The sequence below is a fragment of the Agrobacterium sp. V1 genome (assembly GCF_030518355.1).
Lineage (GTDB): Bacteria > Pseudomonadota > Alphaproteobacteria > Rhizobiales > Rhizobiaceae > Agrobacterium > Agrobacterium cucumeris.
Genome location: NZ_JAULSF010000002.1, coordinates 1,435,764 through 1,666,449, shown reverse-complemented (window position 1 = coordinate 1,666,449; position 230,686 = coordinate 1,435,764). Strand labels below are relative to the sequence as shown.

Here is a 230,686-nt window from a genome sequence, read left to right as displayed (position 1 = left end):
TATATTACTGGCCAGTTCCGTTCAGAGGCCAGTTCATCAGGGGAATTCTGGCCCATGGCGGGTGCTCCTGGGATGAACACGGTACCGATGCGATAGACGATATTATGCATCGTGAGGTGGGAAAACAGCCGATAGCTTTCATGGGGCCGCCGGTCCTGATTGATCGCCAGCGCAATTTCGCAATCTCTCAGATGCCGGCAATAGCCATCTATCTGGGTGAGCGGCTGGATATCCTGCCGGCGGCGGCTGAGGGCCGCGCGCTCAGTGCCAAGGTCGTAAACGACGCCAATGACGTCCTTGATGAGCTGACACTCAATGGCGGGCGCGAGATGTGGACGCGAGAAAAATGGCAGGAGTTCGTCCCGCGTTTGCAGAAGTGGCTGCGCATTTTTGAAGATACCGGGGCAAGAAACGGTCTGACCGCTCGCTCCGGGTTTATGCTTGGAACGGAAAAAGCCGGCGTCGCAGATATCGTTACCGCCCTGCTGTGGACGACGATGGCTGACCGCTTTCCAGTCATTAAAGGCATTATCGAAGATACTTCGCCAGTCATCTGGGGCCTTTCCAGTCGGCTGGGGGCTACAGCTCCGCTGGCCGCCTTGAGCCGCCGGAGTTTCGAAGACTACGGTGATGCTTATTGCGGAGGAGAGATTGAAAAATCACTCCGCAAAGTTACGGGCTAAGCGCAAATATATCTGGCAATCTGCTGCGCGGTGTGATGTCCGCGCGGCAGGGTTTTTGGGAGAGTCATGCGGGCCGGCAAAGGCGTTACAGCACCCGAATTATAGTGCCCGAAATGCTGATCACAGGTCAGCCGTCATCGCCCAAATTCATGTAGGCGGGTTCGAATACGTGACCATCGGGATCGGCGAAGGTGCGGAGATACATGAAACCCAAATCCTGCGGCTCTCGAACATCCGCTTGCCCGCCAACCTTTGCCGCGGCCTCGACCATGGCGTCGACCTCGTCTCGGCTGTCGCGCGAAAGGGCGATCAGCATGCCATTTGTTGTGTGGGCATCGGCGATCGGTTTGGTGGTGAAGGTTTTATAATAATCATGCTGCAGAAGCTGGAAGGTGATGGTCTCAGACCACACCATCGAGCTTGCGACTTCGTTGGAGAACTGCTCGTTCTTCGTACAGCCGATTGCCTCATAGAAGGCGGTTGAGGCAGCCAGATCTTTCACCGGCAGGTTCAGGAAAATCATCTTGGCCATTGTCTTTCTCCTCAAGGTGGAAAGGGATTACAGAAAAGTCTGCTGGAAGGTCTCACTCGGATGGATGCAGATGATCTCCAGCCGGTCAGCGCCGATATTTTCGAAGCGGTGGGGGATATTGGCAGGTCCGACAATGATGTCACCGGATGAACCACGCGCCTGGCTGTCGCCGATGGTGAATTCGACCTCGCCTTTTCGGACGACCCATGTTTCCGGATAGGGATGAACATGCAGATCAGGGCCGCGACCCGGATCGGCGCTGACGAGAAAGATGGATACGCCGCTTCCGTATTCGCATCCTTCATAACGTACCGTTCGGCTCTCGCCAGCTTTCGGTTCCTGATGACGGCGGATTGAAAACATCTGATCTCCTCCCTGAGACAAAACTATCTTCGCGAGAAGATATATGCAGGATTTATCTTCCTGTCAAGATATCTATCTTCTCGCAAAGATATATTCACGGAAGAGGTAAAGCCGTATATGGTTTTCAGAGTGGTGATGGGGTGATGAGATGAAGCAGGCGATGCCGGACGCGACGACGGATCGGACGATTGAAACTGACAGGGAAGATCATGTCGACCGTCTGCGTGGCCAATGGGCGCAGGAACTGCCCGATATCAATACGGAGCCGATGGCCATCTTCGGACGCGCCAAACGGCTGAGCAACCTTCTGGCGCCGTCTATCGAAGAGACGTTTGCCCGCTTCGGCCTTGATCGTGGCGAATTCGATGTTATCGCGACATTAAGACGGTCGGGAGCGCCCTACCAGTTGACGCCGACGGAGATGTACACAACGCTGATGCTCTCTTCGGGTGGCCTGACGCACCGGCTTGACCGATTGGAAAAGGCCGGGCTCATCGAGCGCAGAAAATCGAGGCTTGATGGGCGCAGTGTCGTCGTCTGCCTTGCGCCGGCCGGCATTGAGCTGGCCGAAAAGGCGTTTCGCGAAGACATGGCAAGCGAGGTGGATTTCCTGCAGGGCCTCAGCCCGCAGGAGCGCGAAAATCTTGCTGCGCTGCTGAAAAAGCTGGTGCTGGATATCGAGTCTCGATTGTAGCTTTCGGTGCGGATTTTAGCAGGTACCGCTGAAGATATGTATTGGCGAAACCATTTGTCGCGACCCGCCACGCAGCCGTGAAACCTTTCAAACCGCTGTTCGTTTAAGCATCCATGACCGATGCTGACGCAAACCCGAAACCGGTCGATGGCACCGGCCAGAATGGTGCGAAAAACGCGCCCACGACCGATGATCGTGACATGGATGATCCACTCCCGCCCGAGGAAATAGAGCCCGCTTCCGGGTTGACGCCGGAGGAGGCCGAGCAGGCTCGAAAGAGATATCTGCTGAAGCGCTTCTGGATCAGCGCGCGCGGTTACTGGAGCCGCCGTGGTGATGGGCTGGCGTGGCCGTTCTCGCTCGGGCTGCTGGCGATGATCGGCATAAATGTCGGTTTCCAATATGGCATCAATATCTGGAATCGCGGGATTTTTGATGCGATTGAAAAGAGGGACGCATCTACCGTCTATTTTCTTGGATCCATCTTTCCGCCGCTCGTCCTCGGAAGCGTTCTGATCGTGACGTCGCAGGTCTATGTAAGAATGCTGATCCAGCGTCGCTGGCGTTCATGGCTGACGAAGCTGCTGGTGGCGCGATGGATCGCAAATGGCCGTTACTATCAGCTCAATCTGATCGACGGCGATCACCAAAATCCTGAGGCGAGGCTATCGGAGGATACACGGATCGCCACCGAGGCACCGGTGGATTTTGTCGCAGGTGTCATTGCCGCGTTCGTGTCGGCTTCCACCTTTATCGTTGTCCTGTGGACAATTGGCGGGGCGTTGACGCTGTCGGTCGCAGGAGTATGGATTACAATACCCGGCTTTCTCGTGGTCGCGGCAGTGATCTACGCCGTCATTACATCCAGTTCCATAGCGTTGATTGGCCGGAACTTCGTTCGAGTGTCCGAGGTCAAGAACCAGCTGGAGGCGGAATTCCGGTACACGCTGACGCGCGTCAGGGAAAATGGCGAGAGTATTGCCCTGCTTGGCGGCGAAGAGGAGGAACGGAGCGACCTCGACAAGAGGTTTGGCAATGTTCGACGGCAATGGCGGCTGATGGCGCAACAATATATGCGCACAACGATCGTGTCGCATGGGTCGATGCTGATTGCTCCCGTCGTGCCGGTTCTGCTTTGCGCGCCGAAGTTTCTCGACGGAAGCATGTCTCTTGGCGAAGTCATGCAATCCGCATCGGCATTCACCATCGTTCAATCCGCCTTTGGCTGGCTGGTCGATAACTATCCCCGGCTGGCCGACTGGAATGCATGCGCACGGCGCGTCGCATCTTTGATGATGTCGCTTGATGGTCTCGAGCGGGCCGAACAGAGCGACACCCTCGGACGGATCGTGCGCGGTGAGACGGAGGGCGAAACAATGCTCAGCCTCAAGGATGTTTCCGTTTCGCTGGGCGACGGTACCGCTGTCGTCAAGGAGACGGATGTCGAAATCGGGCCGGGAGAAAGGGTGCTGGTTGCGGGGGAATCCGGATCGGGCAAAAGCACGCTTGTCCGTGCAATCGCCGGCCTGTGGCCATGGGGCGGTGGCGACGTGAGCTTTCGCGCTGGCAGTCGGCTTTTCATGTTGCCGCAGCGCCCATACATTCCGTCGGGCACGCTGCGTCGAGCGGTTTGTTATCCGCAGGCTGCCGAGAGCTGGACCCTCGAAGAGATAGGGGCAGCCCTCGACAAGGTTGGCCTTGGTCACCTCAAGGACAAGGTGGAAGAAGAGGCGCCGTGGGACCAGACGCTGTCGGGCGGTGAAAAGCAAAGGCTGACCTTTGCGCGCCTTTTGCTGAACGATCCTGACATCATCGTCATGGACGAAGCAACCGCAGCCCTGGATGAAAAGAGCCAGGACAGGATGATGCAGACGGTGATCGATGAATTGCCCGATGCCACGATCGTCAGTGTGGCGCATCGTGCCGAACTAGAAGCTTTCCACAGCCGAAAGATAACGCTGGAACGTCGGGAGGGCGGCGCAAAACTGGTCAGCGATATCCACCTTGCTCCTCGCAAGGGCAGGTCCCGCTCCCTGCTTCGGCGCATGGTCAAACGCAGGTGAGCACCTTGTGCCTCCGGATGCCGCCTTTGTCGAGTGTGGCATCCGGCACCACCGACAATGTGCACTTCGGACATTTGCGTGCAAAGCAGGAGCGGGAGTGACTACGCGCTCGGAAGCTTGCGACGCAGAAACTGCTCATAGCCCGTGTTTCCACCCACTGCCACCTTGATGAAATAATGCTATTCGCCGGTGGTCAGATAGGCTTCCAGCATCTCCAGAAGCGCCGCAGGAAATCCACTCCTCTGGGAGAATTTATGGGCGGCACTCGCCAGTGCTGACGATTTGTGGCAGCGTCGGCGGCTATAAAGGTTGTCCTGGGCAGGTGGAACGATGTATTTGGGGCCGGATAATCATTTGATCCTGCAGGCACATGGAAACTTCGCTTTATCTGCCCGTCAAAGGCTTTCTTGAAAAGGCAGGTTACACTGTCAAAGGTGAGGTAGGCGGTTGCGACCTCGTCGGTTTGAGCGATGATGATCCGCCCGTTGTCGTGATCTGCGAGCTGAAGCTCAGCTTCAACCTGGAGCTTATTCTGCAGGCGGTCGATCGCGCAGCTATTGCAGATGAGATCTGGATTGCGGCCCGAATTTCAGCCAAGGGCAAGGGCCGGGAGGCCGACAAGCGCTACCGCGATCTTTGCCGCAGGCTCGGGATCGGCATGCTCGGGATTTCTGATAGCGGTGATGTCAGCGTTGTCGTCGGTTCCGTATCACCGATGCCGCGAACCAATCCGAAGCGGCGTTCGCGGCTCATGCGTGAACACCAGAGGCGACGCGGAGATCCGGCAGTTGGCGGAAGCACCCGGGCACCGATCATGACGGCTTACCGCCAGCAGGCGCTCGGCTGTGCTTTGGTGCTGGCATCGGGGCCGCTGCGTGTACGCCAGGTCAGGTCCAGCATACCGGATGCCGGAAAAATTCTGCTTTCGAATGTGTATGGCTGGTTTGAACGGCTCGATCGGGGAGTTTATGACCTGACCGACGCCGGGCGGGAAGCGCTGCATCGGTGGCCGCAGCAGGATATGCCCGCGACAGCCGCCATTCCAGACTGATTATTCAGTGACAGACCCTAAGCTGAGACGCCGATGCCCATCTGCAAGAGATATAACGCAGCCATCACAATGGAGCAGCCGCTTGAGCGGCGGCCTGAAACGGCATCGACGTCGGTTGCCTGACGGATTTAGGGCTCATTCACTGCCGTGATCGCCAGGAGCAAGGCGGTGGCATTGGCAGCTCGCGCGCTGATATTCAGCCCGGGGCGAATTCGCAAGCCAAAAGGGTTTTACCGCCAAGAGCGTCACCCTCCCGGGCGACAATGGAGACTTTTCCGGGGCCTGCCAGACCTTCCGGGGGCTGCAGGTCCTGCGAAAGTTCCCGCGCATAGCCTTTGCTGGACGTGCCCATCAGGTCGGAAGTTTCTGGCTTCAAATCATACTTCGCCGCCAGATCGTCGGCACGCTGGCCCTTGATCAAAACGCCGACCGCGCCATTGGCGAAGAACACTTCATCAGTTTCAAATCCATCGCGGCCGATCTGAAACGGAAGCGTGTAGATTGCCGCGCCCAGTGACGATGTGTCGGGTTTTGCAAGCTTTTCCGCCGCATCGTAAATCTCGGTCGCAGATGTCATTGAGTAAGGCGGATTGCACAGCGCCGCATCATAAAATGCGGGATCGGTTTCGGCCGCTACAGCGCTTCCGACTTGAAGCATGGCGAAGGCGACGCACATTACGGCCGTGCCGTGACGAAGGTGTGTGAAAGCGAGCATGGGCGATCCTTGAAATTTGCCTGTCGTCTATTAGCGGAGATGCGTCAGGTATCGCCTTTGCTTGGAGCACCAAAGTCTACGCCTGTCGATATCCGATGGAGCCTTTTCACAAAAACAGCCTGCTGGCGCGCGAATAACGCGACAGGGACAGGCCGCTAAGTCACGACTTTATCGCTGTCGCCTCCTTGCCAAGGGAGAGGGCCTCTTTCACTGCCAAGTCCGCCATGGCCAGCGCAGCATCGCGGGTTTTCGCCGCTGCGACAAACCGGCCGTTGTGGCAGAAGCTCGCGCCCTCGACGCCAGACACCGCTTCCAGATCCTTGTCCGTCAGACCGGCCCAGGCGGCTGGCAGATCCGCCCGTAGATCAAAGCCCTCATCGGCGCGACGGATACCGGTCAGGCACCAATCGTTGTTGCGGGGGTGAACGACAAACAGCAGATGGTCGGCGCCCGACTTCACGATGGCGGGCCGAAACGGCATTCCCACCGGCAGTTCCAGAATATGCCCTTCGCCGGCATCCACGATCGCCCGGTTCACAAGCGCCTCAGCCCGCAATTTTGCAGCGCTGTTGGCAATCTTCGCCTCGATGAAGCTGCGGGCAATGGCGAGCGCCGCATGGAAACCGCGATTGTCCGCGTCCGGATCTGTATCGTCAAAAACAGGTTTCAGGGTTTCCAGCAAAACAGGCAGCGTTAGCCCAGCAAGTGGCCCGGCGACGGAAGGGCTGAGCGCGCCATTGTCGACCAGATCGACCGGCAGCACAAAACTGGTATCGAATGCGGCATGGACCGTTTCGATGTGATCTTCCGGGACGCTCGAGGCGGCAAGATAGTCCCGGCCGAAGTGCTTCCAGATCAGGCCGAAAGAGCTATAGGGCTGGCCGTCGTCCCGCAACGGCGCGCCGCGCTGGTGGTGGTCGAAGATTCTGCCCGCTGGGTCGTAAGCGCCACCAACGTCGTAGATGATGCGGTCCGGGCCGGGTGTGATCCATTCGGCTGCCCTGCTGCGAACGAGGCGGGCCTGGGGAAAAAGCCGGGTCAACACGACGCTGGACAGAAGTTCATCAGCATGGAAGCCACCGGAATGGGTGACGAGGAAGTCCGGGATCATGTCAGGATACGCCTTGTTGCTTGCGGAAGGCCCGCTTTGGGGCTGGGCATCTGATACCCTGTGCCGGACGTCATCTCAACCCGCCATTCGCCACGGAGACCAAAAGCAATGATATGCCGTACGTTCTCAGATAGGTGTGGCCTTCCTGCGCGAGTTACGGCGTCAATAGCACGCGAAAGCGCCAGAAAAAACGTCGTGATGTCTCCCCCCGTGGGCGCTGCCGCGTATTCCTCAATACGCATGGCGGCGCCGGTTTAGACGAGATATCGGGAGAGGTTCCGTGCTCAAGGGCGAGCGCCGGCGAATGCCTCAGGCGTACCGGGAACCGGGCATACCGGTTCCAATTGAGGACGGAGCGCGAACTCGTCCCGTTATTCGCAAGGTTGTCCCGATCATGATCATCCGGACGGCATCCTCTGCCGCGCGGGCCAGAAGCTTTGGTGCCGATGATATCGCATCTTCCAGGGAGCACGGTCGGGTCAATATCGAGGCGAAGGCATCAATACCGTATTCGAGATTAAGCCTTACGCCCTTGCCGATGGTACCAGCAAGGGCAACCACGGGAACGCCGGCCTCCTTGGCCCTGCGGGCGATTTCGGCTGGAACCTTGCCGAATGGGGTCTGGCCGTCGAGGCTTCCTTCGGCAGTGATCACCAGATCGGCGTTACGCAGATAATCATCAATATCGAGATATTGCATGACGATATCGTAGCGGGGATGAAGCTTGCCGCAGAGCAGGCCCAGCACTGCCGCTCCCAGTCCGCCCGATGCGCCAGCACCCGGCGCTGAGCCGACATCAAGACCGGTGGCATCTTCGATGCGTGCTGCGTAGATGTCCATCGCCGCAGCGAGCTCTTCCACCTGTTCCGGCGTCGCGCCTTTCTGCGGCCCGAAAACGCGGGCGACACCTCGCTCCCCGAGAAGCCGGTTGTGCCAGTTCACGGCGGCGTCAATCCGCACCCCGGACAGGCGTGGATCCCGGTTGCCGAGATCGATGCGGTTCAGCTTCGCCAAGGCTGCACCGCCACGGTCGAGGTCGCGGCCGGCGGCGTCGAGCAGTCGAACGCCCAGTGCCTGCGCCATGCCGGCACCTCCATCATTGATGCCGCTGTCGCCGCAGCCGAGCAATATCCGCTTCGCGCCACCGTCGAGTGCCGCGCGCACGAGTTCGCCGACACCATAGCTGGTGGTGAGGCAGGGATTGCGACGATCACGCGGAACAAGGCTGAGGCCGGCAGCCGCGGCCATTTCGATGACCGCCGTCGGCTCGGGGCATCCACCGAGAAATCCGATAAATGCGGAGACGGGTTGTCCAAGCGGGCCGGTCACCGTCACCGGGTGGATCGTGCCATTGGTGGCGCCGATCAATGCCCGGGTAAAGCCTTCGCCGCCGTCGGCCATGGGTGCCTTGACGACCTCCGAGCCGGGAAATGCACGCAGAACACCTTTTTCAATGCAATCGGCGGCCTGCTCGGCTGAGAGACTTTCCTTGAAGCCCGAGGGGGCAACAACAACGCGGAAGGGCATGGGAGGATCCTTTCATGACAAGTACGTGACATTGGGGAAACGTGCCGGATCAGCGCTTATTCCAGTGATTAAAAAATTTAGTCGGATAAATAAAAAAAGGCCGCATGTCGCGGCCTTTAATTCATTGCATTTAATTGTTTATGTTAGATTTTTTGCGAAAGATCCTGCATCGGCCAAAGAAATATTGCCGACAGGATGAGCAGAAATATGAAGGGCGGCAGGAGGAAATAACCAAGCTTGCGCAGGTCGGCCTGAGTGAAGGCTGCGGGCTCCATTCCACCGAACAGGACGACCGGTTTTGCCGATACCATCGTCATCTGGCAAAAGCCGCTTGCCAGTGTCACCACCATCACCAGCACGGCCGGATCCACGCCAAGGCCAGACAGGGGTAGCGCAAAGGCGGGAACGAGAACCGTGACCCGTGCCGTGCGCGATGTGATCACCAGATGGGAAAAAGTGGCGACAATCACCGCAAATGAGATGACGATGACCGGTGCGGTGATCAGGCTCTGGCGGAACACAGCCACCAGCCGATCGGCCAGCATCTGTGCCGTGCCGGTCTCGATCAGCGCTTCGCCGATGACCAGCGTGCCGGCCATGAAAAGAAGCAGATTCCACTCGACGGTTTTCAAGGCTGCCTTCAACGTCATGCCGGAGACATTCGGCATGCAGAGGACAAGCGCTGCCACCATGCCGATCAGCGCCATTCCGACACCGTGAATGGACTGGGTTGAAAACATCAGAACGGTGCCGAAGACCACGCCCGCGACGATGATCTGCTCTCTGGAAAAGGGCGCGCTGCGCGTCAACCCCGATTTGCTCTCCGGGGCCATGTTGCGTTCTTCTCTGGTGAGAAACACATGCAAAAGGATGGCGCAGGCGATCAGGCAGGTGACGAGCGAAAACGGCCCGGCCAGCACCAGCCAGCCGATGAAATCCGGTTGCGTTCCGGTGAGGCGGGACAGGAAGCCGGCAGCGACCAGATGCGCCCCGGCGCCGATCAGCGATGCGCCGGCGGAAAGCAGAATGATCGTGGGAAAGAGTAGCCCGAGGGCACGGGAAATGCGGCTATTGTGGATTGCGCCTGACAATCCGAGATACACCGGCATGAGAATGGCGGCCCGGGCCGAGGTGGAAGGAATGATAAAGGCGGTCGCGAAGGTCAAAAATGTCAGCATCCAGAACATGGAGCTTATGCTGCGCATTCTGGGCATCAGTCGTGCCGTTGCCTGCTCGATGAGACCTACGTGCCGCAATACACCGGCAATCACGAAGGCCGACAGAAGAAGCCAGATGATGTCATTGCCCAGCGACTGGTAAACCAGATTTTCCGGTATCGCGCCGACGACGGCAAGCGCGATAGCTCCGGTCAGGGCAACCGGCGTTTCAGGCAGTTCAAGGACCGTCCAGGCGATGATGGCCGACAAAAAGATGAAGAGTGTCGCCCGCATCGGCATTGTCAGGTCGTCGATTGCCAGAAAGATCAACACAGCGGCGAAGGCAGTCAGCAGCATCGCCACAATCTGTTTAAGGCGCCGCACGGAAATCGTAGCCTCGGTCATGGTGGTTGTCGGCAGGTCTTTCTTCAGATTTGCCGTGGGCAAGGACATGAGATGCGCCACCAGTGGCCTCCTTTGCATCGCGCCGTCATCAGAAGGCAGTTTCGGATCGGGAGAGCCGCCCGCGCGGCACAAATTTCCCCCTGTGTCCTGTTATGAACGTTTGATGACGATGAATATTCCCAGCGGAGGCAAGTTTTTGAGGGCAGGCGGTGGCCTCAGGAAATTGTCTTTGCGCGGAATAAAGTCGCGTCCGTCGCGTTTCTCGTCAGGTACCGACATTGCAGGTACCGACATGAAACACGAAAGGAGAAACGTCATGAGGCAGATTTTTGCCGCAAGCGCCGTGGCGCTGTTTGCCACGGTAACCTTCACGGTTGCAGCATCGCCGGCATATGCCACGCCGATACAGCCGCAGCCACCGCTTCTTGCGCACTCTCACATCGTTTTGGTGGATGATGGCGACGACGATGATGATGACCGTCGCTTCAACCGCCACTATCGTTATGACAACGATGGATGGCGGGGGTTCCGCGGCAGCTCCCGCGATAACGACGATGATGATGACGACGATGACGATGACGACGATGACGATGACGATTGATATCGTCCATCAAGATCTGACGTTTATGCCCGGCCTCGTGCCGGGCATTTTCATTAAAGCTGCTGCATGGATAACGCAAAATAAAGTGAGGCCGGCAGGCTCAACTCTGGCACAAGGTTCGTGCGTTCAGCAGGCCCCAACCGAAAATCGTGTCCTTGCCCGGTGCGCCCATGTCGCTTGCCGACTGCGCCAGGGCATTTGCAACGTCGTTCGGCCGCATGTCCGGGTTTGCGCCCAGCAGCAGTGAGGCCGCCGCCGTTACAAAGGGCGCAGCGAAAGACGTGCCGCTCTTCTGCCTGCCGCCGGAAATGGAGGCGGCCGTCCACACGCCGACGCCAGGCGCTGCGATGTCGATGTGCTCGCCGCGGACGGCGCGCCGATATGGCTTCATGCTTCTGTCCACGGCCGTCACCGCGATAACATCCGCATAGGCGGCGGGGTAAACCGGCTTGGCGTTCGGACCTTCATTGCCGGCTGCGGCGACCACTATCGTGCCCCTGTCGATCGTCGCGCGCACCGCCTTTTCAAGCAGCGTGTTTGCGGGCCCGCTCAGGCTGAGGTTGATGATCCGGATTGTTCTGGCGGCGAGTACGTCAAGCGCTTTGATGAGATCGTATGTTTCGGCAATATCTGCCGTCTTGCGATAGCGCTGGAAGGCATCTATCGCCACGAGGTGGCCGGCGGGGAGGAGGCCGGGCGCACGGCTGCCCGCGGCTCCGACCAGAAGGGCGGCGACTGCGGTTCCATGCTGTTCACCCGATGGTGCTTCCGCACCATTACCAAGCTGAACGACCTCAATTGCCGCGTCAGCGAGCGATGCGTGTCCGGCATTTATGGCGGTGTCGATAAGGCCGATTGGCAACGGCGCGGCGCAGCTTGCCGGTCGTTCCTGACCACCATCGAGAGGCCAGCCGACCATATGCCTCACCAGCCTGCAGCCATCACCAGAACAGGAAGAAGCATCCTGCTGTTCCGGCTGATAGAAATGGTTGAAATCCACGGATGCCGAGGGAGCTGTCGCGATGACCGCCTGCCGCGCGTTATCCAGTGTCATGCCCCGTGGTATCGTCAGCTTGACCAGTTCACTGCCGGTAAGCGCTATGGTCGTTCGTTCATCAACGACAAATCCTTCCTGCGTCAGGTTTGCAATCGCTGGATCGTCGAGGTCGAGCGCGAGGATTTTGTCGGGTGCGCGTTCCGGAATGGCGACGGTCCTTCGCTGCGGCGGTCTTCGCTCTGTTCGCTGGAATGGCCAGCTAAAAAGCGAACGCAGATCGCCGCGGGGACGCCGGTCGTCGCTGCCGCGGTCTCCCCCTCCGGAAGAGCCGCCATATCCGCTACCGCCACCATCGTCGTCATCGCTGCCGCCATCGTCATCATCGTCTGCCACCGCTGCGGAAATACCGGGAGCAATGCCCGCCGATTGCAGCAGCGGCAACGCGGCCAGCGAAAAGGCGGCGATGAGGACAATGATAAAAAAACGGAAACGAAGCGGTGCAGTCTTCGACAAATGGCTATCTCCGGTAGAAATTACACTCGAAACATTCCGAACATATGTGGGAATGTTACCTCAGGTAGACGTTTGGCTCGACAGATTATTCCGTTCCGTGCCAAACAAATCGCATGACGAATGAAACGCCCACAGTGCCGCAGCGGCTGGTCGAGTTCCTGCCGAACCTGCGTCGATTTGCGATTTCGCTCTGCCATTCACGCGAATTGGCCGACGATCTGGTGCAGGCCGCCTGCGAGCGGGCAATCGTTGCTGCCGACAGTTTTGCGCCCGATACCCGGTTCGATGCCTGGATGTTTCGTATCCTGCGCAACCTCTGGATCGATCATCTGCGCCGTGCCCGGACCGCTGGTCCGCAGGAGGAAATCGAGAAAGCGCATGATGTGTCGGTGCCTTCGGGAGAAGCGGCCACGCATGCCCGCATGGAACTGATGGAGGTGGTGGCGGCCCTGCAGAAACTGCCGGAGGAGCAGCGCGAAGTGCTGGTTCTCGTCTGCGTCGAAGAGCTCAGTTACCGCGATACGGCCGATGTTCTCTCCATTCCCATAGGCACGGTCATGAGCCGGCTGGCGCGGGCCCGCAAACATCTGGCGGAACTGACGGGAATAAGTCTGGGCGAGAAACGTTCGTCAGATACGAAAGGCGGCGTTGCATGACCATTGAACATTTTGACGACGAAACATTGATGGCATTTGCCGATGGCGAACTCGACGAGGCGACCAGCCTTCGTCTTGAAACCGCGCTTGAAACGGATGACGCGCTTGCCGAACGCCTTGCCGTTTTCCTCGATACGCGGACGGTGCTAGCCTCGGCGATCAAACCCTTGATCGATGAACCGGTGCCGGATGCGCTTGCTGCATCGGTCCGTCGGATGGTTGAAGATGCCGAAGCGAAAAATGCCGATATAGAGGGCGCCAAGGTCATCACTTTCCGCGGACGGGAAAAGCCGGAAGGCTCCGGCCTCAGTTCGCGCTGGTTGATGCCGGTTGCGGCCTCCGTCCTCGCCATTATTACCGGTGTCGGCGGTTTTGTCGCCGGGCGTAGCGGCCTTGAATCAGGCGCATCGGTCAATGATGCATTGTCTGCTGCGCTCGATCGTCAACCGTCCGGCGGCGATATCGCAGTCGGTCAAACCGAAGTGCTGCGCATCGTCTCCAGTTTTGTCGATGGCCGCGGCGCATTCTGCCGCGAATACGAATTGAAACGACAGGAAGAAAACACCCTGGCCGTTGCCTGCCGCTCGGATGGCGCATGGGTGACACGTCTCGCCCTGTCTTCACCCAGGGCTGACGGTTATGTTCCGGTGTCTTCACAGGAGACCATCGACACCTATCTGACGTCTATCGAAGCCGGCGGTCCACTTTCCGCGGCGGAGGAGCAACGGCTGCTTTCGAAGGCCGAATGAGGTGTTGATACGTCAAGGCTCGGGCCGCTTAAGTCATTCGGCACAGCCGGACGATACAAAGCCTGCCGGATTTGGCGTATTTTCCACCGCACTTTTTCGGGTGTGACGATCTGCCGTCTTTGTTGACGATCCCGATCGAAATCAGGTTGTCAGGCGGGATGACGCAGCGCTTCGATGATTACCCTCATCGCCGGAGACATCTGGCGCCTGCTGGCGTAATAGAGGTGATAGCCGGTGAAAGGCTCACTCCAGTTATCCAGAGCCGCCTGCAATCTACCGTCGGCGATGTGCTCCTCGACGATATCTTCCGGAACGTAGGCGATACCGTAACCCTTCACGGCCGCATCTACCTGAGAGATCGAGGAGTTGAAGCTTAGCTGTCCCTCGACCCTGACCCGCAGCTCGCGTCCATTTTTTTCAAACTCCCAGGCGTAAAATCCTCCCCAGGTGGCCTGACGTGTATTGATGCAGATATGGTCCACCAGATCCTGTGGCGTGAGCGGAATGCCGTGCCTGGAGAAATAGTCCGGCGAAGCCACGGCCCTGAGACGCCAGTCCGGGCCGATCCGTACCGCGATCATATCCTTGTCAACGCTTTCTCCCAGGCGCACGCCGGCGTCGAAACGTTCCTCGACGATGTTGCGCATCCCGTTGTCGCTATAAAGCTCAACATGGATGTCGGGGTAGTCCGATAACACACGGCTCAATTTCGGCCAGACAATCGTCTGCAAAGCGTGGTCGGATAATGTGAGGCGCACGGTGCCAGAAGGTTTTTCCCGAAAGGCAACGAGGTCCGCCAGATCCGCATCGATCCCTTGAAACCGCGGAGCAAGCGACAGGAACAAACGCTCGCCGGCTTCTGTCGTCGCAACGCTGCGGGTGGTCCGCGTTAGCAAACGCACGCCCAATCGGGCTTCCAGCTGCTTGATCGTATAGCTCAATGTCGACTGCGACGTTCCAAGTGTCGCCGCAGCTTTTGTGAAGCTGCGTTCCTTTGCCACCTCCATGAACCAGAGCAGGTCCTTCATGTCCTCGCGCTGCATCAAAGCCTCTGATTGATATTGAATTTCGATAAGTCCATGCGAATTAGCACGGATTGTTCGCAAAGTCCCTCGGCAATATCTTTCCGTCGATACAGGAAATCGGAATTTGACGGGACGGTGCAAGTGACACTCACCTATAATGAGACCATAGACGGCAAAGGCGCGGCGTGGAGCGCCGTCTTCTGCATGACACTGTGCGCTTTCGTATTGATCGCCTCTGAATTCATGCCCGTGAGCCTGCTGACGCCAATTGCCGCCGATCTCGGCGTTTCGGAGGGAAATACGGGGCAGGCGATTTCCGTTTCCGGGATATTTGCAGTTGTCACCAGTCTGTTTATTGCCAGTCTCACGCGGCGGCTTGACCGGCGTATTGTCGACCTCGGCCTTACGGCCCTGCTGATGGTATCGGGCGTGGTCGTGACCTTTGCGCCGTCGTTCCCCATTTTAATGCTCGGTCGCGCATTGCTCGGAATTTCCATTGGCGGCTTCTGGTCGATGTCGACCGCGATCGTGATGCGTCTCGTCTCCCGCGATCAGGTTCCGAAGGCGCTTGCCTTACTGAATGCCGGCAACGCCGTTGCAGCAACGGTTTCTGCTCCACTCGGAAGCTTGCTGGGCGCATATATTGGCTGGCGAGGTGCCTTCTTTCTAGTCGTCCCCATCGGATTGCTGGCGCTGCTGTGGCAGTGGATCACCCTGCCTGCACTTCCACCGCAGCGCGAGCGTCCATCCGCAAATGTTTTCCGGTTGCTTGCACGCCCGTCTGTCGCGGCAGGCATGACCGCGATCTTCCTGCTGTTCATGGGGCAGTTCGCACTTTTCACCTACCTGCGGCCATTTCTTGAAAAGGTGACACAGGTGGGAATTGAAACGCTGTCGTTTCTTCTTTTGATCATGGGGTTGGCGGGGGCGGGCGGAACGTGGGTGATTGGAAGGCTGCTGCACAAACGCCTGTTCAGCATTCTCGTACTCATCCCCCTGTTGATGGCCGGTATCGCTCTCGTCATGGTCGCCTTTGGCGGTGTGAAAATTCCCGTCGTCGCTGCACTTGTCGGCTGGGGCTTGCTTGGAACTGCGGCGCCTGTGGGCTGGGGCACATGGCTCAGCCGCATTCTTCCCGATGACGCAGAGGCAGGCGGCGGACTGCAGGTCGCCGTCATCCAGCTGGCCATCACGGCCGGCGCCTCGCTGGGTGGAATTTTATTCGACACTTTCGGCTGGTGGTCCGCCTTCATGATGAGCGCGTTGTTGCTCTGCGGCTCATCGCTTGCCTCTTTCGCCGCCTGGCGCGTGACACGAAAACCGGCATGAGCATTCGTCCTGCCCAATCGACCCGACGCGCACTGCTGGTCATGCTTGGCGCATTTTTCCTGCCCGGTCGGGCCTTCAGCAACGACGTCGCCAACAGACAGGAGCGGACTGACGTGAGGATCAAGCTGATTTTTGCAGAAAACACGATGATAGCGACGCTCTACGAGAATCCATCGGCACGCGATTTCGTATCCATGCTTCCGCTGGACCTCAAGATCACGGACTTCAGCTCCAACGAGAAGATCGCTTATCTCCCGCGAAAACTCACCATCGAAGGCCATGGGCCATTCGACAACGAGCGACCATACGACCTCTGTTATTACATGCCCTGGGGCAATCTGGCGATGTTTTACGCCGACTACAGGCATCCCGGTCTGATCCGGTTGGGACGCTTCGAACAAGGCTATGAAGCGCTGCATCTCCCCGGGGAATTTCCGCTGCGTATCGAACGCATTTAATCCACCACAGGAGACCTCCCATGACCAACGAAATTGAAACGACCGAGACTTTCAATGCCGGCAGACGCAACCTGATGAAGGCCACGGGCATCGCCGTTGCCGCGATCGGCATGGTGCAGGCTGCGGGCACAACACCGGCCTTTGCCCAAAACGCTGCCTGGGACAAGGTGTTCGCGAAGAGCGACAATGTTGACCATCAGAAGGTCTCGTTCAAAAACCGTTATGGCATCACGTTGGTGGGTGACCTCTACCTGCCGAAGAACCGTGGAAGCCAGCCATTGGCGGCTCTCGTCATCAGCGGTCCGTTCGGTGCCGTGAAGGAACAGTCCTCGGGACTTTACGCGCAGACCATGGCGGAGCGCGGGTTTGCCACGCTGGCGTTTGATCCGTCCTATACCGGAGAAAGCGGTGGCGAGCCCCGCAATGTTGCCTCGCCGGATATCAATACCGAGGACTTCAGTGCGGCGGTGGACTATATCGGCCTGCAATCCTATGTCGATCGCGAGCGTATCGGCGTCATCGGCATTTGCGGCTGGGGTGGCATGGCATTGAACGCCGTTGCCGCGGACAAGCGTGTGAAGGCAGTCGTAACCAGCACCATGTACGACATGACACGCGTCATGTCGAAAGGCTACAATGACAGCATCACCCTTGAACAACGCACACAGGCACTGGAGCAGATGAGCCGGCAACGCTGGGTGGATGCCGAGAAGGGAACGCCAGCCTATCAGCCGCGCTACAATGAATTGAAGGGCGGCGAGGCGCAGTTCCTGGTCGATTACCACGACTATTACATGACGCCGCGCGGTTATCATGCGCGTGCCGTCAACTCCGGCAATTCCTGGACGCAGACGACGCCGCTATCCTTCATGAACATGCCGATCCTGACCTATATCGCCGAGATATCTCCGCGTCCGGTCATGATTATCCATGGCGAGAAGGCGCATTCCCGCTATTTCAGCGAAACCGCCTTCGCCGCAGCGGCGGAACCGAAGGAACTGGTGATCATTCCGGGCGCCAGTCACGTCGATCTCTACGACCGTGCCGACAAGATCCCGTTTGACAGGATCGCGGGCTTCTTCAACCAACATCTCGCTTAGGTGAGAGCGGCACTGCAGGAACGACTGAAATACCAAGGCCGACGCGCTTGCGCGCGTCGGCTGTTTTGAAGGTCTTTTCTTAAGGCGCATTCTGCGTCAAAGCAGCCGGCGACGTTTTTGGAGTGACGTTGTGGTTAAGCTTGTTCACGATGAGCCGATCTGAGAGATCGAGGGGCGCAGCGAGATTGCCAGGGGTAGCGCCGTCACAACCACCGGCAAGATCAGTACAGCCCATGCTGCCCCATAGCCAAAACTGTCGACCAAAAGCCCGAATATGTATGGGCCAATTGCCATGACAGCCAGACAGATCGTGGACGCGAAGGCGATTGTCGATGCTATCGAACCTTTCGGGGCGCTCTCGGCGATCTGCAGAAGATAAAGCGGAAACCAGCCTATCCCGAATATCCCCAATATGACGAGCACCAGGAGGATCACCAGCGGCGGAGTGCCGACGGGAAGGAGTGCCAGGATTGTGGCCGCGCCAGCGGCAATGACGGATACGAGGCCAAAGGATTGGCCACGAAGACCGGGCCGGAAACGATCGCTGAGCCATGGCAGCAGAATACGGCCGGGAATGCCCGCAAGCTGTGTGGCGGCAAACATCGAAGAAGCGACAAAGAGGCCGAGGCCCAATCCATCCGCCATGAAGCCGATGGCGTGTGCGGTCAGGGTGAATTGAAACGCGGACATGGCGATACCGAGCCGCAAGACGGGCCAGAAGCTGCGATCCTGTCCGACGATGCGGACGAGTTTTGCCAAAGGCAGTGGACGCTCGGTTTTGGCGGCCAAATCGCCCCCCTCACGATACAGCCCCCAGAAGAGCGCCGCGCCGGCGATGGAAATACCGGCGCAAAGCCATGCCGCGGTATGCCACCCATAACGGACCGCCATGAACGGCAGGAGAGCGGCTGCAATCATTGTTCCGAAGGGAACGGCGGCCTGTCTGAACCCTGTGGCTATGCCGCGTTTGGCAGGCGGGAACCAGCGCATGATCGCCCGCGTGCCGCCCGGTTGGACGGCCGCATAGGTGCCGCCAAGAAACGCGATGCAAACAAGCAGCGCGGGCAGGCTGTCTGCGAATGCCGCAGCGCAGGCCATGGCGATAGCCATGTCGAGCATGGCAATGCCGACGATGCGACGTTCACCGTGAATATCAATGGCACGGCCGAGCATGAACATTGTCGCGATCTGCACACCGTTCATGACGGTCACGGCAAGCGAGGCAGATGCGAGGGAGACCCCGAAAGCTTCCCGCCAGAAGGGCACGAGAATGTAAATTCCCTGCGATACGAATGAGCCTGCGGTTTGTGTTCCAACCGCCACGGCAAGGACTGCCCAGATCCGGGGATCGGTCGCGGATGTGGGCGGGGGCGAGGACAAAGAAATCTGTGACGACACGAAAGGCTCCTATCAGGGTTTTCGTGCAGTAACCTTTCTGTTCAGCCGACAGAATTATGAGCTTGCAAGTTTCAGCGATAACAGCTTGTTATGCAAGCCATGCGCTCATTGGATCCTGAAGCCGTCGAGGCTTTTCTTCTCGTTGCCGAATTGCAGTCGTTCACGCGGGTGGCAGGCGTGATGAATACGACGCAGGCGGCCATATCCCTGCGCTTGCGCCGGCTGGAAGACCTGCTGGGGCATCGCCTCGTCGAACGGACGCCACGCCGCGTGCGGTTGACGGCTGCAGGCGAACGCTTTCTGGAGCCGTCACGGGCCTATGTCGCTGCCGGTCGTCGTGCGCTTGATGTCTTTGGGCAGGAGCCAACGCGTCTGGCGATCGGCGTCACCCATCATCTGATCGGGGCCGACCTGCCTCGGATACTTCGGGTGGTCAGCGAGCGCGAGACAAGCGTGACGCTTCATCTTCGGACGGCCGGCACACGAACCCTGCTTGACCTCTATGACGCCGGAGAACTCGACGCGATCGTCGTGCTGCGGCACGATGATATCCGCCGGGATGGCGAGCTTCTGTTTCAGGAGAGCTTTGGCTGGTATTGCAGCGTGGATTTTGATCTGCCTTCAAACGCCCCGCTGCCGCTGGTACTTCAACCCGAACCCTGCAATTTGCGCACCATGGCCCTTCGGCCGCTGGAGACGGCGGATATCCCCTGGCGCGAAGTGTTTGTCGGCACCGGTGCCACGGCGGTCGGAGCCGCGGCCGAAGCCGGGATCGGCATAGCACTTCTGGCGCAAAGTGCAGCCCCCGCCGGTGTGCGGCAGGTCAGGAGCCCAGTGCTGCCGGAACTTCCGAAACTGGATGTCGTGATGATTTCGACGGTTACCGGCGACGGCGCGAATGCCGTGCTTCGACGCATCACCGGGGCATTTCGATCATCCTGATCTGGCGTGGGGTTGGCCGTAAGCGCGAAAAAAACGCCCACTCGCGTTCTGCCATGCAGGCTTACCAACGCGGCACACGCCTTTCATAGGTGGGGTCGAAGAGCTTCATGTAGGCTGTGTCGTCGCGTTCCTTCATCGCGGTCTGCTCATAGAGAGCCGCAAGTTCGGTGAGCTTCTGCCGGTTGAGGCTGACGCCAAGTCCGGGCGCTGTCGGCACATCCAGACGACCGTTTCGGAATGTGAAAGGCGTGCCCTCGATCACATCGACGCCCGTCCATGGGTAATGTGTGTCACAATCGAAATTAAGGTTCGGCGTTGCGGCGGCCACATGCACCATTGCAGCAAGGGTAATGCCGAGGTGGGAATTGGAATGCATGGATACACCAAGCCCCAGTGTCTCGCACGTCTTTGCGAGATGGGTCGAAGCGCGCAATCCGCCCCAATAATGGTGATCGGACAGCACGATCTGCACCGCATTTTTACGGAAGGCGTCGGCGATCTGGTCGAATTCCAGAACGATCATGTTGGTGGCGAGCGGGATTGAGGTTGCGGTCGCCACCTGCGCCATCTGGTCCATGCCGATGACCGGGTCTTCGAGATATTCCAGAATATTTTCAAGCTTGCGGGCAATATAGATGGCCGTTTCCACCGTCCAGCCGCCATTGGGATCGATCCTCAGGGGGTGATGGGGGAAGGCTTGCCGCAGCTTCAGCATCGTCTCGATCTCGAGATCGGGATGCAGCACGCCGCCCTTCAGTTTCAGCGATTGAAAGCCGTAGACGTCGACCATTTTCCGGGCTTCGCCGACCATCTGGTCAGGGGTCAGAACCTCCCCCCATTCATCCGCTGCTTCGCCGATATGGCCTGCAAATTTGAAAAACAGATAGGCGCTGAAAGGTACGCTTGTGCGAACCGCGCCGCCAAGCAGGTCTGAAACCGGCCGGCCGAGCAGCTTGCCCTGTATGTCAAGGCAGGGGACCTCGAAGGCCGAAGCAACCACATCCGTCAGCTTGTGATCGGCGACAGCCGATTTGGCATTGATGCCGCCACCGCCCGGCAAGGCCGCGATGACACGCGATTTCAGTTCGTGAAGATGAAACGGGTCCAAGCCGACGAGGGCTGGCGCGGCGCGGCGCAACCCGTCCAGCGCCTTGATGCTTCCGTAACTTTCCCCAAGCCCGGTCGTGCCGTCGTCGCATATGACTTCGATAATGGTGCGCAGCGCATGGGGTTGATGGACACCCTTGCAATTCAGCAATGGCTGGTCGGGAATGGCGACCGGAGTGAGGTGGATTTCGGCAATGCGCATATCAAGAAACTCCTTGTCGCCACCAGTGGCGCGCAGCCTTCAGCGCGTCTTCCAGTGGTGGCAGTTGGGGGTGCCAGTGGCGTTCCCATTCGAGGCTGAGGGGAATTTTCCGTTCGTCCGGCTGGAGCAGCGAAAGCAGTTCCGCGATCGGAAAGTCGCCTTGGCCGGGCAGGACGTAGCGCCGTTTTCCGTCTCTATCGGTCGTGCTGTCCTTGACGTGCAGATGGACGACGTTTTTTGCGATGTGGTGCCAAAGGGTTCTGAGATCGCTGCCCCGGGCCCATGTATGATGTGTATCCCACAATATCCGGGTCGTCGGCACGTATTCCAGAAAGGCGAGCAGCTGATCGAAATCGGCCAGCGCATCATGGGTTTCGATCATCAGCTCGACATTCAGCCCGCGTGATTGCCGCAGACTTTGCCACTCGTCCAGCAGCGCCGCTGCGCTATCCAGCTCCTCCGACCCAACTTTTTTGCCACCGTCGAATATCCGCAGATAGGCGATGTTGGCAGCTTCTGCCCAATCGATGAAGGGGGCGAGCTCGGAGAGACTGCTACTGCCGAACAGCCGCATGGATGTGTTGAGAGCGGCAATTCTGATGCTGCGTTCGGTCAGGAAGGCCGCAAATCGGGCAGGTGTGCCGAACTCGGCAACGAGCGCGGCGATCAGGTCTATGGTGCCGGATAGTGCGCGCAATTCCACGCTTGTTATGCCGTGGCGGTTTGCCAGATAGGCCGCCTCATGCAGGCTGAGTTCGGAGCAGCCGAGGGTCGAGAAACAATAGTTGGAACCGTTCATGCCATACGCTCCATATCCTGCTTGTGGACCGGGTGGAGGGGCGCAAGCCCTGCCACGAAGCGTTCGATCTCGGTAATGGCCAGATCGGAAAGTGCACGCAATTCGTTGCCCAGCGCCCCGGCTATATGAGGGGTGAGCACGACATTGGGCAGATCATAAAACGGGCTTTCCGTTGGCAAGGGTTCGGGTTCGGGCGTGTCGATCAGGATGCGCAGCCGTCCGGAAAGCGCCTCGGCCAGCAATGCCTCGTGATCGACGAGCCAACCCCGCGCGGTGTTGATGAAGATGGCATGATCGGCCATCAGCGCCAGTTCGCGCGCGCCGATCATATGGTGCGTTTCCGGCAGGATCGGCGCGTGCAGCGAGACCACATCGGACCATGCCAGAAGCTCGTCCAACTCCGTTTTCCTCGCGCCGAGGGAAGCTGCTTCTTCCGCTGAGAGAAAGGGATCGTAAACGGCAATCTCAAATTTGCCGCGCGCCAGCATCTCTATCACCAGACGTCCGATGCGTGAGGCACCGACAATGCCGACCTTGCGGGCATGATTTCCGAGATGAGCCAGACTTTTGCCACGCCTGCTGCCAAAAACCCCGGTGCCGCGCTCTTCCCTGTGTTCATCCCGCAGCCGAAAGACATCCTTGCCGCACATGATGATCGCCGCATAGGTGAATTCGGCAACCGGCACGGCCATGGCGGAGGCTGCTGTCGTGACGAGAATATCGGACGTCTCCCAGAACTCTGCGGGTGCAACCATCCGCACCGATGATGCCGCATAGGCCAGCATTTTCAGCCATGGCGCGCGTGAAAGTCGTTCGCGTGTGAGGGATGGCGTACCCCAGGCAGCGAGCAGAATATCCGCTTCGGCGAGAGCTTCGGCACCTTCCGCCGTGTCGAAATCCATATGGGGAAAACCCGGAATGATATCCGTTATGGCATTCAGCCGCGCCCACTCGCGCGAACCGAAAAAACCTTCCGGAAGCTCGCTGCGCATGGCGATCAGCAGGCGTGGTTTGGTCTGAGAATGTTTCATGCGCGCACCGGATTTGAAATAGGGCGGATGTCGATCTTGGAAACATCGATCTCGATCGGTTGCGAACCGGACTTCAGGATTACATCGAGAAAAAGCGCAGGCGGTGTTTTGCCCGGCCGCAGTTTCAGGGGAGGGGTCCTTAACGCGCCTTGCCACCGTGCCGACGGAAAGGAAAAAAGCCTGCCGTCATCGGCGCGGAACGGTGCGAGCGCTGTCACCGTCTGTCCTTCGTCTGCGACATCTTTCAGCCGCAGCGATATTCCCAGAACGCCATCATGAGACGGCACCTGCACGTCGCAGATCGCTTCCACCCAGACGCCGGTGCCGGGGTGGACAAGCTGCCCGCCGAGACGATGGTTCTCCTCACCTTTTTCGGCAATGATCCGGGCCGAAAGATCCGATGCGAGATTGCCGGCTGGATTGTTTACCGCATCGAAGCGATCATCCTTGGACAGAAGCCGGGCGGGCGCACGGGGCACGATCGTTTCGAGATAATCCGCCAGCAATTTTCCGACGGCAAAGGCGCCAGCTACGGAAAAATGGGTTCCGTCATCGGAATAGCCGGGATATGGCTCACCGAATTCGCTGTTGGGATCGACCCACGCCGCGTTCCAGTCGAGGACATGGCAATTGGCGTTGTTTGCGGCAAATTCGATGCTCCGCCGGTTTATCCAGTGCGTCTTGGCTCGCTCCGCACCGCCTGCCGGCCATTTCCCGACGCTTCGCGCCAGAATGGGAAGGAGGATCACGGTCTTGCCGGCGGCGAGCAGGGCCGAAGCGATCCTTGCCCGCGTGTCGGCAATCGTCTGGCGCGTTTCCACCATCATGTCGTTGGTGCCGGCATCGACAATGATCAAGTCGAAATCCGATTGCAGCAACCGTGGCAATCGCCGCTCGATCTCGACTGCCTTCTGGCCGGAGACCCCGAAATTGAGGCCGGAAAAGAACCGGCTGACACCGGGCCGATTACTCGGCTCCCAGCCGGGCGGCACGGATGGATCGTGGTGAACCGGACAGCAAAGCCTGCCATGCGACAGGACCTCGGCCCAGCTCATCCAGCCGCGTGCCGATGTGGCAAGCGAGCTGGCGTCGCCAATATGGTTCTGCTGGACGAGCGAGGTGCCGAGAATGGCAATCCGGCTCGCCCTTGGTAACGACACGGACATGGTTTTTACCGGGATATCAGGAAAACAGGACGCCGCCATTAATGTCGTAGCAGGCGCCGGTGACATAGGCGGCATCGTCAGATGCGAGGAAGGCAACCAGACCGGCGACGTCTTCGCTCGACCCTTCGCGCTTGAGCGATGTCGCGCCGGCAACCCGTTCGCGTACCTCCGGTTTGGTAAAGGTGTCGTGGAATGTGGTTGAGATCATGCCGGGGCAAACGGCGTTGACGCGGATATCGGGGCCGACTTCCTTGGCAAGCCCGCGGGTGAATGTCATCACGGCACCCTTGGAGGAGGCATAGGCAAGAGCGCCGGGGCCGCCGCCATCACGACCGGCCTGCGACGAGAAGGTGACGATGGCACCGCCCTTTGCCATTTTGGGCAATGCGGCCTTCGCCGTCAGGAACAACGATGTCAGATTGACGTCGAGGACCTGATGCCAGAAGGCTTCATCCATCTCTGCAATTGTCTTGCGGGCGATCAGGCCGCCGGCAACATGGACGAGGCCATGGATCTCACCGAATTTGTCGGCAGCTGCGGATATGGCCGCCTCCACCTCGGTTGCTTTCGTGAGGTCCGCTCTGATCGCCAGAGCCGAACGGCCGAGTTTTTCGATTTCGGCGACGGCCGCGGCCGCGCCTTCTGCCGCACCATTATAGGTGAGAACGACATTGGCGCCTTCCTGCGCAAAACGGAGGGCACATGCCCGGCCGATATCCCGGCCGGCCCCGGCGACAACAACGGTCCTGTTGGTAAAACGCTGCATTGGAAAACCTCGTATGATTAGAACTGCTTGGGGAGAGAGAGCTTGAAACGCTCGTCATCGACATCGCTGAAGTAGATGTCGGTGGAAAAACCCTGATCGTCGATGAAACTGAAGATGCGCTTCGGCTCCTTCAGGCTGTAAGGCACGAGAAGGGTGACAAGGCGATGCCGGGTGGCGGCCGGAACCGTGGCGCAGACATGGTGGTGAATGTCGAGCCCTTCGAATTCCTTCGGATCTATATCGGGAAAACCTTCCACGGCGCTGATTTGCGGCGTGCCTGCCGAAGAATAGACGAACTGTCCATAGAAACCGGCCTTCTGGCCATTGTAGCGGAAGCTTGACCTGCCGGTCTGCGGGGCTCCGAGCGTATGGCAAAGCCATTGCAGTTCCTGGGGTTCGGAACATTCCACCTCGTCGACAATCACGAAATAGCTGTCATTGACGAAGTGGGTTTCCCGCAGCACTTTTTGAACCAGCGGGTTCGCAACCTGATAGGCGGCGGTTGCATCGCCGACGATGCGAACATGGCCGGGCTTTTCCTCCACCGAGACGATACGGCCGGCGGCGCGGCGCGCCAGCGCCTTGTCCTTTTCCGCATATTGGCCTTTGCCGCCGATCAGCACGGCGTTTTTCGACCGTGTCTGACGCCGCCAGTTCAGATGCATCTGCGAATTGAACGCCACATAATAACCGGACTGGATCGCCAGATCTTCGCCATGGGCATAAAGCACAAAGGCGTTCTGGTCGCCGTGGCTATGGCTGAGTGAGCCATAGGGGCTGGATTTGAAGACGAATTGCAGATGCTTGTCCGGGTCTTCCATGTCTTTTTGGATGGTCGCCCAACCGATATCATCGAAAACGGCGAGTGCCGGCAAGTCGGCGGGCGACACGGCTTCCACCTGCCGGTAATCGTGGCGATAGACGAGATCGTCGAAGTTCAGGTCCCACCAGCCGTAATTGTAAAACGCCATTTCAGTGCCGGTCGCATCGGCCTTGATGTGATCGAAATACCATTGGTAGTGGCCATTGCCGGTGACGCCGGCGAATTGCCGGACGTTGTAGCCGAGTTTCAGGCCGGGAAGATCGCCGAGCGTGGAGTCGTCGCCGAAGTTGGCGCGACGGGTGCCGGGCGCCTTGGTGTAAAGCGGGAAGCGGCCGGTATTCTGGAAAAACGGCCGCTGATAAAGGTCGTAACCGATATAGGAGCGGATCAGGTTGGCGGCCTCGATGAGATAGGCCATGCCTGTCATCCAGTAATGCGGACCTTCCGCCCAGCCGCCATCGGTTCCGGCCCATGGCGAATAGAGCGTGGCGAGGAATTCGACGGTGTAATCAAGCCATTCTCCGGCCTCATCGCTTTCGCCCTGAAGCGCGATGCAGGCCGGTGTCAGCACAGCCGAGAGCGAACGCACCGCATGGCTGTCATAGGGAAAGACGTGAATGCGGGCATGTGCGATGACATGATCGGCAACTTCCCGCGTCCGTTCGAGAAGAACGGATCGAACGGTCCTGCGTTCGTCTTCGCTCAGGTGGTCGTACAGCCAGTCATAACCCCAGGCGAGTGCTACGACGACACGGAACCCCGCCTCGTCATTATAGGCGCGCGAGGTCGCCCCTTTCGGGTCCCAGGCGGCGACGGCCAGCAGCCATGTGCGGGATGCATCGAGAAGATCGTCACGCTCGAGCACACGGCCGGCGATGGCCAGGTGCCGGATCGCATAGATCACTTCCTGGCAATCTATATACATCTGCCGCCAGAGCGTGGCGACACGCATGTTGTTGGGATAGGGCTGCGGTTCCGGCATAACCGGCCGCTGCAGCCATGGTTCAACCGATTTTTCGTAAAACTCGGTCCAGCCGCAATGGTTGGGGTCCTTCGCAACGGCATCGGTGAAGGCGCTCAATTGCTCGGAGTTGAGCCACAGCCGGGGATGGCTGGTTTGCGCGGCGGCGTGGCGGGCAGACCTGCCGGGCAGCGGCGTTTTTGGCAGTGCGGCACCGATCTCGAAACTGCGCACGGCGCTCCAGTTGGAATGCGCTGTTGCGGATTTCTGATCCCAAAGCGCGTAACACCAGTGATAGTGGCCCTCCGGCAGCGCTTCATCCGGTGTGAAGAAATTCCAGGCGAGATCTTCGAAGACGAGCGTTTTTTTGTCCGCAAAGCCGGGATCGGTTGAAATGCGCAGCACGTAACGCGCGCCGTCGTCGATATCGGGTAGCCATGAAAAGCGCGGAGGGTTCTCCGTCGGCTGTGCTTCTTCGCTCGGCTCGTAGCCAATGGTCAATGAGCCCGGGCGGGGTTCATCGAGAAGTGTCTGTCTGGAGATGGCCGGGGCAGAGGGACGCATTGCGCTCTAACTCCTATGAAAACAGATGGGAAAGGATGGCGGCAACAAAGCCGCCATCATGGTCGGAGGGTTTATTGCGCCGCCTTGTACTGGCGGTCATAGGCCGATTGCATCATCTTGATGACCTCGTCGTAACCAAGGGCGGTGAGGCGCTTTTTGTAGGCGTCCCAGCCGGTATCGACGTCCTGGGCGCCGAGAATCCAGGTCTGCTGCATTTCGGTCATGTAGGTGAGGATGCTCGGCCAGTAGCGGTCGAAGGTCGCCTTTTCCTCGGCGTTCAGGGAAACGCCCATGAACTCGTCCTTGAGGCAGTTGCACTTCTCGTACATGTCGATGCCTTCAAGCGCGATCTTGTTTGTCCACTGGCGCTCATATTCGTAATCCATCCAGTATCCGCGCGGGATCGCGGCACCGACTGCCCATAGCTGGGCATTGACCGGATCCTTGTTATCGAGGATTTCCTTCTTGAACTGCGGTTTGCCGTCGACCATTTCGTAAGTGAGGCCCTCGACGCCGAAGTTCGACAGGATGCGGCCCTGCTGCGAGAACCAGAAGTCGAAATATTTGATGGTTTCGACGGGGTGTTCGTTGGTCGCCGAAATAGCCCAGCCAACGGGCTGGACACGCAGGCGGCGGGAATCTTCGAAACGTTCACCTGAAACCGTCTTGGGCGGAAGCATGGGCTTCAGCGCAAAACCCTCGATCTTTGGCGACAGGGCGTCGTTATAGGTCGAGGTGCTGGCGAACCAGTCATGTGTCATGCCGCCGAGATTGTTGCCCAAGAGATATTCGCGCGAGCGGGCGCCGCGGGTGAATATCTCCTTGTCGATCAGCCCTTCCTTGTACCACTTGGCGACATTGGAAATGCCGGTCTTGTAATTGTCTTCCGCCCAGGGGTGACGCAGTTTTCCGTCATAAACGGCAAAGTCACCATACCGCTCCGATCCCGAAACGCGGGCGTCCCACAGATTGATGAGGCGGACGGCATCGATTTCCTCACGGGCAAAATAAGGCACCTCATCCTTGAGGCCGTTGCCGTTGGGGTCCTTGTCGCGGAAGGCTTTCAAAACCTCGTAGACCTCCTCCGGTGTCTCCGGCTGCTTCAGGCCAAGCTTGTCGAGCCAGTCCTGGCGGATGAACCAGCCGCGCGAGAACTTGCCATCAGGCACATAGGGAATGAAATAAAGCTTGCCGTCCGGTCCGGAGATGGCGTTGCGGATTTCCTTGTGGCTATCGAAGAACGCCTTGAGGTTGGGGGCGTTTTCCTCGATCAGCTCGTCGAGCGGAATGAACGCGCCCTCCAGCCCGTAACGGATGAAGTCTTCCTTCAAGCCGCCGGTGGCATCGCCGCCAACGATATCGGGAAGATTGCCCGAGGCGATCAGAAGATTGAAGGCATCGCGGCTGCTGGTGGTCGCCAGCGACGCGACGTTGCGGACATGAATATTGGTGATTTCCGCGGCCTTCTGTTCCACCGGCCATTTTTCCGAATAGACGTATTTGTCGCGGAAGTGGAAATGGATCGTCAGTTCCAGCGGGTCTTCGGTGATCTTGCCCGTATCCTGTGCCAATGCCGGCAGGGACAGGGTTGCGGCTGTCATCAACGCCAGTAGGGGCGCGCCTTTTCGTAGTGCTCTCACAGGTTCTCCTCCCTTGTGCTGCTACTCTTTGACCCCACCCAGCAGAATTCCTTTGGTGAAATACTTCTGCGCGTAGGGGTAGATGATGAGGACTGGAATGATCGATGCGATCATGATCGCCGATGTCACCGTCTCGAACGAATAGTGGGCGGTGAGCAGGCTTGAGGCGAATTCGTCATTGGAGTTGAGGTCGACGATGACGCGCTTCAGATAGACCTGAAGCGGGATTTTTTCCTCGCCGCGCAGCAGCACCATGGCCCAGAAATAACCGTTCCAGCGCGATACGATGCAGAACAGCGCGACGGTGACGATTGCGGGTTTCGACAGTGGAATGAATACCTTCCACAGCAGCTGCAATTCGCTGGCGCCATCCATCTTGGCGGCCTCTTCGAAGGATTTCGGCACGGCTTCGAAAAAATTGCGCAGCAGAATGACGTTGAACGCATTGGCCGCGAAGCCAAGAATGATGCCGAAGCGGCTGTCGAGAAGCCCGAGATCGCGCATGTTCAGAAAGAAGGGGATCATGCCGGCGTTGAACCAGAGAGTAAATGCGATGGCGATGTTGAAGAAGGTGCGGCCACGCAGGCGTTTGCGCGAAAGGGCATAGGCTCCGGGGATCATGATCAGCAGGCTCATGAGCGTGCCGCCGAAGGTGTAGATGAAGGTGTTGCCATAGGCGACCCAGAACATCCTGTCGGACAACACCCGGTCATAGGCGGCAAGTGTGACATCGACGGGCCATAGCGTGACGCGGCCGGCGGTGACGGCAGCGCCCGAGGAGAGCGAGACCGACAGTACGTAAATGAAGGGATAGAGCGTCGACAGGACGAACAGGCCGAGAAGAATGGCGTTTGCCCAGCCGAAAATCTTGTCGCCGCGGGAATAGAGATTGAAGTTTGCCATGTTTCAGGTCCTCACCACAGCGATGTCGACGAGACTTTTCGGCTGATGCGATTTGCCGAATAGACGAGGACGAAGGCGATGACGGCGTTGAACAGGCCGGCTGCCGTCGCCAGATCATATTGGGTGCCCTGCAGGCCGGTGCGGTAGATGAAGGTGGAAACGACGTCCGCCGTCTCGTAGGTGGAAGGCCGATAGAGCAGGATGATATATTCGAACCCGACTTCGACCAGATTGCCGATGCGGATGATCAGCATGATGACGATTGTCGGCAGGATGCAGGGCAGGGTGATGCGCCACATCATCTGCCAGCGCGACGCGCCGTCCACCCGGGCGGATTCGTAAAGTGTCGGGCTCACGCCGGCGATGGCGGCGAGATAAACGATGGATTCGAAGCCTGCCTCTTTCCAGACCGACGAGCCAATGTAGATGGGACGGAACCATTCCGGCTGGGTCAGGAAGTAGATCGGCTCAAACCCAAGGCCTTTCAGCATAAGATTGACGATGCCGATTGATGGCGAGAGGAAATTGATGACGATGCCGGCGACGATCACCACCGAAATGAAGTGCGGCAGGTAAACGACCGTCTGCGCCCAGCTGCGGGCAATGCCGCTTTGAATTTCGTTGAACATCAGGGCCAGAATGATCGGCACCGGAAAGGCGAAGATCAGGCCAAGGCCGCTGATGGTGATGGTGTTCCAGAAGGAACGAATGAACATGTCATTCTGGAAAAGCTCCACGAAATTCGCAAATCCGACCCAGGGGCTCTTTTCGATGCCGCGAAAGATCGAGAAATCCTGGAATGCGATGACCAACCCATACATGGGTTTGTAAAGGAAAACCGCAAACCAGATGAGCATTGGCGCGAGCAGGAGGTAGAGCTGCCAGTCGCGGCGCATGTCTTCCTGAAGGTCGTGAAGGCGCCCCTGAAAATCCTGTTTCATGGCCGCGCTCCATCCCGGGTTTTGAGCGATCTCCCGGTCGCCGCATCAAAGACGTGGACGCGTGCGGTATCGATGGAAAGCTGGTTGACGCCGTTGAGGGCATGGTCGCCGTAAAGCGTTTCGGCTTTGGCGATGAATGGCTGGCCATCGGCCTTCCCGTGCAGCAGCGCTTCAGCGCCCAGAGGCTCCACGAGGTCGATGCTGCAATTTAGAACATCGCGGCCCTCGCCAGCCTCCACCGACATGATTTCCGGCCGCACACCGAGCTTGACGGCCTGTCCTTGCGTTGCGTTCTTCGCGAAGGCATCGGGAATGTTGAAGCGCTGCCCGGAGCCGCCGCTCAGGACAGCGGTGACACGGCCATCAAGGCTTTCGATCGTCCCGTCCAGAAGGTTCATCGGCGGCGAGCCTATGAAGCTTGCGACAAATGTGTTCGCCGGTTCGAGGAAAACTTCCATCGGCGAGCCGACCTGCTCGATATGACCGCCATTCATGATGACGATGCGGTCGGCCAGCGTCATCGCCTCCACCTGGTCGTGGGTGACATAGATGCTGGTGGCCTGCATCCGCTTGTGCAGCAGCTTGATCTCGGCGCGCATATGGGTGCGCAGCTTGGCATCGAGATTGGAGAGGGGTTCGTCGAACAGGAAGATTTTCGGCCGGCGCACGATGGCGCGGCCCATGGCGACGCGCTGGCGCTGGCCGCCGGAAAGATCGGCCGGCTTGCGGGCCAGATATTCGGTAAGCCCCAATATCTGTGCGGCTTCCGCAACGGCCTTGTCGACGACGGCCCGCTTCTCACCCCTGACGCGCAGGCCGAACGCGATGTTCTCGGCCACGCTCAGATGAGGGTAGAGCGCATAGTTCTGGAATACCATGGCGACATCGCGGTCTTTCGGTGCGACCTTGTTGACCACCCGGCCGTCCATCGAAACGGTGCCGTCCGAGATGTCCTCCAGTCCGGCGAGCATACGCAGCGTGGTGGATTTTCCGCATCCCGAAGGACCAACGAGGACAACGAATTCCTGCGGCTGTATGGAAAGATTGATACCGTGGACGACTTCGAGGGCGCCATAGCGCTTGACGACGTCGTTGATTTGAACTGCAGACATGAAAGGCCCCTCCTCAAAAGCCTTGAATGTTCAGTCAGGCGTCTTCGACCCCCGTGAGGCGCGCTTCCTCGTGACGCGCGTGTTGACCTGCTCGATGAAGGTCCAGATCTTCGGGTTCTTGGAGAGTTCTGCGATCTTGGTTTCGAGTGATCCGAGATGGCGCTGGACGGCTTCGCGTGCGGCCTCGATATCGCCCGACTCGATGGCGCTCACGATCGCTTCGTGTTCCTCGATCACCTTTTCAGTGCGACGAACCGCAAAAACGCGCTTCAGATGGCGCATCCGGTCCATTTCGCCTTTCGCCTGATTGACGACGCTCCAGGCGCCGGGAAGGCGGGCTGCGGCGAAGATGGTGCGGTGAAATTCCTCGTCCAGCAGGAAGAAATCCGTGAATTCCTCGTCCTCGGCAGCGGTGCGCTGCTGGGAAATGCAGGTTTTCAGACGGGCGATGTCTTCCAGCGAGTGCCGCTTGGTTGCCTCGATGACGGCGCCCTCTTCCAGCTTGAACCGGATGAAGCAGGCTTCCATGTAACGCTGCACGTCGATGGGCGAGATATAGGTGCCGCCCTGCGGCACGACGGTTACGAAACCTTCTTCGGAAAGGCGAATGATCGCCTCGCGCACCGGCGTCTTGCTGACATGCAGGAGCGCTGCGATTTCCTTTTCCGACAATGCGCGCCCGGGAAGCAGCTTCACTTCGACAATCAGTTTGCGAAGCAGGGCATGGATCCGGTTTGTCATGTTTCCATCAGCCGGCAAGTCTCGCGGGGTGACGAGTTCGGACAATGGCAGCGATGGAAACTCAAGAGCGTTAGACATATCAATTACCAAACTGAGATATCAGATTGTGTATTGACATATCTATTGTGTTTTTGAGAGTCAAGCGCGAATGATCGGTTGGTGAGCGCCACATCGAAAAACCGGAGCGATCTTTTGATCGCTCCGGTACAAGGGTCTTGATTTTGAAGGGAGTTTCAGCGGCGGCTAAAAGCGCCTTGTGGGCATGACAATGCCAGCTGGTTTGCCGCTATTACCATGTTTACCGGGTGCTTGCCGATATTATTCGGCGGGCTGTGCCGCACATGCCGGGTCGGAGGGTCTCTGCTCTCCGGAAAGGCTGCGCTGACCGAGGCCAATGATGGCGACTGTCGAAAGGCTGGCAACAACGGACATCCAGAAGCCGTTGGTGGCGCCGAAATTATCGATGACCCAGCCGGAGATGAAAGCGCCGAGCGCCATGCCGATACCGATGCCGGTCATCACCCAGGTCACGCCTTCCGTCAGCATCGATTCCGGCACGCGGCGCTCAATAAGGCCGAATGCGGTGATGAAGATGGGCGAGATTGCAACGCCGCTGAGGAAAACCGCAAAGGCGAGCAGGGCAACGGTTGTGGTGGCAAAGAGAAGCGGCAGCGCGGTAAGCGCAAGGACGCTGACGGCGATCAGCAATTGCCGTTGCAACGGCATTTTTGGATTTATCGCGCCAAGCAGCAGGCCAACAACGAAAGAGCCGATGGCATAGACACCGATGACAAGGCTGGCGGCTTCCGGCTGGCCGAGCTGTTTGGTGATGGCCACAGCGCTTACCTCGGCCGTGGCGAAGGTCGAGCCCACAAAGATCAGGGCGAGTGTGATGATCTGGACCGGCCGCAGCCGTATGGCCGATTGCTGCCGTTTGCCGCCTTCCACCGGGCGCACCTTGGGTTCTGTCGAGCGCTGCAGCAGGAAGGCAAAGGTGCCGAGTGCCAATGAGGCCGTGCTGATCATCATGCCCGCTTCCGGAAAGAGCGAGACCGCAAGCCCGACGGAAAGCGATGCGCCGGAAATATAAACCAGCTCATCGGCGGCGGATTCAAAGGCAAAGGCCGTGTTTAGCTCTGGCCGGTCGCGGAAGATTTCCGTCCAGCGGGCCCGCATCATGGCGGGGATGCTGGGCATGGCGGCGGCAAGGAAGGCTGAAAGGAACAGGGTCCAGACCGGCCACCTCTGGTTCGTGGCGAGGATCAGAACCACAAAGGCGATGACCGATATGATGGTGGCCGGGATGAGGACACTGCTCTGGCCCTTGCGATCCACCAGGCGGGAGATCTGCGGTGCCGCAGCCGCATTGGTGAGCGCGAAGGTTGCCGAGACGGCGCCGGCAAGCCAATATTCGCCATGGGTCTGCGAAAGCATGGCGACGATGCCGATCGGCGCCATCGCAATTGGCAGGCGGGCAAAGAAGCCCGCGGCGGAAAAGCCCTTCGCGCCCGGGGCCCTAAAAATTTCTCTGTATGGATTAGACATCGGGATGCACCTTGTTCAGGGAGTATCTACCACACACATACGTGGCGTATGTGAATGAGATAATTGCATACGTCGCGTATGTCAACTAATATACGTAATGTATGTGGACTACGGAGAAAAAATGCGCAAACCCCGCAGTGAAATGATTGCCGAGACACGGGCAAAGCTGCTGTCCGCCGGTCGCAAGGCATTTGGCAGCATTGGTTATGCCGAAGCGTCGATGGACGACTTCACCGCCGAGGCGGGGCTGACCCGTGGCGCGCTCTATCACCATTTCGGTGATAAAAAGGGCTTGCTGCTGGCGGTTGTCGCCGAGATTGACGCGGAGATGACGAAAAGGCTCTGTGAGATCTCGTCGAAAGCCGCGACCCGGTGGGACGGTTTCATCGATGAGAATGTCGGTTATGTCCGCATGGCGCTTGAGCCGGAAATCCAGCGGATCATGTTTCGCGATGGACCGGCCGTGCTCGGTGATCCCTCCCGCTGGCCAAATGCCAATGGCTGTATCTCCGCCGTCGCGCGAAGCCTTGATGTGCTGAAGCAGGAAGGGACGATCACCGATATTGACCCGGAGGCGTGTGCCCGTTTTATCAACGCGGCAAGCAGCAGCGCCGCCCAGTGGATCGCCAATTCTGACGATCCTGAGACGACTTCCAAACGGGCGGTTGAGAGCTTCCGAACCTTGCTTGAAGGGTTGCGCATTCAGAAAGGCTGATGCGCGTCCGTTCAGGCGGGACCTCTCGATTGAAGGGAGAGCGGCGGCGTGTTGAGCACCGCCTAACAGCTTCCCCGTCAGCGCAAGCTTTCACGACATGGCAATCAGCAAGTCATCCAACTGTCATATGGCGGGTCTAGGAGAGGTTGTGGTTTTCACATGTCTCGTGAGGGGAATATGCGCAAAATTGTTGCTGCTTTGGTCGCTACGACCTTTCTTGCCGGCGCCGCTCAGGCTGCCGAGGTCTATCCGCTTGATCGTGCTACGATCCTGACCGGTTCACCATTTGATTTCAAAGCGGAATTCGACGCCGTCGTAAAGCCGGAAGACGTCAAGATCACCGTCAATGGCCAGGATTACAAGGCTGTTCTCGGCAAGGACGTCGAGTTCGTTGCCGAAGAGAAGAACAAGGACAAGGTTCTTGGTTCGGCCGTCATCCTGCGCGGCATCACGCTCGCCAATGCCGGTGACTACAAGGTTGAAGTTTCGGCCGGTTCCGAGACCAAGAACGTCACCTGGACGGTTTATGGCACGCCTGCCCAGGCGAAGGCCAAGAATGTGATCTTCCTGATTGCCGATGGTCTGTCAGTCGCCCATCGCACTGCCGCCCGTATCATGTCCAAGGGCATGACCGAGGGTAAGGCCAATGGTCGTCTCAACATGGATGACGTGCCGCCGGTTGCCTTCATCGGCACCTCCGCCACCGACGCCGTCGCCACCGACAGCGCCAACACCATGTCGGCCTACATGACCGGCCACAAGACTGCCGTGAACGCTATCGGCGTTTATGCCGACCGTACTCCGGCTTCGCTTGACGATCCGAAGGTCGAAACGCTGGCTGAAGCCCTGCGCCGCCAGACCAAGAAGTCGATCGGCATCATCTCCACCGCCGAACTGCAGGATGCGACGCCGGCTGCCGTTGTTGCCCATACCCGCAAGCGTGGCGACAAGGCCGACATTAACGGCATGCTGTTCGACGTGAAGCCGGATGTGCTTCTCGGCGGCGGTTCCGCCTACTTCCTGCCGCAGGCGACCGCCGGCTCCAAGCGTAAGGACGACAAGGATTATATCGCCCTGTTCAAGGAAGCGGGCTATACGCTGGCGACCAGCAAGGCTGAACTCGCAACGGCTGCTGGCACCAACACCGGCAAGATCCTCGGCCTGTTCCACACCGGCAACATGGATACCACGCTTGACCGCGAGTTCCTGAAAAAGGGCACCACGGGCAAGTTCCCGGACCAGCCGGGCCTGGTTGAAATGACCAAGGTTGCGCTCGACAATCTGTCGAAGAACCCGGAAGGCTTCTTCCTGATGGTCGAAGCGGCGAACGTCGACAAGATGTCGCATCCGCTCGACTGGGATCGCGCCGTCGTCGACACGATCGAATTCGACAAGGCCATCGGCGTTGCCCGCGAATTTGCGGCCAAGAACCCCGATACCCTGATCATCGTCACCGGTGACCATACCCACGGCGTTTCCATCATCGGCACTGTTGATGATGACAAGCCCGGTACGGACATGCGCGAAAAGGTCGGCACCTATGCCGAAGCCGGTTTCCCGAACTACGAAGACAAGGACGGCGACGGCTATCCGGACAAGGTCGACGTTTCGCGTCGCCTGTTCCTGAACGCCAATAACGGTCCGGATCACTACGAAACCTTCCGTCCGAAGCTCGATGGCCCGTTTGCGCCAGCCATCCAGAACGAAAAGAAGGAATATATCGCCAACGAGCAATACAAGGATGTTCCCGGTGCCGTGCTGGTCACCGGCATCATTCCGAAGAGCTCCGACAGCGGCGTACACGCGGTTGATGATGTCGTGCTGCAGGCCGAGGGACCCGGTGCCGAAGGCTTCCGCGGTTACATGGAACAGAGCGATGTCTACAAGGGTCTCGCTGAAGCTTTCGCTCTCGGTGCCAAGCAAACCAACTAATATCTGAACGGGGTAAGGGCGCGCCACCATGGCGTGCCCTTGCCGTCATTTACGGTCCTGCATTGCCGGCCAAGACGGCTGACGGTGAAAGACCTTTCAGGAAGGAAAATGGTCATGAGCAAGCCTGATCCGGCGCGGTTCAATCGCCGCCAGACCCTTGGTCTCATTGCTGGGCTGCCTCTGCTGGCCGCTGGCACGCGTGCGCAGGCGAAAAGCGACATCACCTTCGATGAGCTTTATGGCAAGGTCAGCGTTCTCGGGCTGGAGTTTTCCGAGAAGGTCAAACAGCTGAACGGCAAGGAGGTCGCCATGCGCGGCTTCATGGCGCCGCCGCTGAAGGCTGAAGCACAGTTTTTCGTGCTCACCGAAATACCCATGTCGATCTGCCCGTTTTGCTCCACCGATTCGGACTGGCCGGACAATATTGTCGTCGTCTATCTCGGCGAAAAACAGACCTTTACCCAGCCCAGCCAGACGATCGAAGTGCGCGGCACACTGGAAACGGGTTCCTGGACCGATCCGGACACCGGCTTCGTCAGTCTCCTGCGCATTCGCCAGGCAGAATACGCGACGGTTTGAGACCATGCTGCCTCTGAAGATAGAAAATCTTGCCGTCTCCTTTCCCGGACTGGCGGCTCCGGTTCTTGTTATCGACCATCTGGAAATCGCTGCCGGAAGCCACGTGGCGCTGACGGGTGGTTCCGGCTCGGGCAAGAGCACCCTCATCAACATCATCGCCGGCCTTGAGCGCGTTAAGACCGGCCGCGTCGTGTGGGGGAACGAGAACATCGCTGATCTTGCCGAAGGCCGTCGCGATCGTTGGCGAGCTGCCAATATCGGTCTCGTCATGCAGGAGTTTCATCTTTTTCCCGGTCTCTCTGCGCTGGACAATATCCTGTTGCCCGCCCGCCTGTCGCGTATGGCGAATGCAGAGCTTATAAAGCGTGCGGAATCCCTGTTTGCGACCGTTGGCCTCAAGCGTCCCGGGCAGCATGTCGAAACCATGTCGCGGGGTGAAATGCAGCGTGTTGCCATTGCCCGGGCGCTGCTGCGCAGCCCCGGTGTCATCATTGCCGACGAACCGACGGCCAGCCTCGATCTCGACAGCGGTGAGGCTGTCGGCGATTTGCTGCTTGCCGTTGCCGCCAGCACCGGCAGCACGCTGATTGTCGCGAGCCACGATCAACATCTGATCGGTCGCCTTGACCGGCGCCTGACCCTCAGTGGCGGCCGTGTCGTTGCCGATACTGAGCGGAAGGAGATCGCAGCATGATCGGTTTCATCCTTGCCGACCTGCGTCGCCTGTGGCTGGGCGGGGCCGTCGTGGTTCTGCTGGTGGCGCTGGCCACTGCGCTTGGTGTGGCGGTCACGTTGCAGGAACGGTCTTTGCGCCTCGGCAGCGCCCGTGCTGCCGATAAATTCGACCTTGTCGTTGGTGCTGCTGGCAGCGAAACACAGTTGATCCTTTCATCCATCTTCCTGCAGGCGGCGCCATTGCCGCTGGTGGATGGCGCCGTCCTCACCCGGCTTGCCGCGGATCCGCGTGTTGCATGGGCCGCTCCTGTCGGATTTGGCGATTCTTTTGCCGGCTATCCCATTGTCGGCACGACGACGAGCCTCGTCAGTAACACCACGCCGGGCTTTGCCGAGGGCAGGATGTTTGCTTTGGAAGGCGAAGCGCTTCTGGGCGCTGCCGTCAACATCTCCGTTGGCGCCGAGATCAAGCCGATGCATGGCACCGCCGAAACTGGCGGCCGCACCCATACGGAGATCGTCTACAAGGCCGTCGGCAAGCTGCAGCCGACCGGCACCCCCTGGGATCGCGCCATTCTCGTTCCCATTCAGGCTGTGTGGCACGTCCATGGTCTTGGCCAGGAACATGGCCATGATCATGACGAGGGCGAGCAGGAGGATCATGGTGAGAGCCATGGGGAAGGCCACGCGGCCGCGCATGATGAGGGGCATCACGAGGATGGCCATGATCACGCCCATGAAGGCGGGGCACATCATGAGGATGGTAACTCGCATGTCGAAGGTGAGGCCGGCCACGCCGATGCCATTATTCAGATCGGCACGCCGCAGGAGCCAAAAGCTACTCTCGTGCCCGGCGCTTCTCCGGGGCATGCCGAGTCCGATCATCATGGCAGCATCGATCCCGATGCGCCGATCGTGGAGACCTTTGGCGAAAACATGCCCGGCCTGCCGGCCATTCTCGTCAAACCGAAGACGATTGCCGATGCCTATCGGCTGAGACAGGAATATCGCAGCGGCAACACGCTTGGCGTTTTCCCGGGCGAAGTACTGACCAGTCTTTATGCCACGCTTGGTGATGCCAAGATGGTTCTGGGGGCGGTCGCTGCCGGTTCGCAGGGATTGGTGGCGGCAGCGTTGATGCTGGTAACGGTGATCCATGTCGGACAACGGCGCAGGCAGATCGGCGCATTGCGGGCATTCGGCGCGCCCCGTGGCTCGGTCTTTGCCATCGTCTGGCTGGAGCTTTTCTTTCTGGTGGCGCTTGGTGTCGGCATCGGTTTTCTGCTCGGGCTGGGCGCTGCCCATATCGGCGCGCAGCTGTTTACCGCGAAAAGTGGCGTGATCCTGCCTGTTGGCTTCACCCGCGAAGATTTGCGCCTTGCGCTTTTCCTGCTGGGTTTTGCCGCTGTTCTGGCCGCGATACCCGCGCTGCTTGCCTACCGCCAGTCTCCCGCAGCCGCGCTCCGCGCCTGAGAGTACCTATAAGCCACGGGTTTTAGATCTATCGAACGGTGTGCCAGTCGGGGTGACTGGCACGGTCGTGCCCCTTGTTTCGATCACCATGCCGGCAGATCGGGGTGTGTCGCCTGCAACCTGGCTTCGAACATGCCCTCCGGCGCGGGAAGCGAAAGGCGTAGACAAAATATAGTTTTTTTACTGCGGTCGCTTTTTGTGGCAGGCTTTCCCCACACCTGCGAAATCGGCAGGAAACTGCATAACATTGGGGGCCCGCAATGGCTGAAAAGAAACCGGAAAAAGCAGTCAAGATCGCGGAGGCCAAGCCGTCCGCTGTCACACCGAAACTTCTTTCAGGCGGCAATCCGCAGATTGCCAAGGGGTATGGCGATGCACCGGTGCAGGCCTATATTGCCGCCATGCCGGGGTGGAAAAGCCCGGTCGGAGCGCGGATCGACATCTTGATTGAAAAACTGGTGCCCGGCGTGCGCAAGGCCGTGAAGTGGAACTCGCCTCTCTACGGCATGGAGGATGGCGTCTGGTTCCTCGGCCTTCACTGTTTTGCCAGATATATCAAAGTTAGTTTCTTCAACGGTGCGTCCCTGGAGCCGCCACCGCCCGGTGCGTCGAAGCAGCCGAAGGTTCGCTACCTCGATATTCACGAGGGCGCTTTCGATGAGGCGCAGTTCGCTGAGTGGGTGAAACAGGCAAGCCGGTTGCCGGGTGAGAAGCTCTAGGGCGGGGTGGTTCGTCAGGCCTTCAGGGAAGGCAACGCCCCGGCATGGGCAGACGAATCACGTCCTGTTTTCCGCTCTGGAAAAGCCATAACGCCCGGCCGGTGATGAGAAATCGCGGGCGCCTCGATACAGTTTTTCCCTCGCGAAGAAAAACCGGCCGATCCGGCGGATTTCTGTTTACTTTTGCCGAAGTTGCACGCCATCACGCTGATTGAACTCGCTGCCAGGCGTATCGCAAACCATGGAGAATGAGATGAAAGCACTGGTGCTGGAAGAAAAAGGCAAGCTCTTGCTCAGGGATTTTGACATTTCGGGTGAACTCGGACCGAAGGATGTGCGCATCCGCACCCATACGGTCGGCATCTGCGGCTCGGATGTCCATTATTATACTCACGGCAAGATTGGCCATTTCATCGTCAATGCTCCCATGGTGCTCGGCCATGAGGCGTCGGGAACGGTCATCGAAACCGGTGCCGAGGTGACGCATCTGAAGGCCGGTGACCGTGTCTGCATGGAGCCTGGCATTCCCGATCCGACGTCGCGCGCATCCAAGCTCGGCATCTACAACGTCGATCCCGCCGTTCACTTCTGGGCGACGCCGCCGATCCATGGTTGCCTCACGCCTGAGGTCATCCACCCCGCCGCCTTCACCTACAAGCTGCCGGATAATGTGTCCTTTGCCGAAGGCGCCATGGTGGAACCCTTCGCCATCGGCATGCAGGCGGCACTCAGAGCGCGCATCCAGCCGGGCGATGTCGCCGTCGTCACCGGTGCCGGCCCGATCGGCATGATGGTGGCGCTGGCAGCACTTGCCGGTGGTTGCGCCAAGGTCATCGTTGCCGATCTCGCCCAGCCGAAGCTTGATATCATCGCTGCTTATGACGGTATCGAGACCGTCAATATCCGCGAGCGTAATCTTGCCGACGCCGTGGCCGCTGCTACGGACGGCTGGGGCTGCGACATCGTCTTTGAATGCTCGGGCGCTGCACCCGCCGTGCTCGGCATGGCGAAACTGGCGCGGCCCGGCGGTGCAATCGTGCTTGTCGGCATGCCGGTTGATCCGGTGCCGGTCGATATTGTTGGCCTGCAGGCCAAGGAGCTTCGGGTCGAGACGGTTTTCCGTTACGCCAACGTCTATGACCGGGCAGTTGCCCTCATCGCATCCGGCAAGGTCGACCTGAAGCCGCTTATTTCCGCAACCATTCCCTTCGAAGACAGCATCGCCGGTTTTGATCGTGCGGTGGAGGCACGGGATACGGATGTGAAGCTGCAGATTCTGATGCCGCAATAACGATCAGGCCAATTGCCCGCTGATGACTGAGCGGCAGATGCCCTGCGGAAAAGTATAAGCGCGAACTGCCGGTGATCGGTCGTTCGCGCTCTAAAAATTCATCAAATCTCTTCCCGTCATGCATATTATATCGGCGTATCACGCAAAATTGCGCGAAAAAATCGGCGCAACTGCCAGCTTAATTGGCAGCCTCTGCATGCAACTATTCAATTTCCGACAAAAAATAGTCAAAAAAGTATCGGTAATTTCCCCGGCTTGATGTGGAAGTAAATGCGCGGCAGGCCATATGCTCCCCGTTAACGCCTGGGACGAGCCATAAAGAGGAATGGCCTTGCTCCGCAAATGCGGCGGACGTGACTGATGGGAGGAATATTAATGCAGCCCGATCTGGAACTGGTACACATCCGCAAGGGCGAATCCTTCGCTGCCTGGCGGCATGGCTATCCGTTCCGCACCGTGCGCTGGCATTATCATCCCGAATATGAAATTCACCTGGTCGTTGCCACGTCAGGCACGTTCTATATCGGTGACTTCGTCGGTCGCTTCACCCCCGGTCAGCTCATCATGACCGGTCCTAATCTCCCCCAGAACTGGATCAGCGAGATCGAGCCGGACGAGATCGTGCCGACACGCTCTCTCGTGATCCAGTTTCCGGAGAGCTTTATCGAGGATGCCTGCACCTCCATGGCCGAAATGGATGTGGTGCGCGCCCTGCTGGATCGCAGCCGCCGCGGCATTCTGTTTGACGACGAGACGAGTGACCGGGTTCGTCCGCTGGTGCTTCGGCTGATTGAGGCGCAGGGGCTGACGCGGCTTGCGCTTTTCTGGGAAATTCTCGATCTGCTCGTCAACGCGCCGTCTTCCGAGGTGCTGGCAAGCCTGAGCTATGAACTTGATTTGACCGGCATCGGCGACAGCGGCATCAACCGCGCTCTGTCGCATCTGCGCCAGCATCTGACGGAACAGGTCGAGGAAATCGATCTTGCCGACATGGTGGGCCAGAGCCCGAGTGCCTTTTCCCGTGCCTTCAAGCGTCATACGGGAACGACGCTGGTGCGGTATCGCAATCAGTTACGCATTGATCTTGCCTGCCAGATGCTCTTGGCAGATCAGGACGTGAAGGTGGCCGAGGTCTGCTACGATGTGGGCTTTTCCAACCTTTCGAATTTTAACCGGCATTTCCTGAAATTGAAGGGAATGTCGCCGTCGAGGTTCCGAACCATATTCGCAGCCCAGAAGGCAGCGGTCATGGCGGATTAAACCAGCGACACATCGCCGATTTTTACCAATTCGGGCAGAGGGCTGTCCGGAAACGGGCACTTGTTGCCCCAACTTTCCAAACGGGAGGAATAGTGAGATGAAAATGAAATCCAAGTTTCTGATGGCAACAGCTGCAATCGCAATGATGGCCGCTCCGGCGCTGGCGCAGGAAAAGCTGAAGATCGGCATGACCTTCCAGGAGCTGAACAACCCCTATTTCGTATCGATGCAGGAAGCGCTGAAAGAAGCCGCAGCAAGCATCGGCGCTGACGTTGTCGTGACCGATGCCGGCCACGATGTGGCAAAGCAGATTTCCGACGTTGAAGACATGCTTCAGCAGAAGATCGACATTCTGCTTCTGAACCCGACGGACAGCGCCGGTATCGAAGCCGCCGTGCATGCTGCAAAGGCTGCCGGCGTGATCGTCGTTGCTGTCGACGCCAACGCAAACGGCCCGGTCGACACCTTCGTCGGCTCGAAGAACCGTGACGCGGGCTACAAGTCGTGCAAGCATCTCGGTGACGCGCTCGGCGGCAAGGGTGAAGTCGCGATCCTCGATGGTATCCCGGTCGTGCCGATCCTGCAGCGCGTTGAAGGTTGCAAGGCAGCGCTTGCCGAATTCGCGGACATCAAGCTGGTCGACACGCAGAACGGCCGTCAGGACCGCTCCGTTGCTCTCGGCGTCGTTGAAAACATGATCCAGTCGCGTCCGAACCTCGCCGGTATCTTCTCGGTGAATGACGGCGGCGCGATGGGTGCACTCGCCGCTATTCAGGGTTCCGGCAAGGACATCAAGCTGACCTCGGTAGACGGCGCTCCGGAAGCAGTGAAGGCGATTGCCGAGGGTGGTCCTTTCATCGAAACCACCGCGCAGTTCCCGCGTGACCAGGTGCGTGTCGGCCTTGCCATGGCGCTTGCCCAGAAGTGGGGCGCACGCGTGGTGCCGAAGGAAGTCCCGATCGACGTTATGGTCGTCGACAGCAAAAACGCCGGCGAGTTCAGCTGGTAAGAACTCCTCCCAGGCCCCGTCCCCATCTAGTATGGGGGCGGGGTTAAATCCCGACCATTGAGGAGGGTGAAATGCTGGAACTGAATGGAATAAGAAAAAGCTTTGGCAAGATCGAAGTCCTGCGCGGCGTCGACCTTGAGGCGCGCGCCGGCGAGGTGCATGCGCTTCTGGGCGAAAACGGTGCCGGCAAGTCGACTTTGATGAAGATCCTGTGCGGCATTTTGCAGCCATCAGACGGGACGATCCGCATTGACGGCAAGGATCGCCGCTTCGCCAATTATGACGAGGCGATTGCCGCTGGCGTCGGTATCGTGTTTCAGGAATTCAGCCTGATCCCCTATCTCAATGCCGTTGAAAACATGTTTCTTGCCCGCGAGATCCGTGGGCCGCTTCGCCTTTTGAACAAGGGCGCCATGCGCAAGCGCGCGGCCGAGATCATGAGCCGTCTGGCCGTGGATGTTCCGCTCGACGTGCCGGTGCATCGCCTTTCGGTTGCCCAGCAGCAATTTGTCGAAATCGCCAAGGCACTGTCGCTCGATGCCCGCATTCTCGTGCTTGACGAGCCGACCGCGACGCTCACGCCGTCCGAGACCGAACATCTGTTCAAGGTCATGCGTGAACTGCGACGTCAGGGCGTGGCGATCATCTTCATTTCCCATCACCTCGAAGAAATATTCGAGATCTGCGACCGCATCACCGTTCTGCGCGATGGTGAGCTTATCGGTTCCTGCCTGACTTCGGAGGTCGACAACGATCGTCTCGTCGAGATGATGGTCGGCCGGCGCATCGAATCCAGCTTCCCGCCAAAGCCGCCGCTCGATCCTTCCGCCGCAAAGGTGATCGAAGTGGAAGAGCTGCAATTGAAGAAGGGCGGCCCCGTCTCGCGCTTTGCGCTACGCAAGGGCGAAATTCTCGGCTTTGCCGGACTTGTCGGCTCGGGCCGCACGGAAACGGTTCTTGCCATGCTGGGCGCGCATTCCGCCTCGCGCCGCAAGATCAAGGTCGACGGTGTGGACACGCGTTTTTCCGGGCCTGATGAAGCGCTGATGCGCGGCATCGGTTTGCTTCCGGAAAGCCGCAAGGAGGAGGGGCTGATCACCAGTTTCTCCATCCTGCAGAATATTTCGCTCAACAATTATCGCAAATACCGCAAGGCCCACTGGTTCCTCGATCTCAAAAAGGAACTGGAGCACACGACAAAGGCTATGGCGCAGGTGCAGGTGAAGGCGCAGGGGCCCTATGCCCGCGTCGACACGCTGTCGGGCGGGAACCAGCAGAAGATCGTCATCGCCCGCTGGCTGAACCATGACATGCGCGTTCTGATCTTCGACGAGCCGACACGCGGCATCGATGTCGGCGCGAAGGCGGAAATCTACTCGCTGATGCGCGAATTCGCTGCCAAGGGATACTCGATCATCATGATCTCCTCGGAGCTGCCGGAAGTGATCGGCATGTCCGACAGGGTCTGCGTCTTCCGTTCCGGCGGCATCGTCGCCACGGTCGAGGGCGAAGACATCAATTCAGAAACAATAATGACAAACGCCACCACCGGGAGAGTTGAACATGTCGCTTGATGCAAACACCGGCGTTGCCGCGAAAACGGGCGGTTTCAGTCTCGGCGCCATGCTGCGTTCGCCGCTCGCCCTGCCTCTGGCGGGCCTGATTGTCGTATCGATCCTGATGGGGCTTGCGAGCGACAATTTCTTCAGCGTCAACAATATCATGAACGTGCTGCGGCAGGTTTCCGTCGTCGGCATTCTCGCCGTCGGCATGACCTTCGTCATCCTCACCGGCGGCATCGATCTGTCGGTCGGTGCGGTCATGGCGCTTGTCGGCACGCTGTCGGCCGGGCTTATGGTGAATACCGGTCTGTCTCCCGCGGTTGCTTTGCCGGCCGGCCTGTTCATCGGTCTTGGCATCGGCATCTTTAACGGCGCGCTCGTCGCCTGGGGCAAGATGCCGGCTATCATCGTCACGCTCGCCACCATGGGCATGGCACGTGGCCTCGGCCTCATCTATTCCGGCGGTTATCCGGTCAGCGGCATTCCGAGCTGGATTTCCTGGTTCGGCGTCGGCCGCGTCGGTGTCGTTCCCGTACCGGTCATCATCATGGTGGTGATTTATGCCATTGCCTGGGTGTTGTTGCAGCGCACGGCTTTCGGCCGCCACGTTTATGCACTCGGTGGCAACGAACTTGCCGCCCGCCTTTCGGGTGTGAAGACCCAGCGTGTCAAACTTGCCGTCTATGGCATTTCGGGTGTCACCGCAGCACTTGCCGCCCTCATCCTCACCGGCCGCCTGATGAGCGGTCAGCCCAATGCCGGCGTCGGCTTCGAACTGGATGCCATCGCAGCGGTCGTTCTCGGCGGCACGGCGATTGCCGGCGGCAGGGGTCTCATCCTCGGCACGCTCATCGGCGCAGTGCTACTCGGCATTCTCAATAACGGCCTCAACCTGATGGGCATCAACCCCTATCTGCAGGATGTCATCAAGGGCGGCATCATTCTGCTGGCCATCTATATCGGGCGCGAATGGCGCTGAGCCGGCCCGGAAATATCTTCATAAACGCAGGAGAATTAAATGTCTGAATCGCTGCAAGGCAAGATCGCGGTCATCACCGGTGCCGCATCCGGCATCGGGCTTGCCACAACAGAAGCGCTCTTGGAACAGGGCGCAACCGTGGTCATGGTCGACTGGAACGAGAAAGCCTTGAAAGACCTGGCCGCCAAGCTTGGTGACCGCGCCATTCCGCAGGTGACGAACCTGCTCGATGCCGACAGCTGCAACGCCATGATCCCGGAAATCCTAGGGAAAGTCGATCATATCGACATCCTCTATTGCAATGCCGGCACCTATATCGGCGGTGAGCTGACCGAAACGACGCCTGAAGCCATCGACAAGATGCTGAACCTCAACGTCAACGCCGTGATGAAGAATGTGCAGGCCGTCGTGCCGCACATGTCGGAGCGCAAGACGGGCGATATCATCGTCACCTGCTCGATCGCCGGTCATTTCCCGACCTATTGGGAGCCGGTCTATTCGGGCTCGAAATGGGCGATCACCAGCTTCGTGCAGGGCATGCGCCGCCAGATGATCCCGCACGGCGTGCGCGTCGCACAGGTCTCTCCCGGCCCGGTCGTCTCCGCACTTCTGGCGGACTGGCCGGAGGAAAACCTCCGCAAGGCCAAGGAATCGGGTAGCCTTATCGATGCGAGCGAAGTGGCCGATGCGGTCATCTACATGCTGACGCGCAAGCGCACCGTCACCATCCGCGACATGCTGGTTCTTCCGACCAACTTCGACCGCGTTTAAAAACTTCTGGAGCGGCTGGGGAAATCGGAACCGGTCCAGCCGCTCCATATCGTTCAAGCACCGGATGATCCGCTCCGAGGAGTATCGCAAATGGCTTCCTACCTTGTTGGTGTCGATGTCGGGACAGGCTCGGCGCGGGCCGGTGTCTTCGATGTCGCAGGCAAGCTTCTCGCTACCGCCAAGCGCCCGATCAGCATGCACCGCGAGGATGGCGGCATTGCCGAACAGTCGAGCGGTGAGGTGTGGCAGGCGGTTTGCGACAGCGTGCGCGAAAGCGTTTCCCGCGCCGGCATTAATCCGGCCGAAGTTGCCGGCATCGGTTTTGACGCGACCTGCTCGCTGGTTGTTCGCGGGCCTAGTGATGAGACCCTGCCGGTTGGCGCTGCCGATCATCCCGAACGCGATATCATCGTCTGGATGGATCATCGCGCCGTCGAACAGGCGGAGCGCATTAACGCTGGCGAACATGCCGTCCTGAAATATGTCGGCGGCCGCATCTCTCCCGAAATGCAGACGCCGAAGCTTTTGTGGCTTCGTGAAAACCGGCCGGATGTCTATGCCCGTGCCGAGCATTTCTTCGACCTGACGGATTTTCTGACATGGAAGGCTTCCGGCGCGCTTGATCGTTCCGCCTGCACGGTAACCTGCAAGTGGACCTATCTTGCTCATGAAAACCGCTGGGATGCGGAATATTTCAACCACATCGGGCTTGGCGATCTCGCCGAACAGGGCTTCCGCCGCATCGGTGAAAGCGTAGTCCATCCCGGCACGGCGCTGGGTAGCGGCCTGACCGAAGAGGCGGCAAAAGCCATGGGGCTGGTTGCGGGCACGGCGGTTGCGGCGGGCCTGATCGATGCCCATGCCGGTGGCGTTGGCACCGTGGCTGCCGGCGGTGATGCATCGCGATGCCTCGGTTATGTCTTCGGCACCTCGTCCTGCACGATGACCACCACCACTGACCCCGCCTTCGTGCCGGGTGTCTGGGGCCCCTATTATTCCGCCATGGTTCCCGGCGCTTGGTTGAATGAGGGCGGCCAGTCTGCCGCCGGTGCGGCCATCGATTATCTGGTGCAGTTGCACCCGGCTTTCGCCGAGGCGAAGGCACTTGCCGAGAAGGAAGGCAAAGCCTTGCCGGTTTGGCTTGCCGACCGCGCGCTCGGCCTTGCCGCATCCGCTTCCGCCGCAGCTGAAGTCGCCGAGGATTTTCATGTGGTGCCGGAGTTTCTCGGCAACCGTGCCCCCTTTGCCGATCCGCATGCCCGCGCGGTCATTGCCGGTTATGGCATGGAGACCGGCGTGGATTCCCTTGTCGCGCTTTATGTGGCGGGGCTTCTCGGCCTCGGTTACGGGCTTCGCCAGATCATCGAAACGCAGGCTCGCAACGGCGCGCCGGTGGAAACCATCAGTGTCAGCGGTGGGGCCGGCGCTCATCCGCTTGCCCGGCAGTTGCTGGCCGATGCGACTGGCCTCCCGGTCGAACTCACCGAATGCGAAGAGCCGGTGCTTCTCGGATCTGCGATGCTTGGCGCGGTTGCCGCCGGAACCTATCCGGACCTGATGGCGGCGATGCCTGCCATGTCGCGGATCGCCAGCTGTGCTTCGCCTGATCCTGTTTTTCAGAAGGTTCATCAGTCGCGGTACGACGCGTTTTTGGCGCTCCAGAATGCGGCGCGGGCCATTCGATCCGCCAGCCATTCCTGAGCCTTGTCACAAGTTTAGATCATCCGGCCGGATTGGCCGCAAAATAACGAGGATTCCATGCAGTTTTCCGGAAAATCCGTCATCATCACCGGCGCAGGCAAAGGCATCGGCCGTGCCTGTGCGCAACTGATGGCCGCACGCGGTGCGGAAGTGGTGGCGATCAGCCGCACGCAGTCCGATCTCGACAGCCTGAAAAGCGAAATCGGCGGCCGTTCGATCCGCGTCGATCTTGCCGATGTTGCCGCCACCCGTGCCGCCATGGCGGAAGCTGGCCCGTGCGACTTCCTGATCAACAGCGCCGGCATCAATGTGCTGGAAAGCGTGCTCGACATGAGCGATGCGGGTTATGAAGCCGTTCTCGGCATCAACCTGCGTGCCGCTCTCGTCACCTGCCAGGAATTCGCCCGCGCTCGTGTCGCCAAGGGTGGCGGTGGCGCCATCGTCAACATCACGTCCATCGCCGGCCATCGCGGTTTTCAGGATCACCTGTGTTACGCAGCGTCGAAGGCAGGTCTTGAAGGCGCAACCCGTGTTCTTGCCAAGGAACTTGGCGCACACGGAATCCGCGTTAACGCCGTTGCCCCGACGATCACGCTCACCGAACTGGCGGCGGAAGCCTGGAACGATCCGGTCAAGAGCCAGCCGATGATGGTTCGCCATCCGCTTAACCGTTTTGCCGAAGCCGAAGAGGTGGCACAGAGCATCGCGCTGCTGCTGTCGGATGACAGCAAAATGATTTCCGGCGCCGTATTGCCTGTGGATGGCGGTTTCCTCGCCGTTTGAGACAGGACAAGCTGGTCTCAAAGCGGATCGCTGAAAACCACTAAAACGAATGCGCGGGGTGCAGGATGCACCGCCGCGCATTTCGTTTGTTGATATGGCGTTGTCAGGTCAGGTCCGGATGGCGGCCGACGAGTTCGTCACGTTTGGCCTGCAAAATCCTCTTCTGCTCCTCCAGTTTGACGAGTTCCTCGTCAATCTCCTCGACGCTTTTTTCAATATGCAGATATTGCTCGGCCAGAAGCGATTTCGCTTCCTTTCGGCTGGAGGCATTTGGTGTATCGCCATAAAGCGGCCGGTTGGCGGTTTCCTTCAGGAAGAAGGTCGTGATGATGCCGAAGACGGCTGCGACCATGAGGTAATAGGCCGGCATGTAGATGTTTTCAGTCACCTCTACCAGCCAGGCGGTTACCGTTGGTGTCAGCCCGGCGACGATGATCGAGATATTGAACGCGATTGCCAAAGCGCTGTAGCGGATGCGGGCCGGGAAGAGGGCGGGCAAGGTCGAGGCCATGATGCCGATCAGGCAATTGAGTGCGACTGCGAGAATGAGCAGCCCGAAGAATATCTGCACCACCTGGCCACTGGCGATGAAATGAAAGGCCGGCAGCGAGAACAGCAGGATCGCCGTGCTGCCAACGGCAAGAAACGGCTTGCGGCCAATCCGGTCGCTGAGCAACCCGATTACAGGCTGGACGAACAGCATGCCGACCATGACAGCAATGATGATGAGAACGCCGTGATCCTCGCTGTAATTCAGCGTTTTCGACAGATAGGTCGGCATGTAGGTGAGCAGCATGTAATAGGTCACGTTGGTGACGAGAACCATGCCGATGCAGATCGCCAGCGATCTTGTATGCTCTCTGGCGATTTCCGCGATCGGCACCATCGGCCGCTCCTTAAGCGACTGGCGATCCTCTTCCTCGGCACGCTGCAGCCGTTCGGTGAAAGCCGGGGTTTCTTCCGCGGCGTGGCGGAGATAAAGGCCGATGAGCCCGAGCGGCGCGGCGAGGAAGAACGGGATGCGCCAGCCCCAGTCGAGGAATTTCGCCTCTCCCAAGGCGGTACTGAGCAGCACGACAAACCCCGCGCCAAGCACGAAGCCGGCAATCGAACCGAAATCGAGCCAGCTTCCGAGATAACCGCGTTTACGGTCCGGTGCATATTCTGCCACGAAGATGGCCGCACCGGTATATTCGCCGCCGACGGAAAAACCCTGAACGAGCTTGCAGAGCAGCAAAAGGATCGGCGCCCATATGCCGATGGTCGCGTAACCCGGAATGAGGCCGATGCAGAAGGTGCTGGCCGCCATGATGATGATGGTAAGAGAGAGGACTTTCTGCCGCCCGAACCTGTCACCCATCGCACCGAAGAAAATGCCGCCGAGAGGACGAATGAGAAACGGCACCGAAAATGTTGCCAGCGCCGCCACCGTCTGAACCGCGGGAGCAGCTTCGGGAAAAAAGACCTTGCCGACAGCGTAAGCGACAAAACCGTAAACGCCGAAGTCAAACCACTCCATGGCATTGCCGAGGGCGGCGGCGGTAACGGCTTTTTTGACCTTTTCGTCATCGATGACGGTCACGTCGTCAATGCTCAGCGGGCTGGCCTGAATCTGACTGTTCAATTGTTGTCCCCTTGAATGCCTTGCAATCAATTATTGCGCGCAATGAAAATGCCTGACATGCGCAAGCGTTCCATTTGCGGGCGGAAGCGGGCAGGGAGTGACCCATATAAACGAACGCCCGGCAAATGGCCGGGCGCTTCTGAAGTGTGGTGGGATGGATTTAGTGACGATGCTCGGGCATGTCTTTCAGCTGGTCCTTCGTCCATGACGTAACCGCGTGGACATCACCATCCTCATCCCGCATGAAATCGAGATCGCTGAGCGGCACGGCCACGGGCTTTGCGCCGATGCCGAGGAAGCCGCCGACATCGATGATCGCGGTGCTACCGGCCCCAACGCCGTGGACATGGTCAACCTTGCCGACCTTGTGGTCGTCCGCACCATAAACGGTCGCTCCTTCGAGCACCGAAGGTGTGAGTTCCGTTTCAACCAGGCGTACGTGATTGGTGTGATCCATTGTTCTTCCTCCTGTCTTGGTTTGCACAAAACAAACTCCCGCACTGCAAAACCGTTCCATCCAAATTTGCGGCGGGCAAAGGCAGGTTATTTCTCATCGGTACATTGTTGGGTCCCTGGCGGATGCCCGTCCGAACAACCGGAGGAGCAGGCAGCCCTTCTGCGGGAGGTGCTTGGTCCTCCTCTCCCTACCGGCCGAAAAAGGGCGGCCGTTTGCCTCTACCATCAGGTCAACTTGCAATGGCAGCTTGTGACTTTCCTGCGCTGTTGCGGGTCGCCGCGCGGCGCCAGGAAAGAAATTCATCGACATCTTCTTCTCGCAGCGGCGGTGCATAAACATAGCCCTGCACCAGCGTGGCGCCGAGGCCTTCAAGGGCTGCAAGCTCTTCCGGTGTTTCGACCCCTTCCACCACACATTCCAGTCCCATATCCCGGCTGAGGGTGAGAAGCGATTTGACGATCTTGTAGCTCGCCGGCTTTTCGTGCAGGTCGGTCACGAAACTGCGGTCGATCTTGATCTTGGTAAGAGGCAGGGCGTGCAGCCGCGTCAGGCTGGAATAACCCGTGCCAAAATCATCCAGAGAAATCCCGCAGCCGAGACGTCGCAACATTTCGACCGACTGCCTGACCTGTTCGAAATCATGCGCAAAGGCCGTTTCGGTAATTTCAAGGTCAAGACGCCGTGCATCGAAGCCGCTGTTTTCGATGATGCCGATCAGGGACAGCACGCCTTCGCAGGAATTGAGATCATGGGCCGAGAGGTTGAATGATAGCCTGAGCGAGGGCTGCCATTGTGATGCGGAAGCCAGCGCCTTCTTGAGAAGCGGTCGCGTCAGCGAACTGACGATGCCGGCGCGCTCGGCAATGGAGAAGAATTGGGTGGGCGGCACGTGTCCGAGGATCGGGCTATGCCAGCGCGCCAGCGCCTCAAAACCGTCGGTTCCTCCATCGTGTATATCGACGATTGGCTGGAACACCACTGAAAGCTCGTTTTCCATGTCGCGCTGCTTGAGCAGATGTTCGATGCGGGCTTCGATATTGATCTGCTTTTCGTGTTCCGCGTCGAACAGGACGGCATCGCCGCGCCGGGTCTTCTTGGCATGATAAAGGGCATAATCTGCCCTGTCGAAAAGCTGTTCCAGCGTGGAGGCGAGATTTGGAAAGACGGCTATCCCCATCGAGGCGGAAACATGCACCGTCCCCTCCGGCATATGGTAGGGCGCTCTTAGCTGTTCTGAAATTGCATTGGCATTGGCAACGAGCTGCGCATCATCGGGTATGATCGGAGCAACGATGGCAAATTCATCGCCGCCCAGCCGGAACGCCCTGCTGGCTTTCAGATTGGCGGTAAGGCGTTTGCTGACATTGACCAGCAGTCTGTCGCCAACGGAGTGTCCATAGAGGTCGTTGACCGGCTTGAAGCCATCGAGATCGATGACGCCCAATGCCAGCCGGGTTCCTGCGGCTCTGGCTTTTTCCAGCTCGACTTCCAGATGGGTGAAAAAAGCGCGGCGATTGGGCAGCTCGGTCAGGCTGTCCATATTGGCAAGCAGCAGGTTCTCGTTGCTCAGCGCTTCCGTACGCTGCTGCGAGACGACCATACGTTCGAAATTGCGGTAGTTGGTTAACAGGATGGACATCATGCCGGCGCAGACCAGCAGAACATTGATGGCAATGGCGATGAATGTCGGTTGCCGTGATGCCAGAAAGAAGACGATGAACGCGCCGTTGACGATGAGGGTGACAATGAAGGCGGCAGAGCGCACATACATCAGACAGAAGATGCAGGAAATCACCGTGATCGCCATGTAGAAGGCGACGTGAGACTGCATATAGGCGTCCCCGTAAGGCACCAGCAAAAAAGACCAGAGCGTGAATGCCATGGCGATGCCAACCGCCAGGCGGTTTGTGCGCTGGAGTGCCGCATGGGCCATTTTCGGCTTCGGGTCGATGCCGCGCGTCTTCCACCAGAATGCGACCCGGAGCGTGCAGCCAAGGGTGAAAAGAGTGGGAACTCCAATGGTGAGCCAAAACGGCGCCAGTTGCATATGCGTAATGGCCAGCGCCCATGTACTTGAAAGCAGTATGAAATACATCATCGGCATCTGCCGTGTGAAGGCGCGATACTGTGCTTTCAGCAAGTCCGGATTGTCAGATCGAACGGACATGAAATTTTGAAATTTTTGTTTGGCAGTTAGTATTTTCATTGGCCGCTCATCAAGTAGAGAGCGGCGTTGATAACATAAATACAGTTACATCATTGAAAATACACAGGGTTAATCGAGGGAAAACCATATCAACCTCGAGATGTGTACAATTGTCTGTCGCAACACATCATTTGCATTGGTCAAAGTGCGCTGATACGTCTTGAGTGATCCAGAACAAACGTTTAATTCAGCGCCATCAATTGCGATGGATATCCTGCACGGGCAGGATTCGCCATGTCCGATCCGAAACAATCAATTCCTCCAAAAATCGCGCTTGAAAACATTGAACACGTGTGCAATATGAACACGCGTTCACTCTAAGGGAAATGGTTGTTGCGCATGGACTCGATGCCTTATCCGGATACATTGACGGCTCGCGCCGAACTCTGCCGCAGCGTTATTCTTTCCGCCGGGGAACTGGTGCTGAAAGGCTTTCAGGGCGAAGCGACGCGCAGCTTTTCGATGAAGGGGCCGCAGGACTTTCTGACCGTGACGGATGCTGCCTCCGAAGCGCATATTCGCGGCGCCATCGCGGCGTGTTTTCCTGACGACAGCTTTCTCGGAGAAGAAGGCGGCGGGGAGATTGGCGAGCGCGTCTGGGTCGTTGATCCCATCGATGGGACTGCGAATTTCGCCCGCGGCATTCCACATTTCTGCATCTCCATCGCTTATGTCGAAAACGGGCGAACCGAGCTCGGCGCGATCTATAATCCCGCGCTTGACGAGCTTTATTTCGCCCGTCGCGGGGAGGGGGCGACGCGCAACGGCTTGCCGATCCGGGTGTCGGAGACGGAGCGTTTCGATGCGGCGTCGATCGAAATGGGCTGGTCGACCCGCGTGGCGAATGACATCTATCTCGATGTCGTCAAGAACCTGCTCGATATGGGCACCAATGTCCGCCGCGCCGGCTCAGGGGCCATGGCGCTTGCCTATGTGGCTGATGGCCGCTCCGATGCCTATCTCGAATTGCATATGAATTCATGGGATTGTCTTGCGGGACTGCTACTCGTCAGCGAAGCTGGCGGCGATGTCTGCCCTTTCCTGGAAATCGGTAGTCTTGAGGATGGCGGGCCGGTGCTGGCGGCAGCCGGTGGTGTTGCCAAAGGTGTGAGTGAGGCATCGAGCATACCTCTGGCTGAGCGGCAGCCATCCGGTGGGCAGCGGGTCGCATCGGCCTGATTTTAGGCGAAGCTTAGCCCTCGAAAGGGCGGCTTGGCGCATGTGGAGGAATGACATGGATGGACCCGTTTATGCCCGGCCTGCAATCAGCCTGATTGCGGAAGGGCTCGGCCCGCATAATGCTGCGCTTTACATCGGCGGCAGCGATGGTGCGAGCGATCTCGGGCTCCTGCGCCGGCACGGCATTACCACTGTCGTCAATTGCGCCGTCAACCTCGATATCAATCTCGTGCAGGCGGCGGCGGAAGAGGGCGACAGACGCCCTGTGGGTTATGGCGATATCCGCTATTACAAGCTTGGCCTGATCGACGGGGAGGGCAGCCCCGACACCATGATGCTGGGGGCCTATTACATTCTTGACGGCGCGCTGCGCCAGACCATGCCGAAGCGCGAAACCTATCCGTTTCCAGATGGCGGCAATGTGCTGGTCAACTGCCGCAGTGGCCGCAGCCGCTCCGTGTCGCTGGTGGCGCTTTTCCTCCACAAGCAGCAGCCTCATCTTTACCCCACTCTTGACGATGCGGTTTCCGTGATCCGCACCAGGCGGGAATTGCGGCCCGACGAATGGTTCGAGACGCCGAAACCCATGCTTTATGCCGCCGCCCGCCGTGCTTCCGACTGGATCGACATGGTAGAAGGCAGAAAGACCAACCAATCATGCTGACACGTGCGCTTCCCTCCGTTGCCGTCATTGCCGACGCGCATTTTCATGACACGGCTGCCGATTTCGGATTTCCGGGCATCGAGATTGATGGTGAGCGCATCACCATGCGCAGCTGGTCGGACACACGCGAATCCACCCGGGTTTTCAACGAGAGCGCCGATGCGCTGCATGCGGCGCTGGAAGAGGTGCGGCAGCGCGGCATTCGCCATGTGGTGCTGCTGGGCGACTATACCGATGACGGCCAGCGGGCGACCAGCGAAACGCTGAAGGGCATTCTGGAGCAACATCGCGATGCCCATGGTACCGCCTTTTATGCATTGCCCGGAAACCACGATATTTTTGGCCCGCGCGGCCGGCACCATACCAAGGAATTCCTGACGGATAATGGCCGATGCCTTTCCGTTTCGAGCGATGCACGGCGGGCCGGAGACAAGGTTGTTATCAGCGACCGGATGTATTGCGAGGGCTATCCAGCGGGCCTCGGCCCCATGGCGGCTTTCGGATATTTCCGCCAGCCGGACTATATTCATTGGGAAACGCCGTTCGGTCTCTCCGACTTGGCAGAGGACCGCCTATACGAGGTGCGCTCGCCCGATGGCCGCAATGTCTACCAGCTGATGGATGCCTCCTATCTCGTTGAGCCGGAGCCGGGTCTCTGGTTGCTGATGATCGACGCCAATATTTTCGAACCGCTCGACGGTGCATTCGAAAAAGGTGAAGAAGCAGCCTTTACCGACAGCACTTCCGGCGGCTGGAACGCGCTTTTGCGCTGCAAGCCCTTCATTATCGACTGGATTGCCGATGTGCGTCATAGGGCAGAGGTGCTCGGCAAAACGTTGCTTGGCTTTTCCCACTATCCGGCGCTCGATCCTTTTGATGGCGCAAGCGGTGCCGAGGGCGCGCTGTTCGGCGAAACCAATGTCGTGCGCCGCACGCCGCGCAAAGCGGTGGAGGATGCGCTGCGCGACGCCGGGCTTGCCATCCATTTCAGCGGGCACCTGCATGTGGAAGGTGTGACAAGGCGAGGGGACGGGGAGAATTCGCTCACCAATATCGCCGTGCCATCGCTGGTGGCCTTTCCGCCCGCCTTCAAGGTTGTCCACCCGTCGAGACAGGAAATCACTGTGGAGACGGTGGAGATGGACGCTCTGCCGATCAACAGCCGCATTTGTCGAGGCTATGCGCAGGAAATGGCGCTGGCCGGCGAAGATGAGGACCGGGCATTTGCGGCGGGCAACTACGGTGAGTTTCTGCTTGGCCACAAAAGGGCGCTGATCAGGCACCGTTATTTCATCAAGGAATGGCCGGCTGAGGTTGTGGCGGCCGTTGCGGATAAAACCGTGCAGGATGTTATTGGCCTGATTGGGAAAAAGGGCGCATCCACATCGGACGGCCTCGTGCTGGCTTCTGAGTTGCCGATGTTCGAGCTTATTGCCGATTGGTATTGCCTGCGTCAGGGCGCGGGTCTTGCCCTGCCGCATATCCGGCCAGAGCGGCTTTCGCTCTATCGGGCACTTGCGGAACGCTTCGGCCGCGAGGCGGATCGCCACGACGGTTCCGTTCAAAGCTTTATCGAAATCTTCTTCGGTGCGCTCGGCCTGTTTCTGGAACGTGCTGAAGGCAGTTCGCGTGATCTCACGCTTCAGCTCCCTCAACGATATGAGCGCGTAGCGGTTTGATCTGAAGGTTTTGCAACGGGCCGCTGCATCGCAGCCCTAGGTGCAGGCCGGCGGCAGGGACGACAAGCGAGGTGATCCGATGGAATCGGTCGTTGTCAGCATCAATCTGTTCGGCGCGGTGGCGCTGCTGCTTTTCGGCCTTGCGCAGATCAAGGACGGCATGTCGCGCGCATTTGGCGCCAGGCTTCGCACCGGTCTTGCCGCCAGCACGCGGGGCGGTTTTCGCTCCTTTGTTGCCGGTCTCGTGGCGACGATCGCCTTGCAGAGTTCGACCGCGACCGCGCTGATGGTCGCTTCCTTCGTTGAAAAAGACCTTATCGCGTCGGCCATGGCGCAGATCGTGCTGCTGGGGGCCAATGTTGGCACCGCGATGACCGCGTGGATTGTCGCGCTCGGGCTTGGCTGGCTGTCGCCGATGCTCATCCTCGCCGGCGTCATCCTGCTACGGGGAAAATCGGCGCAACGGCAGGGAGCGGGTGCGGCGCTTGCCGGCGTCGGCCTGATGCTGCTTTCCCTGCATCTTCTTTCTGCGGCGACCGATCCGATCAGACAATCTCCGGCGCTTGGTCTCTTCATTTCATTGCTTGGCAATGCCTGGCCGGTGGCGCTGATTTTCTCCGCCGTCCTGGCGGTACTGGCATCTTCCAGTCTGGCAATTGTCGTTCTCATCCTGTCGCTCGCGGCAAGTGGCGGCATCGAAACGAGCCTTGTCATCGTGCTGGTGCTCGGCGCCAATCTCGGCGGTGCGGTGCCGCCGGTGCTGGCAACGCTGAAAGCGCCGATTGCGGCGCGCCGGGTGACTGTCGGCAACCTCATCGTCAGGGTCATCGGCTGTCTCCTGGCCCTGCCTTTTGCCGGATATGGCGCGGTGCTTCTGGATATGTCGCCCTTTTCGCACGCCAATCTCGCTGTTGATGCGCATCTTTTCTTCAATCTGGCTGTTGCCGCCATCGCATGGCCGCTCTCACCGCTGCTTTTGCGGGTAACGAAGGCAATGCTGCCGGAAAAAGAGGGAGGCGAAAGCAGCCACAGCTATCTCGACAGTCACGATCTCGATCAGCCGGTTGCAGCACTTGCCGGTGCGAGCCGCGAGGTGCTGCTGGTCGGCGACCTGATCGAGCGCATGCTGCGACAGGCAAATGAGGCGATGCGCGATAGCGACGTGGCGAAACTCAACGACATCAGTACGCTGGAAGGCCGGGTCGACCGTATCCAACATGACATCAAGGTCTATGTCTCGAAAGTCGGGCATGACGGGCTTTGCCGCAAAGACCAGCGCCGCGCGATGGATATCGTCGAATATGCCATCAATCTCGAGCATATCGGCGATATCATCGAGAAAGGCATCCGTCCGGAAATCGCCAAGAAGATCGATCTTGGCCTGCAGTTTTCCGCTGACGGCAAGAATGAGCTGGAGCGTCTTTTCGCCGTCACACTGGATAATATCCGCATGGCCCAATCGGTTTTCGCGACCCGCAATGCCGATCTTGCCCGCCGGCTGGTGGAAGTGAAGGAAGACGTGCGGCGCCTCGAAAAGCAGTCTTCGGAGCGCCATCTGCAACGCCTGCGCGACGGCCGGGCCGATAGCATCCAGACCAGCTCCGTGCATCTGGACATGCTGCGCGATCTCAAGCGCATCAATGCCCATATTGCTGCCGTCGCCCATCCTATCCTTGATGAAAGCGGCCTCCTGATTGAAAGCCGCATCAAGCAGGTGGGTTAGCGCGCGGTGATGCGCTCGACCATGGAAACGGGCACGACCTGAAGCCGGGTTTCCGGCAGGTCGCTGTCGAGTGCGGTCAGGACTTTTTCGGTCAGCGCGTCGAAGGATTGGGCAACGGTGGTCAGTTGATAACTTTTCCAGCCGGCCTGCGGAATGTCATCGAAACCGACGATCGAGAGATCTTCCGGCACCCGGCGACCCATTTCCAGACGTGCGGCGTCCATGAAACCGAGCGCCAGCAGATCGGTCACGCAGAAAGCGCCATCGATCGCCTTGTCGGCCAGCAATTCGCAACCGGCCTGATAACCGCTGTCATAGCTTGTTGGTCCGCCGGACCAGGGAACGACCTCGATGCCTTCGATGGTCATGCGCTGGGTGAAGGCGCCGGCGCGGCGCAGCTGCGCCGGGGTCTGGCTGCCGCTGGAAATGACCGCGACCTTGCGGCACTTGGCCGCCACAAGCCGCATGGCGGCAAGGTCGGCACCGTGGGAATCGTCGCTCAGCACCATATTGGTGTCAGTGCGGTCGAGACGCTGATTGATGAGGATGAGGCGCACGCCATTGGCGATGCATTCATCAACGATCGAAGCCGGCGGTTCGCCGGAAAGAACGACGATTGCCTGGGCGCGGAACTCGAAAAGAAGCTCGATCAGCGGCGCGATGTCCTTGCGCGCATCCGCCGCATTCAGCAGCAGGCATTGCAGGCCGCGACGCAGAAGGCCGATGCTGAGCAGATCGAGCTGCTTTGAAATGAAGGGCGAACTCAGATTGGCGCCGACGACACCGATGAGGTTGGAGCGATCATTATTAAGGCCCTGCGCCAGACGATTGACGCGGTAGCCAAGTTCTTGCGCGGCTTTCAGCACCTTGCGCCGCACCACCTTCGAAACGCTGCCGCCGGGAGTGAAGGTGCGCGAGACGGCGGAGCGCGAGACCCCGGCCTTTTTTGCCACCTCTTCGGCTGTCACGAACCCTCTCGCCATTCAACTCCCCCCGTTGCGAAATCCTATGCCTGATATCACAGGCGATGTGGCGTCGGCTATTCCAATCGAAATTTTTCGGCTGCCTGCCGCTGCGCTTGAGTGGGATGACCGCGCACATCCCGGGGAAATGTCTCATTCGTTCCATTGCCCTCGCGTCGGGAAAAACATTCCTCTGAATGTCGCGCTCAAAAAATTACAGTTTTGTGACAAAAAGACGTTTTAAAACAAATAAATAAGATAGTGATCACGTGTGCATTTTTTCGTTGACAAAACATCTTTTAAGACGGATCATGCATTCCAAGGTGAAGTGAGTTATGGAATTTTTATTCTACCTCCGCTTTGCCGGCGATGTTTTCGGGAGGAGCTGGGATCATCGTTGTGGGCGGGTTGGAAGCCCGCTTCTGAAGCATTGATGCATTGTTGAAGGTCACGCACGCGCCGTCTGTTTTTCAGGCTTCGCGAAGGCAGATGCTTGCCGGCGTGTCAGGGCAATGGCGTGGCCATACGGGGAGAGATAATGGCTCTTTTAAGCGAATCAACGAAGGCGGAGGCATTGGGGCGTCCCCCTGCGACCGCGCCTTCGGCATGGCAGGCCTGGCGATACCGCCTCAAGGTCGCGCTCCGGGAGCCGACGACGCTAATCGGCGTTCTGACGGCCCTGCTTTTTACCTATCTGATCGTCGTTCCGATCATTTCGATTATTCTCGACGCCGTCCGCGTCCAGTTCGGCCATGAACGGCGTCTTGGCAAGGATGTTGGCGACCTCACGCTTTATTATCTCGACAGGGCGTTTTTCTCGCCTGTCGCGACAGACCTTTTCTGGCGACCGCTCTTTAACACGCTGACAGTGGCTTTCGGGGCGATCGCGCTTTCGCTGGTCATCGGCACCGTGCTTGCCTGGCTTATCAGCCGTACGGACATGTTCGGCCGCCGTTGGTTCGCCACCGCGCTGATCGTGCCCTATATGCTGCCGGCCTGGACCTTTGCGCTGGCCTGGACGACCCTGTTCAAGAACCGCACCGTTGGTGGCCAGCCCGGCTGGTTCGAGGCTATCGGTCTCACTCCGCCGGACTGGGTTGCCTATGGGCGTTTCCCGATCACCATCATCCTTGCCCTGCATTATACGCCTTTCGTCATCCTGCTGTTCGGCTCGGCGCTTCGCCGCTTTGACTCGCAGCTTGAAGATTCCGCCCGCATTCTCGGTGCACACCGTTATCAGGTGGCCTTGCAGGTGATCATGCCGCTGATGCGCCCGGCGCTGTTGTCTTCCATGGTGCTGATCTTTGCGAAGTGCCTCGGTGAATTCGGCGTACCCTATGTTCTCGGGCTGCCCGTGAAGTTCGAAGTCCTGTCCACCTCGCTGTTCCGTAGCATTGCATCGCGCCAGACCGGTGTTGCCGGTGTCGTTGCGGCCTCGATCATGCTCATCGGCATCATCACGCTGATGATCGATGCCCGCCTCGTTCGCGAAGCGCGCCGGTTCGTGACCATCGGTTCGAAAGGGTCGATGAACCGGCAAAACCGCCTCGGCAAGATGCGGCTTCCGGCAACCGGCTTTGCGGCTGCCATCTTCATCCTCAGCGTCGGTCTGCCGCTTCTGACGCTGGCGCTCTCGACCATCATGAAAATGCCGGCCAAATTCACGCTCGACAACTTCACGCTCGATTACTGGATTGGCACCAACCTCAACACCGTGGCTTTGCAGACCGGCGTGCTCCTGAGCCCTGATCTCTGGGCGGCCGCCAAAAACACGATGATGATCGTCGGGCTTGCCTCGCTGACATCAGGCGTTCTCGGTCTCCTGGTCGGTTATGTCGTCATCCGCACGCCGGTGCGCGCCCTGTCGGTCTATCTGCGACAGGTAACGTTCCTGCCCTATCTCGTGCCCGGCATCGCTTTTGCCGCCGCCTATCTGTCGTTGTTTGCCGTTCCGCGCGGGCCGATGCCGGCGCTCTATGGCACGGTGACGATCCTCATACTGGCGCTGATTGCCGACCAGATGCCCTATGCCTCACGCGCCGGCATCTCGGCCATGACGCAGCTTGGAAAGGACCCGGAAGAGGCGGCGCAGATTGCCGGCGCCGGCTGGTTCCGCCGCATGATCTCCATCGTCATCCCGATCCAGAAGGGGTCGCTGGTGACGGGGGTTCTCCTGCCCTTCATCTCGGGCATCAAAGGCTTGAGCCTCTTCGTCATCCTCGCGGTGCCGAGCACGGACGTGTTGACCACCTATTCGCTGCGGCTGGTCGATTACCACTACACGCAGGCCGCCAACGCCGTGGTGCTGATCATCGCCGGCATCGCCTATTTCGGCACGCTGTTGGCCCAGAAACTGACCCGCACAAATCTTGCAGAAGGACTTGGAAGCTGATGCCTACCATCAACCTGCGCGGTGCGCAGAAAAACTACGGTGTGAATTCCGCAAATGCGGTTTCCGATCTCGATCTTGAAATCCGCGACGGCGAATTCATGTGCCTGCTCGGCCCTTCCGGCTGCGGCAAGACCACGACGCTGCGGATGATCGCCGGCCTCGAAAACCTCTCCGGCGGGGAAATCCGCGTCGGCGACCGGGTGATCGATTCCGTTACCGATGGCATCTTCGTGCCGCCTGAAAAGCGTGAAATGGGCTTGGTCTTCCAGAGCTATGCGCTGTGGCCGCATTTGACGATCGAGCGCAACACGGATTTCGGCCTGCGTCTGCGCAAGCTGCCGAAGGCCGAACGTGAAGCCCGTGTCGAACGCGTCATGCAGGCGCTCGATATCGCCAAATATCGCGATCGTTACCCGTCGCAGCTTTCCGGTGGCCAGCAGCAGCGCGTGGCGCTTGCCCGCATGCTTGCCGTCAATCCCGGCGTTCTGCTTCTGGACGAACCACTCTCCAATCTGGATGCCCGGCTGCGGCTGGAAATGCGCGCCGAACTGAAGCGGCTGCACAAGGAGTTCAAGACCACCATCGTCTTCGTGACGCACGACCAGTGGGAAGCCATGACGCTTGCCACCACCATCGCCGTCATGAACGAGGGCACGCTGCAGCAGATGGGCACGCCGAACGATATCTATGATCGCCCGGCCAACCGCTTCGTCGCCGAATTCGTCGGCAGCCCGCCGGTCAATATCCTGACCTTCGGCCAGCCCGGCGTCTCCGATGTTGCCGATAAGGGGGAAGCCTATTTTGCGGCGCGTTATCCGCAACTGCGCGGCATTGCCTCGGTCGGCATGCGGCCGGAGGCAATGGGTTACGTGATGAAGCCGGAAGACGTGCCACAGGGCAGCTTCTCCGGCGAGATGACGGTAACGGGCGTGCTGCCGACCGGCGGCAGCTGGATTCTTGAACTGAGAAGCGAAAATCACACGCTGTTCCTCACCACCCATTCCCTGCCGCGTATCGACAGCGGCGACCGCGTGTTTTTCCACGTGCCGCCGGAAGCCCTGCACGCTTTCGATGCAAAGGGACAGCGGGTCACCGAGGCGGACGCCGTTCTACGCAACAGCACCTACAACTGAAAACGCCGGCAAAAATGGCTGAAGGAGAAACAGTATGAAGCGGACAATGACGGGTTTGAGCCGGCTGTTATGTGCAACGGCAATTGTCGCAACGTTTGGTGGCGCGGCGAAGGCGGAAGAGCCGTTCGACCTCAATGCCCTGATCGAGGCGGCAAAAAAGGAAAAACCGATCACCGTTTATGACAGCACCGGCAAGATCGTCGAAATGGCGAAGAACTTTGCCGCGAAATATGGCGTTGGTGCCGAGGGCGCGAAGGTGAAGGCCTCGGCCCAGCTGGAAATGATCATCCGCGAGGCGCGCGCCAACAATATTCAGGGCGACGTCTCGATCATCAGCGATGCGCCGGCGGCGATGGCGCAGCTTATTCCGATGGGTTTTGTCGAAAGCTGGCTGCCGCCGGATATGGCCGGCAATATTCCGCCGGAATATCAGGATCCGCTTACCGTCGTCACCAGCGCCAATGTCTGGGCCTATAATAGCGAGCTTTTCGACAAATGCCCCGTTTCCAACATCTGGGAACTGACCGACCCGAAATGGAAGGGCAAGGTGGCGATGCAGGATCCGCTCGGCAAGGCATCCTATGTCGACTGGTTCAACCAGATGGCCAAGCACGGCGATGACGAGGTGAAAGCCGCCTACAAGACGCTCTACGGCAAGGATCTCGAAACAGCAGAGACGAGCGCCACCGCAGCCTGGGTAAAGGCACTTGCTGCCAACGCCCCGCTTTTGACCGACGCCGATGCGGCGGCCGCCGAAGCCGTGGGTTCGCCCGGCCAGAGGGACGCGTTCATGGGCCTCATCAGCTCAGCCAAGTTCCGTGACAACGCCGAGAAGGGCATGAAACTCGGCCTCTGCAAGGAGCTGAAGCCGTGGGCCGGCTGGCTTTATCCGGGCGTCGGCCTGATTACCAAGGGCACGGATAGCCCGAACGCGGCGAAGCTCTTCATTCATTACATTATGACCGCTGAAGGCATCGCGCCGCAGGCAATCGACGGCAAGATGTCGACGAACAAGGAGGTGAGCCTGCCTGCCGACGAGCCTTCGGGTATCGGCGCGGTTCTTAATGACATCCTGCCCTACAGCATGGCCACCAGCCTTGACGACTGGGATGCGCGCGAAACCTGGCAGGACTTCTGGCGCGTGAACTACAAAAAATAACGGGGGAGCACTTGGTGACGATCACTACTCAGAACAGGAATGGCAATGAGCGCAGGCGGCGGGGGACCGCCTCCGCAATTTGCCTTGGCTTCTCGCTGGCGGTTGGCGCTGCCGCGCACGCGCAGGACGCTTTTAATCTCGATGCGCTCATCGATGCCGCGAAGAAGGAAAAGCCGATCACCGTTTATGCGGTGACCGGCAAGATCGTTGATACCGCGCAGGCCTTCACCGCCAAATACGGCGTGCAGGCGAGCGGCAAGAAGGTGAACGAGGCGACGCAGGTTGAGCTGATGATCCGCGAGCATCGGGCCGGCAATGTCGTCGGCGATGTCAGCGTCGCAACCGATGTCGCCTCCGCCATGGGGGAGCTTTTGCCGGAAGGCATCGCCACCAGTTGGTCACCGCCGGATATGGAAGGCGATATTCCGCAAAAGCTGCGCGATCCGCTGGTCGTCGTCTCGGACCCGCATGTGTTTACCTACAATACCGAGAAATACGACACATGCCCGGTCACCAATATCTGGCAGCTGACGGAGCCGCGGTGGAAGGGCAAGCTGGCCATGCTCGATCTCTTCGACAAGCCGCTTTATGCCGACTGGTTCAACCAGATCGAAACCCACCACGATGCCGATGTCGCCAGGGCCTATGAGGATCTCTACGGCAAAAAGCTGGAAACAGGCGAAAAAAGCGCAACGGCGGCCTGGGTGAAGGCCTTTGCCGAAAATGCGCCGCTGCTGACGGATTCAAGTTCGGTTGCGGATGCGGCCGGTGCGCCGGGGCAGGCCGATCCCTTCTTCGTCATCACCTCTGTGGCGAAATATCGTGACAATGAGGCCAAGGGGCTGAAGCTCGGGCTTTGCAGCGGCGTAAAGCCCTTTTCCGGATTTCTATACCCCGGTTTCGGCTTGATTGCCGGGCAGACGAAAAGCCCGAATGCGGCAAAGCTTTTCCTGCATTACCTGATGACGGAAGAGGGCATCGCACCGCAGACCGCCGACGGCAAACTCTCCGGCAACACGAAAATCGCCCTGCCGGCGGATGAACCCTCGAAGGTCGCAGATCATCTCGATGAGCTGATGGCGTTCGATGCCGCAACGGCGGCCGACGACCTCGACAAGCGCGAAGGTTGGCAGGATTTCTGGCGGGTGAACTACAAAAAATAAACGGAAGGCGGGCGCCAAGCCCGCCTGTCTTTCCTTGGGAGGGGAAACGATGAAAAGAACCAATTTGAGAGCGGCGTCAGCCATTGCTGCGGCAATGATCGGATTGTCTGCAATGGCCGCTGCGGCCGAAGAGGCCTTCGATCTGGATAAGATCCTGGCGGCGGCAAAGCAGGAAAAGCCGATCAATATCTATGACAGCACCGGCAAGATCGTCGAGATGGCCGATAAGTTCAGCGCCAAATACGGGCTGAAGGCAACGGGCGTGAAGGTCTCGGCCAATAGCCAGCTGGAGATGATCATCCGCGAAAGCCAGTCCGGCAACGTACAGGGCGATGTGGTGCTGATTACCGATGCGCCATCGGCACTCGCGCAGCTTCTGCCGGCGGGTTTTGTCGAGAATTACCTGCCGGGCGACATGGCCTCGAAAATCCCGGCGCAGTTTCAGAACCCGCTGGCAATTTCCACCAACGCCAATGTCTGGGCCTATAATACCGAAGCCCATGACAAATGCCCGGTGGGCAACATCTGGGAACTGACCGAGCCGCAATGGAAAGGCAAGGTCGCCATGGTCGACCCCTTGAGCAAGAGCACCTATACGGACTGGTTCAACCAGCTCGAGGCCCATGGAAATCAGAAGGTGGCTGCAGCCTACAAGGCCCATTTCGGCAAGGAGATAGAGGAAAAAGGCGCGTCGGCCGCCTGGATCAAGGCAATGGCTGCAAACGGTCCGCTTGCCACCGAAGGTGATGACCCGGTGGCGGAAGCTGTCGGTGCGCCAGGCCAGAAACAGCCCTTCTTCGGCCTGCTCAGTTCGGCGAAGTTTCGCGACAATGCCGACAAGGGTTACAAGCTCGGCCTCTGCACGGGCCTCGATCCATGGGTCGGCTGGACCTACATCAAGCTTGGGCTGATCGCCTCCAAGACCAAGAGCCCGAATATGGCGAAGCTCTTCATCCATTATGTCCTGACGGAAGAGGGCATCGCCCCGCAGATGAAGGACGGCAAGCTGCCGACCAATATCGACATCAAGATGCCGGCTGACGAACCCTCGGGGCTTATGAAGGTCGCCGACAGGCTGATGGGCTATGATTCCGCCACTGGCCTTGATGACTTCGACCGCCGTGAGGAATGGCAGGACGTCTGGCGCGTCAACTACACGAAATAATCCCGGCTGGCGCGGCCCAGGCCGCGCCCCCTCCTCCTTCTTTTTTGAACGAACAGACTGGATATGCCAATGCAGACCGCATCTTCAACCGAGCGCAAATCTGGAAATGAGGCGGCGCTTTCCCGTTCGATGCGGCTGATGAAAATCGCCGAGACGGCTGCGCGTGCCGTGCGTGATCCGCTGCTTTCGGCATTCCGCTCGGAAATGGCGGTGGACTATAAAGTCGATCTCCACGACATCGTCACCATTCATGACAAGCGCGCTGAAGCCGCCATTCGTGCCGTCATTCTCGCAAGCGAACCCAATTCAGCAATCATGGGCGAAGAAGGCGGCCAGATCGGCAGCGGCGATGTGCAGTGGTATGTCGATCCGATTGACGGCACGGCTAATTTCGCCCGTGGTCTCGCCTTCTGGTGCGTGTCGATTGCCGCCGTCATTGACGGCGAGGCCGTTGCCGGCGTGGTCTATGATCCCGTGGCGGACCAGATGTTTTCCGCCAACCTTGAAGCTTCCTATCTGGACGGAGACAAGCTGCGCTCCCGCAGTGTTGCAGACGAGACCTGGGCGACCTTGATCACCGGTTATCCTGTCTCGCGTGATTTCCGGCTGGATGGGCGGGAAGCGGCGCTCGCCAATTTCGGCGCTCTTGTCGAGACCTTCTCGACATTGCGTCGGCCTGGCAGCGCCGCGCTCAGCATCGCCCATGTTGCGGCGGGCTGGACGGATGCGGCCGCCGGTTTCGGCGTTAATGCCTGGGATGTGGCCGCAGCCATTCTTATCCTCAAGAACGCGGGCGGAACCTATGAGCCCCTCACCCTTGGAAAGGTGGCGGAAGGCTCCGCCGATTTCCTCTGCCCCGGCTATATCGCCACGGGCGAAGGGGCGAACTACCCGACATTGCAGCGGGTGGCGCGGTCCATATCCGCAGCCCGCACCGTAAAGGCGAAAGCGCAGCATAGCCAACCGGCCACGAAGGCCTGAAGACGTAATATCGGCACCGACGGAGACATGACATGCCACAACCGGAAAAGATCCAATCCCCAGAGCAGGAATCCCGCGAATTGCCGAAGCTCAGCCGCATCTATGAGCGGCATCCGCTTTATGGCGTCGATCTTTTCATTTCCGGCAAGGAGGGCGCGAGCGACCTCAACCTTCTGCGTCAGAACGGCATCACCACCGTCGTCAATTGCGCCGTTAATCTCGATTTCAATTTTGTGGAGCAGCCGCAAATCGTTTCCGATCATGAGGGCAGTGTCTATGGGCCGGGCGAAATCCGTTATTACAAGATCGGCCTGATCGATGGCGCCGGAAACCCCGATACCCAGATGGTTGCTGCCCATTATATTCTGCGGGCGGCGCTGGAGCAGATATTGCCCGACAAACCGTCCTATCCCCGGCGGGAGCGCGGCAGCGTGCTCATCAATTGCCGGGGAGGACGTTCGCGTTCCGTCGCCGTCGTTGCGCTTTTTCTGCACCTGACGCTGCCGGTGGAATTCCCGACGCTTGACGATGCCATCGACTTCGTTCGCGTGAAGCGTGAATTGCCGGAAAACGAATGGTTCAAGGCACCGAAGCCCGTGCTTGCGGACGCTGCCCGCCGGGCTGCCGGCTGGATCGCGATGATCGACGCCGCGCATTAAAGAAAGGCCGCCTCGGTCCTCCCTGATTTCGGGGCAGTGACAAACCCTCGGCACGAGGCCGGGGGGGTGACGCCGTGTGTGCCGAGAGGTTGCCAGTCAGGCATCCTCTCGGCCGTTCGGTTTTAAGCTTCGCTCACCGCGTCATTCCACGCCCGGACCTTCTCGATGTTCCGTTCCGAACGGGATACGATCTCGAAAGCGAAGCCGTCGCCGGAAACACGCTCGCCGACCTCGGGGAGGCGGTTGAGACGCCACAGGATGTAGCCCGCGACGGTGGAGTAACGGTCGGCTTCATCCACGAGATCGATGTCGAGAAGATAAGACGCCCTTCTGATATCGACGGCGCCGTCGATAAGCCAGGAGCCGTCTTCCGCCTTTTCCGAAATCAGCAATTCTTCGCCTTCTTCGGGGAATTCGCCGGCGATCGCCTCGAGAATATCCGTCGGCGTGGCGATACCCTGCAGCGTACCGTATTCATCGATGATGACGGCCATCTGCAATGGGGATTTACGCAGCTGTTCCATGACCTGCAGGGCCGTGGCGCTCTCATGCACCACAAGCGGCTGCCGCAGCGAGCTTTCAAGGTTCAGGCTGCCGTCACGCAGAAGATCGCGCAGCAGGTCCTTTGTGGCCGCCACACCGAGGAAGGAGTCCAGCTTGCCCTGCGCGAGCATCAACCGGGAATGATCGAGTTCCAGCAGGCGGTGGCGCAGCGTCTCCGGGTCGGCGTCGATATCCAGCCAGTCGATCTCGGTGCGTGGTGTCATGATCGAGACAACGGGGCGTTCGGCAAGTGTCAGCACGCCGCGGATCATGTCCTTTTCTTCGGATTTGAACAGGTCGCTGAGGGTGGCCTGTTCGGCGATAAGATCGGCCGTCTCGCCAAGCGGCTGTTCACCCACCCGGCCGCCAAGAAGCCGCAGTATGGCGTCGGAGGTGCGCTCACGCATATCACCGGCGGTGATGCGCTTTTCGCGGTTGCGCCTGCCAAGCTGGTTTGCCGCCTCAATGAGCACGGAAAAGCCGATGGCCGCATAGAGGTAACCCTTCGGAAGATGGAAACCGAAACCTTCGACGATCAGGCTGAAACCAATCATCAACAGGAAGCCTAGGCAGAGAATGACCACGGTCGGATGTTTCGACACGAATGTCATCAGCGGCCTGGAGGCCGCCATCATCACGGCCATGGCCACGCAGACGGCGGTGATCATTACCCAGAGATTGTTGACCATGCCGACGGCGGTAATGACGCTGTCGAGCGAGAACACGGCGTCGAGCACGACGATCTGCACGATGACCTGCCAGAAGACCGCATGGACCACCTTGCCCTGCTTCGGCTTGTGGTCACCCTCAAGCCGTTCGTGCAGCTCCATGGTTCCCTTGGCGAGCAGGAAGGCGCCGCCGATGATGAGGATGAGATCGCGTCCGGAGAAGGAAAAATCCGCGACTGTAAACAATGGCCGCGTCAGCGTGACGATCCATGAGATCGAAAACAGCAGCAGGACGCGCATGATGAGCGCCAGCGACAGGCCGATGACCCGAGCCTTGTGGCGCTGGTGTGGTGGTAGCTTGTCGGCAAGGATCGCGATGAAGACGAGATTGTCGATGCCGAGAACGACTTCGAGAACGATAAGGGTGACGAGGCCGATCCAGATGTTCGGATCTGCTAGGAATTCCATGTTCAGGAGCCTTTATGGGAATGGATGCGAACACGTAAAGCCCCGGACTGAACATCCGAGGCTGAAAGCTGTCGCGTTGAGGAAAACAAGAAAATCCGAGGCTGGCTGCGCTTCACGCGAGCCAGCCTCGTTCGGTGTCGACTACTGTCGGTACTGTCGCCTTCGTCAGGCATAGGGCGAATTTATCCCGCTATCCGTGAATTCTTGTGCGGGCTGAATTAGCAGATTTCTCCTGGACGGGAAAGCATTTTCATCCAGCCTGGCCTGATGCCGGCAGCTGGAGCCTGATGTGGCGCGCTTGCGGAACGGCGAAATCTGCCGGCACTGCGCCATCACCGCGCGCGGCTTGGCCTCTTCCTCGCGGGGGTCATGCGTCGCGTGATCAAGGCGCCGACAAAGGCGATCAGAATTGCGATTGCCGTCGCCAGAACCGCAAGGCCCAGCCAGTGGACTTCGGTGAGTTCGCCAAACTGTTCGGCGCCTTTTGCCGCGAGCCAGCCCGGGGCAAGCAGCACCGGCACCCAGAGAATTGCGGAGGCGATATTGGCAGCCTGGAAGCGGCGCTGATCCATGCCGATCATGCCTGCCACCAGAGGAACCGTGCAGCGCAAAGGCCCGAAAAAACGGCCGAAAAACACGGCAAAGAAGCCATATTTCCGGAAAAAGAGCCGCACCCGAGCGACCCGTTCGCGATAGTGCCGCAATGGCCATCGATGGACCACGCTCGGCCCCAGCCATTTGCCCATCATGTAGGATACGATGTCGCCAAGTACCGCGCCGAGGATCGCTCCCGTGACCACGGGAAAGCGGTCGATGACGCCGCTGCCGACCAGCCCGCCGATCAGAAGCATCAGCGCCGTGGCCGGAATTATGAGCCCGAGAATGACGATCGATTCCCCGAAGGCAATGAAGCCGACAATCACGCCCGCCCATGTCTGATGTGTGCGAATGAAGGTTTCTGTTGTTTCGAGAAGACTGTCCAAATCGAACTCCGCAGATATTCAAGATGACGAAATTGTTATCGCCGTCCGAACCATAACCAACGCGATGGCCGGCTCACTCAAGGATTGACGAGGTTGCGACGGAACGGTCGCTATCGCGTTTTCTCGCCGATGTCCGATGTCGTTCGCTGGTCGACGCCCTTGCCATTAAGAATGTTTTTCAGGATGTCGAGGCGGTCGTTGATCAGCCATCCATAGTAATTTTCAACCGGCAGGCGGGTTTTTGCGCCCGCATCCACCGCCACCCGCAGCCGTTCGGCGCGCCGCCTTGGCTGGCCGACATTATAGAGCGTCGCGGTAATGCCGGGATTGCCCGAGATGTCGAAGCCCTTTTCCCGGTAGGCATCGATGGAATCCCTGATGATGGCGGCGATGTAGATGATGCTGCGGTCGGGGTCCATGACGTCGCGGTAGATTTCCTTTGGCCTGTCCGCCGAGAGTTTCGGCAGGCCGCTCGTCCTGTTGACGAGGTCGGTGACCTGCAACGCCGTCAGCGGGCTGATCTGGCCAAGCCCGAAGGTCTGTCCCGCATAAAAGGGCTGGAAGAAGGCGCGCTGGAACGAGATGGCCTCGTAGCTGGCGCCATCCACCACCTTGCCGCGGAAATCTTCGTCCCAGACGGTATCGCGGCAGCTCCATTGTTCGGAGGTGGTGGCAAGCGGCTCGCAGGACCGGAATTCCGGCCGCTGAAGGAATGACTTCAGTGAAACGCCATTATAGCTGAACCTGATATCGAGTTCGGCGTAAGAAATGGCCTTGACGTAATAGGTCTGCAGGCGATCCACGGCCGAGACGTTGAAGGTGTGCTCACCGACGATGGCGCCGACAATGTGGATCGGGTCGATGCCATAGGCCGCTGCTGCCTTCCTGATCTTGCTGAGAAGGGCGGGCTCGCTGTTCAGGAGGTTAATCGTCTTGCCGAATTTTTCCTCGTAGGTCGTGTAGAAAGCCTTGGTCCGGATCGCCGAGGCTCGTGGTATTTCCGGCTGCTCGGCGGAGCGATTTCCGGGAGGAACGACAGTCATCTGCTGCGCGACGGCGTAAGAAGGAAGGCAGGCCAGCGTCATGATGACGGTGGCTGTGCGGGTGATCTTCGCAAACAGGCTCATGCAACATTCTCTGTAACGGGGATTCATCGTGGTGGTGTGCCTTTCTTAGGCAGGCCATCCCCGCATGGCAAGTTTGCCGCCGCTCACATTCCCGTTCTTGGCGATTACGAAGGGTGTCGCACGACCCGGCGGTAGCAGGTTCGCCAATTTTCGGGATCGTTAAAAGTCGAGCGGTTTGTTTCATTTGAACTCAAACCGGCAGCGATAGGTCATGTCATCAGGAGATGAACATGAGCTATTTCAACAAATTGCTGCAGGCATGTTTTGTTCTGACCGTGGCCGGTCTGCTTTCACCGGCAGAGGCTTCGCCGTCGATGTCGACGGGCGCGATCACTTCCCAGCCGGTTGGACATTATGAATTCTGCCAGCGGCATTCGGCGGAGTGTCAGCCCGTGAAGGCCATGCCGCCGCTTCATCTCACGCCCGACAACTGGAAAACCATGGTTTCGGTCAACAGCGCCGTCAATGTCGAAATCGATCAGCGCTCCGACATGGAAGTGTGGGGCTACGAGGACTACTGGGAATATCCCTATAAGGGTGCGGGGGATTGCGACGACCTCGTGCTGGAAAAGCGCAAGCGGCTGATGGATATCGGTCTGCCGGCCTCCAACCTGCTGATCACGGTTGTCCGTGACGAGCGGGGCGATGGTCATGCGGTCCTCACGGTAAGGACGGATCGCGGCGATTTCATTCTCGACAATATGAAGCCGAAAATCCTCCGCTGGGACGAGACGCCCTATAGCTATCTCAAGCGTCAATCCACGGATCATGCCGGTCGCTGGGTGGATATTGATGGCTCCGGTTCGCCGGCCATCGCCGCGCGGGAGGTCGATCGCGGCACCGCCGTGCCCGCAACCACCGCGCGCCGCAACATCATCGATCTGTTCAGGAACCGCTGAACCAGCGGTTTCCGGGAGCCTGCTGCAACAGCTAGTCCTGGCGTTTCAGGGCGTCGACTGCGGCTTTGGCGCGTGCGGCCGCCTCCCTTGCTTCGCGCGCAGCATCGGAGGCTGCTTCAGGGTCGGTGGAGGAACCATCATAGCCGCCCATGGCGCGCTCCCCTATGCCGATGTGAAAATCCTTCAGCTGGAAAGCGGCAAATGCCAGAAGGGCGGCCATGCCAATAAAAAGGCAGGTCTTCATGTTCCGTTTCATTCGCGTTTTCCCGATATTCAGTCGGTGATGTGCAATTCGATCGCCTGTGACGAGAAGCAGCCGATGAAGCAGGATATCGGGTTGCCGTCCGTCGCCCGGTCTATCGCGGTATAGGCGAGGACCGGCAGGGATTTGGATGATTTGAGGAAATGATGTTCGTGAGGAGCGGGCAGTCTTGCGACGACGATTGTTTTTGCACGGTGATAATCATCCACGCCGAACCGTTTCAGCGTTTCGCTGATCGACCCGAGCTCTTCGAAAATTTCCGGAAAACCGGAAAACCGTGTCGCGCAACAAAAGCGCGTGCCGATGCCGATGGGGTGGCCGTTGGCGTAAGCGCTGATTTCCAGGGCAATCAGCGGCGCTTTTGCGCCAAGACCAAGAGCTGTCGCGACGTCTTGCGTCGCCGGTTCAAGCCACCAGCGCAGCAGTTTGCGTTCCGGGCGCGTATTCACGGCTTCAAGATTGCGGTCGAAATGCACGCGGCGGCCAACGACGTAAGGGATCGGCGCTTCGCTGACAAAAGTGCCGCTGCCGTGCAGAATGCGCAGCAGGCCTTGTTCTTCCAGTGATGCCAGCGCCCTGCGCGCGGTCATCCGGTTGACGTTGAATTCCCGGGCGATGTCCTGGCTGGAGGGAATTTTTTCGCCCGGCTTCAACTGCCCCTGTTCGATCCGCCCGCGCAATGCGGCGGCGACCTGCCGCCAGAGCGATTGTGTTTCTGATGTTCCGTTGTCCATGCGCGGCGTCCGATTGTCTTGCAGATGTCACATGAATGGGTTTAAAGGTATATACCTCTAAAATGAGGTTTATTCCATTTATAACTCATTCATCCCGGTTGTTCGCATGAATACCAGTATTTCGCGTTATCGCTACATTGTTTGGGATTTTGAAGGGACCCTTGCCGTTCGGAGGGGACGTTATACCGGCGCGCTGGAGGCCGCAGCGGGATTGGCCGATCCCGCCGTCCTCGGCATGGCTGACAATATCCGTCCGTTTTTGTCCGGGGCGTTTCCCTGGCATCGGGCGGAACTCGCACATGCCTTCGTGGAAGATGCGGAAGGGTGGTGGCGCGCCATTCTCACCGCAGCCGAAGCAGCGCTCGTGGCGCTGGGCATGGACCGAAGCATGGCGGCGGAGGTCGCAGAACGCTCGCGTGAGATCTATCTCGATCCCGCCGGCTGGGAAGTCGATCCGCAGGCGATGTCCGTGCTGGCGCAATTATCTGCTGTCGGCTGGCGTCATGTGATCCTGTCCAATTTCGCGCCGGAACTGCCGTCACTGGTGAAAAGCATCGGGCTCTCCGGTTACATGGATCACGTTTTTTCCTCCGGGCGGATCGGCCTTGAGAAGCCCTCGACCGCGCTTTTTCGTCATGTGGCCGGGGTTCTGGCACCGCATCGTGCTTGCTGGATGATCGGTGACAATCCCCATGCCGACATTGCCGGTGGTCGCGCCGCCGGTCTCTCGACCATCTTGCTGAGACCCGAAGGCCCGGGGCCCGGACTTTCGGTCACCGAGCTTTCCGCCATTCCCGCCATTATTTTAGAGGAGAACCGACTATGACATGTTCCGAGGCCATCGCCCTGTCGATGAAAGACAGGCTGCGCCAAATCCCGTCGCTGAAAGCGCCGCTTCCGGAGTGCGATCCGCTTGCGCTGCCCGATACGCCGCAGGACGCTTTCGCGCTGTGGCTGGATGATGCCCTCAATGCCGGTATCCGCGAGCCGCACGCCATGACCTTGTCCACGGTGGACGAGAATGGTTGGCCCGATGCCCGCATGCTGATCTTGAAAAACCTCGATGAACGCGGCTGGCATTTTGCGGTTAAGGCCGAGAGCCCCAAGGGCCGACAGATCGAAAACAGGTCGTATGTCGCTTTGACCTTCTACTGGTCTGCCCTCGGGCGGCAGGTCCGCCTGCGTGGCCCCGCAATCATGCTTTCTGACAGTGAATGTGCGGAAGATTTTCTCGACCGGCCCGCCAGCTCGCGGGCCAGCGCCATCGCCTCGCGGCAAAGCGAAATTCTGGAAGCGGGCGAGGGCCTTGAAAGCCGCATGGCCGAGGCGCAGGCACTCATCGCGGCCAATCCGGATTATGTTTCCCCGGGATGGCGTTTCTATGCCGTTGCGCCCGTTGTCGCGGAGTTCTGGCAGGGGGCATCCGACCGCAATCACAAGCGGCTGCGATATGTTCTCTCCGGAGACAGCGCGACCTGGGATAGGTCTCTTCTCTGGCCGTGAAACCGACCCGGACCGTTGGAAACCGCTTTGGTTTGCGACGGTCCGGTGTCCTGCTTGTCTTCGGCTTATCGGCTTATCGGCTTATCGGCTTATCGGCTTGCAAGACCGACGCCCGTTTCTTCATCGAAGAGATGCATATCCGATGGGTTGATGTCGAGGCCTATGACCTCTCCGGCTTTGACTTCGCTGCGTCCCTGCACCGCGATGATCAGTTCCGTGGATGTGCCCGTTGTGAGGAATGTGGCCGAGCCGGTGGTTTCCACGGCCGAAACGGGCAGCGTCAATGCCGCGCCATTTGCCGCTACGGGCCTTATGTGTTCCGGCCTGATGCCGACGATCACTTGCTGGCCCGGCGGCAGGGCGGCCGGATTGCTGATTGGCTGCTGCGGCTCACCTTCGCCGAACCGCAACAGAAGCGAAGCGCCATCCGGGCTGACGGTGGCCGGAATGAAATTCATCGCCGGTGAACCGATGAAGCCCGCCACGAAACGATTGACCGGGCGATCGTATAGTTCCAGCGGCGTGCCCTGCTGTTCGATCACGCCATCGCGCATGACGACGACATGATCGGCCATGGTCATCGCCTCGATCTGGTCATGGGTAACATAGACCGAGGTTGCGTGCAGGCGGTCGTGCAGCGCGCGAATTTCCTTGCGCATATGGACGCGCAGCGCCGCATCGAGATTGGAAAGTGGCTCGTCGAACAGGAAGGCCTGCGGATTGCGGATGATCGCCCGGCTCATGGCCACGCGCTGGCGCTGGCCGCCGGAAAGTTCACGCGGATAACGCTTCATCAGCTTTGAAAGACCCGTGGTGGCAGCGACTTCTTCCGCCGCCTTGCGGGCCTCGGCCTTGGCGACGCGGCGCATGCGCAGGGAATAGGTGAGGTTTTCCTCCACCGTCATATGCGGGTAGAGCGCATAGGACTGGAACACCATCGCCACATCCCGCTTGCGCGGCGGCACGCCATTCATGAGCGTGCCGGCAATGCGCATGTCGCCGGCCGATATGGTTTCCAGCCCGGCGAGTGAACGCAGAAGCGTGGATTTGCCGCAGCCGGAAGGGCCGACAAGTGCGACAAAAGTGCCTTTCTTGATGGAAAGGTCGATATTTTTCAGGGCATGAAAGGCGCCGTAATATTTGTTGACGCCGGAAAGTTCGATCTGAAGGGTCATTTGAGTGCTCCTGAGGTCAGGCCGGACACGATGCGGCGCTGCAAGAGAATGAAGAGGGCAAGAATGGGCGTCACATACATGGTCGCATAGGCCATGATGTTGTTCCATTCGCTGGTATTAGGGCCCATGAAGGAATTGAGGCCGACGCTGGCGGGCTGCAATTCGGCTGCCTGTATCATCGATTTCGAATAGACGAATTCGCCGAAGGCCTGCATGAAAATGAGGATGGCGCTGACGAGGATGCCGTTTCTGGCAAGCGGCAGCACGATGTTGAAAAACGCGCCGACCCGTGAATTGCCGTCCACCAGCGCCGCCTCTTCCAGCTCCTGCGGCACGGCCATGAAGGTGGCGCGCACAAGGACCACGAAGAAGGGCATGCTTTTTGCCGCAATGGCGAGGATGACCGAAAGGCGCGGATAATCCAGAAGCCCGAATTGCGAGAAGCCGACGAAGATCGGTGTGATCATCAGCGATGCCGGCAGAACCTGCAGCATGAGGATGAGAAACAGACCGATATCCACCCAGACATTGCGATACCGCGCCAGCACATAGGCGCAACCGACACCGAGAATGGTGATCAACAGCACAGCGCCCGAGGCGATCAGCACCGAATTCCAGAGATATCGGCCCATGTTGCGGCTGTTCCAGACATAAGCATAGGTCTGCCATTGCGGGTCTGTCGGCCAGAAACCGGGCGGGTTGGCGAACATCTCCGAGCCGCTTTTAAGCGAGGTCAGATACATCCAGTAAAGCGGGAAGAGGTAGATGATGGCGAGCACGATGGCGATTGCCAGCATCAGGCGATTGCGGTTGGTGGTGCTCATCCGCGCACCTCATGCCGTGTGGAACGCACATAAACGATGGAAGCCAGCATGACGAAAACGATCATGATGACCGAGATCGTTGCGCCCTTGCCGAAATCATATTGTCGGAACGACAGATCCCAGGCCCAATATTGCGCCACGTTGGAACTGTTGTTCGGCCCACCATCGGTAATGGCGGCGAAAAGATCGAATTGCTGTAACGTGAAGATCAACCCGAGCGAGACGATCGCGCCGATGGTGGAGCGCATCATCGGCAGGGTGATGGTGTAAAAGCGTTGCCAGGCGTTCGCCCCGTCCAGTTCCGCCGCCTCGTAAAGATCGCCGGGGATTGAGGCGAGGCCGACGGAAAGCAGGATCATGTTGAAGGAGGTGCCGAGCCAGACATTGGCGATGACGACGGCCCAGAGTGAAAAGTTGGCATCCGAACGCCAGAAGATATTGCCTGAAATCAGGCCGCTTTCCCGCAGGAAGAAATTCAGCACACCGAAATCGCCGGACAGGATCCAGTTCCAGATGGCGCCGACGACGAGGCCGGGCATGACCCAGGACACGAGGAACAGGCCGCGCAGCCAGGTGGCGCCCGGAAAATTCACCCAGAAGAACAGCGCCAGTCCGAAACCGATGGCGAACTGCCCGGCAATCGAGGCGACCACGAAGGTGACGGTGTTCATCAGGATCGGCAGGGTTTCCGGCTGCCGGAACAGATCGACGTAATTCTTGAAGCCGACAAACGGGCGCACGAAGGTGCCCAGGCTGAACATGTCGACTTCCTGAAAGCTCATGACAATGTTGTAGATGAGCGGCAGACCCGCCATGACGAACAGGAAACTCAAGGGCAGGGCGACAAGGACAATGTCGAAACCGCGACCGTCACTGACGCTGGAAAACAGTTTTTTCATGAAACATCCTCGCAAGCTCCGCTTGGGGCCGCCGCCGCATTTTGCGACAGGCGACCCCACCGGGAGGAACCCTGCGGATGGGCGTCGGACACTCCGCTCGCCCGTCCATCCAATCAGCCTTCGACCAGCTTTATCTTTTCAGCGGCCTGATCGAGCGCGGCTTTCGGCGTCATCTGTCCCGACAGGGCGCCCTGGATGGCGTCCTGAATGGCCTTGGAAATCTTCGGCCATTCGGGTGAGGGGCCACGCGGCTGCGCATATTTCAGCTGCTCGACAAAGGTCTTCAGCGCCTCATCCTTCAGCGCATTGCCGGTCGGCGGCACGGGAACATCCGAGCGCGCCGGCAATTGACCGAAGTTCTTGAACATGTCCTTGTCTTGAGACGCGAAGAATTCGATGGCCTTGAAAGCCTCTTCCGGATGTTTGGTCTTGGAGAAGATCGCCCAGTTATAATCGCCCATGGCCGAAGACCGGGGGGCGTCGGGTGTAGGCACCGGCAGCAGGGCAACACCCCAGTCGAACTTGGCGTCCTTCAGCATGCGGTCGATTTCCCATGGGCCGGAAATGACCATGGCGGCATTGCCGGCGTTGAAGGTGGCGGTGGAATCCCACTGGCTGCGCGTCAGCGTGTCCGGTGACGCCAGCTTTTCATCCAGCATCAGTTTCCACGTTTCGAGCGCTTTGACGGCACCCTCGGTATTGATGTTCTTGTAGGTCGCGCCCGCCATCTGCGCCCAGGGCAGGAACTGGAAGGTGCCTTCCTCATTGGCCTTGGCGCTGAAGCTGATGCCATAGACGTTCTTTGAAGGGTTGGTCAGCTTGCGGGCCGCTTCCACCAGCTCGTCCCAGGTCTGCGGCGGTTTTGCCGCATCGAGCCCGGCGGCCTTGAACAGGTCCTTGTTGTAATAAAGCGCAATCGTATTCGTCGCCTTCGGCACGCCGAAATATTTGCCGTCCCACATCACCGATTTCAGCGGCCCGGGAAAATAGTTTTCCGTCTTGATAACATCCGACTTGGCGATCATGCCGGTCACGTCAAGAAAGGCGCCGCGGGCGGCGAACATGGCGTGGTTGGGGTTGTCGATGGCGATGATGTCGGGCGCATTGCCGGTCGAATAGGCGCGCATCGCTTCGCTCACCACATCGTCGAACTGCAATTGCCGATATTCGATCTTGATGCCGTTATTGAGCTTGTTGAACTCGTTTATGAGGTTCGGTGCCGGCTGGATATCACGATCCAGCGACCACAGGGTCAATGTCACGTCCTCCGCGTGGGCGGCAATCGCGCCGGCGGATACGCCCGCCAGCACAAATGCGCCGGCCATCATGCATTTCGCGATACCCATAATCTCCTCCTTTTGGTTATCGTCGCTGCAGTTTTCGGAAATCTTCTCCCCAAAGGTTTCCGTTATGTCGGGTCGACGACGAAATCGCCGCCGCGGCATTTTTTCAGATAGTTCAGACCATGCACCTGGCCCGTCATTTCCAGCGCGTCGCGATAGACGGGGTCATGCCAGCCTTCGATGTCGATGGAGCCGGACCAGCCGGCAAGGCGCAGTTCAGAAACAATGTCGGTCCAGTTGCTGTCGCCAAAGCCCGGCGTGCGCATGAAGACGAACTTCTCCTTGCCGAAAATGCCGTGCTCGCGGATGACGTCCCAGCGAATGGTCGCGTCCTTGCCGTGCACGTGGAAAATCTTGTCCGCCCATTTGCGGATCTGCGGCAGCGGATCGATGAGGTAAACCATCTGGTGGCAGGGTTCCCATTCGATGCCGATATTGTCATCCGGCGTTTCGTTGAAGATCAGTTCCCAGGCGTCCGGGTTGTGGGCGATGTTCCAGTCGCCTGTCTGCCAGTTGCCGTCCATGGCGCAGTTTTCAAAGGCGATCTTCACGCCCTTGTCGGCGGCGCGTTTTGCAAGCTCGCTCCAGATTTGCCTGTATCGGGGCAGGCTCTCGGGTAGGGGCTTGCCACGCAACCGGCCGGTAAAGCCAGCAACACAGGTCGCGCCGAAATGATGGGCATTGTCGATGCAGTCTTTCCAGCCCTGCAATGTCTGCAGGTCGATCTCGGTTTCTTCCAGCGGATTGCCGAACATGCCCAGCGTGCTGATGGTGATGTCGCGTTCGCCGATCGCCTCGCGGCAGCGCTTGCCGAGTTCAGCGATGTCCTGACCGTTGGTCGTCTGCCAGAAGAACGGCTCGAAGCTTTCAAAGCCGAGATCGGCTATCTGGCCGATGCGCTCAGCCGCCTGTCCCTTGGTGGCGCTGACCATGGTGCCGATACGGATGGATTTTGCCGGATTGCTCACGTCTTTCAGTCCTTATGCTGCAATGGAAACACGCTGACCAAGGCGGGCGCTTTCAATCGCGCCGATCACCATGGCAAGGCTGTTGATGTTGTCGAAGGAGGCCGTCTCCGGCATCCGGCCGGTACGGATGGACTCCAGGAATGACAGAATGACGCTTGCGTGGCCGCGTGTATCCCGTTCAGAAACGGTATCGGAAACGTTTACGGTCGTGAAGCCTCGCAAGAGGCCCTGTTCATCACCCGCCACCGAAGCCGAGAAACCGTCTTCACCATCCCAGAGGATCATTCCCTTCGAGCCGATCAGCCGCCAGCGGGCTTCCCAGCTGGTTCTTTCACCTTCGGCGCACCAGGAGCCACGATAGGTGAAGACCACATCGTTGGAGAATTCAAAAATGGCATTGGCGCTTGCCCCGTGGGCATACCAGGAACCGGCCGGGTTCTTTTCCACGCAAAAGACGGAGAGGGGCTTTTCATTGGCGACAAAACGGGCTGCGTCAAAGGTATGGATCGCCATGTCGAGAAGCAGGACGTTCTTCATCTCTTCACGGAAGCCGCCGAAATGGGGGCCAAGGAAAAAATCACAATGAATGGCCGTCAAATCACCAATGATGCCGTCTTCTAGGGCGCGTCGTAAACGCCGGATACCCGCCACGAACCGTCGATTTTGCACCACCGCGTGGACTTTGCCGGCGTTCTTGGCCAGTTCCACCAGGCTCGCCGCCTCTTCCATCGATGCCGCAAGCGGCTTTTCGCTGAGCACATGGCACCCGGCCTCAATGCCTGCCGCGACCACGGCAAAGCGCGCCTGAGGAATGACGACGTCAAATAATATGTCTGCTTTTGTTTGCGCCAGCACCTCACGGAGATCGGTGCCGATGACCGCGTCCACCAGCCCGAATTCTTCGGCAAGTGCGCGGGCCGTGCCCTCGTTCAGATCAACCAGCCCGGCGATCCTGATCGCGCCGGCGATTTCCGGCGTGGATTGAATGGCGCGCAGCCAGCCTTTGGCCATGGCTCCGCACCCGCATAAAACGGCGTTGAATGTCATCTCATCTCCCCGGACTCTTTCGCAAACTCCTCTTTGCGCAAAGCGTCGTAAACGTTTACGAGACTATGACGATGATGTTAGATATGTCAAGACCGTAAAGGGGCGCGTTGATTGCGCATCCGGTTTGGGAGGGGAATGCATGAAAGGAATCCGTCAGCTTGCCGATTATCTGGAGATATCGATAGGCACCGTTTCCCGTGCCCTGAACGGCAAGCCCGATGTGAACGAGGAAACGCGCCGTCGCGTTCTGGAAGCGGCGGAAAAGCTTGGTTATGTCGCCAATCAATCGGGTCGCAGCCTGCGGCAAGGCACCACCAATGTCATCGGCCTGATGACCGGCAGCGACGCGCAGACGGTGGAGAATTCCGACAACTTCTTCATGGGCGTGACGGATGGCCTGCAAAGCGTGTTTTCCGGCCACAATCTCGATCTGATCGTTCTTCCCTGTCCGGGCGAGGAAGATCCGGACGAATATCTGAAGCGCATGGTGGCGCGCCGCATGGTTGACGCGATGATCATTTCCTCGACCCGTCGGATCGACAAGCGTGTTGATTTCCTGAAACAGACCCGTCTGCCTTTTGTGGCGCTCGGCCGCACCTCGTCCAGCACGGACCATGCCTGGATCGATCTCGATTTCGAAGGCGTGGCGAAAAGCGCCGTCAACCGGTTGGTGGCCGCAGGTCATCGTACCATTGCTGTGGCGGCAGCCGATAACGACATCAATCTCGGTTATGTCTTTCTGGAGGCCTATAAACGCGCCCTCGAGGAAAACGGCATAACATACGATCCGTCTCTGGTTATCCGGACAAAATCGAGCGAGCAGGGCGGATATCATGCCGCCAGTGAGTGGCTGCAGATGCGACCGCGGCCGACAGCCATCGTGCTGATCTATGAGTTGATGGCGGTTGGTCTTTATCGGCGGCTTGCCGAAGTCGGCCTCAAACCGGGGCGCGATCTCGCCGTCATCGGTTTTCGCGACGGCCCGCGCGGCCAGTTTCTGGAGCCGCGCTTGACCAGTTTTCGCATGTCGCTGCATGATCTTGGCGTAACGGTCGCCCAGACGCTTTTATCGACCATGCCGGCCTTTGCGCCTTTCTATCCCGATCAGGCCCGCCATTGCATCTGGCCAATGCAGCTTGTGGCGGGAGAGAGTGATCTTGCCCCTTAGGCGCTCGCACCCGGGCATCAGGGCGATAGCATTGGTAGCGGCGGCTCGCCTCCATGTCAGAGTTTGTAGTCTTGAATGCTCACGACGCCGAACGGATTGAATTTGTAACTATCGTCCTCATACCGCATGTCATTGGACAGGGTGGCATGATGAGCCGTTACTGTCGTTTCCACACCATCGCGCGCCATCTGATCGGCAATATCGTCCATCAGCGCGGCGATCTTCAATTGCTCCGGATTGGTTGACGGCAGGTTTTCGTCTTTCCGGATGAAGCCCACCTCGATATCAGGCAGCCCGACCAGATGAAATCCGACGCTTGCCATGCCGTTGGCATCGTCGCCGATCGGTCGGCGTGCGAAAGCGAGACGGCAGGTTCTGGCGAGCGCCAGCAGATCACCTGACGCGGCGTCGCTGCGCGACTGCTCGAAAAGCTCTTTCCAGCGCCGTGCTCCATGCGCGACGCCTGCGCTTTCGCCTTTGACGGCGATGGCGCCGTGGTCAAGCATATGTTGCACGAACTGCAGGGCCGTGGCCGATGTCGTGACCGCATTTTCCGCGTCCATCGACGGGCCAAGCACATAAAGAACCGAACCGTGTCCCGCGACAGCCTCTTCGTCAGCCTCCTGATAGGTGTCCGGGTCAACACGATCCCAGCAGACATTGAAGGATCGCTCCATCCGGTCGTCCGGTTCATCCTGCGAATATTCCTCATCGATACTGAAATCGCCAGCAAATGTGTCGACTGCGGTGCGGGCGCTCTGTTGGAGCGCTGCCAGACCTTTTTCTGTTCCGAGGAAACAAAGAACATGCCGGGGTTTATATTCGGACCGGGATTCGGCAAAGGCCGATGATTTGCTTGCTGCTTTACCGAGGGATGGCGCGCCCAGAACAAGGCTGCCCAAAAAAGCGAGAACACCGCGACGCCCTGAATTCATCCGCTTCCCCCAAATGGCTCCGTCAACAGGATGGGGGAGTTTTATATCGGTATATTCATGCAGACCATATGACAGGCGTCTTTTTATGGTTCCTCAGCCGTCGAAATTGATCATACCCGCCAAAAGAAAGGTGGCGAAAACGCCTGCGCGCTTCGCCACCACAACATCGAAGAAGACCGACCGGGGTTATTTGGTGGTGTAACCGCCATTGACCAGAATGGTCTGCCCCGTCATCCACCAGCCGTCGGTAACGAGGAAGCGGATATAGGGAACGATGTCCTCGATATCGGTAAGGCCGGTCTTCGAGAAGCCGGAGAGTGCCGCGGCGCTCTTGTGATATGCCTGTGCTTCAGGCGTCTCCTGACCGTAGAAAAACGGCGTGTCCATCGGTCCGGGACCGATCGCCGTCACCGAGATGCCACGTTCGCCGAATTCCTTGGCGGCGGCGCGGGTGAAGTGCTCCACCGGCGCCTTGGTGCCGGCATAGCTGGCGTAAAACGGCGTGAATGCTCCAAGCAGGGAGGTGACGAGGGTGCAGATCTTGCCATTGTCATTGACGTGGCGGCCGGCCTGCTGGAGGAAAAAGAAGGCGGACTTGGCGTTGACGGCGGTCATCTCGTCATATTCGGCTTCCGATGTTTCGAGGATCGGTTTCTTCAGTACCTTGCCGACCGTGTTGATGGCGATATCCGGCCGGCCGATGGCGGCCACGGCATTGGCAAACAGTTTTTCGACCGCGCCAGCTGTGGTCAGATCGGCCTGAAGGGCAACGGCCTCCACGCCGGCTGCCTTCACGGCCGCCACGGTCGCCTCGGCATCGGCCTTTGTGGCGGGGCTGTTATAGTGGATGGCGATCGCGCCTGCGCCTTGGCTGGCGAAATCGCGTGCGATCAGCCCGCCGAGGTTTTTCGCGCCGCCGGCGATGATGACTGTTTTACCTTTGATGGAATGATCGGTCATGGGGTTGGCCTCCTTTGCCGGTGCGCAGCGATGACTGCCACGCTTTCATGTCGCAAGGATATCGTCTAGAATTGCGCGATAAAGGCCGCCATTCTGACATGACTTGTCAGAAAATCCGTACAGTGAAGGATGTCCGTTGGATCGCATCGACCTGTTCCGTATCTTCGCGCGCGTCGTAGACTGCGCGAGTTTCACGCGGGCCGCCGATACGCTGGGCATTCCGCGCTCTTCGGTTTCGGCGGCGGTGCAGGAGCTGGAGGCACGCGTCGGCGCCCGCCTGCTCAACCGCACCACGCGCAAGGTCTCTCCGACCGAGGATGGATCGGCTTTTTACGACCGGTGCCAGCGGCTGATCGCCGATGTCGAAGATGCGGAAAACCTGTTCCGGCAAAGCGCGGCGCAACCCTCGGGGCGGCTGCGGATCGATGTGCCGGGCCGGATCGGTCGCCTTGTCATCGCACCCGCCCTGCCGGAGTTTCTCGATCTTTACCCACAGATCGACATCAGCCTCGGCGTGACGGACCGGGCCGTCGATCTGGTGGAGGACAATATCGATTGTGTGCTGCGCGTTGGTCCGCTCAGCGATTCCGGTCTCATCGCAAGGCCGATCGGCAAGCTGCCGCTGATCAATGTCGCCAGCCCTGCCTATCTCGAGCGTCACGGCACGCCGCAGCTTCCCCATGATCTTTCCCGCCACTGGGCCATCAATTATGCGTCGCCCTCCAGCGGACGCGTGGAAAACTGGGAATGGCTCGAAGGCGAGGCGCTGCATTCGGCTTCCACGCGCGGCCGCGTCACCGTCAACAATGCCGAGGCCTACATTGCCTGCTGTCTGGCCGGTCTCGGTTTGATCCAGATACCCGCTTATGATGTCAGGCCGCATCTCGAAAGCGGTGAACTTGTCGAGGTCATGCCCGCCCATCGGGCTGAACCGATGCCGATGACGCTGCTTTATGCGCATCGCCGGCATCTGTCGCGGCGATTGCAGGTCTTTGCGGACTGGCTGGAGGCTCTGTTGCGGCGGCTGCTTCTTTAGGTCCCGGCACTGGCCAAATCCGCCCTCGCTGTCTTCGCAACAGGCTTGCTACCCAGAGCGGTCGCAACCGGCCTTGCCTCAAGGTTGACGCATGGTCAGATGTAATGCAGCTGACGTTCGGCGACGATGAGGGTGACGTGCTGGCCGGGCGGCGGGTAAAGCGCATCCTGCGCGCTTGCATGTTCGACCTTGAGTGCCACGCCGGCCGCATCCAGCTGGTAACGGACCGTGGGGCCGACGATGCTGATGTCTTTCACCTCGGCGGTGAAGGCGACGCTATTTCCGTCCGGCGCGTTGCCGATCGTGAAGGCGTGTGGCGGGATGATGCAGGTCCGCTCGAAGCGGTTGCCGGTGATGCGTGACATGTCTTCGGCAGTGATGATGTTGGCGTCACCAATGAAACCGGCGACGAACAGGTCGGCCGGCCGGTAATAAAGCTCCTGCGGCGATGCGGTCTGGGCGATGCGGCCGGCATTCATCACCGATATGCGGTCGCCCAGCGACAGGGCCTCGTCCTGATCATGGGTGACGAGGATACTGGTGAGGCCGCTTTCACGCTGAATGCGTTTCAACTCGTCACGCAGGCGCTTGCGGATCTGGGCATCGAGTGCGGAAAGCGGTTCGTCCAGCAGAAGCAGCTTGGGTTCGAGCACCAGCGCACGGGCAAGCGCCACGCGCTGTTTCTGGCCGCCGGAGAGTTGGTGCGGCCGCCGGTCGGCGCGGTCGCTGAGAGAAACGGTTTCGAGCGCGGCGGAGACCTTGTCGTCGATGGTCTTTTTTGCCAGCCGGCGCTGTTCAAGACCGAAAGCGAGGTTCTGCCGCACTGTCATGTTTGGAAAAAGCGCATAGTGCTGGAACACCATGCCGATGCCGCGATCCTTAGGCGGCAGGGTATCGATGCGCCGGCCGTCCAGCGTGATCGATCCGGACGAGGGCGAAACGAGGCCGGCGATGGAGCGCAGCAATGTCGTCTTGCCGCAGCCGGAAGGCCCCAGCAGCACATGCATTTCACCCGTGTCGATGCCAAGCTCGATGGCGTCGAGAACGGTAGCGTTGCCATAAATGGCGCTGATATTATGGATCGCGAGATGGGTCATGATGCACGCTCCGTTTCCCGGACCATCCGAAAGGCGATCAGGGTAAAGGCAAGGATGAGCAGGAAATAGAGAATGACAATGACGCTGGTGATGCGGCCGCTGAGGCTGCGCTGGGCGAACATGTACATTTGCAGCGTTTCGAAATTGCCGCCGACCAGCATCTTGGCGTAGACGAATTCGCTGAACAGCGTCGCGAAATTCAGCACGATGGCAACCGCGATGGACGGCAGGATGCTGGGCAGGACGACGCGTCGCAGAATGGCGAGATCGCTCGCGCCGATCAGCCGGCCGGCATCCAGAATCTCGTTGATGTCGAGGTTGCGCAGGCCGTTCTTCACGGCGATGTAAAACATCGAAAAGCAGAGCGGCACATAGGTCAACACCAGTACCAGCGGTGAGCCGCCGATCTGCAGCGGCGGGGCGGAAAATATCCTGAGATAACCGACCACCAGAATGATGCCGGGTGCGGCATAGGGCAAGATCACCAGCCGGGCGAACCAGCGGTCAAGTGAAGGCCAGTAGATATGGGCGGAAACGACGGCAGGTACGATGATGAGGGTCGCGATCGTCAGGGCGGCTGCGGCAACCAGCGTGGAGCGCAGCAAAGCCGCATGGAAACGCGGGTCCGACAGGATGGTGACGAAATTATCCGCCGTCAGCCCGGCCGGCAGCAGGGTTCCAGACCAGTCGGTCGCCACCGCATTCAACATCGTCGCCAGCAGCGGCGATATCATGATGAGCGCCATCAGCCAGAGAAACAGGCTTGCGCCTTTGAAACCCTGCTGCGTCATTGGCGCTTTTCTCCCACCAGTATCTGGCTTGCGGTGATGGGCACGAGGAGCACGACCAGAAGGCATATGGCGATGGCATTGGCGAGATTGGGATCGGAGAAAATATCGCCGGATACCAGTTCGCTGATGCGGATGGTGACGACATTGATGCTTGTGCCCGTCAGAGCGAAAGTCGTCGCGAAAGTGCCCATGGCATTGGCAAAGAGCAGAATGGCGATTGCCACCAACTGTCGTGCGACGGTTGGCAGGCCAACCCTCAGCCAGAACCGCAGCTTGCCGACGCCGATCAGCGCCGCCGCCTCTTCGATATCCTGACCGACGGCAGCAAGCGCCGGCGTGATCAGCAGCGTGGCCAGCGCCACCTGAAAGTAACAATAGGCGATGATGAGCCCGGTAAAGGAATAGACGTTAAAATCGTCTATCAGCCCCAATTCCTTCAGCAAAAGCGTGAACATGCCGTTCAGCCCGAAGAGGAAAATCAGAGCCATGGCGAGCGGTACACCGGCGAAGTTGGCGCCAATATTGGCGAAGGCCATGACGATGCGGCGGGTGCCGCCAGACCTTGCCCGCAGCGCCACTGCGACCAGAAAACCGAAAACGAGACCCGTTCCTGTGCTGATGAGCGAAATGATCGTCGTGGTCGCGAATGACTGAAGATAAAAGGCATCCGTGAGAATGGTGCGGTAATTGGTAAGCGACAGCGCACCGCCGGCGAAAAAGCTGTCAGTGATGACACTCGCCAGCGGCCAGAGGACGAGAATGGCGATCACGCCGAGAAAAGGCGCTGCCAGCAGCCGCATTTTGCGGTTCTGCACGCTCATGCGGATAACAGCCCTTGCGGTACGGGCAGGCCATGATCGGCAATGGCGAGAAGCGTGCAGAGCAGTCCGGCAATATCCGTCTGTGCAAGCTTCGCATCCGCAGCCGGCGTAAAGGCCTCGCCGAATGTATAGAACGGTACCAGAGCCTCGGTCTCATGCGGCCCGCCGTGATTGCCGTCATCGCTCATGCCGTGATCGCTGGTGACGATGATGTTGTAACCCGCGGCGCGCCAGGCTGGCAGATAACGCGCCAGGAGATCGCCGGCGTTACGGGCGGCGTTGCGATATTCCCGCGAGCTGCCGCCGTGTTTGTGGCCTTCATTGTCGATATTCATCGGGTGGATCAGCAGGAAATCCGGGCCATGCCGGCGCAGCAGAACATCCGCATCGGCAAAGACATGGTCGTCCGGATAATGATCGGCCCAATAAAACGAGCCGTGATGAATGCCGCCATCGAAATTTTCGATATGGCGGAATTCCTGGGAGAAGGGCGCCTGATTATAAAGTTCGAAATACCAGTGATAGGCGGAGGCGGCGGTGGTGCGGCCGGCCGCACTTGCCAGCGAGAAGACATTGGGAAAGCGGGAGCGACGAACCACACCATTGCTGGTGACACCATGAACCACCGGCGGCAGTCCGGTCATCAGCGTTTCGTAAAGCGGTCGCGAAATCGACGGTAATTCGCTGCGTACGGCGTGGATACCGGCCTTTCCGGCTGTTACCAGCCCTTCCATATATCCGAGGCAATCCCTTGCCGTCGCATATCTGAGGCCATCCAGCAGGATGAAGATCGTCTTGTGCATCGCTTTCGTCTCGTCGGTTTGTGGTTCGGTTTGCCCGAGCACTTTTAGCACGTTCCGCGGGCTCGTTGTCCGCGGAACAGTCGTTCGGTTTTCAGGCCGGTTGCCTGATTACATCTTCGGGGCGACGCTGGCGCGCCAGAGATTGACCAGCTTGCCGGCGGCCTGGGTCCAGACGGCGGCATTGATCGGGCGGGCCTTGGCATATTGTTCCGAAGGCAGCAGGCGTTCCTTCGCCCCGGCCGGCAGGGTGATGCGGTCGACGCGGATCGGACGGGCATAACCATTGGCCAGGTTGATCTGGCCGGCATCGCTGAGGATATATTCGCGCGCCAGCTTGGCGGCATTGGGCTGCTTGGAGAATTTGTTGATGATGGTGGCGTAACCGCTGGTCACAGAACCGTCAGAGGGGATGACGACCTTGAACTTCTCGCGGCCAACCACATCGCGGTAGTTGAGGGCGTTGAAGTCCCACATCGGCGCGACCTGGATTTCGCCCTTTTCCATCGTGGCCGGGTTTGCACCATTGGCCAGCAGGCGGCCTTTTTCCGCAAGCTTGGCGAAGAGGTCGACGCCCGGCTGGAGATTTTCCTCACCGCCGCCCATGGCGATGGCGGCAGCCAGCACGGCGGCATTGTCCTGTGCACCGGAACCGACATTGCCGAGCGAGACCTTGTAGTCGCCCTTCAGCAGATCAGCCCAGGACGCGGGCGGGTTCTTGACATCGGCGGAGATCAGGAAGGCGATGGTGCCGGTGTAACCGATGACCCAATGGCCGTCCTTGTCCTTGGCCCAGTCGGGAATCTGGTCCCAGGTCGTGGTCTTGTAGGGCTGGGTGACGCCGCGGGCGACAGCGATCGGGCCGAATTCGAGACCGACATCGCCGATATCAGCCGTCGCATTGGCGCCTTCATTGGCGAATTTGGCGATTTCCTCGCCGCTGCTCATGTCCGTATCGGCGTGTTTCAGGCCGTATTTTTCGGTCAGCTGGTTCCAGGTGTCCTTCCAGTTCGCCCAGCCGTCCGGCATGCCGACGCTATAGATGGCGCCTTCTTTGCGGGCGGCCGCTTCAAGGGCAGGAACGTCCTGTGCCTGGGCGGTGAGGGGAAGGGAAAAAACGGTGATAAGGGAAAGGGAGAGGATGGAATTTTTCACGGGGCTTGCTCCTTGGTCTAGACCAGTTGCATGCTCATTATCGGTTCGCTATGACAGGCCAATGACGTTTTCGGCGCGGACATGACGCGCCCGTTATTTTTTGACTTCCATCGAATGAGGGCGGCGATGCCAGCCAGAGAAACGACAGGCGGCAACCGCGATATCGAAGCCGGCCGGCGCGGCGGGCTGGAACAGCAATTGCGCCTGGCCATTGCCGCAGGCGAGGTGGTGAAGCATGGCCGGCTTCTCTCCGAGAGACAATTGATCGCGAAATACGCCACCACGCGTATCACCCTGCGCGAGGCGCTTTTCCACCTCGAGATCGACGGCCTGATCTTTCGCGAAAGCCGGCGTGGCTGGTTCGTTTCCGGACCGCGCCTGATTTACAGCCCGCTGCACCGTTCCCACTTCCATCGCATGGCCGCGGAGCAGGGGCGCTCCGCCGAAACCCTGCTGGTGGAGGCCGAGGCCGCAGCGCTGCCCGAAGAGCTTGCGCCCCTCATGCGCTGCGCGCCGGGAACGCCGTTCTGGCGCATCCGCAGAAAGCGCAGCATCGACGGACGGCTGGTGCTTTTCGTCGAACACTATCTTTCGATGGATATTTTCCCCGATATCGTGCAGCACGACCTCACCCGGTCACTCACGACGATTTATCAGGATACTTATGCCGTCACCTATGGTCCGGCCTATTTCGAAATCAATCCGGTCGCGTTGCGGGGATATCCGGCTCATCATCTTGGTTGTAGCGAAGGGGCTTACGGCCTGAAAATCACACGCGTCAATCAGGACCAGCATGGCCGCATCATCGATTGCGATCTCGAATATTGGCGCCATGACGCCATTTCGGTGCGGGTCGAAACCGGCCAGCCGGAGCAGCCGGCCGGCTGAAGCCCGAATATCTTCAGGATTGCGGCAGCAGCACGCCGACGGCGAATTCCTCGTCCGTCGCGACGTGGCCAATCTGCGTCTTGCGATATTCGCTGGGGCTGAAACCCCGCTCGGCCCGCAAGGTGCGTGAAAGATGCGGCGCGTCGCAAAAACCGGTGGCAAGCGCGATCTGGGTGATAGTGTCTTCCGTTTTGCGTAACAGGGAAAGCGCCCGGTCCAGCCGCAGTTCGAGATAGACTTTCGATGGCGTCGCCTTCAGGTCACCGAGAAAACGCCTTTCGAGGCTGCGACGGCCAAGACCGAAGTCACGGGCAAGTTCAAGCACGGTTCTCGGCACTTCGATATTCTGCTGCATGCGCAGGATTGCCTTTTTGACCAGCGGGTCCGTGGCTCTGCGTGCGCTCTGTTGGCCGGGCTGGGGTTTTTCGCCGCTCAGTGCGCTGTCGATCATCATGATGTTGAGGCTTTTGATGGCGGCGGACTGGCCGACATGGCGCTCCACCAGGAAGGCCGCCAGATGCGCGGAGCCGTGGCCGCCCGAACAGGTCAGCCGGTCGCGATCGATAACGAAAATCTGGTCGGAGACCATCTGCACCGTGTCGAAACGGTCGAGAAAATCCTGATGGTGGAACCAGCTCACGCAGCAGCGATAACCATCGAGCAGGCCCGCTTCGTGCAGAATGAAAACGCCGGTGCAGAGCCCGATAATGGGAGTGCCGGCCGCCGCACGCTGTTTGAGGAACCGCAGCGCTTCCGGCGGCAGGGCGCTGTGATCGCTGATCAAGCCGCCGGCAACAACGATATAGTCGTAATGCCCGGCGTCGATCAGCCGCGTGTCGGGCTGCACCTTCACACCGCAGCTCGATTGAACGCTGCCCATGGTTGCCGACAGCACCGACCATTCGCAGAGAATTGGGCGCGAGCGGTCGGCCTCGTCGGCGGCAAGGCGCAGCACATCGACGAAATTTGCGAAGGCCGACAGCGTGAAGCGGTCGGCAAGCAGGAAAGCGACGCTGAGGCGTTTCTTGGCGCGGTGAGAGGTCATGGCGCAAATATTCATGCAAAGAGACGCGATTGTCCAGCCGCCGCAACGCAAATCTTCATAGCTTTTGCGACACGAGATTTTCAACCATCGGGTCCGCTCATGACGCGTTTTAATGCTTTCAATCTTTTGAAGAACGCCCTGACCGGCCACAAGAACTGGGACGAGCAATGGCCCGACAGCCAGCCGAAGGCTGAATATGACGTGGTCATCGTCGGCGCTGGCGGCCATGGTCTGGGCGCTGCCTATTATCTCGCCAGCCAGCACGGCATCACCAATGTCGCCGTCATCGACAAAGGCTGGCTCGGCGGCGGCAATACCGGCCGCAACACGACGATCATCCGCTCCAACTATCTCTATGACGAAAGCGCCCGGCTTTATGATCACGCCGTCGATCTCTGGGAGAATTTGAGCCAGGAACTGAACTACAACGTCATGTATTCAAAGCGCGGCGTGCTGATGCTCGCCCATAACGTTCACGACGTGCAGAGCTTCAAGCGCCACATTCATTCCAACCGTTTGAACGGCGTCGACAATCGCTGGCTCACGACCGAGGAATGCAAGGAATATTGCCCGCCGCTCAGTATTTCCCCCAATGCCCGTTATCCGATCATGGGTGGTGCGTTGCAGGAACGGGCCGGCACGGCGCGCCATGATGCGGTCGCCTGGGGTTATGCGCGCGGTGCCGCTGCCCGCGGTGTTGATATCATCCAGAACTGCCCCGTTACCGCCATTCGCCGCAATGCCGATGGCTCCGTTGCCGGTGTCGAAACGGCGCGTGGCTTCATCAAGGCAAAGAAGGTCGCGGTTTCCGCCGCCGGCCACACATCCGTTGTGATGGACACAGCCGGTGTGCGCCTGCCACTCGAAAGCTATCCGCTGCAGGCACTGGTGTCGGAACCGATCAAGCCGATCTTCCCCTGCGTGGTCATGTCCAACGCCGTCCATGCCTATATCAGCCAGTCCGACAAGGGTGAGCTGGTGATTGGTTCGGGTACGGACCAATACACCTCCTATTCGCAGCGCGGCGGCCTGCCGCTGATCGAGCATACCATCGCGGCGATCGTCGAAATCTTTCCGATCTTCAACCGCATGCGCATGCTGCGCAAATGGGGCGGCATTGTCGATGTGACGCCGGATCGTTCGGCCATTCTCGGCAAGACGCCGGTGGCCGGTCTTTACGTCAATTGCGGCTGGGGCACGGGCGGTTTCAAGGCCACACCGGGCGCTGCCCACACCTTCGCCTGGACCATCGCCAAAAATGAACCGCACCCGATCAACGCGCCGTTTACGCTGGAACGTTTCCGTTCCGGCCGCCTGATTGATGAGGCCGCCGCCGCCGCCGTGGCGCATTAATTCACGCATTTTCCGGACGTAAAACCGCTTCGCACTTTTACTGGAAATGCTCTGAGGATACGACGATGCTTTTGATCCGCTGCCCCTATTGCAACGAAACGCTGCCGGAAGCCGAATTCACCTATGCCGGACAGGCCCACGTCGTCCGCGCCGCTGACCCGTCGTCGCAGAGTGATGAACAATGGGAGGAATTCCTGTTCATCCGCGAAAACGTCAAAGGTCCGCATTTCGAGCGCTGGCGGCATCTGCATGGCTGTGGCCGCTTCTTTAATGCCGTGCGTGACACGGTGAGTGACCGGTTCCTCACGACCTACCGCGCGGGTGAGCCGCGTCCTGAACTGTCTTCCCTGACACGCGCACCAGTAAACTCCGAGGTGTCGAAATGAATTCCTATCGCGTTTCCGGCCGTGGCCGTGTGGATGCCGCCCGCTCGGTTAGCTTCACCTTCGACGGCAAGATCTATCGCGGCGTGAAGGGCGATACCGTCGCCTCGGCACTTCTGGCCAATGGCGTGCATCTTATGGGCCGCTCGTTCAAATACCACCGCCCGCGCGGCGCGGTTGCGGCGGGTTCCGAGGAGCCGAATGCGCTGATCGGCACCCGCCGCGGCGCCGGCCGGTTCGAGCCGAACACCCGCGCCACGGTGCAGGAAATCTGGAACGGGCTGGAAACCACCTCGCAGAACAAATATCCGAGCCTGAAATTCGATATCGGCGCAGTCAACGACATGGCTTACATGCTGTTTTCGGCCGGCTTCTATTACAAGACCTTCATGTGGCCGAAGAGCTTCTGGAACAAGGTCTATGAGCCCTTCATCCGCGCGGCGGCTGGTCTCGGCGTTTCGCCGACGGAGGAAGACCCCGACACCTATGCCTCGCGCAACCTGCATTGCGATGTACTGATCGTCGGCGCTGGTCCTGCCGGCCTCGCTGCGGCGCGTGCGGCGGCGGTCGATGGTCTGAAGGTCGTGCTGGTCGATGAAAATGCCGAGGCCGGCGGCACGCTGCTGTCCGAGCCGCAGGCGAAGATCGATGGCAAACCCGCATGGACCTGGCTTGCGGATGAGTTGAAGGCGCTGAAGGAACGCGGCGTCAGGGTCATGACCCGCACCACGGCCATTGCCTATTACCACCAGAACATGATCGGCCTTTGCGAAAAGCTGACCGACCATCTGGAACCCGTACCGAAGGACGTGCCCCGCGAGCGCCTTTGGCGAGTCAGGGCGCGCCAGGTGGTGCTGGCGCAGGGCGCGCTGGAGAAGCCGCTGGTCTTCCACGGCAACGACCGTCCGGGCGTGATGCTGGCAGGTGCTGCCCAGACCTATCTCAACCGCTATGGCGTCAAGGTCGGCAATAGCCCGGTGGTGGTGACGAGCCATGACAGCGCCTGGTATGCGGCCTTCGATCTTCACGGCGCGGGCGCACGCGTTCAGGCGATTATCGATACCCGCGCCACGGTGCGGGAAGAGCTGGTCAACGAAGCCCGTGCGCTGGGCATTCCGGTCAAGCTGTCGCATACGGTGACGGCGACCTCCGGGCGGCTGCGGGTCAAGTCGGTCCGCGTCAACCCGGTCAAGGGGGCGACGGTTGGAGCGGGACAGGAGATCGCCTGCGATGCGGTGCTGATGTCCGGCGGCTGGACGCCGTCGCTGCATCTCTTTTCCCATACGCAGGGCAAGCTCGCCTGGGATGACGAACGGACCACCTTCCTGCCTGCCCTCACCAATGAGGATTGCGTGATCGCCGGGGCAGGACGCGGGCTGTGGGGCATCGAGGCAGCGCTGAAGGACGGCGCGGAGCGCGGGCGTGAAGTCGCCACAGCACTCGGCAAGGCCGCCAATGCCGCCGGCCATGCGGTGGAACATGACCGCACCGGCAGCGGTGTATCGCACACCGAACTGCCGAGCGATCGCGATGCCGGCAAGGCCAAGGCTTTCGTCGATTACCAGAACGATGTGACCGCCAAGGATTTGCGGCTTGCGGTACGCGAGGGCATGCGCTCCATCGAGCACGTCAAGCGTTATACGACCAACGGCATGGCCACCGATCAGGGCAAGATGTCAAATATCAACGGCCTCAACATTGCGGCGGAAGCACTTGGCAAACCTCAGCCGCAGGTGGGTCTCACCACCTTCCGCCCGCCCTATACGCCGACGACCTTCGGGGCCTTCGCCGGTTATCATCGCGGCGCGCATTTTGAAGTAACACGCAAGACGCAGATCGACGGTTGGGCGGAAGCGCATGGCGCGGTCTATGAGCCGGTCGGGCAATGGCGTCGCGCCTGGTATTTTCCCAAACCCGGCGAAGATATGGACGCGGCGGTCGGCCGCGAATGCCGGGCGGTGCGCCAGAGCGTGGGCATTTTCGATGCCTCGACACTCGGCAAGATCGAAGTTGTCGGTCCTGACGCGGTCGAGTTCATGAACCGCATGTATACCAATCCCTGGTCGAAGCTCGCCCCCGGCCGTTGCCGTTACGGCCTGCTGCTCGGCGATGACGGCTTCATTCGCGACGACGGCGTCATCGGCCGCATGACCGAAGACCGTTTCCACGTCACCACCACGACAGGCGGTGCCGCCCGGGTGCTGAACATGATGGAGGATTACCTCCAGACCGAATGGCCGGATCTCAATGTCTGGCTGACCTCAACCACCGAACAGTGGTCCACCATCGCGCTGAACGGCCCGAATGCGGCCAAGCTGCTCGCACCGCTTGTCGAAGGGATTGAGCTGACGGAAGAGGCTTTCCCGCATATGTCCTGCGTGGAATGCACGGTCGCCGGCATGCCGGCGCGGCTGTTCCGCGTGAGCTTCACCGGTGAGATCGGCTTTGAGGTCAATGTGCCGGCGCCGCTCGGCCGCAAGCTCTGGGAAATCCTGTGGGAGGCCGGCCAGCAATATGGCATCACCGCTTATGGCACTGAAACCATGCACGTGCTGCGCGCCGAAAAGGGTTACATCATCGTCGGACAGGATACAGACGGCACGGTGACGCCCTATGATGCGGCGATGGGCTGGGCCGTGGGCAAGGCGAAGCCTGATTTCGTCGGCAAACGCGGTCTTGCCCGCCCCGATCTCGTCGCCAAGGGCCGCCGCCACCTCGTTGGCCTTCTGACTGAAGACCGCTCGAAGCTGGAGGAGGGGGCGCAGATCGTCTTTGATCCGAAACAGCCGATCCCGATGAAAATGGTGGGGCATGTGACATCATCCTACCATTCGGATGCGGTCGGTCAGCCGATTGCGCTGGCGCTGGTCGAGGGTGGTCATGAGCGGATGGGCGAGACCGTCTATATCCCGATGCTGGACCGCACCATAGCCGCGAAAATCACCGGGATGGTGTTTGTCGATCCCGAAAACACCCGCCTGAAAATCTGATCCGGAGATGACAATGAACATGCGTGTTTCCTCCCCCATTTCCTGCACCTTGGCTGAAAGCAAGGCGGCGCGGATCAGCATCCTGCCGGCGCAGGCGCGGCTGTCGCTGCGCGCCCGTGGTGATGTTGCTGCACTCAGCGCAGCACTTGGCCTCATCCTGCCCGAGCGGATAGGCGCCCGCGCCTCCGCTGGCGAAAGGCAGGCCGTGCGCCTTGGTCCCGATGAATGGACGATCCTTGTCCCTGCCGGTGAAGTCGGCGAATTTATCGCGGCCTGCGCCGGCGTTTATGCCGGCCATCCGCACAGCCTCGTCGATATTTCCGGTCGGGAAGTGACGCTGCTGATCGAGGGGCCGCGAGCCGCTGAACTTCTGACGCTTGGCTGCGCCCGCGATATCGACACGATTGCGGTGGGCGAGGCCCGCCGGACGATTTTCGACGGCGTGACCGTGGTGCTCTGGCGCGATGCGGAAGACCGTTTCCGAATGGATATCTGGAACAGTTTCCTGCCGCATCTTGGCCATTTGCTTGAAACCGGCTGTAGGGAACTTGCCGCTGAAATCGCCTGAACTCGCCACGGTTTCAAAACTGTCCGAGTGCTGATCCATCAAGGGGGAGCAGGATTTTGACCATCTATGTCATGAAAGTCTCGTGCCCGGCGCGCAGCGGCATCGTTGCCGCCGTATCCGGATATCTCGCGCGGTCCGGCTGCAACATCAACGACAGTTCGCAATTCACCGATCAGGAGACCGGCCGTTTTTTCATGCGCCTGAGCTTCGTTTCGGAACAGGGGCTGGAGCGCGACGCCCTCTTTGAAGGCTTCGCACCGGTCGCCGCGGATTTCGACATGGATTACGATTTCCATGATCTCTCCCGCAAAACCAAGGTAGTGATCATGGTGTCGCGCTTTGGCCATTGCCTCAACGATCTGCTGTATCGCTCCCGCATCGGCGCCCTGCCGGTGAAGATCGTTGCGGTGATCTCCAATCATCTCGATTACCAGAAGCAGGTGGTGAACGAGGATATTCCCTTCCACCACATCCGCGTCACGCCGCAGACGAAACCGGAGGCCGAAGCGGAAATCCTGCAGGTGGTGCAGGATACCGGCGCGGAACTCGTGGTTCTGGCCCGCTACATGCAGGTTCTGTCGGACCGGCTCTGTCAAGAAATGTCGGGGCGCATCATCAACATCCATCATTCCTTCCTGCCATCGTTCAAGGGCGCAAACCCTTACAAGCAGGCCTATGAGCGCGGTGTGCGGCTGATCGGCGCGACTGCCCACTACGTCACTGCCGATCTCGATGAAGGGCCGATCATCGAGCAGGATACGATCCGCGTGACCCATGCCCAGAGCGGCCTCGATTACGTCTCGCTTGGCCGCGATGTTGAAAGCCAGGTGCTTGCCCGCGCCATCCACGCCCATATTCACCACCGGGTCTTCCTCAACGGCAACAGGACCGTGGTGTTTCCCGCCTCGCCGGGGGAATATGTGTCCGAACGCATGGGATGAGTGCCCGGACGTGAGAGCGGGAGCGTTACTCTTCGGGCGGCGGCTCCATGTCGCCGCCCTGCTCCTCCTCCGGGCGCTTCGCGGACCGCGCGGCGGGATAGGCGCCTGTCATGCTGGCGAACTGAATGTCGTTTTCAGCAAATGCATCCTTCAACATCGAATAGGCCTTGCGCCGCACCACTGAGGATTGTCCGCCGGCGCGCAGCATCATGCCGAAACCGAGCGTCATGCCATATTCGCCGAAGTGCTCGACACCCTTCAGCTTGACGGTCTCGATGAGGAACGGCCCGAATTCCGGATCCTCTTTCAGTGCCTTGCCGATCTCCTTGGTGATCGCCTTGACCTTGGCGATATCGGTATCGAAGGCGACGGTGACCATGAATTTGTCTATAGACCAATCACGGCTCATGTTTTCGACTGCGCCGAGCGACCCGAACGGCACGGTGAAGATCGGGCCGCGATGATGACGCAGCTTGACCGAGCGGATGCTGAAGGATTCCACGGTGCCGCGATAGGAACCGCTCTGAATATATTCGCCGACACGGAAGGCGTCATCGATCATGTAAAACACGCCGCTGATGATATCTTTCACCAGCGTCTGTGAGCCGAAACCGATGGCGATGCCGAAAATGCCGGCGCTGGCCAGCAGCGGCCCAATATTGACGCCGAGTTCCGAAAGCGCCGTCATGACGGCGACAGCGGCGATGATGATGCCGAGCATGTTGCGCAGGATCGGCAGAATGGTCAAAAGCCGGTCGTCCTGCGGCTGGCCGCCGGAGTGGCCGCTCATTGCGTCGCCGACAGGGGCGCTCAATTCCAGCCGCCGGGCGATCATCGACTTGATGGCGATCCATATGAGATCGGCAAGCAGCAGGATGAGTGCGCCGTGCAGGACGCCGACGACGATGGAGGTGAGCAGGGCGCCATCAGGCAGAGAATCCGGATGGGCGCGGACGAGGAAGATCAGCCAGACAATGGCCGTTCCGACGATGGCGAGCCGCACGCCGCGCTCGGCCAGAACGGGGCGAAGGTCGCTCTCGCCGTAACCGCCAATATCGGTTGCGAGTTTCCGTGCGGCGATGCCGAGCGTCGAGGCAAGGCCCGGCAAGACAAGCGCATAAAGCCCGATCCAGAACAGCACGCCTGCGCCGGCAAGGCGCAATCCGAAGAGGATGATGAGGCAGAAGATCAGCGCGACATCAATCGCCCGCGTCCGTTCAGAACCCGGATCGCCGCCGGGCCGCCGCCATATCCATAGGCTGGCGAGCAGAAACAGGAGGCCGACCAAGCCGGTGGACAACAGACCTAGCGTATCGCGCGGAACGCCGAGATTTTCGAGCGTCCTGAGCAACGCCCAGCAAAACCCGGCAAGCGTTGCAAGCCAGGTCCAGCGGACGATCCAGAAATCACGCCGCGGGCTGGTTTCGCGGCCAACCACCTGTCGCAACAGGCCGGAAACGGCAAAAAGCACCGGCAGGAGAATGCTCATAACGAGCCAGGGCAGCAGAACGGCACTCAAAAGGGGCGGCCACTGGATGCTGAGAAACATGGCGGTTGCGACAAGGCCATATCCGAACAGGGGCAGAATCCGCCTCGACACGACGGCGGAGGCATATTTGCCGATATCCCCGCCGTTCCTGCGGGATGCGTGCATGACGATGATGCGGTTTGTGACAATGCCGCCTGCAAGGCCGGCGCCGAAGAGGATCAGCACATGCAGCAAAAAGATGAAGGGGCCGTAGACACGGATCGCATCGCCGAGCCTTTCCCAGGCGGAAGTAATCTGCGAGGACATGACGGGCAGGTCGCCCATGATGCGGGCAAGATGTTCCCGCCGCTTGCTCGCCCATTGGTCGAGATCACTCAACTGACTTGGTGATGCCGTTTGCGGAGGCGGCTCCGCGCCAGTTGTCGCAAGTTTCTGCGCGAGCAGGGCACGAACGTCGTCCTGCCCGAGAAGTTGCAGCAACTGGTCAACCTTCTGCTCCGTCGTCTGTGCGGCGGAAGGCGCTTTTGCCGGTGGTGGCTCCTGCGCGGAAAGGCCGGTTATTCCCAGCACGAAAAATGCGACGCCGGTCGCTGCAATCCATCTGAAAAGGGAGGGAAGGGTTGTCATTCGGTTCTCCCACACCAGCCGGGAAGATGTCGTGCGTCATGCGAGCGCGCCAGTTCCACGGCCTCGGCCATCGTCTCATCGAAGGAATGCCGCAGGTCTTTGCCGCTCACCCGGCGGCGAAAAAAATCCGCCCAGAGAAATTCGGCGAAGGGCGCTTCGATCTTGGCGAAACCGCCGGCATCGCGAACCGCGCCGGCCAGCGAGCGGAAAGGGTCGTCCTCGAGATCGACGATCCGCTTTGGCAACTCATCGATGGGACAACGCTTGCCGTCCGCGTTGAAAGGATAAACAAGACTGCGATGATCCATCACTGACCAGAATTCCTGCCGGCCGAGATGGGAGAGATCAGCAACGATGCTGGTCAGCACATGTTTTACGCCCTCGTCATGCAAAGCCAGCGCAAGATGATGGTGATCGACCAGATAGAGACGCTGTTTATAGCCGATGACGACGGGCACCATGTGATGGCCGAGAAAATCAGGCCCTTTTTCTTCGCGAATGGCGGCCCATTGTTTGCGTTTGTTTTCCACCTCGCGAAGGCCAACCGTCATCTGCGTTGGCCTGAGCGCAGTGATTTCAACCGGGCTGAGATGGGGTTCAAGAGGCTGTGGCATGATTGTTCTCCCGGCCCATGGCCGTGGTTACGGCATCATCGACGCTGAAACTGCTGCGCGCGACCAGATCACTCCCGCCGCCGGCGAGCAGCAGGTCCCGGACATGGTCGTGCATGCGGGCATAATAGACCGTGGTGTCGCCGCGCTGCATCGCCGCATCGAATTCCAGCAGCGCATCAAGCGCGGTGGAATCCAGTTCGAAACTTTCCTCAAGACTGATGATCGCGACGCGCAGTTCCGGCCTCGCGGCGATGCGTTTGGTGACGGCGGCAAGGATCGGCTCGGCATTGCCGAAAAACAGCGGCTGCGCCGGGCGCAGGATAATCATGCCCGGTATGTCCTTGGCATCCGGATGGCGTTCCATGTCGACGAAATCGTGGCTGTCGCCCAGCCTGCCGAGATGCATCACATGCGGCAGGGAAAGCCGACGGACGAAGACGGCGAAGGAAAGCGCGACGGCAACGAGCATACCGTTCAGAACGCCGAATGCCAGCACGCCGGCGGCGGCGGCAAGTGCCAGCCAGGCATCATTGCCAAGCCGCCACAAGCGGATGATCGGCGTCGGATCAAGCGCGTGCAGCAGGGCGACGGCGATGATGGCGGCGAGCACGGCCTGCGGAATGAAGGCGAACCAGCCCGCGGCGAGCAGGCTGAAGATCGCAAGGCCGATTGCGGCGATGGCCGAGGCGAGGCGGCTCTGCGGCCCGACCGCTTCGCTTGCCGCACCGGCGGAAAAGCCGGCGCCGACCGGCATGCCCTGCACGGCGGCACTGGCGATATTGGCAAGCCCGAACGCCCGCAATTCGCGATTGGAATCGACATTTTCACCGTGCCGAAGCGAAAAGCTGCGGATCGTGCCCCAGGATTCCGCAAAGAGAATGAGGACCAGCGGCGGTGCAAAACGGGCGACATGCGCGACATCATCGAGCGATACCGAGAGCGGGCCTGCCCATATTCCGGCAAGATCGATGGGGCCGACAATGGCGACGCCGCGGCTTTGCAGATCAAGCAGCACCGAGACGGCAATGCCCGCCACAATCACGACAAGGCTGCCGGGAAGGATCGGGCGTTTACGCAGGAGGAGCAGTATGGCAAGTGCCGTGAGGCCGACAACGATGCTTTCGAGGCTCCAGTCTCGCGGATGGGAGAATATCTGCAACAGGATCGCCAGCGGTTCGCCCGTTTGCTCCTTTATTCCAAAAAGGCTCGGCAATTGCTTGATCGTGATCAGAATGGCGAGACCGAAAGCAAAACCGCGCAGCACCGGACGCGAAATCACGCTCGACAGCGCGCCGAGCCGCGTGGCCGCCGCCAAGAGAAACAGGATGCCCACTAGTGCGACCGAAATGGCGACAAGCAGCATCTTCTGTGCCGGTGTGACGGAAAGCGTCGCGAGCATCGCGGCCAATATTGCGGCGGAGGAAGATGTGGGCGAGACGACCGCAAACCGGCTCTGGCCAAAAATGGCGTAAACGATGCAGCCCATGATCGCCGCAAGAATGGCATGCTGAGCTGGAACGCCGGCGATTCCCGAATAGGCTATCGCTTCCGGCAGCATCAGGCCGGCAATCGACAATCCTGCAATCACATCACGCCTGTCGAATGTCACGGACATGGGGTTGCGACCGAGTCGGTGCTGATGGAGGCGATAAAACTTTCACCCGCTAAGATCACGATTCTCCACCTTGTATCCGCGATGAGATGAAGGTTTCACCCATTGCGGATACAAGTCAAAGTTTAAATCGTGCGCATGAAATATTTCGGTCTTTCCGGATTTGGCCATCAACCGCTCATCGTCCGGCGGATGATGCGGACGTGCCCGTTTTAGACGCGTAACGGACACCCCCGAATGGCAGTTTCAGCCGCCATATTGGTCGTCCGTCACCTTCTCCATCCAGTCCACCACCTTGCCGTCCTTGACCTCCTGAAGCGCAATATGAGTCATGGCGATATTGGGGGCTGCGCCATGCCAGTGCCTTTCTCCGGGTGCGAACCAGACGATATCGCCGGGCCGGATTTCTTCCACCGGGCCACCCTCACGCTGTACACGGCCGAAGCCGGAGACGACGATCAGTGTCTGGCCGAGTGGATGGGTGTGCCAGGCGGTACGGGCGCCGGGCTCGAAGGTGACCTGCGCACCCTGAACCCGCTCCGCGTCGAAGGGGTTGAACAGCGGATCAATGCGGACGGTGCCGGTGAACCAGTCTTCAGGCCCTTTGGCGGATGCCCGGGTCCCTGCGCGCAATATTTCCATGGTCATTCTCCTGATTGGAATTGTGTGGTGATTTGAGGTGGGAATTCCACTGTTGTCCACAGGGACGTTCAAACCTGATGGGGCGGACAGGCTCCAGACGTTTTAAAAGCCGCAGGCTTCGATCATTTTGAGGATTTATCGCATTCTTTTGCGCGTATTTTGCGACAGTGTCAGCCCTGATTTTACCTCCCCTCCATACACCGCCAGAAAAATCCCGTTCGGGATTGACTCGATTATGAAAACGGTTACATTCGCTCATGTAAACGGTTTCATTAGTTAAAAACCGTGCTTGGAGGAGCAAATTTCATGTTTAGACATTTGATGGCTGCCGCCGCTTTGGTGCTGGCGGCCGGCGCGTCCGCGTATGCCCAGGAGCAGAGCTTCAAGATCGGTCTTTCCAACTCGTTCGTCGGCAGCGAATGGCGCACGCAGATGATTGAAGAGGCTCAGGCTGCCGCGAAAGCGTGGGGCGAAAAAGGCGTCAAGGTCGAAGTCGTCGTTCAAAGCGGCAATGTCGATGTGCAGGGGCAGATCGGCCATATCCGCAATTTCATGAACCAGGGCGTTGATGCGATCCTCATCAATCCCGGCAGCCCGACGGCTTTCGATCCGATCTTCGCGCAGGCCAAGGCGCGCAACATTCTCGTTATCGCCACCGACGCCGAAGTGTCCTCGAAGGATGCGATCTATGTCGGCATCGACCAGAAGGCATGGGCGGCACAGTCCGCGCAGTGGCTTGCGGATGCGCTTAAGGGCAAGGGAAGCGTCGTCGCCATCAACGGCATCGCCGGTAACCCGGCAAACGAAGCCCGCGTTGCCGGTTACCGCGAAGTGTTCAAGAAATATCCTGACATCAAGGTGCTGAACGAAGCCAATGCGAGCTGGGATCAGGCGCAGGGCCAGCAGGCGATGCAGAACCTGCTTGCCACCTATCCCGATATCAGTGGCGTCTGGGTGCAGGACGGCATGGCGGACGGCGCATGGCGCGCCATCGAAGCCGCCGGCAAGACCAAGGACATTGCCGCGACCGGTGAAATCCGCAAGGACTTCATGACCCGCTGGGAAAAGGAAAAGTTCAATTCCGGCGCTTCGGTCAATCCTCCCGGTGTCATGGCCAGCGCGCTCAACGTTGCCGTCCTGAAGCTGCAGGGCAAGGAATTCAAGGACGGCATTTTCGGCGGCACCTATGGTAACGCCATCTATATTCCGATCCCCTTCGTCAGCAACGACAACCTTGCCGACAATATCAAGGCCGCCGATGGCAAGCCTGGTTACTGGTCAGTCACGGCAACCGTGACGCCGGAGCAGGCTGGCGAGTTCTTCAAGTAAGACCGCTCTCGGGCTGGCGGTGAACGCCGGCCCGAACCACAATTTCGAGTGCGGAGAGGGCCTTGGCCATCCGCCTGTGACAAGCATTATTCGGGGACTTGCGATGGCGAACGCTTTGGAAGCGGCCGGCATAACGAAGAATTTTGGCGCCGTGCGCGCGCTTTCCGCCGGCAGGCTGACCGTCGGTCGCGGTGAAATTCACGCGCTGCTGGGCGCCAATGGCTGCGGCAAGAGCACGCTTTGCAAGATCGTTGCGGGCGCGGTTGCGCCAACCAGCGGCACGATCCGGTTCAACGGTGCGGAAGTGCGCTTCAAAAGCCCGCGTGACGCAGAAAATGCCGGCATCGCCCTGTTTTATCAGGAGCTGAGCCTCATTCCGCAGCTTTCCGTCGCCGATAATATCTTTCTCGGCCGCGAGCCGAAACGCGGCATCTTTGTCGACGGCAAGGCGCTGAAAGCCGAAGCGGCGAGACTAATCGCGCTGTTTGACGGCGTGGCGGGCGAGGGACTGGAGCCGGACGCAATCGTTGGCAATCTGCCGCCGGATCAGCGCCAGCTCGTCGAAATCCTCAAGGTCTTCGCCCAGAATGCCAGCCTGATGATCATGGACGAGGCGACGGCGGCGCTCGATGGCCGCCAGTCCCAGCGCTTTTTCGAGATTCTCCGGGCCAAGAAGGCCGACGGTATCTCGACCATCATGATTTCCCACCGTCTCGACGAGGTTTTTGCCGTCTGCGACCGCATTACCGTGATGCGCAACGGCGCTACGATTTCCGAACTCGACACCGTAGCCACCACCCGTGAAGCTGTCGTGCACGACATGGTCGGCGATGTCCGCGCAGCACCCGACCGCCAGCAGGGACGCGCTGCTGGCGCACCCAGCCTGAAGGTGACTGGTGTTGCGGGTAATGGCGTTCGTGGCGTTACCCTGGAAGCCTATCCGGGCGAAATCGTCGGTCTGGCCGGCCTGCAGGGGCAGGGGCAATCGGCCCTGCTGAAAGGCCTCTTCGGCGCCAGTCCCTTTGCAACAGGCCAAGTCCGCTTCGAGGGCCGTGAAATCACCATCGGCAAGCCTTCGCAGGCGGTTCACAACGGTTTTGCCTATGTCTCGGGCGATCGTGGTCGTGATGCCTCGCTTCAGGGCCGGTCGATCTTCGAAAATCTCGTCGCGGCGCTGATGGTGCGCGAAAAGATGCGGTTGGTCCGTCCCACGACGCTGAAGCCGCGCGTGCAGAAGGTCGCTGATGATATGAAGACGAAGTTTGCCGGCCTCGATATGCCGATCGGCACGCTTTCAGGCGGCAACCAGCAGAAGATCTTCATTTCCCGCTGGCTTGCGACATCGCCGAAACTGCTTCTGCTGGATGATCCGACCAAGGGTATCGATCTTGGCGCCAAGGCCGACCTCTTCGCGCTGATGCGGCAACAGGCCGATGCCGGCGCGACCATCCTTCTTTATTCCTCGGAGGATGCGGAAATCCTCGAATATGCCGACCGCATTCTCGTCTTCAACGGCGGACGCATCTCTGCGGAACTGACCGGAGCCGACATGACATCCGTCAACATGACCCGCGCCGCCTATGGAGACGCCGCATGAATTCCCAAGGCGTTCTGCGCAGGCAACCCTGGATCATCACCCTCGTCGTTCTGGCCGTTCTCGTTGCCGTGAACACGTTTCTGCAGCCATCCTTCATTCAGCCCTCCGTGCTGCAATCGAACCTGACGACGTTTCTGCCGCTGATCCTGGTCGCCATCGGCCAGACCTACGTCATTCTGGCGGGCGATATCGATCTGTCGGTCGGCAGCATCGTGGCGCTCGCCAATGTCGTCACCGTCAGCGTCATCGCCGCACTCGGCGGCACGACGGGTGCTGTCTTCGCCGGCATGGCGGCGGGTGCGGCTGTCGGGCTGCTGTGTGGACTGGTCAATGGTTTCTTCATTTCCGGCCTGCGCTTCCAGCCGATCGTCACCACTTTCGCGACTGGCATCATCTTCGCCGGTCTGGCGATCTGGGTCTTGCCGCAGGCAGGTCTTCCGGTGCCGGAAGCCTATTGGCAGACCTATTCCGGCAGCTTCATCGGCCTGCCCTTCGTGCTGTGGGTACTGCTGGCGGGCATCGCCTTCACGCTGATCGTGTCGCGCATTCCTTTCCACACGCATCTGCTTGCCGTCGGCGGCAATCGCACCGGCGCCTTCCAGACGGGTCTGCGCCTTTCCGGCATCCGCATCGGCGCATATATGATCTCCGGCCTGTTTTCGGCGCTGGCAGCGCTGTGCCTGACGGGCGAAACCGCCTCGGGCGACCCGCTGCTCGGCGCAAGTCTGGCGTTGTCTTCCATCTCGGCCGTGGTTTTGGGCGGTACCGCACTCTCCGGCGGCTTCGGTAGTTCGACCGGGTCGATCGCCGGCGCGCTGGTGCTGGGCATGATCGGCAATGTGATTTTCTTTGCGGGCCTGCCCTTCGAGTACCAGACACTGGTGCAGGGTTTGATCGTGCTGACGGCGCTGGCCGGCGGTGTTCTGGTGACGAGGCGTTGATATGACCAATCCCGGCTTGCAAATCAAATCCCTCCTTACCGATCCCCTGACCATCGCCATTGGCGCATCGGTCTTCCTGCTGCTGGTCGGCGAATTGCTGTCGCCCGGCTTCGCGCAAGGCTCGCAGATCGTGCGGCTGCTGACGATTGCCGCAATTCTCGGCATCGTCGCGGCGGGCCAGAACCTCGTCATCCTCGGCGGCCGTGAAGGCATCGACCTTTCCGTCGGCGCGATGATCTCGCTGGGCGCCGTTCTTGCCGGCAATATGATGAACGGCCAGAATGCAGGCATTCCGCTTGCCATTCTCGTTGCCGGCGGCATTCCTTTCCTGATCGGCCTCATCAACGGCCTCGGCATCACCTTCGTGCGCATTCCGCCGCTGGTCATGACGCTTGGCATGACGGCGGTCATTCAGGGCGGGCTGGTCGTTTATTCGCAGGGCGTTCCATCAGGTGCGGCAGCGCCGCTGCTGGCGGGCTTCATCAACCGTCCGCTCATTTTCGGTATTCCCGGCGTACTCTTCGTCTGGCTGGGCATCGCCGCGATCATGCTCTTCGTGCTGCGCCGCACCGCCTTCGGTTTCGCCATCTACGCCATCGGTTCCAACGAACGGGCGGCGACGCTTACCGGATTGCCCGTCTCTTTGATCCGCACGCTGCTTTATGGCCTCTCCGGCCTGTTTGCCGGGCTGACTGGGGTGTGCGTCATCGGTTACACCGGCACGTCCTTCATCTCCGTCGGCGACCAGTATGTGCTTCCGTCGATCATTGCGGTCGTCATCGGCGGCACCTCGCTTGCCGGCGGTGCGGGCGGATATGTCGGAACCATGGCCGGGGCAGTTGCGCTCACCATTCTGCAAAGCGTACTGATAACGCTCAACCTCGATGTATGGGCACGGCAGATCATATTCGGTGTCACGTTGCTAGCGCTGATGCTGCTTTATGGCCGCCAAAAGCAGTTGCGTGTGTGACAGATGAGCAAAGACCAAGGTTCGAATATCAGGGAAGTTGCAGCTCTCGCGGGCGTTTCCATCGCGACCGTATCGCGGGCGCTGCAGCAACCCGACAAGGTTCGCCCGGAGACCCGCAAGAAGGTTTTCGACGCGGTGCGGCAGGCGAACTTCGTTCCCAATGCGCAGGCGGCCAGCTTCCGCCGCCAATCCAACAACACTGTCATCCTTCTCGTTCGCGATATCGGCAACCCGTTTTATCTCGAAATCTACAAGGGCGTGGAAGAAGCGGCGGGCGAAGCGGGCTTCAAGGTGCTGATGGGCGATGCCCGCAACGACGAGAACCGCGTGGCGACCCATATCGACATGGTGCGTCAGAAACATGCCGACGGGCTTATCCTGATGACCGGCCAGTTTCCCTCCGAGCTTCTCGATCAGGGCGACGCGCTGCCGCCGATCGTCATCGCGTCGGAGACGGTGCCCGGCCTCGCGCTGCCGACCGTCAAGGTGGACAACCGTGCCGCCTCCATGAATGCCATGCGGCACCTCATTGAGGCGGGACATAAAGAGATCGTGCATCTGGCCGGTCCCGTTCCGGAGAGTCTGGCGCAGGAACGTTTCGACGGGTACCGCGCAGCACTTGCCGAGGCTGGCATAACTTACACCGACGAACTGGTGGTGACGGGCGATTACAGCATCGAAGCCGGCCGTCAGGCGATTACAGGTCTTCTCGAAGGTGGCATCACCTTTACCGCGATCTTCGCATCGAGCGACCAGATGGCGATTGGCGCGATCAGCGAGTTGCGGGCGCGTGGGGTTTCGGTTCCGGCCGACGTCTCCGTCATCGGTTTCGACGACATCATCTTCGCCAATGCGTTTGAGCCGCCGCTGACGACGGTGCGCCAGCCCCGCCAGGAAATGGGCCGCAGGGCCATGGCGCTGATGGTGGACAGATTGAACGGAAAACGCACGGCTGAAACCATCGTGCTGGATACGGAACTGGTGGTGCGCGGCTCGGTCGCGCCCTGCCGCCCGCCGCATCGGTAGCGGCCAGACTGTGAATGCAAGGAGTGTAAGGACATGAAGACGATCAAAGGCCCGGCAATTTTCCTCGCGCAATTTGCCGGAAACGAGGCCCCTTTCGACACGCTCGACAATCTCGGCCAATGGGCGGCTTCGCTCGGTTACAAGGGCATTCAGGTGCCGACCGATCCCAAACTCTTCGATCTGGAAAAGGCCGCCGCTTCCAAGACCTATTGCGACGATATCAAGGGCCGTCTGGCTGAGATCGGCGTCGAGATCACCGAGCTTTCGACACATATTCAGGGCCAGCTTGTCGCCGTTCATCCCGTTTATGATGAAATGTTCGATGGTTTCGCGCCGCCTGAACTGCGCGGCAAACCGCAGGCGCGGCAGGAATGGGCCGTCAATCAGCTGAAGTGTGCGGCGAAGGCGTCGCAGTATCTTGGCCTCAAGAGCCATGCGACTTTCTCCGGCGCGCTTGCCTGGCCGTTCGTCTATCCGTGGCCGCAGCGTCCGGCCGGGCTTGTCGAAATGGCCTTTGCCGAACTGGGCAAGCGCTGGACACCCATTCTCGATGTCTTCGAGGAGAATGGCATCGATCTCTGCTACGAGCTGCATCCGGGTGAGGACCTGTATGACGGCGTCACCTTCGAGCGTTTTCTTGAGGCGACCGGCAATCATTCGCGCGCCAACATCCTCTATGATCCCTCGCATTTCGTGCTTCAGGCGATGGATTATCTTGAGTTCATCGACATCTACCACGAGCGCATCCGCGCCTTTCACGTCAAGGATGCCGAGTTCAATCCGACCGGCCGTTCCGGCGTTTATGGCGGTTATCAGAACTGGGTCGACCGGCCGGGACGTTTCCGTTCGCTCGGCGACGGGCATGTCGATTTCGGCGCGGTGTTTTCCAAGCTGACCCAATATGATTTCGAAGGTTGGGCGGTGCTGGAGTGGGAATGCGCGCTGAAACACCCGGAAGACGGCGCGCGTGAAGGCGCAAGCTTCATTGAAAATCACATCATCCGCGTGACGGAGCGGGCCTTCGACGATTTCGCCAAAAGCGGCATCGATGATGCCGCCAATCGTCGCCTTCTTGGACTTTGAAAGGGATAGCCATGTCCTCCGCTACAAAGAAATTCGATAGCCGCCGTATCCGTCTCGGCATGGTCGGTGGTGGTCAGGGTGCCTTTATCGGTGCCGTGCACCGCATCGCGGCCCGGCTGGATGACCGTTACGAGCTGGTGGCCGGCGCGCTTTCCTCCGATCCCGCGCGTGCTAGCGCTTCGGCAACCCTGCTGGGCATTGCGCCAGAGCGCTCCTATGCCTCGTTCGAGGAAATGGCGGCATCCGAGGCTGGTCGGGAAGATGGCATCGAGGCGGTCGCCATCGTCACCCCCAACCATCTGCATTTTGCTCCGTCCAAGGCATTTCTCGACGCCGGCATCCACGTCATCTGCGACAAGCCGGTGACCGCGACGCTGGAAGAGGCGAAGGCGCTGGCCGAGATCGTCAGGGCATCCGACAGGCTGTTCATCCTGACGCATAATTACACCGGCTACGCGATGCTGCGGCAGATGCGCGAGATGATCGCTGATGGATCCATCGGCAAGCTGCGCCACGTTCAGGCCGAATATGCGCAGGACTGGTTGACCGAAGCCGTCGAAAAGACGGGGGCGAAGGGTGCGGAATGGCGCACCGACCCCAGCCGCTCCGGCGCCGGCGGTGCAATCGGCGATATCGGCACCCATGCCTTTAACGCCGCTGCCTTCGTCACGGGCGAAATCCCGACAAGCCTTTATGCCGATCTGACGTCGTTCGTTCCGGGCCGGCAGCTGGATGACAGCGCCAATATCCTGCTGCGATATGCAAGCGGCGCCAAGGGGATGCTCTGGGCGAGTCAGATCGCGGTCGGCAATGAAAACGCGCTGTCGCTGCGGGTTTATGGCGATAAAGGCGGGCTTGAATGGCACCACCGGGTGCCGGACGAGCTGTGGTTCACGCCTTATGGCGAACCTAAGCGGCTTATCACCCGCAACGGCGCAGGCGCAGGTGCTGCCGCCAACCGTGTCAGCCGCGTGCCGTCCGGGCACCCGGAGGGATATCTCGAGGGTTTTGCGACGATTTACCGTGAAGCCGCAGATGCAATCATCGCAAACAGGGAGGGAAAGACAGCCGCCGGGGAGGTGATTTACCCCGGCATAGAGGACGGCCTTGCGGGTCTCGCATTCATCGATGCGGCCGTTCGGTCCAGTCGGACCTCGTCCTGGGTAGGGATCGACATCTAGATCATCGCTTATCGAGGACGGACGACGCAGGGCACAGGAGGTGGTGCCCGGCAAAACCTGGCCGGAAGGCCGGGAAAGGCGCGGGCACACGTGTCGTCACATTGATCAAACGGAAAGGGAGTTACGCGTTTGAAAACGTTCAAGTCAAAATTCGCAAGCATGGCAGCCGTCGTCGCATTGGCGGCCGGTATCACGAACCCGGTTCTGGCCGAAGACAGCAAGACGCTGCCGATTGCCGCGCAGATGTACACCTTGCGCAATGCGGGAACACTTGAGGAGCAGCTTGCCATCCTCAATCGCGCCGGTGTTTCGGCAGTTGAAACGGTGGATATGCAGAAGGTCAGCGCCAGCGAGCTGAACGCGCTCCTGGAAAAGCACAAGATCAAGGTCATTTCCTCGCATGTGCCGATCGACAAGCTGCGCGGCAACCTCGATGAGGTCATCACCGAGCAGAAAGCCGTCGGCAATCCTGTTGTCACCGTGCCTTTCCTGAAGCCGGAAGACCGCCCGAAGGACGCCGCAGGCTGGACCGCCTTCGGCAAGGAGCTTGGTGGTTACGCGGACAAGCTGTCTGCGGCGGGCCTCTCCATGGCCTACCACAATCATGACTTTGAAATGGTCAAATTCGATGACAAGACGGCGCTTGAGCTGCTGCTCGATGCTGCCGGCCCGAAACTGCAGAGCGAGCTCGATGTCGCCTGGGTGGCGCGCAGCGGCAATGATCCGGCAGCGTTCCTCGGCACCTTGAAGGGCCGGGTATTTGCCATCCATGCCAAGGACAACGCGCCTGCGGGCACGGCGGAAAACGAGCGCGGCTTTGCCACACTCGGCACCGGCGTTCTCGACTGGAAGGCAATTCTGCCGGCGGCCAAGCAGGCCGGCGTCAAGTGGTTCATCCTTGAGCACGACCTTCCGCTCGATGCCGAAGCTGTCGTGACCAAGGGCAATGCGTTCCTCAATGAACGTCTTCCGACCCTTCAGTAATCACTGCCAGTAAAACCAGAACCGCTCCCCGGCGGCCGGTTTCGCCGGGGCGCATGAGGTTCGACAGACGCATGGCCAGTTTCCGCCGCACCGCGACGGGAAGCGCTTCGTCCTGTCGTTTTTTCCACGTCACATCGGAGGAGTTATCATGGCAAACAATCATTATGATGCGATTGTTGTCGGCTCGGGCATCAGTGGAGGCTGGGCCGCGAAGGAACTCACGCAAAAGGGCCTGAAGGTTCTGATGCTGGAGCGCGGCCGGAACATCGAGCACATCACCGACTATCAGAATGCGGACAAGGAGGCCTGGGATTACCCCCACCGCAACCGCGCCACGCAGGAGATGAAGGCGAAATACCCCGTTCTCAGCCGTGACTACCTGCTGGAAGAAGCAACGCTTGGCATGTGGGCCGATGAGCAGGAAACACCCTATGTCGAAGAAAAGCGCTTCGACTGGTTCCGCGGTTATCACGTCGGCGGCCGCTCGCTGCTCTGGGGACGCCAGACCTACCGCTGGTCGCATACCGACTTCGAGGCCAATGCGAAAGACGGTATCGCCGTTGACTGGCCCATCCGCTATGAGGATGTTTCCCCCTGGTATGATTATGTCGAGCGTTTTGCCGGCATCTCCGGCAGCCGTGAGGGGCTGGATATTCTTCCCGATGGCGAATTCCTGCCGCCCATTCCGCTCAATTTCGTCGAGCAGGATGTCGCAAGCCGGCTGAAGAAGGCGTTCAATGGCACGCGCCACCTCATCAATTCGCGTTGCGCCAACATCACCCAGGAGCTTCCCGATCAGGAGCGCACGCGCTGTCAGTTCCGCAACAAGTGTCGGCTGGGCTGTCCCTTCGGTGGCTATTTCAGCACGCAGGCCTCGACCCTGCCTGCGGCGGTCGCCACCGGCAATCTGACGCTCAGGCCTTTCTCCATCGTCAAGGAAATCCTCTACGACAAGGACAAGAAGAAGGCGCGTGGCGTCGAGATCATCGATGCCGAGACGAACCTGACCTATGAATATACCGCCGACATCATCTTCCTCAACGCTTCGACGCTGAACTCGACATGGGTGCTGATGAACTCGGCCACCGATGTCTGGGAAGGCGGACTTGGAAGCAGCTCGGGCGAACTCGGCCACAACGTGATGGACCACCATTTCCGGATGGGCGCCACCGGCCAGGTGGAAGGCTTCGAGGATTTCTACTTCAAGGGTCGCCGTCCGGCGGGCTTCTACATTCCGCGTTTCCGCAATACCGGCGACGACAAGCGCAAATATCTGCGTGGTTTCGGGTATCAGGGATCGGCCAGCCGTTCGCGCTGGGAGCGGGAAATCGCCGAACTGAACATCGGCGCCGATTACAAGGAAGCCCTGACCGAGCCGGGCGGTTGGACCATCGGCATGACCGCCTTCGGTGAAATGCTGCCCTATCATGAGAACCGCGTGAAACTGGATCAAGACAAGAAGGACAAGTGGGGCCTGCCGGTCCTGTCAATGAATGTCGAGATGAAGCAGAACGAACTCGATATGCGTGAAGACATGGTCAATGACGCCGTCGAGATGTTCGAGGCGGTTGGCATCAAGAACGTCAAACCCTCCAGGGGCAGTTACGCCCCCGGCATGGGTATCCATGAAATGGGAACGGCTCGCATGGGCCGCGACCCGAAAACCTCCGTCCTCAACGGCAACAATCAGGTCTGGGATGCGCCCAACGTCTTTGTCACAGATGGCGCGTGCATGACTTCGGCCTCCTGCGTCAACCCGTCCCTGACCTACATGGCGCTGACGGCGCGTGCGGCCGATTTTGCCGTTTCCGAACGCAAGAAGGGGAACCTGTGATGAACAGACGCGAACTGCTGAAACTGATAGCCATTGCCACCGGCCTTCCGCTGATCGGCGCGGATGTTCTGACGGCTGCGGAAAACGCTACCAAACCAGCCGGTGGTGCTCATGTCTTCACCGCGGAAGAAATCCGGTTTATGGACGAGGTGGCGGAAACCATCATTCCCCGCACCTCCACGCCGGGTGCGAAGGATGCTGAAGTGGGAGCATTCATGGCCGTCTATGCGGCCGATTGTTACACTGAAGAACAACGGACGCTCTTCCTTTCGGCAATTTCCGATATCGAGAAGCGCAGCCAGACCGACCACAAGAAGGGCTTTCTGGAGCTGACGGCAAAACAGCGGCAGGCGCTGCTTGCCGCGCTGGACAAGCAGGCCAAGGCGGAACAGTCGCCGGCAAAGCCCCACGCCTTCACGCTCGTCAAGCAGTTGACGCTGCTTGGTTTCTTCACCTCGAAGATCGGCGCTACGGAAGTGCTCGTTTATGACGAAATTCCCGGCGGTTTCGAAGATCGCGTTCCCTATAAGAAGGGCACGCCCGCTTGGGGCACGACCTGAACAGAGCAACCTCCGGCCCGTCCGCTTTTGCGGGCGGGCTGTATTTATGCGGCAAGACAAGGATGACACGATGCGCAAGACAATAATCATCGCGGCGGCAATGCTGACTGCAAGCGCCATTCCCGCTCTCTCGGAAGGCGATGTCGCCAAGGGAGAGGCGGCCTTCAAACGCTGTTCCGCCTGCCACGCCATTGGCGAGGGCGCGAAAAACCGGGTCGGTCCGCAGCTTAACGGCATCCTCGGCCGTGCAGCGGGCGGCGCTCCTGACTATAATTATTCGGGTGCGATGAAAAAAGCGGGTGAGGACGGTCTCGTCTGGACACCGGAAGAATTGCGGGATTTCCTGAGCGCGCCGAAAAAGAAAATACCCGGAAACAAGATGGCGCTGGCCGGCATCAGCAAGCCGGAAGATCTGGACAATCTCATCGCCTATATCGAAAGCGCGGCTTCGAAACCGGCCGAGTGACAACGAAAAGGCGGGGCGCGACGAGACCGGGGATACGCCCTACACTTGGCTGGTTTCGCCCTCTGCCAACTGAGCAAGGCCCGGCAGATTGCACACCAGCAGCTTCTGCCGCCCGCCCTGCACCAGCCCCTTGGACTCCCAGCTGGAAAGGATGCGCGAGACCGTGTGCAGCGTCGTGCCGGTCATCTCGGCGATGTCCTGACGCGAGATCGGGAAATCGATGCGGATACCGTCTTCTTCCTTGCGTCCCGCCTGCTGCGAAAGGCGCAGCACGGCATGGGCCACCCGGCGCTCCACTTCCTGTGTCGACATTTCGCGAATGCGCGTGTGGGCTTCCTCGAGACGCTGGCCGATCGTCTGCATGGCGGAGACGGCAAGATGCGGGTTCTGTTCGACGAATTGCGGCCAGAGGTCCGTCTGCCATGACAGGATGACGCTTTCGGCAGCCGTGGTGGCTGTGCCGGGATAATCGGACCGTTGCAGCGCTCGCGCGAAACCGAAGAGATCGCCCGGATGCACCATGCGCACGATGATCTGCTGACCGTCATGCGTCACCTGCGTCACCTTCAGGCGGCCGTGGATGAGCAGGAAGAAATGTGTTGCCGACTGGCCCTGCTCGAAAATGGCTTCGCCCGGCGGCACCAGCCGGGATGTGGCGTGGGTCAGCAGTCCGTCCAGCTCATCGTCGGCCATCTTGGCAAACAAGGCCAGCGACCGGATGACGCTTCGGTCAATCTTCACTCGCACCCTCTCCGGTGATCGGACGATCCTCAGGGTGATTGCATTGGCAATCGGGGATCGGCCTTTTCTGTATTGTCAGCATACAGCACTATCACCGGCGGCAGAAGATCAAATGATATGAATCAAGCACTTGTTTTAATTGATGATTGTCAAGAAAATAGGGTGGTGGCACGAAGCTTTTCGAGAAGTGGCGCGTACCAGCGCGTGTCTCTCACGAGCCTGAACCCGAGATTATCAGGCGGTACGCCAACGGCGCAGCCACCGCTTTTCGGGTTTTTGACGAAGGCGCTCATCGCCGCCCGGTGTTTTCCCGAAGCGACCGGGATACCGCAGGAGGCGACGCTATCGATCGCCTCACCATCCTTGCCAAGTGTCACACGGTGGCTGCAGCTCGACGTCCACTCCCAGACATTGCCGCCGAAATCGGCAAGGCCATATTCGTTTTCGCCGAAGCTGCCATAGGATTGCGGAACGGGGTTGCCCGAGGCCTTGCGGCTGGTCTGTCGCTCGTAATCCGCCAGCCAGCGCAAAGCCGGGTTTTCACTATCGGCAGCGACACCCAGCGTCTCATCCGGAAAAAGTGAGCCGGCGGCGAAAGCCAGTTCAGCGTCGCTCGGCAGGCGCCAAACCTCGCCTGTCCGCTCGCTCAGCCACTTTGCATAGGCGTGGGCGTCGTCCTGGCTGATGCCGGTTGCCGGTATCTCGCCGCCGACCGGAGCGGCAAAGCCGGGTTCCGGCTGCTGGCAGCCGCCTTCCGCCACGCAGCGCGCATAATCTGTGCTCGACACCTGATATTTCATGATCGTTAGATTTTGTCGCATCGCCACGTCGACCATCGGCCCATCGACGGCATAACCATTGCGGAAATATTCGCCCTCCGCCCGATAGGTGAAATGTCTGGCGGGCACTGTAACGACCTGTGGAGCCATCATGGCCGCGCGGTCATCAATGCCGCTGTGGATGATCCCGGACTGGAAACCGATGGCCGTTGCCAGCAGCGTTGCAATCGAGAGCGGGAGAAGAAGCGAGACGGCATTTGGGAAGTGGCTGTTGCCGGGAATGCCCATGGGAACCTGCCTGCGTCGAGAGGACGCCAAAGTTCGGGCCTGCTTTCAGGCCGCATAGCAGAAGGGGGAGCGCGCCGCGACCGCTGGCGGCGGCGCGCTCCCGTTTGTGTCAGATGCTCGAGGGGGCAAGCACCGCCTGCATCAGGCTGTTGTTCCACTCACCCGTCACCTTGAAGTGTGCGGCTGCACCCAGCTCGAAGGCCTCAATGAGGTTGTGGTTGACATAAGCGTAGATGCCGGGCTGCTCGAAGGTATAGAAGGCCGCACCCGCCGTACCGCCGGGAATGAACCAGGTTTCCTGGTCAAGATCCGGTGGGTTGCGGAACTTGCCCGTTGCCCAGACATAATCGCCATGGCCGCCGATGAGGTGCGGACGGGTATCACGGTTTGCCTGCGAATGGACGATCAGCACCTTCTCGCCAACAGCGGCCTGGAGGGCATGTTCCCCGGTCAGGGCACCGACTGCGCCGTTGAAGACGATGTGGGTCGGCGTCAGCTTGCGCATCACTTCCAGCGTATCGGCCATGGCGTCGCCGGCGCTTTCATATTTCTTGAAATTGCCGTTCTCGTCGCGCGGGATGTAGAAGTCCTGCTCGCCAACATAATAGATCTTGTCATAAACAAGCTCCTTGCCGTGGCCGTCCGTCAGGCCCTCTCGCGGCAACACCATGATCGCGCCATTCATGCCCGAGGTGACGTGCCACGGTACCATGCCGGGAGGTGCGCAGTGATAGACGAAGACGCCGGCCTTGGTGGCCTTGAAGCGCAGGATCGCCTTTTCACCGGGGTTGACGATGGTGAGCCCGCCGCCGCCGAGCGCGCCGGTGGCCGAGTGGAAATCAATATTGTGCTGCAGCTCATTGGTATCGGGGTTGATAAGGGTCAGTTCGACATAGTCGTCCTGGTGCACCACCATCAGAGGCCCGGGAACCGACCCGTTGAAGGTCATGGCGTGGACCTCGGTGCCCTTGTCGTCGAGGATCATCTTCTGTTCTTTGATCGTGAGCGTGAACTCGACGATCTTCGGTCCGCCTTCGGCTTTCTGCGTGTGGGCATGCACGAAGGGCGGTTTGACGAGATCAACTTTTACGCGAGGCAGCGCTGCAATCTCAGCGCTCGTCAATGGCTTGGCTGCGGCCTTCTTTTCCTCTGCCGCGCTCGCTGCCGATGGCATGATGACGGGAGCTATAGCCCCTGCAAATGCTGCGCCTGCGAGAATATTACGCCGTGTGATGTGGAAGGTTTCCGTCATCATTCTTCTCCTATCCCTCTTGGGGCAGAGCATGTTTCGCTCTGTCACAGCATTTGTAGCGGAGGGGCGGAAATACAATTTGAGATGGAGCAAACTTCGCTTTCGGCACCCTGCGACATTTTGGCAGGCGGCTGAAGGCCGGTGTGGAAGCGTCGCACCGCCTCTTTGCCTGTTCGCAAAGAAGTCGGACGGGCTTGGGTCTAGACATATGTCAAGACCAAGCAAGGAGCATTATAATGAGTGGCAGCGAAACCGTTCTCACCCAAGGGCGCAGCCGGCCAAAGGGCGGCATTCCAAGAGGGCTGGCGCGCACCGGCCCGGTTATCTTTTCTTACGGCTTCCGGCCGTTTTTCCTCGGCGGCGCTCTCTGGGCCATCGTGGCGATGGTGTTGTGGATCGCAGCCCTTTCCGGCTTCATCGACCTCGGCGGGGATTACGGCGCACCGAACTGGCATGCCCATGAGATGCTGTTCGGCTTCGCTTCGGCGGTGCTGGCCGGCTTTCTTCTAACGGCCGTGCCGAACTGGACGGGGCGGCTGCCGGTGTCGGGCAAACCCTTGGTGTGGCTGTTTGCGCTCTGGTGCGCCGGCCGGCTTTTCCTGCTTGTGCCGGACCAGGTGGGCGTGGTCACCGCCGCAGCCGTGGACGGGCTTTTCCTGCCGGCACTTCTGGCGATCTGCGCGCGCGAGGTCATTGCCGGGCGAAAATGGAAAGACCTGAAGGTGCTGGGCGGACTGCTGGCGCTTTCCGTCGCCAACATCGTATTCCACGTTGCAGCGATTGGGGGAGATCATAGCCAGATCGCGACCCGCCTTGCGGTCTCGGCCTATACCGTGCTTGTCATCATCGTCGGCGGCCGCATCGTGCCGAGTTTTACCCGCAACTGGCTGAACCGCTTCGGCCGCACGGATTTCCCGGTTCCCTATAACGGCTTCGATACCGCCGCCATCCTCACCGGCATCGTTGCGCTGGCCGTCTGGACGATAGAGCCCGAGAGCATCGTGGCGGTGCCAACGGCGCTTCTGGCGGCTTTTATGCACGCCGTGCGTCTGATCCGCTGGCGCGGCTGGACGACATGGCCGGAGCAGGTGCTGGTGGTGCTGCATGTGGCCTATGCCTTCATTCCCGTCGGTTTCATTACCATAGCGCTGGCGGCTCTTGACGTCATGGACACACGTTCCGTCCTGCATGTCTTCACCGTCGGCGTTATCGGCTGCATGATGCTTGCTGTCATGACGAGAGCGAGCCTTGGCCATACCGGACGCAAGCTTGCGGCCAGCAGGGTTACTATTGCCGCTTATGTCACGCTGATCGCCTGCGCGCTGCTGAGACCGGCAGCCGAGTTCTTCCCCGGTGCGATGATGCATCTCTACGCTTGCTCGGCGCTCTTCTGGATCGTGGGTTTCGGTCTCTTCTGCATTGAATATGGGCCGATCCTGATGCGCGAGCGCAAACCGCTGAAAGCCTAGATTGCTTGCGACGCCGCTAAAACGAAACGCCCCGGAGCAACGTCCGGGGCGGTTCGGTTTCGGGGAATTTGATTTATGGCTTAATGCGCGCCGGCACCGGCGCGGATGAAGATGCGGAACGCGGTGCGGGCGTCGTCGAAATTGCCGGCCCATTGATGGCCCCGGGCCAGAAGTTCCGGGTAAAGGAAAGTCGGCTCCTGCGGCATCAGCACGAAGATCACGGCACCCGGTGGAAGACGGTCAAGTGCGGCAAGCGTGCGGCTCGCCTGGCCTTCGGCCGTCTCATCGCTCAGATCGAGATAGATGACCGGATCGGGCCATATCTGCGGCTCCTCGGCATTGCCCGCAAGCGCCGGCGAAACGGAAATCTGTTCGGTCTCAGTGGATTGCGGCGTAAACAGCACTTCCCAGTCGCCGCCGCCGATTTCCCTGACCTGATGGTCGAAACCGCGCTCCGCCATCACCTTGAACAGCGGAACGGGCCGGAAGGTGGCGTATAATCGCAGCGCCTCACCGGGAGCAAGCCCGGCCACGGCTTCCATGATGGCCGGAAAGGGCTCGCCGCCGCTCAGCAAAAGCGGCCGGACATCGAGTTCCCTGATCATTTCCGTCATTGCATCACCTCATCTGTCGGCTGGCGGCGGCAAGGGCCATCCGCCAGAGGTCTTTTCACCACACCGCCGGGGCAGGGGTCAATGTTCGGATCCGCAGCAGCATTCGCAGCCGGACATATCGTCCTCGGAACCTTCGGCCTGTTCTTCCAGCCGGCCGATATCGAGACGCCAGACTTCCGGGCCCTGTTCGAGATATTCCCAGCCGAACTGGCCGGGGAAATTTGTGGCCAGCTGGTAAAGCAGTGGACGGGGATCGTGATCGCTGGTGATCTGTAGCGATTGACCCTCGGTCAATGCGCTGAGCGCACCGAAAATGCGCGGATGGCGTTCGCGATGCGGTATGATGCGCACATCGATATTGGTTGCGGTTTGGGCTTCGGACATAGGCTGGCTCCACGGCCGCGGATGGAATGATGTCCGGCGGTGCGGCCGGCCGACGGACTGGAAAAACCTATCCGCCGGGCGGTCGGGAGACATTGTCGCCGCGCAAACAAACCTGAGATTCGTCAGGTCCGTTGCGCGACATGCTTCAGCCGGCAAGGCTGCGATAGATTGCCGGCAGCGCCGATGGCAGCTTGGCGATCCTGTTGACGATGGCATAACCGTTCTGGCCGAACATGGCCGGAATATAGGACTGCGCTTTGCTGTCCACCGTTACGCCGAAGACGCTGACGCCCGAACGTCTGGCTTCGGAAACCGCACGGCGGCTGTCCTCGATGGCGAAGCGGCCCTCATAGTGGTCGACATCGTTCGGCTTGCCATCCGTCAGCAGCAGAAGCAGCTTTCGCCGCTCCGGCCTTTCACGCAGCTTGGCGCTGGCGTGGCGGATGGCAGGGCCGATGCGGGTGTAGAAGCCGGGTTTCAGCGCCGCGATGCGACGCTCGATAGTGTGGCCCATCGGCTCATCGAAATCCTTCACCGCTTCCACCCGCACCCAGGAACGGCGGCGGGAGGTGAAGGTCAGGATCGAGTGGCTGTCGCCGCAGGCGGAAAGCCCGTGGGCAAGCACCAGCAGGGCTTCCTTCTCCACATCGAGCACCCGGCGATTGTCGAACCAGGCATCGGTCGATAGCGACACATCGACGAGGATCGTTACGGCAAGATCATGCGCCTGTGGGCGGCTTGCCATATGAATGCGGTCGCTGCCCTGTCCGCCGGCGGCAATATCGCTTCTGGCACGAACCACGGCGTCAAGATCGAGATCATTGCCGTCAAGCTGGGCGCGCAGCATCTCGTGGCGTGGCCGCAGCACCTCGAATTGCCGCCTGACCCGGCGGATAAGGCTCTTGGTGTCCGGGTCGGGTTCCGGTGCCGTCTCGGCGTCTTTCGCCGGACCGGCGATGACCCGGCAATGATCGGTGAGATAGGTACCGCTGCGATAATCCCATTCGGGATAGGTCAGTTCCGCTGTCAGCGGGGTATGGTTCAGGGCTTCAGGCGGCAGGTCGAGATCGAAGCGGAAGCGGGCGGAAGGCCGTCCCTTTCTTTCACCCAGCGTCATATCATCAAGCTCGTCCGCCGCGCTGCCATCGGCATCGTCGCTATCGTCACCCGGCCGGTCGACATTGACCATCTCGGCCATGGCGAGGATTTTTTCGAAACGGTTGAGGATGAAGGGGCTGCGTTCGGTCTGGCGGTTCTCGGCCTTTTCGCGCACAGCGATATGGCGGGCGGCCTCCGCCCCCTGCGGCGCGGCGCCCGCTGCCGGCTGGTCCTCGCTTTGCCGGGCATCGGATGTTTCGCGCAGCAGCGTGTCCGGCCATAGCGGCACCGGCAGCATCGGCAGGTAGCGCGGCGGCGCTTTTTCCGGAAGACCGGCGGGTGGCGCATGGCCCTCGATCCCTGCCGCATCGGCGAGCATGGAAAGCACCCGTTGTTCTACCTGCTGCTCCGCCTGCGGCAGCGGCCGTTTCTGGCGCACCGCGAGCATGGCGGCGCAAAGCCGGCGATACCGGGTCTTCATTCCGGGGAAGGCATGGATGACGGCTTTTGCCAGTTCTGCGGCGCGGTCGAGCCGGGCAAGATCGTTGCGAAGCGGGTCGGCGGCCATGACTGGTTCAAGCGGCATCATCGCCATGGCGGCGGCGAGCCAGAGATAGAGATCGCGGTTGAGGCAGCGGTCGGGAAACAGATCGAGCACCGGCGGTAGCATCAGCGTGGCGTGATCGCGGCCGGGTTGGGCCAATTTTTCCTCGCCAAGGCCCATGCGCTGGCGCAGCCTCAGCCGGTGGCTGGAAGTGCGGGCGCGGGCCGGAGCGATCTGCACCGCATGTTCACCGCCAAAACCGCGGAAACATATGGCCAGCACGGCCTGCATATCCTCCAGCTTCACGGCATGATCCGGGAAACGCAGCCATGTGCCGGTTTCGCCGATCAGCCTGTGCCAGGCGCGGCCGACGGTTTCTTCCAGTTCCAGAAAGTCCAGCATGGTTTATCCTCATGGCATCGGACCGGAACGCGCGGGGCCGCGCAATCCGGTGTGGATATCAAAGCGCCTATCGAATGATCGCATCCGCGACTTCATGCAGTGCGGCCTTCACATCTGGCTCGTCAGTCAGCGGTTCGATCATGGTCGCGCGCACGGCCTGACGGGCGGGAAGGCCGGTATCGATGAGGCTGGCGCAATAAATGAGCAGGCGGGTGGAGACGCCTTCTTCCAGATCGTGGCCTTTCAGACCGCGCAGCCGGTGGGCAAGATCGACGAGCGGCTCGACATCGCGCTCATCCAGCCCGCTTTCATGCGAAACGACGGCGATTTCCTGCTCCTTGGGCAGAAAATCGAATTCAATGGCGACGAAACGCTGGCGGGTGCTGGGCTTCAGGCTCTTTAAAAGGTTCTGGTATCCGGGATTATAGGACACGACGAGCATGAAGCCGGAGGGCGCTTCCAGCACTTCGCCGGTGCGTTCCAATGGCAGGATGCGGCGATCATCGGTGAGGGGATGCAGCACGACAGCCACATCCTTGCGCGCCTCAACGATCTCGTCGAGGTAACATATGCCGCCCTGGCGCACGGACCTCGTCAGCGGGCCGTCCATCCACACGGTTTCGCCGCCTTTCAGCAGGTAACGGCCGGTCAGATCAGCGGCAGCAAGATCGTCGTGGCACGAAACGGTGGAAAGCGGCAGGCCGAGTTTCGCTGCCATGTGGCTGACGAAACGGGTCTTGCCGCAACCGGTCGGGCCTTTCAGCAGCAGCGGCAATTGCCGTACCCAGGCGCTTTCGAACAGCGTGCATTCATTGCCGAGCGGTGTGTAGAACGGCGTGTCCGGCTGGGGCTGAGGGATCGGACGGAATATCGTATTCATGGTCATCTCCATGTTTGTTGATAAGGAACCGGCTCTCCGGGGGAAAAGGAGAGCCGGTCCGTTTCTCATTCGGCGGGCTGCACGAGGCGGGCAACGTCGCCCTGTTTCTGCTTGCCCGGTACCAGGATTGCCCAGATGAACATGACCGCCGAAATGAGAACCGCGAAACCAGAACCGAGACGGATCCAGTAGAAGATCGCCAGCTGGTCCTGCACATCCATGAAACTTTCGCCCATGACCCGCTGAAGCTGGATCTGCACCACGCCGGCGAATGTCAGCGCGAAGGTCATCACCGACATGGCCGTGCACATGACCCAGAAGCTCGTCATCGAAAGCCACTGGTTGTAGGGCGCGCGTTTCTTCATTTCGGGGATGGCGTAGGCCATCATCGCAAGGTTCAGCATCACATAGGCGCCGAAGAAGGCGAGGTGCCCGTGGGCGGCGGTAAGCTGCGTGCCGTGGGTGTAATAGTTCACCGAAGACAGCGTGTGCAGGAAGCCCCAGACGCCGGCGCCGAAGAAGGCCATGACCGAGCAGCCGATCGACCAGAGGAGGGCTGCGCGGTTCTCATGCTTGCGGCCAGCCTTCCAGGTCATGACGAAGGTGAAGATGACCATGGTGAAGAAGGGGGCCACTTCCAGCGTCGAGAACAGCGAACCGATCCACTGCCAGTAACCCGGCGCGCCGATCCAGTAATAATGGTGGCCGGTGCCGAGAATGCCCGAGAACAGGGCAAGACCGACGATGACATAGAGCCATTTTTCCACCACTTCGCGGTCGATGCCGTTGAGCTTGATCATCAGGAAGGCGAGGATCGACGCCATGATCAGTTCCCACACGCCTTCCACCCACAGATGGATGACGTACCACCAGTACATCTTGTCCAGCGCCAGGTTGATGGGGTTGTAAAAGGCGAAGAGGAAGAAGATTGCCAGACCCCAGAGACCGAAGAGCAGGATGTTGATGACGGTGGTCTTGCGGCCCTTCAGTGCTGTCATGGTGATGTTGAACAGGAACATCAAAACGACAAGCACGATGCCGACCTTGATGGCGAAGGGCTGTTCGAGGAATTCGCGGCCTTCATGGATACGGAACATATAGCCGACCACGGCAACCGCGGCGGCCACCAGGAAGATCCAGAACTGGGCGATGGCGAGCTTGGGGCTGTAAAGCTCCGTTTCCGTCTCTTCTGGCAGAAGATAGAAGGTCGAGCCCATGAAGCCCATCAACAGCCACACGACCAGCGCATTGGTGTGGATCATGCGCACGATGTTGAAGGGCAGAAGCTCGGAAAGCGTGTTGGGCAGCACGTAGATCGTCGCGGCGATGACGCCGAACAGGATCTGCGCCACGAACAGCCCGATTGCGCCGTAAAAATACAGCATGGCGACTTTTTGCGTCTGGTATTTCATCTCGTCATCTCCTTGCCGTCAACCTCAACCCGCATCGTTCGGCGGCCAGTTCTGCGTCTTGATCCGGCTCGTCCATTCGAGGAAGTCGACGAGATCATCGAGTTCCTGTTCGGTGAGATTGAACTGCGGCATCTGGCGCCGGCCCTCGATGCCGGTGGGCTGGGCGGCCATCCAGGCCTTGATGGAATCGCGCGCCGTCTCCTTGTCTTCCACGCCGCCATAGCGCTTCCAGACATTGCCGAGTTCGGGCGCGAAATAGGCGCCTTCGCCGAGCAGCGTGTGACAGTTGATGCAGGAATTTTTCTCCCACACGTGTTTGCCGCGCGCGACGCTTTCCGTCAGCGTGCTTTCATCCGTCGATGTGGTGCGCATGTAATAATGGCTATGGGCCGTCAGCCCGACGAATATGGCGAAGAAGAAGATGGAGCCGCCGTAAAAGACGTTTCGCGCTCCTGTTTTGGTCAGGCGTTCTGCCATGCCAATGGTCCTTTCCATCCGGAAGACCGCTTATGCGGACTGGCTTGATCGAACCCTCTTGCCGGGATTTGCCAGCAGGCTGGCGGAACGCGGTGGGGTCTGAAGCCTTTCTAGCCGCTGGCTGCCGGCGTTCTTTGCCATTTGGCAAACAAGTGGAGAGGTGGTGTGATCCGCCTTTTCAGAGCGACAGAATGCCCTGCAGGAACGCCCGCAAAAGGGCTGCGGCGGCAAAGATTGCGGGCCATGCCAGAAGCGCCGTGCGCAGCAGGCCTCGCTCTTCGCCAAAACCAAGAAAGTCGTCGATGACGCGTCTGGATTTCATGAGCGCGAAAAGCAGCATCAGGCAGGCGGCGGCAACGGGCGGCAGAAGCGCCGCTTTCCACGATGTGACGACGGCCGTGCCGGCGAGAACAAGAATGGCGAGCACTGCAAAACTTCTTGCGAGCTGGCGGGAGGTGCGTTGGATCATGTTTGTCAAACCAGATAGACGATGGGAAAAATGACGATCCAGACCAGATCGATGACATGCCACAGCGTCGTCACCAGCGCGACGTTCTCGTTTTTCGGGAAGACTGCGACGAGAAACAGCAGCACGGCCACGAAGACGACATGCAGCAGGTGGAAGCCGGTGAGCAGGAAATAAAGCTCGAAGAAAGCGCCATAGGCGGGATCGGACGCGAAGGCGATTTCGGTGGAATATTCATGGAGCTTCACACCGACGAAAGCGAAACCCAGCAGGCCGGCAAGGACAAGCGCCCGCCTTTTGCCCGCCAGCGCCGTGTGGCGGCTGGCCGCGATGGCCGCCTGCCAGCCGCTTGCCAGCAAAATCAGGGTGTTGAGGCCGGCAAGTTGTGGCTGCAGATGCTGGCGCGCGGCGGCGAACGCATCAGGGTTGAAGGCGAAGGCGATGATGAAGGCGCCGGTCAGCGCGCCGAAAGCGGCAAGTTCGCTCCAGACCAGAATCCACAAAAGCAGGTTTCCGCTTTCCTCTTCCGTATTGATCGCCATGGTCTCGCCCGTAATTGTAAAACAGCAAGCCACGCTTAGGCGTCCTCAAACCCCGCTTCTTTGCGGTCGGTCAAAGAAGGGAGCGCGCAAAGTCCTATTGTCATGACAAAGCGCAACTCTGGAAAATGGAGCTTCCCATGAACGACGCGCAGGTCGGGCTGATTGTCGCAACCCCTATTATCATTGGCTTTGCGGTGCTGTTGTACCGTATGGGAGTGTTGCAGCGCATGGGCGCGGTTTCCGCCGTGCTTGCCTCCGTGGCCATTGCTTCGGTGCTGTTCCTGAACCAGTGAGAAGGCAGTCGCATGTTTGAACTTGTCGCCGCTCTTTCGCTTTTCGTGGCGCTGCATTCCATTCCCGCCGTACCTGCCGTGCGCGGCCGGCTGATCGCGGGCATCGGCAGGCCCGCCTATTTCGGGGCTTATTCCGTCGTCTCGCTTCTGACGCTGGGCTGGGTATTTTATGCCGCGCTGTCGGTCGATTATATTCCGCTCTGGGATGTCGCGCCCTGGCAGGCGCATGTCACGTTTCTGGCAGCGCCGATTGGCCTGTTTTTCGTGCTGGCTGGCCTCCTCAGCGTCAATCCGCTCTCCATTTCCGTGCGGCAGGGGCAGGAGCCGGGGGCCATTGTCCGCATCACCCGCCATCCGGTGCTTATCGGTTTTCTATTCTGGTCGCTTGGCCATGTCGTGCCGAATGGCGATCTGCGCTCCGTCATCCTGTTCGGCGGCTTTGCACTGTTCTCTATGGGCGGAATGGCGATGACCGAAAAACGTGCGCGGAAAAGACTGGGTAATGCGTGGAACGTGGCGGCTGCCGGAAGCGCTACGATTCCCTTTGCGTCGGCTCTCACAGGCAAAACCCGCATCGCCGTAGATGGGCCGATGCTGCTCGCCGCAGCGCTGACGGGCTTGACGGTGTGGTGGCTGCTGGCCGGCGGCCATGCCATGCTTTTTGGCGCGGACCCCATGGCCTATCTCTGATCGCTTAGGGCGCCTTCACCATATGCGGCTGCCATATCGGCGCCTGTGGCGCGGAAGCGATGCCGAGCTGATCGATGGCGCGGGCGGCGAATTGGTCAACAATATCGTCGACGCTTTGCGGCCTGTTGTAAAAGGCCGGCACCGGCGGCATGACGATGGCGCCAGCCTCCGTCACCGTGCACATGTTGCGCAGATGGATGAGATGCAGCGGCGTCTCGCGCGTCATCAGCACAAGTTTCCGGCGTTCCTTCAGATGCACATCGGCGGCGCGGGTGAGGAGATTGTCCGAAAGCCCGGTTGCAATGGCCGCGAGTGTCCGCATGGAGCAGGGGGCGACGATCATGCCCGCCGTCGGGAAAGAGCCGCTGGCAATCGCCGCGCCGATATCGTCGATGGAATGATTGACGCCGGCGAGCGAAAACATCCGCCCCATGGCTTGCGCCCCTTTCTCATGCAACACGGTGCGTCTCGCGGATTGCGACAGGACGAGATGGATTTCGACGCTTTTCATCCCGGCAAGGCGCTCGATAATGCGCAGGGCGATGCCGGCACCCGAGGCGCCGGTGACGCCGACCACGACACGGCATGGGTTCATGGCCGTTCTCCAAGGCCGAGATCGCGCCACATCAGATCCACTTTCGCGATCACGTCAGGCGTCATGGATAGTACGCGGCCCCATTCGCGCTCCGTCTCCGGCGGTAGCTTGTGGGTGGCGTCCAGTCCCATCTTGCCGCCGAGACCGGCTTTAGGAGAGGCGAAGTCGAGATAGTCGATTGGCGTATCGTTTATGATCATCGTATCGCGCGAGGCGTCGAAACGGGTGGAGAGAGCCCAGATGACATCCGCCCAGTTGCGCACATCAATGTCGGGATCGACCAGAATGATGAGCTTCACATAGCTGAACTGCGGCAGCATCGACCAAAGGCCCATCATCACCCGCTTTGCCTGTCCCGGGTAACGCTTGTCGATGGATGCGACCATAATGCGGTAGGAGCAGGCCTCCGGCGGCATCCACAGATCGACGATTTCCGCAAACTGCTTTTTCACGAGCGGCAGAAAAATCTCGAGCATGGCTTCGCCCAGAACCGAAGGCTCATCCGGCGGCCGGCCGGTATAGGTGGAAAGATAGATCGGATCGCGACGCATGGTGATTGCCGAGAGCGTCATGATCGGGAAGGATTCGACCGAATTATAATAGCCGGTGTGGTCGCCATAGGGGCCTTCGAGTGCCGTTTCCGTTGCCGAAACGGTGCCTTCCAGCACGATCTCGGCATTGGCCGGCACCGGCATCGGCACGGTTAAAGCTTTTGCGATGCGGCTTTTCGAGCCGCGCAGCAGGCCGGAGAAGCCAAGCTCGCTGATATGGTCGGGAAGCGGCATCACGGCGGCGAGAATGGTGGCAGGATCGGCCCCAATGGCGACGGTAACGGGCATATCCAGCCCGCGCGCACGCCACAACCGGTGGTGATGCGCGCCGCCGCGATGCGCCAGCCAGCGCATGATCGCCCTGTCCGGTCCCAACACCTGCATGCGGTAGATGCCGACATTGATATCGTCGGTATCATCAGGCGAACGGGTGATGACCAGCGGCCAGGTGATGAGCGGGGCCGGCTCGCCCGGCCAGCACCATTGCACCGGCAGGCAGGCAAGATCGATTGCATCACCCGTCAGCACCCTTTCCTGCACCGGCGCGCGCGAGACGTTTCGTGGCCGCATGGAAAGTGCTGCTTTCAGCAAAGGCAGCTTACCCCATGCCTCGGCCATGGATTTTGGCGGCTGCGGCTCGCGCAGTTCGGCGAGCTTTTGTCCAAGTGCAGGCAGGCCGCCGGTCTCCAGCCCCAACCCCCATTCGATGCGCTGCCGCGTGCCGAAAAGATTGGCAAGCAGCGGCATCTCCCGCACCTTGCCCTCATGGTCGACAGGTCGCTCGAAAAGCAGTGCCGGCCCGCCATCGGCGAGCACGCGGCGGTGGATTTCAGTGATTTCGTGCACCAGCGATACCGGCTGGCGAATTCGCCGCAGCTGCCCACGTTCTTCCAGCAGCCGGATGAAACCGCGAAGATCGGCGGTGCGGATGGGTCTCGTTTCTGTTTCTTCGTCTCTCATGCCGCCTGTTTGCAGGCGCCAGTGCGGCATGTCCTTGCGCTGCCGCAAATGCGGCTCAGTGCGAACGAAGATAGTCGGCGAGAACCAGGGCGTGGTTGTGTTCGGTATCATGGGCGGCATAAAGCAGCGTGACGCGGCCCTTCGCCATCAGCTCCTTCATGCGCGCCACGGCATCGGGATTGGCGGCCAGCTCCTCATGATAGTGCCGGGTGAATTCCGCAAAACGCGACGGCATATGCGAGAAATTCTTGCGCAATTCGTTGCTGGGCGCGATTTCCTTCATCCACAGCGAAAGCTGTGCGGTTTCCTTGCGCATGCCGCGCGGCCACAGCCGGTCCACCAGAATGCGTGCGCCGTCATCATCGCTGGCGGCATCATAAATCCGTTTGATCCTTATATCGGACATGGGCGGCCTCCTTCGCTTCGCAAGTGAATGATTTATAGCGGCTTTTGTGAAGCCGCACCCGAAAATCTCTCTGTCTTTGCGTTCGCTCAAACCGGCGCTGGCGCGCTGCGGTTAGGTTCCTGCCCGCAACTGACCTGACAGGACCATTTATGAGACCGTTTCCCGCCGCCATCGCTACCCCCATGAATTTTCTGCCCCTTGCCGTGGTGCAGCGAGCGACGGCGGCGATGCTGGCGCAGATCATGAAACGGCACCCTGATCTGTTCGGCCGGCTCGGTGAACATCGCAGCAAACGCTATGCCTTCCTGCCGGTCGATCTGCCCTTCGCCTTCATGGTCGAGCCCGCGCGTCCCGCCATCACCGTCAGCCGAAAGGGCCGCTTGCCCAAGGTGGATGCGGCGGTGGAAGGGCCGCTTTTCATGCTGCTGGCGCTGATGGAGGGGCGGCAGGATGCCGATGCGCTGTTCTTTTCGCGTGATCTCAGCGTGACCGGCGACATGGAGGCGATGCTGGCACTGCGCAATGCGCTCGATGACAGCGGCATTGATCTGCCGCGCGATCTCGGTGCCTTTGCCGGGCCTTTCGCGCCTGTCGTAACGGGGCTTGCGAACCGCCTGCGCGGCCATGTTCTATCCGAAACGCGTGGAGGTGCGGCATGGAGCTGATCTGTCCCGCGGGAACGCCTGCCGCCTTCCGCGAGGCCGTGGATGCCGGCGCGGATGCCGTCTATTGCGGCTTTCGCGATGAGACCAATGCCCGCAATTTCCCGGGGCTCAATTTTTCCCGCGAAGAGCTTGCCGAAGCCATTGCCTACGCGAAGAAGCGCGGCGTCCAGACTTTCGTCGCGCTCAACACCTTCATGCGCGCGGGAAATGAGGATATCTGGTATCGCGGTGCGGCCGATGCCGTGAAGGCGGGGGCGGACGCGCTTATCCTTGCCGATTTCGGTCTGATGGCGCATGTGGCGGAACACCACCCGCAGCAGCGCATCCATGTCTCCGTGCAGGCCTCCGCCTCCAATGCCGATGCGGTGAATTTCCTCGTCGATGCCTTCGGTGCGAAACGCGTGGTGCTGCCACGCACGCTGACGATTTCCGACATCGCCCGGCTGGCGCGGCAGATCCGCTGCGAAATCGAAATCTTCGTGTTTGGCGGCCTCTGCGTCATGGCGGAGGGGCGCTGCTCGCTCTCGTCTTACGCCACCGGAAAATCCCCCAACATGAACGGCGTCTGCTCGCCAGCAAGCCATGTGCGTTATCGGCAGGATGGGCAGGAGCTGGTGTCGGAACTCGGCGATTACACCATCAACCGCTTTCCGGAAGGCGAAGCGGCGGGTTATCCGACGCTCTGCAAGGGCCGTTTCGAGATTGCCGATGACAAGTCTTATGCCTTTGAGGACCCGGTGTCGCTTGATGTGATGGACCAGATTGATGCGCTGCGCGAAGCGGGGGTCAGCGCGCTGAAGATTGAGGGCCGCCAGCGCGGCAAGGCCTATGTGGCGGAAGTGGTGTCCACCCTGCACCGGGCGCTGGCCGCCAGTGCCGAAGAACGGGGACGGCTGCTCTCACGCCTGCGGCTGTTAAGCGAAGGCCAGCGCACAACTGTCGGCGCTTACGAGAAACGCTGGAGATGATGGCGATGGCAAAAACCGCAAAGGCCACATTGGCGCTGGGCCCGGTGCTTTATCTCTGGCAGGGCGAGAGATGGCGCGATTTCTATCTCCGCATCGCCGATGAGGCGCCCGTCAGTCATGTCTATCTCGGTGAAACCGTCTGTTCCAAACGGTTTCATTTTACCGAACCGCATCTGGCCGAGGTGATCGAGCGGCTGGAGAGTGCCGGAAAGCAGGTGATCCTCTCTACGCTTTCACTGGTAACGTTGGAGCGCGAAAGCCGCCAGCTGCGCGGCCTGATCGCCGATAGCCCCTATCCCGTCGAGGCAAACGATCTTTCCGCTCTCGGCATGTTGCACGGCACGCCGCATGTCGTCGGGCCGATGGTGAATGTCTATAATGCGGCCACCGCGCGGCTGCTCGCCTCGCGTGGGGCAAGCGCCATCTGCCTGCCGCCGGAACTGCCGGTAACCTCGGTGGAGCGCATCGTGGCGGAAACACCGGATGTGGAGTTCGAAGTCTTCGCCTTCGGCCGCCTGCCGCTCGCCATTTCGGCACGCTGCGCCCATGCTCGCGCCAAGGGCAATATCAAGGATAATTGCCAGTTCGTCTGCGGTGACGACCCGGATGGATTACCGGTGCGCACGCTTGATCGGCAGTCGTTTCTGGCGCTGAACGGCGTGCAGACGGTGTCGCACACCTGCCAGTCGCTGCTTGGCGAATTGCAGGATCTGGCGGCCGCTGGCATCGCCCGATTCCGGCTGTCACCACAGGATTGCGACATGGTGGCGGTGGCGCGGATCCATGACGATGTTCTGGCCGGCAGGCGGGATGCGGCAGATGGTCTTGCACGTCTCGGGCAAATCTATCCGGACGTGCCTTTTTCCAATGGTTTCCACCACGGGCAGGAAGGGGCGGCCTGGGTCGCCCGTGCCCGCAACACGGCGCATGGGGTGAATGCATGACGATGAACAGGCAAGAGCCGCAATCGCTGTCTGTGGCAGCGCCGGGCGGGGCGGATATCGCTGCTGCGATCCATCTGGTGCGCAACGTGGTTTTGCAGAGCGCACTGGATTGCGGCTGCCGTGACAAGGTCCATGAGGCCTTGCGCGAGCTCGAGGATTTCGAGCGCCAGCGCAATATCGTCAAGCTTCTGGCCGCCGCCCGCGAAGAGCGGCGCAAGATCGGGCTTCTGACCGAGATGCTGGCGGATTTTGCCGAGGACGATACGGTCGATGAAGGCATCGTCGAAACGGCGAGCCTGATGTTTCTCGACATCGCCGCCGCCGCTCAGGAAGGATCGCGACTCCTGCGCGACGCCCTGTCTCTTAAAACATGTAAATAAAACTCATGTTTTTGGTGTTGTTTGATCCAGCGCAAAGAGGCCGTTCTTGCAAAATGTCATCCCCGGTACACGCAGGTTATGACTGAAGGGGTGGCATATGCGGGTGCTGAAGGCGGGGTTTTTCACGATAATAACGGGTCTGATGGCAGGGGTTTCCGGTGTTGCGCTTGCGCAATCGGCCACACCGGGCTCGACCACAGTTCTGGAGACGATCACGGTTGAGGGGGCGAGATGGGCGGATGGCGTGGAGCAGGCGCGCCAGCGCCTGAAGGCCATTCCAGGTGGTGTCTCCGCACTCCAGCCGCAGGAACAGACCTCGAAGGCCGTGCCGACGCTTGCAGATGTGCTTGCTTCGGCACCCGGCGTGGTGGTGCAGCGCTTTTTCGGCGGCAATGACCAGCCGCGCATTCAGATCAGGGGCTCCGGGTTGCAGCAGAACCCGGTCGAACGCGGGGTTCTGGTGCTGAAGGACGGGTTGCCGATCAACCGTGCCGATGGTTCCTATATCGTCGGGCTCGCCAATCCCGGTCAGGCCAGCCTCATCGAAATTTACCGCGGTTACACCGCCAACCGGCTGGGGGCCAGCGTTCTGGGCGGGGCGATCAATTTTGCTTCGCCGGTGGAGAAGGGAACCAGCATTTCTGCCGGCGGCGGCAGTTTCGGTCAGGCGGACGCCTCGCTGCGCACTGGTTTTGATGCGGATCGCTTCGCTGCCGGTTTTTATGCCGATGTCAGCCGTCGCGATGGTTATCGCGTTTACAATGATTCCCGCCGGGTAAGTGTCGGCGGGGTGATCGAGGTGGAGGTGTCGGACGCCGTCAAGACGCGGGTTTTTGCCAGCTATACCGATCTGGGTTTTGACGTGGCAGGACCCCTGACGAAAAGCGCCATGGATGCTGATCCCAGACAGGTTTCGCCGGGTCCGCCAACCAGCCTCGGGCCGAATGTGATGCGTGACAAGCCGCGCCGGGAAGCCAGCCAGTTCGTCATCGGCTCGCGCAGCTCGATCGAACTCGGCGATCATCTCTTCGATATCGGACTGGGTTACACCTATACCAGGGATATGTTCCGGTTCCCGGTCTCAAGCGGCGTTCGGCGCACGGATGGCGGCGATGTGACGGGGCTACTGCGTTATGCCTACCAGCCCGATGCCGATGCCCTGCTGCCGCTTTTCGAAGCTTCGGCGCTCTATACGGTTGGTTCGGCGGAACGGACCTATCACATCAACCGGGCAGGGGGTGATGGTCCGGCCTTTTCCAACAATGATCTCGATGCGTCGACGCTGTCTTTGAATGCGGGGCTGAATATTCCGCTTTCCGAAACGGTGACGCTGTCGCCATCGCTTTCCTACACCCATGCCACCCGTGACAATGACGATCTCTGGCGGGCTGCAACCCGGCCAAGGCTGAGCTTCGGACCGGGCGGCGCGGCCGCCTCTGGCGTGGCTGCGGTAGGTACGAGCTATGAGCGCAGCTACAGCGGCTGGTCTCCGGCGCTCGGTATCAGTTGGCGCCCGGACGATAACAACATGCTGTTTGCCGCTGTCAGCCGCAGTTTCGAACCGCCGACCCATGACGATCTTCTCGGCACCACCGGCGGCACGCCGAATGCATCGCCCACCGGTTTTTCGACGCCCGATCTTGAGGCGCAGACGGCGACCACGGTCGAGGTCGGCTGGCGCGGCGAGCGCGGCTCGTGGAATATCGACGCCACCGCGTATTACTCCTGGGTGGAGAACGAATTGCTGAGCCTGCGCGACACCAGCGGTTCGCTGCTCTCCGCTTTCAACGCGGATGAAACCGTACATGCCGGTCTGGAGCTTGGCGTTTCCGGCGAGGTGCTGGATGGTCTGACCGCTCGTCTTGCCTATGTGCTGCAGGATTTCCGCTTCCGCGACGATCCGGTACGCGGTGACAACCGGCTGGCCGGCGCGCCGCGCCATGTCGTCAATCTCGCCCTGCAATATGCCATTTTCGAACAATGGGATATCGGCGCGGTGCTGCAATGGGTGCCTTCCAGGACCCCGGTCGACAACATGAATACGATGTATGCCGATCCCTATGCCGTGGTCGATCTCAAGACTGAATATCGCGTCAATGACAGGTTCTCGATCTACGGCGCGGTCACCAACGTCTTCGACAAGACCTATGCCTCATCCACACTCATTCTCGACCAGGCAAGCGCCGGTCAGGCGGTCTATCTGCCGGGCGACGGACGCGGATTTTATGCCGGTATCAAGGCGCGTTTCTGAAAGCGGAAAGGATCTGATCATGACGAGTTACACACGACGCCGGGCGCTGTCGCTGCTTTCCGGGCTGACCGTTGCGGGCCTTGCCGCGCCATCCGTCCTGAGGGCCGAGGCACCGCTTGTCTTTTACGGTCCGCCCGCAGCACCTTCAGCGGTTCTGGCTCATGCCGTAAAAGGCGGTTTCCTGAAGGATGTCGCGCCTGGGGCCGTCTTCAAGGCATGGAAAACGCCGGATGAAATGCGCGCTGCCGTCGCCTCCGGCTCCATGGGGGCGGTGGTGATGCCGAGCTACGGCGCTGCCAATCTCCATAATCGCGGCCTCGGTCTTGGGCTGATGAACGTGCTGACAACAGGTCTGCTCTACATCGTGTCGAAGGACGAGACGCTGACGTCGCTCGAAAGCCTTTCCGGCAAGACGCTGGCTCTGCCGTTCAAGAACGATATGCCCGATTTCGTTCTGCGCCGGCTGGTCGCTGAAAAAGGCTTGAAGCCCGGCGATATCAAGCTGGAATATGCCGCTTCGCCACCGGAAGCCGTGCAATTGCTGCTGACGGGGCGGGTAGATGCGGCCCTGCTGAGCGAACCGGCCGCGACCGCTGTACTGATCAAGGCAAAGTCGTTTTTCATGACCGTTCACCGCACCATCGATGTCCAGAAGGAATGGGCAAAGGTGGCGGGCAAGCCGGAAATCCCGCAGGCGGGCCTTGCCCTGACGTCGCAGGTTCAGCAAAAGCTCGGCAAGGCGGGTATAGAGGCTTTGCAGGCGGGAATGGAAGCGGCACTTGCCAGTGCCACAGCTGACCCGCAAACGGCGGCCGCGGCTGCGGCCGATGCCCTCGGTTTCCCGCCGGAAATCATCGCCGCCTCCTTCCCGACAAGCCATTTGTCGGCATTGAAGGCAAGTGCGGCACGCGCCGGTCTCGAGGCATTTTACGATGAACTCGCCAAGGCCGACCCGGCAATCATCGGCGGCCGGCGGCCGGATGACGGCTTTTATCTGGTGTAGCAGGCATGAACCGCATTCTTGAAAGTCTTGGTTGGACCGGTCGCTATCTCTGGGCGGGCTGGGCCGGGCTTTCCGGCATTTTCTGTTTTCTCGCCGCCTGGCAGGCCGGGCATGAGATTTACGGCTCCTTCATCCTGCCCTCGCCGGGGGAGACTTTCGCGGCAATCGGGCTTCTGGCGGCGCGGCCGGATTTCTTCGCCATCCTGTCGCAAAGCGCCATCAGGGCATTGACCGGTTTTGCCATTGCCGCCGGCATCGGAACGGTTGCAGGCCTACTGGCAGGCTATTCATTCGCTGCTATGCGGCTGATGAAGCCTGTTGTCACCGTCCTGCTCGGCGTGCCGCCCATCGGCTGGATTGTGCTGGCGCTCATCTGGTTCGGTTCGTCTGGCGGCACGGCCGTCATGACTGTGGTCATTGCTTCAGCGCCCGTTTCCTTCGCGGGCGCGCTGGAAGGAGTGGCCAAGCGCGACCGTCAGCTGGAGGTGATGGCGCAGGCCTTTGGCGCTTCGTGGTTTTACCGGCTGCGCACCGTCACCATGCCGCATGTGCTTTCCTATCTCTTTCCGGCATGGACGACCACGGCCGGAAGCGCCTGGAAAGTAACTGTCATGGCGGAGCTTCTATCGAATTCCGGCGGCATCGGCGGTGAACTGGCCACTGCACGGGCGCTGTTCGATATCGCGCAGGTGAGCGCCTGGCTCACCATCACCGTCGCGCTGGCGCTCATCACCGATTACGGCCTGCTGCATCTGCTGCGCGAAGCGCTGGAACGCTGGCGCGCCGCCGGATTGCCATGGGGTGTCAAACGATGAGCGACCATTCTGCCTTGAGTTTCGAGCATGTCGGCCACGCCTTTCTCGGCCGCAGCCTGTTCGAGAATTTCGATCTCCGCATCGCACCGGGGGAAACCGTGGCGTTGCTCGGCCCTTCCGGCAGCGGCAAGACGACGATTTTGCAGATCGCGGCGGGTATCATCGATCCCGTTCGCGGCCGAGTGCGGCGCAATTACCGCAGGCAGGGCCTGGTGTTTCAGGAGTCGCGGTTGCTGCCGTGGATGACGTTGATCGACAATATCGCTTATGGCCTTGCGGCAGCCGGAATGCCAAAACGGCAACGGCGGGAAACCGCCGGGCAGTTTGCCCTGGAAGTCGGTCTGGAAGAGACGGATTTTCACAAATATCCGGTCGAGCTTTCCGGCGGCATGCGCCAGCGTGCCGGGGTGGCGCGTGCGCTTGCCGTTGAACCGGACATGCTGTTTCTGGACGAACCCTTCAGTGCTGTTGATGTCGGCCTGCGCCGGCATTTGCAGGAACTTCTGGTGGATGCTGCTCGCCGGCGTGGTTTCTCCACGCTCCTCGTAACCCACGATCTTCATGAAGCGCTGCTGGTGGCCGACAGGCTGATCGTGCTCTCCGGCGTCGATGGCCGGGTTGTTGCCGCACATACTCCGGCCGGTTCGCCGGGGCGGCGCATGGCGCGCGCAGTGTTCGACGAAGTGGAATTCCTGTCCGAGAGCCCGGCTTTCGCCGAATTGTTTTCGGCAAAGGAGCGGATGCGATGAGACAGCCACCAATCCTTTCGGAAGCCTTGCGGCTGTTTTTCCCTTTGGCAGCCCTGCATGGCGCGGTCTGGCCGTTCTTGTGGGTCGTCATCGGCGGCTACGCCTTACCTTTTGCCGATGCTGTTCCGCCCTCGCAATGGCATGCCCATGAAATGATTTTCGGCACCTATGGCATGGCGCTCGCTGGTTTTCTCGGCTCGGCAGTGCCTGAATGGACCGATACGAAAGCGGCGGCGGGTCGCACACTTGTTTATTTTGCCGGTCTCTGGCTGCCGGGCCGCCTGATCGGTTTCGTGGGGGCCGATGCGTGGAGCCTGCTGGCGGGCTTTTTTGATCTGGCATTTCTACTCGCGCTCTCCGTCCTCATCGGCAAGGCGATGCTCGTGCGGCGAACGACGAAACATCTGGCGTTCCTCGTCTGGCTCATTCTGTTTGCGGCGATGGAGACCGGCGTGCGCTATGCTTGGTGGATCGGTGATCTGGAACTCGCAGCCCGCTGTCTGGAGGCGGCGCTGTGCATCTTCACCGTGCTGTTTTCGCTCTCGGCGGCGCGCATCAATGTGGTCGTCATCAATCTGGCGCTCGATCCGAGCGGCGAGACCACGCCTTACCGGCCCCATCCCGGCCGCCAGCACATGGCGGGCGCCATGGTGACGCTTTACATAGTGGCGAAACTCTTCTTTCCGGAAAGCGATGTCTGCGCCTGGTTGGCGCTTGCGGCCGGTGCGGCGTTTTTTGACCGACTGGCAGAGTGGTTCATCGGGCGTGCCGCCTTCAAAACCGAGGTGCTGCTGCTCGGCCTCGGCAATGCCTTTGCCGGTGCGGGTTTTCTGGTGCTCGGGGCGGTGCGGCTCGGTTTTTCCGTCACGCCCGCCGCTGGCCTGCACCTGTTGTCGGTGGGCGCGCTTGGCTGCGCCATCATGGCGGTGTTCATCATCGCCGGGCTGCGGCATACCGGACGCAACCTGACATATCTGCCGTGGCAGGCGCATATGGCCGCCGCCCTGATGGTGGCGGCCGGGCTGATCCGCATCCTGCCGGAATTCGATTTCGCAGCATCCCTGTCACCCCATCATCACGGCCTCAGTGCTATCCTGTGGGCGGCAAGTTTCGGGGTCTGGCTTCAGGGCTTCCTGCCCTTCATGCGTGCGCCCGGAGTTGATGCAGCGGGAGCTTGCGGCTGAGGCGCAACGTGTTCCCCCGCCTTCGACGCTTTCGTGTGGCCTGATTATTTTTTCGGCAAAAGCGCAATATGAAATCAGTGACTTAGGCCAGCACTATTGATGAATGTTATTTCAAATAAATAATCAATAAAATCAAGTGGTTGAATATTTCTGCCTTTTGGCCGATGATAACTCGAACCGAACAGGGAAACGCGAATATGCCCAAAATAGTCGCGCCTCTACACGCAGATGGAAAGCCGAGCCGGACGAGGGAGCTTATTACCTTCGCCGTTCTGGCCTTTGGGATCTGGCCTGTGCTGGCGGTCGGATTTGTCGGAGCCTATGGCTTCATCGTCTGGATGTTCCAGATCATTTACGGGCCGCCGGGGCCGCCCGGCCATTGAGGGCGAATGACGATGCAAGTCTCTCTCAGCCGGCGTGACTTTCTGCGCGGCGGACAAAAACGGGAAACACGTATCTGTCCCCCCGGGGTCGCGTTGAGCGACCTCGCCGCCTGCAGCGGTTGCGCAAAATGCGTAGAAGCCTGTCCCACTGGCATCATCACCCTGTCGGGCGGCTCGCCTTCGGTCGATTTCTCGGCCGGGGAATGCACCTTTTGCGGCAAATGCGCGGAAGCCTGCCCCGAGCCGGTTTTTGCCGTCCCTGCGGCGCAGCGCTTCGATCATGTCATGGCGATTGGCGATGGGTGTCTCGCCTTCGGCAATGTCGATTGCCAAGCCTGCCGCGATGCCTGTCCGACCGAGGCCATCCGGTTTCACCCCCGCCGCGGCGGCCCCTTCGTGCCCGAGCTTATCGCGGATGCCTGCACCGGCTGCGGGGCCTGTGTGTCCGTCTGCCCGACGGGTGTGATCAAGATCAAGGAAACAGCCACGGAGATGCAATATGCCTGAAAATACAGGCCGGTATCATGTCTCAAGCGCTGTCGTGGCGGTGATGCCGCAGGTGCGGGACGCCGTGTTCGCAACGCTTTTAACGCTCGACAATGTCGAGGTTCATGGTGAGGGCAACGGCAAGATTGTCATCGTCATAGACGGCACGAGCACCGGCATGCTGGGCGATACGCTCACTTATATTTCGACACTCGACGGTGTGATTGCCGCCAACATGGTTTTCGAACACGTCGACACAGAGGAGACAGGCGGCGATGAGCAGCGAACTGACGCGGCGTGATCTATTGAAGGCCCATGCCGCCGGCATTGCGGCGGCAACGGCGGGCATTGCGCTGCCGGCCGCCGCCCAGCCAGTGCCGGGCGGTGTTTCCGCATTGCAGATCAAATGGTCCAAGGCGCCCTGTCGTTTCTGCGGCACAGGCTGCGGCGTCATGGTTGGCGTCAAGGAAGGCAAGGTTGTCGCCACCCATGGCGACATGCAGGCGGAGGTCAATCGCGGCCTCAACTGCATCAAGGGCTATTTCCTGTCCAAGATCATGTACGGCAAGGACCGGCTGCAGACCCCGCTTCTGCGCAAGAGAAACGGCGTCTACGCCAAGGACGGCGAGTTCGAGCCGGTGAGCTGGGACGAGGCCTTTGACGTGATGGCGCAGCAGTGCAAGCGGGTGTTGAAGGAGAAGGGGCCGACAGCCGTCGGCATGTTCGGCTCGGGCCAGTGGACGATCTTCGAAGGTTATGCCGCGACCAAGCTGATGCGTGCCGGTTTCCGTTCCAACAATCTTGATCCCAATGCCCGTCACTGCATGGCTTCGGCCGCTTACGCCTTCATGCGCACCTTCGGCATGGACGAGCCGATGGGCTGTTACGACGATTTCGAACACGCCGATGCTTTCGTGCTCTGGGGCTCGAACATGGCGGAGATGCATCCCATTCTGTGGACCCGCATTGCCGACCGGCGTCTGGGCTTTGACCATGTGAAGGTGGCGGTGCTTTCGACCTTCACCCATCGCAGCATGGATCTGGCCGATGTTCCGATCATCTTCAAACCGGGTACGGACCTCGTCATCCTCAATTACATCGCCAACCACATCATCAAGACCGGCCGCGTCAACGAAGACTTCGTGAAGAACCACACGAAATTCGTGCGTGGTGTCACCGATATCGGTTATGGCCTGCGGCCCGACAATCCGGTGGAGGTGAACGCCGCCAATTCTGCCGATCCGACCAAGACAGAGGCGATCGATTTCGAGACCTTCAAGGAATTCGTCTCCGAATACACGCTGGAAAAAACCGCCGCCATGACCGGGGTGGAAGCCGGCTTCCTGGAAGAACTGGCCGAGCTTTATGCCGACCCGAAACGCAAGGTCATGTCGCTGTGGACCATGGGTTTCAACCAGCATGTTCGCGGCGTCTGGGCCAACCAGATGGTCTATAATATCCACCTTCTGACCGGCAAGATTTCTGAGCCGGGCAACAGCCCGTTCTCGCTCACCGGCCAGCCATCGGCCTGCGGCACGGCGCGTGAGGTGGGAACCTTTGCCCACCGCCTCCCGGCCGACATGACGGTGACCAATCCGGAACACCGCAAACATGCCGAAGAAATCTGGCGCATACCGCACGGTGTCATCCCGGAAAAGCCGGGTTACCACGCCGTGCAGCAGGATCGCATGCTGCATGACGGCAAGCTGAATTTCTACTGGGTACAGGTCAACAACAACGTCCAGGCCGGTCCCAACACCAAGAACGAGACCTATCTCGGTTATCGCAATCCCGAAAACTTCATCGTGGTCTCGGATGCCTATCCGACCATCACCGCCATGAGTGCCGACCTCATCCTGCCCGCCGCCATGTGGGTGGAGAAAGAAGGGGCTTACGGCAATGCCGAGCGGCGCACCCATGTCTGGCACCAACTGGTGGAGGCGACAGGCGAGGCGCGTTCCGATCTGTGGCAGCTGGTGGAGTTTTCCAAGCGCTTCACCACCGACGAGGTGTGGCCGGCGGAACTGCTGGACGCCAATCCGGACTATCGCGGCAAAACGCTGTTTGAGGTTCTCTACAAGGATTGCGATGTCGGTAAGTTCCCGCTGAGCGAAATCAATGCGGATTACAAGAACCAGGAATCCACGGATTTCGGTTTCTACCTGCAAAAGGGTCTGTTTGAGGAATATGCCGCTTTCGGGCGCGGTCACGGCCACGATCTGGCGCCTTACGATGCCTATCACGAGGTGCGCGGCATGCGCTGGCCTGTGGTGGACGGCAAGGAAACGCTGTGGCGTTACCGCGAGGGTTACGACCCCTACGTCAAGCCGGGCGAGGGCGTGAAGTTCTACGGCAACAAGGATGGCAAGGCGGTCATCATCGCCGTGCCTTACGAGCCGCCGGCGGAATCCCCGGATGAGGAATTCGACACCTGGCTGGTGACGGGCCGCGTGCTGGAGCACTGGCATTCCGGCTCCATGACCATGCGCGTGCCGGAACTTTACAAGGCTTTTCCCGGCGCTCGCTGTTTCATGAATGCCGCCGATGCGCGCAAGCGCGGGCTCAATCAGGGTGCGGAAATCCGCATCGTCTCGCGCCGTGGCGAAATCCGCTCCCGCGTGGAAACGCGCGGCCGCAACCGCATGCCGCCCGGCGTCATCTTCGTTCCCTGGTTCGACGCCAGCCAGTTGATCAACAAGGTGACTCTCGACGCAACCGATCCCATCTCCAAGCAGACGGATTTCAAGAAATGCGCAGTCAAGATAGAGCCAGTCGCATGATCAGGAAACACGGATGGATCGCCGCCACGCTTCTGGTCGTGGCGCTGGCGACGGGAGCCGTTGCGCAGATGGTGCCGGAATTGTCCGGCCCGCGCGGCGATGCCATGAGGACCGAGCCGGCAAAACCCCTGCCGAAATGGGTGATCGACGATTTCAGGCGCATGCGTGCCTATCCAGAGCAGCCGCCGGTCATCCCGCATTCGATCGACGGTTACCAGCTTTCGGTCAATACCAACCGCTGTCTGTCCTGTCACAAGCGCGAATTCACGCAGGACTCCGGCGCGCCGATGATCAGCGTCACCCATTACATGACGCGGGAAGGCCAGATGCTGGCGGATGTTTCACCACGTCGCTATTTCTGCACAGCCTGCCATGTGCCGCAGGCCGATACGCGGCCGCTCGTGCCCAACACCTTTCAGGACATGAGCGAAATGGGTGTCAAACCGGCGGGTAGCGAATGATGATCGCCCGTGTGAAAAAGCTCCTCGCCTGGCTGTGGGTGGTTCTGACGACGCCGGCCGCCACGCTCAGCCTTGCTTTTCTAACCCTCGGCGGCTTCGTTGGCGGGGTGATGTTCTGGGGCGCCTTCAACACCGCGCTTGAAATGACCAACAAGGAGGCCTTCTGCATTTCCTGCCACGAGATGCGGGCGAATGTTTACGAGGAACTGACGCGAACGGTGCATTTCTCCAACCGTTCCGGCGTGCGCGCCTCCTGCCCGGATTGCCATGTGCCGCATGAATGGACGGACAAGATTGCCCGCAAGATGCAGGCTTCCAAGGAGGTATGGGGCAAGATCTTCGGCACCATCGATACGCGCAAGAAATTTCTCGACCATCGCCTTGAGCTTGCACAACACGAATGGTCGCGCCTCAAAGCCAATGACAGCCTGGAATGCCGCAATTGCCATTCCTCCGCCGCCATGGACTTTACCAAGCAGACGCAGCGTGCTGCCGACATTCATTCCAAATATCTGCTGACGGGCAAGGCCACCTGCATCGATTGCCACAAGGGCATCGCCCATGAATTGCCGAATATGGAAGGCATCGATCCCGGCTGGAAAATGCCGCCGGCGCTCAACGATGAACCGGGACAGACGGCGTCTGCGGTCGATGACTTGCGCCGCGCCATGAGCGATGTGCACAGGAACGTTTTCTGAGCATCAGATGCGGGCATGGGAAGCCGGGGTCAGACCCGTCCGGCTTCCTCGATGAACCGGCGCAATAGGGGCAGATGCCGCCTTTCGGCAAGGCAGACGGCGTATTCGTCGATCAGTTCGCGGGCGTCGCCTAGAGGAACGAAGGAAAGCCGCGCATCGTGGCCGAATTCCAGATCGGCGACCACACCGCATCCCACCCCGTTGGCAATCGCTTCCCGCACGCCTTCTCTGGAGGAGATTTCGATCACGGGCTGGATGGAGATGCCGTGATCGGCGAGGTTCTTTTCGAAGATTTCACGCGTGCGCGATCCGCGCTCGCGCATGACGAAGGATAGGCCTTCCAGTTCGGCCATAAGGACGTTCTGCCGCGCAGCCAGCGGATGCGAGACGGGTACGCATAAACCAAGCCGCATGCTGAGAAATTTGACACCGTAAAGGCGCGGATCGTCGGGTGCGCGGGCGGTGATGGCGACATCGGCCCGGTAGTCGATGATCTGCTCCACTACCCGTGCCGAATTGTCGACCGAAAGGGAAAAGGTCAGTTGCGGCCGCTCGGCCTTCAATCGCGAAAGAATGGGAAGTGGCAGGATGGGGCCATCGGCTGCAACGCGCAGGTGCCCGCCGGCGGCACTTTCCCCACCGCGAAGCAGGGCCTTCGCCTCATTTTCCGCCTGGAACAGGCGAGCGGTGATTTCGAACAGGCGTTCGCCCTGCGGACTGAGGCTCACCCCCCGCGGTTTTCTTTCCAGAAGGTTCACGCCGCTGATCGCCTCCAGTTCCCGAACATGGGCCGAAAGCGTGGACTGGCTTATCGCCATGTCCCGTGCAGCCTGGGAAAAACCGCCCGATTGCGCGACGATATGAAAGGCCTTCAGCTGCGTGGTCGACATGGGGTCCTGTTCTGCCGCCGGTCGACACGACTGGACCGATGCGAAGTAATTATCGGTGAAAACGCTGACAACTCCATGACGCCTGCGGGAAGGTTTCGTTTACCCTGCTGCGAAACCGATGGCGGGCATGGGAAAACGCTATGGCGCGTTTACACTTTGTTAGGAATTCGTCATCGGCGCGTTAGTCCCCGTCCTTAATCGTACCGGCATGGCCAAAGGGCCAACCCGTTTCACGCAAAAAGGCCAATGAGATGACGACCTCCCAAAATCCGATCGCCAATCCCATCGAATCCTCTTCCGACTGGCTGCTGGCCATTCCGCGGCTGTCGCAGCAACAGGGCATTCTGGTCTCGCCGAATGGTACCGGCATGGCGACGTCCTACAGCCTCGTTTATGACGTTTATTTCCCGAAGAATGGCTCCTCCGGTTGGATGCCCTTTCTGCAGACCGACCTTACCAATGTCAGCGACGGCGATATTTTCGGCAAGGCAAGCGGCGACAGCTATGGTCTCGGCATCAGCAGCGATTATCGCGGCACAGCCAGGCTGGACGCCTGGAACCGCATAGGCCTGACAATCGAAACGGACGCCAGCGGTGCGGTTTCGATGAAGAAATATATTAATGGAGAATTCGTCGCCGAGCAGAAGATCGCGGCATCCGCTGCTGGTCGCTTCGCCATCGACATGTCCAAGGGCTTCCTGATCTTCTCTGACGAGGATGGTGAGACTTCGCCCGGTTATCTTAGCAATTTCCTGTTCCTCAAACAGGCTCTGACTGCTGACGAGGTATCCTATCTCGGAGGCCCCAAGGCCACGGGCATTTTGCCGGTCGAGATGAAGGTGGAGGCCGAAAAGGTTGGCGTCCTCGAAACCCGTTTCGCCGAAGGCTCGGCCTCACCGGTTATGGGAGGTGGTACAGTCACTGGTAAAGGCACGACCCTGGAATTTAAGACACCGGCCCAGGCCGGTATTCTTGCCATCGGTGAAAAACCCGCAGTCGATACGGCCTCGGTTATTAAAACGTCTGCGATCAAGGACATGATGGTTACGCCGGATGCGGCGAATGTGACCATCGATCTGTCGAAGCATTTCTCCGGTGAGAAGCTCACATTTACGGTTCAAAACAGTAAGAACGAGACTGTGGATGCGGTATTGACGGACGGCAACAAGCTGACGCTCGATTTTGCCGCCCTTGGTCATTCCGATATCCGAGTGACGGCAACTGATAGCGCCGGCAAGAGCGTTACGGACGACTTCCGCGTGCGTGTCGCCGGCCCGAATGCCTACACCATCGCAGTGTTCCCTGACACGCAGGACTATACCTCCAATGACGGTATCAAGCACCTGTTCGGCGAGATGACGCAATGGCTGGTCGACAATCGCGATAGCCACAAAATCGTCTTCATGAGCCATGTCGGAGATATAACCCAGAACAACCGCCCGGCCGAATGGGACATCGCCGAACCGGCGCTGCGCAAGCTTGACGGTAAGGTGCCTTACGCGCTGCTTCCGGGCAACCACGATCAGGCTAATGGCGGAAGCGCGGCTGACCACACCTCCGTTGAACTGGACCGCCGCTTCTCTGCCGAAAAGCAAGCTGCGACCAATGCTGGCGTCTTCGGCGGCGCCTACGATCAGGAACAGGCCGCCGCGCGCAATACCTACAGCACCTTTACCGCGCCTGACGGCACCAAATGGCTGTCGATCTCGCTCGAATTCGGCCCGCGCGACGACGTGATCCGCTGGGCGGGCGATGTCATCGAGAAATTCCCCGACCACCGCGTCATGCTCGCCACTCATTCGCTGACGAGCTATGCAACACGCCAGGACAATCTGGCCCTGCCGCTTTACGACGAAGGTGCGGGTTACGACTATGGCATGCGCACCGATCAGCGGGGTGCAAACGACGGCGAATATGTCGCGCGCGCCCTGCTGTCGCGTTATCCAAACATCGTCATGACCTTCTCCGGCCATATTTTCGGCGACGGCGCGGAAACCGACATCACGTACAACCAGTATGGCGAGCCAGTCTTCCAGTTCTTGGTCAACTACCAGAACGGTGTATCGCGTGAAATCACCGGAAACGGCGTCGAATCCCGCGGTAATAATGGCGGTAACGGTGCGATGCGCCTGATCACCATCGATCCCGACAATAACCGCATCACCACCGAAACCTATTTCACTGCCTTCGACGACTATCTCGACGGTTATCGCACCAAGCCGGAACTCGATCGCGATGGCCTGACCGGTTATTATCGCGGCCATCAGGAAGTGTTCGAGAACGTCCATGTCGGCCACGGCACGGCGCGGGCCATGGCTGAGGCCGGGGATGACATCGTCGCCAACGGCTCCACCGGCGCATCTTCCGCCGCTGTCTCCCTGTCGGCGGCAAAGTCGCTGTTGGCTGGTGAGATTCAAAGCTTCGTCTGGACAGATAAAAATGGTGACGTCGTTGCAGAAGGCAGGGAGGCTTCAGTCGATCTCGCTCTTGGCAAGCACAAGCTGACGCTCACGGCAACGGACGCCAATGGCGTCAAGACCACTGATAAGGTCGATGTTCTGGTACGCGGCGACCGCACCCTGCTCATTGAAAACTTCAACGACGGCAAAGCCGACGGCTGGGCCACCGATTTCGGGGCTGCCGATGGCAATACCGGCCGGTTCCTGCTGAAGGGCACGGTGTTTTCCCGTCCGACCGCGACCGCTGGTCTTGCCGCCCCCGAAGCCGCGCTTTTCGACCAGAGCGATGCGGCCGGCAACAAGCTCGTTTATATCGGCGCCCAGTCAGCGACCTGGAGCGACTACGTCTTCGAGGCGACGCTGACGCAACTCGATAACGATGCGATGGGCGTCTACTTCTATTATAAGGACGCGAACAACTACTACCGCTTCGCCATGGATGGCGAAACGAACCGTCGCCAGCTCGTAAAGGTCGCCGACGGAAAGTCGGTCGTGCTTGCCGAGGTGAAGGAAGGCACGCCCTACAATATGGAAATTCCGCTGACCGTTGCGATGGTCGGCGGCTCCATCAACGTCTTCCTCGGTGACAAGAACGTCTTTGGCGGTCCTGTCGTGGATACGAACGCGCCGCTTTCCGGCGGCACCGTCGGCGTCTACTCCAGCGGCCAGCGGGCTTCGGTTTTTGACGATATCGTAGTGACGAAGGCCGTCACGACCGCGAAAGCAGGTATCGACCAGAGAACCTATGACATCGATGGCGACGGCAAGGCGTCCGTGACACTCGACGCATCAGGTTCTTTCGGGCCAGAGCAACTGACCGACTTCACCTGGACCGACCTCAAGGGCAATGTCGTCGCAACCGGTAAGAAGGCCGATGTCATCCTCGATGCGGGCGTGAATAAACTGCTCCTCAAGGTTACGGCTGCTAACGGTTCCATTTCAACCGATCGTATCGACATCACCGTCGTCGAAAGGACGAAAATCCTTGTTGCCGAGGATTTCTCTTCCGCCGCGGCAATGGCGCGTTTCAAGATCGTTGATGAGGGCGAGTTCGGCGGTATCGGGCCGGATGGCAAGTCGTCTGAATGGCTGATTTCCAACGGCAAGCTGCTTCAGACGACGGGACTTGCCAGCCGCGAACTGACCTGGAGCGGTGCAACCAACTCCGACTACTACAAGCGCGGATGGAGCCCGATGGGCGATGGCGTCAACGTGCTGCGTCTCGGCACCTATGCGCTGTTTCAGGATCCGGCGGCGCTTGCCTGGACGGATTATGCCGTTGAGGCGACGTTCCAGACCCCGGACAAGGACGGCCTCGGCTTCCTCTTCCGTTACAAGGACAGCAAGAATTACTACAAGCTGGAACTTGATGCCGACGGCATTCTCGACCGTAGCCCCGGCAACGGCGCCGGCAGCATCTTCAACCTCGTGCGCATGAAGAACGGCATCGAGGAAATTCTTGCCCAGGTTCCGGGCAAATACGAGCCCGGTCAGGCGATGAAGCTTCGCGCCGAAGTCGTCGGCGACAAGATCACAGCCTTCCTCAATGACGAGGCGCTGTTCGCTTATCCGATCGGTGACCGCGAACTCGATGCCGGTACCTTCGGTCTTTATTCCTGGGGCAATGCCGGTTTGACTTTCGACAATCTGACCGTCGTCGACCTGAAATCCGGGCTTGATGCAGGAAATATTATCAGCGGTACAGACGGCCACGACTTACTTGAAGCCAAAACCGCTGATGCGACCATCCTCGGCCACGACGGTAACGATACGCTCCTCGGCTCATCGGGCGATGATCGTCTGGATGGCGGCAATGGTGATGATGCGCTGATCGGTGGTGCTGGCCGCGACGGGCTCTCCGGCGGTGCCGGTGATGACAAGCTCTGGGGTGATGCCGGCGACGACATGATTTCAGGTGGTCTTGGCGACGATTTCATCGAGGGCGGCCGTGGCAACGATCTGCTGATCGGAGGCGATGGGTCGGACCTTTATCGTTACGGGCGCGGTGATGGTTCCGACATCATCATCGAGGCTGCGCCGGCAGCTCGTGGGACCGATATTCTTTACCTGCACAATATCGACAGAAGCGAGGCTGTTCTGCGCAAATATGGCCAGTCCGTCGAAATCGAACTGGCGGGCGGCGAAAAACTGTCGCTGCGCAACCAGCTGGCGGATGGCGGTATCGAAATGCTGCGTTTCGCTGATGGTACAAACCTCGGCCGCGAGGCCATCACCAAGGGTCTCGTGAACCGGGGTCCGGTCGCGGTGTCTGAAACGCTTGCCGCGATCAATGAGGATGCCGTGTCCTTCCTCATTCCGTTCAGCGCCCTGCTTGCGAATGACAAGGACGCCGATCTGGACGTATTGGCAGTGGCCAGCGTTTTCCGTGTCATTGGTGGCACGGCGGTTCTGGAGGAAGCCGGCATCCGCTTTACCGCGGCCGCCAATTTCAACGGCAAGGCATCCTTCAGCTACAAGATCGCCGACGGTCGCGGCGGTTCCAGCGAAGCGACTGCGGCCTTCACCATCAAGCCGGTCAATGACGTGCCTGTCACCGCCTCCATCGCCGTGACAACCGACGAGGATATCGCCCTTAAAGGCACGGTCGTCGCCTCCGACGTCGATGGCGACACGCTTTCCTATGCCATCAAGACGGGCGCAAATGCCTCGAAGGGCACTGTCGCGATCGATGCCGCAACCGGTGAATGGACCTATACGCCGAACATAAATGTCAACGGAACCGACAGCTTCACGGTTGTCGTTTCTGACGGTAAGGGCGCCAGCGTCGAGAGCGTGGTGACCGTGACGGTCGCTCCCGTCAACGACGCGCCTGTTGCTGTTGCAGACAGGATTGCGCTCCCCGAAAAGGACAAAGCCGCCTTCGATCTCGTCGCCAACGACACCGATGTGGAAGCTGACCGTCTTGCACTCGTCAGCATCGCCGTGACGGCGGTTGCGGGCCTTGCCATAACCAATCAGCAGGCGGCTGCCGCCTTCTCGGTGGTGGACGGCAAGCTGGTTGTCGATCCTTCCTCCGCCTTTGCGGCGCTGGAAGATGGACAGCAGGCGACCGTGACGCTCAGCTACACGGTTCGTGACACAAATGGCGGCGAAGCCAAGGGCACGACAACGGTCACGGTGGACGGCTATACCGAATACAACATCGTTGAAGGCGGTAATGGCAACGACATGCTGATCGGGACCAGCCGCAAGGATATGCTCGAAGGCGGCGACGGTGACGACACGATGGTTGCCGGCGAAGGCAACGACATGGTGGATGCCGGAGCCGGTAACGACCGTGTTCTCGCCGGCGAGGGCAATGATGTGATCGACGGCGGTGCGGGCAATGACGTGCTGATGGGCGGATCCGGTAACGACGTTATAAGCGGTGGAGCCGGAAACGACACGCTGAATGGCGGCGCAGGCGATGATACGCTGAGCGGTGGCACCGGCAATGATACCCTGACGGGTGGCAGCGGTGCCGACACCTTCGTCTTCGCCGCCGGTAATGGTCGCGATGTCGTCACCGACTTCGAGGCCGGTGCCGAGGGCAAGGATGTCGTTCAGCTCTCGAAGGATGTCTTCTCGGACTACCAGGCACTCATCGCGTCCGGCTCCTTTACCAATGGGGAAAACGGCGCTGAGATTGCCTTCAACGACGGCTCTTCCATCACCTTCGCCAATGTGAAGACGGAACAATTCGCCATCGACGACTTCCGCTTCGCCTGAACCATGAAAGGCGCATCCGATCGGATGCGCCTTTTGTCGCTCGCAGGCGCCTGTCACCGGCACGTTATCGCCGGCTGATACCGCCATCGCGATCTCAACGGATAGTAAAAATGCGTTTTCACTCTGCCAATAATAATGTTCGCCAGATCAAGGGTGTGTTCGCCGGCTGTGCCGGCGCTTTCATCGGCATCGGGCTGATGAGCGCTCTGGTCAATATTCTTTATCTCACCGGCTCGCTGTTCATGATGGAGGTCTATGACCGCGTCCTGCCGAGCCGCAGCCTGCCGACGCTGGTCGCCCTGTTCGGCATCGTCGTGGTGCTTTACGCGTTTCAAGGCCTGTTTGATGCGCTGCGTGGCCGCTTGCTGGTGCGGCTTTCCGATCGTCTCGATCAGGCGCTGTCATCGAAGGTCTACGATGCGGTTATCGGCCTTCAGCTGCGCCTGCCCGTCAGCGGCCGTCAGGCGCAGCCGCTCCGCGATCTCGATACGATCCGCTCGTTCCTGTCCGGCAGCGGGCCGCTTGCGTTGTTCGATCTGCCCTGGCTGCCATTTTATATTGCTATCTGCTTCGCTTTTCATTTCTGGCTCGGTGTCACCGCGCTTGCCGGTGCCGCCATTCTTACGATTTTCACGCTGATGACGGAGCTGGTGTCACGGCGTCCGGTGGAAGAGGCGGCGTACCACTCCGCCAAACGTAACCGACTGGCCGAAACCAGCCGCCGTAATGCCGATATTATTTCCGTCATGGGAATGGCTTCACCCCTACGCGCACGCTGGCAGACGGATAACCGCGCCTATGTTCGCGAGCAGAGGTCGGCAAGCGATATCGCCTCCGGTTTCGGCGTGGCAAGCAAGGTGCTGCGCATGCTACTGCAATCCGGCATCCTCGCGGTCGGTGCCTGGCTCGTCATCAACGAACAGGCGACGCCGGGCATCATCATTGCCGGTTCCATCCTGTCTGCAAGGGCGCTGGCGCCGGTCGATCTTGCCATCGCCAACTGGAAAGGTTTCATTGCCGCCCGGCAAAGCCGCCGGCGTCTTGAAAAAACGCTGGCGCTGCTGCCGGACGGGACCGCGCGTATGGATCTGCCCGCGCCGCACGCCCTTTTGTCGGTCGAGCGGGTGGGTGCCATGCCGCCCGAAGCGACTGAACCGGTGCTGCAGGACATCGTCTTCACACTCGCAGCCGGCAGCGCCCTTGGTGTGATCGGCGCAAGCGGCTCCGGCAAGAGTTCACTGGCACGGCTTCTCGTCGGCCTTTGGCGGCCGCTCAAAGGTGCCATTCGGCTGGATGGTGCGACGCTCGACCAATGGCCGGCGGAGGCGTTGGCGCGCCATATCGGCTACATGCCGCAATCTATCGAACTGCTGGACGGCACGATCGCCGAAAATATCGCCTCCTTTGATCCGGAAGCGCGTTCGGAGAAGATCATCGCGGCGGCGCGCGCGGCGCGAATTCACGATCTCGTCATCAGCCTGCCGGATGGTTATTCCACCGAGGTCGGAGAAACCGGACGGCAATTGTCGGCGGGGCAGAAACAACGGATCGCCCTTGCCAGAGCGCTTTATGGTGAACCGTTTCTGGTTGTGCTCGACGAACCGAATTCCAACCTCGATTCAGAGGGTGAGGATGCGCTGACCGCAGCCATTCTCGGGGTTCGCGAACGTGGCGGTGTGGCCGTCATCATCGCCCACCGTCCAAGCGCGCTTTTTGCCGTGGACAAGGTGCTGATGCTTGCCGACGGACGACAGCAGGCTTTCGGTCCGAAAGAGGAGGTGCTTGCCAAGGTGCTGCGCCCGGTTGGCGGCACGGCAGGCGCGCTTAAGGTCGTGCAGGCGGCGGAAACAGGAAAGGCTTGAAAATGGATGAATGGCAGACACTCAGGCGCTCGATCCGCAATCACCTTGTTGTCGGAGGTCTCGGATTTCTGACGCTGACAGGCCTGTTCGGCGGCTGGGCGGTTGGCACGGAGATCGTCGGCGCGGTGATTGCGCAGGGATCGCTGGTGGTTGAAACCAGCCTCAAGAAAGTCCAGCATCCGGCGGGTGGTGTCGTCAGCGAGCTGATGGTTCGCGACGGCGATCGGGTGAAGGCCGGTGATGTGGTGATGCGTATCGATGCGACAATGACCAAAGCCAATCTGGCCATCGTTGTCAAAAGCCTCGATCAATTCACCGCCCGCAAGGCGCGGCTTGAAAGTGAGCGCGACCGGGCCGACAGTGTGGTGTTTCCGCAGGCTTTGCTTGTTCGGGCCGATGACGCAGAGATTGCTGCGATGATGAACGCGGAGCAGCGTCTTTATGAAACCCGCAAGGCTGTCCGTGAAAGCAAAAAAAGCCAGCTCGAACAGCGCGTGCGGCAGCTTCGAGATGAGATAACCGGCATGGAATCCGAGCGCGCAGCGAATTTCCGCGAGCAAGGGATGGTCGATGAGGAATTGAGCCGCTTTCGCTCGCTGCATGAAAGGGGCCTGATGGAAAGAAGTCGGCTCAGCACGCTGGAGCGTCAGGCGACGGATATCGAAGGGGATATCGGCCGGCTGATGGCGGGCATTGGCGGCGTCGAGGCGAAGATCAGTGAAACGGCACTACAGATTCTCCAGGTTGATGAGCAATGGTCGGAGGAAGTCGGCTCGGACCTGCGTGAAATGGAAGCCCGCATCGGCGAATATGTCGAGCGGCGCGTGGCGGCTGAAGACCAGCTGAAACGTGTCGATATCATCGCGCCGCAGGATGGTGTCGTGCATCAGCTTTCAGTGCACACCGTCGGCGGAGTCGTGGCACCCGGTGAGCCGATCATGATGATTGTCCCTGAGGTCGACAAGCTGGTGGTCGAGGCCAAGGTTGCGCCGCAGGATATTGACCAGATCTATTATGGTCAGCGGACAAACCTGCGTTTCTCTGCCTTCAATCAGAAGACCACGCCGGAAATCACCGGAACGGTGGAGCGCATTTCTGCGGATGTGACGGTGGATCAGCGAACGGGTGCCAGCCATTACGTGGTGCGTGTCGCAACCTCTCCGGAGCAGATAAAGCGGCTTGGGGAATTCAGCCTGATGCCCGGCATGCCGGTGGAGGCCTTTATCACCACCGGCGAGAGAAGCGTTTTGTCGTATTTTCTCAAACCTCTGCTCGACCAGGCCAACCGGACGTTCCGCGAGGTTTGAGAGGCTGCGGCACCGAACAAAAAAAATGGAGACGGTCTATAAAGGCTGTGTGTCCTTCGCATATGCGGTGCCGAACCGCCGACGGAGCCCTGCAAAGCCCGGGTTTCGGGCTGATCCGCAATATCCGCATGCATCTCCGTCATAGCGAAGCGGGTACGGCAGGGTGATCAAGTCGTCGGTTGCAGGAGAAAATAGTCTCGTGGCGCAGGCGCGTCGCAACTGGAGCCGGTTTGAGATCGGCATGACGACAAGGCTGCTCGTACTTATCGTCAGCCTCACACCGTGCGCCCGTCAGGCGCACGGTGCTTTTTATTGCGGGACCGGATCGCAATCTATGGCAATCCGGCTCCGTTCGCACGAAAATGTCAGCCGATCTGCGCGTTATCGTCACGCTTGATGGCGACGACGGCCGAGCGTGGCAGCTTGCCTTCGCCATCCGGGAAGGGGGCGTCGGGGTGCTGGATGCCGACGAAGTGGGTGCGCTTGTCGCCGGACCAGGTCTGGCCGGTGACTTCGGAACCCTTAGGTGCCGTCAGGAAACGCTCGATGCGGCCGGTGGCCGGGTCGCCCGCCAGCATCTGGTTGTTGCCCTGGCCGGCGAAGTTGCCTTCGTTGCTGTCCTCGCCATCGGTCTGGATCCAGAGGAGACCAGTACTGTCGAACATCATGCCGTCGGGCGAGTTGAACATGTTGCCTTCGTTGATGTTCGAGGAGCCGGCAAAGGCATCCTTGTGCACGGAAGGATTGCCGGCCATGCAGAACAGGTCCCACTTGAACTTCGCGTCCGCATGGTCGTCATTTTCCGGATACCAGCGCACGATCTGGCCGTATTCGTTCTTCTCGCGCGGGTTGGCGGCATTGATGGCCATGGCGTCGCCGCCGGCATTCGAACGCAGCTTGCCGTCCTTCATTTCGCCGCGGCGGCTGTTATTGGTCAGCGCGCAATAGGCTTCAATGGCGACCGGGTTGATGGCGACCCATTCCGGACGGTCCATGGTGGTCGCACCCACCTTGGAGGCGGCCTGGCGGGTGAAGACGCAGATTTCGTCGATCTTCATGCCGGTGCTTTCCGGCGTCAGAGCCACCCATTCGCCTGCGCCGTCATCGGCGAACTTGGCGACATAAAGCGTGCCTTCGTCGAGCAGCCTGGAGGTGTCGCCGCCCGGCACGTAAATGCCGTTGGAGACGAATTTATAAAGGAATTCGCCACGCTCGTCGTCACCCATGTAAACGACGACGCGGCCGTCACGGGCAATCACCACGGCGGCGTTTTCGTGCTTGATGCGGCCAAGCGCGGTGCGTTTGATCGGGGTGGAGGAGGCGTCCGAAGGATCGATCTCGACCACGTAACCGGCGCGGCGCGGCTCGTTCGGGTTCTTGGCAACGTCAAAACGCGCGTCGAACTTCTCATAAGCGTAGCGGGTTTCGGCCACGATGCCATAACGCTTGTAGTCATCAGGCAGCTTGAAGGCGGTATCGGTGGTGCCGAAATAGCCGTTGAAGTTTTCTTCGCAGGTGAGGTAGGTGCCCCATGGCGTGCGGCCGGCGCCGCAATTGTTGAAGGTCCCGAGACAGTCGATACCATCAGGATCGGCGGCGGTCTTGACGAGATCGGAGCCCGCGGCCGGGCCGGAAAGCTTCATCGGCGTGTTGTGGTGGATACGGCGGTTGAACGGGCTGTCGAGAACGATTTCCCAGCCCTCGTTGCCTTCCGCCACTTCCATGACGGTAACGCCCTGCATGTTCTGCAGGATCTTCACGTCGTCGGCCGTCTTCGGGTTGCCCTTGTCCGTGTGCGGCAGGTTGATTTCAGGGTTCACATATTCATGGTTGACGGCGATCAGCTGGTGAGCGCCGACCATGAAGAGTTCCATGCCGTCGGTATTTTCACCAAAGACCTTGTCGGAGTTTTCAACGCTGACACCCTTGGCCGGGTCGAGATCGGGAACGTTGGAAAACAGCGGCTGACCCCATTTGGCAACCGGCTTCCAGCTGTAACCTTCCGGCACGTGAATGGTGTGGTCGGTTGCGGCCGCCACCGGCTTGAAGGGGAAGCGGCCAGCGGCGGCTTCCTGCGCTTCGGCCGAAGTGCTTGCCATCAGGTTGCCGAGCGTGCCCATGGCAGCTGCGGCCGAGCCGAAGGCCAGCACACCGCCGAGGAAACCGCGGCGGGAAATCGCGGTTTCGACCACGCGGTCGAAATCGGTTTCGGCCGGCGGCGGGTTTTGCAGTTCATCCCATTCGTCCCAGGACAGCTTGCTCGTATCGATGTCGGTCATGTCGTGTCTCCACCGTTGCATGTTTGGAATCATTCCAACAAGCTGCGTATCGTTTGAGTATTTCACACGGATGACGGGAGGAGTGGCTTTAAATATGAGTTTATGGGAACAGAAACCGTTGTTTTTCCCTCATTGCGGGAGAAGGATGCGGGTGAGCAGGAGGTCTTCGAAATGGCCAAAGCGGAAGGCGATCTCCGTTCCCTCAAGCCAGTTACCGGTAAGGTCGGCGGTCAGGCGAAGCGACCCCGAGCCATCCGCGTCGTAAGCGGATAATTCGGCCGCTTCGAAAAAGAAAAGCCGTTTCACCGTCGGATAAAGCGCCTTGAACAGGCTCTCCTTGGCCGAAAAAATGAGCCCGGTCATGAAGGGATCGACAATGTTTCCAAGGCTGTGAAGCTCACGCGCCGTCAAGGCCTGCGAGGCAATATCACGGGCTTCTTCTTCGCTCAGGCGTTTCTCGATATCGATACCGATGCCGAGAAACCTGCCGCTGGAGCCGGCAAGGGCAATTGCCCGATCACTGCTATGAGAAATCGCGCCGACCACACCTTCGGGCCAGATCGGCGCGCGGTCCTCTCCCATTCCGGGAAATGATGCGTGGCCGGTAAGGCGGCGTATGGCTTCCGCCGCGCATCTGCGTCCCGCCAGAAACTCCGCCTTGCGTCTCGGCACCGCCCGCAGCAGCTGTGCGGGCAGGGCAGGGGCGATGCTGCCACCGGTTTCGTCGTCGGGGCTGTAACGAAGGGTGAGGCAATGGCAATCGCTGCTGTCATCCGGCCACGGCCAGACGGCTTCCGGCTGGTTGCCAGAAACAGTCTCGTTATGCAATGCTGGCATGATCGCCATATCTGTCCCTCACTACGCCGACGAGATCAGGCCGCGAGCGTTGCGCCGCCATCAACCACGATCTGCTGCATCGTCACGTGGCCAGCCTGATCGGAGGCGAGAAACAGCACCGTATCGGCTATATCATCCGGTCTTGCAATCTTGCCAAGCGGAATGCCGAGCTTGAACTGCTCCGGCAGCCCGGCGACGAGTCGTTCCTTGCCGGTGGGATCGCTCAGCATGCCGGCCAGCATCGGCGTATCGGTAGAGCCGGGCGAGACCACGTTGCAGCGCACGCCATAGGGCGCAAGCTCTAGGGCGGCGCAATGGCTGAGGCTAACCAGCGCCGCCTTGGAAGCGCAATAAGCCATCATGCCGATGCGCGGCACCACGGCTGCATTGGAGCCGACATTGACGATCGCGCCACGCCGCTGCCGTTTGAAGGCGCCACTCCATTGCCGCAGCAGATGGAACGGGCCTGCGGCATTGACATCCATGCAGGCTTTCCAGTCCTCCGGCGTCAGGCTTTCGCTGTCGCCAAGCCGCAAAATGCCTGCGGCGTTGACGAGGATATCAAGACCGCCCCATTCGCTTTCGATTGCCTTGCATACTCCCTCCACCGCCGCGGCGTCGGTGATATCGAGGGCAATCTGGCGGAAGGGTGCTTCCTCTGTGCCGGCCAGAAGGTCGAGGCCGATGACTTCGGCCCCTTCCTCGATGAAACGTTCGGCGATGCGGCGGCCGATGCCCTGGGCCGTGCCCGTCACCAGCACACGCCGCCCGGTAAATCTCTGTTGCGTCATCTTGTCTGTCCGCTCAGGCTGCAAGCCGCTTTTCGTCGATCAGTGTCCACCAGGCGGAAAGTGTGGGCACACGCGCAAGCTCATCGAAGCCGACGGTGACGCCGCGTTCCTTCAGTTCGCCGGCGAGTTTCATGACCTGCAGGGAATCCAGCCCGTAAAAGATCAGGTTCTCGTCGGGGTCGATATCGCTTTCGTCCTCCACAAGCTGCAGGACACGGGCTTTCAGCCATTCGCGGGTGTCGGCAGTCTCTCCGGCGCCGACGAGGCTTGCGGTGTCGATCACCACGCCGCAGCGTGTCGCCACATATTGCAGCGCCATGCGGTGCTCGGCCTCGGAAAAATCGGCGACGCCGTCACCGATCATGAAGGGCTGGATATCCTTCATGAAAGCTTCCACCGCCGTCATCATGCAGCCGATATGGGCGTAAACGCCGCCGACAATGATCTGGTCGCGGCCCCAGCCCTTCATGCGTTCGGCAAGATCGGAACGCTGGAAGGCGCTGTAGCGCCATTTGGTCAGCACCACGTCATCAGGTGTCGGGGCAAGCTTATCCACCACCTTCTGCAGTTCCGGGTCCACGACGGTGAGGCCCGGTCCCCACATGTCGTTCAGCAGCGCCCGGTCGCCGGGCGGCTGGTCGTGCGGCTGGGCCGTGTAGATGACCGGTACGCCGTTCTGAACCGCCCATGCCTTCACCTTCGCGAGATTGTCGATGAGGGTCGTCATCAGTTTGCCGTCGGCCTCGTAGAACCGCAGGAAATAACGCTGCATGTCGTGGATGAGGAGCACGGCGCGCTTGGCATCGGGCTGCCATTTTGTCTTGTTGGCCGGAAAGCTGGCGGCAACCGGCATCGGATAATCGGAAATAGTGGGGATCGTCATGAAGACCTCGGTGGTTTGGCGCGCCGGGCGGCGCATAGTGATTTGGGGCGCCCTGTCGAGCGTCCCTTTCGATAAGAGCGCGTGTCAGGCACTGACGGCGACAGGGGGCGCCGCGAGCAGGTCGCGCAGGTGTTTCTTGTCGATCTTGCCGACGGCGGTAAGCGGCATGGCGTCGATGAAACGTACCCGGTCCGGCAGCTTGTAATCCGCAACCCCGAGGGCGGCGAGATGCTGGCGGATGGCCGGCGCTTTCAGCGCGGGATTGCGCGAGACGACGAAGACGCAGCTTTTCTCACCGAGAAGTTCGTCCTGCATCGCCACCAGTGCGGCATGCGTCACATCAGGATGCCGCAGGATCAGGTTTTCCACCTCTTCCGAGGCAACCTTTTCGCCGCCGCGGTTGATCTGGTCCTTCACCCGGCCGACGACCCGCAGATACCCTTCGGGTGTGCGCTGCACCACATCGCCGGAGTAATAAAAGCCCTGTTTGTCGAAGACCCGGGCGCTGTGTTCTGGCGCGTGGTAATAGCCCCGGAACGTATAGGGGCCGCGGGTTGCCAGCATGCCGGCCTCGCCCTCGGGCACATCATTGCCATCTTCGTCGACAATGCGGATTTCGTCATCCGGGCTAATCGGCCGCCCCTGAGTGGTGAAGACGAGATGATCGGGATCACCAGCGCGGGTATAGTTCACCAGACCTTCGGCCATGCCGAAGACCTGCTGCAGCGCGCAACCCAGCACCTCCGGCACCTGGCGGGCCAGCGCTTCGGCGAAGCTTGCGCCACCAACCTGCAACAGCCTGAGGGATTTCAGCCTTTGGCGATGTGCGGGTGCTGCCTGCAACCACAACGCCACGGCCGGCGGTACCAGCGGTACCATGTCGATGCCGTGTTTTTCGATGAGATCGAAGCAGGCAAGCGGTTCCGGATTGGCGGCCATGACCACCGTGCCGCCGGCGTGGAACACGCCCAGCGCACCGGGCGAACTCATTGGGTAATTATGAGCCACCGGAATGGCGCAAAGAAAACGGGTTTGCGGCGAGAGTTCGCAAATCTCCGCGCTGGCCCGGGCGCTGTAATCGTAATCGTTATGCGTCCGGGGGATCAGTTTCGGCGTTCCGGTGCTGCCGCCGGAGAGCTGGAACAGCGCCACCTCGTCTGCCGCCGAAGGGGCGTAGGCCGGCGGATTTTCCGCAGGCGCGGCAAGCATCTGTTCAAGGCTGCGTTGCTGCTCCGTCGCGCCCAGCAACAGGGTCAGGGAAAGCTGCGGAGAGGAAGCCTTAAGCCCGTCCAGAAACGCGTCATTGGCGAAAAGCTCATGGCTGCGCGAGGCAATCACCAGTTTGGGCGCGATCTGTTCCGCATAGGAGGTCATTTCCAGCCGGCGGTGGCTGAAGAGCGCGTTGACGGGTGCCGCGCCGATTTTGATCAGTGCAAAAAAGACGAGATAAAACTCGGCGATGTTAGGCAATTGCACCAGCGCCGTGTCGCCCTTGCCGATGCCTGCCGCCGCAAGATGGCCTGCGAGATTGGAGGATTGCCGGTCGAGTTCGGCATAGGTGAAGCGGCGCTCACCGCAGATCAGCGCCGTCGCATCCGGCTGGCGCTGCACCTGTTCGGTGAGGATGCTGCTCAATGGCCTGTCGATCCAATAGCCGCGCTCGCGGTATAGGAGCGCCAGGTCGTCGGGCCAGCGTTCAAATTCGATTGTCATGGTTTGTCCCCGGGGAAAGTTCGGTCGCGCTCAGGCGGAAAGACCGCAGGCATTCAGCATGGTTCTGAGCTTGGTCTGCACCTCGGCCCATTCGGATTCGGGTTCCGAGGCCTCCACGATGCCGGCGCCGGCGAAAAGCCGCACGGTCTGGTGCTGCACGGTGCCGCAGCGGATCGTCACTACCCATTCGCCATCGCACTGCGCATCCGTCCAGCCCACCATGCCGGTGAACAGGCCACGCTCGAAGGGTTCGACGAAACGGATGAGGCGATGGGCGCGCTCGGTCGGGAAACCGCAAACGGCCGGTGTCGGGTGCAGCAGGCACGCCAGTTGCAGCGCGTTGGTTTCCGGGTCGGCTAGGCGGCCTTCGATGCGCGTCGAAAGGTGCCAGAGCGCGGCCGTATTGATGAGGGAGGGTTTTTCCGGAACGTCGAGTTCCGCGCAGCATGGCGAAAGCAGCGAGCGGATATCCTCGATGACCAGACTATGCTCGTAGTGGTCCTTTTCCGACGCCGAAAGCCGGTCCGCATTGGCCTTGTCCGCCACCGGGTCGGTCATGCGTTTCGCAGATCCGGCCAGGGGGTTCGAGATGATCTTCTCACCCTGCTTGCGGATGAGCAGTTCCGGGCTGACGCCGATCAGGTCGCCGCCCTCCGGAAGCGGAATACGGAACTGGTAACCCTCGCGATTCTGCTTGGCGAGGCTGGCCAGCAATCTCTCGACATTGACCTCGGAGGCGAAGGTCAGTTCACGCATGACGGAAAGCACCGCCTTGCGCACTTCGGAATGGCGGAAATTGAGAATGGCATGCTCGACGGCATGTTTGAAACCGGCCTCGTCCGGCAGGCTGTTTTGGCCGACAAGCGCCGGCATGGCCGAATCAGTGGCGACCGGAACCGCGTCGCGCGGACTCCACTTATGGTTGTTTGGGATGTAAAGGCATGACGGTTCGCTGACATCGAAGGGGATTGCGCCAATCGCGATCGGATTGTCCTGTCCAGCCCGGCGTGCCCGTTCGAAAGCGCCCTTAATCGCCTGCTGTAAAGGGCTTGCCATGTCTTCGCCACCGCGGGCTGGAAGCGTTATCCTTTCGCGAATTCCTTCGGCCCGCAACTGCCCAGTGCCGGAGGTAAACAAAAATTCTCTATTAAAATCAGTAATTTCGTCGGATTCGACGTCATTCGTCCTGAGTGCTCCCGTTTTCATGGGATGCCTCCTGTTCGAGTGGTTGACGATGGCTTATACTTGATTATGATAATCATGTTTTGTCAATCGGTGCAAACTCACATGCGAAATTTAACCCCGATGCAGGTGGCCTATTGGGTCGGTCGAGAGGCGGATGGGATACTCGGAAAAGTTACGCCCCATCTTTACCTCGAGTTCGACGGGCAAGGATTTGTCGCGGAAAAACTGGCCATTGCGGTCGAAAAGCTTTGCCGGCGTCACCCCATGCTGAGCCTCAGGATCGATGCGGAAGGGCGCCAATCCGTCGACCCTTTCGGCCGGCCACTCCGCCTTGATGTCGAAGACCTGACCGCCCTCGATTCGGAGGCTCTTGCGCACCGGCTCGAGGCAAAACGGCGGGACTGGAGCCATCGGCAGACCGATCTGTGCACCGCATCCCCGGCGGCGATCTCGCTCAGCCTGCTGCCGCAGGGACGCAGCCGGTTGCATGTGGATACCGACATGCTGGCGGTTGATCCCGCCAGCGTTCGGATCGTGATGGAGGATCTCGCCCGGCTTTACGAAGAGGGCGAAGGCAAAGACGAAACCGCGCTTTCTGAAGAGGTGGCACCATCCTTTTTCGACTGGGTGGAGCGTCTTGCCTCCGATCCGGAGCAGAGGACCCTGCGTGAAAGAGACCGACTGTGGTGGCGACAGCATATTGCGGATATTCCCGATGCGCCGCCGCTGCCATTTTTGCCGGAAGACGCCACCCGTGCCGTTCACACGGATCGCTTCGCCACCATGCTTTCAGCGGCCGAACGAGGCAGTCTGGAGCAGGCGGCGCGGCGTTGCTCGGTGACGACATCGGCGCTGCTGCTCGGTGTTTTCGCCGTGGCACTGTCGCAGGTGACACAGGCGCAAAAGTTCAGGCTGTCCGTGCCGGCTTTCTGGCGCGCGCCGTTGGTGGAAGGGGTCGATGGCATCGTCGGCGAGTTTTCCAATGTGCTGGTACTCGGCGTTGAAATCAGGCCGGATGAAAGCCTCGAATCGCTGCTCCGGCGGCTGTTTAACGAGATGAGCGACGTTCTTGCTCACCAGTCCTATCCGGGCGTCAGCGTCATGCGCGACCTCTCCCGTCTGCGCGGCGGTTTGCAGAACTCACCCGTGGTCTTTACCGCCGGCGTCGATCTGGTGGGCGGGGAATTGTTTTCGGAAAGGGTCGGACGTGTGTTCGGCCCCATGGTCCACACCGTCTCGCAAGGGCCGGGGGTCGCGCTGGATGCGCAGGTCGCGGCGCTCGATGGGGGTCTGCTGATCAACTGGGATGTGCGGCTCGACGCCCTGCCGGAAAGCTGGTTGCGCGCCCTGTTTGAAGCCTACACAGGCCTACTTCGCCAGCTGGCGGATAGACCCGATCTCGTTTCCGAAAGCGTGGAACGATTTGGCGCACAGCAGCCGAAACCGGCAGCCGAGGCGAAAGGAAAATCGATGGAACGTCCTCTCTTACCCTTGCAACAGGCCTATCTTCTTGGTCGTGGCACCCATCTGCCGCTCAGCGGCGTGGCGATGCAGGAGTTTCGTGAATATCGCGGCAGCATCGACCCGTCCCTGCTTCAATCACGTCTCGCCGCCATGGTGGAGCGACATGAGAGCCTGCGCACCCGCATCGATGAGCGACGTCTGGTGCAGGTCGTCAGCGACGAGTTGAAGATCAACCTTGATATTGTTGATCTTTCCGCTTTGTCTTCTACCGAGGCGGAAGCGCGGATGAACGCCGTGCGACGGGATTTTTCCCATGCCCATTTCGATCTCGCCGCTTCTCCCTGGCAGGTTACGGTCTTCCGCCTCCCGGCGCGTGAGGCAACGGCTGACCGTGTCGTGGCTTTTCTGCGTTTCGATGCGCTCATCCTCGATGGCCGTGCGATAGCGAGCCTTGCGGCGGAACTTTTCGATGGCGTCCTGCCGGCGGAGGTTGCCGCTGTGGCCAAAACGCCGAAAGAAGATATGGCGGCGGCCCGTGCCGAAGATGCCACCTATTGGACGGAAAAGCTGAAAACTGCCAAAGTGCCGTCGCAGCTGCCGTGGAAAGCTCCGCTCGAAACCATCGCCGTCTCGCGTTACAGCCGTCAGAGCCTGACCGTTGAAAAACAGCGCTTTGCCGCCTTTTCACGTATCGGTGCGAAAGTACGGCTGTTCAAGAATTCGGCGCTGACGGCGGTGATTCTCGATGTGCTGTCGCGCTGGCTGAATGAGGGCGCCCTCGTTGTCGGCATTCCTGTCGCCCCGCAGGTGGAAGGGGCCTTCGCCAATCGTTCGAGCTTCATTGCAGTCGAATGGAATGCGGCAAAAGGGGACTTTGCCGAGCGGGCCGCGGGGCTGCAGACGGATGTGCTGGAAGGCCTGAATCACCTTGCTTTTTCTGGCATCGACCTCAACCGCGTGCTTCTCAATGCCAATGCGGGCGGGCTCGCTTTGCCGGTGGTCATCACCAACGGCCTGAGCTGGCCGACGCTGTCGCCCGAATCGACCATGCGCTGGAAGGACGGTCTCACGCAGACGCCGCAGGTGGCGCTGGACTTCCGCTTTTCGCAAAATCCGCAGGGTGATCTCGTCCTCGATATCGACTATGCCGAAGAGGCGATCGATGCCGCAATGGTCGGGAATATTCTCGCGGCCATCGAGCGTACGATTGCCGCGATCACGGATAACGGCGCTTACGCTTTCAATACACGGGATATTGTCGACCTGTCCCATTATCGGCTGAACGGCGACGAGCGGAGTTTCGTCTGCCCGCCATTTCTGGAACGGATCGCCGCGCATCTTTTCGAGGGTGACCCGTCGCGCACCGCGCTCGTCAGCGGTAAACGGCGCATCTCTTACGGTGAACTCGGTGAGATGGTGGCCGGTGCGATGGCAGGCCTCAAGGCCCGTAATATAGGTCGAGGAGATGTGGTGGCGGTGTGCCTGCCGCGCAGCCCTGAACATACGGCCATCACGCTCGCCGCGGCACTGACAGGCGCCATCTGGGTGCCTGTTGATGCCGGCTCGCCGGAAGACCGGCTGCGCTATCTGCTGACCAATTGCCGCCCGGCCATCATCGTTGCCCGCAGCGTTCCGCAGAGCTTCGAGGCCGTCGAACCGGAGGTGCTTCTCGCCACGCCCGCACCGGCGGGAACGCCTGTTCCCCTGGCGGAGCTGGGGGCGTTGTCCCGCAGCGAGGAGCCGGCTTATTATCTCTACACGTCAGGCACCACCGGCAAGCCGAAATGCGTCGTGCTTTCCAACCGCGCCACCGCCAATGTCATCGGCAGCACGCTTGCGGAATGGGCGGTGACGGAAAAGGACGTGTTCATTTCGGTCACGCCGCTGCACCACGACATGTCGGTCTTCGATGTTCTCGGCGCGCTGGTCGCAGGCGCGACGCTGGTGCTGCCGGAACCGGGCGAGGAAAAGGATGCGGTGCGCTGGAACGAACTGGTGGCCGAACATGGCGTGACGCTCTGGTGCTCCGTGCCGGCCATCCTTGAAATGCTGCTGTCCTGCCGCCGTGGCGACCAGCTTGCGTCACTCCGGCTCGTGGCGCAGGGCGGCGATTACATCAAGCCCGTCATCATCGAAGAGCTGCGCCGGCTGAAGCCCGATCTGCGGCTGATATCGCTCGGCGGCCCGACTGAAACGACTATCTGGAGCATCTGGCACGAGATCGTTGCGGAGGACGTCGCGGCCATCCCCTATGGCCATCCCCTGCCGGCCAATCGTTATTTCATCCTCAACGATCAGGGCCAGCATTGCCCGGCCGGTGTGGTTGGCCGCATCCATACGGTCGGTGTGAATGTAGCGATCGGTTATCTGGAGGACGGTGCCGTCACCCAGACGGATTTCGTCACGGTGGATGATCCCGAAGGCAAGCCAGTGCGCGCCTTCCGTACCGGTGACCGGGGTCGCTACCGGCCGGATGGCAAGATCATGTTTGCAAGCCGGGTCAATGGCTACGTCAAGGTGCGCGGTGCGCGCGTCTCGCTGCCGGATGTGGAAAACGAACTCATTCGCCATCCCGCCGTCCAGCGGGTGCTGGTGGTGGACTATGGCGTCGAGCAAAAGGGCGAGGCCGCCATTGGCGTGCTTTATGTCACTGCGCCCGGCCTTGAACTCTCCAGCGCTGATCTGCGCAATTTCGCCCGCAACCATCTGCCGGAATCGCATGTGCCTGGCCGGTTCCTCAAGGTTGATGACCTGCCGCTTTCGGCCAATGGCAAGCCGGATCGCCGCCGGGCGCGGGAGTTGCTGATGGCTGCGGTGGGTGGCGCGGAACCGGTAAAAATCTCCGCACCTGCGGCTGCCGCCGTCGATCAGGGCGACCGCCGGGTGCTGGATATCTATCTCGGTGTGCTGGGCAAAAAATCGGCGACGGTGGATGCAGGCAGTGATCTGCTCGCACTTGGCCTCCTGCCATCGCATCTGAAGGCCGTTTCGGCGGAAATCCGCACCGCCTTTGGCGTTGAACTGACGCCGCAGCAGCTTCTGCGGTGCCGCAACGCCAGGCAGGTAACTTCGCTTCTGGCTGCGAAGGCGGCGTGATCCCAACCAATTCGGGCGGCGCCCGGCAACAGGAATAGTTCAAGGAAAAACAGATGGCGCATATCGATCCTGCCGGCGGCTGGCTTCCACTGACCCAGCCGCAACTCGATTTCTGGGAGGAGTTCTCCTTCCATCCCGACGAGCCGGTTTCCACGGTCGCCCATTATATCGATCTTTCGGGGGCGGTGAACGAAAGCGCGCTCCTTCAGGCGATCACCCGCACGGTGCGCGAGTCCGAGGTTCTGTCGATCCGTTTTCGCATCGGTGCGGATGGCGAGACGCCGCAGCAATGCTGCGATGCCGGCCATGCCCCGGTGGTGGCGCTTGTCGATCTCCGTACGGATAAAGCGCCCTTTGAAGAGGCGCTGCGGCGCATGAACGCCGATGTGGAGGCGAGGCTGGACCTCAGAACCGACAGGCTTTCCGCGCAGCTGCTCTACCGCATCGCCGATGATCGTTATCTCTGGTACATCCGCGCCCATCACATCGTCGTGGATGGCTATGGGCTGACGCTGGTGGAGCAGCGTTGCGGCCAGCTTTACGGACATTATTGCGGTAAGGGCGAAGCGGGACCGGATTTCCACCCCTTCGCCAGTTTCCTCTCCGAAGAGGATGCCTACAGGCAAAGCCGGCGTTTCGAAAAGGACCGCGATTTCTGGGCGACCTATCTTTCAGCATCCGCCGATCTGCCCGTGCTGGACAAGGATTGCGAGGATTACGGCGGCGGCGGCCTGCATGCCGATGCGGCCTTGCCACAGGGTTTCAGCATGCGGTTACAGCAGATAGCCGGCCGTCTGGAAATTGGCTGGCCTGATCTTCTGGTATTGCTGTCCGGTCTTTATCTTCACCGGGTTTTGCCCCGTCCGGACCGTGATGTGCTGACCTTGTGGCTGCCTTTCATGAGCCGCTGGGGCAGTGTCGGTGCGCATATGCCGGCCATGCTCGTCAATATCCTGCCCTTTCACCTTACGATCGAGCCACAGGAAAGCGTCGGCGCATTTCTGGCGCGCAATGCCGCCAATCTGCGCCGCCAACGCCTGCATGGCCGTTACCGCATCGAGCAGATTGCTGCCGACCGGGAAATCTCGAAGGGCCGGCGCTTCTTCTTTTCACCGCTCATCAATGTCCTGCCCTTCAGCGCGCCGGTTTTTGCCGGGCTCGGCGTCGCGCGGCACATTCTGGCCAATGGTCCCGGCGATGGATTCAACCTCACCTTCCGTGGCGAAGATGACGGCAGCGACCTGAACCTGCATATCGATGCGGATTCAACGCTGACGCAAGCGGAGGATTTCGCCCGTTACCGCGCGGAACTGCCATTGTTCCTCGATGCCATGCTGCGCGAAGAGGCGCTGACGCTTGTGGCGGCGGAGGCGTCCACGGCGTTCCGTCTGGCGGTCTGAGGGCGATAACGCCTCCCCTATACTCTACGTCATCCTCAGCCTTGTGCCGAGGATCTAATCACGTCCAATAAGTCGAGGCGTTGCAGATGCTCGGGACAGGCCCGAGCATGACGGAGGAGGGCTTTCAGGATTTTGCCAACAAATTGAACCCGGCTCCGCTAAGCGAAGCCGGGTTTTCCTTGCCCCAATTCCAGCTCAGGCGAGCGTTGTCAGCACGCGGTTCGAAGCGCCGGCTTCGGCAAAGCGGCTGAAGACGCCGCTCGTGGTGTTGCGCAGCCGCTCGACGTCCTGTGGGCCGTAGCGGTCCGAACGGTAGCTCATCAGCACGCGAATGGAGCGCTCGCCGCCGATCGTCTCTTCCATCACCTCGAATTGCAGGCCAAGCATGGATTCGTGTTTGTCGGGGTCGATCTGGCGAAACTCCACCGGTTTGCCATCTGGTCCGGCAAGCATGCCATTCAGCTTGTTCCTGGCGTGAATCTGGATGAAGACCTCGAACAGATGGTCGCGGCCCGGCGTCATGCCCAGCGCTTCCTCAACGAGATCGATCGGGATTTCGCTGTGGTCCAGCGAACCGTTGATGGTGTTCTTCACCGAAGAAATCAGCTCGCCAACGGTCATGTTCTCGCCGAAGCGTACGCGATGGGCGACGACCGTGGTGAAATAGCCGATGGTGTCGAAATATCCGCTATCCGTACGGCCCGAAGCCGAGGTGCCGACCACGAGATCGGTCAAGCCACCCAGATGGCGCAGCGATGCGGCGATTGCCGCATAAACTACGTTGAACAGCGAGGCGCTGTTCTGCTTGGCAATGGCGTAAAGCCCGTCGCTGACATGTTTTTCCAGCTTGAACTCGATCCAGCCGCCTGCCGGTGCTTCATCCTGCGATGCCTCCTGCGGGGTGCTATCCTGTCCGTTGAGGGCAAGGCCCTTCGGCGCATCCCGCAACATATCGGTCCAATAGGCAAGGTGGCCGGCATTGACGCCTGAGGCGACCTGTTTTCTGGCAAATTCATGGAAGGGCGCAGGTTTGGTTGCAAAGACCGGCGCCTTGCCGGCCATTCTTGCCCGGTAGGCTTCGGTCAGTTCGTCCATCATCAGGTTCACTGACCATTCGTCCAGGACGATGTGGTGGAAGAGGAAGGACAGCACCTGCCGGCCGGTCTGTGCATCCCGCAGGAAGCGCAGCCGTATCGGCAATTCACGCTCAAGATCGAACCGCCAGCCGGCTTCCGAATGCCGGTCCACGCCCTGGCTTTCTTCGCTGGTCCAGAACCATTTATAGCCGGGCAGGTCATGCATCGGCACGATCTTCTGCAGCACCATGTCGTTTTCGACGTAGAAATGGGTGCGCAGGCCGGGGTGGCGCTCGATGATGTCGAGGAAGGCGCATTCGAAAGCGTTTTCATCGACGGGATCGAGGAAATCGAGTGCGAAGGGGATGTTGAATATCTCGCCGAAACCGAAGGCGGCATAGGCCTTCCAGAGCGACATCTGCGCCAGCGAAAGCGGCGCGGTCAGCGAGCCGGTTTCCGTCGCTTCCGCATGTGCGGGCGCAACAGTTTCGAGGCGGGTCGCCTGTGTGGCGAGCGCGGCGGCGGTTGGATAGCTGAAGAGGTCGTTGAAACGCAGCTCTATGCCGTGATTGGCGAGCAAACGCCCGATGATGCGGGTGGCAATCAGCGAATGACCGCCGAAATCGAAGAAATCGTCGTCCGGTCCCATATCGGGTGAGGCAAGCGCCTCTCGGAATTCGGCAAGGATGGTCGTGGCGGTGGCGTCATCGCCAGGGTGGACGGATAGGCGAGCCGGCTGCTCCGGTGCTGCAGAGGCATTTTGAGGTACGATGCCGGAAAAATCTGCGCCGCCTTCGAGATGGCTGACGAAACGCTCCAGCAGGAAGGCCGTCGCATGCGGCGACATTTCCTTACCGCCCGTCAGTTCGAGACGGATGTCGCCAGCGACTGTCGGGCCGGCGGCGAGGGTGAGGCCAAGACCGGATTGCAGGGAAGGCAGGAGCAGGGGTTCGAACTGGAGGCCATGCTCCGATACGGGCTGAACAGGCGCCGCCAACGCATGCAGTGTGAAGGTGGCGGGCGCGTCATCATTGTCGTTTCGCTGTTCCAGTCCTGCCAGTACGGTTTTTTCAGCCTGTTCGGGCGATTGGTGACGCGAGATCGATATCTGCGATGCAGCCTCCGCTGAAGGTGGCGTAGGGGCATCGTTTTGCAGCCGGAGCGTCACGGTTTCGGGACCGTCGCCTGCCGCGAGGAACAGGGCGAAACGCGCACCGGCACGCGCCAGAAGTGCATTCGTCGCGGTAGAGCTGTTGAGGCCGAGCAGCGTGGCGGGAAGATCGACGCCATGGCTGTGGCTTGCCGGCCTCTCCAGCCTGTTTTGCCGCAACGCCACGACGGCTGAACCGGAGGCCGGGCGCTGCAGCCAGCCGAGTGGAAGCGGGTTGATACCGCCATCTTCGACCTTGCGAGCGGAAAGCGGTTTTGGTGTCTCACCGGCATAGGCGGCGGAAATGCCATCCAGCAGGATTTGCGGCGAGAGGACTTCGCCGAGCAGGCCATGGACCAGGAAGGCCAGCAGGATTTCCCCTTCATTCAACAGCACCACCGCCTGGAAGGACGGGTCGGTTTCGGCGTCGAAGGGCCTTGCCTGAAGGTCGTGCAGAAGGGCGAGGGCTTCCGCTGACGATGGCACCTGCAGCAATTGCACATCGGAGGCGGACAGGGCTTCGATGCTTTTTGAAAGGGCGCTATCCTCTCCGAAGGCAAAGCGTACGCGAAGCTCGGGCCATGCTTCGCCGATCGTCTTCAGCGCTGCGGTCAGGCGCAACAGGTCGCATTCTTCGCCGATGCGGTAGGCGAGAAGATGCCGGAAGACCTGATCGGGGTCCTGAAACTGCTTGAACCAGATCTGCTCTTCATATTGGCTCGGCGGTGCTGCGTCGCCTCTGTCGAAGCTCTCTTCGATGCGACGTGCGAGCATACGCGTATTGTCTGCTGCCATGGTCCTCTCCTTGGACATGTTCTGGGAAATGTTCAGGGACATCGCGCCAGGCGCGAAAAATCCTGTTGGCGGGGATCAGTCTCCCACGCGCGCCCGTTCGATCAGCGCCTGCCAGGCGGCAAGAGTGGGCTGCCGGGCCAGCTCGTCATAGTCGAGACGCGTTCCGGCAAGCTGCGAAAGCGGCGGGATGAGGCGCATGAGGGCGAGCGAATGAAGCCCGTGGCCGAACAGGTTGTCCCCCGGTTCGATATCGTGCGCCTCATCCTCCAGAACCTCGGCAAGAAGGGCCTTGAGGTCTGTCAGCATCGTTCCCGCCTCCAGCATGACATCCGCCGCCGCCGTGGGCTCATTCATCGAAATGATCGTGAACGCCGCTGGCGCCGCGCCGCCAGTAACCGGAGGCGCGCGTCCATTTCGGGTTTGCGCCGAATTCTTCGATCAGGAGGGCACGAATCTCCTTTGCGGTCTTGGATTCGCAGGCGACCCAGCTGCAGAAATCACCCTTCGGCAGCTCAAGCTTGCGCAACGCGTCAGTCAATGCGTCGTGATCGGTTCCGCTCGCGGTGTTTTGCGTCACCCAGATGATCGAAGCGTCAGCCTTTGTGGCGATGTCCTGACGGTCCGCATCCGTTTCAACTTCGATCAGCGCCACAGCCCGTGTGCCTTCCGGCATTTCTTCCAGCCGCCGCGCCAGCGCCGGAAGGCCGGTATCGTCGGCGATCAGCAAATGCCAATCATAGGTGAAGGGAACGGTGAAAGAGCCGCGTGGACCGGCGATCCACGCCCGGTCGCCCACCTTTGCGGCTTTCGCCCAGTTGCTGGCAGGGCCGTCATGATGGGTGGCGAAATCGATTGCGAGTTCGCCTTTCTCAGCATCGAAGCTGCGCGGCGTATAGTCGCGCGCCAGCGGGCGCGGTGCGCCTTCCGGGAATTCAAGGCCGTTCGGGCCGATCACCGGCAGGTTCGGCACGGTTTCGCCGGGAAGCGGGAAGAACATCTTGACGTGGTCGTCAAAACCGAGGCTCGCAAAGCCCTCCAGTTCCGGTCCGGTGAGGATGATGCGCACCATGGACCGGCTGAGCTGTTCCACCCGCGCAACATCGAGGCAGCGCAGCTTGACGGCGTGGCGATGACGTTTCGGAGTACGGTCCGGAACGGCGGTTTCAATGCTGTCGGTTATGCTCATGCTGTTGTCTTTCGTGGGATGTTGCCGACGGGTTCGGCAGTCTCGCTGTCCCGGATCGGCGTGCGGGATAATCGCTAATCGGAAGTGTCATCCGGCGCGATAATCCGGCATCGTTGCTTCAAGATGTGCAAACCATAACAGGCGCTTCCGGCCGTCGCAATATAACTTTACACAAAAACTCAAGTTTATGGCCGGCGCATGAGATACGCGCCGGTACGCGCTGTTTTCAAGAATATCAGGGGCGGCCCGCCCAGCCTTCCACCGCGTCCAGCGTGTGCAGGGCGCTGGGAATGGAAGGCGTCGTGACCCTGGTGGAATCGAGGAACACAATCCTGCCTTCGCGGGCCGGTTTCACGAAACGTTCCCAGCCGGGAATGATCTTTTCCAGTGCCGCGCGCGTTCCATCCTCGCCGCGGGCAGGGCTGTTATAGCTGTTCATCACCACCAGCAGATCAGGATTGAGCTTGCCGAAAGCCTCGGCACTCAGCGGCATGGTAAGGGTGGAGCCAAGCCCGCCGGAAGAGGCGGCGTTATCGATTTTCAGCCGGGCATAACCCAGATCCTCCAGTGCCTGCACCGCGCCGGACATGTCGCCGACAGCATTGATCTGGTCGGTCAGCAGGATCGCCAGATAAGTCTTGCCCTTGACATCTTCGCCCAGCGTCTTTTTGACGGCGGCAAGTTTGGTGTCATAGGCTTTCCGGCGTTCGGCGAAAGCGTCGCTCCGACCCACGAGACCGGCAAGATTTTCTTCCACGTTGAAACCATAGACATGGCCGGTGCTGACCTTTTGCAGATAGACGGGCGCTATGGTGGAAAGCTGCTCGGCCTTGCCGCCATCCATTTCCGTTGCCACGATCAGATCCGGCTGCAGCGCCCGCAGCTTTTCGAGATCAATCTGGCCGACTGCGCCAAAACCCTTGGGTTTCGTACGGCCTTCGCCAAGAACGGTATCGATAAAATCGACGGCGGTGGCGAATTTGCCGTCGCTATTGCGACCATAGGCGCCGACCACATTGGCGCCGAGATCCATCAGCGGCACGCCCAGGAGCGGCTCATGCATGACGACGATGCGCTGCGGCTTTTCCGGAACGGAGACGGTGCGGCCGGCGGCATCGGTCACGCTGCGCTCGGCGGCAAGGCTCGTTCCAGCGGTCAGAAAGGCGGCGAGTAGGATGGCAATTCGCATGGCATTCCCTTTATTCAGTTCATTCAATGGCTGTTGGTTCTGCGCAGCGCCTGCAGGCGCAGCGTGAGGATGAAAAGCGGCACGCCGATCAGCGTCAGCGCAAGGCCGATCGGCATCGGCGTATCAGCCACCAGCCCGCGCGACAGCGTATCGGCGGTTACCACCAATATGCCGCCGGTCAGCCCCGACAGGAAAAGCCTGGCCCGGCCAACGGCGGGCGAAACGAAAGTGGCGAGATGCGGGGCGATGACGCCGAGAAAGGTGAGCGGGCCGACCGCCGTGACGGCTGAGGCACTGAGGATGACCGCGAAAACAATGACGAGCGGGCGCGAATGTCTGATGGTTTCGCCAAGCGCCATGGCCATCTCGTTGCCGAGATCGAAGACCGCAAGCGCCCGGCCGAGCAGAAAGATGCCGGCGAGACTTGCGGCAAAGAGGGGCGCGAAAACGAGGATGGTCGACCAGCTTGCCTGAAACAGCGAACCCGCCATCCAGTTGGCCAGTGAAAGCGACGTTTCCGCCGGCGTGTAGAGCAGAAGCACAGAGGAGACGGAGGAAAGGGCGGATTCGATCGCTATGCCCATCAGCAGAATGGCAAGTCCGCTGGAGCGTTCACGTCCAACGAGGGTGATCAGGAGGAAGGCCACAGCCAGACCGCCGCCGACGGCCGCCAGCGCTACCATGGTTTTCGGCGCGGCCGGCACCAGCACCAGAAGCAGCATGATGGTGGTCATCGACCCCTGGCTCAGACCAAACAGGCCGGGATCGGCGAGCGGATTGCGGGCGACGGATTGCAGCATGGCGCCTGCCAGTGCCACACTCCAGCCGGCCATGAAGCCGAGCAGAATGCGCGGCAGCCGCACCGTCCATAGCGCATAGGCCTGATCGTCGCCCAGATGTCCGCCGGCAAGGCCGCGCAAAAGGTCTAATAGACCTGTTTCGGTATTGCCGAGGCTGACGGATATGGCGGCGAGCACAAGCGCAAGCCCCATCAGCGCGACACCGGCCTTCAGATTGCCGATGCCGATTTGCAGACCGCTCGGCAGCCTGAGCACCGCTTTGCCGTCGGTGGCGAAATGTCGTTTCATGACAGCCCCCTTTGCGAAGGCGAAAGATAAAAGCGCTTGACGATGACGATGAAGACGAGGCCGCCGAGCAGGTCCATGAACAGCCCGGTATTGACCACATAAGGCGCAAACAGGGTTTGCGCGCCAAGATCGGCCAGCACGCAGAGACCCGCGCCGACAAGGGCGGACGCCGGCAAAGCGAGCGTGAAGTTCACGCCGACCAGCGGCCGGACCATATGCGGCACGATGAGGCCGACGAAACCGATCGGGCCGCAGATCGCCACGGCCGAACCCGACGCCAGCATGGTGGCGAAGAGCGCGACCCGGGAAATACGCGTCACGTTCACACCGGCGGAGGCGGCCTTTTCCGCGCCCAGCAGAACGAGCGTCAGCGGTCGTGCTACCGACAACAAAATCACCAGCGCAATGGCTCCGATCCACCAGAAATCGGTAAGGCGCTCGGCATAGACGTGGTTGATATTGCCGCCGACCCAGCTCAGAAATTCGCTGCGCCGTGTCGGATTTGATAACAGCAGGGCATTGGTTACGCCGATCAGCAGCATCGAAACCAGCGCACCCGCGAGGATGAGCGACAGGCCGCGCGGATCGTTCGACCGTCCGGCAAGGCGCGCGACGAAGAAGCAGGCGCCAAAGCCGAGACCGGCGCCGATGAGTGCCACTAATCCCTGCATCTCCGGGGAAAGATCGAACACCAGCGCGCCGGCAACCACAAAAAGCGTCGCGCCGGCATTCAAGCCCAGAGTAGAGGGTGAGGCGAGGGGATTGCGGACAAGCCCCTGCAGCACGCAACCGCTGACGGCTGTAGTCGCCCCGACATAGATCGCGATCAGCGAGCGCGGGATCTGCTGGTAGAGCAGCACCGACTGTTCATAGGTGTCGGCCTCGCCGCGCCAGAGCGTTGCCGCGATTTCGGCAAGCGGCATGTCGCCGCTCATGACGAGCAGATTGATAGTGAGGATGGCGGCCAGCAGCAGCGCGGCGGCAAAAATCAGCGTTATTTTCGAGGTCATGCCGGAATGGCCTGTTCCTGCCGCTCCAGCCTGGGCACGCAGATGAGCCGCCCCTGACGGGAGAAGATATCGGCTTCCAGATCGAAAACCTCGGCGACATTTTCAGGGGTGACCGTTTTTTCAACCGGCCCTGAGGCCAGAACCCGTCCGGCTTTCAGCATGATGACATCATCGGCGAAAGTGGAGGCGAGGTTGAGATCGTGCAGTACGACGATCACGGTTTTGCCGTGCCTGTCGGTCAATTCGCGCACAAGGCCGAGAACGGCATATTGATATTTCATGTCGAGATGGTTGACCGGCTCGTCCATCAGGATCACGTCGGTATCCTGCGCCAGCACCATGGCGATGAAGGCGCGCTGGCGCTGGCCGCCGGACAGCGTGTTGACCTGTGCCTTTGCCTTGTCTTCCAGCCCGACGGTCTGCAGCGCCTCGGCAAAAAGTGTGCGGTCGCGCTCGGTCGGGCCGCCGCCAAGCCCGTAACGGGCGTAACCGGCAAGCTCAACCAACTCGCCAAGCGTCATATAGTCAGGGCAATGGCATTCCTGCGGCAGATAGGCGATGCGGCGGGCGAGTTCCCGGCGTTCGATTTCGCCGATCAGACGCTCGCCAAGCCTTATTGTACCTGATGACAAGGGCAGGAAACCCATGATGGTTTTCAACAGCGTCGACTTGCCGCAGCCATTGGGGCCGACCAGCGCCGTCACCCGCCCGGCCTGGAAACGGGCGGACAGTCCTCTCAAGACGGGGACGTGTCCGTAGCTGGCGTGAAGGTCCGTCGCGTCAAGCACCGGATACAACTCCTGTTATTCATTCGGCCATGCGTCGAGATGCCGCGAAGCCGTTATAAGTATTTGAATTTAAATATCGATCTTGCGAAAAACGGGTCTCGTTCCGGCAAGCGCGATGCTCTGATCTTGAAGCGACACTAAACTATAGTAAAACTCTCCACAAATCGAAATTTGCCGATTCAACCCGCAGATTTCTTCCCGGTTATTTCAGTCGAGGTGCATCATGTCAGTCGCAGCCAAGCTCCATGTCGGCATGTCGCTGGCCCCAACCTGGCTCAGCGGCGAGGCGTGGCGGCGCGCGGACAGCGATATAGATGGGGTGTTTTCCAGCGATTACTTCGTCGATCTGGCGCAGCGCGCCGAGGCGGCGCATGTGGATTTCGTCTTCCGGCCCGATACGCTTTTTCTGCGCACCGAAGGGCTGGAAACCGGCGGCGGATTTGCCAGCATGGACCCGACCATGCTTCTCGCCGCAATCGCCCGGGAGACCAGTCGCGTCGGCCTGTTATCCACGGTTTCGACGACCTTTCTGCCACCCTATGTGGTTGCCCGCCAGATTCAGTCGCTGAACTGGCTGAGCAACGGTCGGGCGGGCTGGAACATCGTCACTGCCCTCGACGGCCACGAAAATTTCGGCCTCAAGCAAATGCCGTCGCCGCAGGAGCGTTATGAACGCGCCGCCGAATTCACGCAGGTGGTGCGGCAGCTCTGGGCAAGTTTTCCGAACGAGGCGTTGAAGCTCGACAGGGAAAGCGGGCGTTTTGCCGATTCCTCGCTGGTGCGGCCGGTTGCGCATGAAGGGCCGCACTTCAGCGTCAAAGGCCCGCTCAACCTGCCGGCCCATGCCAGCCGCATTCCGCTGGTGCAGGCGGGTGCGTCGCCGGAAGGCCGTGATTTTGCCTCGTCGGTGGCGGATGCGGTCTTTGCCTCCACGCCGGATATGCAGGCGGCCATCGAACTCAGGGCGGATCTTCGCAGCCGTGCCGAGGGGCATGGCCGCAAGCCGGATGGGGTGAAGCTGATGCCGGGCCTCAGCCTCTATCTGGCGGAGACCCAAAAGGAGGCGCTGGAACTCTTCGCGGAGACCCATGCTCGCGCCAACCGTGCCCGTGCCTTTGCCTCCATCCGCGACATGACGGGCCTCGATCTCTCGGATTGGCCGCTCACACGGATCGTCACCGTTTCGGATTTGCCATCGCCGCCTGAAACACCCAGAAGTCGCACCCATGCCAACCTCTTGCGCCGGTTGATCGAGCGGGAAACCTTGAGCGTCGGGGACCTGCTGCAAAGGCCGGAAGTGATGGGGTCCGGCCATTGGCAGGTCATCGGCACCGTGGAGGATGCTTTTGAAACCATTCGGGAATGGGCGCAGGCCGGTGCGATAGACGGTTTCGTCGCGGTGCCCGGCGGGTCTGTCGCGTCAATACGGCTGGTATTGGAGCGGTTGCTTCCCAGGCTTGGCGATGCCGGGCTTTTCCGCACCGGCTATTCCGGCCACACCTTTGCGGAGCATCTGGCCGAATAGGATTACGATCCGCCGGATTCGCCGGTCGCCTTTGTGGCCGCTTCGAGCAGTCGCGAAAAATGTCCCTCGGCCTCGGCGGTCGCCAGGAAGGATACGGTGGTGACGACACAACAGATTTCGCGCTGGGCGTCGAAAACCGGGGCCGCCTTTCCCGTCAGAGCGGAAAACAGATGTTCGTTGAGTTCCGCACCGCCTGCTTCGCGGATGGCGTTGAGAACCTTCGCTTCTGGTCGTGCGCCGCGAAAGGCGGCTGGCTGTAATTTGCGCACGGCGGCAATCCTATCAGCCGGCAGGTAAGCCTGAAAAACCAGCCCGCAGGCACTGTTGTCCAGCGGCAGAACATCACCGAGCGCCACGGTGCTGATGGAGAAGCTGGCGCTCCTGTGCCATTGCACCACCGTCGGGCCGCGATCGGTCCAGATCGCCACGCCACAGCTGGCGCCGATCTGCGAGGCCAGATTTTTCATCTGGCGACCGGCGGTCTCGACCGGATTGATTCGTCGCAGCGCGCTGATGCCTATTCCAAGCGCCGCCGGCCCGAGATCGTAGCAACCGCTTGCCGGATCCTGGGTCACCAGTCCTTCACGCACCAGGCTCTGCATATAACGGTGTGCGGTCGAACGTCCGGTGCCGGCGCGTTTGGCCAGTTCGCCAAGCGCGACTGCCGTCTCCGATTTTGCGAGAAGATCGAGGAAACGCGCCGCGATCGACACGGATTGAATGAGCGCCGAACGCTTCTCGCCCTCATTCTCAGGCAGCTCATCGGCATCGTCATTCATGGCGTTCAAGCCTGTTCCCTCATTTTTGGACTGAACATGCCTAACGCATCGACCGGAAAATCGGAATTGATTTCTGACAGGAAAACCGGCCGTTGCGACGCTTTGCCAATCGTGGCGCTGAGGGGTGGTCGATAAATTTTGTTGTAAATATGGCACATCCCGTTACGGAACCCCGATTGTCCGCAATGCAGAACGTATTCTCTATTGCGAAACAGATAACGCTTCCGTTACTTGAATATGACTTTAATACTCATGTTTATTTAGGGGTGTGTTATGGGGTTTCGCTCTAACGGTCGTTTGATGAACGGGGTCAGCGTTCTGACGCTGGCGACGCTGTTTGTAACGCCGGTCCTGGGTCAGGATCAGCAGGCTGAGACAGCGGGGACGACCGTTCTCAAACCGATCGTCGTGACCGGTGAAAAAGTGGCGCGTGATATGAAGAACACGGCGTCGTCCGTTTCGGTCATATCCAGCGAGAAAATCAAAAAGGAAAAGACCGGCGACCCGACCGTTTCGGATGCGATCAAGGATATTCCGAACGTCGTTTACACCGACAATGTCAGCGCCCCGATCATTCGCGGACAGGATACGCAGGGACCGAATACGGGTTCCATCGCCTTCTTTACCGGCACGGTGCCGCGCGCCACGATCAATGTCGACGGTCATTATCTCGGTTATAACGAGTTCATCTATGGCGCGACCTCCATCTGGGATGTCGACAGCATCGAGGTCTTCCGCGGTCCGCAGACCACCTCACAGGGCGCGAACGCCATTGCCGGCGCCATCCTCGTCAATACCAAAGACCCGACGTTTACGCCGGAAGCGAGCTATCAGGCCGAGATCGGCAATTATCACCAGAAGCGTGGTTCCTTCGCCTTTTCCGGTCCGCTGATCGAAGACGAACTGGCGGCACGCATGGCGATCGACTATTCCGGTCGTGATACCTTCATCGACTATATCAATTCCGCTTTTGCCCATGACGGCACGGATCAAAACTTCAAGGAGTTCAACGGTCGTTTCAAGCTTCTGTGGGAACCTTCGGAAATCCCCGGCCTTTCGACCAAGCTGACCTATTCCTATAATGCTTCCAATCGTCCGAGCCAGGAAGCGGCATCGCGTCCTTTTGAGGATCTGAACCACATCACCAACACGATGCCGAGTTTCAGCCAGTATACCAATACCGGCATTCTCGACATCAACTATGATTTCGAGAACGGGGTGAAACTGTTCAACCAGACGCAGTTTTCCTCCTCCATCGCCAAGCGCAGGGTCGGTATTGCCAATACCGGTGATGCCGATATCGACCTGAAAAACACCTCCCACGAAACCCGTGTGACCTTCGGTGATCAGGAGGATGTGCTGAGCGGCGTAGCGGGTATTTTCTACGCGCATACGAAAGCCGATGAAGTTCTTTATCTGCGCGGAACATCGCGCTTCAACGACACCAAGGATAATCTCGGTCTCTTCAGCGAACTGAGCTATCGCCTGACGGATCAATGGACGCTGACCGGCGGTCTGCGCTACCAGCAGGACCAGATTCAGCGCAACGGTTACAGAACGCTGAGCGCCACAAGCAGAAGTTCGGTCAATTATGATGAGACTTTCTCTGAAATTCTGCCGAAGGCCTCGCTCGCTTATGCCGTGAATGATGACTGGACGGTGGGCGGTTTAATCAGCCGCGGTTACAATCCCGGCGGCGTTGCATTTGACCTGACGACCAGCAAATGGCGCACCTTCGACAAGGAAACCATCTGGAACTATGAGCTCTTCACTCGCGCCAGCCTGCTGGATGATACGCTGACGATCAACGGCAACCTGTTCTACATGGACATGAAGGATGCGCAGTTCAACGTGCCGATCGTCGTGTCCACGGGCATCAGCGAATCCTACACTGTCAATGCCGAAGAAGCCCATGCTTACGGCCTTGAAATCGGTGCCGATTATCAGGTTCTCGACAATCTGACGCTCAAGGCCAGCGCCGGTTTGCTGAAGACGAAGATCGACGAGATTTCCAGCAATTCCGCCTATCTCGGCAAGGAATTCGCCAAGTCACCCGGTTACAGCTTCACCATCGGCGCCAGCTGGGACGTGACGGACAAGTTCACCGTTTCGGGGCAGGTGCGCCATCTCGACGGTTATTATTCCGACACGGATAACAAGGCCGTTTATGCGATCGAGCCCTATACGATCGCGGATGTGCGGGCGAGCTACAAGTTCCAGGAGGAGCTTGAATTCTACGCTTACGTCAAGAACGTCTTCGACGAGCGTGCGCCGACGCTGATGAAGGAGAACCGCGGCATTGGCGGCATCGAGGCCAGCATGACCGAACCGCGCATGTTCGGCATCGGCGTTCGCGGCACCTTCTGAGCCGTCACCCGAACTGAAAAACAAAAAGGCCTCCGAAATGATTTTCGGAGGTCTCAAGCTGCGGCAAAACTTGTCTTCCGCTTGCCGTCATCCTCGGGCTTGTCCCGAGGATCCAACCACGTAGCGTAAAATCAATCCGCCGCAGATGCTCGGGTCAGGCCCGAGCATAACGAAGGAGAAGTTTTAGGCCCTCGTAAAACCTTGCTTCTCGATCCTGACAAAGCCTCAGAAAAACGCCTGAATGCCCGTCTGCGCCCGGCCGAGGATCAGCGCGTGAACGTCATGCGTGCCCTCATAGGTATTGACCGTTTCAAGGTTCTGGGCGTGGCGCATGACGTGGTATTCGATCTGGATGCCGTTGCCGCCATGCATGTCGCGGGCCTGACGGGCAATATCCAGCGCCTTGCCGCAATTGTTGCGCTTGACGATGGAGATCATTTCCGGCGCCATCTTGTGCTCGTCCATCAGCCGGCCGACGCGCAGCGACGCCTGAAGGCCGAGTGCGATTTCGGTCTGCATGTCGGCGAGCTTCTTCTGGTAAAGCTGCATGCCGGCCAGTGGCTTGCCGAACTGCTTGCGGTCGAGGCCATATTGAAGGGCACGGAACCAGCAATCTTCGGCAGCGCCGAGCACGCCCCAGGAAATGCCGTAGCGGGCGCGGTTCAGGCAGCCGAACGGGCCTTTCAGACCGGAAACATTCGGCAGCAACGCGTCTTCGCCAACTTCGACGCCATCCATGACGATCTCGCCGGTGATCGAGGCGCGCAGCGAAAGTTTGCCGCCGATCTTGGGGGCGGAAAGGCCCTTCATGCCTTTTTCCAGTACGAAGCCGCGGATCTGATTGTCATGGGCTTCCGATTTCGCCCAGACGACGAAGACATCGGCGATCGGCGCGTTGGAAATCCACATTTTCGAACCGCGCAGGCGATAGCCGCCGGCGATCTTTTCGGCGCGGGTCTTCATGCCGCCCGGATCGGAGCCGGCATCCGGCTCGGTGAGGCCGAAACAGCCGATCAGCTCGCCGGAAACGAGGCCGGGCAGGTATTTCTTCTTCTGCTCGTCCGAGCCATAGGCGAAGATCGGGTGGATGACGAGCGAGGACTGCACGCTCATCATCGAGCGATAACCGCTGTCGATCCGCTCCACCTCGCGGGCGACGAGGCCGTAAGCCACGTAGCTTGCATTGGCCGCGCCATATTCTTCCGGCAGGGTGACGCCGAGCAGGCCGGTGCGGCCCATCAGCCGGAACAGTTCCGGTTCGGTCGTTTCAGAAAGATAGGCTTCCGATACGCGCGGCAGGAGTTCGGATTTGCCGAAGGCGGCGGCGGCGTCGCGGATCATCCGCTCGTCGTCGGTCAGTTGGTCTTCGAGCAGGAAAGGGTCCTGCCAATGGAATGCTGCGCGTTCGCTCACTTTATGCCTCCGGATTTGCTGGCCGGATTATTGGTAATCGGCCCAGATGGCACAAGCCATGTTTACTCATTTTTGCATTACATATAGTAATGGCTCATGACGTCTCTCAGCCGCAAACTCCTGCCCTCCACCAGCGCGCTTGCCGCCTTTGATTCCGTTGCCCGGCTTGGCAGCTTTTCGGCTGCTGCGGACGAACTGGCCCTGACGCAAGGGGCGATCAGCCGGCAGGTTATGTCACTGGAAGAGCAACTTGGCGTGCGCCTGTTTGAGCGCGGCGCGCGGGGCGTGGCGCTGACGGCGGAGGGTAAAACTTACGCGAAATCGATTGCCTCGGCGCTTGGCGAGATACGCTCCGCCTCCCTGCAGCTCATGACCAAAACGCATGGCAATACGCTGAACCTCGCGATGTTGCCCACCTTTGGCACCCGCTGGCTTCTGCCGCGCATCCCCGATTTCGTCTCCAGCCATCCGGAAATCACCATCAATTTCGCCACCCGCATCGGCCAGTTCGATTTCGAGCGTGAACAGTTGGATATGGCAATCCATATCGGTCAGGCGGATTGGCCGGGGGCGGAAAGCACCTTTCTAATGCATGAAATGGTGGCTCCGGTATGCAGCCTCGAGTTTCTCAATACGCATCCAGTGGAAAAGGCAGGGGATCTCGCCACCCTGCCATTGCTGCACATGGCCTCGCGGCCAGGGGCATGGGGCCACTGGTTCGAAAGCCTTGGCCTGTCGCTTGCCCTGCCGCAGGGCATGCGGTTCGAGCAATTCTCCAGCGTGGCGCAGGCCTGCATCGCCGGGCTTGGCGTGGCGCTGATGCCGCTTTTCCTGATCGACAACGAGTTGAAATCGCGGCAATTGGTGAAGGCCTTTGATCATCAGGCCAAAAGCCCAAGCTCCTATTATGCGGTGGCGCCGCTTTCGCGCGCCAATCACGTTCCGGTCGTGTTGTTTCGCGACTGGCTGGTGCGACAGGTGGAGGCCTATCGCGCGACAAATGGCTTGCCGCTGCAAAAATAACCGCACTTTTTTCGGGCATTTATGTCTTATGCCCAGCTTTTCGCCCAATTTGCCGCCCGGTGGACTCGACAGGGCGGTTTTGCTCGACTATCGTGATTAAACGTTTAATCAGCCCTTTCGGTCCATCATGGCGTCTTCACGGCCTGCCACCAATCTGAGCGCGATAGCAGCGGCACTCGGCGTGTCGGTGGCAACCGTGTCCAATGCGCTGTCGGGCAAGGGCCGGGTTTCGCCTGATCTGGCGGAGCGTATCCGCAAGACGGCAAGCGAACTTGGTTATGTGCCGAGTTCAGCGGGCAGGGCGCTGCGCACCGGCAGATCAGGTGTTCTGGGGCTGGTTCTGCCCGATATTGCCAATCCTCTCTTTCCACAGATTGCGCAGGCCATCGAAAAGGCCGCGGTGAGTGCCGGTTACGGCGTTCTGATCGCCGACGCGCGTGGCGAGATCGCCATGCAGACGGATGCCATCAACCGGCTTATCGAGCGCGGCGTGGATGGAATGGTCATCGTTCCCCGCCGCGGCACGCGCATTACCGATGTCGATTGTCCCGTTGCGGTGATCGACAGCCCCTCGACCCCCGGAAACACTGTCGCAGCCGACCATTGGGATGGCGGCCGGCAGGTTGGCGAATATCTGGCGGCACTTGGCCACAAAAAGGTGGTGCTGGTCGGCAAAAACCGGGATTCCAACGTGCAGAACGACCGCCTCGGTGGCATTCGTGATGGTCTTGGCAAGACCTGCGTTGCACAGACACTGTGGATAGACGCCCTCGAAAAAGCCGATGGCGCGGGTTGCCGGCTTGGCCTTGCCGACAGGGTCGCTGAGGGTTTTACCGCTTTTGCTGCCGTTTCCGATCTGCATGCGCTGCGGGTGCTGACCGAATTGCAGCGCGAGGGCATCGAAGTACCGGAAGAGGCCAGTGTCACCGGCTTCGACGATCTGATTTTCTCGGCCGTGGTCACGCCGCCGCTGACGACGATGCGCATGGATATGGGCCGCATCGCCGATCTTGCAGTTGGAGCGCTGCTGCGCGCCATTGACGATGTCAGCGAAGGCGGCCTCGCCGTCGATGTTACGGCAGAAATCTCGAAAGTACCGATGGCGCTGATCATGCGCGGCTCCACCGGCAAAGCAAAGCATGATGCGATTGAAGCCAAAAAAATCACAGCAGGAGAACTCACACCATGAAAAAGATCATTCTTGCATCGGGCGCTGCCCTGATGCTGACGATGGGAGCCGCTGAGGCGCAGGACAAGACGCTGACGATCTCGGTCTATGCCTTCGCGCAGGACGAATTCAAGGAACTGGTCTATACGCCGTTTGAACAGAAATGCGGCTGCAAGCTGGTCGTCGAGACCGGCAACAGCGTCGAGCGTCTGGCCAAGATGGAGGCCAACAAGGCCAATCCGGTGGTCGATCTTGCCATCGTCTCCATGGCGGATGCTCTTTCCGCCACCCGCAAGGACCTGATCCAGAAGATCGACGCCACCAAGGTGCCGAACATCGAAAACCTCTATGACATCGCCAAGGACCCGAATGGCGACGGCATGAGCGTCGGCGTCAATTTCTACGCCACCTCCATCGTCTACCGCACCGACAAGATGAAGATCGACAGCTGGGCCGATCTCCTGAAGGACGGCATTGTCGATCACGTCGCCTTCCCGAACGTCACCACCAATCAGGGCCCGCCGGCGCTTTATATGCTCGGTAAGGCCATCGGCAAGGACACGCCTGATCTTTCCGGCGCCATCGAGGCCGTGGGTGAAAAGAAGGACGAGATCGTCACTTTCTACGTCAAGTCCTCGCAGCTGGTGCAGCTGATGCAGCAGGAAGAAATCTGGGCAGCGCCGATTGGCCGCTTCTCCTGGGCGCCCTTCACCAAGCTTGACCTGCCGCTTGCCTGGGCCACGCCCAAGGAAGGCCAGACCGGCGGCATGAACGTGCTCGTCGTGCCGAAGGGCACCAAGAACGAGGACCTTGCCCTGCAATTCATGGATTTCTGGCTGTCGACTGACGTTCAGAAGGCGCTGGCCGAAAAGCTGGTGGACAGCCCGACGAACAAGCAAGTCAAGGTGTCCGACGAGGTGGCGAACAACATCACCTATGGCGATGAAACCGCTCGCAGCCTGCAGCTCATCCCGTCCGACGTGACGCTCGATAACCGCGACAAGTGGCTGTCGGAGTGGAACTCCAAGGTCGGGCAATAAGCCAAAATAGTCGAATTCAGTCAGGAACGGGGTGATTTTCAGCGTCCGCAAGGGCTCGCCCCGTTTCAGGAAAAGCGGTTTGGTCGTCCCCTGACCGCTTTTCCAACCTTTTAAAGCCGCAAGCCGGTATCCGGCTTCAAGCGTAACCGGCCACAGCGCCGTTCAGGGAATAAACCAATGTTTCAGAACCGGGCCGAAGCGCTGGCGCTTGCCTTGCCCGCCGCGATTTTTGCGGCGGCGGTTTTTCTTGTGCCGGTCTTCATGCTTTTATCGGAGGGCTTTCGCACCGCTGACGGCTGGACATTCTCCGCTTATGCCGATTTCTTCTCCGATCCGCTGAACCAGACGGTTTTCCTGCGCACCCTGAAACTCGGCGCGCTCGTCACCGTTGTTTCGGCGGTGGTGGGCTATGCGGCGGCCTTCGCCATCATCAACCTGTCGCCAGGAACGAAGGGCCATGTGGTCAATCTCGTCGTACTGCCGCTGATGATTTCGCCGGTTGCCCGCACCTATGCGTGGATCGTCATTCTCGGCAGAACCGGCATCGTCAACCAGGCGCTGCAGGCGGTGGGGCTGAGCGATGCGCCGATCCGCATCCTGTTTTCCGAAACGGCTGTTTTTATCGGCCTTCTGCAGCTGTTCTTGCCGTTGATGATCATCTCGCTCATCAGTGCACTGGAGAACATGCCGAAGGATACGATCGCGGCTGCCCGCGTTCTCGGCGCAAACTGGCTGCAGGTGTTCTGGAAAGTCATCCTGCCGCTCACAAAGGAAGGACTGGTGGTTGGCGGCACGCTGGTCTTTACCGGTTCGCTGACGGCCTATATCACGCCAGCCATCCTCGGCGGCTCCAAGGTGTTGATGCTAGAAACCCTGCTTTACCAGCAGGTCACGGTTTCCAACAATTTCGTCGCCGCCAGCGTCATCGCCTTCATCCTGATCGTCATGAGCTTTGCCGCCAATATCCTGCTGAAGCGCATCGCCACCGCAAGGAACAAGAAATGACCCGGCAGCTCTTCATTCCGCTCACACTCCTTCTTGTCGTCGGTTTCCTCATCGGGCCGTTCCTCATCATCGTCGCCGCCTCATTTTCGGCCGGCGATACGCTTGCCTTTCCGCCGCAGGGCTTTTCGCTGAAGTGGATCGCCAAGGTCTTCACCGTCGAAAGCTTCCGCGAAAGTTTCGCGATGTCGATGTTCCTTGCCATCGGCGGCACGTTCACGGCGCTCATCCTCGGCATTCCCGCCTCCTACGCCATGTCGCGCTACAAACTGCCCTTCGCAGAAACCGTGCGCACCATCGTTTCCGCGCCGATCATCGTGCCCGGCATCATCGTTGGTCTGGCGCTGCTGCGTTATTTCGTCGTGCCTTTCGGCATCGGCATCACGCTTGCCCTGTTTCTCGCCCACACAGCGCTCATCCTGCCCTATGCGGTGCGGGTGGTTTCGGCCAGCCTCAACAATCTGCGCTCGGATATTGAGGAGGCTGCGGTGCTGCTCGGCTCGTCGCGGGTCGGCGCGTTTTTCCGGGTGGTGCTGCCGAATATCCGCGGCGGCATTCTCTCCGCCTTCATTCTCGGTTTCGTGACGAGTTTCAACCAGGTGCCGGTGTCACTGTTCCTGTCCGGCCCTGGCGTGCGCACGCTGCCCATCGACATGCTGGGTTACATGGAAATCGTCTTCGATCCTTCCGTGGCCGCCCTTTCTTCGCTGCTCGCCTTCCTTTCCATCGGCATCGTCTTCATGGCCGAACGTTTTCTGGGGTTCTCCCGTTATGTCTGACGCAAATTATCTTTCGCTCAACAAAGTCTCGCTGGCTTATGGCAACAGCATTGCCGTCAAGGATCTCGATCTTGATATCCGCAAGGGCGAACTTCTGGCCTTGCTGGGGCCGTCCGGCTGCGGCAAGACGACGACGATGCGCGCCATTGCCGGGCTGATGCCGGTGGCTGGCGGGCGCATCGATCTCGACGGCGCCGATATTACCCGTGTTGCCGCCAACAAGCGCGCCGTCGGTCTGGTGTTCCAGTCGTACGCACTCTTCCCGCATCTGACGGTTTACGAAAACGTCGCCTTCGGCCTGAAACTCAAGGGCATGAGCGGCAAGCCACTGGAGGACAAGGTCGCCTCCGGCCTGAAGTCGGTGGGCCTGTCCAATTTCGCCTCCCGCAAACCGGCCGAGCTTTCCGGCGGCCAGCAGCAGCGCGTTGCACTGGCGCGCTCCATGGTCATGGAGCCCAAAGTGCTCCTGCTCGATGAGCCGCTCTCCAATCTCGATGCCCGCCTGCGGCTTGAAATGCGCACCGAATTGCAGCGCGTGCAGAAGGAAACCGGCGTGACGATGATCTTCGTCACCCATGACCAGATCGAGGCTCTGGCGCTGGCCGACCGCATTGTCGTCATGAAGGGCGGCAAGATCGAGCAGATCGGCACGCCGGAGGAGATTTACAACGCGCCGGTTTCATCCTTCGTGGCTGACTTCGTCGGCTTTGAAAACATCTTCGCGCTGGAAGGCGGCGCGCTGAAAACCGCAAACGGCACAACACCGCTTTCCGGACCAGTCCCTTCAGCATCTGGACTGGCCTGGCGGCCGCGCATGGTCACCCTCGGTTCAGGTCCTTTCCAGGGAACCGTGCGCGGCACATCCTTTGCCGGCAACAGCCGCGAATATCTGCTGGATACGCCGCTCGGACCCATCAAGGCGGAAACCGATGCGGCGCTTGCCGCGCATGTCATTGGTGATACGCTCGCCTTTGATCTGCCGGTCGAAAAGGCGGCGAGCCTCAAGGTGTTTAACTGACCATGGGTGTATGGATCGATACCGATATGGGCTTTGACGACATTGCCGCCATCATGGTGGTGCAATCGGCAGGCCTTGCCATCGACGGCATTTCGCTGGTGTTCGGCAATACGACGCTGGAAGCGGTCTGCGGCAATGCCGCCGGAGCGGTCTCAGCTTTCGGCTGGTCGATGCCGATCCATCAGGGCCGTGCCAAGCCCGTGCTTGGCGCGCTCGAAACCGCGCAATGCATTCTGGGCGATAACGGCATTCCGACCGTCGGCCAAAACTTGCCGGATGCGCCGGCCTTGCCGAAAAGCGATGCCTTTGCCGCCCTGTGCAACTGGCTTGAGGGTGATGGCGAAAAGCGCATTCTGGCGCTCGGCCCGCTCACCAATATCGCCGCGATTTGCCTTGCCCGGCCTGATCTTACCACCAGAATTTCCGATCTCACCTGGATGGGTGGCGGCGTGACCAGCGGCAACCATACTGCATCGGCGGAATTCAACGCCTTTGCCGATCCGGAAGCGCTGGCAATCGTGCTGTCCCACGGCCTGCCGTTGCGCATGGTCGATCTCGACACCTGCCGCAAGGTTATGGCCTCGCCGGCCGATGTGCTGCCGATCCGCGATGCCGGTGGCAAAAACGCTGCGCTGATTGCCGATCTGCTGGAAGGTTTCATCGGCATCGCCACCCGCCGTGGCAGAGCCGCCATGGCGCTTTACGATCCCGTTGCCGCCGTTGCCTTTACCTCCGGTCTCATTGGCTGGCGGCAGGCGCGGATCGATGTCGAACTTCATTCCGCCTTGACCCGGGGCAGAACCGTGGTCGAGATGCGCGCCGACAAGGTGGAAACCTTCAATGCGCACTTTGCCGAAACCGTTGATGCCGAAAGTGCGAAGACGGCGATTCTCGAGGCGTTGCGCCGGGAGGCCGCCCGATGAGCGCGAACTCTCCAACACGCGAGCCTGCCGATCTCACCGATGATGCGCTGCGCAGCCGCGCGGTCGCCGCCGCACGTGGCGATGCGCCTTTCGATGTCCTCATCACCGGCGGAACATTGGTGGATGTGGTGACGGGAGAGCTTCGCGCCGCCGATATCGGCATCGTTGGTGCTCTGATCGCCAGCGTGCACGAGCGGGCAAGCCGCAGCGACGCTGTACGGATCATCGATGCGGCAAGTGCCTTTGTCTCGCCCGGCCTCATCGACACGCATATGCATATTGAAAGTTCGATGGTCACGCCGGCCGCCTATGCGGCGGCAGTGGTCGCCCGTGGTGTTACCACCATCGTCTGGGACCCGCATGAATTCGGCAATGTGCATGGTGTGGAAGGGGTGCGCTGGGCGTCGAAGGCAATCGAAAATCTGCCATTGCGCGCCATTTTGCTGGCACCTTCCTGCGTGCCATCAGCTCCGGGGCTGGAGCGTGGCGGCGCGGACTTTGACGCGACCATTCTCGCCGATATCCTGTCATGGCCGCAGGTTGGCGGCGTTGCGGAAATCATGAATATGCGCGGTGTCATCGAGCGCGATCCGCGCATGGGCGGCATTGTGCAGGCCGGGCTTGCCTCGGGAAAACTGGTCTGCGGCCATGCCCGCGGCCTGAAAGATGCCGATCTCAACGCCTTCATGGCGGCGGGTGTCTCCTCCGATCACGAGCTGGTGTCGGGTGAAGACCTGATGGAAAAGCTGCGGGCGGGGCTTACCATCGAGTTGCGCGGTTCGCATGATCACCTGCTGCCGGAATTCGTGGCGGCGCTGAATGCGCTGAGCCATCTGCCACAGACGGTGACACTCTGCACCGACGATGTCTTCCCTGACGATCTGTTGCAGGGCGGCGGGCTTGACGATGTGGTGCGCCGGCTTGTGCGTTACGGTCTGCGCCCCGAATGGGCGCTGCGCGCCGCTACGCTGAATGCCGCGCAGAGGCTCGGCCGTGCCGATCTCGGCCTCATTGCCGCCGGCCGCCGCGCCGATATCGTTGTTTTCGAAGATCTGAGCGACTTTGCGGCCCGCCAGGTGATCGCAAATGGCAGGGCTGTCGCTGAAGGCGGCCGCATGCTGGTAGAGGTTCCCGCCTGCAACGCAACCGCGCTCGAAGGCTCGATGAAGCTGCCGCTTCGTGAGCCCGATGATTTCCGGGTCACATCCGAAGGCACGAAGATACGCCTCGCGACCATCGACCGCCCGCGTTTCACCCAATGGGGCGAGGCGGAAGCCGAGGTGAAGGATGGTTTCGTCGTTCCGCCCCAGGGTGCGACGATGATTTCCGTCACCCATCGCCACGGCATGGCCGAGCCGATCACCAGAACCGGCTTCCTTACCGGCTGGGGAAACTGGAACGGCGCCTTCGCGACCACCGTCTCGCATGACAGCCACAACCTCACCGTTTTTGGTGGCAATGCCGAGGACATGGCGCTGGCCGCCAATGCGGTGATAAAAGCGGGCGGCGGCATGGCCGTTGCCTCGGAGGGTAAGGTCACCGCGCTTCTCCCGCTGCCGCTTTCCGGCCTCGTTTCCGATGCCCCGCTTGAAGACGTGGCAAAGGCTTTCGAAGAATTGCGCGAAGCCGTCGGCAGGGTGGTGGATTGGCAGCCGCCCTATCTCGTCTTCAAGGCCTGCTTCGGCGCCACGCTCGCCTGCAATATCGGCCCGCACCAGACGGATATGGGCATTGCCGATGTGTTGACGGGCAGGGTGATGGAAAGCCCGGTGATTGCCGTTCTCGAATAGCGGCGGCCCGCATCTGCGGGCTGCGGTTCATTCCCCCCCGGCCACGTCAGGCGTCTGTGTTTCGCGCGCGGCAATGCGTGCCGCCAACACGAAATTCTTCACCACTGGCGATGTCGTTCCGCGCCGATAGGCGAGCGATATGGAAAGCCGCGGCGGCGGGCCGCTGGAGGGCAGCAGGACGATGTTCTGCATTTTGACCTGCGCGACGGATTCCGGCAGGAGGGAGACCCCGAGTTCGGCCGCGACCAGCGACAATATCGAGGCGATTTGTGGTGCCGCCGGCCCGAGGTGCGGCGTGAAACCGGCCTCCTGGCAGGCTTTTATCGATGCATCGTGAAGGCTGGTACCGACGCTGCGTGGCGTCAGAATGAAAGGGTCGTCGCGCAATTCCATCAGGTCTATGGCGGTGCCGCGCCGCGCGAGCGGATGGGATGCAGGCAGGGCGACCAGAAGCGGTTCGTCAGTGAGCACTTCCTCGAGCAATGTATCGGGATCGGATTGAGAAGGGCGCAAAAGCGCCACGTCCAGCCGATCTTCGAGCAGGGCCGGTGTCAGTGCCAGGGCGACTGCCTCCATCACCTGAAGCTCCACGTCGGGATATTGGCGTCTGTAGGTGCGGATGCAGGCCGGAACCAGAGGGTTAAGCGCCGCCGTGCCGGTGACGCCTATTCTCAGAATGCCGGTTTCACCGGCTGCTGCCCTGCGGGCGAGCCGGACACCTTCACCCACCTGATGCGGAATATGGGTCACCGCAGCACGAAAGGCATGGCCCGCCGGTGTCAGTTCCGCACCATGCGCAAGACGCCGGAATAGCCGCACGCCGATTTCCTGTTCCAGAACCTTTATCTGCTGGCTGAGCGGCGGCTGCGCGATTCCCAGATGTTCTGCCGCCCGCGTAAAACTGCCCTCATTGGCGATGGCCAGAAAATAACGGATGTGCCTGAGTTCCATGATATTAGATCCAGATATGATGGGAACGTCTTCCATATATTAGAATGAAAGATGGAGCTGCGCTATAGCTGGGAGCGAAAGGGACAAACCCGATGCGCCAGCTCAAAAAACAGGATTTCACCCCGCCGATCGTCATGACGGAGGAGCCGCCGGATGTGCTCTGGATACGGCAGGGAAGCCGTCAGTTTCGCCGGGCGAGTTGGGCGCTTTTCCTCGCGGGCTTTGCCAGCTTTTCGCTGATCTATTGCGTGCAGCCGCTCTTGCCGGAATTTCCGGCGGAATTCGGCATCAACCCTGCAACTGCATCGCTGGCCCTGTCGCTGACGACGGGAACGCTTGCCTTCGCCATTCTGCTCAGCGGGGCCTTTGCCCAGCTCTTCACCCGCCGAAATCTGATGTTCGTTTCGATGATGCTGGCAGCCATCGCCAATATCATTGCGGCAAGCACGCAAGGCTGGGAATGGCTGCTTGCCGCCCGCGCGCTGGAAGGGTTCGTGCTCGGCGGCGTTCCGGCCGTCGCCATGGCTTATCTTGCCGAGGAGATCGAACCTTCCAGTCTCGGCAAGGCGATGGGGCTTTATGTCGGCGGCACGGCGTTCGGTTCCATGGCGGGACGTGTCGGCATGGGGCTGGTGTCCGCCCATACCTCCTGGCAGGTGGCAATGTATGCGCTGGGGGCGGTCTGCATCCTCGCGGCCATCGGCTTCCTGTTGCTGCTTCCGCCTTCGCGGAATTTCCGGCCGCAGCACATGCCGCTTAAAAATCATCTGAGAATATGGGCGCAACATCTTGGAAACCCGGAACTTCGGCGGTTCTATTTCCTCGGCGCGATGCTGACGAGCGTGTTCACCACCGTTTTCAACTATTGCGCTTTTCGCCTTGTCGCGCCGCCTTACGAATTGGGTCGCACGGCCGTCAGCATGATTTTCCTGACCTTTGCCCTGGGTATCGTCGCGTCCTCCTATGGCGGGGCGCTGGTCGACCGGTTCAGCCGACGGATCATGCTGGTGGTTGCCTTTTCCACCATCCTTGTCGGTATCCTGCTCACATTCGCCTCAAGCATCATCCTCATCGTGGCGGGGATTGCGGCGATAACCATCGGATTTTTCATAGGGCATTCGGCTGCCAGCAGTGGAGTGGGCGCAAATGCGGGTGCCGCGAAAAGCCATGCTTCCGCGCTTTATCTGCTGTTTTATTATTGCGGAGCGAGCATCACCGGCTGGGTCGGCGGCTGGTTCTGGATCCATGCCGGCTGGCCCGGCATCATGGCCATCACCGCCGGCTGCGCGCTTGCCGGAATTTTTGCCAGCCTCGCGCGCCCGGGCACGCGGCGCGCCTGAGCGACCATCGCACCGGCCGGGGCCGTCACTCCGCCGCCAGTTCCTGCTCCACCAGTGTCGCCCAGAACGCAACGCCCGGCACGATGGCCGCATCGTTGAAGTCGTAGGAGGTATTGTGGTGCAGCGCGCCGTCTACCGCCGGGCCGTTGCCCAGCCAGACATAACAGCCGGGGGCTTCACCAGCGAAGAAAGCGAAGTCGTCGCCGGCGGTCGAGGGTGGGAAGGTTGTACGGGCCTTGTTGCCGAACACCGTTTTGGCGGCGCGCAGCGCCCGTTTCGTCGCTTCCGTCTCGTTGATGACGGGGGGAATGCGCCGGATGAATTCGTAATGCGCCTCGATGCCGAACATCGCCGCCGTGCCTTTGGCAAGCCTGCCGATTTCCGCTTCCAGCTGGTCGCGTACCTCAGCTGCATAGGCGCGCGCCGTACCGCCGATTTCAACGAGATCGGGAATGACGTTGAGTGCCTTGGGATCGCCCGCCTGAACCGAGCAGGCGCTGACCACGGCGGGCTGCAGCGGATCGACGATGCGGCCGACGATGGTTTGCAGCGAAGCGAGGAAGGTGCCGGCAGCTGTTATGGGGTCACGGCCAAGATGTGGCTTGGCGCCATGGGTGCCGATGCCCTTGAAGGTCACGCGCCAGCTGTCGGAAGAGGCAAGCTGCGGGCCTTCCACCACGGCCATTTCATCGATGCCGAGCCCCGGCATATTGTGCAGGCCATAGACTGCATCGCAGGGGAACAGCGAGAAAAGTCCGTCCTCCACCATTTTTTTTGCGCCGCCGCGGCCTTCTTCGGCCGGCTGGAAGATGAAATGCACGGTGCCGGAAAAATCGCGGGTCTTTGCTAGATAGCGCGCAGCACCCAGTAGCATGGCGGTGTGGCCATCATGGCCGCAGGCATGCATCTTGCCGGGAAACTTCGATTTATAGAGCCTGTCGGGAATTTCCGGCATGGCAAGCGCATCCATGTCGGCGCGCAGGCCGATGCTGCGGGTGCCGTTGCCCACCTGCAGGGTACCAACGACGCCGGTGCCGCCAAGACCGCGATGCACCTTCACCCCGGCCCGCTCCAGAAGATCGGCGACGATGGCGCTGGTTCTCTCCTCTTCGAAACCCAGTTCCGGATGCGCGTGCAGATCGTGGCGAAGCTCCGTCAGGAATGGCAGGTCTTCACCGATCCGGTCCAGCAGTCTCATGGGCAGCTTGTCCTTGAATATGGGAAAAACCCGAGTCATAGGTGGGTTCGTCCGAATGCCTCTTGCTTTGTTCCCTTCTAGCTGAAAAAGCCAATGAAATGAACCCGCCGCATGTATGCGGTTGCTGAAATGCCCGATATGCCGAACGGGGTTGGCGTGGCTGGAAAAACCGCGTCCGCTTTGCGCCATCCCGGTCCTGAAAGGAAAACCGATGCCGTCATCCGCATCGCCTGATACCCAGTCACCGGCCGCTCCTCATGAGTTCTGGCAGGCGATAGCTGCTCCCCGCACATTTGAAACGGCCGGGCCGTATTCATCCTTCTTCCCGGCCGTCCTGGATGATGGAAGGCAGATTTGCCTGCCGATAAGGCCGCTCGCGGATGGTGAACATGCGCTTGCCTCGCTCATCGTCAATCAGGCTTCTTTTGAGGTGCTTGAAGTGCTCGCGGCTGATCTTGCCCGCAAGCTTTCCGTCTTTGAGCCGGATGTAGTCATCGGCCTGCCGACGCTCGGTCTGACGCTTGCCGCCGCCGTTGCCCGCCATCTTGGCCATTCCCGTTACGTACCGCTCGGCACCTCACGCAAATTCTGGTATCTGGAGGAACTGTCGGTGCCCATGTCCTCCATCACCACCAAACAGGAAAAGCGGCTTTATATCGATCCGCGTATGTTGCCGCTCATCGAGGGCAGGCGGGTGGCGCTGGTGGATGATGTCATCTCCAGCGGCAGCTCCATCATTTCAGGTCTTTCGCTTCTCGCGTCGTCCGGCATTCAGCCCGTCGTCATCGGCGCGGCCATGCTGCAATCGGATCGCTGGCGGCAGAAAATCGCCGGTTTCGGACTGGAATGGGCAGGGCGGGTGAGGGGTGTTTTCACCACGCCGCTGTTGACGAAAGCGCAAGGCGGCTGGCGGGCTTGACGTTGCGCAAATTCCGGCAAAACGCAAGTGGTGATAATTTCATCATTGCCTAATTTGCGTCTTGCGAAGCTGCGAGAGATCGTCCTAAGATCACCTTCGACAGATTATAGCGCCCGGCGAAAAACGCGCCGGTTTGCTTTCGTTCGGTGTCATTCCGGCGTCTGCCCGCCGCCTTTGGTTTTGCCGCTTTACTGGAATTTCTTCCCATGCATGCAGTGTTCGACGGTCATAATGATGTGCTGCTTCGGTTGTGGCGCAACAGCAAGGCCGGTGCCGATCCGGTTGCGGAATTCAGGAACGGTACGCGGGAAGGCCATATCGATGGTCCCCGCGCCAGGGCCGGCGGTCTTGGCGGCGGGATCTGCGCCATCTACATCCCCTCCGGCGACCTCATCTTGCAGGAACCGGACGAAAGCGGTCACTATGACACACCGCTCGCCGCGCCGCTGGAGCGCTTGCCTTCGCTCGATATCGCCATGGAGAAGGCGGCAATTGCGCTGAGGCTCGATCGCGCCGGCGCCTGGCGGCTTTGCCGTTCCACGGCCGATATCCGCAAGGCCTTTGCCGAGGACGTTTTTGCCGCCGTGCTGCACATGGAAGGCTGCGAGGCGATCGGTGCCGATCTTGATGCGCTCGAGGTATTTTATGCCGCCGGCCTGCGCTCGCTGGGTCCGGTCTGGAGCCGGCACAATGTTTTCGGCCATGGCGTTCCCTTTTCTTATCCCATGTCGCCCGATACCGCGCCCGGTCTCACCGATGCCGGTTTTTCGCTGGTGAAGGAATGCAACCGGTTGGGCATTCTCATCGATCTGGCGCATATCACCGAAAAAGGCTTCTGGGATGTGGCCAGGACCACCAACCAGCCGCTGATCGCAAGCCATTCCAACGCGCACGCGCTTACCCCCGTTGCCCGTAATCTCACCGACCGCCAGTTGGACGCCGTCAAGGACAGTCACGGTCTGGTCGGTCTCAACTATGCCGTGACCATGCTCAGGCCGGATGCGCGCGACATTGCCGACACGCCGCTTTCCGACATGGTGCGCCACATCGACTATATGGTGGAGCGCATGGGTATCGACTGCGTGGCGCTCGGATCGGATTTCGACGGCGCGACAGTACCCGTTGGCATTGCGGATGCGAGCGGCAACCACAATCTGGTTGCGGCGCTGAAATCGGCAGGCTACGGTGACGGCGAGTTGGCCAAAATCTGCCGGGAAAACTGGCTGCGCGTTCTGTCCCAGGCCTGGCATGAACCGGCCTGAAGACGCCCTATAGCGAATGAAATCAATCTTATAACAAAAGGGGAGATCCTATGATCAAATCGCTCAACAAATCCATGCGTATTCTCAGCACCAGCGCCGCTCTGTCGCTGATGATGCTGTCGGCTCCGCACGCTTTCGCCGCCACGCCGGCCGATACCCTGGTCGAAGGTTTTGCCATCGACGACATCATCACGCTCGATCCGGGCGAAGCCTTCGAACTGTCCGCCGCCGAAGTTACCGGCAACACCTACAGCAAGCTGGTCTCCATCGATCTCAACGACACGTCCAAGGTCATCGGCGATCTGGCCGAGAGCTGGACGACCTCCGAGGACGGCCTGACCTATACCTTCAAGCTGAAATCCGGCCTGAAATTCGCCTCCGGCAATCCGATCACCGCCGACGATGTGGCATTCTCCTTCGAGCGTGCCGTCAAACTCGACAAGTCGCCGGCATTCCTGCTGACGCAGTTCGGCCTCAAGGGCGACAACGTCAATGAAAAAGCCAAGGCTGCCGATGCGAACACCTTCGTGCTGACGGTTGACAAGCCCTATGCGCCGAGCTTCGTGTTGAACGTGCTCACCGCAACCGTCGCTTCGGTGGTCGACAAGAAGCTGATCACCGAAAAGGCGAAGTCCGTCACCCCGAGCGCCGATTACAAATATGACACGGATTTCGGCAATGAATTCCTGAAGACCGGTTATGCCGGTTCCGGCCCTTACAAGATCCTCGGCTGGAAGGCCAACGAGGCCGTCATCCTCGAAGCCAACCCGAATTATTATGGTGAGAAGCCGAAGCTGAAGCGCGTCGTCTATCGTCACATGAAGGAAAGCTCCGGCCAGCGCCTGGCGCTTGAGAACGGCGATATCGATGTTGCCCGTAACCTCGAGCCGGGTGACATGGAAGCCGTTTCCAAGAAGGAAGGTCTTGCCGTCACTTCCGCGCCCAAGGGCACCGTTTATTACTTCAGCCTCAACCAGAAAAACGAGAACCTGAAGAAGCCAGAGGTCATCGAGGCTTTCAAATATCTCGTCGATTATGACGCGATCGGCGCGACGATCATCAAGGGTATCGGCGAAGTCCACCAGACCTTCCTGCCGAAGGGTCAGCTCGGTGCGCTTGACGAAAACCCCTATAAGCTCGACGTCGCCAAGGCCAAGGAACTTCTCGCAAAGGCTGGCCTGAAGGACGGTTTCACCGTGACCATGGATGTTCGCAACACGCAGCCGGTGACGGGCATTGCCGAAAGCGTGCAGCAGACGCTGGCGCAGGCCGGCATCAAGCTGGAAATCATTCCGGGCGATGGCAAGCAGACACTGACGAAATACCGCGCCCGCACCCATGATATCTACATCGGTCAGTGGGGTTCGGACTATTTCGACCCGAATTCGAATGCCGAAACCTTCACCATCAACTACGACAATTCGGATGAGGGCAAGAACAAGACGCTCGCCTGGCGCAATGCCTGGGACGTTCCTGACCTGACCAAGGAAACCCAGTCGGCGCTGCTGGAAAAGGACACCGCCAAGCGTGCCGCCATCTACGAAAACCTGCAGAAGGAAGTTCTGGCGAAGGGTCCCTTCGTCATCATCTTCCAGCAGACGGAAGTGGCGGGTTATTCCGCAAAGCTCCAGGGCCTGAAGCTCGGACCGAGCTTTGACACCAACTACGTCTACACGATCTCGAAGTGATGATCCGGAAGGATCGGTCTCTTGAGCATTGTTGAAGCAAACAGCAGGGCGAGGCAGGGCAAACGCCGTGCCAACGCCCGTGTGAAAGCCATTCTCGGCTTCGCCGTCACCGTCATCACCACTTTTCTGGGGCTGATGGCGGTCACATTTTTCATTGGCCGTGTGGTGCCGATCGATCCCGCGCTGGCGATCGTCGGCGACCGCGCGCCTGCGCATGTGGTCGAGCGGGTGCGCGAGCAGCTCGGCCTCAACCTGCCGCTCTGGCAGCAGTTTTTCCTTTATCTGAAGCAGGCGCTTTCGGGCGATTTCGGCATCTCCGTCCTCACGACGAATCCTGTCATGGAGGACATCAAGCGGGTGTTCCCGGCGACGATCGAGCTTGCCACGATCGGCACCATCATCGGCGCCGTCTTCGGCATTCCGCTCGGCGTTCTCGCCGCCGTCAAACGCGGCAGTTTTGCCGATCAGGTGGTGCGCGTCATCGGCCTCATCGGTTATTCCGTGCCGATTTTCTGGCTCGGCCTTCTGGCGCTGCTGGTGTTTTACGCCCGGCTGCAATGGGTCGCCTATCCCGGCCGCATGGATATCGTCTATGAATTCACCTTCACGCCGGTGACGGGCTTTTTCCTGATTGACGCGATCTGGCAGCGGCAATGGGACGTGTTGTGGGATCTGTTCCGCCACATCATCCTGCCCGCCTCTCTGCTCGGTTATTTTTCGCTGGCCTATATCAGCCGCATGACGCGCTCCTTCATGCTGAACGAGCTCGCCCAGGAATATATCGTTGCGGCCCGCGCCAAGGGGCTTTCGGAAACCCGCATCATCTGGTTCCACGCGCTGCGCAATGCCGCCGTGCCGCTTGTAACCGTGATTGCGCTGTCCTATGCCGGTCTGCTCGAAGGTTCGGTGCTTACCGAAACCATCTTCGCCTGGCCGGGCCTTGGCCTCTACATCACCAATTCCCTGCAGAATGCGGATATGAATGCCGTTCTTGGCGGCACGATCGTGATCGGCGCCATCTTCGTCGGCATCAATCTCTTCTCCGATCTGCTTTACCGGACGCTCGATCCAAGGACGCGCAGCCGATGACGATTTCGACTGATACACTCAAGCCCTATAGCCGCGAATGGCTTCTCTCCGACCGGCCGTCCTCGCGCAAACAGGCACGGCTTGGCCGCGCCTATGTCATCTGGCGGCGGTTTTCGGAAAACCGGCTGGCGCTGCTTGGCCTCGGCATCATCATCGCGCTGCTGTTCGTTGCGCTTTTTGCCGATGTGCTGGCCCCGCATAACCCGGTGCAGGGTGATCTGCGCAACGCCCGGCTTTTGCCGCCCGGCACGGAAGGTTACCTGCTCGGCACCGACGATCAGGGGCGGGATATTCTCTCGCGGCTCATCCACGGTTCGCGGCTCACTCTGTTCGTGGTGCTGCTGGTGGCGATTATCGCCGCACCCATCGGGCTTATCGTCGGCACTGTCTCGGGTTATGCCGGCGGCTGGGTCGATGCCATTCTGATGCGCATCACTGATATCTTTCTCGCCTTCCCGAAGCTTGTTCTGGCGCTTGCGCTGGTGGCGGCACTCGGGCCGGGCATTGAAAATGCGGTGCTCGCCATCGCGGTCACCTCGTGGCCGCCCTATGCGCGTATCGCGCGCGCCGAAACCATGACGTTCCGCAATTCCGATTTCATCGCGGCTGTGAAGCTCATGGGCGCGTCGCCCTTCCGCATCGTCTTGAAACACGTCATGCCGCTGTGCATGTCGTCGCTCATCGTGCGTGTGACGCTCGATATGGCGGGCATCATCCTCACTGCTGCCGGTCTTGGTTTTCTCGGTCTTGGTGCCCAGCCGCCGCTGCCGGAATGGGGTGCGATGATCGCGTCGGGACGCCGGTTCATTCTTGATCAGTGGTGGGTGGCGGCCATGCCAGGTATCGCGATCCTGATTGTCAGCCTCGGTTTCAACCTTCTGGGCGATGGCCTGCGTGATGCGCTGGATCCCAAGGAGGCAGGCCAATGAGTGCGCCGCTTCTGACCGTTCAGAATCTCCGCGTGTCTTTCCCCACCCGCACCGGGCTGGTGGAAGCGGTGCGCGGCGTCTCGTTCACGCTTGGGCGCGAACGCCTCGGTATCGTTGGTGAATCCGGCTCAGGCAAGTCGCAGACGGGCCGCGCCATCATGGGGCTGACCCCGAAAAGCGCACGCATCGAGGCTGATACACTACGCTTCGGTGATATCGATCTGCTCAGCGCTTCTGCGAAGGAAAGGCGGATCATGCGCGGCAAGCGCATGGCCATGATCCTGCAGGACCCGAAATATTCCCTGAACCCGGTGATGACCATCGGCCGCCAGATCATGGAAACCTTGCGGACCCATGAGAAGATCGGCAGCGGCGAGGCGCGTCAACGCACGCTTGCGATGCTTGAGGCCGTGCAGATCCGTGACCCCGAGCGCGTTTTCGATCTTTACCCGCACGAGGTCTCCGGCGGCATGGGTCAGCGTGTCATGATTGCCATGATGCTGGTCTGCGGTCCGGAACTGCTGATCGCCGATGAGCCGACCTCGGCGCTTGACGTGACGGTTCAGCTGGAAGTGCTCGATATTCTCGACAAGCTGGTGCGCGATCGTGGCATGGGGCTGATCTTCGTCAGCCACGATCTGCGGCTCGTATCCTCCTTCTGCGACCGTGTTCTCGTCATGTATGCCGGCAAGGTGGTGGAGGAGCTGTCTTCCGCCAATCTGAAGGAAGCCAAACACCCCTATACGCAGGGGCTTTTGAACTGCCTGCCGGAAATTGGCGGCCACCGCCATCCGCTGCCCGTTCTGGAACGCAAGCCGGAGTGGCGCGCATGAGCACAGTTCTTTCCATCAAAGACATGGTGGTGGATTTCGACGGTTACATCGCACTCGATAGCGTCAGCGTCGATGTGGCCGAGGGCGAATCTTTCGGTATCGTCGGCGAATCCGGGTCCGGCAAATCCACGCTGCTGCGCGCCATTGCCGGTCTCAACCATTTCGATGAAGGCTCGCTGATGGTGGCCGGTCGCTCCTATCAGGGAAAGCACCGGGACAAGAGTTTCTATAGCGATGTGCAGATGGTGTTTCAGGACCCTTATGGTTCGCTGCACCCGCGCCAGACGGTGGATGCGCTGCTGCTCGAACCGCTGGTAATCCACGGTCTCGACAATCGCGAGCAGCGCATCGCCCGCGCCTTGGACGAGGTGGGGCTCGGCTCCGGCTTCCGCTTCCGTTATTCGCACCAGCTTTCCGGCGGCCAGCGCCAGCGTATCGCCATTGCCCGCGCGCTGATCGTCGAGCCGAAAATCCTGCTTCTGGATGAGCCGACCTCGGCGCTCGACGCCTCCATTCAGGCGGAAATCCTCAACCTGCTGGAACAGGCCCGCAAGGACCGCAATCTCACCTTCGTCATGGTCAGCCACGATCTCGGCGTCATCAGCCACATGTGCGATCGCCTGGCGGTTATGAAAAGCGGCAAGGTGGTGGAAATGCTGGAGGCGGAAGCGCTGGAAAGCCGCGAATTCAGCGCGGATTATACAAGGCAGCTGCTGGTGGCGAGTGAGGGTTTCAAACGCGCTTGATGGCGTGAGGGTGCCGCTTGTTTCTTCTCCCCACCGGGAAGAAGATGCCCCGAAGGGGCAGATGAGGGGGCCAGCTCTCCGCATATCTCTGCCGTCGCCCCCTCATCCGGCGCTGCGCGCCACCTTCTCCCCGGCGGGGAGAAGAAACAAGCGGCGAGCTTTCATTCCACATGCGATTGCAACGTTCGCGGGCGAGACTCACGACGTTGAATGTTCGGTCTTTGCGCGTTAAGCGGTAGTGATATGCTGGCCCGCCACAGCGGCCCACCCGAACAAGGTTTCCATCCCATGCAACTGCGCGCCTTGATGTATTTTGACGAGCTCGTCCGCACCAATTCCATGCGCGCCGCGGCGGAAAACCTGAATGTCGCGCCAACGGCGGTCAGCCGGCAGATCGAAAATCTCGAATATTATTTCGGCTCGCCGCTGGTGGAGCGATCCAGCCGCGGCGTGAAGTTGACGGCGGCAGGTGAGCTGCTCGCCGCCCGCGCCGGCAAGACGCTGCGCGAGCTCGACCATGTGCACCAGCTGATCGATGACCTGAAGGGGCTGCAGCGCGGCCGCGTCACGGTCTATGCCAATGGCGCAACGGTGGCGAACCTTCTGGCGCCGGTGCTGGCGCAGTTCAGCCTTAAATATCCAAAACTGCGTTTCGAGGTGCATATTACCAGCGCCCGGCAGGCGATGGAGGCATTGGGCGCGGCTGAGGCCGATCTGGTCGTCAGCCTTTTTGCCCCAAAGGTTTCCGGTGTGAAAGTGCGCTCGCGCACCCGCATCAGTTATGATGTCATCTTCCCGGCCGGCCATGCGCTCGCCGCCCAGCCGGAAGTCTCGCTGAAGGAGCTGGCCGGCCTGCCGCTTGCCCTGCCGGACAAAAGTTTTGCCGCGCGGCAGGCATTTGACACGCTGTTTGCCGATGCCGGCATCGAACTTGATCCCGTCTTCATTACCAGTTCGCTGGAAATGCTGAAGGAGCTGGTACTGGGTCACGCCGCCGCCACGCTGTTGCCGTCGCTTTCGGTGGCGCGTGAAATCCGCAGCGGCCAGATGGTTGCGGTTCCGCTTTCCGGCAAGAAGGGCATCCATACCCAGATCGATCTCTGTGTTGCGCCTGACCGGCAATTGTCCTTCGCCGCCTCCAAGCTTGCCGATTTCATCGAGCGCTTCATGCGCGAGGCGACGGCGGGGTAAGCGGGGCAGTCGGTGTTTCTGTCGGAGAGGTTGATTTCCGTTCGCATTTCCGTGTAGCCATTTCAGCTACACGGAGCACACAAAAATCGAGATTGTGTGTGCGCCTGCAACATGACACTCTTTTTGCAACGGGTGGTCTTCGGAAGGGCAAAAATGCCCCGGCCGCCAGACAGGGGACTAAGGATGCCACGCACTTATCTTTCGCAGGCGGCAACGCTTTCGCGCCGCACCGCGCTGACCCTCGCATTGGGCACTGCGCTCTGGCTGCCGCTTTCGCTTGTTGGGGCCGAGGCTGCGCCGAAAACCGCGCTGACGCTGGGCATGGCAGTTGAGCCGACCGGCCTCGATCCGACCATTGCCGCTCCCGTCGCCATCGGTCAGGTGACCTGGCAGAATGTCTTTGAAGGTCTGGTGACGATCGACCGCGACGGCAAGGTGAGGCCGCAGCTTGCCGAAAGCTGGGAAATTGCGCCTGACGGCAAGACCTACACATTCAAGCTGCGCAAGGGCGTCACCTTCCACGATGGTGAGGCTTTCGATTCCGCCGTAGCCAAATTCTCGCTGGATCGGGCGCGTGGCGAAAGCTCGGTCAATCCGCAGAAACGTTTCTTCGCCGCCATCGACAGTATCGAGACGCCGGATGCCGCAACGCTGGTGCTGAAGCTGAAGCAACCGGCCGGCAGCCTTCTTTACTGGCTCGGCTGGCCTGCCTCCGTGATGGTCGCGCCGAAAAGCGCGGAGAATAACCGCACCACTCCTGTCGGCACCGGCCCATTCAAATTCGTGGCCTGGGCCAAGGGCGACAAGGTCGAGTTGCAGAAGAACGACGCCTATTGGGACAAGGCCGTTTCGGTAAAACTCGACAAGGCGACCTTCCGTTTCGTCTCCGATCCGCAGGCGCAGGCCGCCGCACTGAAATCCGGCGATATCGATGCTTTCCCGGAATTCGGCGCGCCGGAACTGATGACCTCCTTCGATGGCGACGCGCGCCTCGGCACATTCGTCGGCAATACCGAGTTGAAGGTCGTGGCGGGCATGAACAATGCCCGCAAGCCGTTTGACGACAAGCGCGTGCGTCAGGCGCTGATGATGGCGGTGGATCGCGGCACTGTCATTGAAGGCGCCTGGTCCGGCTTCGGCACGGCCATTGGCAGCCACTACACCCCGAATGACCGCGGATACATCGATACGACAGGGGTGCACCCTTACGATGTCGACAAAGCGAGAGCGCTGCTTGCCGAAGCGGGTTATGCTGATGGTTTCAGCTTCACCATCAAGGCGCCGCAGATGGCCTATGCCCAGCGCACCTCGCAAATCCTGCAGGCGATGCTGGCCGAAATCGGTGTGACGATGACCATTGAGACCACAGAATTTCCGGCCAAGTGGGTGGCGGATGTTCTGAAGGGTGCGGATTACGACATGACCATCGTCGCCCATGCCGAGCCGATGGATATCGATATCTATTCCCGCGATCCCTATTATTTCAACTACAAGAACCCGACCTTCAATGAGGTCATCGCCAGCGTAGAAAAGACGGCGGATGCCGCTGAGCAGGAAAAGCTTTATGGCGACGCCCAGAAAATCCTCGCCGAAGATGTGCCGGCTCTTTTTCTGTTCGTGATGCCGAAGCTTGGTGTCTGGGACAAGAAGGTGAAGGGGCTGTGGGAAAATGAGCCCATTCCCTCGAATGTGCTGACGGATGTGCATTGGGAAGAATAGGGTTTGTTGTGAGGGGTAGGGCGCAGTTTCCCCATCCACCTCATTCCTGTGCTTGTCACAGGAATCCAGCCAGCCCAAGTCCTTGGGCTAAAAGGAGTCTCTTCGCCGCGCGGACGCGCGTCGGCTGGATCCCTGTGACAGGCACAGGGATGAGGGAAGAGTGTGCGGGGATGACAACAAATCTCTCCACGATATCCGACTGCAAAACCACGCAAGGAGAAGATGCCAGATGTTAGCCGTCCTCATCCGGCGTCTTTTAAGCCTCGTCATCACGCTGTTTGCTGTTTCCCTCATCATCTATGTCGTCATGGGTCTGCTGCCGGGCGATCCGGCGGCCATCATGCTTGGCACTTCGGCGAGCCCCGATACGCTCGCCGCGCTGCAGAAACAGATGGGCCTCGATCAGCCGCTGCCGCTGCGTTACCTCCACTGGCTGGTTGGTGTCTTCCGGGGTGATCTCGGGCAATCCTATACCTACGGTGTGCCCGTGGCGGGGCTGATTGTCGAGCGGCTGGCCGTTACCCTGCCGCTCGCCCTGCTTGCGGTTTGCCTGTCCGTTGCCATTGCCATTCCGCTTGGCGTGGCGGCGGCGCGGAACCGCAACGGGGCGCTGGATTTTGCGGCCGGGCTGTTTTCGCATGTGGGCATTGCCGTGCCGGGCTTCTGGGTCGGGTTGCTGCTCATCATCGTTTTTTCCACCACGCTCGGCTGGATGCCATCAGGTGGTTTTCCCGGCTGGACGCCGAGCTTTTCGGCAGGGCTTGTGGCGCTGGTGCTGCCGGCAATCGCCCTGGCGCTGTCGCAGGCCGGGGTTCTCACCCGCGTCTGCCGTTCCGCCGTGCTTGAAGTGATGAATGAGGATTTCGTGCGCACCGCCCGCGCCAAGGGCCTGAGCGAGCGGGTGGCGCTGTGGCGGCATGCGGTTCCGAATGCGATGATCCCCGTTGTCACCATGATCGGCCTGCAATTCACCTTTTTGATTGCCGGCGCGGTGCTTGTCGAGAATGTCTTCAATCTGCCGGGCCTCGGGCGGCTTGCCTATCAGGCGCTGACCCAGCGCGACATCGTCGTCATGCAATCCGTCGTGCTGTTCTTCTCGGCGCTGGTCATCATCATGAATTTCGTCGTCGATATCGCCTATCTCCTCATCGATCCGAGACTGCGGGCAGGTGCGCGATGATGCGATTTATCCGCCGCCGCCCGGCCTTCGTCGTCGGCATCGCCGTCACCACCTTCCTCGTTGCCGTTGCCCTTTTGTCGCTGGTCTGGACGCCGGTTTCGCCGACGAAGATGCAGATCGTCCAGAAACTGAAATCGCCATTCGTTTATGGCGGTCTCGGCACGGATCATTTTGGCCGCGATGTGCTGTCCATGCTGATGGCCGGCGCGTGGAATTCACTCTCCACCGCCATCGCCGCCGTCGCCATCGGCGCGTCTGTCGGCACGGCCATTGGCGTCGCGGTCGCGGCCCTGCGTGGTGTTACCGAAACCGTGGTCATGCGCATCTGCGATATCATCTTCGCCGTGCCGCCTATCCTGTCGGCGATGATGCTCGGCGCTTTCATCGGCACGGGGCGCTTCACCGCCATCATTGCCATCGCCACCTTCATGGTGCCAGTGTTTGCGCGGCTGACGCTGGGGGCTGCACTGCAGATATGGGCGCGGGAATACATTACCGCTGCCATCAGCATCGGCCAGAACCGCGCCAAGATCACGCTTTTCCATATCGTGCCGAATATTTCCAACCAGATCATCGTGCAGGTTACGATCCAGCTCGGTCTTGCGATATTGACGGAAGCGGGCCTTTCCTTCCTCGGTCTCGGCATGCCGCCACCCGCCGCCACCTGGGGGCGGATGCTCGCCGATGCCCAGACCTATCTTGGCGCTGCACCCTGGCTTGCCATCATGCCCGGCCTTGCGATTGCGCTCGCCGTTTTCGGCCTCAATCTTCTCGGCGATGGCCTGCGCGACCTGCTGGACCCGCGCGATACCAGCTGACCGTTTCAAGCCGATATCGCCCCTATTTCCTGGTTTTCTGACGAGACGATGCCATGACCGATCTCATAGACCTCAACACGCTCGAAATCCTGGCGCTTTACCGGGAGAGGAAGCTATCGCCATCGGAATATTGGCAGGCGGTGGAAGCGCGTATCGATGCCTTCGAACCGGTGGTGAACGCGCTTTACGCCTATGATCCGGAAGATGCTCGCAGGCAGGCGCTGGCCTCGACGGAACGGTGGCAAGAAGGTGAAACGCTCGGGGCCCTCGATGGAATTCCGGTCTCGCTGAAGGAACTCATCGCCACGAAGGGCCACCCGGTGCCGCTCGGCACCAGGGCGGTGGAACTGGTGCCTGCGGCTGAAGACGCGCCGGTGGCAGCCCGATGCCGGGAAGATGGCGCGATCATTTACGCCAAGACGACCTGCCCGGATTACGGCATGCTCTCCTCCGGCCTTTCCAGCTTCCACAAGCTCAGCCGCAACCCGTGGGACCCCACCCAGAACCCCGGCGGTTCCAGCGCCGGCGCGGCTTCGGCAGGCGCTGCGGGTTACGGCACGCTGCATATCGGCACGGATATTGGCGGCTCGGTGCGGCTGCCGGCCGGGTGGACAGGGCTGTTCGGTTTCAAGCCGAGCCAGGGCCGCATCCCGGTTGATCCCTATTATACCGGTCGCTGCGCCGGGCCGATGACCCGCACCGTCATTGATGCCGCCTATGCCATGGCGACGCTTTCGCGGCCCGACTGGCGCGACGGCACATCACTGCCACCAAACAGCATCGACTGGATGGATCTCGATATCGATATGAAAGGCCTGAAAATCGGCCTCATGCTGGATGCCGGTTGCGGCCTGCCGCTGGATGAAGAGGTGCGCGATGCTGTTGTCGCGGCTGCGAAACTGTTCGAGGCGGCGGGTGCTATCGTCATCCCGGTCGAGCCGGTGCTGACGCGCGAGATGCTGGACGGGCTGGATGATTTCTGGCGAGCGAAATTCTGGGGCGATATGGTGGCGCTGAGCGATGAACGCCGCGCGGCGATCCTCCCCTATATTCTCGAATGGGCGGAGAAGGGGGCGGAGGTTAGCGGTTCCCGTGCGGTCTTCGGTTTCAATCAGACGATGGAAATGCGCAAGACCTGCGGGCGGCTGATGCAGACAGTGGATGCGGTTATCTCGCCCACCAATCCAATCGTCTCCTATCCGGCCAACTGGGCCTCGCCCACCAATGATCCCTCACGGCCCTTCGAACATATAGCTTTCACGGTGCCGTGGAACATGTCGGAACAGCCGGCCTCCTCGATCAATTGCGGCTTTTCGACATCCGGCATGCCCATCGGTCTGCAGATCGTCGGTCCCCGTTACGAGGATCTTTTCGTGCTCAAACTTTCAAAGGCGTTCGAGAATTGGGGCGGCGGTGTGAGACGCTGGCCGCAGCCGCCGCAGGCCTGCTGATCCCACCTTTATCGGCCATGTAGTATTGCCATAATACCCGCGTCTCGATCCTGCCTGTTAGGGTACCCAAAGGCATTCGAAAACGGGAGGAGCAGACATGCCGAAAAAGATTTTGATGATCACCGGCGATTTCGCCGAGGATTATGAGACAATGGTGCCGTTCCAGACGCTGCTCGCTGTCGGCCACACGGTCCATGCCGTCTGCCCCGGCAAGAAGGCGGGCCAGACCATTGCCACGGCCATCCACGATTTCGAGGGCGACCAGACCTATTCGGAAAAACGCGGCCATAATTTCGCGCTCAACGCCACCTTCGCCGATATCAAGGTTGCCGATTACGATGCGCTGGTCATTCCCGGCGGCCGTGCGCCGGAATATCTGCGGCTTAATGCGGATGTGGTGGCGGCGGTGAAACATTTCTTTGAAGCCGACAAGCCGGTGGCGGCCGTTTGCCACGGTGCGCAATTGCTGGCCGCCGCCGGTGTGCTCAAGGGCCGCACCTGCTCGGCCTATCCCGCCTGCCGTCCGGAAGTGGAACTGGCGGGCGGCACCTATGCCGATATTGCCATCGATGCGGCTGTTACCGACGGCAAGCTGGTGACGGCGCCCGCATGGCCGGCCCATCCGGCCTGGCTTTCGCAATTCATGGCGGTGCTCGGCAAATAAGACCGGCGAAACGGGGCTTTTTCCGGCCCCGTTTTCCGCCTATCTTTCAGGCGTGGTGAGGGAGGAAACCATGTGCAAGCTTTTCATCAAGGCAGACCCCACGCTTTGGGAAAGCCATACGCGGTCGCTCAGGATCGACGGCATGGTCACAAGTGTGCGGCTCGAGAACTTCTTCTGGTCGACGCTGGACGAGATCGCGCGGCGCGACGGCATGAACAGCGTGCAGCTGATCGCCAAGCTTTATAATGAATCGATCGATGCCGGGCACGATCTCGGCAATTTCACCTCGTTCCTGCGGGTCTGTTGCGGGCGGTATCTCGCGCTGCAGCTTTCCGGCGATATTCCGGCGCGGACGGATATTCCGATTGCCGTGCTGGATGCGGACAGCATTCTCGATGCGGAGAAGGTGAATTACCACTAGGTGGTAACTTTGGGCTCGATAGTGGATCAACTTGCACCCGACGTCATCCTCGGGCTTGACCCGAGGATCCACAGTCACGCGCGGCAATGGATCCTCGGGTCAAGCCCGAGGATGACGGCGGAGAGGTTCTTGTGACGCAGGGAACGGCGTCTCCTCAGCTCTTCAGCGCCCTTGGATCCAGCGCATCACGCACCGCATCGCCGATATAATTCACGCTCAGAACCGTCAGTGAAATCGCCAGCCCCGGCCACAACACACGCGACGGTGTCAGTTGCAGGAAGTTGGCGCCATCAAACAGCAGCCGTCCCCAGGTCGGAAAGTCGGAGGGGAAGCCGAGACCGAGGAAGGAGAGCGCCGATTCCGTGATGATGGCGGCGGCAATGCCGAGGGTGGCCGAAACCATGATCGAACTCAGCACATTCGGCAGGATGTGCCTCAGGATGATGCGATATTCGCGCATGCCGCTCGATTTCGCCGCCATGATGAATTCCTGGCTTTTGATCGTCAGCACATCGCCGCGCACGATACGGGCGGTGTGCATCCAGCTGGTTATTCCAATCACGAAGACAATCAGGATGAAGATGCCGGTTTCCGGACCGAAGGCGGCGCGCAACGTATCGCGAAACAGCATCAGGATGACAAGCAGCAACGGCAGAAGTGGCAGGGCGAGGAACAGGTCGGTCAGCCGCATCAGCGGACCGTCGAGCCTGCGGAAATAGCCGGACAGCACCCCCACCAGCGTGCCGAGAAACAGCGCCAGCAGCATGGCGGTGATGCCGACGGCAAGCGAAATGCGCCCACCTGCCAGCACCTGCGCCAGCATGTCCTTGCCGAGATTATCGGTACCGAAGGGATGGGCCAGGGATGGCCACTGGTTGCGTTCCTTCACGTTGATGGCGTTCGGCGCGACGGTGTGGATATAGGGGCCGACATAGACCGCAAGCAGGATGAAGACGAAAACGAAGAGCCCCGCGACGCCGCCCTTGTGAACGCGGAACTGTTTCCAGATATCGGCAAGGGCGGATTGCGTCGGGGTGGCCGCAACCGTCGGCGCTGCAATGGTGGCGTCAGTCATAGCGGATCCTCGGGTCGAGAATGCCGTACAGCACGTCGGCAATCAGGTTGAAGAGCACGATCAGCACCGCGAAAATGAAGGTCAGCGTCTGCACCAGCGGAATATCAGCACCCTGAACGGCCGTTATCAGCAATTGGCCAAGCCCGTTCACGCGAAAAATCTGCTCGGTGATGATGGCGCCGGAAAAGATCGTCGGCACGCCGAGTGCAATCACGGTCACAACAGGGATCAGGCTGTTGCGCAGCACGTGGACGAGCAGGACGGATTTTTCCTTCACGCCTTTTGCCCGTGCCGTGCGCACATAATCCTGATGCAGATTGTCCAGCATGGAGGCGCGCACGAAGCGGCTGATCTGCGAGACATTGTAGAGCGTCAGCACCAGCACCGGCAGGAACATCTGCTTCACCTGCGCCACGAAGCTTGCCCAGTCCGAGACCCTCAGATTGGTGTCGTAAACGGAAGGGAACCATTGCAGATAGGAGCTGAATATGACGACCAGCAGCACGCCGGTGAAGAAGGTCGGAACCGAATAACCGACCATGGAAATGAAGGTGCCGATCTGGTCGAAGATCGAATATTGCTTATAGGCGGAGATGACGCCGATCGGGATCGCCAGCAGCGCACCGAAGAGATAGGCCAGACCCACCACCCACAGCGTCTGCGGCATGCGCTGAATGACGAGATCGACCACCGGGCTGCGTGTCGCCCAGGAAAGAACCCGCATACGGCTGCCATCGCCGATCTGCCAGCCGGTCAGCTTTTCGAAGAGGTTCAGCGGCTCATTGATGAAGAACTGCTGCAGCCACATCAGGTAACGGATGAAGAAGGGCTGGTCGAGGCCAAGCGAGGCGCGGATCTGCTCGCGCACTTCCGGCGGGATGGTGAGCGGCAGGTCGCCGGTCGGGTCGTTGGGCGCAAGATCGAGCAGCGCGAAGATGACGAAGCTGATGACGAGCAACGTCGGTACGGCAAAGGCAAGCCGCCGGAGCGTAAAGGCAAACATCTGAAACTCTCCAGACCCAGAGCGCGGCAGCACGAAAATTGGGAGCTTCTTCGCCGTGACGCTGCAAATGTGTCTTCAGAACATGGTCCAGGGGGCATGCAAAAGGCCGGCCCCCCTGTTGGGGAGCCGGCGCATCTGCGTGTTACTTTTTGCGGGACCAGTCCGCGACGTTCCAGAGTTCCGAATCCCAGGCATTCATGCGAACGCCTTCCAGCGTCAGCGAATGTGAGGAAACGTTGCCGCGGTGGATGAGCGGAATATGCGCGCCTTCTTCCGTCAGCATGTCGTTCAGCTGCTTGGCGATTTCCCCGCGCTTGGCAAAGTCCGTGGTCTTGGAAAGGACGCCCACCAGCTTGTCGAATTCCGGGTTGCAATAACGCGGAACATTCTGTCCCTGCCAGCCGTTGGCCGGGGCAGGGATCTTGTCGCACAGCCATTCCGCCAGATATTTTTCCGGATCGGTGCCGTCGAAATTGTTGGTGTACATTTCAACGTCGGCATAAAATTTCTGGAAGGTATCCGGGCTTGCCGGGTCGCCGCCGAAGAACACCGAGGCGCTGACATTGCGAAGTTCAGCCGCAACGCCGATCTGCGACCACATGTCCTTCACCAGTTCCTGCGCCGCCTGGCGAACGGAGTTGGTGGAGGTCTGGTAGAGGAAGGACAGCTTCACGCCGTTCTTGGCGCGGATCCCGTCTGATCCCTTCACCCAGCCTGCATCATCCAGCAGCTTGTTTGCACCTTCCACATCCTGCTTCAGGCACCAGCTGTCGTTTTTCGTCGAAGCGACGGCCTCAGGCGCCGGCACGATGTTGCAGGTCGGCTTGCCCGCCTCGCCATAGCCCGTCTCATCGATAATATCCCGGTCGATGGCGAGCGAGAGCGCCCGGCGCACGGCCGGATCGGATAGGGCCGGGTGCGGCCCGCCTTCCTTGGTGGAGCGCTTGTCGCCCAGGGCGGGATCGGCATTGTACCAGTTGAGATTGATACGCTCGACCTGCGTGCCGAAGGCGGTTTCCAGCTTGCCCTTGCCAGCCGCCACCATGGTGGCGAGGATTTCCGGCTCCACCTGCATGTTCCATGCGTAGTCGAATTCGCCGGTTTCAAGAACGGCACGCGCAGCGGAAGCCGCATCGCCGCCGCCTTTCAGGGTCACGGTGGCGAAGGCGGGCTTGGCCGGATCGCGATAGTTGGTATTGGCGACGTAGCTGATGACGTCGTTCGGCTTGAAATCCTTGACCACGAAGGGGCCGGTGCCGATGGGGCCAAAATTGGCGGAGGTGCAGCCCGGAGCGGCAGCGCCGACGCATTTCTCAAACTGCTTCTTCTGGATAACCGGTGATTGCGCGCCGACAAATGCGGAATAGGGATAGGGTTTGGGTTCGGTGAAGCTGACCTTGACGGTGTGGGCGTCGACGGCCTCGACGTTTTTCACGCCTTCATATTGTGCCGCCTGCGCGCAGCCGCCATCCGGTGCGGTGCAATATTTCCAGGTGAAAACCACATCGTCAGCGGTAAGCGGCGTGCCGTCAGACCATTTGACATCGCTTTTCAGCTTCCAGGTCATGCTGAGCAGGTCTTTTGCGACGCCGCCATTATCGACGGTCGGGATCTCGCTCACCAGCATCGGCACCAGCTCGCCCTTTTCGTCGTAGCGCGCCAGCGGCTCGATCACCATGGATGAGCTGTAGATTTCCTTCGTGCCTCCGGAAAGGTAAGGGTTAAGTGTTGATACAGCCTGCCAGAACAGGATTTTCAGTTCGCCGTCACTGCCGCGCTCGGCATGGGCGGCAGTGCCTGCGAGGGCCATGGCCGCCACCGTGCTGGCAAAGAGAACGCTGCGCTTCTTCATCGTGTTTTTCCCCTTTTAGATTTTATCTATTTGAATGTTTGACGCTTTTCCCGTCGTCATGTGCAAGGTCTATTGTTTGTAAGTATTTGACTTTGCTAAGGAATACTCCTCCATTCCAGGTGATGCTATTGTCAGTTTTTTTGAAAAGCAAGCCCCAAACTCTTATTGATGAACAAAATTTGAGCCATTCGCCTTTTGGCCTATTTTTCGCTCATGCAGCAAAATTCAGACTTGCAAAAGTAGAAATTCCAAACGCAATATGGCTCCCGACAACCCGGCGGGGAACAAAAAAAGGAAAACTGGGAATGCCGATATTGAACCGTGTGGCCGAGATGCAGGAAGACGTTGCCGGCTGGAGGCGCCACCTGCACGAGACGCCGGAACTGCTGTATGACGTCTTCGAAACATCGAAGTTCGTGGCCGAGAAACTAAGGTCTTTCGGCTGTGACATCGTTGAGACCGGCATTGGCAAGACCGGCGTGGTCGGCCTTATCAAGGGTCGGCACGGCGATGGCCCGACCATCGGTTTCCGCTCCGACATGGATGCCCTGCCGATCCTCGAGACCAGCGGCAAGCCCTGGGCTTCCAAGGTTCCCGGCAAGGCCCATTCCTGCGGCCATGACGGGCACACCGCCATGCTTCTTGGCGCGGCGCAATATCTGGCAGAGACCCGCAATTTCAAGGGTTCCGTGGCCGTGATCTTCCAGCCCGCCGAAGAGGGTGGGGCAGGGGCGCTTGCCATGCTGAATGACGGCATGATGGAAAAGTTCGGCATTTCCCAGGTCTATGGCATGCATAATGAGCCGGGCATTCCCGTTGGCCAATTCGCCATCCGCAAGGGTTCGACCATGGCGGCGGCGGATAGTTTCGAAATCGTCATCACCGGCAAGGGCAGCCATGCGGCCGCACCACATCTTTCCATCGATCCGGTGCTGACCTCGGCGCATATCATCATCGCTTTGCAATCCATCGTTTCGCGGGAGACGGACCCGCTGAAATCGCTCGTCGTCACCGTCGCCACCACCCATGGCGGCACGGCCGTCAATGTCATTCCCGGCTCGGTGACGCTGACGGGAACGGTGCGCACTTTGCTGCCGGAAACCCGCGATTTCGCCGAAAAACGCCTGAAGGAAGTGGCGACTGCCACGGCCATGGCGCATGGCGCCACCGTTGAGGTGAAATACCACCGCGGTTATCCGGTGACCTTCAACCACAGTGATGAGACCGAATTTGCGACCGGCGTGGCGATGGGCGTGGCTGGCGCCAACGCCGTCAACACCAATCCCAACCCGCATATGGGAGCGGAAGATTTCTCCTACATGCTCGAAGCCCGCCCCGGCGCCTTCATCTTCATCGGTAATGGCGATACCGCCGGGCTGCACAATGCCGCCTATGATTTCAACGATGATGCGCTGCCTTACGGCATCAGCTACTGGGTTTCGATGGCCGAAAAGGCACTTGCTGCGTAAGACATCCGGCGGCCGTCATGGCCGCCTTCTGCTTTTCAGGAGATCGGCATGCTTTTGGCGGCGACATCAATGGAACAGACCGGCGGTTCAGTCAGCCCGGTTTTATCGGTTCAGAATCTCACCACATCCTTTCGCGTCGATGGCGGCTGGAAATCCGTGGTGCGCAATATGAGTTTCGAGATCGCGCCGCGCGAAACGGTGGCGATCGTCGGCGAAAGCGGCTCGGGCAAGAGCGTCACCTCGCTCTCCATCATGCGCCTGCTCGATAAAAAGACGAGCCGGATCGAAGGCAGCGTCATGCTTGGCGGTCGCAACCTCCTAGCGCTGCCGGAAGAAGAGATGCGCAAGGTTCGCGGCAAGGACATTTCGATGATCTTCCAGGAGCCGATGACCAGCCTCAACCCGATCTTCCCGATCGGCAAGCAGATCGCCGAGGCGTTGACCGTGCATCAGGATATTTCTTCGTCTGCCGCGCGCGCCGAGGTCATCCGCCTGCTTGAGAAGGTCCGTATTCCCAATGCGAAGAACCGTTTCGACGATTATCCGCACCAGTTTTCCGGCGGCATGCGCCAGCGCGTGATGATCGCCATGGCGCTCGCCTCCAAACCAAAGCTGCTGATCGCCGACGAGCCGACAACGGCGCTGGATGTGACCATTCAGGGCCAGATTCTCGACCTCATCAAGCAATTGCAGGAAGAGGAGGGCATGTCGGTCCTGTTCATCACCCATGATATGGGCGTGGTGGCGGAAGTGGCTGACCGTACCATCGTCATGTTCCGTGGTGATGTCGTGGAAACCGGCACCACCGACGATATCTTCCATCGCGGCCACCATCCCTATACGCGTGCTTTGCTTTCGGCGGTGCCGAAGCTTGGCTCAATGAAGGAAAGGGCGCTGCCGGCGCGTTTCCCGATCATCGATATCAAGACCGGCGAGAGCCAGCCTGTGGTCGAGGTCAAGGATACTGTTTCCGGCGGCCGCACGCCCATTCTCTCGGTCAAGGACCTGACGACCCGTTTCGATATCCGCTCCGGTCTTTTCGGCCGTAAATCCGGCGCCGTACATGCGGTGGAAAAAGTCTCCTTCGATCTGGCCGAGGGTGAAACCCTGTCTCTCGTGGGCGAATCGGGTTGCGGCAAGTCCACCACCGGGCGGTCGATCACCCGGCTGATCGAACCGACATCCGGCAATGTCATGCTTGACGGTTACGAGGTGCTGAAGCTCGACAAGACGACGCTGCGCACCATGCGCCGCAGCGTGCAGATGATCTTTCAGGACCCCTTCGCCTCGCTCGATCCGCGCATGAGCATCGGCACGGCGATCATGGAACCCTTTATCGAGCATCGCCTCGGAACCAAACAGCAGGCCCGCGAAAAGGCGGCCGATCTTCTGGAAAAGGTAGGCCTCAGCCCGGATATGATGCGGCGTTTCCCGCATGAGTTCTCAGGCGGCCAGCGCCAGCGTATCGCTATTGCCCGTTCGCTGATGCTCGATCCCAAGGTCATCGTCGCCGACGAGGCTGTCTCGGCGCTTGATGTCTCGATCAAGGCGCAGGTCTGCAACCTGCTGCTTGACCTGCAACAGAGCCTCAACCTCGCCTTCCTTTTCATCTCCCATGACATGGCGGTCGTCGAGCGCGTCAGTCATCGTGTGGCGGTGATGTATCTTGGCGAGATCGTCGAAATCGGCCCGCGTGCTGCTGTCTTCGACAATCCGCAGCACCCCTATACGAAAAAATTGATGTCGGCCGTTCCCGTGCCGGACCCGGCGCGACGGCAGATCCGTCGCAACATGGCGACGGACGAGGTCAAGAGCCCGATCCGGCCGGTGGATTATGTGCCGCCGCAGCGGCGTTACCGGGAGGTTTCGGCGGGGCATCTGGTGCAGGAAGCGGCTTGATGGAGTGGTGCTGGCTTCCAGTCGAGAGCTGGTAAGGGACCGAGCGCGTGCCGCTTGTTTCTTCTCCCCGCCGGGGAGAAGGTCGCGGCAGCGGGATGAGGGGGCAAGCTCTCCGAAATCCGGCAACGTTTCCCCCTCATCCGACCCTTCGGGCCACCTTCTCCCCGGCGGGGAGAAGAAACGCGCCGTACCGCCACGCCAGATGATTTTACGCCCGCCGCACGCTCCCTTGCTCATCCCGCCGTTTGACAGCCGCCGCAAAAAAATGCCAGCAAATGCTCAAACATAATTCTGAGAGGGCAGCGGCATGGCCAGACGAAACGACGCACATGGACGGCTGGACGATGCGGCCCGCGCCGGCTGGCTTTATTATGTCGCCGGGCGCACGCAGGATGAGATCGCCGCTGCCATGAGCATCTCCCGGCAGTCTGCGCAGCGGCTGGTGTCGCTGGCCGTCGCCGAGCGGCTGATCAAGGTCCGGCTTGATCACCCCATTGCCGCCTGTCTGGAAAAAGCCGAACGGCTGAAAGAGAAATTCGACCTTAGATATATCGAGGTGGTGCCGAGCGATCCGGCCGGCGTTTCCTCGACCGTTGGCATTGCCGAGGCCGGGGCAGCGGAGATCGAGCGCTGGCTGAAAAATGCCGATCCCATCGTGCTGGCCATCGGCACCGGCCGTACCTTGAAGGCCGCCGTGGACCAACTGCCGCCGATGGAGTGCCCGCAACATCGCATCGTGTCGCTGACAGGCAATATCGGGCCGGATGGCTCGGCGGCCTATTATAACGTCATCTTCAGCATGGCCGATGCCATCAAGGCGCGGCATTTTCCGATGCCGCTGCCGGTTCTGTGCTCGTCGGCTGAGGAGCGGGAACTGCTGCACGACCAGTCCATGGTGCGCTCCACGCTGGCGCTGGGGTCCGCCGCCAATGTCACCTTTGTCGGTGTTGGCGAACTAGGGGAAAACGCGCCGCTCTGCGTTGATGGTTTCCTCGGTGTGGATGAGATGAAAGCCCTTATGGCCAGCGGTGCCGTCGGTGAGATCTGCGGCTGGATGTATGATGCCCATGGCCACATTCTCGAGCATTCCGTCAACGAGCGCGTCGCCTCCGTTCCCATTCCGTCACGAGAGACCTGCACCGTCATCGGCATGGCGCAGGGCGCGCGCAAGAATGCCTCGATTCTGGCGGCGCTGAGGGGCGGTCTGCTGAACGGTCTCATCACTGATGAAGTGACAGGTGAATATTTGCTCACTCATTGAGCAAAAATTAAACCAATAAAATCAGATATTTGATTTTTCCATGTGCGTCGCAGCACAGGATGTCGCTTGACTTTTTCGGCCTGCGAGTGAGTAAATGCCCCAGAGCAAAGCGAATGCTCATCATTTTTCTTCTGGGAGGAAGATATGACACTGAAGACCATTTTGCTGGGCGCATGCTCGGCCCTCGCCTTTACCACCCTTGCTTCCGCTGAAACGCTGACCATCGCCACCGTCAACAACGGCGATATGATCCGCATGCAGGGGCTGACCTCCGACTTCACGGCAAAGAACCCGGACATCAAGGTCGAATGGGTAACGCTTGAGGAAAACGTCCTGCGCGAGCGCGTGACGACCGATATCGCCACCAATGGCGGCCAATACGACATCATGACCATCGGCAACTATGAAGTGCCGATCTGGGCCAAGCAGGGCTGGCTGCTGCCGCTCGAAAAGCTGGGCGACAAATACGATGTCGATGACATTCTGCCGGCGATCCGCGGCGGTCTTTCCGCCGAGGGCAAGCTTTATGCAGCACCCTTCTACGGCGAATCCGCCATGATCATGTATCGCAAGGACCTGTTTGAAAAAGCCGGCCTGAAGATGCCTGAGAACCCGACCTGGGAATTCATCGGTGACGCCGCCCGCAAGATTACCGACCGCAAGGCGGATATCAACGGCATGTGCCTGCGCGGCAAGGCCGGCTGGGGCGAGAACATGGCGTTCATCAGCGCGCTCACCAACTCCTTCGGTGGCCGCTGGTTCGATGAAAACTGGAAGCCGCAGTTCGATCAGCCGGAGTGGAAAAGCTCCCTGCAGTTTTATGTTGATCTGATGAAGGATGCCGGTCCGTCGGGCGCCTCCTCCAACGGCTTCAACGAAAACCTGACACTGTTCCAGCAGGGTAAATGCGGCATGTGGATCGATGCCACGGTCGCTGCCTCCTTCGTGTCAAACCCGAAGGATTCGACCGTTGCTGACAAGGTCGGTTATGCGCTCTTCCCGACGCATGGCGAACTGAAGAACCATGGCAACTGGTTGTGGTCCTGGAACCTTGCCATCCCGAAGAGCTCGCAGAAGGCGGAAGCTGCCGAAAAGTTCATCGCCTGGGCAACCAGCAAGGACTACACCACGCTCGTCGCTTCCAAGGAAGGCTGGGCAAACGTGCCTCCGGGCACCCGCACCTCGCTTTACAAGAACGCCGATTATGAAAAGGCCGCCGCCTTCGCCAAGCCGACGCTTGCCGCCATGGATGCTGCCGATATTACCAAGCCGACTGTAAAGCCCGTGCCTTACACCGGCGGTCAGTTTGTGGCGATCCCTGAATTCCAGGCGCTCGGCACCACTGTTGGTCAGCTGTTCTCGGCGGTCGTTGCCGGTCAGTCCAGTGTTGATGATGCGCTTGCGGGCGCCCAGTCGACTGCGACGCGTGAGATGACCCGCGCCGGTTACATCAAGTAATCCTCCCGAAGATCGCTGTCCGGCTCCCGTGCCGGGCAGCGAACACTCCGGGTCGGAAGCCGCCAGGCGGCTCTAATGCCTTTCAAATCAAAACAAGAATGAGCCGGTTCTTCCGGATATGCCGGGCGCATGTCGTGACGCCTGTACCCAAGGGGAGGTGAGTGCAATGGCAACTCGAAACACGAGCGGTCTGGCGCGGGTGATGCTTGCGCCATCGGTGCTGTTATTGCTGGTGTGGATGATCGTGCCTCTGGCGATGACGCTGTGGTTCTCGTTCCAGAACTACAATCTCCTCAACCCGGCCAATGTCAGCTTTGCGGGTCTGTTCAATTACCAGTATTTCTACACCGACCCGGCCTTCTTCCAGTCGATCTGGAACACGCTTTTGATCGTCGGCGGCGTGCTTGCGATCACCGTCATCGGCGGCATCGCCATTGCGCTCCTGCTCGACAATGACATTTTCGGCCAGGGCATCGTGCGCATCATGATCATCTCGCCCTTCTTCGTCATGCCGCCGGTGGCCGCATTGGTGTGGAAGAACATGATCATGCATCCCGGTTACGGCGTGCTTGCCGATCTCTCACGCTTCTTCGGCCTGCAGCCGGTCGACTGGTTCGCGCAGTTTCCGCTGCTCTCCATCATCATCATCGTCGCCTGGCAATGGCTGCCGTTTGCGACGCTGATCCTGCTCACCGCGCTGCAATCGCTCGATGGCGAGCAGAAGGAAGCCGCCGAGATGGATGGCGCCAACTTCGTCAACCGCTTCATCTACCTGACCCTGCCGCATCTGTCGCGCGCCATCACCGTCGTCATTCTCATCCAGACGATCTTCCTGCTCGGCGTCTACGCGGAAATCCTCGTCACCACCAATGGCGGACCGGGTTATGCCTCGACCAACCTCGCCTTCCTCATCTATCGCACCGCACTTCTGGGTTACGACGTCGGCGGCGCTTCGGCCGGCGGCATCATCGCCGTCATCCTCGCCAATATCGTCGCCATCTTCCTGATGCGCGCCGTCGGCAAGAACCTCGACCGGTAAAGGGGAAACATCATGGCCCGCAAGACAACCACACGTGCGAAGATCGGCTTTTCCATCGCGGCCTGGGCCGTGGCGCTGTTGCTGTTCTTCCCGATCCTCTATGCCTTCCTCACCTCGCTCAAGACCGAACCGGAGGCGATCGCCGGCTTCAGCCTCATTCCCTCGGGCACGCTTGAGAATTACGTGACGGTCCAGACCCAGCGCGATTACTTCAAGCCGTTCATGAACTCGGTGGTGCTGTCGCTCGGCTCGACGATCATTGCGCTGATCATCGCCATTCCCGCCGCCTGGGCCATGGCGTTCTCGCCGACCAAGCGCACCAAGGACATCTTGATGTGGATGCTCTCCACCAAGATGATGCCGGCCGTCGCCGTCCTGGTGCCAATCTATCTGATCTTCCGCAATGCCGGCCTGCTCGATACCCGCATCGGCCTCACCATCATGCTCACCTTCATCAACCTGCCGATCGTCATCTGGATGCTCTACACTTACTTCCGGGAAATCCCCGGCGAGATCCTCGAAGCCGCCCGCATGGATGGCGCATCCCTGTGGAACGAGATCGTCCATGTGCTCACACCAATGGCGGTGCCGGGCATTGCCTCGACGCTGCTGCTCAACGTCATCCTTGCCTGGAACGAAGCCTTCTGGACGATCAGGCTGACGACCACCAATGCCGCCCCGCTGACGGCCTTCATCGCCTCCTTCTCCTCGCCGCAGGGGCTGTTCTGGGCAAAACTCTCGGCCGCCTCGATGATGGCGATCGCCCCCATTCTCGTCATCGGCTGGTTCTCGCAGAAACAACTCGTGCGTGGCTTGACCTTTGGCGCCGTGAAATAAGGAACGACAAACATGGGCAGCATTTCCCTTCAGAACGTGTCCAAGCTCTTCGGTGAGGCGAAAGTCATCCCGTCGATCGATCTCGATATCAACGACGGCGAGTTCGTCGTCTTCGTCGGCCCGTCCGGCTGCGGCAAGTCCACGCTTCTGCGCCTCATCGCCGGGCTGGAGGACGTCTCCGGCGGCAAGATCGTCATCGACGGCAATGACGCCACCGAAAAGGCACCGGCCGAGCGCGGCCTTGCCATGGTGTTCCAGTCCTATGCGCTTTATCCGCATATGAGTGTCAGGAACAACATCGCCTTCCCGCTGAAGATGGCCAAGCTCGACAGGGCGGTGATCGACAAGAAGGTCGAGGATGCCGCCCGGGTGCTGAACCTCACCGATTATCTCGAACGCCGGCCCTCGCAGCTGTCTGGCGGCCAGCGCCAGCGCGTCGCCATCGGCCGCGCCATCGTGCGTGAACCGAAAGCCTTCCTGTTCGACGAGCCGCTTTCCAACCTCGATGCGGCGCTGCGCGGCACCATGCGGCTGGAAATCTCCGAGCTGCACAACACGCTGAAGACAACGATGATCTACGTCACCCACGACCAGGTGGAAGCCATGACCATGGCCGACAAGATCGTGGTCCTCAACCGCGGCAATATCGAGCAGGTCGGTTCGCCGATGGAGCTTTACCGCACCCCCGCCAACCTCTTCGTCGCCGGCTTCATCGGCTCACCGCGCATGAACCTCATCACCGGCGACTTTGCCCGCAGCAAGAACGCCACCACCGCCGGTGTGCGGCCGGAGCATCTGCTGCTGTCGAAGGAAAGCGGGCTGTGGCAGGGCAAGGTCACCGTCGCCGAACATCTCGGATCGGATACCTTCCTGCATCTCGAGGTGTCAGGCATCGGCCCGATCACCGCCCGCACGGACGGCGAGTTCGAATGCAGGCATGGCGATACCGTCTTCATCACCCCCGACGAGACCAAGATACACAGGTTTGATGAGAAGGGTATCGCATTATGACGGGAAGACTGGAGGGCAAATCCGCGCTGATAACCGGCTCGGCACGCGGCATCGGCCGCGCCTTCGCCGAAGCCTATCTGCGCGAGGGTGCGACGGTTGCCATCGCCGATATCGATTTCGAGCGGGCGAGCAAGACCGCCCGCGAGATCGGCGAGAACGCCTATGCCGTCGAACTCGATGTGACCAAACAGCATTCCATCGATACCGCCATCCGCACCGTGGAGGGCCAGGCGGGCGGGCTTGATATCCTCATCAACAATGCCGCGCTCTTTGACCTCGCACCGATTGTCGAGATCAAACGCGAGAGCTACGAGCGGCTGTTTTCGATCAACGTATCCGGCACGCTGTTCATGATGCAGGCCGCCGCAAAAACAATGATTGCTCGGGGAAAAGGCGGCAAAATCATCAACATGGCAAGCCAGGCGGGCCGGCGCGGTGAGGCCTTGGTGGCGGTTTATTGCGCCACCAAGGCCGCCGTCATCAGCCTCACGCAATCGGCCGGTCTCGACCTCATCAAACACGGCATCAACGTCAATGCGATTGCGCCGGGTGTGGTGGATGGCGAGCACTGGGACGGTGTGGATGCGCTGTTTGCGAAATATGAAAACCGCCCGGCCGGCGAAAAGAAGCGGCTGGTCGGCGAGGCGGTACCTTTCGGCCGCATGGGCCGTGCCGAAGATCTGACCGGCATGGCGGTCTTCCTAGCCTCCGATGAGGCACAATACATCGTCGCCCAGACCTATAATGTTGATGGCGGCAACTGGATGAGCTGACCACCGGGGTTTCCCGGTGACCGGCACGAACAACGTTTCCCCTTTCGAGGATCGTGACATGACATGCAAACTCTCCCTCGCAACGCTTGACGAAGCCCAAAAAACGGCGGCGATTCCGGCCTATTCCCGTGCTGATCTCTCCGCCGGCATCGTGCATTTCGGCGTTGGTAATTTCCACCGCGCCCATCAGGCGGTCTATCTGGATGATCTGTTCAATACGGGCACGGACCATGACTTCGCCATCATCGGTGCGGGCGTGCTGCCGTCGGATGCGGTGATGCGCGAAAAGCTTGCGGCGCAGGATTTCCTGACCACCGTCGTGGAACAGGACAATAATCGCACCGGTGCGCGCGTTACCGGGCCGATGATCGACATTCTGCAGGTCGGCGACACAAAGACGATTATCAATACCCTTGCCGATCCGAAGATCCGCATCGTCTCGATGACGATTACCGAGGGCGGTTATTTCATCGATGCCTCCGGTTCCTTTAACCCGCAGCATCCGGCCATTGCCGACGACGGGAAGAACCCGGCTTCGCCGAAAACCGTGTTCGGCTTCATCGTCGCCGGGCTGAAGGCGCGGCGGGGCAAAGGGCTGCAACCCTTTACCATCATGTCCTGCGACAACATTCCGCATAATGGCAAGGTCACGAAAAATGCCGTGGTTGGGCTCGCAGCCTTGTCGGATCCGGCCTTCGCCAACTGGATCGGCGCAAACGTCGCCTTTCCGAATTCCATGGTTGACCGCATCACGCCTGCCACCGGCGAGCGCGAACGCACTATCGCCCGCGACGATTTCGGCATCGAGGACAACTGGCCGGTTTTCTGCGAAGAGTTCAAGCAATGGGTGATGGAGGATAATTTCCCCGCTGGTCGCCCGGCGCTGGAAAAGGCCGGCGTGCAGTTCGTTTCTGATGTTGCGCCCTATGAGCACATGAAAATCCGCATCCTCAATGGCGGCCATGCGGCAATCGCCTATCCGGCGGCTTTGCTCGATATTCATTTTGTGCATGAGGCGATGGAGCATCCGCTGATCCGGGCGTTTCTGGCAAAGCTTGAATATGAAGAGATCATCCCGGTCATTCCGCCGGTTCCCGATACAAATCTTGCCGACTATTTCGCACTTATCGAACGGCGTTTCCTCAATCCGAAAATCGGCGACACCATTCCGCGTCTGGCGCAGGACGGCTCCAATCGCCAGCCGAAATTCATCCTGCCCTCCACCGCCGACCGGTTGGCGCGCGGCGAGGATATCGTCGGCCTTTCGCTGGTGTCTGCCCTGTGGTGCCGCTATTTTTACGGCACGTCCGACAGCGGCAAGCAAATCACCTTCAACGATGCGAGCGCCGAACGTTTGCAGGCGGCCGCCATCAAGGCCAAGGATGATCCTGCGGCTTTCCTCGTCTTCGACGATATTTTCGGGGAGGTTGCCGAATCGGAACTTTTCCGTAAACGCTTTGCCCATGCATTGAAGACGCTGTGGCAAGAAGGCACGGCGAAGACCTTGCAGCTTTATCTGGATGACAAGCTGGCTGAAAAGTGACGTGAAATGGAAGACCGGACCGGGCCTCTGCTGATTTTCGATTGCGACGGCGTTCTCGTCGACAGCGAGCCGGTCTCGGTCTCGGTGCTTCTCGACATGCTCTCCCATCTCGGCGTGACGATGGAAGAGGAAGAGGCCTATGAGCGGTTTCTCGGCCGCAGCGTCGCCAGCATGACGGCGACGCTGTTTGAGGATTACGGCGTCGAAACCGACATTGATTTTCTCGACCATATGCGCGCGACGTTGTTCGAACGCTTTCGCACCGAGCTGCGGCCGATCGACGGCATTGCGCAAACGCTGGACCGGCTTGTGGCCCTCAGACGCTGCGTGGCCTCTTCCAGCCAGCCGGAGCGCATTCGTTATTCGCTGGGGCTGACCGGCCTGATCGACCGCTTCGAGCCGCATGTTTTCAGCGCCACGATGGTGAAGAATGGCAAGCCGGCACCCGATCTTTTCCTGCATGCGGCACAGGCGATGGGCGCCGAGCCGCGTCACTGCATCGTGATTGAGGACAGCCCGGCCGGTATTGCGGCCGCAAAGGCTGCGGGCATGGGCGTTTTTGCCTTTACCGGCGGCTCGCATGCGCGCTTTCCCGCATTCCGCGAGAAGATCGCCGGGCTTGGTGCGGATGCCGTGTTTGACGCGATGCCGGATTTGGTCCAACTTGTCGGCAACTATGTGGGGAAGGGCGGTTTTGACGGCCAAGTGGAACGTGACGCAGGCTGAAGCGTATTTTGCCTGCCGTCGTCGGGTCGTTGCGCAAGGGATGGAATTACAGTCTTGATGCGTCAAAATCTCGTCGCTGTCGATGTCGGTACAGCCAGCGCGCGGGCTGGCATTTTCGATCCGACCGGCAGGCTTCTCGCCCGCTCCACCCACCCGATCCTGATGCAGCGGCCGCGTGAAAACCACGCCGAGCACGATTCCACCGATATATGGAATGCTGTCTGCATTGCCGTGAAAGCAGCCCTTGCCGATGCCGGCGTTCTGCCGCAAAGCATCGCCGCCATCGGTTTTGACGCCACCTGCTCGCTTGTCATTCGCGGTGCGCGGGGAGAGCCGGTTTCAGTTTCGGTGACGGGTGAGGACAGGTTCGATACCATTGTCTGGCTCGACCACCGTGCGATCTCGGAGGCCGACCGGCTGACGGCCTCGGGCCATCGGGTGCTGGATTTTGCCGGCAACAGCGTGTCGCCGGAAATGCAGATGCCGAAGCTGATGTGGCTGAAAACGCATATGCCGGCCAGTTGGGGACGCATGTCCTTCGCCTTCGATCTGGCGGATTTTCTGACATGGAAAGCAACTGGTTCAACCAAGCGTTCAAATTGCACGCAGACGGCGAAGTGGAATTTTCTGGCGCAGGAAAATCCCGGCTGGCAGGCGGATTATCTGGAACTGGCGGGGCTTGCCGATCTGAAAGAGCGCGCCAGCCTTCCGGAAACCACGGTGATGCCAGGGGAGAGCATCGGCCCACTTTCGCCCGAGGCGGCGATCGAACTCGGTCTCGACACCGGCTGCCAGGTGGCGGCGGGCATGATCGATGCCTATGCCGGAGCGCTCGGTGCGCTGGGCGGTTGCCTTTCGGACGATGTCGGTCGGCACGTGGCGCTGATCGCCGGCACTTCCAGCTGCCTCGTTGCCATGTCTGAGCGGCAGATGCCCGGCCACAGCCTCTGGGGTCCCTATTGGCAGGCGATCCTGCCCGGTCATTGGCTGGTGGAGGGTGGACAATCAGCCACCGGCGCGCTGCTTGATCATATCGTGCGCATGCATGCGGCGGGCGGTGAGCCGGATACGGCGCTGCATGCCCGCATCGTTGCCCGTGTCACTGAATTGCGCGCGCTTGAGGGGGAGGCCTTTGCCGAGCGGCTGCATGTGCTGCCGGATTTCCACGGCAACCGCTCGCCGCTTGCCGATCCGCATGCGGTTGGCGTCATCAGCGGGCTGACACTGGATACCTCCTTCGACAGTCTTTGCCGCTTATACTGGCGAACCGCCGTGGCCATTGCGCTCGGTGCGCGCCATGTGCTCGATGCCATGGAGCGCTTCGGTTATTCGGTCGAAAGCCTGCACGTTACCGGCGGGCATGTGAAGAACCCGCTCTTGATGGAGCTTTACGCCGATGTGACGGGCAAGCGCATCGTGGTTCCCGCCACCGCCGATGCCGTATTGCTCGGCACGGCGATGACGGCGGCAGCGGCCGGTGGGGTGCATGCGAGTATTGTGGCGGCTGGCGCGGCCATGTATCCGGGCAATGCGGAAATTTCCGGAAATCCGGCGCTCACACCCCGTTATCAACGGGACTACCGCCGTTTTCTCGCCATGTATCGCCATCGTCAGGAACTGGAGAACCTCTGATTTTTGCCGGCAAATGGCGGGGCAAAATCAGGGGGGATGTGGTTTGTTTGTTCTCCCCAGCGGGGAGAAGAAACAAGCGGCGCTCGCTCTAGGTCCCTGCTGCGAGCATACTGCCAATCAGATGCCCAGCGAGCGCTTCAGCCCGGAGAGGTTTTTCATCCGTGTTTTGCGCGTTTCATCGGCCTCCGCCATCAGGCTGCAGAGGGTAAACTCCATCAGGGAGACGAGCTGCAGCAGACCCTGGCCGCCATTATGGGCTTGAGGCAGCGCAAGACAGATATCGGCGCTTTCAGGACCCCATTCGTAAAACCGGGTGGTGATCAACAGGGTTCTGTAGCCGCCTTTGCGTGCGGTTGCTGACAGGTGCTGCAGGGGTGAGAGGCTGCCGCCGCAATCCATGATGACGAGAAGCGTCTGTGCCGGTTCGAAATCCCACAGGGCGACATAGGCGGCACTGTCGCTGCCGAGATAATGGACGTGGCCGCGACATTCCAGAAGCCGTCCGTGGAAGTGACGTGTGGCGCCAAGACCTTCCGGCGATGTCGCCAGGAAAACATCGGTTGCCGAGGTGATTTCGGTCATAGCCAGACGCCACATTGGCTGGGCGGTCATGTCGAATGCGGTCTGGATGGCCTGTATCTGCTGCGAGAGGAGTTGAGAAAACGGGTTGGACTGGCGCTCTCCGCTTTCGATCACCGTGGGCTGATCCGGGCCAGCCGTCTGTTCCGCATGGCGCAGATCGGCGCGGATGTCGCTGAACTGCCGATATCCGAGCGAACGCAAGAAACGGCCGACCGTCATCGGGCTGAGGCCGAGCTTGGCAGCCAGCGTCTGCGCCGTTTCGAAAGGTAGCTCGTCCAGATGCTCGATCAGATATTTGGCGATCTTGCGCTCGGAAGGTGTGCCGGCCTTCATGGCACGGGTAAGATTCAACAGCAGCTTTTCCACCAACGCCTCATTTTTTATCTTTATTGAACGATGATGCATCCGCGCACCGAAAAGGGCGTGCGAACCACGATTTGACGGTGGGGGTAAGCTTTCCCGGCCTTGCCCTCCACCGGACAGGAATGCGAAATATTATAGATGGATTATTATATTTTAGAGATACCTTTTATTCAAGGGAAATTCCATCTCCGGTTTAATTTCAGACGTTTGGCGGTTTTCACCCTGTCTTGCAGAGCATAGGCCCAGTTCTTATCTGTCGTCTGGTAAGAGAATTTCAACGCGAGAAGCCCCGGGGAGTTCCGAATGATTCTTGATGCAGCGAGGCTGGCATTCCAAAATCTCTTTGCGACCGAGACCCGGTCGGTGTTCTGGAAGGTTTTGGGGCTCACGCTTCTCGTGCTGGCGGCACTGTGGTTCGCCATCCGCTCCATCTTTATCTATTTCGCCCTGCCATGGGTGGATACGCTTATTCCCGGCATACCCGACTGGGCGGGGTGGCTGACCTTCGTTTTCGCCATTTTTGCCGGCATAGGGCTGGCGCTGGCACTGGCATTGCTGATTTCGCCGGTCACCGCCGTCATTGCCGGCCTGTTTCTCGATGATGTCGCCGAAGTGGTGGAGAAAAAGACCTATCCCGATGATTCGCCGGGGAAGGCAATGCCCATTGGCGAGGCGGTGCTATCGTCGATCAAGTTCTTCGGTGTCGTTATTGCCGGCAACCTCATTGCGCTTTTGCTGCTCCTGGTGCCGGGCGTCAACCTCATCGCGTTTTTCCTGGTGAACGGTTATCTGCTCGGCCGGGAATTTTTCGAGTTTGCGGCAATGCGTTTCCGCTCGCCCGCCGAGGCACGGTTGTTCCGTTCCAAACACCGTACGACGGTGTTCATGGCCGGTCTGGTGATCGCCGCTTTCCTGGCCATCCCGTTCCTCAACCTTTTGACGCCGCTCTTCGCCGCCTCGATGATGGTCCATCTGCACAAGGCCGTCAGCCGGCGTGACTCCTCATTCGCTGCCGGCCGCACCGAACAGCTGCGCGGGTAGCTCCACCAGCGGGGCTGGAATGTCGAAGGTCTTTTCCGGCGACTTGCAGATATCGGCGATCACGCAGCGCTCGCATTCCGGCTTGCGCGCCTTGCAGCAATAACGTCCGTGCAGGATCAGCCAGTGATGGGCATGGAACAGATATTGCTCGGGAATGATGCGGACGAGCCGGTCTTCCACTTCGTCCGGGGTTTTCCCCGGCGCAAGACAGAGCCGGTTGGCTATGCGGAACACATGCGTGTCCACCGCAAGCGTGGGTACGCCGAAGGCCATTGACATCACCACATTGGCCGTCTTGCGCCCGACGCCGGGTAACATCACCAGCTCCTCGCGGGTCTTTGGCACTTCGCCGCCGAAGTTGTCGATCAGCATCTGCGACAAGGCGATGACGTTTTTCGCCTTGTTGCGGTAAAGGCCGATGGTCTTGATATGGCCAATCAGTTGCTCTTCGCCGAGCGCCAGCATCTTTTCCGGCGTGTCGGCCACCTTGAACAGCGCTCGTGTCGCCCGGTTCACGCCGACATCAGTCGCCTGCGCCGAAAGCGCCACCGCGACCAGGAGGGTGAAGGGATTGGTGTGTTCCAGCTCGCCTTTCGGTTCCGGCCGCTGAATGGAAAAACGGCGAAAGATCTCGGTCAGCTCGTCCTTCGAATAGGCCGTCTTCACCCGTGCTGGCTTACGCGCGGATGCCGGATTTGACTTTTTCAAGGTTTGGGTGCTGGATCGTTTTTTGGCGACTGTCATGGTCTATCTATAGCCAGCCCGCCCGAAGGAAAGCAACGTGGATACGCTTAACGACCAACCGATTTTCGCGG

The 230,686-nt window shown here is 60.1% G+C and carries 204 protein-coding genes (2 of these 204 only partly in view); 119 read left to right on the top strand and 85 right to left on the bottom strand.

Annotated features, from left to right (window positions below; translation table 11 throughout):
* Positions 1–683, top strand: the 3' portion of a protein-coding gene (gst, locus tag QSV77_RS21495; RefSeq protein ID WP_302735001.1) for a glutathione S-transferase. The gene continues 16 nt to the left of window position 1, outside the view; only the last 683 of its 699 coding nucleotides appear in the window; its start codon lies beyond the left edge, outside the window; it ends in the stop codon at positions 681–683.
* Positions 684–810: 127 nt separating this feature from the next.
* On the opposite strand, the gene QSV77_RS21490 is transcribed toward gst, so the two are convergent.
* Together QSV77_RS21490 and QSV77_RS21485 are read right to left on the bottom strand one after the other, a co-directional pair.
* Positions 811–1,215, bottom strand: coding sequence for a VOC family protein (locus tag QSV77_RS21490; RefSeq protein WP_302735000.1), 405 nt, complete (start codon positions 1,213–1,215; stop codon positions 811–813).
* Between the two features lie 27 nt (positions 1,216–1,242).
* On the bottom strand, positions 1,243–1,578 hold the full coding sequence (locus tag QSV77_RS21485; protein WP_142842979.1) for a cupin domain-containing protein: 336 nt from the start codon (positions 1,576–1,578) through the stop codon (positions 1,243–1,245).
* A 148-nt stretch (positions 1,579–1,726) separates the two neighbouring features.
* On the opposite strand from QSV77_RS21485, the gene QSV77_RS21480 reads away from it, so the two are divergent.
* From QSV77_RS21480 to QSV77_RS21470, 3 genes are all read left to right on the top strand, one after another.
* A complete protein-coding gene (locus QSV77_RS21480; RefSeq protein ID WP_271362899.1) occupies positions 1,727–2,272 on the top strand; it encodes a MarR family winged helix-turn-helix transcriptional regulator in 546 nt (181 codons plus the stop codon).
* 113 nt (positions 2,273–2,385) lie between these two features.
* Positions 2,386–4,335, top strand: a complete 1,950-nt coding sequence (locus QSV77_RS21475) for an ABC transporter ATP-binding protein/permease (protein ID WP_142842977.1) — start codon at positions 2,386–2,388, stop codon at positions 4,333–4,335.
* 370 nt (positions 4,336–4,705) lie between these two features.
* On the top strand, positions 4,706–5,386 hold the full coding sequence (locus QSV77_RS21470) for a DUF2161 domain-containing phosphodiesterase (RefSeq protein WP_302734999.1): 681 nt from the start codon (positions 4,706–4,708) through the stop codon (positions 5,384–5,386).
* 196 nt (positions 5,387–5,582) lie between these two features.
* Here QSV77_RS21470 and QSV77_RS21465 read toward each other — a convergent pair whose 3' ends face one another.
* The 4 genes from QSV77_RS21465 to QSV77_RS21450 all read right to left on the bottom strand — a co-directional run bounded on the left by QSV77_RS21465 (position 5,583) and on the right by QSV77_RS21450 (position 10,361).
* Positions 5,583–6,044: a hypothetical protein gene (locus QSV77_RS21465; RefSeq protein WP_302735289.1), complete on the bottom strand. Its 462-nt coding sequence runs from the start codon at positions 6,042–6,044 to the stop codon at positions 5,583–5,585.
* A gap of 217 nt (positions 6,045–6,261) precedes the next feature.
* The gene (locus QSV77_RS21460; RefSeq protein ID WP_302734998.1) at positions 6,262–7,212 is read right to left on the bottom strand and encodes an MYG1 family protein; all 951 of its coding nucleotides are present in this window, start codon (positions 7,210–7,212) and stop codon (positions 6,262–6,264) included.
* A gap of 309 nt (positions 7,213–7,521) precedes the next feature.
* The gene (locus QSV77_RS21455) at positions 7,522–8,739 is read right to left on the bottom strand and encodes a glycerate kinase (RefSeq protein WP_302734997.1); all 1,218 of its coding nucleotides are present in this window, start codon (positions 8,737–8,739) and stop codon (positions 7,522–7,524) included.
* Positions 8,740–8,882: 143 nt separating this feature from the next.
* Positions 8,883–10,361, bottom strand: a complete 1,479-nt coding sequence (locus tag QSV77_RS21450) for an SLC13 family permease (protein WP_302734996.1) — start codon at positions 10,359–10,361, stop codon at positions 8,883–8,885.
* Between the two features lie 103 nt (positions 10,362–10,464).
* On the opposite strand from QSV77_RS21450, the gene QSV77_RS21445 reads away from it, so the two are divergent.
* The gene (locus QSV77_RS21445; RefSeq protein ID WP_302734995.1) at positions 10,465–10,902 is read left to right on the top strand and encodes a hypothetical protein; all 438 of its coding nucleotides are present in this window, start codon (positions 10,465–10,467) and stop codon (positions 10,900–10,902) included.
* Between the two features lie 100 nt (positions 10,903–11,002).
* Here the strand turns inward: QSV77_RS21445 and QSV77_RS21440 are convergent, their stop codons facing one another.
* Positions 11,003–12,412: a S8 family serine peptidase gene (locus tag QSV77_RS21440; RefSeq protein ID WP_302734994.1), complete on the bottom strand. Its 1,410-nt coding sequence runs from the start codon at positions 12,410–12,412 to the stop codon at positions 11,003–11,005.
* A 113-nt stretch (positions 12,413–12,525) separates the two neighbouring features.
* Here QSV77_RS21440 and QSV77_RS21435 point away from each other — a divergent pair, with 113 nt between their 5' ends.
* A complete protein-coding gene (locus QSV77_RS21435; protein ID WP_271362910.1) occupies positions 12,526–13,068 on the top strand; it encodes an RNA polymerase sigma factor in 543 nt (180 codons plus the stop codon).
* Positions 13,065–13,817, top strand: coding sequence for an anti-sigma factor (locus QSV77_RS21430; protein ID WP_302734993.1), 753 nt, complete (start codon positions 13,065–13,067; stop codon positions 13,815–13,817). The genes QSV77_RS21435 and QSV77_RS21430 overlap by 4 nt, the downstream gene beginning before the upstream one ends.
* A gap of 149 nt (positions 13,818–13,966) precedes the next feature.
* On the opposite strand, the gene QSV77_RS21425 is transcribed toward QSV77_RS21430, so the two are convergent.
* Positions 13,967–14,860 (bottom strand): LysR family transcriptional regulator, encoded by an 894-nt coding sequence (locus QSV77_RS21425; protein ID WP_302734992.1) that lies wholly within the window; start codon positions 14,858–14,860, stop codon positions 13,967–13,969.
* Between the two features lie 123 nt (positions 14,861–14,983).
* Between QSV77_RS21425 and QSV77_RS21420 the strand changes: the two genes are divergently transcribed.
* The 3 genes from QSV77_RS21420 to QSV77_RS21410 are packed head-to-tail and all read left to right on the top strand — an operon-like array spanning position 14,984 to position 17,729.
* Entirely contained in the window at positions 14,984–16,171 is a 1,188-nt protein-coding gene (locus tag QSV77_RS21420; protein ID WP_302735288.1) for an MFS transporter, read from the top strand.
* Positions 16,168–16,629 carry a cyclophilin-like fold protein gene (locus QSV77_RS21415; protein ID WP_302734991.1) on the top strand — a complete coding sequence of 154 codons (462 nt, stop codon included), beginning with the start codon at positions 16,168–16,170 and terminating at the stop codon, positions 16,627–16,629. The genes QSV77_RS21420 and QSV77_RS21415 overlap by 4 nt, the downstream gene beginning before the upstream one ends.
* Positions 16,630–16,649: 20 nt before the next feature.
* The gene (locus QSV77_RS21410; RefSeq protein ID WP_302734990.1) at positions 16,650–17,729 is read left to right on the top strand and encodes an alpha/beta hydrolase; all 1,080 of its coding nucleotides are present in this window, start codon (positions 16,650–16,652) and stop codon (positions 17,727–17,729) included.
* Positions 17,730–17,873: 144 nt separating this feature from the next.
* Here QSV77_RS21410 and QSV77_RS21405 read toward each other — a convergent pair whose 3' ends face one another.
* Positions 17,874–19,127: an MFS transporter gene (locus QSV77_RS21405; protein ID WP_302734989.1), complete on the bottom strand. Its 1,254-nt coding sequence runs from the start codon at positions 19,125–19,127 to the stop codon at positions 17,874–17,876.
* Positions 19,128–19,217: 90 nt separating this feature from the next.
* Here QSV77_RS21405 and QSV77_RS21400 point away from each other — a divergent pair, with 90 nt between their 5' ends.
* Positions 19,218–20,069, top strand: coding sequence for a LysR family transcriptional regulator (locus QSV77_RS21400; RefSeq protein ID WP_302734988.1), 852 nt, complete (start codon positions 19,218–19,220; stop codon positions 20,067–20,069).
* Positions 20,070–20,130: 61 nt separating this feature from the next.
* On the opposite strand, the gene QSV77_RS21395 is transcribed toward QSV77_RS21400, so the two are convergent.
* The 12 genes from QSV77_RS21395 to QSV77_RS21340 form a co-directional block, all read right to left on the bottom strand.
* On the bottom strand, positions 20,131–21,378 hold the full coding sequence (locus tag QSV77_RS21395; protein WP_302734987.1) for a glucarate dehydratase family protein: 1,248 nt from the start codon (positions 21,376–21,378) through the stop codon (positions 20,131–20,133).
* Between the two features lies 1 nt (position 21,379).
* Complete coding sequence (locus QSV77_RS21390; RefSeq protein ID WP_302734986.1) at positions 21,380–22,177, bottom strand: sugar phosphate isomerase/epimerase; 798 nt, start codon at positions 22,175–22,177, stop codon at positions 21,380–21,382.
* Positions 22,174–23,208 carry a hydroxyacid dehydrogenase gene (locus tag QSV77_RS21385; protein WP_302734985.1) on the bottom strand — a complete coding sequence of 345 codons (1,035 nt, stop codon included), beginning with the start codon at positions 23,206–23,208 and terminating at the stop codon, positions 22,174–22,176. The genes QSV77_RS21390 and QSV77_RS21385 overlap by 4 nt, the downstream gene beginning before the upstream one ends.
* Positions 23,205–24,374, bottom strand: coding sequence for an SGNH/GDSL hydrolase family protein (locus tag QSV77_RS21380; RefSeq protein WP_302734984.1), 1,170 nt, complete (start codon positions 24,372–24,374; stop codon positions 23,205–23,207). The genes QSV77_RS21385 and QSV77_RS21380 overlap by 4 nt, the downstream gene beginning before the upstream one ends.
* 16 nt (positions 24,375–24,390) lie before the next feature.
* Positions 24,391–25,140, bottom strand: a complete 750-nt coding sequence (locus QSV77_RS21375; protein WP_302734983.1) for an SDR family NAD(P)-dependent oxidoreductase — start codon at positions 25,138–25,140, stop codon at positions 24,391–24,393.
* 17 nt (positions 25,141–25,157) lie between these two features.
* Positions 25,158–27,488, bottom strand: coding sequence for an alginate lyase (locus QSV77_RS21370; protein WP_302734982.1), 2,331 nt, complete (start codon positions 27,486–27,488; stop codon positions 25,158–25,160).
* A 71-nt stretch (positions 27,489–27,559) separates the two neighbouring features.
* Complete coding sequence (locus tag QSV77_RS21365) at positions 27,560–29,089, bottom strand: extracellular solute-binding protein (RefSeq protein WP_302735287.1); 1,530 nt, start codon at positions 29,087–29,089, stop codon at positions 27,560–27,562.
* Positions 29,090–29,149: 60 nt separating this feature from the next.
* Positions 29,150–30,031 carry a carbohydrate ABC transporter permease gene (locus tag QSV77_RS21360; RefSeq protein WP_035223884.1) on the bottom strand — a complete coding sequence of 294 codons (882 nt, stop codon included), beginning with the start codon at positions 30,029–30,031 and terminating at the stop codon, positions 29,150–29,152.
* Positions 30,032–30,042: 11 nt separating this feature from the next.
* Positions 30,043–30,972, bottom strand: a complete 930-nt coding sequence (locus tag QSV77_RS21355) for a sugar ABC transporter permease (RefSeq protein WP_302734981.1) — start codon at positions 30,970–30,972, stop codon at positions 30,043–30,045.
* Positions 30,969–32,084, bottom strand: a complete 1,116-nt coding sequence (locus QSV77_RS21350; protein WP_302734980.1) for an ABC transporter ATP-binding protein — start codon at positions 32,082–32,084, stop codon at positions 30,969–30,971. The genes QSV77_RS21355 and QSV77_RS21350 overlap by 4 nt, the downstream gene beginning before the upstream one ends.
* A gap of 30 nt (positions 32,085–32,114) precedes the next feature.
* Positions 32,115–32,825, bottom strand: coding sequence for a GntR family transcriptional regulator (locus QSV77_RS21345; RefSeq protein ID WP_052819159.1), 711 nt, complete (start codon positions 32,823–32,825; stop codon positions 32,115–32,117).
* A 318-nt stretch (positions 32,826–33,143) separates the two neighbouring features.
* Positions 33,144–34,370, bottom strand: coding sequence for an MFS transporter (locus QSV77_RS21340; RefSeq protein WP_302734979.1), 1,227 nt, complete (start codon positions 34,368–34,370; stop codon positions 33,144–33,146).
* A gap of 121 nt (positions 34,371–34,491) precedes the next feature.
* Between QSV77_RS21340 and QSV77_RS21335 the strand changes: the two genes are divergently transcribed.
* From QSV77_RS21335 to QSV77_RS21270, 14 genes are all read left to right on the top strand, one after another.
* Positions 34,492–35,085 (top strand): TetR/AcrR family transcriptional regulator, encoded by a 594-nt coding sequence (locus QSV77_RS21335; protein WP_302734978.1) that lies wholly within the window; start codon positions 34,492–34,494, stop codon positions 35,083–35,085.
* A 177-nt stretch (positions 35,086–35,262) separates the two neighbouring features.
* On the top strand, positions 35,263–37,017 hold the full coding sequence (locus QSV77_RS21330; RefSeq protein ID WP_052819161.1) for an alkaline phosphatase: 1,755 nt from the start codon (positions 35,263–35,265) through the stop codon (positions 37,015–37,017).
* A gap of 114 nt (positions 37,018–37,131) precedes the next feature.
* Complete coding sequence (locus QSV77_RS21325; RefSeq protein WP_052819162.1) at positions 37,132–37,596, top strand: hypothetical protein; 465 nt, start codon at positions 37,132–37,134, stop codon at positions 37,594–37,596.
* 4 nt (positions 37,597–37,600) lie between these two features.
* The gene (locus tag QSV77_RS21320) at positions 37,601–38,290 is read left to right on the top strand and encodes an ABC transporter ATP-binding protein (protein ID WP_302734977.1); all 690 of its coding nucleotides are present in this window, start codon (positions 37,601–37,603) and stop codon (positions 38,288–38,290) included.
* Positions 38,287–39,744 (top strand): FtsX-like permease family protein, encoded by a 1,458-nt coding sequence (locus tag QSV77_RS21315; protein WP_302734976.1) that lies wholly within the window; start codon positions 38,287–38,289, stop codon positions 39,742–39,744. Before QSV77_RS21320 ends, QSV77_RS21315 begins: the two co-directional genes overlap by 4 nt.
* A 260-nt stretch (positions 39,745–40,004) precedes the next feature.
* Positions 40,005–40,463: a DUF1801 domain-containing protein gene (locus QSV77_RS21310; RefSeq protein WP_302734975.1), complete on the top strand. Its 459-nt coding sequence runs from the start codon at positions 40,005–40,007 to the stop codon at positions 40,461–40,463.
* A gap of 253 nt (positions 40,464–40,716) precedes the next feature.
* Entirely contained in the window at positions 40,717–41,754 is a 1,038-nt protein-coding gene (locus tag QSV77_RS21305) for an NAD(P)-dependent alcohol dehydrogenase (protein ID WP_302734974.1), read from the top strand.
* 375 nt (positions 41,755–42,129) lie between these two features.
* Entirely contained in the window at positions 42,130–43,014 is an 885-nt protein-coding gene (locus QSV77_RS21300) for a helix-turn-helix domain-containing protein (RefSeq protein WP_269702367.1), read from the top strand.
* 97 nt (positions 43,015–43,111) lie between these two features.
* Positions 43,112–44,023, top strand: coding sequence for an ABC transporter substrate-binding protein (locus QSV77_RS21295; protein WP_080820364.1), 912 nt, complete (start codon positions 43,112–43,114; stop codon positions 44,021–44,023).
* 71 nt (positions 44,024–44,094) lie between these two features.
* Positions 44,095–45,597: a sugar ABC transporter ATP-binding protein gene (locus tag QSV77_RS21290; protein ID WP_110758793.1), complete on the top strand. Its 1,503-nt coding sequence runs from the start codon at positions 44,095–44,097 to the stop codon at positions 45,595–45,597.
* A complete protein-coding gene (locus QSV77_RS21285) occupies positions 45,587–46,564 on the top strand; it encodes an ABC transporter permease (RefSeq protein ID WP_142842952.1) in 978 nt (325 codons plus the stop codon). The genes QSV77_RS21290 and QSV77_RS21285 overlap by 11 nt, the downstream gene beginning before the upstream one ends.
* Positions 46,565–46,603: 39 nt before the next feature.
* Positions 46,604–47,335 carry an SDR family oxidoreductase gene (locus QSV77_RS21280; RefSeq protein ID WP_065117863.1) on the top strand — a complete coding sequence of 244 codons (732 nt, stop codon included), beginning with the start codon at positions 46,604–46,606 and terminating at the stop codon, positions 47,333–47,335.
* A 90-nt stretch (positions 47,336–47,425) separates the two neighbouring features.
* Positions 47,426–49,036 (top strand): FGGY-family carbohydrate kinase, encoded by a 1,611-nt coding sequence (locus QSV77_RS21275; protein ID WP_302734973.1) that lies wholly within the window; start codon positions 47,426–47,428, stop codon positions 49,034–49,036.
* 57 nt (positions 49,037–49,093) lie between these two features.
* The gene (locus QSV77_RS21270; protein WP_065117861.1) at positions 49,094–49,819 is read left to right on the top strand and encodes an SDR family oxidoreductase; all 726 of its coding nucleotides are present in this window, start codon (positions 49,094–49,096) and stop codon (positions 49,817–49,819) included.
* 103 nt (positions 49,820–49,922) lie between these two features.
* On the opposite strand, the gene proP is transcribed toward QSV77_RS21270, so the two are convergent.
* From proP to QSV77_RS21255, 3 genes are all read right to left on the bottom strand, one after another.
* On the bottom strand, positions 49,923–51,443 hold the full coding sequence (proP, locus tag QSV77_RS21265; protein WP_302734972.1) for a glycine betaine/L-proline transporter ProP: 1,521 nt from the start codon (positions 51,441–51,443) through the stop codon (positions 49,923–49,925).
* Between the two features lie 160 nt (positions 51,444–51,603).
* On the bottom strand, positions 51,604–51,900 hold the full coding sequence (locus QSV77_RS21260; protein WP_003522015.1) for a PRC-barrel domain-containing protein: 297 nt from the start codon (positions 51,898–51,900) through the stop codon (positions 51,604–51,606).
* A 229-nt stretch (positions 51,901–52,129) separates the two neighbouring features.
* A complete protein-coding gene (locus QSV77_RS21255) occupies positions 52,130–54,106 on the bottom strand; it encodes a bifunctional diguanylate cyclase/phosphodiesterase (RefSeq protein WP_302734971.1) in 1,977 nt (658 codons plus the stop codon).
* A 339-nt stretch (positions 54,107–54,445) separates the two neighbouring features.
* On the opposite strand from QSV77_RS21255, the gene QSV77_RS21250 reads away from it, so the two are divergent.
* From QSV77_RS21250 to QSV77_RS21235, 4 genes are all read left to right on the top strand, one after another.
* Entirely contained in the window at positions 54,446–55,285 is an 840-nt protein-coding gene (locus QSV77_RS21250; protein WP_302734970.1) for an inositol monophosphatase family protein, read from the top strand.
* Between the two features lie 55 nt (positions 55,286–55,340).
* Positions 55,341–55,949, top strand: a complete 609-nt coding sequence (locus tag QSV77_RS21245; RefSeq protein WP_302734969.1) for a dual specificity protein phosphatase — start codon at positions 55,341–55,343, stop codon at positions 55,947–55,949.
* The gene (locus tag QSV77_RS21240; RefSeq protein ID WP_302734968.1) at positions 55,943–57,628 is read left to right on the top strand and encodes a metallophosphoesterase; all 1,686 of its coding nucleotides are present in this window, start codon (positions 55,943–55,945) and stop codon (positions 57,626–57,628) included. Before QSV77_RS21245 ends, QSV77_RS21240 begins: the two co-directional genes overlap by 7 nt.
* A 79-nt stretch (positions 57,629–57,707) precedes the next feature.
* A complete protein-coding gene (locus QSV77_RS21235) occupies positions 57,708–59,351 on the top strand; it encodes a Na/Pi cotransporter family protein (protein ID WP_302734967.1) in 1,644 nt (547 codons plus the stop codon).
* Here QSV77_RS21235 and QSV77_RS21230 read toward each other — a convergent pair.
* Positions 59,348–60,334 (bottom strand): LacI family DNA-binding transcriptional regulator, encoded by a 987-nt coding sequence (locus QSV77_RS21230; protein WP_142842946.1) that lies wholly within the window; start codon positions 60,332–60,334, stop codon positions 59,348–59,350. The two genes, QSV77_RS21235 and QSV77_RS21230, sit on opposite strands and share 4 nt — an antisense overlap.
* Positions 60,335–60,851: 517 nt before the next feature.
* On the opposite strand from QSV77_RS21230, the gene QSV77_RS21225 reads away from it, so the two are divergent.
* From QSV77_RS21225 to QSV77_RS21195, 7 genes are all read left to right on the top strand, one after another.
* Positions 60,852–62,705, top strand: a complete 1,854-nt coding sequence (locus tag QSV77_RS21225) for an iron ABC transporter permease (protein WP_142842945.1) — start codon at positions 60,852–60,854, stop codon at positions 62,703–62,705.
* Positions 62,705–63,838 carry an ABC transporter ATP-binding protein gene (locus QSV77_RS21220; RefSeq protein WP_302734966.1) on the top strand — a complete coding sequence of 378 codons (1,134 nt, stop codon included), beginning with the start codon at positions 62,705–62,707 and terminating at the stop codon, positions 63,836–63,838. The genes QSV77_RS21225 and QSV77_RS21220 overlap by 1 nt, the downstream gene beginning before the upstream one ends.
* 34 nt (positions 63,839–63,872) lie before the next feature.
* Positions 63,873–64,997 (top strand): ABC transporter substrate-binding protein, encoded by a 1,125-nt coding sequence (locus tag QSV77_RS21215; protein ID WP_302734965.1) that lies wholly within the window; start codon positions 63,873–63,875, stop codon positions 64,995–64,997.
* 14 nt (positions 64,998–65,011) lie between these two features.
* Positions 65,012–66,160 (top strand): ABC transporter substrate-binding protein, encoded by a 1,149-nt coding sequence (locus QSV77_RS21210; RefSeq protein ID WP_302734964.1) that lies wholly within the window; start codon positions 65,012–65,014, stop codon positions 66,158–66,160.
* Between the two features lie 94 nt (positions 66,161–66,254).
* Complete coding sequence (locus QSV77_RS21205; RefSeq protein ID WP_302735286.1) at positions 66,255–67,325, top strand: ABC transporter substrate-binding protein; 1,071 nt, start codon at positions 66,255–66,257, stop codon at positions 67,323–67,325.
* A 63-nt stretch (positions 67,326–67,388) separates the two neighbouring features.
* On the top strand, positions 67,389–68,306 hold the full coding sequence (locus QSV77_RS21200; RefSeq protein ID WP_302734963.1) for an inositol monophosphatase: 918 nt from the start codon (positions 67,389–67,391) through the stop codon (positions 68,304–68,306).
* A gap of 32 nt (positions 68,307–68,338) precedes the next feature.
* On the top strand, positions 68,339–68,965 hold the full coding sequence (locus QSV77_RS21195; RefSeq protein ID WP_142842939.1) for a dual specificity protein phosphatase: 627 nt from the start codon (positions 68,339–68,341) through the stop codon (positions 68,963–68,965).
* A gap of 122 nt (positions 68,966–69,087) precedes the next feature.
* Here the strand turns inward: QSV77_RS21195 and QSV77_RS21190 are convergent, their stop codons facing one another.
* From QSV77_RS21190 to QSV77_RS21180, 3 genes are all read right to left on the bottom strand, one after another.
* Positions 69,088–70,644 (bottom strand): TerC family protein, encoded by a 1,557-nt coding sequence (locus QSV77_RS21190; protein WP_142842938.1) that lies wholly within the window; start codon positions 70,642–70,644, stop codon positions 69,088–69,090.
* Positions 70,645–70,976: 332 nt separating this feature from the next.
* Positions 70,977–71,627, bottom strand: coding sequence for a DedA family protein (locus QSV77_RS21185; RefSeq protein WP_302734962.1), 651 nt, complete (start codon positions 71,625–71,627; stop codon positions 70,977–70,979).
* Between the two features lie 110 nt (positions 71,628–71,737).
* On the bottom strand, positions 71,738–72,754 hold the full coding sequence (locus QSV77_RS21180) for a DUF1402 family protein (RefSeq protein ID WP_302734961.1): 1,017 nt from the start codon (positions 72,752–72,754) through the stop codon (positions 71,738–71,740).
* Positions 72,755–72,984: 230 nt separating this feature from the next.
* Between QSV77_RS21180 and QSV77_RS21175 the strand changes: the two genes are divergently transcribed.
* Positions 72,985–73,653: a transglutaminase-like cysteine peptidase gene (locus tag QSV77_RS21175; RefSeq protein ID WP_302734960.1), complete on the top strand. Its 669-nt coding sequence runs from the start codon at positions 72,985–72,987 to the stop codon at positions 73,651–73,653.
* 31 nt (positions 73,654–73,684) lie between these two features.
* Here QSV77_RS21175 and QSV77_RS21170 read toward each other — a convergent pair whose 3' ends face one another.
* Both QSV77_RS21170 and phnF read right to left on the bottom strand, forming a co-directional pair.
* Positions 73,685–73,909: a hypothetical protein gene (locus QSV77_RS21170; protein ID WP_302734959.1), complete on the bottom strand. Its 225-nt coding sequence runs from the start codon at positions 73,907–73,909 to the stop codon at positions 73,685–73,687.
* A gap of 17 nt (positions 73,910–73,926) precedes the next feature.
* On the bottom strand, positions 73,927–74,649 hold the full coding sequence (phnF, locus tag QSV77_RS21165) for a phosphonate metabolism transcriptional regulator PhnF (protein ID WP_302734958.1): 723 nt from the start codon (positions 74,647–74,649) through the stop codon (positions 73,927–73,929).
* 106 nt (positions 74,650–74,755) lie between these two features.
* On the opposite strand from phnF, the gene QSV77_RS21160 reads away from it, so the two are divergent.
* Positions 74,756–75,475: an HAD family hydrolase gene (locus QSV77_RS21160; RefSeq protein ID WP_302734957.1), complete on the top strand. Its 720-nt coding sequence runs from the start codon at positions 74,756–74,758 to the stop codon at positions 75,473–75,475.
* The gene (locus tag QSV77_RS21155) at positions 75,472–76,152 is read left to right on the top strand and encodes a pyridoxal 5'-phosphate synthase (protein ID WP_302734956.1); all 681 of its coding nucleotides are present in this window, start codon (positions 75,472–75,474) and stop codon (positions 76,150–76,152) included. The genes QSV77_RS21160 and QSV77_RS21155 overlap by 4 nt, the downstream gene beginning before the upstream one ends.
* An 89-nt stretch (positions 76,153–76,241) precedes the next feature.
* Here the strand turns inward: QSV77_RS21155 and QSV77_RS21150 are convergent, their stop codons facing one another.
* The 6 genes from QSV77_RS21150 to QSV77_RS21125 all read right to left on the bottom strand — a co-directional run bounded on the left by QSV77_RS21150 (position 76,242) and on the right by QSV77_RS21125 (position 82,408).
* A complete protein-coding gene (locus tag QSV77_RS21150) occupies positions 76,242–77,327 on the bottom strand; it encodes an ABC transporter ATP-binding protein (RefSeq protein WP_302734955.1) in 1,086 nt (361 codons plus the stop codon).
* Complete coding sequence (locus QSV77_RS21145; protein ID WP_302734954.1) at positions 77,324–78,151, bottom strand: carbohydrate ABC transporter permease; 828 nt, start codon at positions 78,149–78,151, stop codon at positions 77,324–77,326. The genes QSV77_RS21150 and QSV77_RS21145 overlap by 4 nt, the downstream gene beginning before the upstream one ends.
* Positions 78,148–79,050 carry a carbohydrate ABC transporter permease gene (locus QSV77_RS21140; protein WP_142858903.1) on the bottom strand — a complete coding sequence of 301 codons (903 nt, stop codon included), beginning with the start codon at positions 79,048–79,050 and terminating at the stop codon, positions 78,148–78,150. Before QSV77_RS21140 ends, QSV77_RS21145 begins: the two co-directional genes overlap by 4 nt.
* 113 nt (positions 79,051–79,163) lie before the next feature.
* Entirely contained in the window at positions 79,164–80,396 is a 1,233-nt protein-coding gene (locus QSV77_RS21135; protein WP_302734953.1) for a sugar ABC transporter substrate-binding protein, read from the bottom strand.
* Positions 80,397–80,458: 62 nt separating this feature from the next.
* Positions 80,459–81,361 carry a sugar phosphate isomerase/epimerase gene (locus QSV77_RS21130; protein WP_302734952.1) on the bottom strand — a complete coding sequence of 301 codons (903 nt, stop codon included), beginning with the start codon at positions 81,359–81,361 and terminating at the stop codon, positions 80,459–80,461.
* Positions 81,362–81,373: 12 nt separating this feature from the next.
* Entirely contained in the window at positions 81,374–82,408 is a 1,035-nt protein-coding gene (locus QSV77_RS21125; RefSeq protein WP_302734951.1) for a Gfo/Idh/MocA family protein, read from the bottom strand.
* 139 nt (positions 82,409–82,547) lie between these two features.
* On the opposite strand from QSV77_RS21125, the gene QSV77_RS21120 reads away from it, so the two are divergent.
* The gene (locus QSV77_RS21120) at positions 82,548–83,576 is read left to right on the top strand and encodes a LacI family DNA-binding transcriptional regulator (protein ID WP_110758735.1); all 1,029 of its coding nucleotides are present in this window, start codon (positions 82,548–82,550) and stop codon (positions 83,574–83,576) included.
* Between the two features lie 56 nt (positions 83,577–83,632).
* On the opposite strand, the gene QSV77_RS21115 is transcribed toward QSV77_RS21120, so the two are convergent.
* Positions 83,633–84,511 carry a hypothetical protein gene (locus tag QSV77_RS21115; protein WP_302734950.1) on the bottom strand — a complete coding sequence of 293 codons (879 nt, stop codon included), beginning with the start codon at positions 84,509–84,511 and terminating at the stop codon, positions 83,633–83,635.
* A 186-nt stretch (positions 84,512–84,697) separates the two neighbouring features.
* On the bottom strand, positions 84,698–85,471 hold the full coding sequence (locus tag QSV77_RS21110) for an SDR family oxidoreductase (RefSeq protein ID WP_302734949.1): 774 nt from the start codon (positions 85,469–85,471) through the stop codon (positions 84,698–84,700).
* A 136-nt stretch (positions 85,472–85,607) separates the two neighbouring features.
* On the opposite strand from QSV77_RS21110, the gene QSV77_RS21105 reads away from it, so the two are divergent.
* Complete coding sequence (locus QSV77_RS21105; protein ID WP_302734948.1) at positions 85,608–86,507, top strand: LysR family transcriptional regulator; 900 nt, start codon at positions 85,608–85,610, stop codon at positions 86,505–86,507.
* A gap of 95 nt (positions 86,508–86,602) precedes the next feature.
* Here the strand turns inward: QSV77_RS21105 and QSV77_RS21100 are convergent, their stop codons facing one another.
* The 5 genes from QSV77_RS21100 to QSV77_RS21080 all read right to left on the bottom strand — a co-directional run bounded on the left by QSV77_RS21100 (position 86,603) and on the right by QSV77_RS21080 (position 91,171).
* Positions 86,603–87,604: an ABC transporter ATP-binding protein gene (locus tag QSV77_RS21100; RefSeq protein ID WP_302734947.1), complete on the bottom strand. Its 1,002-nt coding sequence runs from the start codon at positions 87,602–87,604 to the stop codon at positions 86,603–86,605.
* Positions 87,601–88,395, bottom strand: coding sequence for an ABC transporter permease (locus QSV77_RS21095; protein ID WP_142842921.1), 795 nt, complete (start codon positions 88,393–88,395; stop codon positions 87,601–87,603). The genes QSV77_RS21100 and QSV77_RS21095 overlap by 4 nt, the downstream gene beginning before the upstream one ends.
* A complete protein-coding gene (locus tag QSV77_RS21090; protein ID WP_302734946.1) occupies positions 88,392–89,216 on the bottom strand; it encodes an ABC transporter permease subunit in 825 nt (274 codons plus the stop codon). The genes QSV77_RS21095 and QSV77_RS21090 overlap by 4 nt, the downstream gene beginning before the upstream one ends.
* The gene (locus QSV77_RS21085) at positions 89,213–90,019 is read right to left on the bottom strand and encodes an alkaline phosphatase family protein (RefSeq protein WP_302734945.1); all 807 of its coding nucleotides are present in this window, start codon (positions 90,017–90,019) and stop codon (positions 89,213–89,215) included. Before QSV77_RS21085 ends, QSV77_RS21090 begins: the two co-directional genes overlap by 4 nt.
* Positions 90,020–90,127: 108 nt before the next feature.
* Positions 90,128–91,171 (bottom strand): ABC transporter substrate-binding protein, encoded by a 1,044-nt coding sequence (locus tag QSV77_RS21080; protein WP_302734944.1) that lies wholly within the window; start codon positions 91,169–91,171, stop codon positions 90,128–90,130.
* Between the two features lie 126 nt (positions 91,172–91,297).
* On the opposite strand from QSV77_RS21080, the gene QSV77_RS21075 reads away from it, so the two are divergent.
* On the top strand, positions 91,298–92,059 hold the full coding sequence (locus QSV77_RS21075; RefSeq protein ID WP_302734943.1) for a UTRA domain-containing protein: 762 nt from the start codon (positions 91,298–91,300) through the stop codon (positions 92,057–92,059).
* 13 nt (positions 92,060–92,072) lie between these two features.
* Here the strand turns inward: QSV77_RS21075 and QSV77_RS21070 are convergent, their stop codons facing one another.
* Positions 92,073–93,119: a GlxA family transcriptional regulator gene (locus tag QSV77_RS21070; RefSeq protein ID WP_302734942.1), complete on the bottom strand. Its 1,047-nt coding sequence runs from the start codon at positions 93,117–93,119 to the stop codon at positions 92,073–92,075.
* An 84-nt stretch (positions 93,120–93,203) separates the two neighbouring features.
* Here QSV77_RS21070 and QSV77_RS21065 point away from each other — a divergent pair, with 84 nt between their 5' ends.
* The 5 genes from QSV77_RS21065 to purU all read left to right on the top strand — a co-directional run bounded on the left by QSV77_RS21065 (position 93,204) and on the right by purU (position 99,339).
* Positions 93,204–94,457: a sarcosine oxidase subunit beta family protein gene (locus QSV77_RS21065; protein WP_110758711.1), complete on the top strand. Its 1,254-nt coding sequence runs from the start codon at positions 93,204–93,206 to the stop codon at positions 94,455–94,457.
* Positions 94,458–94,522: 65 nt separating this feature from the next.
* Positions 94,523–94,843, top strand: coding sequence for a sarcosine oxidase subunit delta (locus tag QSV77_RS21060; RefSeq protein ID WP_302734941.1), 321 nt, complete (start codon positions 94,523–94,525; stop codon positions 94,841–94,843).
* Positions 94,840–97,830 (top strand): sarcosine oxidase subunit alpha, encoded by a 2,991-nt coding sequence (locus QSV77_RS21055; protein WP_302734940.1) that lies wholly within the window; start codon positions 94,840–94,842, stop codon positions 97,828–97,830. Before QSV77_RS21060 ends, QSV77_RS21055 begins: the two co-directional genes overlap by 4 nt.
* 13 nt (positions 97,831–97,843) lie before the next feature.
* A complete protein-coding gene (locus QSV77_RS21050; RefSeq protein WP_302734939.1) occupies positions 97,844–98,398 on the top strand; it encodes a sarcosine oxidase subunit gamma in 555 nt (184 codons plus the stop codon).
* A 56-nt stretch (positions 98,399–98,454) separates the two neighbouring features.
* Positions 98,455–99,339 (top strand): formyltetrahydrofolate deformylase, encoded by an 885-nt coding sequence (gene purU / locus QSV77_RS21045; RefSeq protein ID WP_116979301.1) that lies wholly within the window; start codon positions 98,455–98,457, stop codon positions 99,337–99,339.
* A gap of 25 nt (positions 99,340–99,364) precedes the next feature.
* Here purU and QSV77_RS21040 read toward each other — a convergent pair whose 3' ends face one another.
* The 4 genes from QSV77_RS21040 to QSV77_RS21025 all read right to left on the bottom strand — a co-directional run bounded on the left by QSV77_RS21040 (position 99,365) and on the right by QSV77_RS21025 (position 104,323).
* Complete coding sequence (locus QSV77_RS21040; RefSeq protein ID WP_302734938.1) at positions 99,365–101,455, bottom strand: mechanosensitive ion channel domain-containing protein; 2,091 nt, start codon at positions 101,453–101,455, stop codon at positions 99,365–99,367.
* Complete coding sequence (locus QSV77_RS21035; RefSeq protein ID WP_302734937.1) at positions 101,452–102,069, bottom strand: ParB-like protein; 618 nt, start codon at positions 102,067–102,069, stop codon at positions 101,452–101,454. The genes QSV77_RS21040 and QSV77_RS21035 overlap by 4 nt, the downstream gene beginning before the upstream one ends.
* The gene (locus QSV77_RS21030; RefSeq protein ID WP_302734936.1) at positions 102,053–103,684 is read right to left on the bottom strand and encodes a SulP family inorganic anion transporter; all 1,632 of its coding nucleotides are present in this window, start codon (positions 103,682–103,684) and stop codon (positions 102,053–102,055) included. Before QSV77_RS21030 ends, QSV77_RS21035 begins: the two co-directional genes overlap by 17 nt.
* Positions 103,685–103,927: 243 nt before the next feature.
* Positions 103,928–104,323 (bottom strand): cupin domain-containing protein, encoded by a 396-nt coding sequence (locus QSV77_RS21025; RefSeq protein WP_302734935.1) that lies wholly within the window; start codon positions 104,321–104,323, stop codon positions 103,928–103,930.
* Between the two features lie 306 nt (positions 104,324–104,629).
* On the opposite strand from QSV77_RS21025, the gene QSV77_RS21020 reads away from it, so the two are divergent.
* The 11 genes from QSV77_RS21020 to QSV77_RS20970 all read left to right on the top strand — a co-directional run bounded on the left by QSV77_RS21020 (position 104,630) and on the right by QSV77_RS20970 (position 116,294).
* Positions 104,630–105,652: a substrate-binding domain-containing protein gene (locus tag QSV77_RS21020; protein ID WP_302734934.1), complete on the top strand. Its 1,023-nt coding sequence runs from the start codon at positions 104,630–104,632 to the stop codon at positions 105,650–105,652.
* 103 nt (positions 105,653–105,755) lie between these two features.
* The gene (locus QSV77_RS21015; RefSeq protein WP_302734933.1) at positions 105,756–107,249 is read left to right on the top strand and encodes a sugar ABC transporter ATP-binding protein; all 1,494 of its coding nucleotides are present in this window, start codon (positions 105,756–105,758) and stop codon (positions 107,247–107,249) included.
* Positions 107,246–108,190, top strand: coding sequence for an ABC transporter permease (locus tag QSV77_RS21010; RefSeq protein WP_174032374.1), 945 nt, complete (start codon positions 107,246–107,248; stop codon positions 108,188–108,190). The genes QSV77_RS21015 and QSV77_RS21010 overlap by 4 nt, the downstream gene beginning before the upstream one ends.
* A 1-nt stretch (position 108,191) precedes the next feature.
* A complete protein-coding gene (locus tag QSV77_RS21005) occupies positions 108,192–109,160 on the top strand; it encodes an ABC transporter permease (protein WP_142842907.1) in 969 nt (322 codons plus the stop codon).
* Between the two features lie 3 nt (positions 109,161–109,163).
* Positions 109,164–110,186, top strand: coding sequence for a LacI family DNA-binding transcriptional regulator (locus QSV77_RS21000; protein WP_174032376.1), 1,023 nt, complete (start codon positions 109,164–109,166; stop codon positions 110,184–110,186).
* A gap of 33 nt (positions 110,187–110,219) precedes the next feature.
* Complete coding sequence (locus QSV77_RS20995; protein ID WP_302734932.1) at positions 110,220–111,269, top strand: sugar phosphate isomerase/epimerase; 1,050 nt, start codon at positions 110,220–110,222, stop codon at positions 111,267–111,269.
* An 11-nt stretch (positions 111,270–111,280) separates the two neighbouring features.
* Entirely contained in the window at positions 111,281–112,450 is a 1,170-nt protein-coding gene (locus QSV77_RS20990) for a Gfo/Idh/MocA family protein (RefSeq protein ID WP_302734931.1), read from the top strand.
* Positions 112,451–112,579: 129 nt separating this feature from the next.
* Positions 112,580–113,434, top strand: coding sequence for a sugar phosphate isomerase/epimerase (locus QSV77_RS20985; RefSeq protein ID WP_302734930.1), 855 nt, complete (start codon positions 112,580–112,582; stop codon positions 113,432–113,434).
* A 148-nt stretch (positions 113,435–113,582) separates the two neighbouring features.
* Positions 113,583–115,268, top strand: a complete 1,686-nt coding sequence (locus tag QSV77_RS20980; protein WP_302734929.1) for a GMC oxidoreductase — start codon at positions 113,583–113,585, stop codon at positions 115,266–115,268.
* On the top strand, positions 115,268–115,828 hold the full coding sequence (locus tag QSV77_RS20975) for a gluconate 2-dehydrogenase subunit 3 family protein (RefSeq protein ID WP_302734928.1): 561 nt from the start codon (positions 115,268–115,270) through the stop codon (positions 115,826–115,828). Before QSV77_RS20980 ends, QSV77_RS20975 begins: the two co-directional genes overlap by 1 nt.
* A gap of 70 nt (positions 115,829–115,898) precedes the next feature.
* The gene (locus tag QSV77_RS20970) at positions 115,899–116,294 is read left to right on the top strand and encodes a cytochrome c family protein (RefSeq protein ID WP_302734927.1); all 396 of its coding nucleotides are present in this window, start codon (positions 115,899–115,901) and stop codon (positions 116,292–116,294) included.
* Between the two features lie 39 nt (positions 116,295–116,333).
* Here the strand turns inward: QSV77_RS20970 and QSV77_RS20965 are convergent, their stop codons facing one another.
* The 3 genes from QSV77_RS20965 to nirK form a co-directional block, all read right to left on the bottom strand.
* Positions 116,334–117,035, bottom strand: coding sequence for a Crp/Fnr family transcriptional regulator (locus tag QSV77_RS20965; RefSeq protein ID WP_137454302.1), 702 nt, complete (start codon positions 117,033–117,035; stop codon positions 116,334–116,336).
* Between the two features lie 149 nt (positions 117,036–117,184).
* Positions 117,185–118,102, bottom strand: coding sequence for an SUMF1/EgtB/PvdO family nonheme iron enzyme (locus QSV77_RS20960; RefSeq protein WP_137454301.1), 918 nt, complete (start codon positions 118,100–118,102; stop codon positions 117,185–117,187).
* Between the two features lie 109 nt (positions 118,103–118,211).
* Entirely contained in the window at positions 118,212–119,354 is a 1,143-nt protein-coding gene (gene nirK, locus QSV77_RS20955) for a copper-containing nitrite reductase (RefSeq protein WP_302734926.1), read from the bottom strand.
* Positions 119,355–119,590: 236 nt separating this feature from the next.
* Between nirK and QSV77_RS20950 the strand changes: the two genes are divergently transcribed.
* The gene (locus QSV77_RS20950) at positions 119,591–120,823 is read left to right on the top strand and encodes an NnrS family protein (protein WP_302734925.1); all 1,233 of its coding nucleotides are present in this window, start codon (positions 119,591–119,593) and stop codon (positions 120,821–120,823) included.
* 80 nt (positions 120,824–120,903) lie between these two features.
* Here QSV77_RS20950 and QSV77_RS20945 read toward each other — a convergent pair whose 3' ends face one another.
* From QSV77_RS20945 to QSV77_RS20910, 8 genes are all read right to left on the bottom strand, one after another.
* Complete coding sequence (locus QSV77_RS20945; RefSeq protein WP_302734924.1) at positions 120,904–121,437, bottom strand: DUF2249 domain-containing protein; 534 nt, start codon at positions 121,435–121,437, stop codon at positions 120,904–120,906.
* A gap of 78 nt (positions 121,438–121,515) precedes the next feature.
* Complete coding sequence (locus QSV77_RS20940) at positions 121,516–121,821, bottom strand: DUF2249 domain-containing protein (RefSeq protein ID WP_174033165.1); 306 nt, start codon at positions 121,819–121,821, stop codon at positions 121,516–121,518.
* A gap of 145 nt (positions 121,822–121,966) precedes the next feature.
* A complete protein-coding gene (locus QSV77_RS20935; protein WP_302734923.1) occupies positions 121,967–123,865 on the bottom strand; it encodes a nitric oxide reductase activation protein NorD in 1,899 nt (632 codons plus the stop codon).
* Positions 123,866–123,932: 67 nt separating this feature from the next.
* A complete protein-coding gene (locus QSV77_RS20930; protein WP_302734922.1) occupies positions 123,933–124,745 on the bottom strand; it encodes a MoxR family ATPase in 813 nt (270 codons plus the stop codon).
* Between the two features lie 65 nt (positions 124,746–124,810).
* On the bottom strand, positions 124,811–126,157 hold the full coding sequence (locus QSV77_RS20925) for a nitric-oxide reductase large subunit (protein WP_110758675.1): 1,347 nt from the start codon (positions 126,155–126,157) through the stop codon (positions 124,811–124,813).
* A gap of 24 nt (positions 126,158–126,181) precedes the next feature.
* Positions 126,182–126,634 (bottom strand): cytochrome c, encoded by a 453-nt coding sequence (locus QSV77_RS20920; RefSeq protein ID WP_046800955.1) that lies wholly within the window; start codon positions 126,632–126,634, stop codon positions 126,182–126,184.
* Between the two features lie 178 nt (positions 126,635–126,812).
* Positions 126,813–127,103 carry a hypothetical protein gene (locus QSV77_RS20915; protein ID WP_302734921.1) on the bottom strand — a complete coding sequence of 97 codons (291 nt, stop codon included), beginning with the start codon at positions 127,101–127,103 and terminating at the stop codon, positions 126,813–126,815.
* 5 nt (positions 127,104–127,108) lie between these two features.
* Positions 127,109–127,642: a cytochrome c oxidase subunit 3 gene (locus tag QSV77_RS20910; RefSeq protein WP_302734920.1), complete on the bottom strand. Its 534-nt coding sequence runs from the start codon at positions 127,640–127,642 to the stop codon at positions 127,109–127,111.
* 137 nt (positions 127,643–127,779) lie between these two features.
* Between QSV77_RS20910 and QSV77_RS20905 the strand changes: the two genes are divergently transcribed.
* The gene (locus QSV77_RS20905; protein WP_003520964.1) at positions 127,780–127,935 is read left to right on the top strand and encodes a hypothetical protein; all 156 of its coding nucleotides are present in this window, start codon (positions 127,780–127,782) and stop codon (positions 127,933–127,935) included.
* 12 nt (positions 127,936–127,947) lie between these two features.
* The gene (locus QSV77_RS20900; RefSeq protein ID WP_302734919.1) at positions 127,948–128,625 is read left to right on the top strand and encodes an NnrU family protein; all 678 of its coding nucleotides are present in this window, start codon (positions 127,948–127,950) and stop codon (positions 128,623–128,625) included.
* Between the two features lie 4 nt (positions 128,626–128,629).
* Here the strand turns inward: QSV77_RS20900 and QSV77_RS20895 are convergent, their stop codons facing one another.
* The 3 genes from QSV77_RS20895 to QSV77_RS20885 are packed head-to-tail and all read right to left on the bottom strand — an operon-like array spanning position 128,630 to position 131,137.
* Positions 128,630–129,220, bottom strand: a complete 591-nt coding sequence (locus tag QSV77_RS20895) for a UbiX family flavin prenyltransferase (RefSeq protein ID WP_302734918.1) — start codon at positions 129,218–129,220, stop codon at positions 128,630–128,632.
* A complete protein-coding gene (locus tag QSV77_RS20890; protein WP_302734917.1) occupies positions 129,217–130,731 on the bottom strand; it encodes a UbiD family decarboxylase in 1,515 nt (504 codons plus the stop codon). Before QSV77_RS20890 ends, QSV77_RS20895 begins: the two co-directional genes overlap by 4 nt.
* Before the next feature lie 55 nt (positions 130,732–130,786).
* Complete coding sequence (locus QSV77_RS20885) at positions 130,787–131,137, bottom strand: DUF488 domain-containing protein (protein WP_080830320.1); 351 nt, start codon at positions 131,135–131,137, stop codon at positions 130,787–130,789.
* Positions 131,138–131,286: 149 nt separating this feature from the next.
* Here QSV77_RS20885 and QSV77_RS20880 point away from each other — a divergent pair, with 149 nt between their 5' ends.
* The 15 genes from QSV77_RS20880 (at position 131,287) to QSV77_RS20810 (ending at position 144,904) form a co-directional block, all read left to right on the top strand.
* Complete coding sequence (locus QSV77_RS20880; RefSeq protein ID WP_302734916.1) at positions 131,287–131,802, top strand: SCP2 domain-containing protein; 516 nt, start codon at positions 131,287–131,289, stop codon at positions 131,800–131,802.
* Positions 131,793–132,770 carry a peptidase U32 family protein gene (locus QSV77_RS20875; RefSeq protein WP_142842889.1) on the top strand — a complete coding sequence of 326 codons (978 nt, stop codon included), beginning with the start codon at positions 131,793–131,795 and terminating at the stop codon, positions 132,768–132,770. The genes QSV77_RS20880 and QSV77_RS20875 overlap by 10 nt, the downstream gene beginning before the upstream one ends.
* Positions 132,771–132,775: 5 nt before the next feature.
* The gene (locus QSV77_RS20870) at positions 132,776–133,714 is read left to right on the top strand and encodes a U32 family peptidase (protein ID WP_302734915.1); all 939 of its coding nucleotides are present in this window, start codon (positions 132,776–132,778) and stop codon (positions 133,712–133,714) included.
* Entirely contained in the window at positions 133,711–134,094 is a 384-nt protein-coding gene (locus QSV77_RS20865; protein ID WP_302734914.1) for a hypothetical protein, read from the top strand. Before QSV77_RS20870 ends, QSV77_RS20865 begins: the two co-directional genes overlap by 4 nt.
* A 97-nt stretch (positions 134,095–134,191) precedes the next feature.
* Positions 134,192–136,345, top strand: a complete 2,154-nt coding sequence (locus tag QSV77_RS20860) for a TonB-dependent receptor (RefSeq protein WP_302734913.1) — start codon at positions 134,192–134,194, stop codon at positions 136,343–136,345.
* 19 nt (positions 136,346–136,364) lie between these two features.
* Entirely contained in the window at positions 136,365–137,348 is a 984-nt protein-coding gene (locus tag QSV77_RS20855; RefSeq protein WP_302734912.1) for an ABC transporter substrate-binding protein, read from the top strand.
* Between the two features lie 5 nt (positions 137,349–137,353).
* On the top strand, positions 137,354–138,163 hold the full coding sequence (locus QSV77_RS20850; RefSeq protein ID WP_142842884.1) for an ABC transporter permease: 810 nt from the start codon (positions 137,354–137,356) through the stop codon (positions 138,161–138,163).
* A complete protein-coding gene (locus QSV77_RS20845) occupies positions 138,160–138,912 on the top strand; it encodes an ATP-binding cassette domain-containing protein (protein WP_302734911.1) in 753 nt (250 codons plus the stop codon). Before QSV77_RS20850 ends, QSV77_RS20845 begins: the two co-directional genes overlap by 4 nt.
* Positions 138,909–140,096 (top strand): NnrS family protein, encoded by a 1,188-nt coding sequence (locus tag QSV77_RS20840; RefSeq protein ID WP_302734910.1) that lies wholly within the window; start codon positions 138,909–138,911, stop codon positions 140,094–140,096. Before QSV77_RS20845 ends, QSV77_RS20840 begins: the two co-directional genes overlap by 4 nt.
* 197 nt (positions 140,097–140,293) lie before the next feature.
* On the top strand, positions 140,294–140,479 hold the full coding sequence (napE, locus tag QSV77_RS20835; protein WP_046800942.1) for a periplasmic nitrate reductase, NapE protein: 186 nt from the start codon (positions 140,294–140,296) through the stop codon (positions 140,477–140,479).
* A gap of 6 nt (positions 140,480–140,485) precedes the next feature.
* On the top strand, positions 140,486–140,986 hold the full coding sequence (locus QSV77_RS20830) for a ferredoxin-type protein NapF (RefSeq protein ID WP_302734909.1): 501 nt from the start codon (positions 140,486–140,488) through the stop codon (positions 140,984–140,986).
* A complete protein-coding gene (locus QSV77_RS20825) occupies positions 140,979–141,266 on the top strand; it encodes a chaperone NapD (protein WP_269702552.1) in 288 nt (95 codons plus the stop codon). The genes QSV77_RS20830 and QSV77_RS20825 overlap by 8 nt, the downstream gene beginning before the upstream one ends.
* Entirely contained in the window at positions 141,241–143,745 is a 2,505-nt protein-coding gene (gene napA / locus QSV77_RS20820; RefSeq protein WP_302734908.1) for a periplasmic nitrate reductase subunit alpha, read from the top strand. Before QSV77_RS20825 ends, napA begins: the two co-directional genes overlap by 26 nt.
* Entirely contained in the window at positions 143,715–144,206 is a 492-nt protein-coding gene (locus QSV77_RS20815; protein WP_142842879.1) for a nitrate reductase cytochrome c-type subunit, read from the top strand. The genes napA and QSV77_RS20815 overlap by 31 nt, the downstream gene beginning before the upstream one ends.
* Before the next feature lie 2 nt (positions 144,207–144,208).
* Positions 144,209–144,904, top strand: coding sequence for a NapC/NirT family cytochrome c (locus QSV77_RS20810; protein ID WP_269702659.1), 696 nt, complete (start codon positions 144,209–144,211; stop codon positions 144,902–144,904).
* A 29-nt stretch (positions 144,905–144,933) separates the two neighbouring features.
* On the opposite strand, the gene QSV77_RS20805 is transcribed toward QSV77_RS20810, so the two are convergent.
* Positions 144,934–145,794 (bottom strand): LysR substrate-binding domain-containing protein, encoded by an 861-nt coding sequence (locus QSV77_RS20805; protein WP_271363001.1) that lies wholly within the window; start codon positions 145,792–145,794, stop codon positions 144,934–144,936.
* A 251-nt stretch (positions 145,795–146,045) separates the two neighbouring features.
* On the opposite strand from QSV77_RS20805, the gene QSV77_RS20800 reads away from it, so the two are divergent.
* The 3 genes from QSV77_RS20800 (at position 146,046) to QSV77_RS20790 (ending at position 155,151) form a co-directional block, all read left to right on the top strand.
* Positions 146,046–151,982: an Ig-like domain-containing protein gene (locus QSV77_RS20800; RefSeq protein ID WP_302734907.1), complete on the top strand. Its 5,937-nt coding sequence runs from the start codon at positions 146,046–146,048 to the stop codon at positions 151,980–151,982.
* A gap of 110 nt (positions 151,983–152,092) precedes the next feature.
* Complete coding sequence (locus QSV77_RS20795; RefSeq protein ID WP_302734906.1) at positions 152,093–153,844, top strand: type I secretion system permease/ATPase; 1,752 nt, start codon at positions 152,093–152,095, stop codon at positions 153,842–153,844.
* A 2-nt stretch (positions 153,845–153,846) separates the two neighbouring features.
* Entirely contained in the window at positions 153,847–155,151 is a 1,305-nt protein-coding gene (locus tag QSV77_RS20790) for an HlyD family type I secretion periplasmic adaptor subunit (RefSeq protein WP_302734905.1), read from the top strand.
* 365 nt (positions 155,152–155,516) lie between these two features.
* Here QSV77_RS20790 and QSV77_RS20785 read toward each other — a convergent pair whose 3' ends face one another.
* From QSV77_RS20785 to QSV77_RS20760, 6 genes are all read right to left on the bottom strand, one after another.
* Positions 155,517–157,430, bottom strand: coding sequence for a PhoX family phosphatase (locus QSV77_RS20785; protein WP_302734904.1), 1,914 nt, complete (start codon positions 157,428–157,430; stop codon positions 155,517–155,519).
* Between the two features lie 129 nt (positions 157,431–157,559).
* Positions 157,560–158,276, bottom strand: coding sequence for a 4'-phosphopantetheinyl transferase (locus tag QSV77_RS20780; RefSeq protein WP_302734903.1), 717 nt, complete (start codon positions 158,274–158,276; stop codon positions 157,560–157,562).
* 26 nt (positions 158,277–158,302) lie between these two features.
* Entirely contained in the window at positions 158,303–159,058 is a 756-nt protein-coding gene (gene dhbA / locus QSV77_RS20775) for a 2,3-dihydro-2,3-dihydroxybenzoate dehydrogenase (RefSeq protein ID WP_142842872.1), read from the bottom strand.
* A gap of 13 nt (positions 159,059–159,071) precedes the next feature.
* Positions 159,072–159,941 (bottom strand): isochorismatase, encoded by an 870-nt coding sequence (locus QSV77_RS20770; RefSeq protein WP_271363009.1) that lies wholly within the window; start codon positions 159,939–159,941, stop codon positions 159,072–159,074.
* An 84-nt stretch (positions 159,942–160,025) separates the two neighbouring features.
* Complete coding sequence (locus tag QSV77_RS20765; RefSeq protein ID WP_302734902.1) at positions 160,026–161,654, bottom strand: (2,3-dihydroxybenzoyl)adenylate synthase; 1,629 nt, start codon at positions 161,652–161,654, stop codon at positions 160,026–160,028.
* Positions 161,655–161,684: 30 nt separating this feature from the next.
* Entirely contained in the window at positions 161,685–162,860 is a 1,176-nt protein-coding gene (locus tag QSV77_RS20760) for an isochorismate synthase MenF (protein WP_302734901.1), read from the bottom strand.
* 81 nt (positions 162,861–162,941) lie between these two features.
* Between QSV77_RS20760 and QSV77_RS20755 the strand changes: the two genes are divergently transcribed.
* The gene (locus tag QSV77_RS20755) at positions 162,942–167,399 is read left to right on the top strand and encodes an amino acid adenylation domain-containing protein (protein WP_368045861.1); all 4,458 of its coding nucleotides are present in this window, start codon (positions 162,942–162,944) and stop codon (positions 167,397–167,399) included.
* Between the two features lie 53 nt (positions 167,400–167,452).
* On the top strand, positions 167,453–168,799 hold the full coding sequence (locus QSV77_RS20750; RefSeq protein WP_302734900.1) for a condensation domain-containing protein: 1,347 nt from the start codon (positions 167,453–167,455) through the stop codon (positions 168,797–168,799).
* 195 nt (positions 168,800–168,994) lie between these two features.
* On the opposite strand, the gene QSV77_RS20745 is transcribed toward QSV77_RS20750, so the two are convergent.
* The 7 genes from QSV77_RS20745 to QSV77_RS20715 all read right to left on the bottom strand — a co-directional run bounded on the left by QSV77_RS20745 (position 168,995) and on the right by QSV77_RS20715 (position 177,090).
* A complete protein-coding gene (locus QSV77_RS20745; RefSeq protein ID WP_302734899.1) occupies positions 168,995–171,820 on the bottom strand; it encodes a condensation domain-containing protein in 2,826 nt (941 codons plus the stop codon).
* A gap of 75 nt (positions 171,821–171,895) precedes the next feature.
* Positions 171,896–172,174, bottom strand: coding sequence for a phosphopantetheine-binding protein (locus QSV77_RS20740; RefSeq protein ID WP_142842865.1), 279 nt, complete (start codon positions 172,172–172,174; stop codon positions 171,896–171,898).
* On the bottom strand, positions 172,167–173,006 hold the full coding sequence (locus QSV77_RS20735) for a siderophore-interacting protein (RefSeq protein WP_302734898.1): 840 nt from the start codon (positions 173,004–173,006) through the stop codon (positions 172,167–172,169). Before QSV77_RS20735 ends, QSV77_RS20740 begins: the two co-directional genes overlap by 8 nt.
* A gap of 235 nt (positions 173,007–173,241) precedes the next feature.
* Positions 173,242–174,195: an ABC transporter substrate-binding protein gene (locus tag QSV77_RS20730; RefSeq protein WP_271363018.1), complete on the bottom strand. Its 954-nt coding sequence runs from the start codon at positions 174,193–174,195 to the stop codon at positions 173,242–173,244.
* 23 nt (positions 174,196–174,218) lie between these two features.
* Positions 174,219–175,283, bottom strand: a complete 1,065-nt coding sequence (locus tag QSV77_RS20725; protein ID WP_302734897.1) for an iron ABC transporter permease — start codon at positions 175,281–175,283, stop codon at positions 174,219–174,221.
* Positions 175,280–176,293, bottom strand: a complete 1,014-nt coding sequence (locus QSV77_RS20720) for an iron ABC transporter permease (RefSeq protein ID WP_271363020.1) — start codon at positions 176,291–176,293, stop codon at positions 175,280–175,282. The genes QSV77_RS20725 and QSV77_RS20720 overlap by 4 nt, the downstream gene beginning before the upstream one ends.
* Positions 176,290–177,090, bottom strand: coding sequence for an ABC transporter ATP-binding protein (locus tag QSV77_RS20715; RefSeq protein ID WP_302734896.1), 801 nt, complete (start codon positions 177,088–177,090; stop codon positions 176,290–176,292). Before QSV77_RS20715 ends, QSV77_RS20720 begins: the two co-directional genes overlap by 4 nt.
* A gap of 214 nt (positions 177,091–177,304) precedes the next feature.
* Between QSV77_RS20715 and QSV77_RS20710 the strand changes: the two genes are divergently transcribed.
* Positions 177,305–178,606 (top strand): NtaA/DmoA family FMN-dependent monooxygenase, encoded by a 1,302-nt coding sequence (locus tag QSV77_RS20710; protein ID WP_302734895.1) that lies wholly within the window; start codon positions 177,305–177,307, stop codon positions 178,604–178,606.
* 2 nt (positions 178,607–178,608) lie between these two features.
* Here QSV77_RS20710 and QSV77_RS20705 read toward each other — a convergent pair whose 3' ends face one another.
* The gene (locus QSV77_RS20705; protein ID WP_302735284.1) at positions 178,609–179,385 is read right to left on the bottom strand and encodes an IclR family transcriptional regulator; all 777 of its coding nucleotides are present in this window, start codon (positions 179,383–179,385) and stop codon (positions 178,609–178,611) included.
* 300 nt (positions 179,386–179,685) lie between these two features.
* Between QSV77_RS20705 and QSV77_RS20700 the strand changes: the two genes are divergently transcribed.
* A complete protein-coding gene (locus QSV77_RS20700; protein ID WP_269702596.1) occupies positions 179,686–181,752 on the top strand; it encodes a TonB-dependent receptor in 2,067 nt (688 codons plus the stop codon).
* Between the two features lie 225 nt (positions 181,753–181,977).
* Here the strand turns inward: QSV77_RS20700 and QSV77_RS20695 are convergent, their stop codons facing one another.
* Positions 181,978–183,165, bottom strand: a complete 1,188-nt coding sequence (locus QSV77_RS20695; protein WP_302734894.1) for an acyl-CoA dehydrogenase — start codon at positions 183,163–183,165, stop codon at positions 181,978–181,980.
* A gap of 96 nt (positions 183,166–183,261) precedes the next feature.
* Here QSV77_RS20695 and QSV77_RS20690 point away from each other — a divergent pair, with 96 nt between their 5' ends.
* The 8 genes from QSV77_RS20690 to QSV77_RS20655 all read left to right on the top strand — a co-directional run bounded on the left by QSV77_RS20690 (position 183,262) and on the right by QSV77_RS20655 (position 191,908).
* The gene (locus QSV77_RS20690) at positions 183,262–184,188 is read left to right on the top strand and encodes a LysR family transcriptional regulator (protein ID WP_302734893.1); all 927 of its coding nucleotides are present in this window, start codon (positions 183,262–183,264) and stop codon (positions 184,186–184,188) included.
* Between the two features lie 127 nt (positions 184,189–184,315).
* Complete coding sequence (locus QSV77_RS20685) at positions 184,316–185,377, top strand: LacI family DNA-binding transcriptional regulator (protein ID WP_271363025.1); 1,062 nt, start codon at positions 184,316–184,318, stop codon at positions 185,375–185,377.
* Positions 185,374–186,396, top strand: a complete 1,023-nt coding sequence (locus tag QSV77_RS20680) for an ABC transporter substrate-binding protein (protein WP_302734892.1) — start codon at positions 185,374–185,376, stop codon at positions 186,394–186,396. The genes QSV77_RS20685 and QSV77_RS20680 overlap by 4 nt, the downstream gene beginning before the upstream one ends.
* Positions 186,397–186,573: 177 nt before the next feature.
* Complete coding sequence (locus tag QSV77_RS20675) at positions 186,574–187,401, top strand: ABC transporter permease (RefSeq protein WP_142842853.1); 828 nt, start codon at positions 186,574–186,576, stop codon at positions 187,399–187,401.
* A complete protein-coding gene (locus QSV77_RS20670) occupies positions 187,398–188,177 on the top strand; it encodes an ABC transporter permease (RefSeq protein WP_125146475.1) in 780 nt (259 codons plus the stop codon). Before QSV77_RS20675 ends, QSV77_RS20670 begins: the two co-directional genes overlap by 4 nt.
* Positions 188,170–189,195 (top strand): ABC transporter ATP-binding protein, encoded by a 1,026-nt coding sequence (locus tag QSV77_RS20665; protein ID WP_302734891.1) that lies wholly within the window; start codon positions 188,170–188,172, stop codon positions 189,193–189,195. Before QSV77_RS20670 ends, QSV77_RS20665 begins: the two co-directional genes overlap by 8 nt.
* 2 nt (positions 189,196–189,197) lie before the next feature.
* A complete protein-coding gene (locus QSV77_RS20660; RefSeq protein WP_302734890.1) occupies positions 189,198–190,118 on the top strand; it encodes a nucleoside hydrolase in 921 nt (306 codons plus the stop codon).
* The gene (locus QSV77_RS20655) at positions 190,115–191,908 is read left to right on the top strand and encodes an adenine deaminase (RefSeq protein ID WP_302734889.1); all 1,794 of its coding nucleotides are present in this window, start codon (positions 190,115–190,117) and stop codon (positions 191,906–191,908) included. Before QSV77_RS20660 ends, QSV77_RS20655 begins: the two co-directional genes overlap by 4 nt.
* Before the next feature lie 27 nt (positions 191,909–191,935).
* On the opposite strand, the gene QSV77_RS20650 is transcribed toward QSV77_RS20655, so the two are convergent.
* Positions 191,936–192,859, bottom strand: a complete 924-nt coding sequence (locus QSV77_RS20650) for a LysR family transcriptional regulator (RefSeq protein ID WP_302734888.1) — start codon at positions 192,857–192,859, stop codon at positions 191,936–191,938.
* A 92-nt stretch (positions 192,860–192,951) separates the two neighbouring features.
* On the opposite strand from QSV77_RS20650, the gene QSV77_RS20645 reads away from it, so the two are divergent.
* Positions 192,952–194,199: an MFS transporter gene (locus QSV77_RS20645; protein ID WP_302734887.1), complete on the top strand. Its 1,248-nt coding sequence runs from the start codon at positions 192,952–192,954 to the stop codon at positions 194,197–194,199.
* 25 nt (positions 194,200–194,224) lie between these two features.
* On the opposite strand, the gene QSV77_RS20640 is transcribed toward QSV77_RS20645, so the two are convergent.
* Positions 194,225–195,397, bottom strand: a complete 1,173-nt coding sequence (locus QSV77_RS20640; RefSeq protein WP_302734886.1) for a M20 aminoacylase family protein — start codon at positions 195,395–195,397, stop codon at positions 194,225–194,227.
* Between the two features lie 211 nt (positions 195,398–195,608).
* Here QSV77_RS20640 and QSV77_RS20635 point away from each other — a divergent pair, with 211 nt between their 5' ends.
* The 14 genes from QSV77_RS20635 (at position 195,609) to QSV77_RS20570 (ending at position 210,307) form a co-directional block, all read left to right on the top strand.
* Entirely contained in the window at positions 195,609–196,316 is a 708-nt protein-coding gene (locus QSV77_RS20635; protein WP_302734885.1) for a phosphoribosyltransferase, read from the top strand.
* 206 nt (positions 196,317–196,522) lie between these two features.
* The gene (locus tag QSV77_RS20630; RefSeq protein ID WP_269702618.1) at positions 196,523–197,578 is read left to right on the top strand and encodes a dipeptidase; all 1,056 of its coding nucleotides are present in this window, start codon (positions 196,523–196,525) and stop codon (positions 197,576–197,578) included.
* Positions 197,579–197,628: 50 nt separating this feature from the next.
* Positions 197,629–199,266, top strand: coding sequence for an ABC transporter substrate-binding protein (locus tag QSV77_RS20625; protein ID WP_302734884.1), 1,638 nt, complete (start codon positions 197,629–197,631; stop codon positions 199,264–199,266).
* A 21-nt stretch (positions 199,267–199,287) separates the two neighbouring features.
* A complete protein-coding gene (locus QSV77_RS20620) occupies positions 199,288–200,355 on the top strand; it encodes an ABC transporter permease (protein WP_142842843.1) in 1,068 nt (355 codons plus the stop codon).
* The gene (locus tag QSV77_RS20615) at positions 200,352–201,284 is read left to right on the top strand and encodes an ABC transporter permease (RefSeq protein WP_302734883.1); all 933 of its coding nucleotides are present in this window, start codon (positions 200,352–200,354) and stop codon (positions 201,282–201,284) included. The genes QSV77_RS20620 and QSV77_RS20615 overlap by 4 nt, the downstream gene beginning before the upstream one ends.
* Positions 201,281–202,117, top strand: coding sequence for an ABC transporter ATP-binding protein (locus QSV77_RS20610; RefSeq protein ID WP_142842841.1), 837 nt, complete (start codon positions 201,281–201,283; stop codon positions 202,115–202,117). Before QSV77_RS20615 ends, QSV77_RS20610 begins: the two co-directional genes overlap by 4 nt.
* A complete protein-coding gene (locus QSV77_RS20605; protein WP_142842840.1) occupies positions 202,114–202,863 on the top strand; it encodes an ABC transporter ATP-binding protein in 750 nt (249 codons plus the stop codon). Before QSV77_RS20610 ends, QSV77_RS20605 begins: the two co-directional genes overlap by 4 nt.
* A gap of 288 nt (positions 202,864–203,151) precedes the next feature.
* A complete protein-coding gene (locus tag QSV77_RS20600) occupies positions 203,152–204,054 on the top strand; it encodes a LysR family transcriptional regulator (RefSeq protein ID WP_302734882.1) in 903 nt (300 codons plus the stop codon).
* A 183-nt stretch (positions 204,055–204,237) separates the two neighbouring features.
* Positions 204,238–205,773 (top strand): ABC transporter substrate-binding protein, encoded by a 1,536-nt coding sequence (locus QSV77_RS20595; RefSeq protein WP_302734881.1) that lies wholly within the window; start codon positions 204,238–204,240, stop codon positions 205,771–205,773.
* A gap of 229 nt (positions 205,774–206,002) precedes the next feature.
* Positions 206,003–206,953: an ABC transporter permease gene (locus QSV77_RS20590; RefSeq protein WP_302734880.1), complete on the top strand. Its 951-nt coding sequence runs from the start codon at positions 206,003–206,005 to the stop codon at positions 206,951–206,953.
* Positions 206,950–207,771, top strand: coding sequence for an ABC transporter permease (locus tag QSV77_RS20585; protein WP_269702628.1), 822 nt, complete (start codon positions 206,950–206,952; stop codon positions 207,769–207,771). Before QSV77_RS20590 ends, QSV77_RS20585 begins: the two co-directional genes overlap by 4 nt.
* A 53-nt stretch (positions 207,772–207,824) precedes the next feature.
* On the top strand, positions 207,825–209,222 hold the full coding sequence (locus QSV77_RS20580; RefSeq protein ID WP_302734879.1) for an amidase: 1,398 nt from the start codon (positions 207,825–207,827) through the stop codon (positions 209,220–209,222).
* A 97-nt stretch (positions 209,223–209,319) separates the two neighbouring features.
* Complete coding sequence (locus QSV77_RS20575) at positions 209,320–209,886, top strand: DJ-1/PfpI family protein (RefSeq protein WP_269702632.1); 567 nt, start codon at positions 209,320–209,322, stop codon at positions 209,884–209,886.
* Between the two features lie 70 nt (positions 209,887–209,956).
* Entirely contained in the window at positions 209,957–210,307 is a 351-nt protein-coding gene (locus QSV77_RS20570) for a ribbon-helix-helix domain-containing protein (protein WP_302734878.1), read from the top strand.
* A 154-nt stretch (positions 210,308–210,461) separates the two neighbouring features.
* On the opposite strand, the gene QSV77_RS20565 is transcribed toward QSV77_RS20570, so the two are convergent.
* From QSV77_RS20565 to QSV77_RS20555, 3 genes are all read right to left on the bottom strand, one after another.
* The gene (locus QSV77_RS20565) at positions 210,462–211,382 is read right to left on the bottom strand and encodes an ABC transporter permease (RefSeq protein WP_142842834.1); all 921 of its coding nucleotides are present in this window, start codon (positions 211,380–211,382) and stop codon (positions 210,462–210,464) included.
* Positions 211,375–212,385, bottom strand: coding sequence for an ABC transporter permease (locus tag QSV77_RS20560; RefSeq protein WP_142842833.1), 1,011 nt, complete (start codon positions 212,383–212,385; stop codon positions 211,375–211,377). Before QSV77_RS20560 ends, QSV77_RS20565 begins: the two co-directional genes overlap by 8 nt.
* A 142-nt stretch (positions 212,386–212,527) precedes the next feature.
* Complete coding sequence (locus QSV77_RS20555; RefSeq protein WP_271363039.1) at positions 212,528–214,237, bottom strand: peptide ABC transporter substrate-binding protein; 1,710 nt, start codon at positions 214,235–214,237, stop codon at positions 212,528–212,530.
* A gap of 305 nt (positions 214,238–214,542) precedes the next feature.
* Here QSV77_RS20555 and QSV77_RS20550 point away from each other — a divergent pair, with 305 nt between their 5' ends.
* The 11 genes from QSV77_RS20550 (at position 214,543) to QSV77_RS20500 (ending at position 227,885) form a co-directional block, all read left to right on the top strand.
* On the top strand, positions 214,543–215,706 hold the full coding sequence (locus QSV77_RS20550) for a M20 aminoacylase family protein (RefSeq protein WP_302734877.1): 1,164 nt from the start codon (positions 214,543–214,545) through the stop codon (positions 215,704–215,706).
* A 48-nt stretch (positions 215,707–215,754) separates the two neighbouring features.
* Positions 215,755–217,605 (top strand): ABC transporter ATP-binding protein, encoded by a 1,851-nt coding sequence (locus tag QSV77_RS20545; protein WP_302734876.1) that lies wholly within the window; start codon positions 215,755–215,757, stop codon positions 217,603–217,605.
* 307 nt (positions 217,606–217,912) lie between these two features.
* Positions 217,913–218,866 (top strand): sugar-binding transcriptional regulator, encoded by a 954-nt coding sequence (locus QSV77_RS20540; protein ID WP_302734875.1) that lies wholly within the window; start codon positions 217,913–217,915, stop codon positions 218,864–218,866.
* Positions 218,867–219,010: 144 nt separating this feature from the next.
* Positions 219,011–220,324, top strand: coding sequence for a sugar ABC transporter substrate-binding protein (locus tag QSV77_RS20535; protein ID WP_142842828.1), 1,314 nt, complete (start codon positions 219,011–219,013; stop codon positions 220,322–220,324).
* A gap of 166 nt (positions 220,325–220,490) precedes the next feature.
* Entirely contained in the window at positions 220,491–221,363 is an 873-nt protein-coding gene (locus QSV77_RS20530) for a carbohydrate ABC transporter permease (RefSeq protein WP_035228415.1), read from the top strand.
* A gap of 12 nt (positions 221,364–221,375) precedes the next feature.
* Entirely contained in the window at positions 221,376–222,200 is an 825-nt protein-coding gene (locus tag QSV77_RS20525) for a carbohydrate ABC transporter permease (protein ID WP_080854694.1), read from the top strand.
* A 12-nt stretch (positions 222,201–222,212) separates the two neighbouring features.
* Positions 222,213–223,211, top strand: a complete 999-nt coding sequence (locus tag QSV77_RS20520; RefSeq protein WP_302734874.1) for an ABC transporter ATP-binding protein — start codon at positions 222,213–222,215, stop codon at positions 223,209–223,211.
* On the top strand, positions 223,208–223,984 hold the full coding sequence (locus tag QSV77_RS20515; protein ID WP_142841785.1) for an L-iditol 2-dehydrogenase: 777 nt from the start codon (positions 223,208–223,210) through the stop codon (positions 223,982–223,984). Before QSV77_RS20520 ends, QSV77_RS20515 begins: the two co-directional genes overlap by 4 nt.
* A gap of 58 nt (positions 223,985–224,042) precedes the next feature.
* Positions 224,043–225,527 carry a mannitol dehydrogenase family protein gene (locus tag QSV77_RS20510; protein ID WP_302734873.1) on the top strand — a complete coding sequence of 495 codons (1,485 nt, stop codon included), beginning with the start codon at positions 224,043–224,045 and terminating at the stop codon, positions 225,525–225,527.
* Between the two features lie 6 nt (positions 225,528–225,533).
* Complete coding sequence (locus QSV77_RS20505) at positions 225,534–226,253, top strand: HAD family hydrolase (protein ID WP_142841787.1); 720 nt, start codon at positions 225,534–225,536, stop codon at positions 226,251–226,253.
* 57 nt (positions 226,254–226,310) lie between these two features.
* Positions 226,311–227,885: an FGGY-family carbohydrate kinase gene (locus QSV77_RS20500; protein WP_302734872.1), complete on the top strand. Its 1,575-nt coding sequence runs from the start codon at positions 226,311–226,313 to the stop codon at positions 227,883–227,885.
* Positions 227,886–228,002: 117 nt separating this feature from the next.
* On the opposite strand, the gene QSV77_RS20495 is transcribed toward QSV77_RS20500, so the two are convergent.
* The gene (locus tag QSV77_RS20495) at positions 228,003–228,836 is read right to left on the bottom strand and encodes a MurR/RpiR family transcriptional regulator (RefSeq protein WP_269699845.1); all 834 of its coding nucleotides are present in this window, start codon (positions 228,834–228,836) and stop codon (positions 228,003–228,005) included.
* Positions 228,837–229,133: 297 nt separating this feature from the next.
* On the opposite strand from QSV77_RS20495, the gene QSV77_RS20490 reads away from it, so the two are divergent.
* Complete coding sequence (locus QSV77_RS20490; RefSeq protein WP_302734871.1) at positions 229,134–229,871, top strand: sulfate transporter family protein; 738 nt, start codon at positions 229,134–229,136, stop codon at positions 229,869–229,871.
* Here QSV77_RS20490 and nth read toward each other — a convergent pair.
* Entirely contained in the window at positions 229,833–230,615 is a 783-nt protein-coding gene (nth, locus tag QSV77_RS20485) for an endonuclease III (protein WP_302734870.1), read from the bottom strand. The two genes, QSV77_RS20490 and nth, sit on opposite strands and share 39 nt — an antisense overlap.
* 37 nt (positions 230,616–230,652) lie before the next feature.
* On the opposite strand from nth, the gene QSV77_RS20480 reads away from it, so the two are divergent.
* Positions 230,653–230,686 carry the beginning of a DUF2244 domain-containing protein gene (locus QSV77_RS20480; RefSeq protein WP_142841791.1) on the top strand. It continues 449 nt past the right edge of the window, so the window shows 34 of its 483 coding nt (coding positions 1–34); its start codon is at positions 230,653–230,655; its stop codon lies off the right edge, out of view.

Excerpts from the sequence above, each read along its gene's own strand:
- QSV77_RS21490 (WP_302735000.1), bottom strand. The coding sequence starts at position 1,215 with ATGGCCAAGATGATTTTCCTGAACCTGCCGGTGAAAGATCTGGCTGCC.
- QSV77_RS21485 (WP_142842979.1), bottom strand. The coding sequence starts at position 1,578 with ATGTTTTCAATCCGCCGTCATCAGGAACCGAAAGCTGGCGAGAGCCGA.
- QSV77_RS21480 (WP_271362899.1), top strand. The coding sequence starts at position 1,727 with ATGAAGCAGGCGATGCCGGACGCGACGACGGATCGGACGATTGAAACT.
- QSV77_RS21475 (WP_142842977.1), top strand. The coding sequence starts at position 2,386 with ATGACCGATGCTGACGCAAACCCGAAACCGGTCGATGGCACCGGCCAG.
- QSV77_RS21470 (WP_302734999.1), top strand. The coding sequence starts at position 4,706 with ATGGAAACTTCGCTTTATCTGCCCGTCAAAGGCTTTCTTGAAAAGGCA.
- QSV77_RS21465 (WP_302735289.1), bottom strand. The coding sequence starts at position 6,044 with ATGCTTCAAGTCGGAAGCGCTGTAGCGGCCGAAACCGATCCCGCATTT.
- QSV77_RS21460 (WP_302734998.1), bottom strand. The coding sequence starts at position 7,212 with ATGATCCCGGACTTCCTCGTCACCCATTCCGGTGGCTTCCATGCTGAT.
- QSV77_RS21455 (WP_302734997.1), bottom strand. The coding sequence starts at position 8,739 with ATGCCCTTCCGCGTTGTTGTTGCCCCCTCGGGCTTCAAGGAAAGTCTC.
- QSV77_RS21445 (WP_302734995.1), top strand. The coding sequence starts at position 10,465 with ATGACGATGAATATTCCCAGCGGAGGCAAGTTTTTGAGGGCAGGCGGT.
- QSV77_RS21435 (WP_271362910.1), top strand. The coding sequence starts at position 12,526 with ATGACGAATGAAACGCCCACAGTGCCGCAGCGGCTGGTCGAGTTCCTG.
- QSV77_RS21430 (WP_302734993.1), top strand. The coding sequence starts at position 13,065 with ATGACCATTGAACATTTTGACGACGAAACATTGATGGCATTTGCCGAT.
- QSV77_RS21425 (WP_302734992.1), bottom strand. The coding sequence starts at position 14,860 with ATGCAGCGCGAGGACATGAAGGACCTGCTCTGGTTCATGGAGGTGGCA.
- QSV77_RS21415 (WP_302734991.1), top strand. The coding sequence starts at position 16,168 with ATGAGCATTCGTCCTGCCCAATCGACCCGACGCGCACTGCTGGTCATG.
- QSV77_RS21410 (WP_302734990.1), top strand. The coding sequence starts at position 16,650 with ATGACCAACGAAATTGAAACGACCGAGACTTTCAATGCCGGCAGACGC.
- QSV77_RS21400 (WP_302734988.1), top strand. The coding sequence starts at position 19,218 with ATGCAAGCCATGCGCTCATTGGATCCTGAAGCCGTCGAGGCTTTTCTT.
- QSV77_RS21395 (WP_302734987.1), bottom strand. The coding sequence starts at position 21,378 with ATGCGCATTGCCGAAATCCACCTCACTCCGGTCGCCATTCCCGACCAG.
- QSV77_RS21390 (WP_302734986.1), bottom strand. The coding sequence starts at position 22,177 with ATGAACGGTTCCAACTATTGTTTCTCGACCCTCGGCTGCTCCGAACTC.
- QSV77_RS21385 (WP_302734985.1), bottom strand. The coding sequence starts at position 23,208 with ATGAAACATTCTCAGACCAAACCACGCCTGCTGATCGCCATGCGCAGC.
- QSV77_RS21380 (WP_302734984.1), bottom strand. The coding sequence starts at position 24,374 with ATGTCCGTGTCGTTACCAAGGGCGAGCCGGATTGCCATTCTCGGCACC.
- QSV77_RS21375 (WP_302734983.1), bottom strand. The coding sequence starts at position 25,140 with ATGCAGCGTTTTACCAACAGGACCGTTGTTGTCGCCGGGGCCGGCCGG.
- QSV77_RS21370 (WP_302734982.1), bottom strand. The coding sequence starts at position 27,488 with ATGCGTCCCTCTGCCCCGGCCATCTCCAGACAGACACTTCTCGATGAA.
- QSV77_RS21365 (WP_302735287.1), bottom strand. The coding sequence starts at position 29,089 with ATGACAGCCGCAACCCTGTCCCTGCCGGCATTGGCACAGGATACGGGC.
- QSV77_RS21360 (WP_035223884.1), bottom strand. The coding sequence starts at position 30,031 with ATGGCAAACTTCAATCTCTATTCCCGCGGCGACAAGATTTTCGGCTGG.
- QSV77_RS21355 (WP_302734981.1), bottom strand. The coding sequence starts at position 30,972 with ATGAAACAGGATTTTCAGGGGCGCCTTCACGACCTTCAGGAAGACATG.
- QSV77_RS21350 (WP_302734980.1), bottom strand. The coding sequence starts at position 32,084 with ATGTCTGCAGTTCAAATCAACGACGTCGTCAAGCGCTATGGCGCCCTC.
- QSV77_RS21345 (WP_052819159.1), bottom strand. The coding sequence starts at position 32,825 with ATGACAAACCGGATCCATGCCCTGCTTCGCAAACTGATTGTCGAAGTG.
- QSV77_RS21340 (WP_302734979.1), bottom strand. The coding sequence starts at position 34,370 with ATGTCTAATCCATACAGAGAAATTTTTAGGGCCCCGGGCGCGAAGGGC.
- QSV77_RS21335 (WP_302734978.1), top strand. The coding sequence starts at position 34,492 with ATGCGCAAACCCCGCAGTGAAATGATTGCCGAGACACGGGCAAAGCTG.
- QSV77_RS21330 (WP_052819161.1), top strand. The coding sequence starts at position 35,263 with ATGCGCAAAATTGTTGCTGCTTTGGTCGCTACGACCTTTCTTGCCGGC.
- QSV77_RS21325 (WP_052819162.1), top strand. The coding sequence starts at position 37,132 with ATGAGCAAGCCTGATCCGGCGCGGTTCAATCGCCGCCAGACCCTTGGT.
- QSV77_RS21320 (WP_302734977.1), top strand. The coding sequence starts at position 37,601 with ATGCTGCCTCTGAAGATAGAAAATCTTGCCGTCTCCTTTCCCGGACTG.
- QSV77_RS21315 (WP_302734976.1), top strand. The coding sequence starts at position 38,287 with ATGATCGGTTTCATCCTTGCCGACCTGCGTCGCCTGTGGCTGGGCGGG.
- QSV77_RS21310 (WP_302734975.1), top strand. The coding sequence starts at position 40,005 with ATGGCTGAAAAGAAACCGGAAAAAGCAGTCAAGATCGCGGAGGCCAAG.
- QSV77_RS21305 (WP_302734974.1), top strand. The coding sequence starts at position 40,717 with ATGAAAGCACTGGTGCTGGAAGAAAAAGGCAAGCTCTTGCTCAGGGAT.
- QSV77_RS21300 (WP_269702367.1), top strand. The coding sequence starts at position 42,130 with ATGCAGCCCGATCTGGAACTGGTACACATCCGCAAGGGCGAATCCTTC.
- QSV77_RS21295 (WP_080820364.1), top strand. The coding sequence starts at position 43,112 with ATGAAAATGAAATCCAAGTTTCTGATGGCAACAGCTGCAATCGCAATG.
- QSV77_RS21290 (WP_110758793.1), top strand. The coding sequence starts at position 44,095 with ATGCTGGAACTGAATGGAATAAGAAAAAGCTTTGGCAAGATCGAAGTC.
- QSV77_RS21285 (WP_142842952.1), top strand. The coding sequence starts at position 45,587 with ATGTCGCTTGATGCAAACACCGGCGTTGCCGCGAAAACGGGCGGTTTC.
- QSV77_RS21280 (WP_065117863.1), top strand. The coding sequence starts at position 46,604 with ATGTCTGAATCGCTGCAAGGCAAGATCGCGGTCATCACCGGTGCCGCA.
- QSV77_RS21275 (WP_302734973.1), top strand. The coding sequence starts at position 47,426 with ATGGCTTCCTACCTTGTTGGTGTCGATGTCGGGACAGGCTCGGCGCGG.
- QSV77_RS21270 (WP_065117861.1), top strand. The coding sequence starts at position 49,094 with ATGCAGTTTTCCGGAAAATCCGTCATCATCACCGGCGCAGGCAAAGGC.
- QSV77_RS21260 (WP_003522015.1), bottom strand. The coding sequence starts at position 51,900 with ATGGATCACACCAATCACGTACGCCTGGTTGAAACGGAACTCACACCT.
- QSV77_RS21255 (WP_302734971.1), bottom strand. The coding sequence starts at position 54,106 with ATGAAAATACTAACTGCCAAACAAAAATTTCAAAATTTCATGTCCGTT.
- QSV77_RS21250 (WP_302734970.1), top strand. The coding sequence starts at position 54,446 with ATGGACTCGATGCCTTATCCGGATACATTGACGGCTCGCGCCGAACTC.
- QSV77_RS21245 (WP_302734969.1), top strand. The coding sequence starts at position 55,341 with ATGGATGGACCCGTTTATGCCCGGCCTGCAATCAGCCTGATTGCGGAA.
- QSV77_RS21240 (WP_302734968.1), top strand. The coding sequence starts at position 55,943 with ATGCTGACACGTGCGCTTCCCTCCGTTGCCGTCATTGCCGACGCGCAT.
- QSV77_RS21235 (WP_302734967.1), top strand. The coding sequence starts at position 57,708 with ATGGAATCGGTCGTTGTCAGCATCAATCTGTTCGGCGCGGTGGCGCTG.
- QSV77_RS21230 (WP_142842946.1), bottom strand. The coding sequence starts at position 60,334 with ATGGCGAGAGGGTTCGTGACAGCCGAAGAGGTGGCAAAAAAGGCCGGG.
- QSV77_RS21225 (WP_142842945.1), top strand. The coding sequence starts at position 60,852 with ATGGCTCTTTTAAGCGAATCAACGAAGGCGGAGGCATTGGGGCGTCCC.
- QSV77_RS21220 (WP_302734966.1), top strand. The coding sequence starts at position 62,705 with ATGCCTACCATCAACCTGCGCGGTGCGCAGAAAAACTACGGTGTGAAT.
- QSV77_RS21215 (WP_302734965.1), top strand. The coding sequence starts at position 63,873 with ATGAAGCGGACAATGACGGGTTTGAGCCGGCTGTTATGTGCAACGGCA.
- QSV77_RS21205 (WP_302735286.1), top strand. The coding sequence starts at position 66,255 with ATGATCGGATTGTCTGCAATGGCCGCTGCGGCCGAAGAGGCCTTCGAT.
- QSV77_RS21200 (WP_302734963.1), top strand. The coding sequence starts at position 67,389 with ATGCCAATGCAGACCGCATCTTCAACCGAGCGCAAATCTGGAAATGAG.
- QSV77_RS21195 (WP_142842939.1), top strand. The coding sequence starts at position 68,339 with ATGCCACAACCGGAAAAGATCCAATCCCCAGAGCAGGAATCCCGCGAA.
- QSV77_RS21190 (WP_142842938.1), bottom strand. The coding sequence starts at position 70,644 with ATGGAATTCCTAGCAGATCCGAACATCTGGATCGGCCTCGTCACCCTT.
- QSV77_RS21180 (WP_302734961.1), bottom strand. The coding sequence starts at position 72,754 with ATGAGCCTGTTTGCGAAGATCACCCGCACAGCCACCGTCATCATGACG.
- QSV77_RS21175 (WP_302734960.1), top strand. The coding sequence starts at position 72,985 with ATGAGCTATTTCAACAAATTGCTGCAGGCATGTTTTGTTCTGACCGTG.
- QSV77_RS21170 (WP_302734959.1), bottom strand. The coding sequence starts at position 73,909 with ATGAAACGGAACATGAAGACCTGCCTTTTTATTGGCATGGCCGCCCTT.
- phnF (WP_302734958.1), bottom strand. The coding sequence starts at position 74,649 with ATGGACAACGGAACATCAGAAACACAATCGCTCTGGCGGCAGGTCGCC.
- QSV77_RS21160 (WP_302734957.1), top strand. The coding sequence starts at position 74,756 with ATGAATACCAGTATTTCGCGTTATCGCTACATTGTTTGGGATTTTGAA.
- QSV77_RS21155 (WP_302734956.1), top strand. The coding sequence starts at position 75,472 with ATGACATGTTCCGAGGCCATCGCCCTGTCGATGAAAGACAGGCTGCGC.
- QSV77_RS21150 (WP_302734955.1), bottom strand. The coding sequence starts at position 77,327 with ATGACCCTTCAGATCGAACTTTCCGGCGTCAACAAATATTACGGCGCC.
- QSV77_RS21145 (WP_302734954.1), bottom strand. The coding sequence starts at position 78,151 with ATGAGCACCACCAACCGCAATCGCCTGATGCTGGCAATCGCCATCGTG.
- QSV77_RS21140 (WP_142858903.1), bottom strand. The coding sequence starts at position 79,050 with ATGAAAAAACTGTTTTCCAGCGTCAGTGACGGTCGCGGTTTCGACATT.
- QSV77_RS21135 (WP_302734953.1), bottom strand. The coding sequence starts at position 80,396 with ATGGGTATCGCGAAATGCATGATGGCCGGCGCATTTGTGCTGGCGGGC.
- QSV77_RS21125 (WP_302734951.1), bottom strand. The coding sequence starts at position 82,408 with ATGACATTCAACGCCGTTTTATGCGGGTGCGGAGCCATGGCCAAAGGC.
- QSV77_RS21120 (WP_110758735.1), top strand. The coding sequence starts at position 82,548 with ATGAAAGGAATCCGTCAGCTTGCCGATTATCTGGAGATATCGATAGGC.
- QSV77_RS21115 (WP_302734950.1), bottom strand. The coding sequence starts at position 84,511 with ATGAATTCAGGGCGTCGCGGTGTTCTCGCTTTTTTGGGCAGCCTTGTT.
- QSV77_RS21110 (WP_302734949.1), bottom strand. The coding sequence starts at position 85,471 with ATGACCGATCATTCCATCAAAGGTAAAACAGTCATCATCGCCGGCGGC.
- QSV77_RS21100 (WP_302734947.1), bottom strand. The coding sequence starts at position 87,604 with ATGACCCATCTCGCGATCCATAATATCAGCGCCATTTATGGCAACGCT.
- QSV77_RS21095 (WP_142842921.1), bottom strand. The coding sequence starts at position 88,395 with ATGACGCAGCAGGGTTTCAAAGGCGCAAGCCTGTTTCTCTGGCTGATG.
- QSV77_RS21090 (WP_302734946.1), bottom strand. The coding sequence starts at position 89,216 with ATGAGCGTGCAGAACCGCAAAATGCGGCTGCTGGCAGCGCCTTTTCTC.
- QSV77_RS21085 (WP_302734945.1), bottom strand. The coding sequence starts at position 90,019 with ATGCACAAGACGATCTTCATCCTGCTGGATGGCCTCAGATATGCGACG.
- QSV77_RS21075 (WP_302734943.1), top strand. The coding sequence starts at position 91,298 with ATGCCAGCCAGAGAAACGACAGGCGGCAACCGCGATATCGAAGCCGGC.
- QSV77_RS21070 (WP_302734942.1), bottom strand. The coding sequence starts at position 93,119 with ATGAATATTTGCGCCATGACCTCTCACCGCGCCAAGAAACGCCTCAGC.
- QSV77_RS21065 (WP_110758711.1), top strand. The coding sequence starts at position 93,204 with ATGACGCGTTTTAATGCTTTCAATCTTTTGAAGAACGCCCTGACCGGC.
- QSV77_RS21060 (WP_302734941.1), top strand. The coding sequence starts at position 94,523 with ATGCTTTTGATCCGCTGCCCCTATTGCAACGAAACGCTGCCGGAAGCC.
- QSV77_RS21055 (WP_302734940.1), top strand. The coding sequence starts at position 94,840 with ATGAATTCCTATCGCGTTTCCGGCCGTGGCCGTGTGGATGCCGCCCGC.
- QSV77_RS21050 (WP_302734939.1), top strand. The coding sequence starts at position 97,844 with ATGAACATGCGTGTTTCCTCCCCCATTTCCTGCACCTTGGCTGAAAGC.
- QSV77_RS21040 (WP_302734938.1), bottom strand. The coding sequence starts at position 101,455 with ATGACAACCCTTCCCTCCCTTTTCAGATGGATTGCAGCGACCGGCGTC.
- QSV77_RS21035 (WP_302734937.1), bottom strand. The coding sequence starts at position 102,069 with ATGCCACAGCCTCTTGAACCCCATCTCAGCCCGGTTGAAATCACTGCG.
- QSV77_RS21030 (WP_302734936.1), bottom strand. The coding sequence starts at position 103,684 with ATGTCCGTGACATTCGACAGGCGTGATGTGATTGCAGGATTGTCGATT.
- QSV77_RS21025 (WP_302734935.1), bottom strand. The coding sequence starts at position 104,323 with ATGGAAATATTGCGCGCAGGGACCCGGGCATCCGCCAAAGGGCCTGAA.
- QSV77_RS21020 (WP_302734934.1), top strand. The coding sequence starts at position 104,630 with ATGTTTAGACATTTGATGGCTGCCGCCGCTTTGGTGCTGGCGGCCGGC.
- QSV77_RS21015 (WP_302734933.1), top strand. The coding sequence starts at position 105,756 with ATGGCGAACGCTTTGGAAGCGGCCGGCATAACGAAGAATTTTGGCGCC.
- QSV77_RS21010 (WP_174032374.1), top strand. The coding sequence starts at position 107,246 with ATGAATTCCCAAGGCGTTCTGCGCAGGCAACCCTGGATCATCACCCTC.
- QSV77_RS21005 (WP_142842907.1), top strand. The coding sequence starts at position 108,192 with ATGACCAATCCCGGCTTGCAAATCAAATCCCTCCTTACCGATCCCCTG.
- QSV77_RS21000 (WP_174032376.1), top strand. The coding sequence starts at position 109,164 with ATGAGCAAAGACCAAGGTTCGAATATCAGGGAAGTTGCAGCTCTCGCG.
- QSV77_RS20995 (WP_302734932.1), top strand. The coding sequence starts at position 110,220 with ATGAAGACGATCAAAGGCCCGGCAATTTTCCTCGCGCAATTTGCCGGA.
- QSV77_RS20990 (WP_302734931.1), top strand. The coding sequence starts at position 111,281 with ATGTCCTCCGCTACAAAGAAATTCGATAGCCGCCGTATCCGTCTCGGC.
- QSV77_RS20980 (WP_302734929.1), top strand. The coding sequence starts at position 113,583 with ATGGCAAACAATCATTATGATGCGATTGTTGTCGGCTCGGGCATCAGT.
- QSV77_RS20975 (WP_302734928.1), top strand. The coding sequence starts at position 115,268 with ATGAACAGACGCGAACTGCTGAAACTGATAGCCATTGCCACCGGCCTT.
- QSV77_RS20970 (WP_302734927.1), top strand. The coding sequence starts at position 115,899 with ATGCGCAAGACAATAATCATCGCGGCGGCAATGCTGACTGCAAGCGCC.
- QSV77_RS20960 (WP_137454301.1), bottom strand. The coding sequence starts at position 118,102 with ATGGGCATTCCCGGCAACAGCCACTTCCCAAATGCCGTCTCGCTTCTT.
- nirK (WP_302734926.1), bottom strand. The coding sequence starts at position 119,354 with ATGACGGAAACCTTCCACATCACACGGCGTAATATTCTCGCAGGCGCA.
- QSV77_RS20950 (WP_302734925.1), top strand. The coding sequence starts at position 119,591 with ATGAGTGGCAGCGAAACCGTTCTCACCCAAGGGCGCAGCCGGCCAAAG.
- QSV77_RS20945 (WP_302734924.1), bottom strand. The coding sequence starts at position 121,437 with ATGACGGAAATGATCAGGGAACTCGATGTCCGGCCGCTTTTGCTGAGC.
- QSV77_RS20940 (WP_174033165.1), bottom strand. The coding sequence starts at position 121,821 with ATGTCCGAAGCCCAAACCGCAACCAATATCGATGTGCGCATCATACCG.
- QSV77_RS20935 (WP_302734923.1), bottom strand. The coding sequence starts at position 123,865 with ATGCTGGACTTTCTGGAACTGGAAGAAACCGTCGGCCGCGCCTGGCAC.
- QSV77_RS20930 (WP_302734922.1), bottom strand. The coding sequence starts at position 124,745 with ATGAATACGATATTCCGTCCGATCCCTCAGCCCCAGCCGGACACGCCG.
- QSV77_RS20925 (WP_110758675.1), bottom strand. The coding sequence starts at position 126,157 with ATGAAATACCAGACGCAAAAAGTCGCCATGCTGTATTTTTACGGCGCA.
- QSV77_RS20920 (WP_046800955.1), bottom strand. The coding sequence starts at position 126,634 with ATGGCAGAACGCCTGACCAAAACAGGAGCGCGAAACGTCTTTTACGGC.
- QSV77_RS20915 (WP_302734921.1), bottom strand. The coding sequence starts at position 127,103 with ATGATCCAACGCACCTCCCGCCAGCTCGCAAGAAGTTTTGCAGTGCTC.
- QSV77_RS20910 (WP_302734920.1), bottom strand. The coding sequence starts at position 127,642 with ATGGCGATCAATACGGAAGAGGAAAGCGGAAACCTGCTTTTGTGGATT.
- QSV77_RS20905 (WP_003520964.1), top strand. The coding sequence starts at position 127,780 with ATGAACGACGCGCAGGTCGGGCTGATTGTCGCAACCCCTATTATCATT.
- QSV77_RS20900 (WP_302734919.1), top strand. The coding sequence starts at position 127,948 with ATGTTTGAACTTGTCGCCGCTCTTTCGCTTTTCGTGGCGCTGCATTCC.
- QSV77_RS20895 (WP_302734918.1), bottom strand. The coding sequence starts at position 129,220 with ATGAACCCATGCCGTGTCGTGGTCGGCGTCACCGGCGCCTCGGGTGCC.
- QSV77_RS20890 (WP_302734917.1), bottom strand. The coding sequence starts at position 130,731 with ATGAGAGACGAAGAAACAGAAACGAGACCCATCCGCACCGCCGATCTT.
- QSV77_RS20885 (WP_080830320.1), bottom strand. The coding sequence starts at position 131,137 with ATGTCCGATATAAGGATCAAACGGATTTATGATGCCGCCAGCGATGAT.
- QSV77_RS20880 (WP_302734916.1), top strand. The coding sequence starts at position 131,287 with ATGAGACCGTTTCCCGCCGCCATCGCTACCCCCATGAATTTTCTGCCC.
- QSV77_RS20875 (WP_142842889.1), top strand. The coding sequence starts at position 131,793 with ATGGAGCTGATCTGTCCCGCGGGAACGCCTGCCGCCTTCCGCGAGGCC.
- QSV77_RS20870 (WP_302734915.1), top strand. The coding sequence starts at position 132,776 with ATGGCAAAAACCGCAAAGGCCACATTGGCGCTGGGCCCGGTGCTTTAT.
- QSV77_RS20865 (WP_302734914.1), top strand. The coding sequence starts at position 133,711 with ATGACGATGAACAGGCAAGAGCCGCAATCGCTGTCTGTGGCAGCGCCG.
- QSV77_RS20860 (WP_302734913.1), top strand. The coding sequence starts at position 134,192 with ATGCGGGTGCTGAAGGCGGGGTTTTTCACGATAATAACGGGTCTGATG.
- QSV77_RS20855 (WP_302734912.1), top strand. The coding sequence starts at position 136,365 with ATGACGAGTTACACACGACGCCGGGCGCTGTCGCTGCTTTCCGGGCTG.
- QSV77_RS20850 (WP_142842884.1), top strand. The coding sequence starts at position 137,354 with ATGAACCGCATTCTTGAAAGTCTTGGTTGGACCGGTCGCTATCTCTGG.
- QSV77_RS20845 (WP_302734911.1), top strand. The coding sequence starts at position 138,160 with ATGAGCGACCATTCTGCCTTGAGTTTCGAGCATGTCGGCCACGCCTTT.
- QSV77_RS20840 (WP_302734910.1), top strand. The coding sequence starts at position 138,909 with ATGAGACAGCCACCAATCCTTTCGGAAGCCTTGCGGCTGTTTTTCCCT.
- napE (WP_046800942.1), top strand. The coding sequence starts at position 140,294 with ATGCCCAAAATAGTCGCGCCTCTACACGCAGATGGAAAGCCGAGCCGG.
- QSV77_RS20830 (WP_302734909.1), top strand. The coding sequence starts at position 140,486 with ATGACGATGCAAGTCTCTCTCAGCCGGCGTGACTTTCTGCGCGGCGGA.
- QSV77_RS20825 (WP_269702552.1), top strand. The coding sequence starts at position 140,979 with ATGCCTGAAAATACAGGCCGGTATCATGTCTCAAGCGCTGTCGTGGCG.
- napA (WP_302734908.1), top strand. The coding sequence starts at position 141,241 with ATGAGCAGCGAACTGACGCGGCGTGATCTATTGAAGGCCCATGCCGCC.
- QSV77_RS20815 (WP_142842879.1), top strand. The coding sequence starts at position 143,715 with ATGCGCAGTCAAGATAGAGCCAGTCGCATGATCAGGAAACACGGATGG.
- QSV77_RS20805 (WP_271363001.1), bottom strand. The coding sequence starts at position 145,794 with ATGTCGACCACGCAGCTGAAGGCCTTTCATATCGTCGCGCAATCGGGC.
- QSV77_RS20800 (WP_302734907.1), top strand. The coding sequence starts at position 146,046 with ATGACGACCTCCCAAAATCCGATCGCCAATCCCATCGAATCCTCTTCC.
- QSV77_RS20795 (WP_302734906.1), top strand. The coding sequence starts at position 152,093 with ATGCGTTTTCACTCTGCCAATAATAATGTTCGCCAGATCAAGGGTGTG.
- QSV77_RS20790 (WP_302734905.1), top strand. The coding sequence starts at position 153,847 with ATGGATGAATGGCAGACACTCAGGCGCTCGATCCGCAATCACCTTGTT.
- QSV77_RS20785 (WP_302734904.1), bottom strand. The coding sequence starts at position 157,430 with ATGACCGACATCGATACGAGCAAGCTGTCCTGGGACGAATGGGATGAA.
- QSV77_RS20780 (WP_302734903.1), bottom strand. The coding sequence starts at position 158,276 with ATGGCGATCATGCCAGCATTGCATAACGAGACTGTTTCTGGCAACCAG.
- dhbA (WP_142842872.1), bottom strand. The coding sequence starts at position 159,058 with ATGACGCAACAGAGATTTACCGGGCGGCGTGTGCTGGTGACGGGCACG.
- QSV77_RS20770 (WP_271363009.1), bottom strand. The coding sequence starts at position 159,941 with ATGACGATCCCCACTATTTCCGATTATCCGATGCCGGTTGCCGCCAGC.
- QSV77_RS20765 (WP_302734902.1), bottom strand. The coding sequence starts at position 161,654 with ATGACAATCGAATTTGAACGCTGGCCCGACGACCTGGCGCTCCTATAC.
- QSV77_RS20760 (WP_302734901.1), bottom strand. The coding sequence starts at position 162,860 with ATGAAAACGGGAGCACTCAGGACGAATGACGTCGAATCCGACGAAATT.
- QSV77_RS20755 (WP_368045861.1), top strand. The coding sequence starts at position 162,942 with ATGCGAAATTTAACCCCGATGCAGGTGGCCTATTGGGTCGGTCGAGAG.
- QSV77_RS20750 (WP_302734900.1), top strand. The coding sequence starts at position 167,453 with ATGGCGCATATCGATCCTGCCGGCGGCTGGCTTCCACTGACCCAGCCG.
- QSV77_RS20745 (WP_302734899.1), bottom strand. The coding sequence starts at position 171,820 with ATGGCAGCAGACAATACGCGTATGCTCGCACGTCGCATCGAAGAGAGC.
- QSV77_RS20740 (WP_142842865.1), bottom strand. The coding sequence starts at position 172,174 with ATGAATGAGCCCACGGCGGCGGCGGATGTCATGCTGGAGGCGGGAACG.
- QSV77_RS20735 (WP_302734898.1), bottom strand. The coding sequence starts at position 173,006 with ATGAGCATAACCGACAGCATTGAAACCGCCGTTCCGGACCGTACTCCG.
- QSV77_RS20730 (WP_271363018.1), bottom strand. The coding sequence starts at position 174,195 with ATGCGAATTGCCATCCTACTCGCCGCCTTTCTGACCGCTGGAACGAGC.
- QSV77_RS20725 (WP_302734897.1), bottom strand. The coding sequence starts at position 175,283 with ATGAAACGACATTTCGCCACCGACGGCAAAGCGGTGCTCAGGCTGCCG.
- QSV77_RS20720 (WP_271363020.1), bottom strand. The coding sequence starts at position 176,293 with ATGACCTCGAAAATAACGCTGATTTTTGCCGCCGCGCTGCTGCTGGCC.
- QSV77_RS20710 (WP_302734895.1), top strand. The coding sequence starts at position 177,305 with ATGTCAGTCGCAGCCAAGCTCCATGTCGGCATGTCGCTGGCCCCAACC.
- QSV77_RS20705 (WP_302735284.1), bottom strand. The coding sequence starts at position 179,385 with ATGAATGACGATGCCGATGAGCTGCCTGAGAATGAGGGCGAGAAGCGT.
- QSV77_RS20700 (WP_269702596.1), top strand. The coding sequence starts at position 179,686 with ATGAACGGGGTCAGCGTTCTGACGCTGGCGACGCTGTTTGTAACGCCG.
- QSV77_RS20690 (WP_302734893.1), top strand. The coding sequence starts at position 183,262 with ATGACGTCTCTCAGCCGCAAACTCCTGCCCTCCACCAGCGCGCTTGCC.
- QSV77_RS20685 (WP_271363025.1), top strand. The coding sequence starts at position 184,316 with ATGGCGTCTTCACGGCCTGCCACCAATCTGAGCGCGATAGCAGCGGCA.
- QSV77_RS20680 (WP_302734892.1), top strand. The coding sequence starts at position 185,374 with ATGAAAAAGATCATTCTTGCATCGGGCGCTGCCCTGATGCTGACGATG.
- QSV77_RS20675 (WP_142842853.1), top strand. The coding sequence starts at position 186,574 with ATGTTTCAGAACCGGGCCGAAGCGCTGGCGCTTGCCTTGCCCGCCGCG.
- QSV77_RS20670 (WP_125146475.1), top strand. The coding sequence starts at position 187,398 with ATGACCCGGCAGCTCTTCATTCCGCTCACACTCCTTCTTGTCGTCGGT.
- QSV77_RS20665 (WP_302734891.1), top strand. The coding sequence starts at position 188,170 with ATGTCTGACGCAAATTATCTTTCGCTCAACAAAGTCTCGCTGGCTTAT.
- QSV77_RS20660 (WP_302734890.1), top strand. The coding sequence starts at position 189,198 with ATGGGTGTATGGATCGATACCGATATGGGCTTTGACGACATTGCCGCC.
- QSV77_RS20655 (WP_302734889.1), top strand. The coding sequence starts at position 190,115 with ATGAGCGCGAACTCTCCAACACGCGAGCCTGCCGATCTCACCGATGAT.
- QSV77_RS20650 (WP_302734888.1), bottom strand. The coding sequence starts at position 192,859 with ATGGAACTCAGGCACATCCGTTATTTTCTGGCCATCGCCAATGAGGGC.
- QSV77_RS20645 (WP_302734887.1), top strand. The coding sequence starts at position 192,952 with ATGCGCCAGCTCAAAAAACAGGATTTCACCCCGCCGATCGTCATGACG.
- QSV77_RS20640 (WP_302734886.1), bottom strand. The coding sequence starts at position 195,397 with ATGAGACTGCTGGACCGGATCGGTGAAGACCTGCCATTCCTGACGGAG.
- QSV77_RS20635 (WP_302734885.1), top strand. The coding sequence starts at position 195,609 with ATGCCGTCATCCGCATCGCCTGATACCCAGTCACCGGCCGCTCCTCAT.
- QSV77_RS20630 (WP_269702618.1), top strand. The coding sequence starts at position 196,523 with ATGCATGCAGTGTTCGACGGTCATAATGATGTGCTGCTTCGGTTGTGG.
- QSV77_RS20625 (WP_302734884.1), top strand. The coding sequence starts at position 197,629 with ATGATCAAATCGCTCAACAAATCCATGCGTATTCTCAGCACCAGCGCC.
- QSV77_RS20615 (WP_302734883.1), top strand. The coding sequence starts at position 200,352 with ATGACGATTTCGACTGATACACTCAAGCCCTATAGCCGCGAATGGCTT.
- QSV77_RS20610 (WP_142842841.1), top strand. The coding sequence starts at position 201,281 with ATGAGTGCGCCGCTTCTGACCGTTCAGAATCTCCGCGTGTCTTTCCCC.
- QSV77_RS20605 (WP_142842840.1), top strand. The coding sequence starts at position 202,114 with ATGAGCACAGTTCTTTCCATCAAAGACATGGTGGTGGATTTCGACGGT.
- QSV77_RS20600 (WP_302734882.1), top strand. The coding sequence starts at position 203,152 with ATGCAACTGCGCGCCTTGATGTATTTTGACGAGCTCGTCCGCACCAAT.
- QSV77_RS20595 (WP_302734881.1), top strand. The coding sequence starts at position 204,238 with ATGCCACGCACTTATCTTTCGCAGGCGGCAACGCTTTCGCGCCGCACC.
- QSV77_RS20590 (WP_302734880.1), top strand. The coding sequence starts at position 206,003 with ATGTTAGCCGTCCTCATCCGGCGTCTTTTAAGCCTCGTCATCACGCTG.
- QSV77_RS20585 (WP_269702628.1), top strand. The coding sequence starts at position 206,950 with ATGATGCGATTTATCCGCCGCCGCCCGGCCTTCGTCGTCGGCATCGCC.
- QSV77_RS20580 (WP_302734879.1), top strand. The coding sequence starts at position 207,825 with ATGACCGATCTCATAGACCTCAACACGCTCGAAATCCTGGCGCTTTAC.
- QSV77_RS20575 (WP_269702632.1), top strand. The coding sequence starts at position 209,320 with ATGCCGAAAAAGATTTTGATGATCACCGGCGATTTCGCCGAGGATTAT.
- QSV77_RS20570 (WP_302734878.1), top strand. The coding sequence starts at position 209,957 with ATGTGCAAGCTTTTCATCAAGGCAGACCCCACGCTTTGGGAAAGCCAT.
- QSV77_RS20565 (WP_142842834.1), bottom strand. The coding sequence starts at position 211,382 with ATGACTGACGCCACCATTGCAGCGCCGACGGTTGCGGCCACCCCGACG.
- QSV77_RS20560 (WP_142842833.1), bottom strand. The coding sequence starts at position 212,385 with ATGTTTGCCTTTACGCTCCGGCGGCTTGCCTTTGCCGTACCGACGTTG.
- QSV77_RS20555 (WP_271363039.1), bottom strand. The coding sequence starts at position 214,237 with ATGAAGAAGCGCAGCGTTCTCTTTGCCAGCACGGTGGCGGCCATGGCC.
- QSV77_RS20550 (WP_302734877.1), top strand. The coding sequence starts at position 214,543 with ATGCCGATATTGAACCGTGTGGCCGAGATGCAGGAAGACGTTGCCGGC.
- QSV77_RS20545 (WP_302734876.1), top strand. The coding sequence starts at position 215,755 with ATGCTTTTGGCGGCGACATCAATGGAACAGACCGGCGGTTCAGTCAGC.
- QSV77_RS20540 (WP_302734875.1), top strand. The coding sequence starts at position 217,913 with ATGGCCAGACGAAACGACGCACATGGACGGCTGGACGATGCGGCCCGC.
- QSV77_RS20535 (WP_142842828.1), top strand. The coding sequence starts at position 219,011 with ATGACACTGAAGACCATTTTGCTGGGCGCATGCTCGGCCCTCGCCTTT.
- QSV77_RS20530 (WP_035228415.1), top strand. The coding sequence starts at position 220,491 with ATGGCAACTCGAAACACGAGCGGTCTGGCGCGGGTGATGCTTGCGCCA.
- QSV77_RS20525 (WP_080854694.1), top strand. The coding sequence starts at position 221,376 with ATGGCCCGCAAGACAACCACACGTGCGAAGATCGGCTTTTCCATCGCG.
- QSV77_RS20520 (WP_302734874.1), top strand. The coding sequence starts at position 222,213 with ATGGGCAGCATTTCCCTTCAGAACGTGTCCAAGCTCTTCGGTGAGGCG.
- QSV77_RS20515 (WP_142841785.1), top strand. The coding sequence starts at position 223,208 with ATGACGGGAAGACTGGAGGGCAAATCCGCGCTGATAACCGGCTCGGCA.
- QSV77_RS20510 (WP_302734873.1), top strand. The coding sequence starts at position 224,043 with ATGACATGCAAACTCTCCCTCGCAACGCTTGACGAAGCCCAAAAAACG.
- QSV77_RS20505 (WP_142841787.1), top strand. The coding sequence starts at position 225,534 with ATGGAAGACCGGACCGGGCCTCTGCTGATTTTCGATTGCGACGGCGTT.
- QSV77_RS20500 (WP_302734872.1), top strand. The coding sequence starts at position 226,311 with ATGCGTCAAAATCTCGTCGCTGTCGATGTCGGTACAGCCAGCGCGCGG.
- QSV77_RS20490 (WP_302734871.1), top strand. The coding sequence starts at position 229,134 with ATGATTCTTGATGCAGCGAGGCTGGCATTCCAAAATCTCTTTGCGACC.
- nth (WP_302734870.1), bottom strand. The coding sequence starts at position 230,615 with ATGACAGTCGCCAAAAAACGATCCAGCACCCAAACCTTGAAAAAGTCA.